This is a genomic window from Microcoleus sp. AT3-A2 (assembly GCF_036705685.1).
Classification (GTDB): domain Bacteria; phylum Cyanobacteriota; class Cyanobacteriia; order Cyanobacteriales; family Microcoleaceae; genus Microcoleus.
In genome coordinates, this window is the sequence record NZ_JAUBVF010000007.1 from 1 (window position 1) to 173,004 (window position 173,004).

Here is a 173,004-nt window from a genome sequence, read left to right on the forward strand (position 1 = left end):
TTAGCAGGCATTCACTTTTTCTGAATATCATTATGTTATATTATACCAATATGCGTTTTAAATGCACAACAGCTTAAGCCCATTTGTAAGTCTTGCAGGTCGATGGGTCTTGGCCTGTCGATCGTCGGCGATGATTTGGGCTGATTCACAACACGAGCGAATCCTTTCTGCATTGTTTTTTCCTCACCCTTCGTGACTGATCTGAAGCAGTATTATAGGACGCATTTGACATCTTTAAGGCTGCGGGTCGATCGCCCGTGGTGGAGCGATCGCCCGTGGTGATTCGATCGCCCGTGGTGGAGCGATCGCTCCTGGTGATCCGATCGCCCGCTACGAGCATCACTTATACTGGAAAAGGGATCTCGTCACAAGACCTTTAATGGATTCTATTGAACCGATATTGACTGGATACTCATTCATATCTTGCCCTTAAAGTCAAGTACAATTTATACCAAATTAGATGAGCTTACCCTGATACTTCCCGGACGATGAAACTAGACGGCAATGCCTCGAATTCCTCAATAGTCATGTGGTTGGGACACTGGTGTGGCTTATTCCACACGACTTTGTGGTCGCCAATTCCCAACTTTTTTTCCCCGTCTAAAGTCAGTTTTACGGAGATGTTTTTTACAGAAAACAGCATCTGCTCCTTGCTGTTTCACTAAAACTAAATCAACATAATTACCATAAGCTTGATCTGCCAATATCACATCGTCGGGGACTAAATTTGCATAAATCAAACGGCTCATCGCAATCTCACTGCTTGCTTTCGGATGCTATGCCAGCGGATACCACAGCCCCTGTTAGTCATGAAAAGAGGACCACTATTTTAGCGATGGTTCATCCACACCCAGCTTTTTGATTACTGTGTTGCGGATACTCGGCTTGATTCGCAGCAGTATTATTCATCAACACTGTTGTCCCATCTAGTACCCGCACCCGTCGTCCACACCATTGCTGTTCTAAAGGAACTTCCTTTTCTAGGGCTTCTGTGACTATTGGTACTAACTGTTGAACGAGTTTTTCTGGTAGTCGCTTACGAGCTTTACTATATGCCCCGGTATCAGAAGAAGGAGACTTGACTCCGGCCGCCCTGGGCCACGTACTCATCCGCTTCACGGCTTGACTCAAACTTTTGTCGGGATCTAGTACCTGAGATATCATCGCCCACAAGGTGACTATCGGTGTGTAGATGCTTTGGTAGTAGGTGATCTTCTCCTTCGCTAGAAGCTCCTGGACTAACTCTTCTGGCAGCAGCTTCTCCCAAGGTGAGGCAACGCTCTGCAAAAATTGTTGTTTGAGAATGCACGCACGATTTGGCATAATGGAGGGAGATATTTTGGTTTGTAAGGCAATTATCTATGTATATCTTGCCTTATAGATTTTTTTTGGCTCACTTTTTCAGTGCCATTGGAATTCAGTCCTCACTACTTGCCTTATAACGGCTATTTTACTGGACGTGATATCATTGCGATCGCCAGCATTAGCTTTCGCCCTCCAAAGGAAAGTAATCGCCAAAGCTGGTAATATTTTTGCAACTTCTAGAGACATTTCGCCTTAAAAACCAGTCGCCCTTCTACCGTTCGGGGAACAACTGACAGGCCCGGTTAGTTGGCTGATTTGCCCAATCCAAGCGAGAATTCCCAAATCGATCCATCCAACCTTCCAAATAAGCCCGATTAGCCTTTTTTTCCTCTGGATCGGAGGTATTCATTGGATGAGGTGCTAGACCCAAAATAGTCGCCGTCGTCACGCAAAACATCGACTTTTGAAAACTCTGGCAAATTTGCACCCGCACATCGTCTTCACCGCGACAGCTACTGCGATAAACTTCGTGCAAATACTCCGGCAAATAATGACGCATATCTTGCATCAATTGAGTTGGCGGAATCCCTGCACCTCCAATCGGTAAAGGATCAGCAAACAAAGCCCCGTAGGCAAATTCTCTTTGTTCTTCCGGGATTTGATGAGCTTGAGCGTTGTAGGAAACTGTGCCAAAAAACGCAGTCCCCCGAAAGAAAATTGACTCTACATAAGGCACTGCTACATCTGGTAAAAATGTTAAGTTAGCCGCCGCCGGAATGATATCGTAGACTTGACCGTGAATCTTGACGCTGTAGGTAATTGGCAGACTGGCGGCGGCTACTAAACCGGCTTTGACAAAATTAACAACGTCAGAAATAGACTTAGTTTCCCCTCGATCGTAGGAATCAGATAAGTCTATGAACAAATCGCTCATTACCCGCCAAAACTGACCGAGACCGGTGTAGTAAGCGAGCATCCGCACTTGTTCCGGCAAAAAATTAGGAAATGCTTTGTTGAGTCCCTGCATGAAAAAATTGCCTTTCAGTTTAGCAGCGATCGCCTTTTCGACCAAACTGCTAAATTCCGGGGAATCCAAATAACTGTCAAAACCCCCGCCGCCGTGCCACAGCATAGTTTTCATAACATACTCAGCATACTCGAAATTTATGCGATCATGCCACAAATAGCGCATTAGTTTGGGCAGAGTCACATCTCCGTTGAAATATTTAAAAAACGGAAAAAGCACTAAAAACTGTTCTTCTGCAATATAGTTGAGATTGCGAGAATAGGCATCGAGAACCACACCGTAACTTTTGAGAATGCCGACAACTTCAACTACATTTTCCGTAGATTCAGGCAGTAAAGCTTTGCCTGATTCCAAGATGTCAATGTATGCGGATAGGGGATGGGAAGATGGTTTTAATACGGTACTTGTCATTTTAATTAAGCCTGAATAGAAGGAAGAACGAAGAAATAAGTTTGTAGTAAGGACTTTAGTCCTTTAATGATGGGCTAAAAGCTGTTAAGAGAGGACTGGCACTCCTCACTACGAACCTATAGACTAAAAGCTGTTAAGAGAGGACTGGCATTCCTCACTACGAACCTAGGTCATATTTTATTTCAAGTTTTGAGCAATCACTTTAACTTGCGGTGGCACATTAGCAACCATTCCGATCGCAGTTTTTTCGCTCAAAGCAATTAAAACTCCCGGCTGCACTCCCATGATGGCGATAATTATTGCTAAAACCAGCGAAGGGATGCGATCGCGCCAGCGGACTTGCGGCAAATTTACCACCACATCCGAAAGGCGGCCGAAAAAGGCGCGGTTGACCATAAGTAAAAAGTAAACTGAAGTTAAACCAGTGCCGATCATGCAGAGCAAAGTTTGCACGGGAAACACTGGCAAACTGCCCCGAAACATCAAAAATTCAGCAATAAATCCAGCCAAACCCGGAATGCCAGCACTTGCCATCACGCCGAGGATCATTAAACTGCCAATCATCGGCAAACCGCGATCGGGATTGAACAAACCTTTGAGCACATCGATGTTGCGGGTGCCGGATTTTTTGTAAATAACACCGACACTCAAAAATAGCAGCGCCGAAATTAAACCGTGGCTAACCATTTGCAAAACAGTTCCCAGCATACTAATCGGAGTAGCTGCGGCGCTAGCTAACAAAATGTAGCCCATGTGAGCGATCGAACTGTAAGCTACAATTTTTTTCATATCTTTTTGGGCGATCGCGCAACTCGCCCCGTAAAGCACACTCACCACCGCCCAACTCGCCAAAATCGGCGCCGCCACCGCCCACGCCTCTGGAAACAAACCTAAACCAAAGCGCAGCATCCCATAAGTTCCCAGCTTCAAAAGCACCCCCGCCAGCAGCACCGAAACCGGCGTCGAAGCTTCTACGTGAGCATCCGGCAGCCAAGTATGAAAAGGCACCAAAGGCATCTTAATTCCAAAAGCCAGCAACACCCCTGCCAGCAAAACAATTTGCCTTACCAAAGGCAATGGCAATCCTCCTTGCAAATGCGATGCGCCCGCTGCACCAACCATATCGAAACTCGAAGCACCGCTAAGCCAACCAGTGCCCAAGAAAGCAGCCAGCAGCACAATTCCCGAAAATGCAGTATAGATTAAAAACTTAGTAGCAGCATAACCCCGGCGCTCGCCTCCCCAAATCGCAATTAACAGGTAAAGCGGAATCAATTCTACCTCAAAAAACAGGAAAAACAGCAGCAAATTTTGAGATAAAAAAGCCCCTGTTACGCCGCCTGTAATTAACAGAATCAAAGAATAATAAAGTCGAGGTCTGCGGATCGACTCATCCGTAGCATAAATAGCTATTCCTGTCAGGAGAGTATTTAAAATTACCAAAGGCAGAGCCAAACCATCAACACCGAGATTGTAATTCAATCCCAAAACATCTATCCAAGGAATGAATTCTGCAAACTGCAACTGACTGATACTGGCATCAAACTGAACTGCCAAAATCACCGAAAGAATAAAAGTTATGGCCGCAATGGCGATCGCGACATTCCGAACTATTTTAGAACTCACTGAACCGGGCCACAACCCAATCAGGGCAGCAGCCAACATTGGTATCCAGATTAAAGCACTGAGCATCAATTAAAACTTTCCTTTGTTACACAGTATTTAGAGCTATATTTAACATTAACGCAAAGCAACTACATATAAAAGCGATCGGCTAATTTTCTTGTTAACATAGATTCAAATGTCTGTGGAATCCTTCTATGACCTCAAGTCTTACAGATCGAGAAGATTTGCAAATTAAATCCGGTTCTCCTTCCACTCGCCTCACCGTTGCCGACTTGGAACAACTGCAAGGTATACTCTGCGAAGTGCATCTAGACTACCAATTAGAACTGGTAGATGGGAAGATTATCATTATGGGCCCATCAGACATTGTATCGAGCGAAATTGGACTTGAGTTTGGGAGTCTTTTGCGTAACTGGGTCAAACCCCGCAAACTCGGACGAGTGTTTGAGTCCAGCGGCGGGTTTATTCTCCCCAATTCAAATCTTACAGCACCCGATGTTTCGTTTGTGGTAGCCGATCGCCTCAAACAAAGTAAAAGGTATTTTGCCGAACTCGTTCCCGACTTAGTTGTAGAAATCAAATCTCAGTCCGATCGCCTCAAACCCCTGCGAGAAAAAATTTTATCATTTATCGAACTTGGAGCCAAAGTAGGAATATTAATCGACCCAGACAAGCGCACAATAACAATTTACACTCCGACAGCCGAGCCAGTGGTATTGAAAGACGGCGACATGATTTCAATTCCCGAACTTTTGCCCGGTTGGGAAGTTCCAGTCACCGAATTATGGCCGATTGATTTTGAGTAAAACTAGATAAAAAAGCAGACAAACCCAGACTAAAATCATCTGCGTTCATCTGCGTTCATCCGCCCTCATCTGCGGTTTAAAATTAAATAACATCAGACAAAAAGCAGACAAACCCCAAAAAATTCATCTGCCAACCTCTGCAGTTTAAAACTGCCAAATAATCAACGCCAGCAACACAGCAACCCCCGCTGCAATAGTCAACACATAAAACTGCGACTGGCCGGTGCCGCTGTACTTCAACCCTTCACCGCTGAAAATTGTCGCAAAACCGAACAAATTCACCGCCCCGTCCACCACATACCTATCAGTCCAAGCGCTGATTTTAGAAATAGAAGCCACAGCCCAAACCACAGTCAAGCGGTACACTCGATCGATATAAAAATCGTAAGCAAACAAATCCTGCAACGCCGGCACCGGCAGCCGTACCGGTCGAGGTAAAGCCCCGTACCAATAAATCGCCACCCCAACCGCAACGCCAATCAACCCAGATAACATTAACAGCGGAATATCCAGAGTCTTCAACAGCAAATTTAAAGCATCAAAATCCCCCGTTTGCGCCCAAGGGCCAGTCCAACTAATTAAAAGTTGCCACCGCTGCAACATCCAAGGCACCAACAGCCCCATCACTGTCAAAATTACCATCGGCAAAGCCATCGGCCAACCAACTTCTGGAGCTCTGCGAGTTTTCGGCTGCGGTTTTCCAGCAAACACTAAACCGAATATGCGAGTTAAATTTAGCGCCGTCAAACCGTTAACTAAAAGCAGCACTATTACCAGCCACAAAGGCAAAGTCCAAAAACCGTTGAGCCAGCGCCGCATCGCCCAAAAGTTGCCCAGAGGCAACAAGGCTACCATCCCTGCAGCGCCTACTAAATAAGCCGTAGTCGTGGCAGGCATCTTCGACCACAACCCACCCATTTCTGTTAAATCTTGAGTGTTAGTTGTGGTAATAATTGACCCTACGCTCATGAATAATAGGCCTTTGGCGATCGAGTGCGCGAACAGCAACAGCAAAGCAATGTCAACTTGATTTAGCCCCACGGCGATAAACACCAAACCCATAGAAGCGCTGGTAGAATGCGATAGTGCTCTTTTGATGTCGATTTGGGCGATCGCCACCAAGGAAGCGCCAACAGCCGTCACCGCACCCAAAACCACCAGCACCGCACCAGTCACGGGCGACAGTGCTAAAACAGGCTGAAGTTTAATCAAAACATAAGCCCCAGCGCCCACAACTACCGTATTCCGCATAATCGAAGCCGGGTTGGGCCCTTCCATCGCCTCGTCGAGCCATAGATGGAAGGGAAATTGAGCGCACTTGGCCGTAGGTGCGGAGATTAAAGCCAAACCTAAAAGAGTCGCCACTAGGGGAGACAAAGTTGCAGTTTCCGCCCATGTTTCCAAATCGGAAAAATTCAAACTTCCCGCTAAAGTTGAAAGCGTCACTACTCCCATCAGCAGTGGCACGTCTCCTACACGCTTGGTTAAAAACGCATCTCTAGCGGCTGTTACTACGAGCGGTTGAGCGTACCAAAACCCGACTAGCAAGTAAGTTGAAAGCGTCAGCACTTCCAACAAAGCGTAAGTTATAAGCAGCGAGTCGCTAATGGCAATGCCGCTAATTGCCGCTTCAAAAAAACCCATCAGCCCAAAAAATCGAGCTAGCGCCCAGTCTTTTTCCATGTAGCCTAGAGCGTAAATTTGTGCTAGCAAACTCAGAACTGTAACTAACTCCATTGCTCCGACGCTGACGGTGGAGATTTCTATTGCAAAAGACAAATCTAAATCGGCTGCTTGTACCCAGTGGACGAGCAACTGTTGGGGCGGTTGATCCCAAGTCGCTGTAAAAATAATTGACCCGTGTATGAAAGCCAACACAGTCATCAACAAATTGAAGTAAGCGGCCGGTCTGGGCCCTGTTCTGCGAACTGTTCCCGTAGACCACGGCAAAGTTAAAATTGCGCCTATTAAGCCATATAAAGGTACCCACCAACAGGCTTGGAGGAGAAATTGAGTCATTTAATTTATCCCTTAAACTTCAAATTACCGGCTGCCTTTATACAAAAAACAGTCGCGGTAGATCGCGCGAGACCCTAAAACTTTGACTAACCCCGATCGTATAGTTGTGGCAAAATAATTTGCACTCCAGATTAACTATACATTAAAGCATCAAAACTGATAATTATCTCAATACAAAATTACAGGCTGAGCAGACGAGGCACTCAAAGAAAAAAATGCCTGCCGATAGGCCAAGACTGCCTTTTTTGCCGATTTCCCTGCGATCCCCCTTTTGAAATCCCCAAGTTTCCCGGCAGTTATCAGCTCTTGCTTCACATACCGGACTCTACTTTATGAGTATTCTTACTTACTTTAATCCCCTCTCGCTCTCGGTATCTACCTCTCTCAATATTAAGATTATTAAATAAATATTAAATTAGTTTAAGTAACATAAAAAATTTTAATTTTTGTTATTAAACATTATGATGTTAGTTTATATTGTCAAGGTGGACAGCTTCCCCTATTCTTATAGGATAGGAAGCTTTACACTGCCTTACTAAAAAATGTGGGCCTCCCCGTCCAAATTTTTAGATTTCTCAAAGATTTGTAACGGTAATTTCGCTCATCCTCAAAGGAGATTCAAAAATGTCAATTGCCGTGGGAATGATTGAGACAAAAGGTTTTCCCGCTGTTGTGGAAGCTGCCGATGCTATGGTCAAAGCTGCCCGCGTTACCCTCGTGGGCTATGAAAAAATCGGCAGCGCCCGCGTCACCGTAATTGTGCGCGGCAACGTGTCGGAAGTCCAAGCCTCAGTCGCAGCCGGAGTCGAATCCGTCAAGCGGGTGAATGGCGGAGAAGTCGTCTCTACCCACATTATCGCTCGCCCCCACGAAAACCTAGAATACGTTCTGCCGATTCGATATACAGAAGCAGTAGAACAGTTCCGAGGCTACTAAGTTCTTAGCGCCCATAGATTTCGTTGGACGAAAATTAGTGCGATCGTCAAAAATTAACTGTTTAGTTCCCCAAATATTCAATCAGGAGTAAAACCAATGGCAATTGCAGTTGGCATGATCGAAACCCTAGGCTTCCCCGCAGTGGTAGAAGCCGCTGACGCGATGGTCAAAGCAGCCCGCGTCACCTTGGTAGGCTACGAAAAAATCGGTAGCGCTCGGGTTACGGTCATTGTAAGAGGAGATGTCTCGGAAGTGCAAGCTTCGGTCGCAGCCGGAGTCGAATCCGTCAAGCGGGTTAACGGCGGACAAGTGATGTCCACCCACATTATCGCCCGCCCTCACGAAAACTTAGAGTACGTGTTGCCCATTCGCTACACCGAAGCTGTAGAACAGTTCCGCGAAGGCGTGAGCGGCATTCGCCCTCTCAACAGATCATAAGATAGGCTCACGGCTGTTAGGGGCGTTTGGTAATTAAAAATTAAAAATCGCGAGGTTTGTGATTTAGCATTTTTAATTTTTAATTGAGGTGGGTATGGGATATTGGTTATTAGTCATGAGTCATGAGTCATGAGTCATTAGTCATTAGTTAGTCGACGCATAACTCTAAAATGCGGACAGCGGACTGAGTAAAGCTAATTAAAAAAAAGACAAGTGACCCGGTAAAAATGACAGTTACCAATTACCTATTACCTATTACCTAAAATGCAAATGGCCAAAGTTCTCGGCACAGTTGTCAGTACCCAAAAAGAGCCGACACTGAGAGGATCGAAATTTCTACTGCTGCAATTCATCGATGAGGAAGGTTCGCCAGTTCCCGGCTATGAGGTAGCCGCTGACTGTGTGGGTGCTGGTATAGATGAATGGGTTTTAGTAACCCGAGGCAGCGCAGCCCGGATCGCGCCCGGAAGTGAAAACCGTCCGATCGATGCTCTAGTAGTAGGCATTATAGATACTGTCAATGTAGAAAACCGCCTCATTTACAGTAAAAAAGACGACCCGTACCGCTAGTTGACAGTTGGCAGTTGGCAGTTGGCAGTGAACAGCTAACAGCTAACAGTGAACAGTTGACAGTGAAGAGTGAACAGCTAACAGTGAACAGTTGACAACTAACAACTAACAAAAAATTTTTCAGCTTAGGAGAACTTAATTTATGGCAGTCCGCAACGTTGCGGCTCCCCCGACGCCTTGGTCGAAAAACTTGGCTGAGCCCAAAATTCACGATACCGCCTTCGTACATTCCTTTTCTAACATTATTGGGGATGTGCATATCGGTTCTAATGTGATGATTGCCCCCGGGACATCTATCCGCGCCGATGAAGGCACTCCTTTTTATATCGGAGAAGGAAGCAACATTCAAGACGGAGTAGTGATTCACGGCCTAGAAAAAGGCCGAGTCACAGGAGACGACGACAAATCCTATTCTGTGTGGGTGGGGAAGAATACTTCCCTCACCCACATGAGTTTAATTCACGGCCCTGCCTACGTGGGCGACGACTGCTTTATCGGCTTTCGCTCTACGGTGTTCAATGCCAGAGTGGGCAACGGCTGCATTGTCATGATGCACGTACTAATTAAAGATGTGGAGATTCCCGAAGGTAAGTACGTACCTTCGGGAGCCATCATCACTAATCAGAAGCAAGCCGATCGCTTGCCTGACGTTCTAGATTCTGACGTTCAATTTGCGACCCATGTCATCGGCATCAATGACGCTCTGAGAACGGGTTATCGCTGCGCTGAGAACATCGCCTGTCTAGCACCAATTCGCAACGAGCAAACTAAAAACCCCAATATGACTCAAACCAAATATTCTACCCATGCCGGCACCCAATTGAGTTCAACTCTTGCCGATAGCATCCGCAATTTACTAGCCCAAGGATACAGCGTGGGAGCCGAACACGCCGACGCGCGCCGCTTCCGTACCGGTTCTTGGCGTACTTGCGGCCCGATTTCCTCAAAGCGCGACTCTGAAGTAATCGCCGCTTTGTCAGCTTGCATGGCTGAACACCAAGGAGAATACGTCCGCTTGATCGGGATTGACACCAAAGCCAAACGCCGCGTACTAGAAGAAATCGTCCAAAGACCGGGAGACAACGGCTCTAACGGTTCTAACGGTGCGAAAACTCACCAATCTAACGGTAAAGTTGCACAACAAGCTTCATACCACAATAGCGGTTCCGTGTCAAGCGGAAAATTGAGTGCCGAAACAGTGGCTCAGGTTCGCGGCTTGCTAGCTCAAGGCTACAAGGTGGGGACGGAACACGCCGACGCGCGCCGCTTCCGCACCGGTTCTTGGCAAAGCGGGGCTTCGCTGCAAGTGAGAAACGAATCTGAGGCGATCGCCGCTTTGGAAGCTGTGATGAACGAGTACCAGGGCGAGTACGTGCGCTTGATCGGGATTGACCCGAAAGCTAAGCGACGCATAGTTGAAGAAATTATTCAGCGTCCCGACGGCCCGGTTGGTCAATCGGCTAAGCCGGCAGGAACATCTAAGCCTGCAGCAACATCGGGATACAAAGCAGCTTCGACTGGTTCGGCCAGCAACGGAAGTTTGACCGGCAAGACGATCGACCAAATCCGCAACCTGCTTTCCCAAGGCTACAAAATTGGCACGGAACACGCCGACGCGCGCCGTTTCCGCACCGGTTCTTGGAACAGTTGCGCCCCGATCGCATCCAACCGCGAATCCGAAGTGATTTCTGCCCTCGAAAGCTGTCTCAAAGAACACAGCGGCGAGTACGTCCGCTTGCTGGGCATCGACTCCAAGGCGAAGCGCCGGGTACTCGAAGAAATTATCCAACGACCTTAATTTGCCTGGTAATTAGCCTGTTTCTTCCGTTAAGCCCTCGCACTGGGGCCAACGGGAGAAACCCCAGCGGATTGAAGTTGGATTTGAGATAGTTAAAAAGCTCGATTGACAAATGTTGGTCAAAATCTAGAATCTTCTAAAAGTTTCTATAAAACGTTAAAGCATCAAGCTTCTCAGTATTAGTAAATTATCGTTTCTTAGATTGACATGGTTAAATTTATCAGTCGAGAAAACCCATAATTTAAAGTCGTTTTATCGAAAAAAATAGCTCCTTTCATGGTGAAGTCGAATGTATTTATCGCCACTGCAATTAAGTAGCAACTCTCAGATTTTGATGAGTGGCGATGTAGTTGTGAATGAGGGTGCGGCGATCGCCCCTGGAGCAATCCTGCAAGCAGATCCGGGCAGCCGGATCTTGATCGCCGCCGGTGCCTGTATCGGTATGGGAGTTATCCTTCACGCCCGTGAAGGTACTCTGGAAATCGGGGCGGGCGTTATTCTGGGTGCAGGGGTGCTGGTGGTAGGTGCGGGAACGATCGGGGAAAATGCCTGTATTGGCGCCGGGACGACCCTAATCAATCCTTGTATCGACAAAATGCAAATTATGCCAGCAGGTTCTCTAATGGGAGATACCAGCCGCCAAGCCGCCGCAGAAGCAACCGCAACAGAAGCAACCGCAGCAGCGCCAACAGCAGCGCCAACATCACCAGAAACCCCCGAAGCCACTACGCCACCGGTCGATCAACCGATCGAGCCGATCGAGCCGCCACAACCCGCCCAAACACCGCCTCAAACTGCGCCGGAGACTGCCCCAGAGCCGCCGGAATCCACCGCCACAGAGCCGCCCCAACCAGGGGAAACGCCAACTATTCTGTACGGTCAAGCTCACATCAATCGGCTGTTGGGGACGCTGTTTCCGCACCGGCAAGCTTTTAATCGACCGGAGGAAAACGGCCAAACTCTATCGGGCGGTTCCGGGTAGCCGTCATTTCCGTAAAAGGCAGCTATGCTGAAGGCAGAAAGATCAAATATAAATAGGTAATCTCATATTATTGGTAGCTCAGCAATTTGTAAGGCCTTGCCGCAGCAATCTGTGTCTTGTAGCTCGTGCAGTCTGTCTTCTCATCTGAGAAACTATAAACTATCAACAAATTTTTATTTTGGGAAGTTTCTAAGGGTGATAGAAGATGGACGGACAAACGGATCGTAACAGTCACGAAGAGCGATCGCAGCGCCAGGAATACTTCAAAGACACTGCTTTGGGTTTGGTATCCACCAAGAGTTTTCCGGCAATTGTGGGGACTGCTGACATGATGCTGAAGTCGGCAGGAGTGATTTTAGTAGGATACGAAAAAATAGGTTCCGGTCACTGTACGGCGATCGTCCGGGGCAGAATTTCGGATGTGCGTTTGGCTGTGGAAGCTGGAGCTCAAACTGCCGAACAGTTCGGGCAGTTTGTTTCTAAGTTGGTGATTGCTAGACCTTTGGCTAATTTGGAAGTGGTTTTGCCGATCGGCTTTCGCCTGACTCAACTGTCGGAAAGCGGCAGTTATTCTCGGCTTAGCCATCAGGCGATCGGTTTGCTCGAAACCCGGGGATTTCCGGCAATGGTCGGTGCTTGCGATGCTATGCTCAAATCCGCAGACGTACACTTGGCAGCTTACGAGAAAATAGGCGCCGGTTTGTGCACGGCAATTATTCGCGGTGCAGTTGCAGATGTAGCAGTAGCCGTAGAGGCCGGGATGTACGAAGCTGAGCGAATTGGCGAGTTGAACGCGGTGATGGTAATTCCGAGGCCTTTGGAAGATTTGGAACAAACTTTACCGCTGGCGAGTTGCTGGATCGAGCAGCGTAAACCTGTGATGATGCCCATGTCGGTTAAGGAAAAGGAACAAGAATTGATCGAACTTCCAGATTTGGAGAAATTGACTGTTTATGTGGAAGAGGAAATCAATCGGTAATTGGTAGTTAGACAACAAAAGTTTGTAGAGACGTACTGCCGCAAATACTGAGACGAAGTTTGTCAACAAAATATAGAGTTTACTCGGTAGGACTGCTGGCAACAATTTATACTCAGTAGCGGTCTCAAACTTAATTTGCCGATCGAGCCGATCGCAGCCGCACCAATAGACACAGAGCAGCAAGTAAAACTAGACTTTTGAGATCAAGTCGATCGCCTAAACAATGGAACTGACGAAGTAAATCCAGCCGAGGTGCAGACTCTTTCCACAGGATTTAACTGCTGTTAAAATAAACCCAAAATCCTGTTTCCGGTAGATAGCCTACAATGAATTTAAGGGTAATCTAATAACGGGTGGCAAAAAAATAGAACTTTAACAGTTGTTCAACTCAAAACTGACAGCAAAGGAATCAACCCCCAGAATCAAGCAATCCTGAAAGTTGACCTATGAACCTCAAACAATTTTACAAGCGCGGTTTGCACAGCGCCAAGAAAGGAAACTATGAAGCGGCACTTGAGGACTTCGATCAGATACTGCAACTCAATCCCGCCGATGCCAAAGCCTATAACAATCGCGGCTTGGTTTACTATTACATGAAAGACTACCAAAAAGCGATCGCCGACCTCAGCCAAGCCCTAGATATCAATCCTAATTTGTTCGAGGCTTACTTGAATAGAGGCAATGCTTGGCGTCATCTCGGAGAACACGAAAAAGCCATTGAAGATCTCAACTGCGCTTTAGCAAATAAGCCTAACAGCCACGCTATCTACAACAACCGGGGACTTGTACTTGCTAATTTAGGAAATTACGAAGAAGCAATAGAAGACTACAATCGAGCTCTATCTATCAATTCCCACAATTATAAAACCTATTACAACCGGGGGCGCGCTTACTACCTTTTGGGAGAAAAAGAGGCAGCAACGGAAAACTTTAACGAAACGCTGCGGTTGAATCCTAAATATATCAAAGCTTACATAAATCGAGGTCTCTGTTACCACCAACTAGGAGACAATACGCAGGCGATGGCCGATTACAACATTGCACTCGCCATCGATCCACAAAATGTTTATGCCTATTATAACAGAGGTTGCGTTCGCTATAAATTAAAACAAATGCAGCTTGCAATTGAAGACTTTGACCAAGCAGTAAAACTAGAGCCGAACTATGTTAAAGCTTATCTCAACCGGGGTTTAGCGCTGTATAAACTTGGAGATGTTGCGGCAGCAAATAAGGATTTTTATCACGTAATGTGCATTAATGCTGAAGCTTATGTATACTACCAAGCCCAGCGGTGTACGCCTGATATTAATTCGTACTTCAAAGAAGCGCCGCAGATGGAACTTAATAATGCTGTAGAATACTACAACACAACATTAAATACGATGTCAACTTCCTTAAGTTCCGCAGCATTAAACGCGGTCTGGAATCAAGAAGATTTGGAGAACAGAGACTCGATTATCTGTGAAGGTGAATTTATTAATGATTGATTTAGCCAGTAGTTAGTAGCCATTAGTCCTTAGACTTATTGCATAAATCTTTGAGCGTGGAAAGCGCAGTTGCAAGGCACAGACATTTAAATCCACATTCCGCAACCCCCAACGGGCTGCGTACATGGATTGAGTAGATAAAAGTGAATCATTAGAGACAATGGTAAGTAGAAATATTCAATAATTTCTGTCCCTAATGAGCACCGAGTTCTCCATTCCTGAAAATTGAGGTTCGGAGGTGAGTTAAATCTGAGTCCGTTAAAAATGCGCGAGATCAAAAACCAAGTTTATTGCTGAATCGGGAAAAAGCCTCCTTCGCGCATTTCTTGAATGCTCTCTTTAACCGCCTGAATGATGCGATCTGTGTCTTCATTAGTGTGAGCGGTGGAGAGAAAGCAGCTACGACCTTCGGATATGAAAATACGCTTTTCGAGTAAGTGAAAAAGTAGCGGATCTATCTCAACGGATGCAGCAGCGCGAAATTGCGAGCCGAAATTTACAAGCCAGACAGAGACTTCATTCTCTTTGAAATAAGTATTCAGGGTTTCAACTAGCTGCGAAGTTCGCTGATTCAACTGCTGCTGAAGGGCTGGGCCTTGATTTTTAAGATAGCGCAGTACAGAACGCGCAGCGGCCAGAGCAAGTGGGTGCTTGCAAAAAGTGCCAGCAAAAATTGTGGTTTTTATCTGGGGGTAGGAATCATCGCCGTAGTTCCACAAACCGCCGTCAATTTTATCCATATAAGCAGCTTTTCCAGCGATAATTCCAATGGGCATACCGCCCCCGACAATTTTGCCATAAGTTGCAATATCTGCCTCAATGCCAAACCACGCCTGCGCCCCGCCTTGATGAATTCGGAAACCACTAACCATTTCATCAAAAATCAGCGCAATTTCTGATTCTTTTGTTAATTGCCTGAGTTGCTGGAGAAATTCTTTGGGTTGCAAATCGAGACGGCGGCTTTGCACCGGCTCCACGAGAACCGCCGCTAATTCGTGCTGGTGAGCTTTGATAATTTCCAGGGCATGAGGGCTTCCGTAATCCAAAACTAAAACATCTTCAATAAAATTAGCAAGAATTCCTGGCGCTTTTGGAATGGTGCATAAATCGCCATTTATCTTTTTTACAACGGCGAGAGTTCCGTCAAAATGACCGTGATAAGAACCAGAAAACAAAGCAATTTTATTGCGTTTAGTTGCCGCTCTAGCTAATCGTAAAGCTGCCATCACTGCTTCGGTGCCGGTATTAGAAAAAGCGACGCGCTCCATCCCCGTCAGTTCGCAGATTAATTCCGCAACTTCTCCGGCAAGGTCTGCTTGTGGGCCAATTTGTACGCCGCGATCGAGTTGCTCTAATAGGGCTTCTTTAATAAAGGGCGGATTATGACCGAAAAGATTGATGCCAAATCCCATTGTGATATCGATGTACTCGTTGCCATCAACATCCCACATTTTAGAGCCAAGCGAGCGATCGGCGACAATGGGATAAAACATCTCCTTGACGGGAAAGCGAAACCCATCAGAAGCCCGATTGTCAGCGAGAACCGGACGGTATTTTTGCGCGAAATTCTTAGAGGTTTTTGTGCGATCGGTGTAGCGCTCTATCAGCGCTTTCATGTGTCTTTGCTGCAATTGTTCGTTCATTTTGAATTTTCCAGAGATTGAGTCAGGTAGGAGCGCAATGCTTTGCGCTCTTACAAGTTTTAATTGCGACTACCTATCAGGCCACAATTTGCGAGATAAGAAAAATAAGTCCGAAACAAACTCGCATCGGCTTGTGGGCAGATAATATCAGTTCCAGAAAGTCCCTTCAACGCATTCTGGCAATCGAATTGCAGCGTGGCAGATTTAGCCATTTCTGATTCCGAAACTTTTTCGGAGAAAAGACCGACTAGCGGGTACAAAGCATGATCGGGAGAATTTCCAGCGCGATTGATTATTTCTGCTTGCCAAGCCTCAGACGAAACTCGTTTGATTTGATAACCCATTGAGCAAATCCAGCCCAGCAATTCACTCATCTGAAAGGACTGAGTGTTGACTAAATGAAAAGTCTTTCCGAGCAATTCTTTTTGGCTCGAAAGATGAACGATCGCTCGGCTCACATAGTCAACAGGCGCTACATTCATCAGCTTATCGTCATCGGGCGCACATCCAAGTTGCACGCAACCAGCGATTAACCTGTATAGTAAATCGCTGGGATTGCAAGCCCCTGTTTTGCTATCCCCAGAAATGCGACCTGGCCTGTAAATGCTAACAGGAATGCCGCGACCGCGCGCGATTTCTACTAACTTTTCTGCCACCCACTTAGTCTGAGTGTAAGCGCCTTTTAGACCCTCTCCCGGAGTCAGTTCATCCTCCTCTCGCACGAGCTTAATCCCAGATTCTCCAATTGCCGAGAAAACGGAAATCGTAGAAATTAAATGGACTGGTTTTAGCTTACTTTGACTCGCCAATCTCAGAACTTCCTGCGTCCCCAAAACGTTAGGGGGTTTGAGAACCGAGTAGGGATAAGTAAACTTGACAAACGCGCCATTGTGGTAAATGACATCAATTTTACTGGCTAAAACTCCGAACTGCTCCTCGGAAAGCCCCAAAAGTGGTTGAGACAAATCTCCAGCAATTGGGATAATGCGATCGCTGCTGCTTTCATCCCAAATTAAATAGGATTCGAGGCTGCTTTGAATCCGCTTTTTAGCTGATTCTGAATCGGCAGAACGGACTAGGCAATAAATTTCTGCTTGAGTTTGTTGCAAGAGGTCGCGGAGTAAAAAGGCTCCCAAAAAGCCCGTCGCCCCTGTTAAGAGAATGCAAGCCGGTTCAGTTTTTGGCTCGCTCAATGGAGTTGCAGGGCGAATTGCCGGATCTAAAACAACTTCAGCGTTAATATCGAAACTTGCAGTGCGATCGCCCGCTGTGTTGCCCCCTTGTTGGATTTCGATTTTTTCAGCTAAACCAGCTACAGTAGGAGCTTCAAACAAAACGCGCAAAGGCAATTCCACCTGAAAAGATTCTCGCACTTTGGCTAACAACTGAGTAATCAGTAATGAGTGTCCCCCCAAGTCAAAGAAATTGTCGTGAATTCCTACCTTTTGAAGGTTGAGAAGCTGGCTCCAAATTTCGGCAAGAATCTCCTCACCGGGAGTGCGAGGGCCTACAAACGTATCTGTAAAATTGGCTGCTATGGACGGTGCAGGAAGCGCTTGACGGTCTATTTTGCCATTGGGAGTCAGTGGCAGCGCTTTCAGAACCACAAAAGCAGAAGGTATCATGTATTCGGGCAGCTTTTCTTTGAGGAATGAACGCAGGCTTTCAATCAGTTGTGAGTCCTGAATGCTGGGTTTTGATTGAGAAACAATATAGGCGACTAAACGCTGATTTCCCGGTTCATTTTCTTGAAGTAAAACGGCTGCCTCGCGTACAGAGGGATGATGAGACAGCCCCGCCTCAATTTCCCCTAATTCAATGCGGAAACCTCGCAGCTTTACTTGGCGATCGACGCGATCGATAAATTCTATATTTCCGTCTGGCAAATAGCGAGCTAAGTCGCCAGTTTTGTAAAGTCGAGTTTCCGGTTCCTGAGTCAATGACTTGCAAATAAATTTTTCTGCAGTGAGTTCTGGTTGGTTTAGATAGCCGCGAGCCAATCCCGCCCCAGCAATATATAATTCACCGGCTACCCCTACAGGAACTGGCTGCAAGTGCGAATCGAGCAAATAAATCTGCGTGTTGGGTAGCGGGCGACCTAAAGGAACTGTCTGGGAAATTCGATCGCCCTGCATTTTTACCTGATAAGTCAGCACGCCTACAGTTGTTTCTGTCGGCCCGTAATGGTTGAAGATCGAGCAGTCTGGATTGTATTTCTGAATTGTTTCAATTAAATTCCACATCAAAGGCTCACCGCCGAGAATTAATCGCTTTTTCGGTAAAATTTGCGAGGCGTTATCAGCGCTCAACAAAGCTTTTAAGTGAGAGGGAACAATTTTCAGACAATCGATAGAATGTTGCTGAAAATAAGCCGCAATTGCTTGAGGATCTGTTGCGCGTTCTTGAGAGATGATGTGCAGGCATCCACCCGAACACAACGCCGGAAAAATAACGGTGTTTCCCAAGTCGGCGGCGAAGGTAGAAACGGTAGCATAATTTGCACCTGATGGCAGGTTTAATTTTTCCTGAATTCCGTGCAGGTAATTGAGCAGTTGTCGGTGTTCAATGGCGACTCCTTTGGGGGTGCCGGTGGAACCGGAGGTATAGATAATGTAAGCTAAATTTTCACCAGAAGCAGAGACGAAATTAGTAGGGGAAAAAGAGGGAATGTCTGTATCTAAGCAGACGATATATGCCTTCGTTTCAGGCAAATTTTTGATGAGATGCTGTTGGGTTAACAGCACTGGAGTCTGAGCATTTTGCAGCATCAATGCTAGGCGCTCTTTGGGCATGGCTGGGTCGAGCGGTAGGTACGCGCCGCCTGCTTTGAGAATGCCTAGAATTCCAGCGATCGCCTCTAAAGAGCGATCGACGCAAAGGCCGACAATCACCTCTGGCTTGACACCTAATTGCTGCAAGTAATGGGCGATTTGGTTAGCGCGGGCGTTGAGTTCGCTGTAGGTAATTTGCTGATTTTCACAAACAGCAGCTATACGGTTGGGCGATCGCTCTGCTTGTTCTTCAAATAGCTGGTGCACGCACTTATCGAGCTGGTAATCTGCTTTTGTGCTGTTGAATTCTACCAATAATTGATTTCGGGCGCGATCGCTCAGCATTTCGAGCTTGCCGATCGCGGTTTGTGGGTTGCTGGCTGCACTTTGCACCAAGGCGTAAAATTGCTCTGCCAAGCACCGGATACTGTTGTCTGCAAGGAAGATAGGATCGTAGTGAAACTCAGCCGCGAGCGAGTCATTTTGGCGGTGGCAAGAGAGTTTAACTTTGAAGCGATCGCAGCACGCATACTGCTTGTAAATCGAAAAAAATACGCCACTAGCCGAATGCTTTTCGAGTTGTTCCTCAAACTCGAAACCAAATGGAAAGCCGGAAGAGTTGCCTAGATATTCGTGGGAGAAATATTCTTGATACTTGTATGCTTCGCGTTCTTCCTGCTGAATTTGCTGCAAGCTTTCCGCGAAGGAAAAGTTTTCTGTTAGTTGGCTCGACAGCGGTAAAAATTTGGCAAACAGCCCAAGCGCTGGCTCTAGTTCTTCATATTTTCGACCGTCGAATGCCACGCCAACAGCGATGTCTGATTGGTCAATCAGCCGCCAGAGCAAAATTTTCCAGCAAGCGAGCAAGAATGTAGAAAGTGAGGTGTTGTACTGGCGGGCGAGATATTCCACTTTTCCCAGCAAAGCCGACTCTAATTTGACCTCAAAAGATTGGGGAGTAAATTGAGCTGGCGCGTTAATTAATCTATTTTCAAACGGCAACCTTAAACTCGCTAGCGCTGAAAAATTATGCCCAGTCCAGTATTCTTTGCCCTCCGCCGCTTCCTCATCTTCGAGCAATTCATTTTGCCATTCGGAAAATTGAATGTATTGCACAACTTCATCGGTAATTTCTTGACCGTGAAGGCAGGCGGCATAGCACCGGCTGATTTCTTGAACCAGATTTTTTAGTGTGCAACTATCGGCGCACAGTGCGGGCAAACTAACCAGTAAAATATGCCTCTCAGATGAAAGTGTAATTAAAGACAAGTGCCAAATAGGATTGAGATCGAAGTTGAAGAAAGCGCTCTTTTCTTGCTGGAAAATCTGTTCAATTTTGGCTTCTTGCTCCTGGGGATTTACTTCATTTAAGTTAACCGAATTCCACGAAACCGAGCTATGTTCGGAGATAACTTGTATGGGAATTTTTAGCCCTGCCTTTCGCTGAAAGCTTGTGCGGATAATTTCGTGGCGATCGCTAACTTTTTCTAAAGCTTTCTTTAGGTGATCAGTTTGAAGACTTCCCTCGATCAAAATAGCGGATTGAATGCGATAAGCAGGGCTGTCTTGCTGCAACAGCCACAGATATTTTTGCTGGGGTGAAAGCCGAAATCCATTAATTGTTTGCATTGTTCCTCTTTATCAAAGCACTACTTTATTCTCGTTACCTTTGTCTGGAAGAGATGATATCAAATCCGTTAGCATCGGAATAGTAAATTCGAGTTCACTGTTGACTGTTGAATGTTGAGGCCGTGAACAGTCAACCGTCAACCGTCAACATCATTTCGGTGTAACCGGAAATGATATGAGAGGGAATTAAATTCCTGATTCAGGAATCATTTCGCCCATCGCTACAACAATTTTTCGCGAACCGATAAATGGATTGCGACTGTGAGCGGCAAGCATATTATCTAGCATTAAGATGTCTCCTGCTTGCCAGGGAAAACTAACAGCAGCTTGCGCGTACACTGCCTGAATTTCTTCCATTACCGAGTCTTCAATAGGAGTGCCGTCACCGTAATAAACATTGCGGGGGAGGTTCTCTTCTCCAAAAACAGAGAGCAAGGAAGCGCGGGTTGCCGCATCTAAGCAGGAAATGTGGTGCAAGGGAAGTTGATTGAAAAATACCATCTCTTTGGTTTTTGGGTGCTTGGTAATTGCGGGGCGAATTTTGCGAGTTCTCAAATTATTTCCTGCTTTCCACTCAAATTCCATCCCAGCTTGCCGGCAATATTCCTCAACTACGGATTTGTCTTCTGTTTGGAAAAAATCTTTCCAGCTTACATCGAGTCCGTCTGTGTAGTTACGAACGTACATAATTTGCTTTTGGGCAAATTTTTCTCTGAGTTTCGGGTCTAGCAACTGGTAAACTTTCCGACAATCAACGATCGGCGTTTCTCCGCCTTGTTGCGCTGGCTGAACGCAGAAAAACCAGATTTTCATCGGCCAGCGGTGCAGGTGCGAACTCTCGCTGTGAAATAAGATAGCTTTATCTGCTGGGTAAGGAGTTGAACCGTAAACTTTTCCGCTAACTCCTTCGCGTGGCAAATCCCCGTACTCCCCAAATAATTCCGAACAAATTGAGAGTGCAAACTGCTCGAATGCGGCAACCACAGGGCCGATGAAGCCTCGAAAAAGAATCCCTCCATGCTGCTGCAATTTTGCCTCTATAAATTCGCGGTTATTTTTCGCCCAGTCTGCGAGATCGACATCGGCTACTGCGGGTTTTGCCACTAAAGGAAAGAGTGCGTCGGGGTGCAGGTACTCGGTTTTTATCAATTCGCCTTGCGGCAATGCCACTGGCTTCGGCTTGACGCTTTTGAACTTACTAAAATTGCTTTTTTCACGCTTTAGTTCTTGCATGGCTTGTTTCTGCTTCTGGGCTTCTGTGAGTATTTCTAAAGTGTTTAAACGACTGTCAGGCTGCGCCACAATGCTGCTGAGGAGGGTTTCAAAGCGATTTGACATTTGAGCGATCGTTTCTCTGTCAAATAGATCGGAATTATACTTCCAACTGCCGACAATTCCTGTCTCTGTTTCCGAGACAAATAGCGCCAAATCAAATTTAGCCGTACCGCTATCAATTGCAACCGGCATTAAAGTTAAACCGGCCATTTCTAAATTCGGCATGGGCGCATTTTGCATGACGAATAAAACTTGAAATAGCGGTGTCTGACTCAGGGTGCGATCGGGACGCAGTTCTTCTACCAGTTTGTCGAAGGGCAAATCTTGGTGAGTGTAAGCTTTTAATGTCACCTCGCGGACTCGATCGAGTAGTTGGCGAAATGTAGGATTGCCGCGCATATCGGTTCGCAAGACGAGGATATTGACAAAGAAACCAATTAAAGCTTCTGTCTCAACTTGTGTGCGGTTTGCTAGGTCAGTACCGACGACAATATCTTCTTGATTTGTGTAGCGATAAAGCAGCGTTTGAAGTGCTGCCAACAAGGTCATAAATAAGGTGACATTTTGTTGCCGACTGAGTGCGTTTAGCGCTTGTGAAACTTGCCAATTAAGCTGGAATTCTTGAATCTCAGCTCGATCGCTAGAAACAGCAGAACGCGGTTGTTTTGCTGGCAATTGCAGCGGGGGCAAAATTTGACCCAACTGCTGCTTCCAGTCAGCGAGTTTTGCTTCGAGAACTTCGCCTTGCAGCCAGTTTATTTGCCAAACAGCATAGTCGGCGTACTGTACAGAAAGTTCGGGTAGGGGAGAAGGTTTGCCACTGCAGAAAGCTTCATAAAGCGCCGCCACTTCCCGCACGAGTACCCCCATCGACCAGCCATCGGCTATGATGTGGTGTACTGTCACTAACAGCAGGTATTCTGTCTCGTCAAGATGTAACAATGTGACGCGCAGTAACGGCCATTTTGTTAGGTCAAAAGGCTGTCGCGCTTCTTCAGCGGCGAGTCGCATTGCCTCGGCTTCTCGTTCAGCTTGCGATAACTCTCTTAGGTTTACGATCGCCAATGTGAATTTAAAAGATGAAATAATAACCTGAGCAGGTCGTCCTTCCACGGAATTAAAAGTTGTCCGCAATGCTTCGTGTCGCTTGATAATCTCCTGAAAAGTTTGCTCTAGAACGGCTACATTGAGCGCCCCCTTCAAGCGCACGGCTGCTGGGATATTATAGGCAGGATTCCCCGGCTGCAATTGGTCGAGAAACCACAGGCGTTGTTGTGCAAAAGAAAGGGGTAATTGTTCCTGCCTTGACGCCCGCTTGATGGGGGGTGCTTTCAGTTTTTGCTCGGCGCGATATTGCAAGAGGCTTTCGGTGACTGTTGCGACGGTAGGGGATTCAAAAAGAGAGCGCAAGGGTACTTCAACTTGAAAAGCTTCTCGCAGGCGAGAAATCGCCTGAGTAGCCAGCAATGAATGACCTCCCAATTCAAAGAAGTTATTGTGAATTCCAACGCGCTCTAAACCGAGAACTTTCGCCCAAATTTCTGCTATTAATTGCTCGTCGGGAGTTCGAGGCTCGGTAAAATTGCTCTCGAATTCCGCTGTGTTTGTGTCAGGTGCTTTTAGCGATCGCCGATCGATTTTTCCGTTAGGCGTTAAAGGCATTGCTTCCAGCAGCACAAACGCTGACGGCATCATGTACTGCGGCAGTTTTTGTTTCAGGTAAGAGCGCAAATCATTAATAAGTTCTGAGTCTTGAGTTTTGAGTTCTGAGTTAGCAACGATATAAGCTACTAAACGCTTGTCGCCCGGATTGTCCTCTCGAACCAGTGCGATCGCTTCTCGCACGGCTGGGTATTGGCTGAGTACCGCTTCAATTTCGCCTAATTCGATGCGAAATCCGCGAACTTTCACCTGGTGGTCGCTGCGCCCCATAAATTCAATGTTTCCATCTGGGAGATAGCGAGCCAAGTCCCCGGTTTTATAGAGGCGTTCTGAAAAAATAAACGAGGAAGGATGAAGGATGAATGATATCAATTCCGGTTGCACCGGAAGGATTGTTGACTGTTGACTGTTGACTGTTGACTGTTGACTGTTGACTGTTGACTCGATTTTATGATTCCGATGCAACCGGAAACGATATGAAGCATGAATTGGGTTCTCTGCAAAGGGGTTAGGAATAAACTTCTCTGCGGTCAGTTCCGGTCGGTTTAGGTAGCCTCTAGATAAGCCGGCACCGCCGATGTGCAGTTCGCCAAATACGCCAACGGGAACCGGCATTAAATAGCGGTCTAATATGAAAATTTGAGTGTTAGCAATCGGGCGACCGATGGAAACTGATTCATCTTTGCGATCGACCTGATAGAGAGTAGACCAGATAGTGGTTTCTGTAGGGCCGTATAAATTCCACACAGAAGCGCCGCGCAAAAGCAACTGATTGGCGAGGTGTCGGGGTAAAGCTTCTCCCCCGCACAGTATTTTTAATTGATTGTTTTCCTGCCATCCTGCTGCTAAAAGCATTTTCCAACTGGCTGGAGTAGCTTGCATGACTGTCGCGCCAGAATTTGTTAATGTTTCTAAAAGCTTTTCGCCGTTAGATGCCACTTCTCGGCTGGCTACAACAACGCGAGAACCTGTTGTAATAGGCAGGAACAGTTCCAGTGCTGCAATGTCAAAAGATAAGGATGTTACTGCTAGCCAAACATCTCGATCTGCGATCGCCAGTTGTTGGCGCATAGAACTCAAGAAGTTAACGGCAGAGGCGTGGGAAATTTGCACTCCTTTGGGTTTACCTGTTGAGCCTGAAGTATAGATGACATAGGCTAAATTGGAGGAATTTTGTAAACCCACGACTGGCTCGTCGCAGCTCGATATGCCTTCCCAATCTCCATCCAGAAACACGATGGAGGCGCTATTTTTGGGCATGGTTTCTAATAGCTTTTTTTGAGTGAGTAACACGGAAATTTTCGCGTCTTCCAGCATGAATGCAAGGCGCTCTGGTGGATAGGCTGGATCGAGGGGAACATAAGCGCCGCCAGCCTTGAGAATGCCGAGCAATCCCACTACCATTTCTAGGGAGCGATCGACATAAATTCCCACCAAGACTTCTGGGTTGACACCGATTTTTTGCAAGTAACTTGCGAGGTTATTTGCTTTTTCGTTCAGTTCCCGGTAAGTCAGACATTCATTTTCAAAGACGACAGCGATCGCATCCGGCGTCCGCTCTGTCTGCGCTTCAAATAAGCCGTGTACGCACTGATTTTTCGGAAGTTCCGATTTAGTATTGTTCCACTCGAACAGCAGTTGCTGCTGTTCAGGTTTCGTCAATATTGGCAAATTTGAAATGCGCTGTTCGGGATTGGCAGCTATACTTTCTAGTAAGGTTAGAAAATGTCCGGCTATCCGTCGTGCAGTGCTAGCGTCAAACAAATCTTCGCTATACTCAAGAGTTGCATTAATACCCTCTAATCCTTCCTCCAGGTCAAGCGCTAAATCAAATCTTGCCGTTTTCCGTTCTATTTCCAAACTGCTCAACGTCACTCCTGGCAATTTTATCTGCGGCGTCCGAACATTTCGCAGAGAAAACAACACCTGAAATAGCGGATTATGACTTAAATCTCGTTTGTGGTGTAGGATTTCTACCAGTTTATCGAAGGGCAAATCCTGGTGGTTATACGCGCCGAGAGCTACTTCTCGCACGCGGCCCAGTAACTCTTTAAAAGTTGGGTTGCTCGACAGATTGGTGCGGAAAACTAAGGTGTTAGCAAATAAGCCAATTACTTCCTCGATTTCGCGTCGGTTGCGGTTAGCAATGGGGGAACCCACTAAAATATCTTCTTGCCCGGTGTAGCGATAGAGCAATGTTTTAAACGCTGCCAGTAGGGTCATAAATAAAGTAGCTTTTTCCCGCTGGCTTAATAGGGTTATTTCCTCTGCTATTGCTTTGGGAATGGTGAATTTATGCACTGCACCTCGGAAGGTTTGTACTGCCGAGCGGGGGCGATCGCTTGGCAAATTTAGTACAGAGAGATTGCCTCCTAGCTGTTTTTTCCAGTAAGCAACCTGAGTCTCTAAAACTTCTCCCTGCAACCACTGGCGCTGCCAACTTGCAAAGTCTGCGTACTGTACCGACAGTTCGGGAAGGGGAGAAGGTTTGCCAGTGCAAAAGGCTTGATAAAACGTGGCGAGTTCCTGAATGAATATTCCCATTGACCAGGCATCGAAAATGATGTGGTGCGTACTCAATAGCAGCACCCAGTTTGAATCGCTCAATTGCAGCAATTTGGCACGTAATAAGGGTGCTTGTGACAAATCGAAAGCAAGCTTTGCTTCTGCGGCGATCAACCGTTCAATTTCGCGAGATCGTTCAGTTTCAGGAAGCGATCGCAAATCTATTTCTAAAATTTTCAATTCCAGATTGGAAGCGATCGCCTGAACGGGTTGCCCGTTTATTGTCTTAAAAGCCGTTCGCAAAACTTCATGACGCTTGACAAGTTCGTTGAGACTGCGATCGAGGGATCTTGCGTCGAGTGTTCCCGTCAAACGCACGCCGGCGACGATGTGATAGGTAAAGTTGCCTGGAGTTAGTTGCTCAAAAAACCACAACCGCTGCTGAGCAAACGACAGAGGAAAAGTGTTAGACTCTCGACTTTGAGGCTGAATTTTATCTAGCGAAACGCTTTCTTTTTTCTGGTTGAGCCGCTGCAACAGCAACTCGCGCTTTTGGGGAGAAAGAGCCGCGATGCGTTCGATTAAATCACTCATTTGCTGACTCCTTGTTGGGCGAGAATTTCCTGTATTTGTGCTTCTGACAGTTGATCGAGGTCTGCTAAAACTTGAGCGAGCATTTCACTGTCTGTTTGTTCGGCTTGCTTTTGCGCGATCGCTACAGCAAAATCGGCGACTGTGGCAGACTCAAATAAACGGTGCAAAGGCAACTCGACCTGAAATGCTTGGCGCACTCTGGAAATTACTTGAGTTGCTAATAGGGAATGCCCTCCTAATTCAAAAAAGTTGTCGTAAATGCCCACTTTTTCAAGTTTGAGAACTTCAGCCCAGATAGCGGCTAAAACTTCCTCGATATTTGTGCGAGGCGCGACAAAGTTTGCTGTCAACTCCGGTCGCATTTCGTCAGGTTCTGGCAGCGATCGCCGATCGATCTTTCCATTAGGAGTTAAAGGCAAACTTTTGAGCATTACAAAAGCCCAAGGCACCATGTACTCAGGCAATTTTGTCGCTAAAAAACGGCGAAGTTCGCTGCTGCTTGGTGCTGGTTTCTGCTCAGAAATCAAATAAGCCACGAGGCGCTTTTGTGACATCTCGTCTTCCCGCGCCATAACTACAGCCTGCACGATATCTGGATGCTGCCCTAACGCTGCCTCAATTTCTCCCAATTCAATGCGGAAACCCCGGATTTTTACTTGACTGTCAATTCGCCCAATAAATTCGATGTTTCCGTCTGGCAAATAGCGAGCCAAATCACCCGTTTTGTACAGTCGTGTTTTTGCTTGCGTGTCAAATGGATTGCGAATAAATTTTTCTGCGGTTAATTCAGGGCGATTAAGATATCCGCGTGCCAAATTATCACCGCCGATGTACAGTTCACCAGGTACGCCTATCGGCACCGGCTGCAAGTAAGAATCCAAGATATAAATCTGAGTGTTGGCAATCGGAAGACCGAGTGGAACTGTGTCAAAATCGCACCCTATTTTATCAAACTCGACTTGATAAGTCAGGACACCTACAGTTGTTTCTGTTGGGCCGTAGTGATTGAATACTGAGCAAGTAGGAGCAAGATTGCGAAGTGTTTCAATTAAGCTCCAATTGGCAGATTCCCCTCCTAAAATAAGCCGTTTTCCAGGCAAAATTGACTTGGGTTGAGAGGAGTTTAAAAGGGCGGCTAGATGAGAGGGAACTATTTTGAGGCAGTCGATGGGATGGCGACAGAAATATTCACCCAGTGCCTCTGGATCGGTGGCGCGTTCTTGGGAGATAATATGCAGGCAACCGCCGAAACAAAGGGCGGGGAAAATCGCTGTGTTTCCTAAGTCGGCGGCGAAGGTGGAAACGGTGGCGAAACTGGCACCAGATGGCAGGTTTAATCTTTCCTGAATAGCGTACAGGTAATTGAGCAGTTGCCGATGTTCGATCGCGACTCCCTTGGGCGTGCCAGTGGAACCGGAAGTATAGATGAGGTAAGCTAAATTGTCAGAAGAGGCGCGAGGCGTGTAAGAGACAGAATTAGTGGGAATGTCTGTATCGATGCAAACAATATTTGCTTGAGTTTTCGGCAAGCTTTCTATGAGCCGCTGTTGTACGAGCAAAACCTTCACCTGAGCGTCTTTTAGCATTAGCGCTTTGCGCTCTATTGGGGTCGTTGGATCGATGGGTAAATAGGCACCACCGGCTTTGAGTACGCCCAGCATTCCTACGATTATTTCTAATGAGCGATCGAGGCAAATGCCAACAACGACCTCTGGTTCAACTCCCAAGTTTTGCAGGTGATGGGCGAGTTGATTGGCGCGATCGTTGAGTTCTCGGTAGGTGATTTGTTCACTTTCAAAGACGACGGCAATGCTGTCTGGGTTGCGTTCTGCTTGTTCTTCAAAAAGCTGATGAACGCATTTATTTTTCGGGTAATCTTTTTGAGTTTGGTTAAAGTCAATCAGAAGTTGCAGCCGATCGCGATCGCTCAGTATGTCTACCTGACTGATAGCGACTTCGGGATTTTTGACTGTGCTTTCTAAGAGCGCCTGAAAGTGTTCTGACAAGCGCTTTATATCTGCCGCACCAAATAAATCGGAATCGTAGTGAAATTCAGCGCTTAGGGAATTGCACAGGCGAAGGCAGGAGAGCTTGAGTTTGAATGGCTCTAGGCAGGCATCTTGCCGAACAAGGGAAAATGAAACGTCTGAATTATCATAGTTCTTAGGCTCTGCTTGGAACTCAAAGCAGACGGGCCAAAAGCTGCTGCTTTTTTCGTTTTCTAGGATTTCTTCCCGGCTAAAATATTCTTGCCAGTTGTACATCTCGTTGAGATTAAGCTCAACTTGCTGCCTCGCGTGTGAGAAATTTAACTCGTCTTGCACTGGGCATCGTAGGGGTAAGTATTTGCACAGCAGCCCGAGAGAGTGTTCTAATTCTTCATATTTTCTGCCGTCAATCGCTACGCCGATTATCGGGTTTTGCTCTCTGGTAAGCCGCCAAATGAGAATTTGCCAGCAAGTCAGCAGGAAGGCAGAAATATCGCTTTTGTGCTTTGGGGCGATCGCTTCCAGGCTGTTCAACAAATCACCTCGAATTTCCACCCTTTCTACTAGCGGCTTAAATTCCGCTTCTGTATTCTTCTTTTCCCAAGGAAGCGTTAATAAATCCCAAGATTCAAGGTTCAGCTTTCGCCAGTATTCTTTGCCGATTGCCGTTTCTTCTGATTCGAGTAACTCATTTTGCCACTCAGCAATATCGGCATATTGCATTGGCTCATCGGCTGGTTCTTCTTGGCACGTATAAGCTGAGTAGGAAAGACTGAGTTCGCGGGTAAAATTTTTCATGGTGACGCTATCTGCAATTAAGGCAGAGAAGTTCGCCAGCAATAGGTGCTTGTCTTGGGCCAGAGTGACTAAAGAGATGTGCCAAAGTGGGCCGCGCTCAAAATCAAAAGGAAGCAGGTTTAGTTGCTCAAAAAGCGCTGCGATTTTAGCTTCTTGTTCTTCGGGAGACAAACCGCTGAGATTGTGTTCCGAGATAGGAACTTCACCAGTGCTGGCGATCGCTTGCAGGGGTAGTGTCATCCCAGGCAAGCAGTGAAAGCTAGTCCGCAGGATTTCGTGCCGATTTACGACATTTTGCAGCGCCTTTTTAAGAATCTCTCGATCGAGGTTTCCGGTAATTAAAATTGCACCTCGAACGCGATAAGTCTGTTGGCTTTTATTTTGCTGTAACCCCCACAGATGCCGTTGCTGTGGAGAGAGTCTAAACCCTTCGATTGTTTCGTTTTGCATTTCTAAAGTTCCTTTAATAAGCCTAAATATCTTGACAGCTAAACCCTTCTGCCATACCAACAACAACCCGACGCGAACCAGAAAATGGCGTGCGTCCGTGCGCGGCTAGCATATTATCTAACAGCAAGACATCTCCTTCTTCCCAAGGGAAAACAATCGTTTCTTGCTGATAGCAGCGACGAATTTCGTCTAAGATAAAATCTTCAATGGGCGAGCCATCGCCGTAATAAGCATTGCGGGGTAAATCTTCCTGCTTAAAAGAAGTTAAAAGCTCTTTGCGAACGGCGGGTTCGAGATTGGAAATGTGGAAGAGGTGAGCTTGATTAAACCACACCATTTCCTGCGTTTTTGGGTGCTGAGCGATAGCTTGACATATTTGCCGAGTTCTCAAGCGATCGCCACTTTTCCATTCTAACTCAATTCCCGCTTTTTTGCAATACTCTTCTACCTCAATTTTGCTATCAGTATTGAAGACATTTTGCCAGGGTAAATCTACGCCACCGCCGTAATTTCGCACATACATAACCTTTTTCTGGGCAAACGTTTCTCTAATCTTTGAATCCAGGCTTTCAAACACTTTGCGGCTGTTAGCAATCGGAGTTTCTCCTCCCTCTTCTGCTTTCCTGACGCAGAAAAAAGCGATTTTCAGCGGCCAATTTCGAGAATAAGCCATTTCATTGTGCAGGGGGATGAATTGCTCGGCAGGATACTCGGTGGAGGTGTAGATATTTCCGCTCACCTGACTGCGCGGAGTCGAGCGAAAAGAATATTCCAACAAGTCGCCAGCAATAGTTTGAATAAACTGCTCGAAACCATTCACCCCGGCGACTTCAAAGCCTCGAAAAAGTATTCCTCCATGCTTCCATAACTGCTTTTCAATTGATGAGCGATTGTTCTGTGCCCAACCTGCGAGATTTAATTTTTCTACTGTTGGCTGAACAACTAGAGGTAGAAGGTTTTCCGGCTGGAGGTAGGCGGTTTTGACTAATTCCTCTGAGGAGAGGCTGACGGCTTTGCGCCTAACCGATCCTAACTTTTGGGAATTGAGATTCTTTGTTTCTGTATTTGTCATAGTTTTTGGTTTGGTGAGGATTTTATCCCTTTTTCCCGAAAAAACCTGAGAGATGGAGATCAATTCCGGTAGCATCGGCATAGTAAAATTCAGTCAACAGTCAACAATCACAGATGGTGCAACCGGAATCCATCTAATTCATCTGCGTTAATCTGTGTTAATCTGCCTGTATCTGCGGTCAAAAAAAGAGAATTTATTAACCGCAGATGACAAGGGATTGACGCTGATTCACGCAGATGTCGAGAAGAGAGATAGGAATAATTCCGATGCTAACAGATTTGATATGAGCCATCATTTTAAACTTTTCATAACTTTGCGTTTAGCCATTTTTAATTTTTGAATTCCCGAAATCTGAATTTGTTTTTGCTGCTCGATTTGGTGCTGCCTTTCTGCTTCGGCAAGAATTTCTGCCAAGTCGTCGATCCTGATATCTGGCTGGATGACTACCTGGTTGAGGAGGATTTGAAAACCTCTCACCATTCGGGCAATAGTCGCAGCCTCAAATAAGTCTGTTTTGTAGTCAAATAAGCCTTGAATTCCTTCTGAAACCTCCCAGAGAGTGAGGCTTAAGTCGTGTCTCGACATACCGACATCGGATTCCAGAATGCTCAAGGTCAAACCAGCTAACTCCAGGGGTGGCATGGGTGCATTCTGGAGTACAAACCACACTTGAAACAGCGGGTTATAGCTGAGATTTCGCTCCGGCTGCAATTCCTCCACAAGCTTTTCAAAAGGAACATCCGGGTGAGCGTAAGCTGCTAACGCTACCTCGCGTGTTCGACCGAGTAGTTCGCGGAAAGTTGGATTACCTGCGGTGTCAATTCGCAACACTAAAGTATTGACAAAAAAACCAATTAGTTCCTCTAATTCAAGGCGGTTGCGATTGGCAATGGGAGAGCCAATCGCGAGGTTATCCTGCTTTATGTGGCAGGATAGCAAGGAGTGAAATGCTGCCAACAACGTCATGAATAGGGTGATATCTTGTTGCTGGGCGAGGGTTTTCAGCCTTTCAGTTAAAGAAGCAGAAATCACAAAAGATTGCTGCGATCCTCGGAAAGTTTGCACGGGAGAGCGCTGCTTATCCGTTGAAAGTACAGCTAAACCGCCTGCCAATTGCTGTTTCCAATAAGCGAGCTGTTTTTCTAATTTCTCTCCCTGGAAATGCTGCCGCTGCCAACTGGCGAAGTCGGCATACTGTATGGGAAGTTCCTGCAGCCCAGAGGGTTTGTCATTGGAAAAAGCTTCATAAAGTGCGGCCACTTCTCGCACCAATACCCCCATAGACCAACCATCAGAAATAATGTGGTGTATCGTCAGCAGCAACACATATTCTGCCGAACCAACTTGCAGCAAAGTGCCACGCAGTAAGGGATCTCGCGTTAAGTCAAAGGGGCGTTGAGCTTCTTCAAGAGTACGCTGCTCAATTTCAGCTTGCTGCTCAGTTTCTGGTAAATGTCGCAAGTTTATCACCGACAAAGCGAAATCCAAGGAAGGAGAAATTAGTTGAACAGGTTCCCCGTCCACTTCTGCAAAAGCAGTCCGTAAAACTTCGTGACGCCTGACAATTTCATTGAGTGTTTGTTGCAGTGCTGACAAATTCAATTGCCCTTGCAAATGCACAGCAGCAGGAAGGTTGTAGGCAGGGTTTTCGGGAGACAATCGATCGAGAAACCACAGCCGTTGCTGGGCAAAAGAAAGGGGAGCCGAATTTTGCTGCGATCGCCTGGGAATACGCTGAGATTGCTCAGCCTGTACTGCCTCTTTGCCTAATGCTTTGAGGAGGAGCGATCGCTTCTGGGGCGAGAGGTTTTTTAGTCGTTCTGAACGATTAGTAGACATCATGATTCACTTCCTCGCAGTAATCGCTGTTTGTGATAGTTAAGGAAAGCTTTGCTGCTATTTTTAGCTGGTCGTTTAAAACAAAATTGATATCTGCTTCAGTGGTGAGGGGGTTGGCAAGGACGACTCGAAAAGCAACAATGGGAATGGTTTTGCCATAACAGGTGTTTTGCAAGGTTGTTCGCGAGACGAAGGTGTGACCGGCTTGCCGCTGGGCCTCCTGAAGGCGCTCGTTAAATTCATTAATGAAGTGGTTGTCTGCTTCGGTTAGTTGTTTTTTGGCTGCTTGTTCCCTGAATGTTTCTGGAATGTAGCGGTATAAAAGAATATTAATTTCTGGTTCTAGCAGCAATTCAAATGCTGGATTTTCGCGAAGTAAATTAGCCAAGTGCTGCGTTTTATGAATGCCTGAATCTATCAAAAACTCATAGCCTTGATGGCCGATGATATTCAAGGCGGCTTGCAAGAACAAACTCGCACCCGATCGAGAGCCTTCGAGAGAGCGCTTGCCTAGATCGATCGAGTCTTTTCGCACCGTGTAGGGCGCGTTTTTTTCAATAACTTTGGCGGTTTGGGGATTGCGGAATAAAACCATGCCGATTCCCATTGGCAAATACATTTGTTTGTGTCCATCTATGGTGACGGAATCTGCTAGTTCAATGCCTGCCAATTTGTGCCGGTGACGTTCGGAAAAAAGCACGGGGCCGCCCCACGCGGCATCGACGTGAAAGTGAGCGTTTGCTTTTTGCGCGATCGCGGCTATTTCTGGAAGCGGATCGATACTTCCCGAATCGGTGCTGCCTGCAATACCGATAATTGCCAGAATGTGCAGATTGCGATCGCGACATTCGGCTACAGTTTGGCGCAGCGCTGCCAAATCCATGCGGTGATTGGAATCGGTGGGGATTTTTAGGAGATTGCGATCGCCAATGCCTAATAAACCGGCAGCCTTTTCAAAAGAATAGTGCATCAAATTGGAGCCGATTATCACCATTCCTTTGTAGCCGTAAAACTCTAAAGCTGCGTACAAGCCTTCTTTTTCAATGCCACCAAAGTCATTTTTTGGGCCTAAAGAAGCGTTGCGAGCGCACCACAAAGCGGTGATATTAGCTAGGGTGCCACCCGTTGTCATGATACCGAGCGTGCTGTCACTTTTTTGAATGTGCTGGTTATAAAAATCCTCAGAAAAATCGTAAATTAATCGGTGCATCATTGCCAAAGTCTGGCGCTCGCAGGGGCTTAAAACTTTGGCAGTTTCCATCTTGACTAAATTTTGATTCATCGCGGTTAACAGCTTCGCGATCGGGCGCACAAAATAGGGAAGTGCGCTCGTCATGTGACCGATATATCGGGGGGAAGAGGTGTGGATGGAATGAGCAACAAGGGTTTGGGTCAAATCATCGATATAATTCCCAACATCTGTAGGAAGGGCGGGAATTGTGTTTTCCTTAAACTGCTGAATAATTAACTCTAAGTCAATATCTGTACTAGCGGTTTTTGCGTACAAAAAGTCTTGAACTAAGGCAGAAATTCGCTCCTCCATTGCTTCTTCTGCCAAAAATGACTTTTCTGAGGCACTGAATAGCTCCATTAACTTTTCTTCAAGTGGGGTAACAGAGGCTTTTAATTGCTCCATTATATCTTGAGAATTTTGGGGTTTTACTGTTTGTTGAATCATCCCGAATTACTCCTGTTAAATTGCCTTTTTTCATCTCCTTTTCCCCACCGAAGCCTTAAGGGAAAAAGAGCTCTTTGTGTTTTTTTGCCACCCGATATTTACTCAGTCAGCATCACAGTTTGTGCTGACTCTCCCTCACTCTTTTCTAAAAAATCGAGCAATTTATCTATCTGGTTAGCATCGGCCTTTGCCAGAATTTCTTCCTCGATTAGTTCAGCTAAATTCTGAATGGTGGGAGCGGCAAAAAAATCGCACATCGCTAACTCTACCCCAAAGCACGATCGCACTCGCGAGATTAACTGTGTTGCCATCAGAGAGTGACCGCCGAGGTCAAAAAAGTTTTGGTTAGTCCCTACTTTTTCTAGCCCTAAAAGAGCAGTCCAAATCTCAGCAATTTCTTTCTCTGTGGGCGTTTGTGGCTCAGTGAAGGCTGTTTCATCAGAAACGTAATCGCACCTGTGAGATAAGGCGAGGCGGTTAATTTTTCCGTTGGGCGTTAAGGGCAGCGCATCTAATAGCACAAAAGCTGAAGGCACCATGTAATCGGCCAGTTTGTGCTTCAAGAATGAACGCAGTTCGGAAATTAGTTCTGGGTGCTGATTTCTCAACCCTGAGTTAGGAACTAGGTAAGCGACTAGGCGTTGACTGCCCGGTGCATTTTCCTGAAGCAAAACAGCAGCGGTGGACACAGAAGAATGTTGAGAAAGCGCTGCCTCTATTTCTCCGAGTTCGATGCGGAAACCGCGAATTTTTACTTGGCAATCGCCACGGCCCAGAAATTCTATATTACCATCCGGCAGGTAACAACCGATATCGCCTGTTTTGAACAAAACTTTTTGATGAGTATTACCGAGAAAATCTAATTTTTCTTGCCCAAACGGGTGAGAAATGAATTTTTCCGAGGTTAAGTCGGGGCGGTTTAAGTAGCCCTGTGCCAATCCATCGCCGCCGACGTAAATCTCGCCGGGAATTCCTATGGGAACGGGTTGCAAATTGCGATCGAGCAGATAAATTTGCGTGTTGGCGATCGGGCGACCGATTGGAACTTTCTCGACACAGTGAGTTGCATCGTACCACGTCACGTCCGCAGCTACTTCAGAAGAGCCATAAAGATTGATTAATACCCGCTGGGGCATCTGCTCTCGAAATTGCTGGCCTAGTTCCAGCGGCAGAGTTTCTCCGCTGCAAATCCAATACTTTAATTGAGGCAAACGCCTGTCTAAATCAGGGAAGGAATCTAAGATAGCGCGCAACAAAGAAGGAACTAGCACCAGTCGGGTTACATTTTGCTTTGATAAGGTTTGAAGGAATTGGTTAATATCTTTGACGGCTCGATCGCGAATAATGATAGTGGGCAACCCATGCAGCAAAGGAGCAAAGATTTCCCAAACCGAATCGACAAAATTTAAGGACGTTTTTTGACAGCAAATATCTGCTTCGATAAAAGGGTAGGGGTTCCAAAAACAGCGATTGACTGTGCCTCGGTGGGTGCCGAGTACGCCTTTGGGAGTACCTGTCGAGCCGGAAGTGTAGAGGACGTAAGCGAGGTTTTCGGCTGGCACTTTAACAGCGGGGTTGCGATCGCTCTCGCGAGAAATTTCCTGCCATTCGGCGTCGATACAGACGACTTTAGCGCTGTGTTCGGGGAGGGTTTCTAGGAGGTTTTTTTGAGTCAAAAGCACCGGAACTTTTGCGTCGGCCAGCATGAAGGATCGGCGTTCTTGGGGATAAGCAGGATCGAGAGAAACGTAAGCGGCACCGACTTTTAAAATGCCCAAAATTGCCACCAGCATCGACAGCGATCGCTCTAAACAAATTCCCACCAAAACTTCGGGTTTTACACCTAAAGATTGCAGGTAATGTGCGATTTGGTTGGCTTTGGCATTCAATTCTCGGTAAGTCAATTGTTCATTTTCGCAAATAGCAGCTACTGCATCTGGGGTTCGCTCTGTTTGCGCTGCAAATAATTCGTGAATTGAGGAATTTTTGGGATAATCCGCTTGGGTGTCGTTCCACTGGACAAGTAATTGCTGGCGTTCGGCGGCGCTCAATAGGGGCAATTCTGACAGTTTCCGCTCAGGATTGGCAGCCATTCCTTCCAGTAAAGTTTGCAGGTGTCCCAGCATTCGCGCTATCGCACTGTCCTCAAAGCAGCTACGATCGAAAATAATTTTCAGCGTCAATTCCGCACCGGGCATCGCCATCACCGTTAGAGGATAATTCGTTGTTTCCAAGGAGCGAATATTCTCTACTTTTAAGTTGTGAATCTTCTCTTGCAAAGAAGCATCCACAGGATAATTTTCAAAAACGACGAAACTCTCAAATAAAGGTAAACTCCGAGGAACTTCGCTCCACCCCTGCACCTCAACTAGGGGGCTGTACTCATACTGCCGCGCCTCAACTTGTTGCGATTGGAGTTGTTTTAAGCAGGATAAAATAACCTCCTGTGGGTCAATTTTTCCGCGCACTGGCAGAGGATTTACGAACAGCCCCACTACCGATTCCGCACCCATTAAATCTGGCGGTCGCCCGGATACAACCGTACCAAAAACCACATCTTCCTCGCCGCTATATCGGCTCAAAAGTAGCGCCCAAGCTGCCTGTACGAGGGTATTTAATGTTAGCTGATGCTGCCGCGCAGCAGATTGCAGTGCGGCGGTGGCTGTTGCAGAAAATATCACCTGCTGTTCGCCACTACTTTCTAAACGGTTTCCCGCGACAATATTGCCCCGGGCGATCGCAGTTGGATCTGCAAAACCTTTGAGAGTTTGCCGCCAAAATGACTCAGCCGCAGATAAATCTTGCTGGTGCAGCCACGCGATGTAATCCCGATAAGGGCGAGGGCGTTTGAGGTGCAATTCCTCGCCCTGGCAAAACGCTTGATAAAATGCAAAAACTTCCTCAAGAACGATCGCCAGCGACCACCCATCTAAAATTAAGTGGTGGTGGCTCAAAATAAACTGAAAAGTATCTGTTTCTAACTGCGCCAGTGCAATGCGAATTAAGGGAGCTGATGTCAAGTCAAAGCCCTGAGCGCGATCGGCTTTTAGGAACGTTTCTAGCTGCTCTTGTTGTTCGGAGACCGAGAGCGATCGCCAGTTTATTTCCTGCCAAGATAATGCCGCCTCTTTACGCACTGCTTGCACGGGTTCTTTCAAATTTTCCCACACGAAACAAGTCCGCAAAATGGGATGTCGCTCTACAACTTTTTGCCAACTATTTCTAAATGCAGAAACATTGAGATCGCCGCGCAAGACGCATAGCAGTTGCCCGAAATATACGCCCGATTCTGGCTGGTAAAGGGAATGAAAGAGAATGCCCTGCTGCGCTGGGGAGAGGGGATAAAAATCTTCGATATTGCCATTGATCATATTAAAGCTCTCCCAAAATTGCGGTAATGTTGTCTAAATCGTCCTGGCCCCACTGGCTCCACTTAAACTCTGCAAAGTCAGAAGGAGTGCAGCCGCCGGCGTCGGGGGACTGACAGTATTTAATTAGCGATCGCAGCGATTCTATAAAGCCCGTTGCCAAATTTTCAATGCTTTCTCGTCGGTGAATATTTTCGCTGTACGTCCAATCTAATTGCAGCTTGCCGCTGGCAATAAATCCGTTAATTTCCAGCAGGTAACGCCGATTTCCGCGTGGGCTGCGAATGGGGCTACTCGGCTCGGAAGACAGCATTAATAAAGAAGATTTCGGCAGCACTTGGTCAAACTGTCCGAGATAATTAAAGCTTACCTCAGTTTGCGGCAAGTTGTGCAAATTTTTAGCAATTTCTGGATTTAAATATTCTAGAACACCGCAGCCAATACCGCGATTTGGCACTGCGCGTAACTGCTCTTTCACTGATTTGAGAGTAGCCCCTAGATCGGAAGGTTGTTCTAAATTTAACAGAACAGGAAAAACTGCTGTAAACCAGCCGATTGTGCGCGACAAATCTACTCCTTCAAATATATCTTCGCGCCCGTGACCTTCTAAGTCAAGTAAAAGTGAGTTATTGCCTGTCCAGCGTGCAAATGCTTGACCTAAAGCAGTTAGCAATACATCGTTAATTTGAGTGCGGTAAACGGCAGGTACTTCTTGTAAGAGCAGTTTTGTTTCTTCAACACTCAAAGCAACGGATACTGTCTTTTCAGATGCAACTAAATTGGCTGCTGTGGGGAAATCCACCGGTAAGCGAGAAATTGGTTGGCGAGAAAGGGCGAACCAGTAATCGAACTCTCCCTGCAATTCGGGCGATCGCGCCCACTCATGCAAGCGTTCTGCCCACTGCTTAAATGAGGTTGTTTTGGGCGGGAGCGCGACTGTTTCACCCCGGCTAATCTGCCCATAAGCTGTCTGGAAATCCTCAATTAAAATTCGCCAAGAAACCCCATCAACCGCTAAGTGATGAATGGCTAATAACAAGCGATTTGGCTGATGTTTGCCCAAGTCAAATAGGGCAGCGCGAAGTAATGGCCCCTCTGACAAATTCAAACTGCCTTGCAACTGAGTGGCGGCGGTTTGGAAAGCGGCTTCTCGCTTTTCTGAAGGTAGCGATGACAAATCAATGCAGGTAAAGGTCGCAACCTCGTCGGGATTGGCGAGATACTGCTGCCAGCCAGATTCTCCTCGCACAAAACGCAGGCGCAGCGCGTCGTGGTGCTTCAGCAATTCTTGCAAAACTGACTCAATTAATGCAGGTTCGAGAGGTTGCCGCAACTCTAAAAGCACCGCCTGATTCCAATGGTGCGGATCGGAGAGATTTTGCTCGAAAAACCAGTGCTGAATCGGTGTCAGCGGAACTTCGCCAATGATTAATCCCTGTTCCGATTGTTTGGTTCCAGTTGTATTGGCGACGGCTGCTAACTGTGCAATGGTTTGGTGTTGAAACAGTTGTTTTGGTGTAAGTTGCAACCCCGCTCGATTGGCTTTAGAAATGACTTGAATACTGAGGATAGAATCGCCGCCCAATTCAAAGAAATTGTCGTCAATTCCCACTTGTTCTAACCCCAATACTTGCGCCCAAATTTCTGCCAAAATTTTCTCAATAGCTGTGCGAGGCGCGGCGAAGGCCTCTTCGAGTTCTGGCCGATCGCGCTCCGGTGCGGGTAGTGCCTTGCGATCGATTTTGCCGTTGGGAGTTAGTGGCAGCGATTCCAGCGTTACGAACACAGCAGGCACCATGTATTCCGGCAGCTTTTCTTGCAGGTAGCCGCGCAGGTTGCTGATGCTGGGAAGTTTGTCTTGGTTAAGCACTACATAAGCGACTAAGCGCTTGTTGCCGGAACCGTCATCGCGCGCGATCGCCACAGCATCCCGCACGGCGGAGTGCTGTCTCAGGGTTTCCTCAATTTCTCCCAATTCGATGCGATAGCCCCGGATTTTCACTTGGCTATCAATTCGCCCCAGGTATTCGATATTTCCATCTGGCAAATAACGCGCCCTGTCGCCAGTTTTGTATAGGCGCGCGTCTGGTGAGTTGCTAAAAGGAGTTGGAATAAATTTCTCAGTCGTTAATTCGGGACGATTCAGATAGCCTCTGGCCAATCCTTCGCCGCCAATATACAGTTCTCCCGGCACTCCCAGCGGCACGGGATTGAGAGTTCGATCTAATAAATAAATCTGCGTATTCGCAATCGGGCTGCCAATGGGTGGCATTCTCTCGGCACCTTTTTCAATTAAAGCAAAGGTTGAATAGGTGGTATCTTCTGAAGGTCCGTAAAGATTGAAGACTTTCTGAATGTGAGGAAGCTGGTAAAGCTGCTGCGCTAAAGTATTCGGCAGCGGTTCGCCAGCTAAATTGACGGTGCGGACTGTTTCGGGAATGCCGTTGATTCGCAGCAGTTCTGCGATCGCGCTGGGAACGGTATTAATCAGCGTTACTTTTTCCGCTGTTTTTAAAGTGGGCAGGTGCAAGGCATTTTCTGCCAGGATGGCTGTGCCGCCCCAGCTTAGAGGCGCGAATAGCTCGAAAACTGATAAATCAAAGCAAATAGATGTCGAGGCGAGAACTCCTCCCAGTTCTTCGGGCGAAAAAACCTCTTTTGCCCAGTGCAAAAAGGCAACGGCGCTGCGGTGTTCGATCGCAACCCCTTTGGGCCTGCCCGTGGAACCTGACGTATAAATTACATACGCTAACTTAGAGGGGTTTTGCTGATTTAATTTAAAATCAGAACCTGACTTTTCCGAAAAATTCTGTTCCTCTTCCCACTCATCCAATCCGATGACTTTTGCGCTGCATTCTGGCAGAATTTTTAACAATTTTTGCTGGGTTAGCAGCACGGAAATTTGAGCGTCTTCTAACGTGAAAGCTAAGCGCTCGCGCGGGTAGGCTGGATCGAGCGGAACGTAAGCGCCCCCGGCTTTTAAAATTCCGAGAATACCGACGATCGTATCAAGCGATCGCTCGACACAAATCCCTACCAAAACTTCTGGTTTTACGCCGAATTGTTGCAGGTAATGCGCGAGTTGGTTGGCTCGTTCATTCAGCTCGCGGTAGGTGAGTTTTTCGTCTTCAAATACAACGGCAATGGCATCGGGAGTTCGCTCGACCTGCGCTTCAAATAATTGATGAATGCAGCGATCGCTCGAATAATCGACGCGGGTGTCATTCCACTCTACCAACAACTGATGCCGCTCTTTTTCCCCCAGCAACGGCAACTCTTCAATCCGCCGATCTGGGTTGGCAGCTATGCCCTCCAGCAACCTGAGAAAATGCCCCGCCATCCGATTGATTGTGGCTGCATCAAATAAATCTGTGCTGTATTCAAACTGACCGCTAATTTCTTCCTGCTGTTCTTCTAAATGCAGGGTTAAGTCAACTTTTGCTGTCTGATTCTCAACATCTAAAAGAGTGAGATTGAGTCCGGCTATTGATTCCGCAGCAACAGGTGCAGTTTGCAAAACAAAAGCAACTTGGAACAGTGGATTGTAGCTCAAATTGCGATCGGGTTGCAACTCTTCAACCAGTTTCTCAAACGGCAAATCCTGGTGAGCGTAAGCTCCTAAACTCACCTCCCGAATGCGATCGAGCAACTCCCGAAAAGTGCGATCGCCTGACAAATCAGTTCGCAATACCAAAGTATTGACAAAAAACCCGATTAGCCCTTGAATTTCCGCTCTGTTGCGGTTGGCGACGGGAGAGCCAACGGGGATATCTGCCTGTCCTGTATAGCGATAGAGCAGCGTTTTAAAGGCTGCTAGCAGGGTCATAAACAGGGTGGCATTTTCCTGGCGGCTGAGCTTTTTGAGGGCTGACCTTAGCGTTTTCGGGATGAGGAATGATTCTTTCGCACCCCGATAGGTTTGCACCGGGGGACGGGGGCGATCGGCTGGCAATTCCAGCAAGGGGGGAACACCATTAAGCTGCTTTTTCCAGTAGTTAAGTTGAGTTTGCAAGCGATCGCCCGCAAGCCATTCCCGCTGCCAAATAGCAAAATCGGCGTACTGGATCGAAAGTTCGGGAAGTGGGGATGGTTTGCCAATCGAAAACGCTTCGTAAAGTGCTGCTAATTCTTGCAGAAAGACTCCAATTGACCAGCCATCAAAAATAATGTGGTGTAGCGTCAGCAGCAAGACATATTCCTCAGCATCTAACTGTAGCAAACTAGCTCGCAACAGCGGCCCTTTGGTTAAATCAAAAGGTTTCCTAGCTTCTTCTGCCGCCAGTTGTTTTACTTTTTCTTCCCGCTGAGTTTCCGCCAATTGTTGCAGGTCTAAAACTTGCAGCCCGAAATTAAATTTCTGACCAACCACCTGCATGGGTTGACCGTCTACAGTGGCAAATGTCGTCCGCAAAGCTTCGTGACGGCGCACAATTTCCTGGAAACTTAGCTCTAGCACTACTACATTTAGCCTGCCTTTTAGTAACACAGCCGCCGGAAGGTTGTAAAAAGGGTTTCCCGGTTCAAATTGGTCAATAAACCACAGTCTTTGCTGGGCAAAAGAGGTGGGAAATGCAAATACTTCTTCTTCGGAACCATTCGCCGAGTCGCGAGTATCTGTTGGAAGTTTTTCGGAAAAATGCACCGTCATTGGATTAGTAACTGGTAATTGGTAATTGGGATTGCAGCCGATATTTGGCGATTGGTTATGAGGTAATATCTTGGGCGGGGCGGGTTTACGAGATTTATCGTTTTTAGTAAAGATATTGGCGAACCCGCCCCTACAGGAATAACGGTCAATCGAACAGACATGATATTATTGGCTGCTAACTCATGACTCATCACTGATTTGTGGTTAGCGCAAAGATGACAGTGACCTGCGGTACGCCGATCGCGAAACGGGAACGATCGCGGGTTCTTCAACGACCGCATTTTTGTTCTTGGCATCATTAATCTTTTCTGCAAGTACGGCGAGCGATCGTCCTGCAAAAATATCGCACAAAGGCAATTCTAGCTGACAATTTTCTCGTACCTTTGCTGCTAATTGAATTGCCAGCAGCGAATTTCCTCCTAGTTCAAAAAAGTTATCGGTAATGCTTAAATGTTCGATGCCGAGAACCTCACAGCAAATTCTCGCTAACATTTCCTCAATAGGAGTGCGAGGCGCGACAAAATTCTTGGCTTCTGGAATTGCAGCATCCGGTTCGGGCAGAGCCTTACGGTTAACTTTCCCGTTCGCCGAAAGTGGCAGCGCGTCCAGAATTATCAATGCAGACGGCACCATATAATCGGGCAGCTTTTCGCTCAGGAATTGGCGCAATTCTTCAGTCGCAAGGACAGCATTTTGTTGGGGAACAATATACCCTACTAAGCGCTTTTGACTGTGATTTTCTCCGAATGCGGTGACAATGGATGCTTTGACTGCTGGGTGCTCGTTCAAACCAGCTTCAATTTCTCCTGCTTCGATGCGGAATCCTCGAATTTTAAGGCGGAAATCTTCTCGTCCTAAAAATTCGATATTGCCGTCAGGGAGGAAGCGCCCTAAATCTCCCGTTCGGTACAAGCGATCGCCCGTGACAGGGTGCGTGACGCAACTGGCGCGAGTTTTTTCTTCATTCCGCCAGTATCCTTTTGTCAGCCCAACTCCGGCACAGCACATCTCGCCGACAACCCAGACGGGACAGTCTTCTAGCCTTTCATTCAAAATGTAATAGCGTGTATTGGCGATCGGCGATCCGTAGGGAATGCTCTTCCAAGAAGAATCAACTGTTTCTACCGGATACCAGATGTTCCAGAGAGTGGTTTCAGTTGGGCCGCCGACACTGACAACGCGACATTCTTTGACGATCGCCCTTAACCTCTGGGGCAGCGTTACTGGAATCCAGTCTCCGCCGAGAAACGCCCAGCGCAAGCAATCTGGCAACACTTCAGAACGTCCGCCAGCGTAATCGAGCAGCATTTCCATCATCGGGGGAACCGAGTTCCAAATGGTGACGCGCTCTTTTACCATCAATTCTGCCCAGTGAGCGGGGTCTAGCCGTTGTGTGGCATCGGGAATGACGATCGCACCCCCGGCTGCTAGGATGCCGAAAATATCGTAAACGGACATATCGTGGTGCAGTGCGGTGACTGCGATCGCGCGATCGCAGTCAGCCACATTAAACACTTGATTGGTCTGAGCGATCGCATTGACTGCACCTCGGTGCGCGATCGCCACGCCTTTCGGCAAGCCAGTTGAGCCGGAAGTATAAATCACATAAGCTAAATCTTCCGCCTCCTGCACTGATTCCAAAGCTTCGCCGCTTTCTGTTGCTAATTCCTCAGTATCAAGACAAATTCGCCGCACATTTTTCGGCCATTCCAAGCGTTGATTTAACTGAGATTGCGTCAAAACAATCTCAACTTCGCCATTTTCCAGCAAATACCACAGCCGCTCTTTTGGTAGCGCCGCATCTACGGGCAAATAAGCGGCTCCAGAGGCTAGAATTCCCAAGACAGCGACGATTTGCTCCCATCCTTTCTCCATGACGACGGCAACCAATTGATTAGGGCGAACTCCGAGATTTCGCAAGCAATGACCGACTTGATTCGATCGCAGATAGAGTTCCTCGTAGGTGAGGATGCGATCGCGCGTAATGACGGCTGGTTCGTGCGATCGCGACGCGACTTTCTCAGCAAACAATTCATGCAGCAATACATCGGGAATGGGTGCTTCAATGCTATTAGTAAAGGCTTGCTGAAACTGCACCGTTTTATGCCAAGTTTCCTCTTCATTGGCGAGGCTTTGCAATAGGCTGCAATAGGCGTCAAACATATCGTCAATCATCCCTGGCGGGAAAAGTTCTTCCACCGCATCCCAGCTAAAAGAAAGCCCGTCAGCGGTTTCGGTAAATTGCGCGTCGATCCAAACTTGCGGCGTTTGACCGATGATGTGAACCAGTTCTCCCAATTCTTGAATGAGAGAGAAGATAGAGGAATCTTCCCCTGGCGCGTTTTGCGGATCGATCGTAAACACGACTGGCATCAGCGCTGCAGTTGTACCTTGCGCTTGGGCGAGTTCTCGTAAAACCCGCACGCCGCTGACATATTGGTGTTCTAAATCTTGCCAAAGTTGTTCTTGCAATCGCTTGGCTCGTACTTCAAAACTTTCTTGCTTTGAGTTATCTATTTCTAGCAGAGTAAATGACGCAAATTCTCCGATAATTTCCTCAACTTGAGAATGCAAAGGCAACCGATTAAAGCGCGGCACGTTGAGGGTAAACCGAGGCGTTTTGCTCCACAGAGACAGAACCTCCGCATAGGCGGCCAGCAATAAGCCCGTAGGAGTGAGGCTGGCGCGAGCTGTGCGCGTTTTGAGTCGCTGCCAAGTTGAGAAATCTAAGCGATCGCTCCAGCGTTTAAATCGCGGCTGCGTTAAGGAATTCGGGTGTTTGGCGAGGGGCAATTCCGGCGCTGGTGGCAGGGTTTTGAGGCGAGTTCGCCAGTAATCTAAGGATTGCTGGTAAAATGGGGAGTTTTCTAAGGCGATCGTGGTTAACACGCAGTCGCGGAAAGAAAGTTGCAAGGGGGCGATCGTAGTATTAGGATTGCGGTAAAACTTGACCAAATCACCAAACAAAATTTGAAAACTCCAGCCATCTATGCACAAAGCGTCAATGCTGAGATGCAAGCGAATGCGATCGTTCATTTGCGAAGCGCAAATTTCAAATAGCGGCCAACGATCGAGCGGCAGCACTTGGTGAGAAAGCCGATCGCGAATTGCTTCGAGTTGTTCGCCGGCAACTTTTGAATCGAGCGATCGCAAATCCAAAACCTCAATTTTATAAGCGGGTACGTTTTCCAGAATTTGCTGCTGTCCATTCGGAAGTACGATCGCCCGCAGCATATCGTGACGCTCTACAACTCGCTGCCACGCGAGGCTAAACCGCTCTAAATCTAACTCGTCGCTCTCAATTTCTACATAGCCGTGAATGGCAACATTGCCCATTTCAAAGAAGCTATTTCTCCCGATCCAGTACGCCTGCTGCATTTCATTGAGCGGAAATGGTTGGTAGCGATTTTGAGGATCGGGGGCGATCGCGGGCAGTGAAATCAGGGGTTCGCGCGACTGCTGGCTCTTAGCTTGTGCGATCGCAACTGCCAAACTGGCGACAGTGGGGGATTGAAACAGACAGCGCAACGATAGCTCGACTTGAAAGCGATCGCGCACCTTGGCAATCAGTTGAGTTGCCAGCAAAGAGTGACCTCCCAACTCGAAGAAATTGTCATTAATTCCCACTTGTTTTAAGCCGAGAACCTCAGCCCAAATATCAGCTAATACTTGTTCTTCTAAAGTCTCAGGAGCGATAAAATCGGCGTCTGACTTGTTGGTTTCCGGTGCGGGAAAAGCTTTAAAATCTACCTTACCGTTTGGCGTTAATGGCATCGCTTCCAAATACACAAAGCTAGCAGGAACCATATAATCGGGCAGTTTTTTCTGGAGAAAAGAGCGCAGATTTTTAATCCGTGCAGAGTTGTCAATGCTGACTGCTGAGTTTAAAACGAGGTAGGCGATTAAGCGCTTTCCGGCTGAATCTTCGTCACGCGCCAGAATGACGGCTTCTTGCACGTCTGGATGTTGGCTGAGTGTGGATTCAATTTCTCCCAACTCTATGCGGAAACCGCGAATTTTCACTTGGCGATCTGTGCGATCGAGAAATTCTAAATTCCCGTCGGGGAGATAGCGGACTAAATCGCCTGTTTTGTAAAGGCGAGAGTGCTTCGCACACGCTTCGCGAACGCCTTGCTTGCTGCTAAAAGGATCGGGAATAAATTTTTCTCGATTCAGATCCGAACGGTTGATATATCCTCTGGAAACGCCCGCACCTCCGATATAAAGTTCGCCGGGGACTCCGATCGGAACGGGTTGCAAATTAGCATCGAGTACATAGGTGCGGGCATTTGGAATTGGACGACCAATCGGCAAGGTTTTTGGGGAGTTTTTAACCGCAGAGGGCGCAGAGGGCGCAGAGGGGAGAGAGTCGCACCACGTGGCGACAATGGTTGTTTCTGTGGGGCCGTAAGTATTGACAAGTCGTACTTTTTCTGAAACGCATTTTTGCCACTGATTCAGGGATGCTGAAAGTGCAGTTTCTCCGCCAATAATTGTCAAGCGCACTGATGGTGGAAATTCTGCTTTTTCGGTGCTGAGTCTGGCCGTTAATTCGCGCCAGTAAGCTGTCGGTAAATCTAAGACGGTGATTTGCCATTCCCGGCATTTTTGCAGGAAGGAAGAAATGCTGTCTAACATGGAATTTCCGCGCAGTACCAAAGTTGCGCCTCGCGTTAAACAGGGATAGATTTCTTCGGCGCTGGCGTCGAAGCTGAGGGAAGCAAATTGGAGAATGCGATCGCCTGGTTCGATGCCATATTCGACACTTGCAGCCTGCGTATAATTCGCCAAAGATTGATGCTGCACCATCACTCCTTTTGGCTTGCCGGTAGACCCCGATGTATAGATGATATAAGCGAGGTTTTCTGGCAAAACGGCGGTCTCAGGATTTGACTTATTTTGTTTAGCGATCGTCTGCCATTCTGCATCCAAGCAAATCACAGAGATATTATTTTGGGTTGGCGTTTCTGCTTTTAATTCTGCTTGCGTTAGCAATACGCTAACTCCAGCGTCTTCTAACATGAAGGCGAGGCGTTCTTTAGCATAGATGGGGTCGAGGGGCAAATAAGCGCCGCCTGCTTTTAATATGCCTAAAATTCCGACGATCGCATCGAGCGATCGCGCCATATAAACGCCGACTATGGCATCTGGTTTTACGCCGAAAGAGTGCAAATAATGGGCAAGTTGATTTGCGCGATCGTTCAGTTCTCGGTAGGTCAAACTTTGGCATTCAAATTGCACCGCAACAGCATCAGGTGTTTTCGCCACTTGCGCTTCAAACAAGTGATGAATACAGGCATTTTGAAAGTTATTTGTTTGAGTATTATTCCACTCAAATAGAAGTTGCTGGCGCTCTGTTTCTGCAAGCAGCGGTAAATCTGATAAACGCGCGGATGGATTCGCAACGATGCCTTCTAATAAGTTCTGAAAAACCCTCGCCATTCGCGCGATCGTAGCCGATTCAAATAAGTCTAAGCTGTATTCAAACCACCCTCTAATACCTGTTGCTGTGGCTTCTAATTCCAGGGTTAAATCGAAATTTGCTGTGCCGCTGTGAATCTGTTGGCAGTTCAGGCTTAAACCTGGCAATTCTAAGGCAAATTCAGAGGCATTTTGAAAGGCAAACATCACCTGAAATAACGGCGAGTGACTTAAATCTCGATTCGGCTGCAATTCTTCTACGAGTTTTTCAAATGGCAATTCTTGGTGTGCATAAGCGCCTAAAGTTACCTCCCGAATGCGACCCAGGAACTCTCGAAAAGTGGGATTTCCGGTTAAGTCAGATCGCAGGACTAAAGTATTGACAAAAAATCCAATTAATGATTCGGTTTTGCTGCTGTTGCGGCTGGCAATTGGTGAACCGACGAGGATATCTTCTTGCCCCGTGTAGCGGTAAAGCAGTGTTTTGAATGCTGCCAGCAATGTCATAAATGGAGTAGTTTTTTCGCGGCGACTCAATTGCGTAATTGCCTCGGTTAAGTGCTCTGGCAATTCAAATAATTGCCGACCTCCCTTGTAACTTTGAACAGCGGGACGAGAAAAGTCTGTTGGTAAATTTAGAACCGCTGCGCTGCCACTTAACTGCTGCTTCCAGTAAGTAAGTTGAGCTTCTAATATTTCTCCCTGCATTTGTTGGCGCTGCCAACTTGCAAAGTCTGCATACTGAATTGGCAGCGGTGGAATCGTGGCTAAATTCTTATTAGATAATCCTTCATAAAATGCCGCTAGCTCCCGTAAAAATACGCCCAAAGACCACCCATCAAAAATGATATGGTGGGCGGATAAAAGCAGGGTATGTTCTGTTTCAGATAGGCGCAGAAGTTTGGCACGGAGCAGATGTGGTTGAGTTAAATCAAAGGGCAATTTTGCTGCTTCCGCAGACAGTTTTTGCGCTGCTTTATCGCGTTCCTCCGGGGAGCGATCGCTCAAATCTATCAGCGGTAATGGGAAAACTTTCGCCTCAAAAATAACTTGTATCTGTTCTTTTTCTCCACCAGCAAATGCAGTTCTTAAAATCTCGTGTCGCTCGATAATTTTCTCAATACTTTGCCGGAGTGCTTCTGCATTAAGTTGCCCCGTCACCCGAACCGCACCGCAGAGATTGTAGAAGGGGTTTCCCGGTTCCAATTGGTCGAAGAACCACAAGCGTTCTTGGGCAAAAGACAGGGGAAGATGGCGCGAGCGAGAAACAGGTTCAATGACGGCTGCTTTGGTATTTCCTGTTAGTTGCTCTAGAATTTGCACTGCCAGTCGAGCAATGCTCCTATCCTCAAACAAATCGGCAACCGATACAGTAACGCCCAAGTCACTCTCTATTTGATTTTTTAACTCAAAAATTCTTAAAGAATCTAGTCCAAAGCTACTGAGTGGTTGATCGATTTCAGTCGGCCTTAGCCGACTTTGGCTATTAGCCGGGGAATGAATTCCCCGGCGGTTTACCTGCTGCCAAAGGTAAGCCTCAAGAAGCAACTGCCGTTCTTGTAACTCTGCTGTCAGCAGAATTTCTCGCGTTAGTTGATTGTCTATTTCCACCGAATCAGCTAACTCTAAAACGCTACTGGCGACTACTTCCAAATTGTCAGCTAGAAAGTCAGCATAGGCGGCGCGACGTTGAATTTTACCGCTGGTCGTTTTCGGAATGCTTCCGGGCTTAATCAGCACTACTCCATAAACTTGCACTTCATATTCTTGAGCAATGCGGGATCGGATGGCGCTGATAATTTCCTCGGCATGATCCGGCGCTTTGCGAGATTGTAATTCTGGCACGATAACGAGCTGTTCTTCGCCTGCGACTTCCACCGAGAAGGCCGCGATCGCCCCTGGCCGCAAACTGGGATGGCTGCGCTCTGCCGTTCTTTCTATATCTTGTGGGTAAAGGTTGCGACCTCGGATGATAATCAAATCTTTGAGTCGCCCTGTAATAAACAGTTCTCGATCGCGTAAAAAGCCTAAATCTCCTGTTCGCAAAAATGGCCCTTCGCTGGTATCTGAAAGATATGCTTGAAAGGTTTTTTCTGTCTCTTCTGGGCGATTCCAATAGCCTCGCGCAACTGTGAGGCCAGCTACCCAAATTTCTCCTACTTCCTGCGGCTGGCATTGCGTCAGAGATTCGGGATTGACGATCGCAACTTTAGTGCCAAATTCAGGGAAACCGCAGCCGACTAAAGTTCTCGCGCCCCCCTCGCCTTCGACAACTTCTACAATGTGATTATTTTCCAGCGCCCCAGCATCAACAGCTAAGAAAGTCGGTGTTATCCCGCTGCGAACCGTGGCAATTTTTAGCGTTGTTTCTGCCATTCCGTAAGCAGGACAAAAGGCATCCGCCTGAAAACCCCAGGGCTCAAAAGCTTTGGTAAATCGCTCTAGGGTTTCTTTGTGGATCGGTTCTGCGCCGTTATAAGCCACGCGCCAACTACTCAAGTCGAGCATTTTTTGGCCATCGCCCAACATTTTGCTTATTTTGCTAGCACACAAGTCGTAAGCAAAATTTGGCCCGCCGCTGTGGGTAGCTTTGTAGCGCGAAATCGCTTCCAACCAGCACATCGGGTTCTGAATAAACGCGGCTGGTGGCATGAAGTAAGAGGGAATTCCCAGATACAAAGGTTTGAGCAATCCGTCAATTAACCCCATGTCGTGAAAGGGGGGAAGCCATGTTACGGCAACGCTTTCGGAATCGTGCTCAAAGCCTCGATGAATGTATTCGATGTTGTACAAAACGTTGGCGTGGCTCACCATTACGCCTTTAGGCGTGGAGGTTGAGCCGGAAGTGTACTGAAGATAAGCCACGGAGTCGGGATGGATGGGTGGCTGCTGCCACTTTTCGCCGTCATCGGCAAGCGCCTCTGCACTCAGCCAACGCATCGCTTCGAGTTGCGGCGCTCGATCGCATAGCTGCTCTAAATTTTCCAGGTGTCGTGTGGGAGCGATCGCAATTGTTGCTCCTGCATCTAGGGCGATCGCACTAATTTTCGCTAAATTCCGTTTCAGCTTCGGCGGATAGAGGGGAACCGCGATCACTTTGGCGTACAAGCATCCAAAAAAGGCGGCGAGATAGTCCAATCCTGGCGGGAAAAGCAGTAAGGCTCGTTCGCCACTGAGCCCCAATGTCTGAAGTCGCACGGCGTGCGATCGGGCGATCGCATCTAACTCTCGATAAGTCAAACTGGCGGTTTCAGTTTTTCCGTCTAACAGAAATGTATATTTCTGCTCTGGTTGGTGTAACGCTCTATTTTGTAGGAGTTCTACTAAATTTGTACAACTTTCGGTGAGTTGGTTTCCCTTAATGCTTGCGTGACTCATCGATTCTTTTTACCTAATAAATCTTGTTTGCAGTACGCCAACCAGTTCCGCCAAATTCTTTCCACATAGACTTTCTGTGAACAGTTGTCGGGCGTTACGAGTCTCTCATCAGCGCGTTTGAGTCTTCAATTCGGGTATGAGCGCTTCTTTTAACGTTTTGTGGTCGATCGGGCTGTTCGGCAATGGCTCCGGGGCGATTTCAGTCCGAGCCAGCTTCGATATCAGCTTCAGGGGCTTTACGGCTATCGACTTTAAGCATAGTAGGCTAGATGATATTAATTGTCAAGAGTAGTTGAAAAACTTTATTGACTCCTATGGTTGCCTATCTGACAATCTTTTCTAACTCTTGCCATAGCATTTTAGGCGATCGTTTGTCTAGCCCTCACAATCAACCATACTACGCAAGTGGTGTTCAAGGATATAGAGGGGTGAGACCCCCTATTACAAGATGCCATAATTTTTCATTAGTTAACTCTTGACAGATGCAAGTGCTCTGTTATCTAATTAAGGCACTTTCTCATTAAGCGTCCAGCGACTACTTCCTTTAACCGAGGAAAATGCCCACCGTGGGCGATCGTCCAGAGCGCCACCGGACTGAGGAGTTCGCCCTGACGCGCCTCCTGTATTCCCAGACAAATGCCACTAGCGACGGGAGGATCGGATCGAACTGCGCCCGACAACTGGGCCGGATCTTCTGCAGGTCAGTTTCAAGAGGCACACAAGAGCAGTAACGCTGCCACAAATCATGTTGTGCAAGCAACGTAAACCACATATCCGAAGTTCCATTAATTTTTGATTAAAGACTAATGAAGAGATCGCAGAAATTATTAAATAGCCTTGGGCTGGCAGGAGTCGTGTCGGCGTTAGTCGCTGGGCCGGCGTGCGCTTCCAACATCGCGCAGGTGACGGGCGTTCGCCTCAACCCCACGTCAGAAGGCATTGAAATCATCCTAGACACTGAAGATGGAAGACCCCTGCAAGTCTTCAGCGCCAGCTTTGGCGAAACTTTACAAGTTGATGTCATCACCGCTCAACTGCGACTACCAGGGGGAAATGAGTTTCGTCAAGACAAACCGGCTGCGGGAATTGCTTCTGTCACCGTTACTCCTTTAGATAACAACAGCATCCGAATCAAAGTCATTGGCGAGAGGGGTCAACCAGTGGCACGGGTGATTCCTAACGCTGCGGGTCTGATTCTGGGCTTAAAACCCACCTCGGAGATGACTGCTCGCCCGCCTGCACCTGCTCCTACAACACAGCGGCCGGGGACACCCGCAGCACCCTTGCCACCGACAGGGCAGCAGGTAGAGATACCTGCAGAACCTTTACCACCTACAGCACAGCCACCAGGAACGCCCGGAGAACCCTTACCACCTACAGCACAGCCACCAGGAACGCCCGGAGAACCCTTACCACCTACAGCGCAGCCACCTGGGACACCCGGAGAACCCTTGCCCTCTACAGCGCAGCCACCTGGGACACCACAGGCGGGGAGAGACCCGATTGAAATCGTTGTCACTGCAACACGAACCTCAGAAAGAGTGTCAAACGTGCCGCGCTCTATAACGGTGGTAGACTCAGAAGAACTTCAGCAGCAGGTAGGGCAATCGAGAAATATCGGGGAAGCTCTGGCAAATCAGGTTCCTGGTTTCGCGCCTCCGACTCAACAAACTAGCACTTATGGACAAACTTTGCGGGGGCGCGACGTTTCCGTTCTGATTGACGGCGTGCCGCAAACAACTAATCTTCAATCGTTTGGCAGAGAATTTAGAAACATCGATCCCAGTGCGATCGAACGCATTGAAGTAGTGCGGGGGTCTACCGCAATCTACGGCGCTCAGGCTACAGGTGGCGTGGTTAATATTATTACTCGTCGGCCAACTGAGGAAAGGCTAACTGCTGTTACTGAAGTGGGCGTCGGTAGCGGTTTAACAAACACGGATGATGCTCTAAGCTTTAACGCTCAGCAGACGGTTTCTGGCCGATCGGGCAATGTCGATCTGACGGGCACTGTCTCGCTCTCTAGAAGTGGAGCTTTTTACGATGCCAAAGGCGATCGCATTCCCTATTTTGAACTCGGCGGAGATAGCAGCACCCTCTTCAACGTGATGGGCAAAGTCGGGGTAGATTTGGATACCGAACAGCGGCTGCAACTAACTGTCAATCACTATCGGGAAACCCAAGATCCCAATGTGATTCCAGACCCTAGTGTTGACGACCAGGAAGGACGGCAAAAAGCCCGCGCCATCCGAACCGGAGATTTGGATATTGACGGGGAAACACCGGGAAATAGAAGTACACAGCTCAACCTCAGTTACACCAACCAAAACCTTTTTGGCAGCAGCCTTCAAAGTCAAATTTACTATCGAACGAATTCCAATGTAAGTGTTCCCTCTGATTTTCGCACGTCCGATTTCTTTGGCCCGTTTGTCGGCGTTGCTCGTTCGCGAGCCGAAAACGAACAAATAGGAGGAAGGCTTGCGGTCACCACTCCTTTATCCAGTGCCGAAAATCTTCGATTAACTTGGGGTTCTGACTATATTACTGAAGATAGCAAACAGCGTTTCGACCTGTACGACCCAGAGAGAGTTGACGCAAGTGGTGGCAGGGTTTACCGGAAAATTTCCGAGCGTCCTTTCGTTCCTCCTTACACTTATGACAGCCTTGGCTTTTTCGGTCAATTGGAATGGAATATTGACGATATCGTCATTTTAAGTGGCGGGATACGTCACGAACGCGTCGGGTTAAACGTCAATGATTATACCACTTTTAACGATCGCCAGATCGAAGGAGGCGATCGCAAATTTAACGCCACCCTATTTAATACAGGGGCTGTCTATAAACTTAATGACAACTTCAACATATTTGGCAACTTTTCTCAAGGTTTCTCAGTTCCAGATTTCGGCCGCATTCTCCGCCAACCCCCCGACGATTTTGTGGGAATTGAATCTTCGTTAGAAGTAACTCAACCGCAAAAAGTCAACAGCTACGAAATTGGCATTCGAGGAGGGTGGCAATCCGTGCAAATGTCGCTTGCCGCTTTTTACAATACCTCCGATCTAGGAATCAGTTTTCAACCAGTTGGCAACACAGGTCGCCTGGAACTAATCCGCGCCCCAGAACGCATTTACGGCTTAGAAGGAACTGTGGATTGGCAACCTGCACGAGCATGGTCGATCGGCGGGACTGCTACCTATCTTCATGGCGAATATGAGGAGGACAACCGTTACATCGCCCTCGATAGCAGCAGAATTCCACCGCTCAAGCTAACAGCTTATCTCCAAAACGAAACTTTGCAGGGATGGAACAATCGGTTACAGTTATTATATTCTGGAAATCGCGATCAAGCCTTCAAAGACGGCTCGGATGGCGGCCCGATTAGCAGCTATCTCACATTGGATTACATCAGCACAATTCAACTAGGAAAAGGGCTGCTACAAATCAAAGTCGAGAATTTATTGAATAATCAATATTTTCCCGTGATCTCCCAATACTTAGCTGGATTTGGATCGGACAGCGGTAATTATGCAGGCAGAGGTTTAACTCTCAGTGTTAATTACCGCCTTAACTGGTAATTACAGCAGATTGAAGGTTTATGAGGTATTCAATTCCCCCGTAGGGACACGGAACTACCCATAGGTGTCAATTTAACGTCAAACCGACAGTCCGGCAGGGGTTTAAACCCCTGCCTCAAAGCTAAAGTCCTCTAAAAGAGGACTGAAGGACTCATACCAAATCCGGGTTAAAAACCCCTTTATTACTGGAGAGGGGGAGAGTGGGAAAAAATAGCTCGCCAGTTCAAAAAGGGGGTGAGTAACCCGGATTTAGTATCATTAGTCCTCTTGAGTGGACTTTAGCTATTAGACAGGGGTTTCAAGCCCTGGCGGACTCGCGGGCCCACTAACGGACTTGAATGAGAACAGTTAACGGCTTTGAGGAAAAATTCGAGATGAAGTTCCGCAAACTCGCATTCAAATTGCATTTGTATTTGGGGTTGGTAGTAGGAATATTTCTAGCAGTAATTGCTTTAACGGGCAGCTTGCTGGTTTTTGGTCCCGAAATCGAGCGGTTCTTCAATCCCCAACTCCTGCAAGTTATTCCTCAAGGCGAACGGATACCGCTGGAAAATGTCCTGCATATTGTCGAAAAAGCTTATCCCCAAAATCAAGCTCTTAGTATTTTGCTACCGCGATCAGCGAAGGAAGTTTGCCAAGTTTCGATGCTGTCAAAAAGTGAGGAAGTAGTTAACGTTTATGTCAATCCTTACAGTGGAGAAATTAAGGGTGCGCGCCTTGGGAAAGAAACTTTTACAGGTTTGGTTTTTACGTTACACGCAGAATTAGCGGGAGGAGAATTAGGTCATATTTTTGTAGGTATTTGCGGTCTAGTAATGCTAGGACTAACTTTTACTGGTTTGGTATTGTGGACGGGTTGGCGCAATTTGACTCGCGGATTTTCTATTAATTGGAAAGCTCACTGGCAGCGGACTGTCTTTGATTTACATAACGTTTCTGGCATTGTATCAGTCGCTTTTCTCATACTGATCTCTGCTACAGGAACAGCGATAATTTTTTACGCGCCGGTTGAATCGGCTTTGTATTGGCTAACCAATGAAAAGCCACAGCCCGCCTTGAATTCTCATCCCCACTCTAGCAGTTCAAGGCAAAATCTTGACGAAATTTTACACCAAGTTACTACCGTTTGGCCGGAAGCTAAAACCACTTTTATTTCTCTGCCTTTGACACCTGAAGCAAGTTTTAAAGTAAGGAAAAAATTTCCCAATGACCCGCACCCAAACGGGATTAGCACCATTTATCTCGACCAATACAGTGGCGAAATATTGCAGGCTGACAGTGTAAATTCAGCTTCTGTAGCAAATCGAATTCTCAACTCGCTTTATCCGCTACATATTGGCAGCTATGGCGGAATTTACTTGCGGCTGGCACACGCGATCGCAGGATTAGCAGCGTTTGTACTGTTTGTTACGGGTGTACTGATGTGGTGGCAGCGGCATTTGGTGAAATTTTACCGCAAGGAGGCGAGACAGCAATATGAAGAATTATCTCCACTGAGCCAGCAATGGCCTTGGTTTTAATGAGAGTGGCGTGCGGTTTGATTCGGGTGTGATTCTCCTGCTTAAAAACCCCTATCCTCTGAATTTTAAATCCTATCAATCGCTTATTTAATGCAAAAATTTATTCAACTCTGGCTCGGACAAACTGCTTCGATGATTGGCAGCGCTATGTCCGCGTTTGCGCTGACTATTTGGATTTGGGAATCCACCAGTCAAGCGACAGCTTTGGCTTTGTTGATGTTTTTTACTCAATTGCCACGCATCTTGCTTGCTCCGGTTGCTGGCATTCTCGTCGATCGCTGGAATCGAAAATTTTTAATGGCGATCGGTGATGCGGTTTCAGCTTTGTTAACGCTCACTATCCTATTACTTTATATCAGCCACAACCTGCAAATATGGCATATATATATAGCGGCTGCGATTAACGGAATTTTTGACCAAATTCAACAGTTAGCTTACTCAGCAGCGATCGCCACAATGATGCCAGAAAAGCATTACAGCCGCGCTAGCAGTTTAAGTTTTTTGGCAAGTTACGGTGCGAGTATTATTGCTCCGACGCTGGCGGGGATTCTCTATTCTGCGATTGGGCCCGGCGGGATTTTTACGATCGACCTGGCAACTTTTACAATTGCGATCGGCACGCTAGTATGTGTCAAAATACCACAGCCCGCGATCGCGCCAGCGTTGCGGAGCAATATCGCCTCCAATCCCCAGCCGACTCGCTTTCACCTATTGCAAGAACTCAGCTTCGGATTCCGCTACATCGTCCAGCGTCCCAACCTGCTTGCCTTGCTGGTGTCCCTTTCGCTATTCTGGTTTGCTCACGACATCGGCGCGGCCCTCTACTCACCGATGATACTGGCACGCACCGGCAACAATGCCAGAATCCTCGGTACTATCCTTTCAGCCGCCGGCGCAGGCGGTGTTTTAGGAGCATTGTTCGTCAGTATTTGGGGCGGCCCCAAACGCCGAATCCGGGGCTTTCTGCTAGGCATGGCAGGCGCGGGCTTGAGTAAAATAGTCTTTGCTTTCGGTCAGGCGCTTTCCATCTGGGTTCCCGCTCAATTTTGTTCGTCTTTCAATTTCCCCATCCTCGGCAGTTCCAACGAGGCGATATGGCTGGCGAAAGTCGCACCAGAGGTACAGGGGCGTGTTTTTGCTACCAGAGCAGTCATCATGCAATTGGCGTCAGCGATCGGTTTATTGATCGCAGGGCCACTTGCCGATCGCGTCTTTGAACCCGCCATGCAACCGGGAGGTTTTTTAGCAGCTATTTTTGGCGGACTTCTGGGGACAGGTGCCGGTGCTGGCATGGCTTTGTTATACGCTATCTCCGCGCTGGGCTTATTGCTCGTAGCAGTCGGTGGGTATGCTTGCCGACTGCTGCGCGATGGGTAAAGGGGAAACGGAGAGAGGTCTTTTAATATCAATTCCGGTAGCATCAGAAGAGTAAAACCCAGTCAACAGTCAACAATCACCCATGTTGCAACCGTAATCGATCTAATTCATCTGCGTTAATCTGTGTTTATCTGCCATCATCTGCGGTTAAAAAAAGAGAATGTGTTAACCGCAGATGACAATGGATTGACGCTGATTCACGCAGATTAAGAGAATAGAGATAGGAATAATTCCGATGCTAACAGATTTGATATAACTTCTTCCTTCTTCCTTCTTCCTTCTTCCTTCTTCCTTCTTCCTTCTTCCTTCTTCCTTCTTCCTTCTGCTAAAGTTTCTGGCGCGAACTCAGGTGAGCTTCAATTTCCGATCGCGATCGCCAGACAGGGCGCAATTCCTTGCGAGCAAAGAGCTGCGACTGATCGTCGGCGTGGGGCGAACCAGGTTGAGAGGCGTTGCCGTAACTGTTTAGCGCCATCGCTTTCACCGGATTCGAGAACTCAATCGCAGCGACAAAAGAATCGCCCGCAACCGCTTGAAAGCGATTGTCTTTCCCAGGAGCGAACCATACTGAGCGAAATACACCCAAATCACCGTCACCTCCATTTGCCGGCAGATTTGCTTCCCCAGGCAATCGGAAGACTTCGCCCCATGCGACATCTAACGCGCCATAAGTCGCCTCAACTTTGGTTGCTGTCGCTTCCAGCACCCGCACTGCCTCCGCAGGATTTGCCAACCCGTCTGGCGTCGTTAGCGGCGCATCTTCGCTCCAAGGTTTAGCGAATAACCGATCGTCATCCATCGCTTGTTTCCAAAAGGCAAACAGCACTGCACCGCGACTGTCGGCATCGACTTTGCGATCCCAAGTGGCGAGAACTTCCGCAGCGCGGCGCGCTTGAGCACTGGCTTGCCGTGCGACGGGAATTAAATCATCCAGGAGGCGATCGGCGAGTTCTACCTGAGTAGAATGTTTGTATTGCATCAATTCATCGAAAGAGATTTTTTCATCTTCTAATAGCATTTTTGCCGATCGCTGCGATCGCAAATCCATCGGGCCGCGCGGTGCCATGTAGGCGGGATATTTATCCGGTGCGATCTGCCTGGGAAACGTCGTCGTCCAGGGGGGATCGTTGGTATTTTGCAACCAACCGCTGGGCGGATCGACAACGCGCGGCAAATCCGCATAGGGATGATTTTTGCTCCACAAAGTCTCTGAGGTATTGCCTGCGATCGTGCCTGACCAGTATTTAAAATCTCCCTTTTTGCGTATGGGGACTTGACCGTTAAACAAGTGCATGATATGCCCCTCACGATCGGCATACATGACGGTAAACATGGGAATTTCCAAGCGCTTTAAAGCGGCTTCAAATTCAGAAAAATTCTTTGAGCGTGCCATATCCCACCATTGCTGAAGGGCTGCTGGTTTATCGAGTCCGACAACGCGCAGGGCGATCGCTTTGCCCTGTTTTTCTGTGATAATCGGCCCGTGAACAGAACGCCGCACTACTAGAGATTCCGATCGCAAATTCCCATTCTTTTCTTTGACTTTTAAAACCTTCTCTTCCCTGTCAAATTTTCGGACTTCGCCATCGAAGCGATAGCCATCGTTAGCGAGGGGCAATTCGTAGGCATCCCAGCCATCGTGAGTGTTGACAGTATGAGTCCATCCCAAGTTGTCGTTAAAGGCGATCGTTAATACAGGAAATCCGACGAGAGTCGCTCCGTAAGCGTTAATTTCTGGGGCAACCAGTTGTGCTTCGTACCATAAATATAAATCCGACCAAGGAAGGTGAGGATTTGCCAATAGCATGGCATTGCCGCTTTGAGAATGGGAAGGAGCGATCGCCCAACCATTAGAGCCTTTGGGAGTGTGATTTTCAGTGAGATTTTCAACGCGCTCTGGATCGACTACAAAAGTAAAATTAATGACACGCTGCTCGTGTGCCAATACATCTGCCGGTTTGAGGGGCAATGCTACCTTTAATTCTTCCGTGAGCGCCTCTGGGTGTTCTTTTGCATAGGCATTCATTCCGCCAACAAAAGCATCGAGATAGTTGCGAAAAATGGGAGTTTGTGATTCATACCACGCCTTTGCACGATTAGGAATTCCCATAGTTTGCACCCAGCGATCCGATTCCAGATAATCTTCGCCCCAAAACTCGGCAGCTTGCCCGCGAGCTTGCCCGTAAAGACGCAAAATCAGATTACCGTGACTTTGCATCTGCGCCCAGCCAAAAGCGTAGAAAAGGCTTTTAGTATTCTCTCCGTAAATGTGTGGAATTCCATAGGTATCCCAAAGAATTTGAGTGCCGGTTTCAGGTGCGGATTGAACCCCATTATTGAGGAGCAAAACTAAAATAAAACTCATTAATAACGAGGCAATCAGTCGGCATTGTTTTTTTAGTTGTAGAAACACTGGAAATTAATTGGCTAGGGTGGATTAAACTGAGACATTGCAGCCTTTTTAACAAGCTGTATGAACAAAACGCCGAGGATTTAAACCCCTTTTATGGAGAACAAGGGAAAAATTTATACCAAATCCGTTGCCCCAAAATGTAATCTATCTACGTCTATCTGAGTCGATATGCAGTTAAAAAAATAACTTTTCTTCGAGCTATCCAGAAAATCCTAAAAAAGACCCTGTGTAAATCGGATGTGAAATTAAAAACCCTCCGCTAGCTCACCAACTTGAAAAGCGCTATAAAACGCCGCTGTGCCTACTGTAAAGCGCCTTATGTTATTGGTGAGGAGGGGGGGTAAACAAGTAGGGCGAGATAGGTTATAAGGTTATTTTTTAATTTGACCTTGTTGCCAATTTCCTTCTACTTTCGTTCCATCTGCATAAATGTAGGAACCTTGCCCGTGTTTCTGGCCGTTGAGGAATTCACCTTGATAGCGATCGCCATTGGCGTAAATGCAGGTACCTTTGCCGTTGAACTGACCATCGCTAAATTCGCCTTCGCAGCGATCGCCATTCTTAAAAACGTAAACTCCTTTCCCGCTCATCTTACCCTTGACAAAAGTGCCTTTATAGCTATCTCCATTGGCGAACTCGCGGACACCTTCACCACTAAATTCTCCATTGTCAAACGGCCCTTGATAACGTCCCCCTTCTTTAAAAGTAAACAACCCCTGACCTTGAGTGTTGCCCTTGACAAACTCTCCTTCATAGCGGTTGCCATTCGGATATTCGCGAACCCCTTTACCGTGAAATTGCCCTTCACTAAATTGCCCCTCATAACGGCCTCCGACCGCAAAGGTATAAATTCCCTGTCCGTGAGGCAAGTTATTCAGCAACTCTCCTTCGTAGCGGTTCTTATTAGCATATTGACAGACGCCTTTGCCGTTAACTTTTCCTTCTTTAATATCTCCTTCGCATCGAGTGCCATTACTGAACGTAAAAGCCCCACGACCGCTGGGGGAACCACTCGTAAAAGAGCCTTCGTAACGAATGCCGTTAGTCGAGGTAAAAGTGCCTGTACCGTCGAACTCACCGTTTTTAAAAGTACCTTCGTAGCGGTTGCCGTTAGCAAATTCGCGGATACCTTGACCGTTGAATTCACCCAAGGCAAATTCTCCTTGGTATTTACCTTCTTCTTTAAAGGTATAGATGCCTTGACCGTGAGGTTGGCCGTTGAGAAATTGACCTTCGTAGCGATCGCCGTTGGCATATTGACAACTGCCGGGCCCGCTGAGTTTTCCCTCACTCAATTCTCCCTCGCAACGTCCGCCATCGGGTAAAGTAATTACTCCTGCCATTGCGCTGTGAGGGTTGGCAAACAACACAGCCATTCCCAAGTTTGAACCAAGTAATAGAGCGAGTCCAACTCGCTGAAGTTTACTTAATATTGCTGACGACATTCCCAAATTCATAATTCACAAAAAATTCAATTTTTAACTTTGCTATTCCTTGGACGGTGCTATAGAATTCCTAGCCAAATTGCTAGAGTTTCAAAAAAATCCCTATTCATCGAGCTGGAAGGTAATGGATGCTCTTTCTCCTTTAATGCCACTCTCTGATGAGGCAAGTTTCCATTTTTCTACTGCTTTAATCACTGCGCGATTCAAGTCGTTGTATTTGCTAGGAGTCGAGATCTTGATGTTGAATGGCTTACCGTTGGGGTCAATGTCAAACACGACTTCCACTTCGCCTTGCCGCCCTTCTTCTCTGGCTGCGCTCGGATATTCAGGTCTACCGCAGCTAATGCAAGAGTCGGGAAGCCGGCCGGAAGAGCCCGAAGGACTCCCCCCTCTTCCTGGATTTGTCGGTTTTGGCACTGGCCCCGAACCGCTACCAAATGGCCCTGATGAACCCCCGCCGCCATTTTCACCTCCACCGGGTGATGAGTTCGACGCACTTCCGACCGGGCTACCAGAGGAGGGGAGGTTTCCTACATCTGGGATCGCATTTCCAGAATTGCTGCCGCCTCCTGGCCTGGTAGGTATGACTGGCGATCCAGCCGCAGGCGATCGGGGCGATCGCCCAGAACCAGCCGCAAATGGCTCATCAGAAGGTATGTCGCCATTTTTGCTGGCACCGGCTGGTGAGTTCGACGCACTTGCTCCGGGGCTATCAGGGGAGGGGAGGTTTCCTACATCCCCGATCGCATTTCCAGAATTGCCACTGCCTCCTGGCCTAGTAGCTGTGACTGGCGGGCCAGCCGCGGGCGATCGCGCTAATGGCCCGGAAGAAGGATTTAATGGCTCTGAGGAAGGTTCCCCGCTACCCGCCGAAGCAGATGACGAGAGCGGGTTATTTTTTTCAGGGCTGTCGGAGGAGTTGGGATTTCCAGCATTTTTTGTAAAGTCTGGGAGACTCGCAGCACCCTTGGGGCGGGAGTCGCTAACGGGTGGTTCGCTTTTTGGAGGATCGGGCGAAGGGGTTTCGGGTTCCTGGGCGATCGGAGTTTTAGGAGTTTCTGGGGAATTTAAATCCTGTTGAGGTGCGGGGGAAGGCTCGATCGGAGTTGGTGGTGGAGTTACCGCTACCGGTGGCTCCTCTGGAATTGGTGGTGGAGTTACCGCTACCGGTGGCTCCTCTGGAATTGGTGGTGGAGTTACCGCTACCGGCTGCTCCTCTGGAATCGGTGGTGGCGTTACCGCTACCGGTGGCTCCTCTGGAATCGGTGGTGGCGTTGTGGCTACCGGTGGCTCCTCTGGAATCGGTGGTGGCGTTGCGGCTACCGGTGGCTCCTCTGGGGGAGTTGGCTCTGGTGGCGGTTCTGGTTTGAACGTCTCAGGCGGGGGAGATGCCTTTTCTGGAATAGTCGGCTCTGGCTGGGTTTCCTCTACTGTGGGCTCATCAAGCACAACAATTTCAATCGCATCCTCTTCAAATTCAGCAGGTTTGACCAAGTTGAGGCTCAACGGCAGCGCGACACAGTGCAGTAAGGCTGAGCCTAACAGACTGATCGCCAGAACTTTTTTGAGAGCTTCTTCTTGTTGTTGTCTTTGCGTAGCCGAAATATTTGAAAAACTCATGCCTTCTCACTCTCCTTTATGGATGGCAACATCCTCGCTGGCTCCCCGACATCACCCGAAACAAGCTACCAACTGCGGGTTGAGCTTGCTATCACTGATGAACCTACCCATCCTATAAGAAGACTGTCACCCTGTTCAAGACTCTTGCAATTAATTTTCATTATTTAATTTTGAGATTCCAACTAGAGGCTACCAATCAGCATTTCTTTTGGGGGCGTCTACTTTGCTCTTAGGGGCGGTGTCAATGTTCTGGTTCTGGCAGGGCAATGTTCCAAAATGCCTTAACGGCAATACTCTAGCCCCTAATTTACCAACAAATTTCCACATTCTCAAGCTTTTCATAAATTTATTCAGTTAACAAAAACTAATTAAAACTATTGCAAATAATAAACAATTGTTATTATAAGGTATGGCTCATGACTTGACAAACCCTGAAGTTTGTGAAAATCTAGTTGAGAATCTTTTAAATTATTGAAGATTATTGTCAAGTCCTAACGCAAATATTTAGCAAAGAAGCACTGGCAGAACAATCTGTCGCGATCTCGATCGAGATCACAGTAGGAGCATTTTGGGTTCAGACGAAGATAGTCACATACAGGTAGTGCGATCGCGCTTGCGATCACGCTTGCGATCGCGCTTGAGTGAAAAAATTCGCAGTCTGAATCCATTGTGCCGACTTGACGCAGAAACTCTACCAACCTTCGATCGGGCTAATTGCAGCATTAGGCAGCTTGCGATCATTCAACAGAGCTAGCGAGAGTACAAATCAATGGATGCTTTCATTTACATTTTTCGCGCCGCAGGCATTGTTGCTTGGCCGCTATTGGCCTCCTCAATCGCAGCAGTCGCGCTGATCATAGAGCGTCTTGCCTTTTGGTTTAGGGTAAATCGGCGGCAGCGGCGAGTCGTGCGAGAAGTGCTACAGCTTTACAGTCAAAACCCCGATTCCGCCATCAAAAAGTTACAAGTAAACGGCGATTTGCCCCTAGCCCGGATTTTTTTAGAAGCTTTAGAATTAGACTCGCCCAACATCGAAGAATTTCGTTTGGCCTTAGAGAGTGGCGCTCAGGCAGAAATCCCCATCCTGAAGCGATTCAATACAATATTTGACACCATTATCAGCCTTTCCCCACTATTTGGGTTGCTCGGAACAGTTTTGGGGTTAATTACCACCTTTGCCTCCCTCAAACTGGGGAATGCCACGGGTACCAATGCCACAGGTGTTACTTCTGGGATTAGCGAAGCCCTCGTTTCTACGGCAATAGGGTTAGTTGTGGCAATCTTTACACTCTTATTTGCCAATATGTTTCGCGGGTTTTACTTACAGCAGATTGCTTTTATTCAGGAAGCTGGAGGTCAGCTAGAGTTAATGTACCGTCACCGCTACGAAAAACTACCAAGAGAATCTAACTATGCGCCTACCCGATGAACCTGATAGTATTCCCCAGATTAACATCGTGCCAATGATTGATGTGGTCTTCGCCATATTGACGTTTTTAATTGTTTCCTCTCTGTCTTTATCCAAATCCGAGGGTTTGCCCGTAAATTTACCGAAAGCATCAACGTCTCAAGTTCAGGACTCGCCTGCTAAAATTACCGTCACGATTGATGCTCAGGGAAAATTAATGGTTGATAAAAAGTTAGTCAACTTAGACCAGATTGAGAGTACGGTGCGACAGGTGATGGGTTCAAATCAGAACTCCTTAATTGTGTTGAATGCGGATAAAAGCGTCAATCACGGAAATGTTGTGGAAGTTATGGATCGATTACGCCGAATTAAAGGAGCTAAGTTAGGGATTGCTACCGCAAAGTAGAGAGCTTCTATAATTACTAATTTTTAATTTCCCCACACCCTTAAACAGGAATTACCCCGTGAAAACTTACTAAAAAAGCCTGTAAACCTGGTTAAAAGGTAGTCTTGAATAGACTGTATGATTCAGGACTTTATTTGATAAAACAGTTAAAAATTAAAGTCCTTACTGCCAACAAACAGCAAGGACTTTAATTATTTATTCCTGAGTTTTAAGGACAAAGATCCTTACTACACACGTTAAATACTTGCCATCACTTCACGCGCTGCAGCCAAAGTTCGATCGATATCTTCCTCAGTATGAGCCAAAGAAGTAAATCCAGCCTCAAACTGCGAAGGAGCAAGATAAATTCCGTGTTCCAACATTCCCCGGTGAAAGCGGCTAAACTTCGTCAAATCCGACTTCTTAGCATCCTCGTAATTGTGAACCGGGCCAGCCGCAAAAAACAAGCCAAACATCCCGCTAATTTGCCCGCCCCAAACCGCGTGTCCAGCTTCCTTAGCAATTTTTAGCAATCCGTCAGACAGTTTTTTGGTAATCTTATCCAACTGTTCGTAAGTGCCGGGTTTTTGCAGCAATTCCAAAGTCTTAATCCCAGCAGTCATCGCCAAAGGATTTCCCGAAAGCGTACCCGCTTGATACATCGGGCCAGCAGGAGCCACCATCCCCATAATATCCCGCCTTCCCCCGTAAGCTCCCACCGGCAAACCGCCACCGATAACTTTACCCAAAGTAGTCAAATCCGGGGTGACACCGAATCTTTCCTGAGCTCCGCCGTAGGCGATGCGGAAACCGGTCATTACTTCATCAAAAACTAACAAAGCACCGTTATCTTTAGTAATTTCCCGCAAACCTTCGAGAAAACCTGCATCCGGGGTAATAAAACCGGCATTCCCCACCACTGGTTCGAGAATTACGCCTGCTATCTCGCCGGGATTTTCGGCAAATAAAGCTTTGACTGCTTCTAAGTCATTGTAGGGAGCGTTGAGGGTATTGGCAGTAGTGGATTTCGGGACGCCCGGAGAGTCGGGGAGGCCCAGAGTTGCGACGCCGGAACCGGCTTTTACCAAGAACATATCGGCGTGCCCGTGATAGCAGCCTTCAAATTTAATCAGTTTATCGCGTCCGGTGAAAGCTCGCATCAGCCGCAAAACGGCCATACAGGCTTCGGTGCCGGAGTTGACAAATCGCACCATTTCAATGCTGGGAACGGCATCGATGACCATTTCGGCGAGTACGTTTTCCAACAGCGATGGTGCGCCGAAACTCGTACCTTTTTCTAAAGATTCGTGCAGGGCTTTGATGACTTCCGGGTGGGCGTGGCCGCAGATGGCTGGGCCCCAAGTGCCTACATAGTCAATGTATTGGTTTTCGTCCACATCCCAAATGTAGGCTCCTTTTACCCTGTCAAAGACGATGGGCTGTCCGCCTACGGATTTGAAGGCGCGGACGGGGGAACTGACGCCACCTGGCATCAACTTCTGGGCTGCGGCGAAAATTTCTTCTGATTTGGTCGTTTTCAAGGTTGTGGAAACCAATGTTTTCTCCTTAGTGAACGTCTGTTGTTGGTAGAATAATTTTAGAGCCAGTTCAGCATAAAGGTTATGTCTATTCAAGGAAACTATTCTAGTAGATTTTAGGGTACAAACCAATGAGTAGCAATACTAGCTTGGGTTTTTCAAGCTTTGTAGCACCCGCACCGTGAAGCGAAGCTATCCCGTAGGGAATCGCCCTAAAATGTAATTTTTTGTAAAATAGTTCTTGACAATTTAGCCATCAGTTGCTCAATCTTCTCTCTTCCTCTCCCTGCTCTGCGTTCTCTGCGGTTAATAAAAAAAATCTCCCACAGGAAAGCGTTAATCTATCTTACCAAGTTGAAATAAAATTATGTCTACTACTGATTTATCAAGTTTGAGCCGATCGATCCCAATTGAAAAGATTCGTTACGACGATCGCGGTTTAGTGCCTGCGATCGTCCAAGATTATTTGGACGGTACGGTGTTGATGATGGCGTGGATGAATCGGGAGTCGCTGCAAAAAACGCTCTCTACCGGGCAAACTTGGTTCTGGAGTCGTTCTCGTTCCGAATTGTGGCCCAAAGGCGCAACTTCGGGACACGTTCAAAATGTCAAAGGGCTGCGTTACGACTGCGATAGTGATACTTTGCTAGTCACTGTCGAACAAATCGGAGATATTGCTTGTCACACCGGAGAAAGAAGTTGTTTTCACCAAGTTGATGGGGAAATTTCACCGCCGCCAGGGGATATGTTATCTCAATTATTTGCCGTAATTTGCGATCGGCGCGATCATCCTAACGAAAGTTCTTATACTTGCAAATTGTTCGAGGGCGGCGACAACAAAATTCTCAAGAAAATTGGCGAAGAGTCGGCGGAAGTTGTGATGGCTTGCAAAGATGACGACAAAGATGGAATTGCTGGAGAAGTTGCGGACTTATTTTATCACGCTTTGGTTGCTTTGGCTCACCATCAAGTTGATTTAAGAGCAGTTTACCGCAAATTGGGCGATCGACGAAAATAATCGGTAATTGGGAATTGGTAATTGGGCATCGATAATTGGTAATTGATAATTGCCCTCCTGGACGCATTCCGACTCCTCGAAACCGGGTTTCGACTTCGCTCAACCAGCAGGTTTTTTACCGAATCTGCTGGTTGAGCGAAGTATTTTCGCCCATCAACCCGGTTTCTGGGCCCCCAGGTGTAAATCCTGTGTAATTGAGGGTTTTAACCAAATAAGTCCTGGGCGAACTCCGAGTGAAGAAACCGGGTTTTTTACCAAGTCTGCGATGCTCTAACGAACTATTTTGCTAAAAAAACCCGGTTCCTGAACCCCCATACGTACTCGTGCGTAAGTCCTATCTAGGTTAGCACTGCTTAAGCGGCAACAGCATCAATTCCTGCCAATTGCAGATAGTGTCGCGACTCCATTTAGAAGGTAAAAGTTGTCCGCAGGACTCCCACCCCTACGGTGTCATTATCCTTAGTTCCTTCAGGATTGAACAGCACAAAAGCTCCGGGTGTAATGCTGATATTATCGTTGACTTTGAAGCGGTAATAAGCTTCTAAATGGTAAGGAGTTGCTTTGTTTTGCTGAAAGCGAGCACCGCCACTTACTGAATCGCGATCGAGTGGCTGTCCAAACAGAATACCTGCATTATTACCCTGTGCGAACAAATCTCGGAAATGGAAACCTACCATCCAACTGGTGAAAGTTGTAGAAGCATTGCTTCTTTCAGCGTCAGCAACTATCCAACCTCCATAGGTAGAAACAGCAATTTTCGGAGAAAACCGCCAAGTTGCGGTACCGCCAAAGGAATTGAGCCTCACGCCACCGTTAACAGGTTCTCTATCTGATCCCAAAATAGAACCCAAATCGGCATCACCTAATCCTGTAGCAAGAATATTCAATTGGTGGCGACTGTAAGCGTAATTTAAACCTATGTCGATACTGCTGGTAGGTTTAATCGTTAACTGCGCCGCAGCCACCGTACTTCCCTCAAAAGCACCTGCTCCTAAAGGCGTGGCTGGAAAGCCTAAATCAGCGGGCAATGCTGCATTCACACTGCCGTACAAAGCTGTGAGATTGACTTTTTTGGAAACGTTCCAAATAAACCCGCCTGCTGATGCCAAACCGGTGCCAGAAGTGCCTCCGGATACGCGGACTACAGGGTTGTAACCTGCAAACCTAGAGATAGCTTCTTGTCCTTCTCCGGCAAAGGGAGTAATAGCTTGAAAAGCATCAGAAGTTTCAGCTTTTGGGCCGGCAAATAAAGTGATGCTGTTAGAAACTGGAAAAACGTAAAGCAGTTTGTAAAGTTCAACAGCATTGGCGTCAATGCTAGATAGAGTCTGAGGATTAATTCCGGGAAATTGCGGTTCAAAACTCAGTTTGGCTTGACTGTCGGACAAACCGCTAAATGCCCCTGTTGACAAACCTAAATTAGGTCCGAAGCTGCGAATGTTGTAAGCTTGCAAGCCAGTTATCAGCGTATCTTTGCCTGTAAAACTGGTCAGCAGATTCAAGCGCAATCGGTAGTTTAAGACTGTTTCAGTCTCCCTGCTATTGTTTTTGGTAGTGTCGGCAACGCTAAAAATTGCTTCGCCGCTGAGTTTAGTTGTTGTCGAAAATTGATTGGCTTCTAGTTCGGCGGTACGGGATTCTAAAGCATCGACTCGACCCCGCAAAGTGGCTAATTCTGCTGCAAATTCTTCTTGCAATCTTTGCAGTTTGCTTAAGTCTTCCTTGGTTGCTAAGTTGGTTGTACCTGATTTAATTAGCTCAGTAACTTTATCCAAGCAAGCGTTTAAACCTGCGGCAAATTCGTAGCGAGTCATTGCCCGATTGCCTCGGAACGTGCCGTCTGGATATCCTGCTATGCAGCCGTATCTTTCTACTAGAGATTGCAGGGCTTGAAAAGCCCAGTCCGTCGGGCGCACGTCGGAGAGTTGAGATACAGAGGTTACTTGCTGGAGTTCGCTGGATTCTGAAGTTTCGCTGTTGGTTGCTGCGGGTTCTAAGGAAGCGCTGTTTTCGATTTCAGCTAACTTTTCGGAAGTAGAAGTTTCTGTTTGGGCAATTACTGGTGCAGGGTTAGGGGTGGGAATGACAGATGTTTTTTCTGTGACTTCTACTGGTGCCTGCGAGTTTTGGGAAGGGGCAACAGATACTTGTTCTGTGACTTCTGCTGGGGCTGGGTTTGCTGGTTTTTCGGCTAAGTTTAATGAGTTTTCCCCGGGATTTTCTGCGGTTAATGCTGCTGTTTCGGGCAGATTCAGGTTGGCAGTTTCTTGGGGGAGATTGGCGAGTTGATTGGTTGTTGAGACGGTGTTGTCAAATTGCAGCCACTCAACTAATTTTAACTCGGATGTTTCAGGGGCTTTGACCTGATTTTCAACAGTTGTATTCAGGCTAATTTTAGCCTCTGACTCTTTTAACTCTTCACTACCTAATGTCTTTTTTTCGGCGGGAGGCATCGCTGCCAATGGTAAAGAACAGGCAAGTATATACAGTAAACCTACTGCGCCCGCACTAAATAGTAGATGTGCTTTCACTAGAACTCCTCACAAATTGGATGGTAAAATTGCTATTAGCTTCCTAGGAATTGTAAACCTATTTAATATCGCCAACCACAAAGTTTTGAGTTAATATTTTTTATATGTCTAATAAAATAAGTAAAACAACCGCCTGCGATCAGAGCTTAAGACCGCTAGGCATTTTTTGCGAGTTAGTTATTTATCTATCGGGTGGATTAGATTATCACAAAATTGTATTTTAGCAACTATTTTTTTAACATTCGATCGAGCTTTTGCAAAATAACCACAGCCGCAATCACACTAAGAGCCAAACCCAACCAAAAATTATCCGCCGCCCATTTACCTCTATCCAAAGCCAAACCGCCCAGCGGTGGCCCGATTAAATAGCCGATCGCCCAACACTGAGAATTAACAGCCAAATACACGCCCCGCAAAGACTCCGGCGCTAAATCCACCACCAAAGCAGAAGCAAAAGGCGTATAAGCAACAGTCGCAACCGACAAAAAGCTCAAGCCTAAAACAGCTAAAAATAGATTGCCAGTGGCAGCCATTCCCGTCAAGCCGATCGCGATAAATCCCATTCCCCACAGCAACGCAGAAATCATCAAAGCTTTTGGACAAGAAAACCGCCTCAAAGCTTTAACAACAGGCAGTTGCAAAGCCACAGTTAAAAACGTGCTAAAAGCAAACAAAACGGTAATTGTACCTGTTGAAAAGCCTGTTCCCGTCCCCACCGCGACAAACTTGCTAAAGTACAGCGGCATTGTGGTTTGGATTTGGGAAATATATAAGGTGAACAGAGTATTTACTAAAGCATAAACTAGAAGACTTCGATCGCTCAGCGCCACCATCCAACCATTTTCCCGATTTTTTTTGCCTCTATCCGCTGGATTAGCTGGTTTGTAGGTTTCGCCGATCGCGATCGCCACCACCGCAAACAGCACTAAAAACGAGATACCATCAATAATAAAGAGCGATCGATAATTACCCGTTACCTCAATCAACAAACCGCCCAAAATAATCCCAACTTGCAAACCCAAATTATCCGCCAGTCGTGTCAAAGCAAAAGCTTCCTGTCGCTGTTCGCCCTCGGTTAAATCCGCCACCATCGTCTCCGTTGGAGGCCAATACAAACCAACGCCAAAACCCATCAGTAAATTGCCCGCAATTAAGCCGGGGAAATCATTAGTCCCCGCCAGTACAAAAGAAGCAGCCGCCGAAATAATTGTCGCCAGCAGTAAAGTTCGGCGCCTTCCCCAAAATTTGGAATCGCAAAAAGAACCGCCCAAAATTCTGCCGAATATTCCCGAAACTGAACCGCTACCCAAACCAATCCCAACAGCAGTAGCAGATAAACCGACGCGATCGACAAAAAATATCGGCGCGTAAAATAAAGTAAAACCGGTGCCGCTTTGGGAGAGGAATCTGCCGGCGGCAAGAATCCAGACTTGAGGGGGGAAGCGGGGCAACCAAGAGGATAATTGAAATTTAGGCATATACAGTTAAATTAGGAGTTATTTCTGGACGCTGAAACCTGGTTTTTTATAAAAAATACGTTACGGTGTTTAATCAGAGTCAAAAACAGGTGTCTTTGCTCGCAGTGCATAAGTCCTGTGAGTAATTATTAATTTATTCCGTACTTTTTCCGAATTAGTATTAGTTAACCGAGGTGATGATCAACATAAGTGAGCTTAACAATTCTTCAGCGTCTGTTACACAAAAGTTACCATTAATTTAAAAATACTTAACAGAATTTTAGAAAAAAGTTAGTTAAACTCTAGAAAAGGCAGAAGAAAATTTTAGAGGGTCTAATTATATGACAGCTATTACAACATCAAGAGTGGAATCAATCAAACCGCGCTGGCAAGCAATTGTCATGGTTGCCCTAATTTTCTGGCTCAGCGTTAGCCTGGTTTTGGATCTAGTCATTATGCCCAGTCTCTACGTATCTGGCATGATGACATCTCCCGAGTTTACAACGGCCGGCAATTTAATGTTCTGGGGATTCAACCGCGTTGAGTTAATCTGTTCGGGCCTGGTGACAACGGGTTTGATGGTTTTGAGCAATTTAGTCGGTGACTTCGGCAAGCGCAGCCGCACAGCAATTTTATTATCATTGGTACTTTTGGCGATCGCCCTGATTGACACCTACGCCCTGACACCCCAAATGAGCGCCTTGGGAATGCAGCTAAATCTGTTCGATTCCGCAGCAGAAGTACCCGCTGGGATGAATCTACTGCACCAAGGCTATTTTGCATTGGAAGCCCTGAAGTTGGCTGTCGCCGGTACGCTGCTGGGCTGGTGCTACCAAAACCAAGTTTAATCGACACAATCCTCAGATGTTGAGTTGAGAAAAAGTCAACCTTTAGCAGCGGGCATGAATTCACGCCCGCTGCTAATTTTTTTTAAATTTTAACGCGATCGTAAACACCGGATTTGATATTCATCGGCGTTAATCTGTGTTTATCTGCCCTCATCTGCGGTTAAAAAAAGAGAATTTCTTGGGCCGCAGATGACAAGGGATTGACGCTGATTCACGCAGATGAAAAGAATAGAGAGATGAATAATCTCCGATGCTAACAGATTTGATCTAACTATACTTTCAAGTTTCCTGAACCCGCGCAAAAACGGATAGTTGCGAACTACTCCTGTGGTGGAAAAATCAAAATTTTAGACTCTTGTTCAAACTCCCAGATTCATCTGTAGAGTAAATCTAAAATCTAAAATCTAAAATCTAAAATCGACTGAGGACACGCCTTACTCGGATGCTTCCGGTAAATCTGCTTTTGGCCACAGCAAGCGCAAGCCCATTACCGCAAATCCGATCGCTGCGAGTCCCTTTACCAGTCGTTCCGGCAACACCTCTGCCGTGCTGAAGCCAATGCCCACACCGATTAAACTCGCCAGCAGCAGGGCCGACGCGGTGCCGAAAAATACAGCCCGCGGCGAGTTACAACTACTGCCCAGGGCGATCGCAGCTAATTGACTTTTGTCTCCCAATTCTGACAAAAACACTGTAATAAAACTGATGCCCAAAAGTTGCCAGTCCATGTTTTTTTAGTTCTTAGTTAGCTATTGTAGAAATCTAGGACTTACCGACAAGGCAGACAATTAACCCAGCACTTCCCACAGCAGAACCGCCGAAATCGTCAGTAAAATCACTCCGGCTGCTCTCTCCAAAGTTCTCGGAGCAATCCGACTAGCCAGCCACCTTCCCAGCAACACCCCCAGCAAACTGGTTGCTATCAAAGCCGAACCCGCACCCACAAACACGATCCAAGGATTTCGAGATTCAGCCGTCATCAGCAAAATCGCGAGCTGAGTTTTGTCTCCAATTTCAGCTAAAAAAATAGTTGCAAAAGTCGAAGCAAAAATTGCCCAGTGCTTGGGCTTCAGTTTCTTTTGTTCCTGACAAATATCGGGATTGATAGTCCCTGAGAGTTCAGCGGGCTCCGGGGTTAAAGCAGCACAAATCTCAGTAACCTCTTTTATTTGTAGTTGTACCTGTTGTGGCAAATCATAATTGAGGTTTACTGAGTCAGAAGCAGACAAGCTTGGCGGAACAGAATCAAGTTTCACGGGCAATGAGTGCTAAACGCTATTTATTTTTGACTTGTACTTTTGATTCTAACTTTCTCGGTGCCTGCTTTTACCAAACCAGGGTCATCTTTTTCCCAGGAGATTTAAGCAACTCATTCCTGGAACCACTCACCGCGCCCAAAAAGGGATACAAGCCCCCAGATTTATCTGTCTAGTCAATCTCAAATCTCAAATCTCAAATCTCAAATTGACTGACTGACTTGCTTCATGTGCCGTAAGTTCGATCGCCCGCATCTCCCAAACCAGGTACAATAAAGCCCTGTTCGTTGACTATTTCGTCGATCGTTGCGGTGTAAATCATCAAACTGGGGTACTCTGCACTCAGCCTCTTCAAAGCCGGAGGAGCAGCCACCACAGAGATAATCCGAATCAAGCTCGGGTCAATTCCCCGCTTCGTCAATTCCTGCATTGTCGCTATAATCGTCCCGCCAGTCGCCAGCATCGGCTCGCTAATTATCACCCGCGTTTGCGGGATAAACTGCGCCGGCAATTTGTTCAAATAACAAGTCGGTTGCAGCGTCTCCTCATTTCTTGCCATGCCGAGGTGGTAAACCGACGCCAGCGGCACAACCGTCTGAATTCCGTCGAGCAGTGCCAAACCTGCCCGCAAAATCGGTACCACAACTAACGGAGCTTCCGGGTTGATAAAAGTTGCCGGACATTCGCCCAAAGGAGTCTGCACCGTTGTTTCCACTGTCGGCAGCCATTCTCGAATCGCCTCGTAAGCCAGCCACCTTCCCAATTCTGTCATTGCAGAACGAAAAAGTACCGATGGGGTAGCGGCGTCGCGGGCAACAGCCAGCCAGTGTTTAATTAACGGATGCGGGGGAACGTAAACGCGCAGTTGCAGGGACATTAGGAAATTGGGGAGATTGCTAGGTTTGAGGGATTTTATGCGGTGCGATCGATCTTCTTCGAGGGCTTCGACAACCGGCGATCGATCGCTCTGTGCAACTTATCACATCCTTGAGGGCGCATACAAGCCAGAGATTGAGTTAGAACCCATTCGCCGATCGACCTCCATCACCTTATTGAAATATTTTTCCAATAGTATTGACATTAATTAGCAACAAGGATATAGTGATTTTTAGTGTTCTCCTCTCAAAGGATCGGCAGACGGGGGCAGTCGGCAATGGTAGACTGTTCCCGCATTTTTTTTTGAAGCTGGGGCATTGAGCGTTGGGCATCGGCCAAACAGGGCATCGGGCAAACAGGGCATCGGGCATTGCCGAACTTCGGTCTTCTTGACATCCGTTACATCCGCTACATAATCCGTTGCCGAACTTCTTGCTTCGGGAGCGATCGACTGTAAAATCATAGAAATATTAAGATTTTTAACCGAATGTCAGCTCCTACCCAATCCCAGTTATTTCCTTCCAACTCCCGCCCAACAGAGCAAGAGTTTGATGTAATTGTCATCGGTTCCGGCATTGGCGGACTCGTGACAGCCACTCAGCTAGCCGCTAAGAAAGCCAAAGTTTTAGTGCTCGAAAGCTATACAATTCCGGGGGGTAGTGCTGGATATTTCGATCGAGAAGGCTACAGATTCGATGTCGGCGCCTCCATGATTTTTGGTTTCGGACAGCGTGGCACAACCAACCTCCTCACCCGCGCCCTGAAAGCAGTCAACGTCACCTTAGAAACGATTCCCGACCCCGTACAGCTTCACTATCACTTACCCAGCGGCTTGGAACTTGAAGTTCCCCAGGCTTATGAGAAATACTTGCAAGAATTAACTGACAGGTTCCCTCACGAACGCGAAGGAATCCACAAATTTTACGGCGAATGCTGGAACGTCTTCAACTGCCTCAACGGCATGGAATTGCTATCTCTAGAAGAACCCGGATATCTGGTTCGAGTCTTTTTTCAGAATCCTTTAGCCTGTTTGGGATTAGTAAAATATCTGCCTCAAAATACTGGCGACATTGCGCGGCGCTACATCAAAGACCCTACTTTGCTGAAATTTATCGACATGGAATGCTACTACTGGTCTGTAGTACCCGCAGACTTGACGCCGATGATCAATGCCGGAATGGTATTTTCCGACAGACATTACGGCGGCATCAATTATCCCAAAGGCGGAGTCGGTCAAATCGCCCAAAAATTAGTTGAAGGATTAGAAAAATGCGGCGGGCAAATTCAATACAAAGCTAAGGCGAAAAAAATTATTACAGAAAACGGCCGCGCTGTCGGAGTAGAGCTAGCAACCGGCGAAGTTTACCGGGCAAAGCGGATAGTTTCTAACGCCACGCGCTGGGACACTTTTGAGAAATTGCTGTCTGCCGAAGAGATGCCCGCTAGCGAAAAGAAATGGCAGCAGCGCTATCAAAAAGCCCCCAGTTTCTTGAGTTTGCATTTGGGAGTGGAAGCAAGCGTAATCCCTGCGGGTAGTGCCTGCCACCATATTTTATTAGAAGATTGGAACCAAATGGAAGCGCCGGAGGGAACTGTTTTGGTGTCAATTCCGACGGTGCTCGACCCGGATTTAGCTCCCGCAGGATATCACATCGTTCACGCTTTTACTTCGAGTTGGATGGAAGAGTGGGAAGGACTTTCGCAGCAGGAATACGAGGAGAAAAAGGAAGAGGCTGCAGGAAGAATTATTGAAAGATTAGAAAAGATTTTTCCCGGTTTAGATGCCGGTTTGGATTATATGGAAGTTGGGACAGCGCGTTCTCACCGCCGCTTTTTGGGACGCGAAGATGGAACTTACGGGCCGATTCCGCGACAGAAGCTAATGGGTTTGCTGGGAATGCCGTTTAATCGAACTTCTATGCCTGGTTTGTATTGTGTGGGCGACAGTACGTTTCCCGGACAGGGTTTAAATGCGGTGGCGTTTTCTGGGTTTGCTTGCGCGCACCGAATAGCGGTTGATTTGGGTTTTTAGTGGTAAAGGTAGGGTACGTCAGATTGTTTGCTTGAAATACGAGAGAAAATGTGAGGCTCCGAGGCAGCCTACAAAAAGACTAAAAACCCGGTTTCTGGAGAGAAACCGGGTTTTTAACCTCAAATTTGGTGTTTTCCATTCTTTTAACGAGTTTACTGGTCGTAGCTGCCGCCGACGCCGATTTGGGTATTGTAGATTTTCGCATCTGTGATCGTCATATCTTCCATCGATGCGCCGGATACGTCAGCGGTGTTAATGATAGCCGCGGTCAGATTTGCCCGATCGAGATCTGCGTCATTTAAACTGGCATTAGTCAGGAAAACTGCGGTTAAGTTAGCACCCGTCAAGTTAGCACCCGTCAAGTCAGCACCTTCGAGGTTTGCCTGAGATAGGTTTGCTCCTTGCAAATTTGCTTCTCTCAAATCAGCACCAATTAAATGAGCTCCCGTTAAATCTGCTCCCGACAAGTCGCACTTAAAACATTGCCTGGTTGACAATAACTGTTCGACGTGAACGGGATTTTCAGCGCGAGCCGGGTTTGCCCACACTAGGGGAGCAATTAAAAAAGTAGCGGCTAATAGATTGCGTTTCATAATCCTTTTTCCTCACAGACTCTGTATTCAAGTTCTTGTCTTGATATCTACAATCCTACCATGGTTGTTTTCGCAAGTTGCGATCTAATTCACACATTGGCTGTGATATCGATTGCCCTCCACAACTCATAGATGGTCTCGACAAGCTTGCAAAATTAAGTTTTGCAAAACTTAACACTGCCGAACTTAATACAGTGCCTTTTTGTAGTAACCTTTTCTAGGTTAGCTAATACAGCAAACAGATGCGTCTTTCTGAAGAGGGAGATGATTCGCAATGCTATGGATGATTTTAGTCGGTAATTTTATCGCAAAAAGTTCACAACAAATACATTATTTTTAATAAATGTGTCACGGGATAGAAAATTTAACTTAAAATAAAGATAAGCTTCTAACTTTCTAGGTAGAGGAAACGCAGTCACAGGCCTGATCCCCAGCCCAAGCTCGGCTGCATTTTTAACAATAAATTTTAATTAGGTCTCAGCAGCGCCGTAAAAATCCACCTAGTGCTTGGAAATCAGCACTTTTTTGGAATGTCGCAGAGTCCACGCGATCGCAAAACTCAATTAAATATGCTCAAAAACGATTCATCCAAGTATCTGCCAACCTTAGCTCAAGTAATAGACCGCTACCCCTTGACAGTTGCGCCCGATACCCCACTAGCAGAAGTAATTACCCTGATGGGCCAACGGCGCCCAAGTTGCTCTCTAAACGCAGACATTCCACCAACCGATATCTATCAGCCACTAACAGAAATCGCAAATCCCCCCACCTCAAGTGCATTCAGAGACGCGACAGGTATCTGCGTCTTTGTCGTGGAAAAATCACTCTTAAAATTATCCTCGCACTCTGCTCCACACTCTCAATTGCAAGGAATCTTCACCGAAAGGGATCTTGTCGATTTGATTGCCTCGGGCAAAAACTTAAAAGGTGTCACCATCGCACAAGTGATGAGGCAGCCTGCAGCAACTCTGACAAAATCCGAGACTCAAGACATTTTCAGCGCCCTAATTCTGCTGGGGCAACGAAGAATTAAGCACTTGCCAATATTGGACACTGAAGGTCAACTCTTAGGAGTAATTACCCCGGAAAGCATTCGCCAAGCCATGCTGAAACCGGCAAATATCTTAAAAATGCGCCGCGTGAAAGAAGTAATGACTGCACAAGTCATTCAAGCACCTCGCTCCGCGTCAGTTAGGAGTTTAGCTGAGTTGATGGCGCAGCACCGCGTTAGCTGCGTAGTAATTACCGAATCAACAGAATTATCGATGGATTTACCGTTCCCCATTCCAGTAGGTATAGTTACAGAACGGGATATTGTAGAATTTCAAGCTTTAGATATAGATTTGTCGCAAACGATCGCCCAAACTGTGATGAGTACCCCCTTATTTAGCCTCAAGCAAGAAGACTCGCTGTGGGTAGCTCATCAGGAAATGCACCAGCGTTTAGTCCGCAGGTTGGTAGTAACGGGGGAACAGGGAGAACTCCTGGGAATAGTTACTCAAACCAACATACTGCGTGTACTTGACCCGATGGAAATGTCCGGGGCGATCGATGTTCTACACGATTCAGTGGCAGAAAGGACTAGGGAATTGGAAAAAGCGATCGCATCCCTCAGCTTGACTAACGCCAGACTAGAAAGCGAAATTGCTACCCGCGTTAGGGCCGAGGCTAGACTTCACCTTTTAGAATCTGCTGTAGTGAACGCTAACGACGCAATCGTGATTATGGATGCGGGAGACAGCGATATCTCCGACCCCACCATCATCTATGCCAACGAAGCTTTTACCCAAATGACGGGCTACCTACCCGAAGAAATCATCGGACAAACCCCCAGTTGCTTGCGCGGCCCAGAAAGCGACCCCACCCAAGTCGCTAAAATTCGCCGTACTTTCTCTCGCCAAGAACCCCTACGCCTAGAATTGATTAACTACCGCAAAGACGGTTCAACTTATTGGGTGGAACTCAACAGCGTACCCATTGCCGACATATCCGGGAACGTTACCCACTGGGTGTCGGTGCAGCGCGATATTAGCGATCGCAAGCGCATGGAACAAGCACTTTTTAAAGAAAAAGAACTCGCTCAGGTAACACTACAATCGATCGGTGATGCCGTAATCACTACTGACGCCGACGGCTGCATTTCCACCCTGAATCCAGTTGCCGAAATACTCACGGGTTGGTCTACATTGGAAGCTAAAGGTTTACCCCTCGCCAAAGTGCTGAGAATAGTTGACGAAACTACCAGGCTGCCGATCGAAAATATCGCCGAAATCGCTTTGTGCGAAGGTCGGATTGTTGACCAAGGGCGCAACAATTTGCTGATTGCCCACAACAACACTGAATTTGCGATCGACCACTGCGTCGCCCCCATCCACGCTAGCAGTGGCGAAATTGTCGGGGCCGTCGTTGTGTTCCGAGATGTCACCCAAGTGCGAACTCAAGCGCGGCAACTCACCTGGCAGGCAACTCATGACCCCCTGACGCAATTAGTCAACCGCCGGGAATTTGAATACCAGCTAGAGCACGCCCTACACGGCGCTCAAGGTTACGGGCAAGAACACGTGATGCTTTACCTGGATCTCGATCGCTTCAAAATAGTTAATGACACCTGCGGTCATGCTGCTGGGGACGAACTGCTGCGCCAAGTCAGCCAGCTATTTAAAAGCAATATCCGCAAAAGCGATATGTTGGCACGTCTGGGTGGCGATGAATTTGCCGTACTCCTGTACCATTGTCCCGTCGAACGAGGATTGAATGTGGCTGAAACGCTGCTGCAAAGCATTCAGGGATTCCGCTTTGCGTGGCAGGACAAGACTTTTTCGATCGGCGTCAGTATTGGTTTGGTAGCAATCCATCCCAAAGCAGCCTCGACATCTACGATTTTAAGCGCGGCCGATATGGCCTGCTACGCTGCTAAAAATAAAGGTCGCAACCGGGTACAGGTTTATCAAGCCGGCGATCAAGAATTAATCAAACAGCACGGCGAAACCGAGTGGGTGGTGCAAATTCATCAAGCTTTAGAAGAGAATCGCTTTTGCTTGTACTCTCAGCCGATCGTACCTTTGCTCAATTCTCCAACCACCGGAACCCACTGCGAAATCCTCCTGCGCCTCCAGTGGGAAACTGGTGAGTTGGTGTCGCCGATGGCGTTTATTCCGGCTGCAGAACGCTACAACTTGATGCACGCGATCGACCGCTGGGTAATTCGTACTTTATTTAGCAATTTATCTAAATTTTTCACGGCAAATTTATTAGTCCAAAACCCCGGGGTAGACAGCGAGAAAATAGTTACCTTCCCTGCTTGCTCTCTTTTGTCTGATCTGCCATCGTCATTTGGCAAATATCCCAACCTTTATTCAATTAACCTTTCTGGGGACAGCCTCAACGAAGAAAAGTTTATCGAGTTTATTCAGGAACAGTTTTCCATCCATCAAATACCGCCGCAAATAATTTGTTTTGAAATTACCGAAACCGTGGCGATCGGTAATCTCAGCAAGGCTGCCAGCTTGATTTGGCAACTCAAGGAACTAGGCTGCCAGTTTGCCTTGGACGACTTCGGCAGCGGGATGTCTTCCTTTGCTTACCTCAAAAGCTTGCCGGTTGATTATCTCAAAATAGACGGCAATTTTATTAAGAATATTGTCGATAATCCTATTGATATCGCAATGGTGGAAGCTATTACCAAAATCGCTCACGTCATGGGAATTAAAACTATTGCCGAGTATGTTGAAAATCAAACAATTATGGATAAACTCAATGAACTTGGGGTAGATTACGCTCAAGGTTATCATTTGGGCAAGCCTCAACCTTGTAACTTCACCTCTCCTATTTTAGAGGAAGTTTTGGGGGAGTTTCCTGTTAATTCTTTGGCTTTTGAGGGTAAGCTGGCTTGTTGAAGAAGGATGTTGGGCAAGGAGCAAGCAATGGGATTTAACGGATTTAAGGGAGGGATGTTGAGGGAACAAGGAAAAGGGAGATGTTAAGTTGTGATCTCAATTCCCCATTCCCCCTTTTCCATTACCCATTACCTTCTACAATTGTTTCCGCTGCTTCAATGTACTGACTGTCTAACAGAAAAGCACCTTTGTCAAAGCGAATTCCCCAATAATTGCCGGGACGCCGATCGATCACAACGCCTTCGGCGCCGATCGCAATTAAATTCGCAGGCCGCAGCATTGGCATCGGTTCGGCAGTTTTGACGTAAGGTGGCATTGCCACAACTCGGACTTTTTGACCGATTGTAAATTCTTTTTCCATAAGTTTTATTGCCTAAAAAAACACGGCGATAAAGGAATTTTAACAAAGAATGTTTTTGTTTGATTGATTAGGGAAGATAATAAAATGGAGAACTATGAAGCGTAATTAAGGGAATTATCGGCAAAATTATTGATATTTTAGGGTACCATTTTCGTTATATTCAAGTTCATGATATTTTCCCCCTAACCCTAAGTCATGAAGACATCGTTGGTAGTTTTTGGCTCCCATATCGAAAGGGTTAGTTCTGTTCAATCTGGCCCATTCCGCTATATTTAGCTGGTTAGTTACCCCTGAAGCATCGGCTACGGTTTTGACAATCCAATCAAACATTTTTTTTCCTCTAAGCTGTCTCTCACTCTACCTCTCTATATTAGCTATATATTCACCTATAGGCAATCAAACATTTTTTTCCTCTAAGCTGTATCTCACCCCGAACTCGGACGATCGCCCGTAACACCCATGACCGATCGCGCTACAATTGTCAATCGGGATGAAAATGGCTGATTAGGAAAGTAGAGGAGTAGGTGTTATGGCTACAAGTCGTCGCATTGAGCGTGTAGCTTCAATGATTAAACGGGAAGTCAGCCTGATGTTGCTGAATGGAATCAAGGACGACCGGGTAGGTGCCGGTATGGTTAGCGTTACCGACGTAATTGTTTCTGGAGACCTTCAGCATACAAAAATTTTTGTCAGCATCTACGGTACTGATGAGGCGAAGGCTGAAACTATGGAAGGTTTGAAATCTGCTACTAGCTACGTCCGCAACCAGTTGGGCCAACGATTGCAACTGCGCCGGACGCCGGAGGTGATTTTTCTGGAAGACCGTTCTTTGGAACGGGGCGATAAAATGTTGATACTGCTGAATCAGCTTTCTGCCGATCGCAAACCGGGTATGTTTGATGACGAAGAATTGGCCGATGGCAATGAAAATGATGATGATGATTTAGAAGCAGACGAGGATTAGGTCTGAAGGTAGTCAACAGCCCAAAGTCAACAGTCAACAGTCAACAGTCAACAAACAATTCCTAATTTCCCATGATTGACAATCTTTCCTTACCCGAACTGGTGGCCCAGATGTTCGTGGTGCGCGCTTCTGGCTGCTTGTTCGACCACCAAATTCGCTATCCCGAATGGGAACCAACTGCTAGCAAACTCCGCTATTATCTGGAAAAGTTGGGCGTCGGCGGTGTGATTTTGGTCGGGGGAAGTGCTGCGGAGTTGGCAGTTCGATCGCACCAATTGCAGTCTTGGGCAAAGTTTCCGCTACTGCTGGCTGCTGATATTGAAGAAGGTGTCGGCCAGCGGTTCGCGGGGGCGACTTGGTTCGGGCCGCCGATGGCGATTGCTGAAATTGCGCGGCACGATGCAGGTAAAGCCGATCGATATGCTGAACAAATGGGCGCTGTCACTGCGATCGAAGCTAGGGCGATCGGTCTAAATTGGATTCTCGCACCCGTGGTTGATGTTAACAACAATCCCGACAATCCTGTGATTAACGTCCGCGCTTTTGGCGAGACACCGGAAATTGTCGGGAAGTTAGCCGCTGCTTTTATTCGCGGCGCAGGTGAGCACCCGGTTTTGACTACAGCTAAGCATTTTCCCGGCCACGGAGACACGGCGGTTGATTCTCACTTGGAATTGCCGGTTTTGCCGCATTCGCCAGCGAGATTGGCTGAGGTTGAGTTGCCTTCGTTTGTTGAGGCGATCGCTGCTGGGGTCGATGCTGTGATGAGTGCTCACTTGCTGATTCCGACTTGGGATGCCGAGTTTCCTGCTACTCTTTCTCGCAAAATTTTGATCGGGAAGCTGCGAGAAGAGTTGGGATTTGAAGGTTTGATTGTGACGGATGCTTTGGTGATGGGTGCGATCGCCAATAAGTACGGCGCTAATGAAGCTGCTGTTTTGGCTGCTGAGGCTGGTGCTGATGTTTTGCTGATGCCACTTGACCCGGAAGGGGCGATTCTCGCGGTCTGCGAAGCTGTCACTCAAGGGCGGATTTCAGTATCACAAATTAAGGAATCTGTCAAGCGCATTTGGAAAGCGAAAATAAAGGTGGGTATGTTGATTTCTGACCCCCCCCAACCCCCCCTTGCTAAGGGGGGGAGCAAGAATTTACAATCCCTGGAGTCGATCGACTTAAGTTTGCTGGCAAACCCACAGGCAAGGGCAACTGCTGCCGATATTTTGCGAGATTCTTTGAAATTTGGTGGCAATCTACCTTTGCAGGTTGCAAAACCCGCAGAAAACCAGCTTTTGCGGAATTTGATTGTTGTAGATGATGTTTTGGGGTGCGAGTTTTTGGGAAACCACACTCCTGCCATCACCCTTCCCGAACAGTTTGGTTACGAATTGCAACTGATTGACGATCGCACAGGTGCGATCGCTGATAATACAGGTGCAGAGCATTTTTCTCCGACACTGCTGCAAATTTTCATTCGTGGTAATTGCTTCCGAGGCAGTGCAGGTTTGACCGAAGCAGCTCAAGATTGGTTTAAGAAATTATTAAAAACGGGAGAACTGCAAGCTGTGTTAATTTACGGCAGTCCCTACGTTTTAGAGCAATTTTTGCCACACTTGCCTCCGAGTATTCCTTATGTATTTTGTTATGGGCAAATGCCGGCAGCGCAATCTCTCGTTCTAGAAGTGCTATTCGGCATTGACGGGACTGGTAATGCTTGAGTTGCCGGACTCCTAAATCTTTCCTTTGGTGTTTCCGTCAGGACTTAAATTCATCAACCCGGTTTCTCGCAAGAAATGTTGCCTTTGGTGGCAAAGCATCCAGAAACCGGGAATCCGATGCGGGTTCCTAAGTTCTGAATTGAACTTTCCAGCAGATCCGCTTCCTAGTCAGGAAAATGTGCTGTTTATCAATATCCTAAGACAGATCCCATCACTTACTAAGGATTCGTATAATTTATTTTTATTTACGGCAGTGAATTGTATAGCTGTATACGGACAAAATTTAACTTACATATTCGTAAGTTTGGACTATATTATTACCAGGGCCATAAAATTTTTTAGTAAAACATTGAGGGCGCATTATGATTCACTCCACTATTCCCCAAATCCAATACTCTTTAGATGTGATCCAAGATGAAGCGCGTCACCTTGTCCACGAGGGCGTACTGAGCCGCCAACAGCCTATATACACGCTTTGCCAATTCATTCCGCCCCGGGAATGGGCCTGTGTAGAGTGCGAATTAGAAAAATGTGACTTCTTGCTGCGCGATCGCATTGCCGACCTGATAGGTTCTGAAAAATGGGACAATGACTAAATTTTGGTTCTCTTAAATTAAGTTGGCAAGTAAACTCCGGCTGTGTTAAAGACTCTTGATTCTTTAATGCTGGGAATTTTCGGCGCGCAAATTTTCCAACTCGGCCCTCAGCGCTGCCATGTGTGCAGTTAATTCTTGAATCTCTAGCTTTACGTTAGGCTGTACAACCGACTCGGGAGAAGCATCAGTCGCTGCATCTGATTGCTTGGGCGAGACAGATTCACTGTCTGCATTCTCCCGATCGCCCGGTTGAGAGAAAATAGTATCTACAAAATTCCGGGCTTCTCGCTCAGTCATTTCTCCTTTTTCCAGCAGTTCATCGGCTAGCTGGCCAAAATCTGACTTAAGTTTGTCAAGATTTTCTTCTCGCTTCAGGGGATCTTGCAATGTCTCAATTAAAAAGGAAGTTGCACCTAAAGTTAGGTGAAATCCTGTTTGCAGCATTTGAGGCAGGTTGTCGGGATTCATCTAAAAATGCCGCTAGAACGTTTTTCTGAGTTTTTGGTTCGCTAGTTGCTCCCAAGTCGGGGCGTAAAGCCGCTTCTTAGCCCGAAGATGCTGGCGTTGTGGGTCGCGATCGCCCCGATTCAGGAAATATCAGCTTTTGGGGGGACGTTTTACCGTTGTGCCAATACTAATCGTACCATTACTGCGTAAATTAATAAATGTCAAGTGTAAACTTTTGTAACTACGAATCGAGACTTTCCAACAGGAAGGCTCAGTCTATTTTAGATTTTAGATTTTAGATTTTAGATTGAACAGGACTTAGGCACTGCGACTAAAAAACCCGGTGGCTGATTACCCGTGCGTAAATCCTGTTCAAGCCCATTAAGGATACAGCGCCTCACCGGTGGAGGGGTCAAATATAAATATTCGATCGAAGTCAAGCTGTACCGTCAGCCGATCGCCCGATCGCAAGCGAACACTCGCAGGTACTTGCAACTGTACAGTAGTTTCAGCGCTCACCGAAGGCAAACTCGCCCTAATTAAAGTTTCTCGCCCCAGAGGTTCCACTACTTTTACCTCTACATCGAGGGGGACTTTTTCTAAAGCCCAAACATCGGTTTTCAAATCATCATCTTCTACTGTTTGTGGCGTAAAGATTTCTATATTTTCTGGACGGATGCCCAAATCAAATCCTTGTCCTTCTCTCGCCTGCAATTTTTTCTGAATCGAGGGCGGACAGGCTAAAGCTTGATCTCCTATTTGAAAGGATTCGTTAGTATAAATTGCCGGCAAAATGTTCATGGCGGGATTGCCTAAAAATGTGGCAACCATGCGGTTAGCTGGTTTCGCATAAATGCTTTGCGGGTCTCCAATTTGTTGAATTTTTCCCCCATTTAAGACTACAATCTTATCAGCTAAAGTCATCGCTTCCACTTGGTCGTGGGTGACGTAAATTGTGGTAATTCCCAGCCGTTGATGCAGTTGTTTGAGTTCTGCTCTAGTATCGTCTCGCAGTTGAGCATCGAGGTTAGAAAGCGGTTCATCTAAAAGAAATACTTTCGGTTCGCGCGCGATCGCCCTGCCGAGTGCTACCCGCTGCTGCTGACCCCCTGATAGCTGTTTGGGCTTACGCTTGAGAAGGTGGTCGATCGAGAGCGATCGGGCTACTGTTTCGACTCGTTCTTGAATTTTAGTCGGGTCAACATTCCGCATCCGCAATCCAAATGCCAAGTTTTCTGCGACAGTCATGTGCGGATAAAGCGCGTAATTTTGAAACACCATTGCTACATCCCGCTGTCTCGCCGGAATGTTGTTAACTAAATTATCTCCGATGTAAAGATTGCCGGAAGTGGCGGTTTCTAAACCTGCAATTGTCCGCATGATTGTCGATTTCCCGCAGCCGGAGGGCCCGACTAATACCCAAAATTCCCCGTCCGGGATTTTGAAGCTGATGTTTTCGATCGCGGTGACGTTTTGGTAGCGTCGGGTAATATTTTCTAAGCGAACATTTGCCATTTTTTAAGTGTAATTGGTAATTGATAATTAGCGCTTTTTACCTTCAGCCTTCAGGGTTCAGAAAACTGTTCTAATTCTAAAACTGTGCGGTCTAATTCTTCAACTATAGGCGTTAACTCAGCTTGGCGGAATGCTTCTACTAAAGAACGATAATACCAGAGAGAACCGTCTTTGCCACCTTTGAAGCGTTCCCAAACAGTATCTCCTAATTGACGGGAATCTTTCAGGATAGATCGAACATTATAAAGTTTATCAGCAGCCGAGACTAATCTTACTGAGGCTGAAGCTGTAGAAATGCGATCGATATAAGCTTGTTTTCGCTGACGCCAAGGGGGTTTCGGCGTCTCGTCACTGTCTGTACAGCCGTCTACAATAGCTGTGACAGTATCCCCAAAGCGGCGGCGGATGGCTTCGCGGGTGGTGGCGCCGCCTTGATCTTCGATCGCATCATGAAGCAAAGCTGCGATCGCCTCATCTTCATTTGCCCCATATTCTAAAGCTATACTAGCAGTGCCCAACAAATGGGCAATGTAGGGAACGCCGGAACCTTTGCGAACTTGGGTAGCGTGCAATTCGGCAGCATAGGTGAGGGCTTCAGAAAAACGGTTTGAGAGAATCATGAAAGTCACCTTTCTGAATTGCTATGATATATAAATTGTCGGGCTAAGTTGAAAGACAAAATCTACCAAGTTCAATAATGTCATTAAATGCGATTGACAGCGATCGCTTGTAAGCTTAGAATCGTTAAAGAGAGGTTTCGAGCATGACAGCTACTATAATTATACCAAAAAAGGCCGACCCAAACTCTGAGCCAGAATTACCGCAAAAATCAGAAAATACAGCAGAAATTTCGCCAGAATTTGAGCCAATAAAAGTCATATCTCTCGAAGAGTTCTTAGTCAAGCCTCCTGATAGAATGGAATGGGTTGACGGCAACTTAGTGGAGAAAACAGGAATAACATTCAAGCATGGTCTCGCTCAATCTAAATTATCTACATCCTGGAGAAATTACAAAAATTCCAGCGAACAGGGAGGAGAAGTTCTTACAGAAGTCCTTTGTCGCACTAGCAAGCAGGGTCGCCGTCCCGATGTTGCTTACATCACTCCTGAACTGCTGCCAGAATCAGGCAATTTTACAGCATTTTCCCAAAGTTTTCCTTTGATAGCGGAAGTTGCTTCCCCGGAAGATAGCGGCGAAGAGTTATTTGCCAAAGCTCAGGAATATTTGGAATCGGGATGTTTAGAAGTTTGGTTGCTATTTCCTGAAGCTAGATTAATATTTGTGAATGCAGGGCAACGTTGGCGGTTGTTTAATGCGGATGAAGTTGTTAACACTCAAAGTGTGCTTGCAGGTTTTAGCGTAGCTGTGAGTGAATTGTTGGCTTGAGGAATGTGTCAAAATAATATATTAAAATTACAAAAATAGCAGTTAAAACAATGGATTTTAATATGATTAACTTTAGGTTGAGACGGGGCTTAATGAGTATATTGGAGCGAACAAACATAATTCAATATCCTATAAAGGTAACTTTGAACTCTTGATAAATTCGCTCGTGTTCCAACTATAAATTTCTGTTATTTCCAATTAACTCAAAGGCGTTTTTCTGGATTTTAAAGAGTGTGCAGCTCAGCTTCATCATAATGGACGAGTAATCAATTTTTCTTAGTCTGTTACCCGTTTAATTTTGCCTACTTATGGCGTTTACTGAAGAACAAAAGCAGCGGTATATCGCTCTTTTGTCACTCTGGGAAGACTATAATCAAGGAAAATCGCTGAAACCTGGTGCCTGATTATGATAGCGCCGAGGGAGTCATTCCTGTAATTGAAGATGATCCTGATTTCCACTTTTCCTCCGCCTGGACAGACAAAAGAGCGATAGTTTTAATTATCGAGCTGCATAAAATATTGAAATCTCAACTATCAATTAAAACAGGGCGGCGGCTAACAACAGCCACCGCCCTCCAGATAGTATTGGGCTATCTAAATCTGTGCTTACGCAGGAAGCAAGACTGAATCAATAATGTGGATGACGCCATTATCAGCAGCAACATCGGCTGTTGTAACGGTAGAATCATTGATTTTGACGCCATTGGAAGCATCAATTTTAACTTCTGAACCTTCCACTGTCTTGGCAGATTTCAGCTTGACCACATCAGCGGCCATAACTTTGCCAGAAACGACATGATAAGTCAAGATTTTTGTCAGCTTAGGAATGTCCTTAAGCAGTGCTTCTACAGTACCTGCGGGAAGCTTAGCAAAAGCTTCGTCAGTAGGCGCGAAAACTGTGAAGGGGCCAGCGCCTTTGAGAGTATCTACTAAACCAGCGGCTTGGACTGCAGCAACTAGGGTAGTAAAAGAGCCTGCCGAAACGGCGGTATCAACGATATCAGCCAAGTGAGTCACCTAGTTTTTGTAATCTATAAATCACTATAACGCTAAAAAGTTAATTTAGCTACATTAATTTTTTATCTGGTTCTGTCTGGTTTTCTGATTATTTAAGATAGCATTTTTTATTCAACTCTTGTCCTAAAATACCTATCTAAAGGTAGATATTTGTTTTTCCGTTTTACTGTATTTTTATTTATTCATGTAATCCTAAATACATTAGTAAGACGATCGCCCCTGCGCGCTGTTTAAACGTAAACGCAGGGGCGAGACAGCATCGCCCCTGCTACGACATTTTGATTGACTTGGCAAAACACTCAACCTTCAGCGCAGCGCTAACACCTTACAAAAACCCGCCACCCCGACTGATGGCAACAGTTTGGGAAATCCCGATTTAAACTGTTAACAACCATTAATTAGGGGAAGAGTGACATGAGATACAAACTACTAGGTCACAGCGGACTTCGCGTTTCCGAAATCTGCCTCGGCACTATGACTTTTGGGGAAGAGTGGGGTTGGGGGAGCTCCTACGACGAAAGCCGTAAAATGTTCGACGCCTTTGCAGAAGCGGGCGGCAATTTCATTGATACCGCGAATCTCTACACCAACGGTACTAGCGAAAAATATGTCGGCGAGTTCATCGCAGCCGATCGCGAAAAATGGGTAGTTGCCACGAAGTATAGCCTCAACATGAAGAATGGCGAAATCAATGGTTTCGGCAACCACCGCAAAAATATGGTGCAAGCAGTAGAAGCAAGTTTGAAGCGATTGCAAGTTGATTACATAGATTTGCTGTGGCTGCACGCTTGGGATTTTACGACACCCGTTGAAGAAGTAATGCGCGCTTTTGACGATTTGGTGCGCGCCGGCAAAGTTCTTTACATAGGCATTTCCGATACGCCGGCTTGGATTATTTCTCAAGCAAATACGATCGCCAATCTTCGCGGTTGGACACCATTTATCGGCTTGCAAATCGAGTATTCTTTAAAAGAGCGAACTCCTGAACGGGACTTGATCCCTATGGCAAAAGCCTTTGATATTGGCGTCACAGCTTGGAGCCCCTTAGCAGCCGGTTTGCTGACAGGAAAATACAACACTTCAGAAACAGCCAGCGAAGCTAAACGGCTGAATTCACCTGAATCGGGAAAAATTAACGAACGAGACCTCAAAATTGCTGACGAAGTTAGCAAAATAGCAGCCGAAATTGGCAAACCTGCTTCTCAAGTAGCCCTAAATTGGCTGATCCAACAACCAGTCGAAGTTATTCCGATTGTGGGTTCGCGCAAACTCTCGCAACTTCAGGAAAATCTCGCTTGTTTGGAGTTTGAATTAACGCCGGATCAAATGCGGCAGTTAGACAAAGTAAGCGCAATTGAATTGGGTTTTCCCCACGATTTCTTAAAGAGTTCGACGGTGCAAGATTTTGCCTTTGGAGGAGGAATCGCCCAAATTGACAGCCGCCGACTGTAAAGTTACTGCTATTTTCTAGCCGCGGGTTTACGTGGATATTTGGCCTTTGATTGCAGATATCGGCGAACGCGGCTTTAGAGGGATGATTGACATTTGTGCTGTGGGCGCGAGGTTAAACTGACGCCCACAGCGCAAATGTCATCACCTTGGTTTCTTGGCATCTACTCGCGCAAAATCTTAGGTTTATCGTTGCGGTTGCCTGGTTTCTTTCGTATTGTTGAGACAGGTGTTCTTCGGTGAGTTTAACCCCACTCTATAAACTGTCAATTGTTAATCTATCGGAAGTCAGAAATGTCGATTAAGTTTCTGTATATTAGGATACAAATTTACCAAATTAGAGATCTGATGAGTTAAAAAAAAGCAAGGTTTGTCAAATCAAAAAGCAACATAAACTTGATGGCAAATTTTCTCTCATCTTCAAATAAAGCAATAAAACTCGCTCTTTTTTCACCCCGTACCTGCCAGTTAAGAGTCATTTTACAAGGTCGATCGGCATTTTAACGGCTTTTGAACCCAGCATGCAAGCTAGGTGTCTCCTGAGATAAAAGTCATCCTTCAGATAGAAGTTAGGGCAGAAAAACTGGGTTACATTTAACAACAATAGCAAGTCTAACAATAATAACTTATCTCTAAGTTTCAATTTTGAAAAAAGCAGATAAGCCTGTTTTTTCCGCAGCTAAACAGTTTCTTTGTTTGGCTCCCTGAATGCGGCGCTTGCTCGTCAATAAAAGTTCTCAGATTTATGCTTTCGACTTTCAGTAAGACAATGCTGAGAAATATATCCTATTGACCAGTTTTAACTGACAAATTTTCATTGACAAATTCCAGAGGCTAATATGTCGCCCCCAGAAAACTCAGTAAACAATAAGTATAGCAATAAAAGTCGAGCATGGGAGATCCGATTTACCTCTATAGATCCAGCCAAATCCCCCTCTCAATTCGCTCCCTCGCCCGCATTGCGCGCCAACTTATCAAAAGCTGATGCTTTAGAGGCACCAGATTTAGTTTGCCTGTCTCATTTGCGGTGGAATTTTGTCTATCAGCGTCCGCAACATCTCTTGAGTCGCTGTGCGAAAAGTCGTCGCGTCTTCTTTGTAGAAGAACCAATTTTGAGCGAAGCTACAGATTGGTGGCTTGATGTCAGCATCCACGAAAGCGGAGTCTGGGTAATAGTACCGCACCTGAACGAAGGAATCAGCGAAGCAACAGCACAAACTGCTCAGCAAGCCATGCTAGATGATTTGTTTCGATCTGCAGAAATTAGCCAGTACATCCTCTGGTATTACACACCAATGGCTGTCAGTTTCACAAACCACTTAAAGCCGCTAGCTGTAGTCTACGACTGCATGGATGAACTGTCAGCATTCAAAGGCGCGCACCCAAATTTAAAAGCCAATGAAAACCAATTATTAAAGCGCGCCAGCGTAGTATTCACCGGGGGACACAACCTTTACGAAGCCAAACAGCACCAGCACCCAAACATTCACGCCTTCCCCAGCAGCATCGAAAAAGAACACTTTGCGACAGCCAGGAATCTTTCACAAGAACCGGCGGATCAAAAAGACATTCCTCACCCGCGTTTGGGATTTTATGGCGTCATAGACGAACGCATGGATATCGAACTGCTGGCGGGCATCGCCCAAGCAAGACCGGACTGGCATTTAGTCATCATTGGCCCGGTGGCGAAAATCGATCCGGCAACTCTGCCAACTAACCCAAATATCCACTATCTCGGCGGCAAATCTTATCAAGAACTGCCAGCTTATCTTGGCGGATGGGATATCGCAATGCTACCTTTTGCGATTAACGAATCGACTAAGTTTATTAGTCCCACAAAAACTCCAGAATACCTCGCTGCCGGCAAACCTGTGATTTCTACTCCTATCCGCGACGTGGTGCGGCCCTACGGAGAAAACGGCTTGGTTCGGATTGCTAGCAATTCTGAAGAATTCGTTGCTTGTGCCCAAGAAATCCTCAGCGAAAGTTCGGACGTTCGCACCAAGTGGCTGAGCGAAGTAGACGCCTTTTTAGCAGACAATTCTTGGGACAATACCTGGAGCGAAATGCTGGGGTTGATCGAAAGTGCGATCGATGATAAAAGGCAGAAAGCCGAAGGCAGGATGAAAGTTTTAAGTTAGGAATGTTGAGGTTGAAGTTAAAGAGTTACACGTTAGGGATTCAAAACTTAACACTCAACACTCCTCGCTGTATGTCCAATTACCAATTATTCCTTACCCTTACCCACAATCAGAGGTGTTTCAATGTTTGACTATTTAATCGTCGGAGCAGGATTTGCAGGTAGCGTCATTGCCGAAAGACTAGCAAATGAAGCCGGAAAAACAGTTCTGATAATTGATACCCGCAACCACATCGGTGGGAACGCATACGATCACTACGACAACCACGGCATCCTCGTACACAAATACGGCCCCCACATTTTTCACACCAATTCGCGCCCAGTTTTCGAGTATCTTTCACGGTTCACCGAGTGGCGGCCCTACGAACACCGCGTCCTCGCCAGCGTTGACGGTCAACTCCTGCCAATTCCGATCAATCTCAACACCGTAAACAAACTTTACGGACTGAATCTCACCTCATTTGAAGTAGAAGATTTCTTCGCGAAAGTAGCAGAACCAAAGGATTACATTCGCACTTCTGAAGATGTAGTTGTCAGCAAAGTGGGTCGCGAACTTTACGAGAAATTCTTCCGCAACTACACCCGCAAACAGTGGGGAATGGACCCGTCGGAACTCGACAACTCAGTGATTGCGCGCGTACCCACTCGCATTAACCGGGACGATCGCTATTTCACCGATACTTATCAAGCAATGCCGCTGCACGGCTACACTCGGATGTTTGAAAAGATGCTTTCTCACCCAAACATCAAGGTGATGCTGAATACCGACTACCGGGAGATTGAGGGTTTTATCCCTTACGGGGAAATGATTTACACCGGGCCGGTCGATTCCTATTTCAATTATTGCTATGGCAAACTTCCTTACCGTTCCTTGGAATTTAAGCACGAAACGCTGAACGTACCTGTACACCAAGAAGCACCGGTGGTAAATTACCCCAACGAGCATTTATATACTCGGTGCACGGAGTTTAAATACCTCACCGGACAAGAGCATCAAAAAACTAGCATTGTCTACGAATATCCCCAAGCTGAGGGAGACCCTTACTACCCGGTTCCGCGTCCTGAAAATGCCGAAATTTACAAGAAATATAAGGCTTTGGCTGATGCAACTCCGGGAGTCTCTTTCGTAGGAAGGCTGGCGACTTACAGGTATTACAACATGGATCAAGTGGTCGCTCAAGCTCTGACAACTTACAAACAAATTACTACCAAGCCGGTGATTGAATTGGTAGAAAATGTTAACGGTTCTGCCTCTAATGTAAGCTCCTCCAATGAAGTTGCCCCTCGCCCAGCAGCAGCTTCTCTAGAAGTCGCTGCTGTCAACAACGGCAACAGCAACGGCAACGGCAACAGCAAATCTGTTAGCAAGTAGCTGGAAGCTGCGAGTTACGGGTAAAAGGTAAGGTGCCCACGGAGCACCTTACTCGGTTTTCATCAAAAGTTATTTAATAATTCAAACAAACATTGAGGTGAAAATGAAGGTTATAGTTAAAATTGTTTTGTCTCATGAGGTTTTGGAAATTTCTCAATCTGCTCAGTTTCAGAAAGAAATACAGCGCCTAATTGAAAGCGGTGGCAAAATTATTATGCTGGATTTCTCAAAAATAAATTTCCTGAAAAATTCCGAGTTAATGGCTGTAGTGGCGATCGTGAAATTAGTTAGAGACAGCGAATGTATACTTTTGCTCTCTGCCATGAGCGAACAAGTTAGAATTCTATTTGAACTCACGGGACTACAGCAAATATTTCATTGTTTGCCGTTTGCCGAAGAATTTTCTCTCAAAAGTGAGCTAACTGAACCGTTAGGAGGTTTGCAAAGTCTTGCTAGCTAGAGCGAGAGGGGGAGAGGTGGAGAGTCAGTGATAGGAAAAATCTTCCTGGTTTTTTCTTCTTTCTTTTGATTAATGAGTTCAGCACAAGAGATCCTTCAGATGAGGCTGTTTTAAGGTGCAGAACTTTTGCAAATTAATCAGCAAAAAACTTGTCAAAGTCGGGGCAATTGTCGCTAACCTATATATATAACTTCAGGTAGATGTGCCGATGAGTTGGTTAGGTAGAGAACTAGAAAATTGCGAGATAGAAGAGTCTGCAACTCTTGATAGTAAGGTGACAGTTCAAGGACGGAAAACAGGTTATCCGCGCCCCCAACTGCGCCGGAGCAACTGGATTTGTCTCAATGGTCAGTGGAGGTTTGCTTACGATGACGCGGGCCACTGCGTGCAGCCGATCGATATTTCTGAGTGGACTCACACTATAGAAGTGCCGTTTGCTCCAGAATCGGCAAAAAGCGGGATCGGCGACACGAATTTTCACGCCAACTGCTGGTATGAACGCGAATTTGACATACCTCACACAGAAGGCAGAGTTCTCCTCCACTTTGGGGCCGTAGACTACCGCGCCCGCGTCTGGGTGAACGGTCAGTTTGTCATCGAACACGAAGGCGGACACACTCCTTTCACTGCCGACATTACAGCAGTTGTGAACTTCAACGGGCCGCAGCGGGTGACAGTCTGGGCCCAGGACGACCCGCAAGGTTTGGAGCAACCGCGCGGCAAGCAAGATTGGCAAATAGAGCCACATAGTATTTGGTATCCGCGCACGACAGGCATTTGGCAGACAGTGTGGGTAGAATTGGTGCCTCACACTTATATCGAGCGCATCCGCTGGACTCCCCAGTTTGAACGCTGGGAAATCGGTTTTGAAGCGTTTGTCGCGGGCGATCGCCAGTCGGGAATCCAGATTAAAGTTAAACTGTCGATCGGCTGTCTGCTGCTGGTCAACGACACCTACGAAGTCCTCAATGGCGAAATCCACCGCCGCATCGCCCTCTCCGACCCTGGTATCGACGACTACCGCAACGAATTGCTGTGGAGTCCCGAAAAACCAACGCTAATTAACGCTCAAGTGCAGTTGTGGGCAGACGGCAAACTACTCGACGAGGTTAAATCTTATACCGCCATGCGGACGGTCAGCATCCAGCGCGATCGCTTCATGCTAAACGGCCGCCCCTACTATTTGCGACTGGTGCTCGACCAAGGTTACTGGCCCGACACCATGATGACTGCCCCCTCCGACGAAGCTTTGCGGCACGATGTCGAATTAGTCAAAGCAATGGGTTTCAACGGCGTCCGCAAGCACCAAAAAATCGAAGACCCCCGATTTTTGTACTGGGCTGACGTGCTCGGGCTCCTAGTTTGGGAAGAAATGCCCAGCGCCTACCGTTTCACTCCCAAAGCCGTGCAACGGCTGACGCGGGAGTGGACGGAAGTCATTGAGCGCGACGGCAGCCACCCCTGTATCGTAGTCTGGGTGCCGTTCAACGAATCCTGGGGAGTTCCGAATTTAGTCGAAGCAGCCGCCCACCGCAACTACGTGCAAGCGCTGTATTTCTTGACCAAAACCCTCGATCCGACTCGCCCCGTCATCGGTAACGACGGCTGGGAAAGCATCGATACCGACATCCTGGCGATTCACGACTACGACAACAACCCGCACACCCTAGCCAAGCGCTACGGGCCTGAAGTCCAGCTAGCGGATTTGTTCGATCGCGGGCGTCCCGGCGGGCGAGTCCTCACCCTCGACGGGCACCCGCACCAAGGACAGCCGATGATGCTGACAGAATTCGGTGGCATCGCCTGCGCCGGTCGCGAAAACCCCGATTTTTACAGGGTTTGGGGCTACGTGCGCGCGTCGGACACCCAGGAACTGCAAAGGCGCTACAGCGCGCTGTTGAAGGTGGTAAACCAAGTGGAAATGTTCAGCGGATTTTGTTACACCCAGTTAACCGATACTTACCAAGAAGCTAACGGTTTGCTGTATGCCGATCGTACTCCCAAGTTTCCCATAGAGGTGATCGCAGCGGCAACTCTCGGCTGGGATATTCCCGAAGAAAGTTCACAGCCGCAAGCTATTACTCAGTGCTAATCGGGCATGGGGCATGGGGCATGGGGCATGGGGGCTCGGTTATTAGTTATTAGTTATTAGTTATTAGTTATTAGTTATTAGTTAATTGCTAACAATTACCAATTTCTAAATTCCTAATACCCAATGCCCAATGCCCCATGCCCCATGCCTAATGCCCAATGCCCAATGACCCATTACCCATTCGATTGATGTTTCAAAGTTTTTTCATGGGCGGATTTGAATGTTCCACCCACAGAGTGCAATCTGGAAAACGCCTCGATGTCACAGCCGCCACCGGTCACGATAAATTTGCAGCAGCCGACTACCAACGCTTGCAGGAACAAGGCATTTATACAGTCCGCGAAGGCCTCCGCTGGCACTTAATTGAACAGACACCCGGAAAATACGATTTTTCCAGTTCCCTGCCAATCATCCGGGCCGCCCGCGACATGAAAATGCAGGTAATTTGGGATTTGTTTCACTACGGCTGGCCAGACGATATTGATATTTTCAGTCCCGAATTTGTGTCCAGGTTTGCAAACATGGTGCGCGCTTTTATGGAAGTGCTAACTGAGGAAACCGACCAAACACCTTTCGTGACACCTGTTAATGAAATTTCATTTATTGCTTGGGCCGGCGGCGATGTCGCCTACATCAATCCGTTTGCCAAAGGGCGGGGAGACGAGCTCAAAATCCAGTTAATCAAAGCTGCGATCGCAGCGATAGAATCAGTTTGGGAAGTCAATCCCCGCACTCGCATCGTTCAAATCGATCCCACAATTAACATTATTGCCGATCCTGACAAACCGGAGGATCGGGACGCAGCGGAAGGTTATCGCTTATCTCAATATCAAGCTTGGGATATGTTGGCTGGACGTTTTCGCCCGGAACTCGGCGGTAAGGAAAAATATCTCGATATTATTGGGGTGAATTATTACGATCGCAATCAGTGGATTCACAATGAAGACCCGATGAAATACACCGATCCGCTGTACCGCCCGTTTCGTGAAATGCTGCAAGAAGTGTTTGAGCGCTACCGCCGCCCTTTATTCATAGCAGAAACAGGCACTGAAGACGATTTTAGACCTGTCTGGTTTAATTATGTGTGCACTGAGGTAATGGCGGCGATGAAAGCAGGAGTTCCGATAGAGGGAATCTGCTTGTATCCGATTGTTAACCATCCGGGTTGGGACGACGATAGGCACTGTTACAATGGTTTGTGGGATTATTGCAATGAATCGGGCGATCGAGAAATTTACCAGCCTTTGGCGGATGAATTGCAGTTTCAAAGGCAGCAGATTGAACCGTTGCTGAAGTTGCAGGATTGATAGCTGCGATCTAATTCTGTAGGGTGCGCTGCGGCGCACCTTAAGCTATTAATCTAATTAGGGCTTGCTGGATAAGTGCAGAAAGGTTACACGGCTTGGTTATGTGATCGCACGATCAAGAAAAGTGTGCAAAATAAACAGGTAAAATAGTACAAAATCTTTGCATCACGAGCCTGCGCTCGTGTACATAAAAGCTGAGCTTGCTTACCCCTCACCCTCCGACTTTGAACTCCCCTCATGTGGAAGGTTGTCACTCCTTAACCGTTGGGTAAAAATGGCCCAACTAATCCCGTGGGATGAATTTGAATCAGAATATGCGGCTAACTTCCCCGTAGAAAAGAGTGCACCCGCCAAATCATTTAGGATGGCATTAGGGGCATTAATTTTTAAATAAAAATTAGGAATTAGCGATCGTCCAATAGTAAAACAAATCCGGGAAAACCCCTATCTACAATACTTTATCGGTCAATCAAGCTACAGCCATGAACTCGCATTTGACCCATCTTTATTAGTGCACTTTCGCCAAAGAATTATAGCAATCCTAAATCATTATCAAGACTATGATGCAATTATATGCAATACTTGATTTGACAATAAAAAAATGAATAACTTACAACTGCAACAAAAAGATAGGGAAATAGAAATAGCTTATGAGAGAATCTTTCATTAAAAGCGATCTCGATGCCAGATAACTAAAACGAGCAATAGCTGTAAGGATGGCGATCTCAGGTAATATTTACCATGAAATTAGCAATATTTTAGGTGTAAGTAATTTTTTTATTGGTTATTGGAAAAAGCAATTTAAAACCAAAGGCATCGCCGGAATCAAACTAGGACATAAAGGGCGAAAAGGGTATTTAACAGCTCGACAAAATACTGAAGTAACCGAGTGGTTAAACAATAAATAATATTATAATTCAATACGGTTCAGTTAAGGCTCAAACCCTGGTAAGTTAGGTATGGTGTCCACAAAAGGAGAGCAAGTTAGCGTGCATCTCAAATAATTCTCACTTTTTATCTCCCAAAATCCCAAGTAAGGAGATATTCAACGCCATAGAGATAGCAATTCCAGCAAGTGCCATCGAACAAGCTATTGCGAAAACAAATGTTGAAGAAAAACGTCATCGCGCCTGCGCCAGCACAACTGGTAGTGTGTCTGGTAATCGCCATGAGCCTGTGGTCAAAAGATTCAATGCGGGATGTCTGAAAAAATTTAATTAATGGTCTTAATGAAGCATGGATAAAAATTGGTAAATATTGGCGGTTTCCATGTAAATCGGCAATTACTCAAGCCAGACAAAGATTAGGAGCAGGCGTGATGAGACAGTTGTTTCATTCATTAGTGCGACCAATGGCTACAGTTGAAACAGTAGGAGCTTTTATCAGCGAAGTCAGGGTCGTAGTGATAGATGGAACCTGCTTAGATATCCCCTCTGCGTGATGAAAATGCTAGGGCTTGTGGTCGTCCAGGAAGCCGTCCGGGTACGATAGCAGCGTTCCCCAAAGCTAGATTAGTCATTTTAGTAGAGGCAGGAACACATTTAATATTTTACGCCTTAATGTGTCCATATAAAATGGGAGAAAGAGTAAGAGCGTTAAAGTTTTTACGCTCTGCAACGGCGGGAATGCTATTGATGTGGGATAGAGGTTTACATTTTTATGCGATGGTAGAAGCCACAGTCAGTAAAGGTTGTGAGTATTGGGGGCGAATTCCATCCCACGTTAAATTCTTAAACGAAACACAATTAGATGATGGTTCATATTTGAGTTGGATTTATCCATCCGGCAATTTAATAAAAAAAGGATTTCAGGCCATAAAGGTAAGAGTAATTGAGTACACAATTGAGAATTACTACAGCCCAGAAGCACAAATTAGATATCGTTTAATTACCAGCTTGTTGGACGCGGAAAATTTTCGAGCCCAGTTCCTTGCCTATGAATATCATCAAGGTTGGGAAGTTGAGAATACGATTGATGAACTGAAAGTATATTTATTAGGACGAAAAACTCATATTCGTTCTCAAAAACCAAAGGAGGGGGTACAAGAAATTTATGGTTTCCTACTAGGGCCCAAGATCGGTAAGGTCATTGATTTTTCAAACGGCAAGCAACTCAAGCATTTCACCCTTGCGTCTTTCTTTTACTGGCAGATTACGAGTTGTTCGTCGTGCGCTCCCAAAATTTCAGGGGTTACAACCACAGGAAATTCCCTTTTTTGGGCTTGGTTGACTTGGGAGATTCTTGATCAAAATATACCGGAAAGAGTTCCGAGAAACAACCCAAGAGTCGTGAAAAACCCTGTCTCAAAGTTTCTGTCTAAACAAGTTAAACACAGAGGTACTGGAATCATAATGAATCCTCCTGATATTTATTGTTTGAAGCATTGCATAGCCTTAACTGAACCGTATTGACTTATAGGGGATTATTGACAGGTTTATTAACTCATAAGATCGGCAGCGATCGCCCCACCCAAATAGTCCTGAATCCACATCGAGGCGAGAAACCGGGTTTCTTCCTATATCTCTAGCCCAGAATCTGCGATTTTTCATAGAAACCCCGTTTCTTCGCGTAACTCCTACCAAATCAAAATCTGGCAATACCCTAAATATAATTAAAATTTGTTAAGATTAACTCGACCTCAGCGCCGGCATCCCATCCGCCGCTAAACCTGCCCTTCCCCAGTCCCCACAACAATGCTGCGACTCGAACACATCAGTAAAATTTACCCCACAGGCGTCGTACTCAAAGATGTCACCTGGGAAGTCAAGCCAGGCGATCGCATCGGCTTAGTAGGCGTTAACGGTGCCGGCAAATCCACCCAACTCAAAATCATCGCCGGCGAAATCGAACCCACCGCAGGCGAAGTTATTCGCCCCGCCAGCTTACACATCGCCTACCTCTCCCAAGAATTTGAAGTAGATCCGACTCGCACCGTCAGAGAAGAATTTTGGCGCGCCTTCAGCGAAGCCAACGATGTCCACGAATCCCTGATGCAAGTGCATCGAGACTTGGAAACCTCCACCCCAGAAAATCTCGACGAACTGATCCACAAAATGGATCGGCTGCAACGGCAATTTGAAGGCTTAAACGGCTACGGTTTAGAAGCCCAAATCGAGAAAATTCTGCCCGAAATCGGATTTGAACCCGAAGACGGCGATCGATTAGTCAGCGCCTTCAGCGGCGGCTGGCAAATGCGGATGAGTTTAGGCAAAATTCTCCTGCAAAAACCCGACATCCTGCTGCTAGACGAACCTACCAACCACCTCGACTTAGAAACCATCGAATGGCTGGAAGTTTACCTGAAAGGGCTGATAACCCCGATGGTAATCGTATCCCATGACCGGGAATTTCTCGATCGGCTTTGCACGCAAATCGTCGAAACCGAACGCGGCGTTTCCACCACCTACCTCGGCAACTACTCCTCCTACCTGCTGCAAAAAGCAGAAGCCAGAGAAGCCCAACTCAGCGCCTACGAAAGCCAGCAAAAAGAACTCGAAAAACAGCAAGCATTCGTAGAAAAATTCCGCGCCAGCGCCACTCGCAGCACCCAAGCCAAAAGTCGCGAGAAACAGTTAGACAAAATCGAACGCATCGAAGCGCCCACCGGCGGATTAAAAACTTTGCATTTCCGCTTTCCCCCCGCACCCCGCAGCGGTCGCGAAGTAGCAATAATTGAAGATTTGGTGCATACCTACGGCGAAAAAATCCTATTTTTGGGAGCCGACTTATTAATTGAAAGGGGCGATCGCATTGCCTTTCTCGGTCCCAACGGCGCGGGCAAATCAACCCTGCTGCGGATGATTATGGGCTTGGAAAAGCCGACTGAAGGTACGGTCAAATTGGGAGGTCACAACGTCATCCCCGGTTACTTTGAACAGAATCAGGCAGAGGCCTTAGATTTGAATAAAACCGTGATGCAAACGATTCACGACGAAGTTCCCGACTGGAAAAATGAAGAAGTTCGGACTTTGTTGGGTCGTTTCTTATTTACGGGCGAAACAGTATTCAAACAGGTTGGCGCTTTAAGCGGGGGAGAAAAAGCTCGCTTAGCTTTGGCAAAAATGCTGTTAACTCCCGTGAATTTGCTGATTTTGGACGAACCGACAAATCACCTCGACATTCCGGCGAAAGAGATGATGGAAGAGGCGATTCAGAATTATGACGGTACCGTAATTATCGTTTCGCACGATCGCTATTTCATCTCCCAAGTCGCCAACAAAATAGTCGAAATCCGGGATGGAGAGTTTCGCCCTTATTTGGGAGATTACCACTACTATCTGGATAAAATTGCTGAAGAAAAAGAGCTAGCCAAGTTAGCCAAACTTGAAGCTGAAAAAGCGGCTAAAAAAGCCGAAAAAGAAGCGAAGAAAAAAGCAACAGCTAAGCAAAAATAAAGTCTCAAAAACCAAGAAATCAGGACACGGCATTGCCGTGTCCCTACAATATTAACGAGCACCTCTACCACCTGACTTCTGCCTAAAAAATGGCTTTTTGGAACTCAGACACTCTTTCAAATCATCATCTAAATCCCTAGGAAATCCATAATCTGCCGTATACTTACTCAACTGATTCCTTTGACCAAACAAAAGAGTTCCTTGATCTTCCTGAAATAGCAATGTACCGCCAAATCCGTTGATTTCGTATAATTCTTGGCTGCTAGTATCTACCGCCACGGAAGCGACAGTAACTCCGTTAGAAGAAAAGCCTTTGAAGCAGATTCTATTTTGTTTCTCAGCAATCTGAATGTATCGAGAACCACCACCATGATAGACACCCACCTGCAAGGGTAAAGCTGCTAAAGACTTTCCAGGCGTAAGGCCTGTCAAAAACAAAATGATAAATCCCAACTTGATGCCGCAGTGCAGGTACTTCATTTATAAATAGAATCCAGATACTATTTAAATTTTAACCCAAGATTCGATTAATCATCTGATTCGCCTGGGATGCATAACTCCCCCCAAATAAATTAAAATGATTCAAAATGTGATATAAATTGTAAAGAATTTTGCGTTTTTCATACCCTAAATCCAACGCCCAAAGCTGATTATATCCTCGATAAAACTCTGCTGGAAACCCACCAAATAACTCCGTCATCGCAATATCAACTTCTCGATCGCCAAAATATGCCGCCGGGTCAAAAATCACCGGTTCCCCCGCAGATGTTACCCCCGCATTCCCCCCCCACAAATCCCCGTGAACCAGCGAAGGTTGCGGTTCGTGGCCTGCTAACAACTCAGGAATTACCTCTAATAAACGTTCCCCTTGCGGAAAATGACCGCCCCGACGCTTAGCCAATTTTAACTGATAACCAATCCGATGTTCTGCCCAAAATTCTGCCCAATTTGCCGTCCAATTATTAATTTGCACCGTTGAGCCGATCGTATTATTAATATCCCAACCAAAACATCCCCTTAGCAAGGTTGAGTTCGCCTTTTCTCCCCCCCTTAGCAACGGGGGGTTGGGGGGAGTGTATTTGTGCATTTCGGCGAGTTTTCGCCCCATTTCTTCCCAAGCTCGATCGTCCCCGCGACTTCTCAAATCCAGCCATTCCAGCACAATATAAGCTGAATTCCCCTCAGTTCCCCAGCAAATCGGCTCAGGTACTCGAATCGTCTGGGTTTCCCCCATTTGCTGCAAACCCAGCGCTTCTGCTTCAAACACCGCGACTTGGGAAGCTTGATTGATTTTCACGAAGTAAGTGCGGGAACTGCTGCTGATAGAATAGCCTTGATTGATGCAGCCACCGCTGACGGAACGGCGATTGTCGATCGAAAATGTTTCTCCGGTTGTTTCACAGATGTGCGCGGCAATTTTGTCCCACATAGCATAAAACCGTGTTGAGGGTTGAGGGCGATCGGAATTACTTTAACAGGTATGGCAACTTAATCAGCAAAAACAACAAAGCCCCTATCTGAATATCAGAAAGAGGCTGTGTATTGTCAAATAGAAGAGACTGTTGGCGATTGGAGTTTAGACGAAGCAGGTCAAAAAGTACGATCGCTGTGAGACTAGCGAACAGTTCTCAAGAACGGCAACGGTTGCTGGCGATCAGCTATCAGGTTCAACAATAAGATAGATGCCAGCGACCGTTGACGTTTTCGGAGACTTGCAATTTGAAAAAAAAACTGCCTGCGATAGTTTCAACAGACAGCATCAGGGTAGAAGATTGGGCGTTGCAGGTAATCAAGCCTCAGAATTTGCTGAAAAAAAAGCGAAAATAGTGATTATTCTTGATAATGTTAGTTTTCACAAGAAAGAAGAGTACCTAAAAATAATTGAAACAGAAATGCCTAACCTTCATTGAGAATTCCTCCCCGAATACAGCCCCGACTATAACTTAATTGAATTAGTATGGCATTCGGTAAAAGAATATATTGCCAATAGACTTTTTACATCTATTGAAGAGCTAGAGTATTTATTACACCGCCTCTTAAATGAAGGGCAATTAATAATTAAATATGGTCGCACAATCAAAAACAAGGGTAATGTTTGTATCACAGTTTAAATGTGCAACAGCTTATCACTGATGGCTAATATGTGCCGTCCTTCTATATTTTTTTGGCAATGCCTCGATAGGCTTTGCACTAATTCCGATACGGTCACATTTTCATTCTCCAAAAAACGATAGTATCCTAGTTATTCAGCTCGATTTCGGCTGATTTGACGAATATTTACCGATTGATGCTGGCAAGAAAGCTTCATATAATGCCGCCCCCTTTTTACCAGCCTTGGGTCTCCAAAGGCTGTTCCTTCGAGGAGGGAGGCGTGAATTAGTATAGGATTGTCCACGGTTTATACCTCTCTCAAAACATGAGCCTAGTTTACTTTGACTTGTGTGTACACGGTAGCCCCTTGATAAGGGGAGGGTTGGGGTGGGGTAAAAAGTTTACGACTCCTGCAAGGATTGCTATATCAATTCAATCGCACTTTAAACCTGCATCTGCGGCTGTGGGAAATTCGTTCGGCACAAATGTAACTCCAAACTGTTCTCTAGAACACGGCACAATATGCGCCACTCGTTTAGGAGGGTTTTTCCGATTTCCAGTCTTTGAGTCAAACTCTATTATACCCGTGGCTCCCTCGGCTTTAAAGTTGGGATCGGCTAAGGTTTTTTGCATTCCTTCGCGGCTGGGTTCTGGCTGCAGTTCTAGGGCTTTAATCAGCGTCCGGGCGGCATCGTAGGTTAAAGCCGATCGAGTATTGACCGGACCTCCCCACAATTTTTCAGCATTGTGCGGAAATTTTTTGTCAAAACTTATTAACGGATGCCAAAACACAGATATGCCCAGTTTTTCAACAGACTTTAGCTCTTTTGCGACTTCTAATGTTCTCGGCTCGTACAGAGTCCAGGGCCCGACAATCCAATTGCGATCGCCATTAGCTTTAATCATTTCGATCGCATTTTCCAGGGAATTAGTGACTTGACCGTCGGGAATGACAAGTAAGGCTGTTTTTCCTGCTTTCTCAACTTCTTTGATTGCTGCTTCGGCCTTAAAATTATTTTTAGATAAGTCGTAATAATTACTGATTCTAAAAGTCGCGCCTCCTTTTGCTTCAAATTGCTTTTTGAACTCTTCCCATAAAGAAGCGCTGAACGGACTGTTGGGATTGTAAAATACTGCGGCTTTTTTCTCACCGACCCCTAGCAGTTGATTTACTAAAGCTTCAGCTTCTATGCTAGTTGTCGGAGCCGTCCGAAAGAAAAATTTTCGAGGTTTTCGCGTCAGTTCTTCTGTGGTGCTTCCCGGAGAAATGGCGACGAGTTGATTTCGATTGTAAATATCTACTGTTTCCACAGTCATGTCGCTGGTGTAGTGTCCGATAACTGCTAGAATATCGGGCTGAGCGACCAGATAATTAGCCCTTTGAACGGCGTAGGATTTGATATTGCCATCATCAGCAATGATGACTTTGAGACCTTTTCCTTTAATAGCTTTTGGTTCGAGAAAGCCTTGACCGGGAAAATCTTTATTGTTCTCATTTGCAGCCAGAAGACCTAAATTAACTTCGGTTTGAGCTTGAGCAATGCCACGAAGCAGTTCTTCTGCTAAATTTGCGTTGAGGATGCTGCCGTCCTGATTGCGACGGATAGGGACAACAATTGCGATCGTGTAATATTCTGCATTTATTGCCTTCAGCAAAGCATTGTTGATGTAAATTAAAGTTTCGGGATCTCTGCGGTCTTCCCGCCAGGACTGTTTGAGCAATTTTAAAGCTTCGCGATAATTTGAGTCGGCAAACTCATTGATTCCCCTTTGTTTTGACCACAAGGCGGAGGTTTGCACGAGGAGTTTTTCGCCGGAACTTACACCATCTGCGGAGGGTGTAGCCAGCGTTGGTTGCGGGGAAATTCTGGGGATTAGCGGGGAAATTCTGGGGATTAAAAGTACGATCGCCCCAAAAGCCGCAATTCCCGCAAAGCTGAACAGCAGCCAGCGCCAGCTTGATCGCAACTTCCGCGAAGTTTTGGGTAACTCGCGCCCTGGGACGATCGACAAATCCAAGTCTTGCAAAACTTCCTCCACAGATTGGTAGCGGTCTTGAAAGTGGAAACGCACCATCTGGGTTAAAATATTTTTGAGGTTGTCGCTAACTTGTACTGCAGGGCGATCGGGCATCGAGTAATCCCAAATAATTTCACAAGTTTCGGGGTCTTGTGGCAGATTGGTGGGACGCCGCCCCGTGAGGGCTTGAATCGCGATGATTCCTACGGCATAAATATCATTGTAGGGTTGCGGGGTAGACCGCGGGTTGTATTGTTCGGCAGGCATATAACCGCTGGTGCCGATCGCCTGCGAGGTGAAGATTTCACCAGTAGAGTTAGAGGTAAAAGTGCTGATTTCTTTGACAGCCCCAAAATCAATTAAAACAATTTTTTTATCTGTTTCGCGCCGAATTAAATTAGAAGGTGTAATATCGCGGTGAATAATCTTTTCTGGGTGGACAGATTTTAATATTTCCAGAACTTCCCGTAACAAAGCAAGAGTTTTTTTCTCATTCCACCCATCGCCCGCAGTGAGTTCTTGACTAAGCGGATGTCCTTCAATATATTCTTGAACTAAGTAAAAATAATCGTTTTCTTCAAAGCTATCGAATAATTCGGGAATGCGCGAGTTTTTGCCGAGACGGCGCAAAGCGCTAGCCTCCCTTTCAAATCGCTTCCTTGCCCTGTCCAAGACGCGCGGATCGTTCGATGGGGGAAAAGGAATTTCCTTAACAACGCACAGAGGATTATTAGGTTTGTTTATTTGTACAGCCGTGTAGGTTCTAGCAAACCCTCCCTCTCCCAACAAAGCGAGAATTTCGTACCTTTCATCCAGGATATGCCCTAACTTGACACACATAAATCTTCCAACACCTCTTTACAGGCTGCGGCATTTCATGTTAATTATAAACTTTTTTATGTCCAGATACAGCTTGGCAACATATCAAATTCCTCTGTGTCTATATCCAAAACACTATAACTCTCAGCAATTACCAATTCTCTATTAGTTAAGACTGAGGACTAATTATCAATTATCTTTCTGCTAACTTGCTGAGTACAAAAGCAGCTAAAAATCCGCAGACAGTAATTAGTCCAGCAAAATCGTGAGTTTCCTCGAATGCTTCGGGAATCATAGTATCTGAGATCATTGCTAAAATACCCCCTGCTGCTACGGCGGTTGTTGCGGCTATTACTTCCGAAGAAAAGTGGCTGAAAACCGCATATCCTAACAATGCTGCGATACCGGAAATAACTGCGATCGCGCCCCAAACTCCAAAAACGTAACCCATCGATCTCCCTGCTTTTTTCATACCGGCGGCGCTAGAGAGTCCTTCGGGAATGTTGGAGAGGAAAATTGCCGTTACTGTCACCCAACTAACAGCGCCTCCAGAAATCATGCTGACACCAACGACGATCGACTCCGGTATCCCGTCTAACAGGGCGCCGAGGGCGATGGCTAATCCGCCATCACCTGACTCTTTTTTAGCTGGGTGCAAAGCGCCCGATCGCTTGCGGTGTTTTGCTCCCTGCTGATTCAAAAACCAATTGGCGGCTGTGTAGACAGCAGCGCCCCCCAAAAAGCCGATCGCCGTAGAGTCGAAACCGCCGCGCTTGTAAGCTTCATCCATCAGTTCAAAGGATAGCGCTGAAATCAGCACACCAGCGCCAAAAGCCATAATTGTTGCGATCGCGCGCTGAGGAATGTTCACAAAGTAACCCACCGCCGCTCCCAGTAGCAGCGCCGAACCCCCCACTAAACCCCAAAATCCTGCCTGCAACCACACTGGAAACATCAGCCCTACCTCAGAGGAAAATTTTTTATGCCCGCCTACAAATTATATAGAGCAATCCTAAATCATTTGTGAATTTCTTACTCCCTCCCCTTGATAAGGGGAGGGTTGGGGTGGGGTAAAAAGTTTACGACTCCTGCAAGGATTGCTATATAGGACTTACGCATGGGCGCCAGAAACCGGGTTGTTTACCTAATTCACTAAGTACATTACTCATAGTTAGAGTCGCTAGTGCTCCCATCAACATTAACTTTTTTACCCCAGGATTCGATGGATTCCTTCTAATGGTTTTGACCTCCAACGTTTTGGCTTTATTTGATTCCTCTACAAAGCCAATAAAAGAGCCGTGTAAATTCCAGCACCAAGAGCAAATGCCCAAAACCGACTTTCTCGTTCTTCGGGCAATTCTTCTTTGAGGACGTTGAGAACAATTCCTCCGGCTAAAAAAGCAAATAAAACTGCGATCGCAGTTTTTCCAATTTCAGTAGCGCTACCCAACACCCACCCCACAATAATAGCTGCTGCTAGTATCCAGCGTCCGATGCGCTCATAAATATGCTTGTGGTGTTGCCGCAAACCAGAGTCGTTCACTGCAAAGTGCAGTGCCATTGCACAAGAAAACAACAGCAGATTGGTAATGCCCGGTTCTTCCCGATGCAGCAGCAGATAACCAATCAGAGCGTTGTAGATTGAAAAAGAGCCAATGTGCAACCAAAAAACACCAAGACTGGTCACATCCTCTTCGCCACGGTGACGAGATAAATTTGCCATTCGCTCCACGCCGTAAAATACAGTCAATCCTAACAAAGCTATTAAATAAACGTGGTGTTCTAGATAAGAAATAACTCCTGCTTCTACTTGCTCTAATACCGCTTGGTGCTGATTTAGTTCCGGTAAAATATGCACAAAAACATAAGCTACCGAAACCCCACTTGCTGCTGAAAGCCAGCGACTGCGAGGAATAGGATCAAACCGCAACTTGCCGCAAAATAAATGTGTCAGCGCTAAACCAATGGCAATCAGCGCGGTTAAAGCTAAAGTATTAGGAGCAGGTCGTAAAGCTGCTGTTATTACCATAATTATGGTCAAGCAAATTAATCCTCGCCTAAAGCTTTAATGACTTGGTAATACTTCTCTTGGACATCTTTCTGGTCTTGCTCCGGAGAGATTTGTTCGCGGCTAGTATTTAAAATCATCTCCGCCTGACGGCGTAAAGCTTTTCGTTGTTTTGAATTGCGGGTGTAAGTGGCGATGCAAGCTATAGCTTCCAATAAGCGAATTGTTACCGCCACATCTGATTTACTGTACTGGCGAATTTGGTTAAAGGCAGTATCGACTAACCCTTCAAAGGTCACTCCTTCAACAATGACGCGCAAATTATCTTCATCGTCGTAGCGATAGGGCGAGGGAAAATCCCTTTGAGCGAGGCGGGATAATCCGGCGCTGAGTCGATCTATACACCGAATCGCAGTAAACGGATCGTTGATACCAGGAGAAATCGCACGCAAGGCAATTTCAACTAATTGATCGATTGGAAATTCTACATCTTGATATTCAGTCCGTTCTTTGCCCAGAATAAAAGCATCGTTAATCTGTTGTTTCAGGCTTTGATTCACCTGTTTTTCCGGGAAAACCATCGCTACATCGCTGCCCTTGACGATAAACTTTCCCGGTCGAGTTGTAAGACGTACAAGCAGATTGTACTGACGGGCAATTTTCATTAATTCGTTGTCATCGATTGCTTGCAAATAACCCTCGCCAGTGGCTTTGATTGGACTTGCTTCCGAGTCAAAATTTGCAGGAATTTCTCCCACTTGTCGCGAGTTGTTCGCTTTACCTTGTCCGATTTTATCGGGAAACAGACGATCTAGAGCTTTGTCTAAATCGCCACTAACCTGAGTAATTACATGGGAGGCTTGAATAATGGTTGATGCGTGATGGATAAAGTAAATCAGTACGCCGATACTGGCAATTGCCAATCCGGTACCAACTGTAACCGAGAGTTGGGGTACAAAGAGGCTGTATCCTTCTCCTTCTGCATGAATGGTTCGCAGTACCAGTAAACAGTAAATAAACGTGCCAATGAAAGTGCCAAGCACGATTTGATTGCCCGTATCCTGCATAAAATTACGCAGCAATCGGGGACCAAAATTTGAACTCGCCAACTGAAGCGCCACAATAGTAATGGAAAAAGCTGTAGCAACAACGCTGATCATTGAACCGGCAACCGATGAAAGAACCGATCGCGCACCATCAGTTCCACCCGTGTAAATCCACCTCCAGTTTGGTATATTACCCCTGCGGTCAAGTGTCAGCATGGCGATCGCTAAAATCATCGACCCCAGCGCCATCAACGTTGGGATAAACCAGTAGCTAGAGTGCAGCGAGTCCCAAATTTTGCTTAACTTGACATTTTTCATGAGTTGGGGTGGCGTGAAGATTGTCCGTTGCCATCTTGTTGCGCTCGCTGTTCAATTAGCTGTCGCAGAGAACCGCTGATGCTGCGCGGTTTGGGAACTTCGCCATTACCAGCGGGCCATCCTTCGCGCTGACGTTTGCGATCGCCATCCGTCTCTTCGGTTTGGTCGTGAAACAAAATTTGCTGCGTAGGAAAGGGCAAGTCGATGCCATTGGCAGTCAGCTTTTCCTTAATCGCAAAAAGTACCTTGTCCCGCGATCGCAGATCGTCCATTCTTCGCGGCGGAGCAATCCACCATCGAGCGCGGATATTGACGCTACTTCCTGCAAGTTCCATCAGCAACACGTCAGGAGCAGGGTCTTTCAAAACCTCTTCCACACTGTGCAGGGCTTCCATCATTAACTGCTTGGCTCGCTGAATATCATCGCCGTAGCCGATACCAACGTCGTATTCCATCCGGCGTTTATCAAAGGCGGTATTCACAGTAACAGAATTAATGAACAATTCCGCATTGGGAATTACAATCCGGCGACCATCATAGGTTCGGATTGTTGTAGCGCGAGTTTCAATACTTTCTACGGTTCCCTCAAAGTTTTTAAACACAATCTGGTCATCGATTTGGAACGGTTCCGTCAAAAGAATTAAGATACCAGCTAGGAAGTTTTGTAAGATATCGCGAAAGGCAAAACCAATCGCTACCCCGCTAATTCCCAGCAGTTGCACCAAATCGCCTGCTCTAAATGTGGGAATTACAATCGACAAGGCAATAAACAGACCAATCAGAACAGTAATACCCTGCGCTAACCTTCCCAACACCAGTCCCAAATTCCGGGATTGGCGGTGGTTGCGGGTAAGCCGCCTGACCGCTCTCTTAATTGACCTGCCAACAAAGAAAAAGATTCCAAAAACAATTAACGCTAGTATCATATTAGGCAGCAGGACAATGAAGCCATTGATCATGCTCTCAATCTTGTCCCAGACTGCGGATATTTCTGCTGTCATACAACTTCCTCTTGCATCAGTCATTATTGATAGTATTAAAATTAGCCACGTCAAACTCTATCTTAAGGCTGTAGATTACTTTAACGTGAGGCTAATTTAGGACTTACACAGCCACAGTAAATATTGGGGATGGTTCGTTACGCAGAAAGCTAACGCACCAACAATTTTTTTCAAGTGGATATCGAAGCCATATCTTGACCGTTGAGTTTTTGTGCGATCGCTACGCCTCTAATCGCTGATTCATTGGACAAAAGTGGAAAACGCATACATATACCCATCGTTGCGGTGGATTGATTTACAGTATTTATGACGCACTGGGCTAACCTTGCCGAGTGGCGTTCTCATTTCAAAAACTCCGCTTTCTCTAACCGTCAGCCTGCCGACGTGAGTGCCTGCAAACTTCCCAAAGGGAAGAATTGCACTTACCATGTCACCTGTCCCAAACCCAAAAAACGTTTTGCACCGTGTTCTGTGCTTGACAGGAAATCCGTATTTATTGGTTGTACACATTTGACGGCTGCCCCATCCTTTAGCTGCAATTAACAACGGTTGCTTCGTGAAAACTTGCAGCACTTCTACGTTTCCTACACAAGCTGCATCCAGCCAATGAGTTTTAGGTAGTCCTAAACGAGTGCGGTTGTACTTTGTTCTACCTCCTGTTGAAACTTCTATTGGCAATCCTGTTTGTTTAAGTTGTTGGAACAATGCCCAGCGGGTTGAATTCACAGCAGTTGCATCTTTCAAGGGTTGTGAGGCCTGTTTCAAAATACGGGACAGGATGTCAGGCTTTTTGGACAAGAAATCCCGAATATCTTGATTGCCTTTGCCTTGGTTGCAGCCACGGCAGGCTAGGGTAAGATTGGAAACGCGATCGCTCCCCCCTTTTGATCTTGGGTGGATATGTTCTACCTCAAAAGGTAAGTTTTCAACACCGCAATAGGCACATTTTCTCCCCCACTTCTCAAGCAAGTATTCTCTGACTTCATAGCCCGCAAGTTCACCTTGCTGATACTCCTTGCCGGATATTTCAGGGTTCTGCATTGCAAGGAAGTCAAACTTAACTAACTCTTGGGATATGCCTGTAATTGGGACATATCGACGGATGCGGTTGACCCAAGTCACGATGTTTTTTAACCTGGATTCTAAGCTTGGTGGCAACCATCCAGGCGCTCTTGTGCGGTTCAGAAAACGTGGTTTGCGGTAACGAGTCTTTCGGTTGCGACGATTGCGACGAAGGGCGCGACGTGACTCTAAGTCATTTTTTATTTGTTGTCCGCGATGGGTCAACTCAGCACCCCAGATAACTTTATCGCCCTGTACTAAAGCCAACCCAGTAGTTTTAGAACCTGGGTCAATTTTTAATTGAGTGGGTTGGGTTTTTGGGCTATCAACCGCATATTTCAGAATAATTGTGAACGGGTAACGGAGATAAACAGCAGCTTGGGCTAGTTTTAACAATCGTCTTGCTTGTCCTGGTTCTACTGGCTCAAGTGGTTGTTTGTTGGTGTCTAAAACGAATACAAAGTTAGACATTTTGTCCTCTGATTACTCAGGTTATGTTTTCCTCGCCAATGTTTTGATGGCTTGTTGTGTTAGAGACACTGACTTAACCAAATACATCTGTTTAATCTCTAACGACAGAGCTACAAGCTGGAAAGCACCCGTAGGTGTCATCACCCTCAAAACGTAGTATTCAAGATACTTAGGCTGGCTATTTGTCCAGTGTATGAACTAGCTGTCTAGTCTTGTCCACTGTTTGGTGAATAGCATCCAGCACCCTCTGTTCTGCTTCGGAAACCTCTCCCTTACTTTCGGCAATGCGACGGCATTGAGCTAATAGCGGTACTGCAAAGTCGGGGGTAAGTTGCTCTAACAATGCACCCAATGGTTTGGGGGACTTGATGTTAGCAGCAATCCTTTTGAGAGAATCAGCATTTAATTGCAAGACCTTCAATTCTGGCAGAATATCTTCCCAGTTTTTGTTGGGATAAGTTGCCAAAATCATGTGAACCATAATTTGATCCATCGCTGCTTGCTGGGCGATCGCAACATCGAGATATTTCTCGCTTTGTTGCTGGATCGCTTGCAGCGTTTCGGTTCCAGGTTCTTCAGTCTCTTCCCTCAGTTTGGCTTCGTAAAACTGGCGCGCTGCATATCCCAGCGCGTACAGCATCGTAGCATTCGTACTCGCACCAATCATCGCGCCAGCCAGCGGTACGTTGCGTAAAAAGCCCAAACCAGCTCTCATTGCGTTGCTACCGCCTAGCGCTAACCCAAAAATTGCCAAAACCTCGCCTTTTCGAGCTGGCTGTTGCAAATCCATCCCATAAGCGGCGGCAATTTCATAAACCATTTCGGTTTGAATCGCAGTAGTCGCGGCTAAATCGATCGCCAGCAGTGCAGCCGCGACACCGGGTAAAATGCTGCTAGCAAATCCGACACCACCGGCGTGGATCGCTTTTTCCACCATAATGCGATGGGCAATTTCGCTGGGATCTTCCTTGGGATACTTTTGTTGGAGTTCCTTGACTTGAGCTTCGGCTTTGGCTAAGTCGATGCGATCGCTGACCCCAACTAACCAATCAAGTCTGAGTACCCCTGCCACTTGTTTAACAAAGGGAAGATTGCCAACATAAGTTACCGCATCTCCGGTTCCTTGCGTCGCTTGTCCAATCCATCGATAAGTTTGTTTAGCAGCAGCTTCCCCCAAATCAAGTGCTGTGTCAACAACCGCTTTGCCTGTATTCAGTGCAGATTCTGTTGTCTCGGCAATGAAATTTAACAAACCAGGTTTTTGCTGTGAATTAGTTTCTTTTTTTGGGTTTGATTGGTCATCCATCACTGTTTTTTCAATTAACTACAATACGCCAGGTTTTCAGCTTGGACGTAACCTTTCAGAGGCACTGTAATCGGCACCCAACCATCTGTTCCTATACTTTCAATCGTCACTCTTCGTCCACTCGCGACGACTCCAACCCTTTCCCCATCAGTGGAAGGTGCTTGATGTACGTTAATTCCTCTGGCTGCTGCAACTTGGCGGCAGTTAGTAGGAGGCGGGACAGTTGCCGCTTCACACGCTCCGAGAAAACCACCATATACGTAGCCTTGTATCGGGGCTGTAATTGGTACCCAGCCATTCTCACCAAGATTCTGAATCGTCACATTTCGTGCGGAACCGATGATGCCAACCGCTTCGCTGTTAGCCGTCGGTTGTCGCCGAACATTAAGGCCATTCCTCGCAATAACCTGGCGACAGCTATCCGGTACTTGCGCTAGTAAAGATTCACCTTGAATCTGTGTTTGATTTGTATTAGTCGCGAACGAGGGAGCAACTAAAACCGTTGCCGTTAACAAGATCGAACTTGTTAACGTTGTATATTTTTGCCAGATACTCTGCTCTTGCATCGCTTTATCTCCTTTTAAATCTCTATGCCAAAACCTTAGAAAAGGTTTTTAGCTCGTTCATCTGTCTTCCCCCTTGGAGACCCCCACGCTCACCTGTACTCAGGGAGCGTGGTGGGAGTCCAAGGGGGGGCAAGGTTTATGCTGCATACGAATAACCATCCTTTCTGTGAATAATTGAACAATATTTGTGGCTAACCCCTGACACCAATTCTGATGCAGCAATATTAAATGAACCACTCGTTCTAACGGCAACACGCCCAACATATTTACCAACTTTCTTGCCAGAAGTAACGATTGCTTTGACAATATCTCCCGTTTGAAAACCTTTAACAAACTTAAGCCGGGGAACATAGCGACATGGAAATCCAAACTTATCGGTACGACACATTTGGCGCGTCCCATGCCCAGTAGCTTTAATTAACAACGGCTTGTTTGTTAGAATTTTCAGCGATTCAACGTTCCCAACACAAGCTGCATCTAACCAGTGAGTTTTAGCTAGACTTAATCGAGTGCGATTGAACTTTGTTAAGCCACCACTGCCAGTAGAAACAGGCAAACCAATCATGCTAAGCCGATTTAATAATGCCCAACGAGTTGAATTGACTGCTGTCGCGTCTCTTAAAGAACGCTTTGCTTGAGACAAAACCCGTTTTAAAACCTCTGGCTTTTTAGACAGGAATTGCTCAATATTTTGAGTTCCTTTCTTAATATTGCACTTTTCACAAGCAAGGCAAAGATTAGAAATGCGATTAGAACCACCCTTAGCTTTAGGATGAATATGTTCGACTTGTAATGGTGTATTTGTAACACCACAGTAAGCACACTTTCTCTCCCACTTGTTGAGCAAATATTCCCGAACCTCGTAGCCACACAAAACGCCTTGTTGGTACTCAATTCCCGAAATTTCTGGGTTTTCTAATTGTTGTAAATCAAACCGCACAAGTTCTTGAACAATGGAAACAATGGGGGCAACTTTCATCAATTTAGTCACCCATGTTAGAGTTGTTTCAACGCGATGTTGTAAACTTGGGGCTAGCCAACCTTTAAGGCGAGTTCTATTTAGGAATCTAGCTGGACGATAACGAGTATGGCGATTTCTCCGGACTCTACGTAATGAACGACGAGATTCAAGGCTGGCTTTAATAGCTTGACCTCGGTGAGTCAGTTCTGCGCCAAAGATTACTTTTTCTCCTTGCAGTAATGCGAACCCAGTGGTTTGAGAGCCAGGGTCTATTTTGAGAGTGATTGGTTTTTGGGTTGTTATTACCTCTACCTTGAGAATTAGTGTGAATGGATACCTTTTAAAAACAGCACCTTTGCCATTAGTTAGCAATTTACGGGCCATTCCTGGGTGGATTGGATTGAGCGGTCGTTTTTGGGTATCTAGTACAAAAACAAAGTTAGACATTTTAAGTCCTCCCTTTCGGGGTAATGTTAGCTTCGTCAATGTTTAAGGTCGGTAACTATCTTAAAAGCACTGGCTTAACCCTTACACCTGTTTAACTTTTAAGTTCTAGAGCAGAGAACTAGCTACGCATTCTCTGGTAGGTCTTTAACACTTGCCTTAAACGTAGTGATTTAACACCTAGACTGGTCAACTTGGCAATTTCTGTGCCCCCACTATATCGGTACTCCGATTAGTGGTGGGTGGTTGACCGCTAATCAAGCATAAACGCGAGGTTTGCGAGCGCCAACAGCAGCACCAATCATTGCCGCTGCCAAACTCAGCAAAGAGCCAAGTAAAAATGACCAAGTAGCTTTAGCTGTATTACCAGCTATATCGCGAACTTGATTTGGGTCTACATTCGGCGCTTGATTGGGTATATTAACGCCGCCCTGTTGTTGTACTTGATTGGCAATTTCTCCAGCATTAGCAGCCGCAGCGCCAACAGCACCCGATATCCCGCTTCCTAATAACCAAGCACTAAGTGCTAATGTAGCTCCCCAAAGAATTGCTGCATTCAAAAATGCTGTTTTCTTGGTCATCGGGCCGCAGCTTTGAGCCATCACCCAACCTCCCAAAAATAGGGAAATCAGCAAACTGATAATCGACCAAATTACAACTCCAAAGCCAACGGAACCTGCATCCGCGCCTGTTGCACCTGCGGTTAATCCGATCGCCATTCCCAAAGCGCTTAAAATTAGTTGAGTGCCCAGAGCGATCGCAATTCCTGCCAAAATTGGCCCCCACCTCACTTGGTCGTGGTAATCCACCAGCGGATTGACGATTGTAGGATCAGTGAGTTGACTGCCCGATCGATCTGGATAAGTCATAAAAGATTAACCCCTGCGTTACGTGGTCATTTTTTTTCTTGAAGGTAATTTAATTTTACTTAATCATCATTACCAGAATATCTACCAATGGGCATAATATTTTTAAGTTAAATTTTTTAAATATCAAAAGTAGTAATTTCGCTCATAAAATCGAAATCTCCTTAAAAAAAAACCAGCAGCTCGTTTATAAATGCCCTTAACTTTGTAGGATATCCCCTAGTTAAGGTGATAATAAAACCTAATAAATCCTTGTGAGAGTTGGTTGCAGAAACGTTGTAGGTTGGCTCCACCCAACCTACGAATGATTAGATAAATTTATTACATTCAGTACAGGAATGCTAAATTCATCTACCTAAAGATAGAAAAATAGAAAAAAATATCGCTATCTTGATAATTTTCAATTTGCTGAATCATTCATAAGAAGGAAGTATTAGAACTGATATCTATCTAAAGTAGGTACACAAGTTGATGTAGATAGTACACGAAACAACAATGTTACTTTACAAAATTGAGGATTTTAATCCCAACTATCGCCAAGCAGCTTTTGATGACGACGATATCAAAGGGCTGGATGTCTATGGCGGAAGTACCCACGATAAAATTGGCACGATCGATACTGTGCTGGTAGATGAGACAGGACGTTTCCGCTATTTTGTGGTAGAGACTGGTTCTTGGATTTTTGGCAAAAAAGTTTTACTTCCCATCGCTCTTTGTCGGATTGATTTTAATGGGGGGCGCGTTTACGCTACAGGTTTGCAGAGTAAAGACCAAGTGGAAAAACTACCCAGGTATGAGCATGGGACGGCAGTTGATTACGATTATGAAGAACAAGTGCGGGGTATTTATCGTACTTCAACAGTAGAAGCGTCTGTACCAGTAGAAGCATCATTACCTTTAGAAGGGCCTGTTCCAGTTTCGAGAACGTATTCTGTCTCGCCTCCAGCTCGTAAAGCTCCCTATGACCGGGATACCTATACTTACGAGCGAGAACCCGAATTGTATCAGATGAACGAACAGGATCATCAAAAACTCAAACTGTACGAAGAACGATTAGTTGCAGATAAAACCCGTCGCAAAACAGGCGAGGTAATAATTGGCAAACAAGTTGAAACCAAAACGGTACAACTGGAAGTTCCTGTAGAAAAAGAGCGAGTTGTGATTGAGCACACAACTCCAGAATCTGCAGGGAGTCGAGTAACTCCAGATACCGCCTTCAAGCAAGAAGAAATGGCACATTTTGAAATCTACGAAGAAAGTGTGGATATCAAAAAGCAAGCGTTTGTGCGCGAGGAAGTACAAGTCAGAAAAGAAGTTGAGCAAGATACGGTTGAGGCAAGAGACACAGTACGTCGCGAAGAGTTAGATGTAAAAAAAACAGAATGGGATTCGCAGGGAAAAAAAAGTAATCCGCTTTAACTCAGCCAAATAGTCTCGTTAAAAATGCAAAAATCAGGAGGAAATTTATTATGTCTACTCGCAGGTATTTACCGTCAATCAGCGTAGCTTTTTTAGCTTTAGCCGTTAGTGTCAGTGGCACTGGTTTTGTGCTAAGTTCCCAGCAAGTTGCTGCTCAACAAGCTAAATCAAAATTTCCTGATGTACCGCCGAATTACTGGGCGCGTCCGTTTATTGATTCCTTAGCTGAAAAAGAGATTGTTACCGGATATCTAAACGGAACTTTTAGACCCAAACAGGCTGTGGATCGGGATGAATTTTCGGCGATGATCCGCCAAGCTTTTGAGCGAGCAAGCGTTAGAAAGATCCCGAGTGGAAGTTACTTTAAGGATGTGCCTAAAAACTACTGGGCAGAAACTCCGATTCAAGAAGCTTATGAAGCGGGATTTATGAATGATTTTCCCGGAAATGAGTTTCGTCCGAAGCAGCCCTTGACTAAGGCACAAGCATTAGTTGTGTTAATGAGGGGTTTAAATATGGATTTCAATCCCGCTGTTGTCAAAACTGATCAAGCTGCTGCAACTCCAGCAAGACCAACTCCAGTAAATAAACGTCGAATTGCTAGGAACCGTTTGGCATTTCCCCTCGCAGCGACTGTTTTGATGCAGCCGTTATTACCTGTAGTGGCAAGGCTGCAGCCTGCGGCTGCGCCCGCACCTAAACCGACTAAGGCTGTTCCACCAACAACGACAAAAGCTGCAACTGCGCCTGCTAAAAATTCGGCATTAGATTTTCTCAAGTCGTACTATAAAGATGCCGAGAAACTTCCTAAATATGCGGTTGAGCCAGTGGCAGCAGCGACAAAGGCAAAGATAGTGGTCAACTATCCAGATCCCAGAACTCTTAATCCGAACGAGTTGCTCAGTCGGGGTAGTGCTACTGCCCTAATTCATCAAGCTTTGGTCAATCAAGGTCAGATACAACCGCTTCCAGACAAGAATACTGCTAAGTACATTCCTACGAGCCCACGTCGCTAGTTCTTCCCTCAAAATTAACTTTTTTACCCCTGAATTCCATTGGCTCGAAACCAGCGATAGCCGTAGGCTTCTAAGGGAATAGAGGGCGAGTCGGCATCGATAGATTGATAGATCCGATCGCCAAATAAATCGCACAGATTGCTGTATTCGTTAGATTTGAGCGTAACGGTACAAGGCTTGTCCGCTAGATTGTGGACAGCCATCACCGTCCTGCCTTGCCAGTCGCAGCAGTGGGCTAAAACCGAGGGAGAGTCGGTTTCCAGAATTTGCCACTTGCCCCTACCCAACTCAGGACATTGCTTGCAGATGCGGATTGCACGTTCCATCCAGTTAATTAATGAGCCAGGATCGCGCTGCGCTGCGACGACATTGACTTGTTTGTAACCGTATTCTCCGTTGGCGATCGCAGGTCTGGCAAGGGCATCAGTTGCAGCCGTCGAGAAGCCACCATTCGCTGCATCTGACCATTGCATCACCGTGCGGACGCTGTCTCGACCTTCCAGCGAAAGGTCATCCCCCATGCCAATTTCTTCCCCATACCGCAGCATGGGTGTACCAGGCAGGGTGAAAAGCAAGCTGTAGACCAGTTCAATCCGGCGGCGGTCACCTCCCATCATCGGTGGTAAGCGGCGACGAATCCCGCGCCCGAAAATTTGCATAGTTTTCTCAGGGGCAAACGCTGCAAAAATTTCCTCTCGTTCCGATGAAGTAATGCGGTCTAGCGTCAGTTCATCATGGTGGCGCACAAAATTAAGCCACTGACAAATATCAGGAATATCCGGTAAGGTTTTTAGTCCATCGCGCAATGCTGTGGATTCTTGACGCGCCAGTGCCAAAAACAGATGCTGGTTCAGCAAAAAGTTGAACAGGATGTGCATTCTGTCGCCCTTATCAAAGTAGATAGAAATTTGCTCGCGATCGACATTTGCTTCTGCCAGCAAGACTGCATCACCCCGACGCGATGACACAAACTCTCTCATTTCTTCCAAGAAACCTCGCAGGCTTTCGGGGTCTGCACCTTCGATGCCAATTCCTTTAATTAAAAAGGGAACAGCATCAATGCGAAATCCAGACACGCCCAGTTCTAGCCAGAAACCCATAATTTTGCAGATTTCTTCTCGTACCGCCGGATTGGCAATATTCAAATCTGGCTGTTCTTTATAGAAGTGATGCAAATAGTAAGCGTTTGCTTGTTCGTCGTACTCCCAAATACTGTCCTCGGCATCGGGAAACACCAGCAACTCGGGATCAGTTTTGGGTGGATTTTCTGACCACACGTAGTAATTGCGATACTTGGAGTTTTTATCGCTTTTGGATGCCACAAACCAAGGATGCTGATGGGACGTATGATTTACTACTAGATCGATCAGCACGCGAATCCCTCGTTCCTTTGCTTGGTGCATGAACTCGACAAAATCTCCCAGGGTTCCCAGTCGCGGATCAATGTTGTAGTAATCCATCACGTCGTAACCATTGTCCCGGTTAGGGGAAGGATAAAACGGCAGCAACCACAAACAAGTAATTCCTAGCGCGGATAAATAGTCTAGGCGGTTGATAAGTCCTTGAAAGTCGCCGACACCATCGCCGTCCGAGTCCATGAAGGTTTCAACATCGAGGGAGTAGACAATTGCGTTTTTATACCAGAGGTCTTTCATATCAGTAAATTTCTTAATAGAAAAAGGGTGTAACATGGCTGTGTTCAGAAACCTGGTCACAGGGCCATTTAGGAAGCTGAATTCCACGGGTATAGCTCATCTTTCGGAAGATGAGCCTAAGTTATGTTTGTCCAGATTCAAAATCTATCCATATCAATCTCGATGAAATATCTCTCACTATAATAAATCAATTACGAAAAAAAAACGGTTGCTCAGGCTGATTAGCATTAGCTGGAGCGATCGCTACCAATTTCCGATTAGATGTTCATGCCAATAGCCAACTTGTTGAGCTTGTAGCTGCACTGTCTGCGCTTTCTTTCGCCAAGACAGTGCAAAAGCACCAACCTTAGTTAAATGGGCCAGCGCTTGTAAGTCCTTACGGCATAGGAGTTGTGTTTGCCTTTAGCGATCGCCAATGCTGCCAACTACTCTTCTACCCAATTGAGTAAGCCAAGAGAAGTAACAGCTCCAAAAAAGTGAGCGCCAATCAGATTGACGTTTGCCATCGTCACAAAAATATCTAGGGAACGAATCACATTTTCTGGCGCATAAGCTGCCATCGCTTGGGGCTGACTAAGAGTTTTCGCTAGCACTACAGCAACTGTTTCTTCAGAAGCGACAAACGCGATTAATACCCCCACCAAACTAGAAACTAATCCAATCCGTAAGGTGTGAGTAATATGTTCTTTGCTGGGATATACCTGGGAATTTTCGGCGTGCAAAAGTCTGCCTAAAAGCCGATAGCGAAAATCCCAAAATATTCTAAAGCACAGCAATAACAGACCAACAATCGCTAAAAATACCCCGAAACCAATACCTGCATTATTGGTTTCTTCGCTCATGTTGCGACCCAACATAGCAAATACTAAAACAATGCCGGAAACAGCACCCAAGAATAACTGTATCCAGAAGCTAAATCGACTGAACAAGCGAAAAGTTGCGACGAATTCGCTTTGGGTCAGCGGTTGCGGCAAGGATTCTGGTTGATTCATTATATACACCTTATTGCTGAATTGATCGTCAAAACAAACGAGGCAAGAAAGACGTTATGCTTGTCTTCCTGGCGATCGCGATCGCCTTGTGGTTAGCTATTAGACTTCTCCATAAAACTCGGTTAAGGGCAGGCATGATGCCTACCTACCCCGCAGTAGTTATGAGAGAGGTCTATTGGTTAGTCAGGAATGGCTGAGGGATATACTCCTGTAGCAACTAAGACAGGTTTGTTGGTATACTCGGCTTCTAGCTTCTGCTTCAAGGTCAAATCCCATTGCAGATCGTAGTCCCGCTCAAGTTCAGCGAGGACAAACGAACGCAACTCGCCGGTTACGGCAACCTTCTCACCTTCTCGCACGCTTGGTTGTGGAACTGTGTGTATCACTAACAAGTCTTGTCCGCCAATTAATTTGTCTTCATCCAAAGTGAACGAGTTTGGACTTCTGAGGGTTTCGACTTCACCGCTGACCGCCAGTGTCTTGCCGTAGTATTTTTGGGGATTTGAGGTGAGTTCCCCCGGTGTGGGGGCTAGCGCCATCGATTGTGCAACGATCGCAGGTTTACTTTCGTACTCGGCGTACAAGTTTGGCTCTAAGCCTAATTTGTACTCGCGCTCAATATCTGCAAGGACAAAATTGCGAACTGTTCCCGTTACTTGAACTTCTTGACCTGATTCAGCCGGCAGCACAAAAGGCTTGCCGGTGGCATTGACAACCAAAATCGGTTCGCTGCCAAAAAACTCCTGATCGCTAACTGTAAAGGTCGATGGCCCCAATTTTTTGACTGGTTCGCTTCTGATGGTCACAGTTTTGCCAAGCAGTTGTGCTGTGTTATCAACCACATTCTCGGTTGTCGTGGCAACCGAACCGGGTGTTCCAGGTACAGGTACAGGTGCCGTTGCTTGCCGCTGTGGGGTAGTACAACCCGGAAGCAGCATAGCTGCTAGTGCGAGTGCGATCGCTCCTCCCTTAGCATTCGAGAGCTTTTGAGTGGAATTGTTCAAACGATTATTAACCATTGAAAAACCTCCAAGATTTTTTCTGTTTATTTTGTTGATGAAGCTACAGAATTCGTGTTCAAAACCGGGTCTTTTTATAACCTAATTCAAAAACACTTGACCGTCAGGTTGAATTCTTAGAACTCCTTGATTGCCATCAAAGTTACTCGTTTCATCTATTGAAACTGCTAGCATCCCTTTTTCAGAACTAGACATGGGTATAACTTTCAGCAGCCCTCCATCTACGCGCACCATTGTGACAGTCACAGGCGTTGGTAGATTTTGCAGAACAATTTCAGCTCCGCGCCCTAGCATTCGGGATTCAGTATGCCCGATCGCCTGATAGGAAATCGGGGTATTTGTGCTGTTTGTTAATTTCACGCTCACCTCACCTGCCATTGGTGTGACAGTGGCAAGGGGAGTCTGTCTTGTTTCTGGCAAAGGTGGTTGGGTAACATTGGTTCGCCTCGCGGGAGGAACCATATTTTGACCCAACTCTTGCTGATTCAATCTTTGACTTGCAGCATTAGGCGGACATCCTTGAGAAACCCGAACATTACTGTTAAAAGGTTCTTCATAGTAAATCCTAGGACAGGGGTTGAGTGTAGGATCGGGAGCTGCTGATGCCACAAGAGGAACCGTTGGCAGCGCGATTAATAAACTTCCAGAGATGATTTGTAATATCCCTGGCGTTTTTTTCCAGCGATTTAGTTCATACATAGATATCTCCTGATGGAATCTTTCAAATTTAGTCAGGGTTTGCCAGATTTTTGGCGGCAAATAGTCGCGAGTCGCTGCTCAATTTTGAAACAGTACCAAAGTTTCTTCGCTGGTGCGATCGCCTCTACTCGAACTGAGATTCACCTCGTATCGGGTTCCTGGTAAAGAAATGGTCGGCTTAAAAGCAAAGCTGAATTTACCTTGTTCATCCGCCCGAATTGTGCGTTCAAGGATATTTCGTTCAACTCCAAACAAACCTGCCACCGAAGAGGTAGCCTGAACGTTGACATTAACTGTCGCATTTGGGGCGCTGCGTCCTTCCACTTCAACCGTCCCGCTGACGCGAGCATTTTCTTCGGGAGTGATAATTTCTAGCGGGATTTCGGCAGTGTTGGAACTGCCATCATCGCTAGCAATTAGCTCTCGATCTAAACGGGAACGAATAACTTGATTTCCCGACTGCAAACTAGCCGTAACCGCTGCACCCGCAGGGGGGAAATAATCTTGCCTGCGGATCGTATATTCCCCTGTGTAAACGCCGTTGGATTCTTCCCGCATGGGGATGTTATAAGCAACTCCTTCAATGGATAAATTAGCTGTAGCGTTAGGAGTGCCGAGCAATTTGAAATTGAGCGTAGTTCCCGGATCTAACTGCTGTACTGGTTGAGCACTGAAGCGGTTAATAGACAAAGATTGAAAGCCGCGATCACTATAACCAGCAACTAGAGGTTCTTGCAAGCGGGTGCTACTGATGCGATCGCCTTGTTGCAAATTTGCCCGCACAACTGTATTTTCGGAAATTCGATCGCCCTCGCGAATCATGTAGCTTGCCTCGTAAACTCCCGGTTGAACCTCCCGCATCGGCAGATTTTGCACTGCATTTGGGATAGTCAAGGTAGCTCTAGAATACGGGGCTCCTCGCAGCACGAAAAAGAGTTCTGTTCCCGGATCTAATCGCTGTACTGGATACGCGGTAAAACTGTCGATATCAGAGCCGACTACTCTTCGTTGAGCTACTTGGATCGAGGGTTTGGGACTAGCTTGGGCAATTTCCGGTAAATAAAGGGTTGAACCCAACATAACCAGTCCAATTGCCGTTGAAAATGATTTTATTTTCATAAAATCCTCCTAAATCGCAACAACCAACCTCTTGCAGTAACGTGAAAATTTAAATTAATTATTAAAAATTGACTTTGGCTAAAGGTCGATTGTCTGTGTTCTACATTCTCTCAAAACTTGTTTATCTCTCTACATTTAATCTCAACTCTCCAAAGCTTGCCATCTGTCGGAGGCAATAAGAAAATATCTATCTGATGAAAGATGATTGAAGAAAAAATGATGAATTTGCTTTGAGTTAAGTGCGATCGCTCGGACTATTGCCCATAGATGCTTGATTCCCCACTGTCGCACTGGGGCGCATCCATTCTTGCAACGTCCATAAGCTAGTTAGGGCAGCTATTGCAGCTCCCAAACTATCCATAATCAAATCAACAATCGTATCATTCAGGCTCTCAATCACTTCGGTTGAGAGAACAATACCAGCCGTCCACTCGGCAACTTCCCACAAAGCACCAATCGCAATCCCAAAACTGGTTATTGTTAGCAAGTACAGCAGTTTATGGTTGCGAAAAATAGTCAGCATTGAACTGTATGCTAAAAAACTCAATGCTAAAGTCACGGCAAAAGTCGTGAAAGCATGAACAATTTCATCATAAGGTCCCGGTTGATAAAACAGCCCCAAAACCCAGCCTCCGGCGTTGAGTAAAGCAGCAAGCACAAACAGGAAATCAAACAGCGTTGGCAAACGGTCTTCCCTCACCACAAACGCCAGGGATGCTACCAAGAATAAGGCTAACCCCAAGGCATTTTGCCATTTTCCCTGACTCAGAGCAGCTATTACTGCTATTGTTAATAACGCCTGTCCTACCCAAGCTGCAACTCGATAGCCACGCCAGTTTGTAGTCATAATCACTCTCCTTCTATCTTAAGATCGCACATCCCCGACTTCTTAGAGAAAGAGAAATCGGGGTTTTCCTTGACCTTTTTGTGGTTTATTTTAACTCAATTTCTAGAGGTCATCTTGAGCAACTTGGGCATGGTTTAAGGCAGCCACTAAGGTAACTCCGCCTAAAATATTACCAATTAGAGTAGGTATCATGAATTTGCCAAAATATTCTGGCCACGAAACAGCTTTAATTGCCACTGCATAGAAAAAATCCAGCGATCCGGCAATAATATGAGGAAATTCACCTACCCCAACCAGGGAAGTGATGATAACAATTACCCACAGTTGGGAAGACTCAGCGGCGGGGAGAAGCCAGACCATTAAAGCAATTAACCAACCAGCAAAGATTGCCCGCAATAAAGTTATCCAAAATCCTCCATCGATAACTCTTAAACATATTTCGCTAAACGCTGTTTGAATTTCAGGCGGGAAGACTCCAGGCTGTGCAACTATTGAGGCAAATATGAATGCACCTAACAAATTGCTTGCTAACACAATTGCCCATAATCGCAGCACTCGCATAAAAAGTTTGGGTCTGCGAGCGCTTAACAAAGGCAGAATAACAGTCAGAGTATTTTCAGTGAACAACTGCTGACGCCCCATCACCACGATGACAAAGCCGATACTGTACCCAAAGCTGACAATGATGGAACTCCAAGATTGCTGCGGTAAATTTGCTTGGAGTAAACCTTGAGCCACCAGGGAAAATCCCATAGATAGTCCTGCGGCTAATCCAGACCAAGCTAGGGCTGAAACTGGACGGCACAACTCACTTTCACCCTCAATCCTAATCGTTTCGTAAATGATTAAGGCAGTGGGACGGATGCGCTCAATGATCTCTTCACGATCGCGATCGCTTAGTTCCAATTTTTGTTGACCCAGCAATCCTATTGCTTGGCTGGCTCGATCGCTATTTTGTGTCATCTCGCTCTTGTTAAATTATATGAACTCCGTAGTCTCAGGATACAAACTAAACAATAGCGACGCGCCTAACCTGAGAATGAGCTTTGGGTTTTTCTAAAAAGTCTCTGTAGAGAAAAAATAGCCGTGCAGCATCTATCTTAAGTTGGGTGATTTTAAAATTGAATGTAAAAGCAATATATCTTAAGTAATATATTTGGCTATTTGCTTTAATTTTGCACAATCATTGCCCGACATAGGTGTAGGGTAAAAATGTAAGAGTGGCAGTCTTAGGAGGTATCTTTGTACAAAATTAATTCCTTGAGTACAAGAAAACCTGACCAATTCAAAAATTCAACCACGAATGCGATTGTGGATGCTTCTAGCTGGTTCGCTCGCTGTAATTGGGAAGGAAAAATCCTCTCTCAAACTTGAGAACCTAGTCAAGCCTGAGTGCGATCGTATTCGTTGTGGACATTGCCGTTTTTTTGGGACTAGCAGCAGTTTTTTTGGCTTTGCGCGTACCCTCATTTGCAATTGGCCAATACCTGCTGTGAGTTTTACGTTGGCACAATCATGCAAGTGGCTTTGACATTCAGTTCAATGTAACGTTTTTGCTGGCGATCGCAGTTGTCTTTGGTTTAATCCGGCTTTGGGTAAAAGCCACCAGCAAGCGTCGTTTTAACAAGCTGTGAAGCACCGGAATATGAAAATCCACAATTTCAACCTCACCATAAATCGTGGGTAAATCGATCCGTGTTGACCAGTTACTAATCTAGTAATAACAATGAATAGAGATAGCGATGATCGCAGTTCTTCTGCACAAATAACTAACCAACGGGGTGAAAATACAAATCAACAAATCCCGCAGCCGCCAGAGGGTTGGGACCGCTTTAAATGGTTGGGGCCGAGTTTTTTATGGATGCTGTCGGCTGCTGGTTCTGGTGAGTTACTATTTACACCTCGAATTGCAGCACTTTACGGCTACTCGCTGTTGTGGGCGCTGCTAGCGGCTGTTATCCTCAAGTGGTTTATCAACAATGAAGTCGGGCGGTTTTCGGTTTGTACGGGCGCAACGATTTTAGAAGGTTTTAAGCAAATTCCTGGACCGAAAAATTGGACGATTTGGCTGATTTTATTGCCGCAGGTGGTAGTAGCAATTTCCACAGTTGCCGGACTTGCAGGTGCCGCCGCTACAGCACTGATTCTAGTAACAGGAGGAACAGTTAAACTTTGGACGGTGATTATTATCGCTGTGACGGCAGCAATTGTGTTCATGGGGCAGTATGAAGTTGTGGAAAAAATTTCCTCAATTATCGGCATCGGCCGCACGTTGGCAGTGGTAGCCGCGGCGATTTTTGTTTTTCCCAACCTTCGACAATTCGCAGCGGGGTTAGTGCCTCAAATTCCCCAAAACGTGCAATATCAAGAAATCCTACCTTGGCTGGGTTTTATGCTAGCAGGGGCAGCAGGATTGATGTGGTATTCCTATTGGGTGGAAGCCAGAGGATACGGTGCTGCTTCCCTCAAACAAGAACAACCCCTTGATTTTAATCAAATCGGCAACGAACAAGTAAAAAGGTTGCAGGGGTGGGTGACTCTAATGAGTTTCTCCAACACCTTAGCAGTCGTGGGTGCGCTGTTAGCGGCACTCGCTTTTTTGATTCTCGGTGGCGAGTTGTTGCGTCCCCAAGGATTAGTGCCAAAAGAACAACAAGTAGCAGAAATTTTGGGTAGTTTGCTAGGCGACCTTTGGGGGCCATTTGGCTTTTGGTTTATGGTGGCAATTGTTTTTATTACTTTTTGTAGCACCACGCTTTCAGTCCAAGATGGCTTTGGGCGGATGTTTGCGGATGGCACGCAAATTTTACTGCAAGGATTTGGCGTGCAGGGTCGTTGGACGAATGAAAAATTTTTGCAGCGATTTTATATTATAGTCCTGTTAGCTGCGTTACCCATTGCGATTTATCTGATTTTCGGCGAACCCGTTTCCTTGTTACAAATGGCTGGAGGCATTGAAGCAGCTCACATTCCCATTGTGACTGGATTAACGCTTTATGTGAATCATCGAATGCTGCCCAAGGAATTGCGACCCTCGAAGTTTATCTGGGGTGGAACGGTAATTGCAGGGATCTTTTTTGCCTGCTTTGCAGTTATCTATCTTTTACAACTGACCGGGATAATTGGAACGAGTGCAGGAGGAAGTTAAACAGGGTTTTTCTCAGATATTGCAGCATTCGTGCCGGACCTGTAGGGGCGGGTTCACCAATAGTCTTAAAGCTTGCAAACAGGTTAAATAAACCCGCCCGACTCCACGAAAATTCCCATTATTGACATTGGTGCAATATCTCAGTTTTTACACTTTACCTGTTTGGGAACTATTTCCCAAAATTGGGAAAATCGCAACTATTCAAGTTGCTGTTGTTAGTTAACCTTCACTTTCAAATTGTTATGACTCTCGCAACCAAACCTTTATCTAACTATATCGCCGTCGTGTTTGACTTCGACGATACCCTTGTCCCTGATACCGTCGATAGTCTGTTAGAAAGCCTCAATATTGATGCCCTCGCCTTTCGTCGCGAGCGAATTCAACCTTTAATTGATAGCGGCTGGGACAATATTCTAGCCAGATTTTACGCAATTATCGAGGAATCTAAGCGTCAAGGGAACAAAATAACCCAGGAATATATAGCAAATTTTGGGGAAAAATTAGCGCCCTTTGATGGCGTTCCGGAAATGTTCGATCGCCTACGTCAAAGCGCTTATGCAATCAACCCCAAAGTGGAAGTTGAATTTTATCTAATTAGCTGCGGTATGGTGGAAATTGCCCGTAATAATTGCATCGCCCCCCAGTTTAAGGCGATGTGGGGTTGCGAGTTCCATTATGGTAAAGAGGGCGAGATTGAGTTTCTCAAAAAAATTGTAACTCACACGGAAAAAACTCGCTATTTGTTTCAACTTGCCAAAGGCGTTGACAACGCTCCAAAAGACGATGGCAAGACATTTGTTTATCGGGATGTTCCGGCGGAAGAATTGCACATCCCGCTAACGCAAGTCATTTATGTGGGTGATGGGGCATCAGATATTCCTTGTTTTTCGCTTTTGAATGAACAACAGGGAATAACGATTGGGGTTTATAAAGATACTACCGCACAAGAGTGGAGTCAGGAAATAGAAGTTAGCCAAAGTCAGCGGCTGATAAATTTGGCTTCTGCAGAATACAGTGAGGATTCGGAATTGATGCGATCGCTCACTCTCGCTGTAGAAAGTTTAGCCAAAAAAATCTCCCTGCTAGAGTTAAGTGTGGGTGAATAGAGAGGCTTTTGTTGTGGGCTTAGGAAAGTGGATCGGTTTTTTTGCTTTGGTAGCCTCGCTCTATATTTTGTGGAAAATTAGAACGATTGTTTTACTGTTTTTTACAGCCGTAATTTTAGCGATCGCTCTCAACCGTTTAGTGCGAAGATTGCAGCAGTCGGGTGCGAAGCGGGGAGTGGCGATCGCCTTAGCTGTTGCGATTCTAGTCACAGCGATCGCTGTCTTGCTAACTCTCATCGTAACGCGCCTGAGCAATCAATTTCAAGAGTTGTCCCAACTCGTCCCGCTAGGAATAGAACAACTGCGAGTTGGGATCTATTGGTTGCAAGCAAGATTACCCGGACAAATTGTTGATAACCTTCCCAGTATTGACGATTTAACCCAAGAAATTAAAACGCTTTTTCGGTGGACAAGTTCGCATATTTATCTGTGGTTTTCCAACTATCTAAGCTTGATTATCAATACCTTATTAATTACCGTTTTGACAATCATGCTTCTGGTAAATCCGATGCCATACCGCCACACAATTATCAGCCTTTTTCCGGCTTTTTACCGTCAGCGAGCCGATGAAATTCTCTCAAAATGCGAAGAGGGTTTAATGGGTTGGTTGGCAGGCGTTGCATTAAGCATGAGTTTTATTGGTATTACGAGTATTATTGGTTTGTTTGTTTTGCAAGTTCCACTGCCTTTTGTGAACGGGGTTCTGGCATTCATATTAGCCTTAATTCCCTATCTGGGCGCAATTTTAAGCGTAATTCCACCGCTGCTGCTGGCTTTATTAGATTCGCCTTCAAAAGCAGGCGCGGTGTTGTTGCTTTATTTCCTAATTCAACAAGTTGAAGGCAACTTAGTCACACCTATCATTATGGAAAAGCAGGTATCTCTGCTTCCCGCTTACACCTTAGCTCTCTTGACAGCATTCGGATTCTTCTTTGGTTTTTTGGGATTATTTTTAGCGCTACCAATTCTCATTGTTATTCAAATTTGGGTTAAAGAAGTTTTAATCAAAGATATACTAGACCGCTGGCAGACTGCTCCATCAGGGAAGCCAGCAGATAACCCATAAAGCTATATTTGTCAAGCCCACTTTATGTGAAGTTTATCAATCAATCAACGGATGAGAGTCCCGCTCAAGACAGATGACAAAAATCTCTAAACAAGCTATTAATTAATAGATAATAACATAAATTATTTGTTTAAAAACTCAGTTAACTGGAAAGGAATGCACCATTGCCTATGGCAGCAGTCGTGAACAACTAAATTGTCAAAAAATATGAAACGAGACAACTCATCCACCGACAACATTAAACAGTCAATTGGACAGGCAGCTTCTCATCCCTGGTTTGAGCGACTGGCAAGATTGGGATATGCTTCCAAAGGCTTAGTTTACTTTATTGTCGGTTTTCTAGCAGCACAAGCCGTCTTTAGTATGGGCGGCAGGACAACAGATACTAGCGGTGCATTATCAGAAATTGTTAGCCAACCGTTCGGTAAATTTCTGCTATTTCTTGTAACGATTGGCATTATTGGTTATGCCCTTTGGCGTATTGTTCAGACAATTCTCGACCCAGAACACCAAGGACAGAAAATGGATGCCAAGCGAATTGCCCAACGCATTGGCTACGCCTTAAGTGCTTTAGCTTACGCAGGTTTGGCTTTAACTGCTGTAAAACTGATAATGGGTTCGGGCGGTGGTAATAGCAATACAACCCAAGATTTGACAGCCCAAATTTTAGCGCAACCGTTTGGACAATGGCTGGTAGGATTGGCAGGATCAATTGTTATTGGTGTAGGTTTTTCTTATTTTTACGAAGCATATAAAGCCAAATTTCGTCGCCATTTCAAGCTAGATGAAATGAGCCAAACCGAGCAAACTTGGGCGACACGGTTGGGTCGATTCGGAATTGCTGCCCGTGGAGTTGTTTTCGTTATAATCGGTTTTTTCTTAATTCAAGCAGCAAGGCTATCGGATGCCAGTCAAACGAAGGGATTGGGCGATGTGTTGGGAATTCTGGCACAACAGCCTTTTAGTCCAGTGATTTTGGCTCTAGTACCTTTGGGTTTAATTGCCTATGGTATCTACTCGATAATTGAAGCTCGCTATCGGCGAATTTTCCGTTCATAAGCTTGCCCGTTATACAGAAAGTTATGAATTTTGAGTTAGATTTTGTTTACTTATCTAACTCCAAACTCATAACTTTTATAAGGGGTTTTGATTCAATCATCTGCTTTTAAGTCGGCAGATTTTAACTCACAATTCAGGTCGGGCACGGGGGCACCGCCCCTACTCAACTCAAAATTCCTAAAAACTTATGGCACAAATTGGTTATCATGCTTCCCACGAACAGTTTAAGCCCAGCGAACTGCTGAAATATGTCCAAATGGCAGAACAAGCTGGCTTTACCCATGCCCTTTCTTCCGATCACTTTCATCCTTGGAGTGAAGCGCAAGGACAAAGTGGTTTTGCTTGGTCTTGGTTGGGTGCAGCAATGCAAGCAACGCCGACGCTTTCCTATCGGGTTGTTTGCGCTCCCGGACAGCGGTATCATCCGGCTATTATTGCCCAAGCTGCGGCAACGTTGGCAGAAATGTTTCCAAATCGTTTTTGGCTGACGGTTGGCAGCGGCCAAGCGTTGAACGAACATATTACTGGGGATAAGTGGCCTACTAAGAGCGATCGCAACACGCGCCTCAAAGAATGTGTCGATATTATCCGCGCCCTTTGGGCAGGAGAAACCGTCACCCATCGAGGTTTAGTGTGCGTAGAAGACGCAAAACTCTATACCCGCCCGGAAATTCTCCCATTAATTATCGGCGCGGGAATTACCCCAGAAACCGCAGAATGGTTGGGCAGTTGGGCAGATGGATTAATTACTACTTCTCGCCCACCTGAAAAGTTAAAAAAAGTCGTCGATGCGTTTCGTCGCGGTGGTGGAGAAGGAAAACCAATGATTTTGAAAGTGCAGCTTTCCTATGACAGTAATGCAGAGAAAGCACTACAAGGCGCTCATCATCAATGGCGCAGTAACATCTTCAAAAGCAAAATGCTAACACAACTGATAGCACCCGATCAATTTGATGCCGCCGGGGAGTTTGTTCAACCACAGGAGTTATATCAACACCTCCGCATCTCGGCAGACCAAGAACAGCATATTGAGTGGTTGCAAAAAGATATTGAATTGGGGTTTGATCAACTAATTTTGCACAACGTTAACCGAGAACAAGAGCAGTTTATTCAGGTATTTGGCGAAAAAGTAGTGCCAGCGCTGACCAAAACTTGATCTTGGCATCTACCTAATTCAAGACTTTGAATTCTGATTCAATAATTGCTGTATTTCAGCCCGCAAGGCAGCAATTTCAGTGTGAAGTGCTGCAATTGATTTCGTTCCTGCTAATTCTGCTTCGTCATCCTCTGCATCGCGACCAATAAAAAATGTGGCGATGGTCGCAGTTACATAACCAAAAACCGCAAACGCATAGAGTGCCAGAACAAGGCAAAGTATGCGACCTTCTGGCGTTTTGGGCCAATATTCCGAACCCATTGTCATCATTAGCATTGCGGTCCACCATAAGGCTGTGCCGTAATTATTTAACCCGGAGGAACCATCGGCGACATCTTTTTCAAAAGCATACATCCCTGCTGCACCTACCAAGGTAATAATTATCGTTAGTCCTACGACATAACCAAATCCGCGACGGCTAACACTCGCAGCTAATGCCCGCATACCTCGATTCGTACCAGTCATAACTCGCAACAACTGCAAACTTCGTACAGCCCGTGCTGTTTTGAATGCTCGCACAACTCGTACAATCCTCAAGGTACGCAAAGCAGGCAACAGCAGAGAAAAAGCCGTTATCCAATGGCTTTTGATATAGGAAATTTTGCGGGGCGCCAAGGCAAATTTAAGTAGAAAATCTGCAATAAAGATAATCCAAATAGTAGTGCTAATGACTTCTAGCAGTGGGTTTAATCCCCAAGTTAATTCAATAATAAATAGGGCTAGCCACACAAATGCCAGCACCAGCATAGGAATTTCCAGCCAATCTTCTAGCTGTTGAAAAATCTCGCTTTGCTCTTGTTCTATGGCTTGTTTTTCTGCCAGGTTGGGGGTGTTCATCTACCTACCAAATCATTAGAAGTTTGTCTTTTACGCTGCATTTTAGCATAAGCTTTCGCCAACGGCACAGCAGTAAAGCCGTGGGCGATTATTGACTCGCAAATAATTAGGCTACCAATGACCCAAGCTGACTCTAATCCCGTTTTACGTAGCGCCAGCATGGCATAAAAAATCGCTGCCGCACCGATGGAACCAAACTATCCTAAAAACAAAGTATCCTGCCAGCTTTTTAACTGACCCAAAAGGGGACGCAACAGCAAAAAAGCAGGAGGGCAGCGTAACAGCAATACTGCTACTGCTAGTAGCAAACCTTTCCACCCAAGTTCTAGCCATTGTTGCCACGGCAGGGCTAAACCCAATAATACAAAAATATAAATGGTAACAATGCCTTTTTCAGCTAAAAATTGAATAAATGGACGCGCCCAGTAATTAGGCGGGACATCAGGAACTTCTGCTGAGCTTGTTGAGCTGCAACTGGCTCAGGCTTTACTAAAAAACTTGTCGCACCGATGCTACACGAGAAAGCTAGGAATGCTGCACTTATTAGCGGCAAACGGCAGCAATTAAACATAAAAAATCACCTCTTTTTTTACAGTTGTAGTGATTTTTTAGGTTCGTCTTTGCGCTTCAACGCACAGATGGTCGAAGACAGCGCAACTACAAACCCTTGTTCAATTCATTGGTACTCTAACGTCCTTCCCTCTTCACGTCCAACTCTTCACGACGCAGTGTTTCCGTTGCCTCAACAATCTCCGTTTCAACTTCTTTCCTGATGTTAACTTCTTCGCGCACGAAAGCTTCTTTTTTGACATCAGCAGTTTCTTCGTAAACTTCCATACGCATCACCTTTTCCTGCTTAAAGGGAGTATCCCGATTTACGGGCGCACCTGCCTTTGCTGGAGTTACACTCTCAATTACAACTCGCTCTTTTTCTGTTGGAATAGAAACTCGTGCCGTGTCGGTTTCTACTCGCTTGCCAATTGCTACCTCGCCAGCTTTGTGACGGCTTTTTTCTGCAACCAGTCGTTCTTCGTAGAGTCGGAATTTGTGATGCTCGCGATCGTTCATCTGATACAATTGAGGCTCTTGTTCGTAAGTGTAGGTGTTGCGGTCATAACCAGTAGCCCTAGCTTGATTAGAGACCGGACGCGGCATAGAAACTGGTGCAGATGCTTCTAAAGGCAATGATGCTTCTACAGGTGCAGACCCTTCTACCGTTAGAGTACGATAAACACCCCGCACTTGTTCTTCATAATCGTAATTAACTACCATCCCATCCTCATACCTGGGTAGTCTTTCTGCTTGGTCCTTACTCCTCAAACCCGTTGCGTAGATGCGTTCTGCATCAACGTCAACTCGACAAAGAGCAACTGGAACTAATACCTTCTTGCCAAATATCCAGAAACCCGTGTCAACCACAAAATATCGGAAACGCCCTGTCTCATCAACTAGCGCGGTATCAATAGAGCCAATCTTCTCATCTTTATTTCCAGCATAGATATCCAGACCTTTGATATCTTCGCCATTAAAAGCAGCTTCGCGGTAGTTGGGATTAAAATCTTCAATTTTGTAAAGTAACATAAGAGTGGCTTCCCTTTTTATCTACATCTAGTTATGCCCCCATTTTAGATAGATCTCAAATTTGATGGTTCCTTCTTATGAAGGATTAAGTGAAACAGAATAGTAGGATTAGTATATTTATTTTAATTTTTTTCTGTCTTTGGATAGATGACTCGTCATTTTTTATACACCTTTCGCACCCTCAACTTTCACAATCGGTTTTTAACTATTTTTATAAAAAAATACCTTTATAAATTAGGCTTTCATACTTTATACTAACGACCAAAAAAACCTTATACACATAATTTATTACTTTAAAAGTAGACTTTTGTGTGAAATATTTTGGGGCAATATATTTGAAAAACTTTGCCTTGATAATGCTACTCCCTATGTTTAAATATCATTATGAATATAGGTGATGCCGCCTCTTAAGCAAGCAATTTCCCATAAATGATGACTAATGACTAATGACTAATAAAAACAAATTCCCCGACCTAACCAGGGAACGAAAGATATTAAAAAAAGTAATGTTGTTTTAATAAATAAATTGAATTTGCCAAAAAGCGGCGATAATTTAGTAGGAGCGCTTGTTGATTTGAGAGCGGACGCCGGGGCGGGCAGTCCTGTGCAGGTGCCGCACCCGATCGCATTTTCCAGTCTCAAGAAAACAGTTGCATTCATATTTGAGTACCACTTAAGCTTGGTTGCTGTTGCGAGTCTGGCTAGCCAGCTCCAACAGTTGCGCCCAGCGTTTTTGGACTTGTTTGGGAGTGCATTTGAGCGCGGTGGCGATCGCCTTATCGCTTTCTTGATTCCGCTTCATTTCTAACAGTTGCTGCATTTCGGGCGCAAGTTGAGCGCGAAATGCTTCCCATTTGTCCGAAGTCATTCCCAGCTTTTGATCGACATCAGCACCCAGCCATTCGTGGACGAGTTTCCAATTTTGAGTGCGGGCAAATTTTTCGACGTGGTACTTGAAACGTTGTTGCAAGTAGTCGCGCTGGCGGGAAGACAAACCGAGCACGCGGTCAATTTCCGAAGCCGAAAGGTCTTGCAATTTTAAAGTTAAGTAATTCACGCATTCTGGCTGATTTTGCGATTCCAGATAGGCGATCAATTCCGATACTACTCGATCGCGCAGCACAGCATCAGCCGGATCGACAGTTTCCGATACCATTTGCTCGCGCACTTGTTGCAGCGCCGGAGAGCGGCTGTACATTTCCGCATCTTCTCCCTTGCCCGACTCTACAGCCATTTCAATGTCGATCGCAGTTTCGGGAGGTTGGCCCTTGGCAAATCCTTGAGCGCGCAACACGATCAGGCGTTGGCGGTTGCGGCCGGGCAAACCAATTTGGCGCTTGGCGTAGTGTTCGGTGAAAGCCATGTACTCAGCCAATTCTAGCTGCGTGCGGGGCTGGTAGGTGACATCGAGTTGGTGTTCGCGGCGGAAAGCTCGCAGAGATTCGATGTAAAAGCCTTGCAAAAAGTCTTCAATCATGTTGTAGCGAGCTTGGAAGTTCAAGTTCGATCGGAAAGAAGCAACATGGCGGTAAATCATCGCCGCGAGGTGAGAATGCAGTTCGACGCGGCCTTGTTTGGAACCGAGGCGGTAGTATTGCAGGGTTTTTTGCAACCGGTGCTCGGCCAAAGTGATTTGCCAAGCTTCAACTTCGCCGGAAATTTGGATGCGATCGCTTTTTTGGCAAATCCGTTCGACTTCCTTAGCAATCCGCATCGCCACTGCTTGAGCGCTGCGGCTGGGAGTTTTCATTTCCGCTTGCAATTCTTTGAGAGCGAAGTCAGCCAAAGCGAGGATATCGATGCTGGGAACAGTATTGATTTCGGCGTTTGGTTCGCTGGAGGTAGCCGGAATGCAGTTGAAGCCAGAAGCGGTGTTGCAGTTGACGGTGTTGGTGGCAGTTTTGAGAGTCATGGCATTTATCGGGTGGTAGGGCACAGCGGGTGTGCGAGGACATTTGTCAGAGAGTGAGGCGGCAGTGGCTGGCGGTTTCGCTTACTGTGCTGATTCAACTCTCTATACATTGAATATTACGGAAGTAGAGATAACCGTAGTTATGCCAGTGTTCCACTCTCTCATGCAACAGTTTTTGGCTGCTGAATCTGATTCTAAGCGCTGGCTGTGGAAGATTGGTTTTATTGCCGTTAAAGCCTTACTGTACAAGCATTCTGAGCTGTTATGTGCGTGGGGCGATCGGGAGGAAAATTGAGGGTGCTGCGAGGCCGCTGAGTGGACAATCTAATAACTGGCTATTTGAGGCGGTTTTGGCCGTTAGAGATTGTGGAATCGAGACTTCGCAGAGTGTAGCTATCTGCAATGTCTTCAGAACCTACGCAACAGCAGTTAGGAAACCCGGTTAATCTGAAAATTTGATCTGATCCAAGAAGGAAGAAGGAATAATAAAGAAGCACAGGGTGAATTGTTTGCAAACAATTCACCCTGATTCTTTCTCTAATACCAAAGTCACCGGCCCGTCATTATCTATAAAGACTTGCATCATCGCTCCAAACAAGCCTGTTTCAACTTTTAAGCCGCTCTGGCGCAACTTTTCGACAAATTTATCATAAAAAATTTCCGCTCTTTCAGGAGCCGCTGCTCGGTCAAAGGAAGGTCGCCGACCTTTGCGACAGTCCCCGTAGAGCGTAAATTGACTGACAACCAGCAACTCGCCGCCGATGTCTTGTACTGACTTGTTCCAGCGCCCGGTATCCGTGGCCGAGTCGGGAAACAAACGCAATTCCAGGCATTTGCGAGCCATCCAATCGAGTTCTGCTTCGGTGTCGGTGTCTGCAATACCTACCAGCAAGTTAAGTCCGCAGCCAATTTTGCCGACAATTTGACCGTCTATTTCGACTTGAGATAATTTTACTCGCTGGATGATGACTCGCATGGGAAATCGGTAATTGGTAATAGGTAATTACTCGTTACCAGGCCAAGAGTCTTGTAACGCAAATTCTTATTCTCTGCCTCCTATCTTCCTGAGAACCAGAGAGGCAGAGCCTCTAGACATCGGTTCCCAGGCTCTTGGCCTGGGAACCACTACAAAAGAATATTTTACTGTTAGTTTTTCCCAAAACCTTTGCCGCGATTGGTTGAAGGCATACAAAGACAGTTTTCGAGTTGCGATCGCAACGTCTCGGTATCCAAACCCTGACCAATGAGAACAAGCTGGTTTTTGCGATCGCCTTTCCACTCGTCGTCATCCATCGAAAATCGCTTACCGCTCAAGTGAAAAATATGCCGTTTGGGACTTTCTTCAAACCACATAATCCCTTTCGCGCGAAACACATTTGTTGGCAGTTGGTTGTCTAAGAAATATTGAAATTTTCTCAGAGAAAACGGCTTATCGCTTTGGAAAGAAATTGAGGTAAATCCGTCATTTTCTAAATGGTCGGAGTGGTCGTGATGGCCGTGGTCGTGATGGCTGTGGTCGTGATGGTCGTGATGGCTGTGGTCGTGATGGTCGTGATGGCTGTGGTCGTGATGGTCGTGATGGTCGTGATGGTCGTGATGGTCGTGACTGCTAGCAGTTTTTTCAGATTGGAAATATTTGTCCGATTCAAACAATCCGACGCTGAGGACTAGCGGTAGGGGAACTTGCGATTTTACTGTTCGCAGAATTCGAGCACCTTCTTTGACATCGCGAATCTTAACTTCCAACAAATCTAAATCTGCTTCTTCAACCAAATCAGTTTTGTTGAGGATAATTATATCGCCGTAAGCTATTTGACTGTAAGCTGCTTGAGAGTTGAACAAATCTAAGCTGTAGTTGGCTGCGTCTACTACTGTAACTATCGAATCAAGACGAGTCAGGTCGCGCAGTTCTGTGCCTAAAAAAGTCATCGCTACTGGCAGCGGGTCGGCGAGTCCGGTTGTTTCGACTACCAGATAATCGAGATTTTCTTGACGTTCCAGAACTTTGTAAACTGCATTAACTAAATCTTCATTAATTGTGCAGCAGATGCAGCCGTTGTTCAGCTCAACCATGTTGTCGTCGGTGGTGACAATCAGTTCGTTGTCGATGCCGATTTCGCCAAATTCATTTACCAAAACTGCTGTTTTCAAACCCTGCTGATTGGTCAGGATGTGGTTGAGCAGGGTTGTTTTGCCGCTGCCGAGAAATCCTGTAATGATTGTAACGGGCAATCCGTGTTTGGGAGCGTCCATCGCCAGTTCTGTCTCGGACTGAGTTGTAGATTGCATAGCTTGACTGTCAAATAATGTCGATCGCACTTTCTTTGTGGTTCTTATTGTATCTTAATTAGGACAAAGCCTGGTAAACCCAGTTTCTCGGAGAAATGTTGGGTTTGGTGGCATGGTATCTACGCATCAACCGGGAATCAGCCCGATAGTGCAAAATAAGTGGGCCGCTAATTATCGGCAATTGCTAACGCGGTCGATCGCACTTTTTTATTTTTTTGATAATTTTTTTGTTCCCAGTACCTGTAGCAGTTTGCCTGCAACCAGTTTTCCCGGTAAATTCAGCAGCGACAAATTTGGGACAGACTCAAGCTGAGTGCGATCGGCAAATTCCCGCTAATCTATAGAACCCATTTGAGATCTTTTACGCGGTGGCTAGTCTTTTAAGCATCAGTCTGATAAAGCAAAGCTTGAGTTTGGCATTTGAACGAGTGAGTGTGCGATCAAATTTTTTGACGCCAGCTTTTGCATCTTTCCACCCAAGCGTTTGAAGGTTCTCTTCCCCCATCTAGCCGCCGATGGCCCAAATCCAGATTGCCCTTTAGCGTGATTTTCGGCTTTTGATTGCCCGGTTGCCAGTTCAAATTGAATCTTAGCCATAATCTGAGGATAAATCTCCTCCAAGGCAAGAGTTGCGTTTCTCAGGGTGGTACCCGTTGTCTAACAAAATGTTAGTTTTGGGAAGTTCGGCAGGTTTAGATTTGAAGTAATTGATGTTTTGCGAAAGCATTTCAATCAGCTTGCAGATCATCAGATAAGATAGCTTTAGTACAATGGGTAAAGAAGGGAAAGCCAAGTATCTCGACAACTAGATATCTTTTGACGCCAAAGCGTGCATTTATTTGTAGAAACAAAACTCTTTAGACTCCTCACTAGCATAGAAGCGTGTTTTTCTCCCATGAGTGAGTCAATCATGATTAGGGTTGTCCACTGCGGTTTTTTTTGACTTGTTAGCGCACCTTACTATTTAACTCGGTCATGATCCGATCAAGTACACCGTCCTCACACCAATTTTTGTAATGCCAGAAGACAGTAGAATATGGTGGTATATCTCTGGGCAAGTCTGACCAATTACAACCGTTCTTGAGTTGATAAAATATCCGCGAAAAGGATTTGCCGCGCAAGTCCACACCGGAGGTCTGATTTTCTTCTTTTGGGGCAGTAATGGCTCAATAATTTCCCACTCCTTGTCCGTGACATCGCTGGAATAAACCATTTTCAACCCCAATCTGATTAAATTTACCTCTTTTTGTCAATTTTACTCGATCGCCCTGGGAGCATCTCAATGAAAGCAGTCAAGCTAGAAATTGGAGTTTGGAGGCCCGATACTGCGAGGCGCGGGGCTGCGAGGCAAGAGGAAGAAAGAAGGAGCCATTGGAGGCAGGAGACAGGAAGAAAGAGGAAGAAAGAAGGAGCTAGAAGAAGTGTTTTTACAAATATGAGATGCTCCCCTCGCCCAAAAGATCTCAAGTGGGTTATATAAGCGGTAGTCTTCGATTGTAATGGGGTTGAGAGATTTTTGGTGGAGTGCGTGCGATCGCCTTTAAATTTCAGCCAGAACGATCACCCGATCTACTAAAAATCACACTCGGCTAACATATCCGAGCCGATCACATTCTCCCAGCCACTCCACCAATCAACGGAACATCAACCAACTTAGCGATTGTTGCACTTCCGTGAACAAAAGAAAACCACTGGCAACTTGCTAATGCGACTGCTTGTTGGAGGTACAAGATTAATTATTAGCGTCGGTGTCTAGCCAGGAATTTAAGCGCATTGAAAGCTCTACCAAGGTCGATTGAACATCAAGCTACCAATTCCTCAAGTCTATTTTCTAGAGAAGCTACTACCATGTCTCTGCCAAACTCATCCTTGAATCTATTTAAACTTAAGCGCAAACTTTCCCTGCGATCGCTCTTGATTGTCCCGTTTGTACTACAAATCTTCGTAGCAGTTGGACTAACGGGATATTTTTCCCTGCGGAATGGACAGAAGGCAGTCAATGATGTTGCCAGTCAGTTACGTCAAGAAATGAGCGATCGCCTCAACCTGCAAGTTCTGAACTATTTGGAAAAACCTTATATTGCCGGACAAGTGATCGTAGTTGCGGCCCAAGAGGGTCAGCTTGATTTAACAGATTTCACCAAACTGGAACGAACGTTGTGGCGGTTAGTCAGCCAAAATACCCTCGAAGACGTGCAAATTGGTTTAGAGGATGGCACGAATATTGCTCTTGATACAACAATCAATGACGGCATCGTTTCTCGCCTCAGTGACAAAGCGCGTCTACCTCAACGCCAATTCTACAAACTTGACGATCGAGGTCAACGGGTCGCACTGCTCAAAACTCAGGCAGAGTTTGACCCCCGGACTCGACCCTGGTATCAAGTTGTACAGAAAGCAGGAAAACCAGCCTGGACATCTGTGCCCTATGTTAGCAGTTCGTATCAATCGGCTACCATGGCTCTATCCCAGCCGATTTACAATCGCGGTGGAACGTTACTAGGAGTGCAAAAAAGTACCTTTCGGCTGGACAAGATTCATCGTTTTCTGAGCGAGTTGAAGGTGGGTCAAACGGGACAAACGTTTATCGTCGATCGATCGGGCAATCTGATTGCCAGTTCAACGATCAGTCAGCCTTACATTATGGATCTTAAAAATGAAGAGTTGCAACAAATTCCTGCAGTCAAGTCTGAAAGTTCTGTAATTCGTGCCACAGCGCAAGCTATCCTCGATCGATTTGGCAACTTCAACGCTATTGCACAGAATCAACAGCTTGATTTTATGCTGGCAAACCAACGGCAGTTCGTGCAGGTTTCCGCCATTCGAGACGAACGAGGTATCGATTGGTTCAGCGTCGTTGTGGTGCCTGAATCAGATTTCATGGCACAAATCAATGCCAATACTCGCACCACAATTTTGCTGTGTCTAGGGGCTTTGGTGGTGACGACTATACTGGGTCTTTTTACTTCGCGTTGGATTACCAAACCGATTTTGCAGCTACAAACAGCCAGTCAGGCGATTAGTTCGGGGCAGTTGGATCAAACACTTCAGGTGCAAGGTATTAGTGAATTAGAATCGCTGGCAGATTCCTTTAATCAGATGGCGGGTCAACTCAAAACCTCCTTTATCGAACTGGAAAGCCGGGTTGAGGAACGCACCGCAGAACTGAAAGAAGCAAAACTTGTAGCCGATGGCGCGAACCAGGCAAAAAGCGAATTTCTTGCCAACATGAGCCACGAACTCCGCACTCCCCTCAACGGTATTTTGGGCTATGCTCAAATCCTCAATCGCAGCAGCGCATTGCCCCCAAAAGAACGTCACGGAGTAGAGGTCATTTACCAGTGCGGTTCTCATTTGCTGACGCTGATTAACGATGTGTTGGACTTGTCCAAAATTGAAGCCGGCAAACTAGAACTCGCACCTAAAGCGATTCACTTTCCCTCATTCGTCCAAGGTGTCGCTGAAATCTGCCGCATTCGTGCCGACCAAAAAAACATTGGCTTCGTTTACGATCCCGATCCACATTTGCCTGAAGGGATTTTTGCCGATGAAAAACGGCTGCGTCAGGTGTTACTCAACTTGGTGGGAAATGCGATTAAATTCACCGACAAAGGTTGTGTCACGCTCAAGGTTGCCGTAGTTGAGAATCATCCCAATCCGTCCACTCACTCTTTCAAATTTCAAATTGAGGATACGGGCGTAGGAATTGCGCCCGATCACTTGGATAAAATTTTTCAGGCTTTTGAACAAGTGGGCGATCGCCAGCGCCAAGCCGAGGGCACGGGTTTAGGGCTCGCGATCAGCCAAAGGATTGTCCAACTCATGAACGGACAAATCCAAGTTAATAGCCAACCCGGAGTCGGGAGTGAGTTCTTTTTTGAGGTGGAACTGGCGATCGCCACCGATTGGGCCAAGCAAAATTCCCTCACAACTGGAAAACAAATTATTGGTTACGAAGGACAACGACGCAGCATTCTGGTGGTAGACGATCGTTGGGAAAACCGAGCCGTTCTCGTCAACTTGTTAGAGCCACTAGGATTCCAAGTTAGTGAGGCCGAAAATGGACAAGCAGGATGGGAAAAAATACGACATTCTCAACCTGACTTAGTGATTACAGACTTGGCAATGCCAGTCATGGACGGCTTTGAGCTGCTCAAACAAATTCGCAGTGCAAAAGATTTGCCCCACCAGAAGATCATTGTCTCTTCTGCATCAGTTTCACAAGCCTATCAACAGATGAGTTTAGATGCAGGGGGAAATGATTTCCTGGCCAAGCCAGTGGAAGTCAGTGAATTATTTAATCTCTTAGCCACTCATTTGGAATTAAAGTGGAAATATGGAATGACAGCCTCGAACGACTCTGGGGTACCCACTCCAACCACTGCATTAGCGAACCCAGAAGGGATTATTATTCCTTCCCCTGTAGAGTTAAGGACTCTACTAGAATTGGCGCAGCAAGGCAACTTAAAACGCCTACGATCGCACACAGAGCATATTGCTCACTCTAACCCTCGCTACGCTGATTTTGCCTCACAAATTCTTCAGTTGGCCAAGCAATTTAAAGCCGAAGAGATTGAAGAGTTGCTACAACAACATCTCACAGAGAAGAAAGCCGATGTCTAGTCCTGAATTAATTCTGGTGGTGGACGATACCCCTGCAAACTTAGAAGTAGTTTGTGAAACTTTAAGTGATGCGGGGTACGAAGTAGCAACCGCAATCAACGGCGATCGCGCTCTTAAGCGAGTCCAAGCTTATCCTCCCGATCTGATCTTGCTCGACGTTCAAATGCCAGGAATTGACGGCTTTGAAACCTGCAAACGTCTGAAGGCAGATCCGAAAACAGCCAGTATTCCGATCATTTTTATGACTGCTCTCTCCGATGCCGACAGTAAGGTGAAAGGATTTGTCCTGGGTGCTGTGGACTACATCACCAAACCCTTTCAAGAACAGGAGGTGCTAGCACGGGTAAAAACTCATTTGCAGCTACGACAGTTAACTAAAAATCTCGAACAGCGTGTAGCTGAGCAAACGGCTGATTTAGAAGCAGCACTCACACAACTGCAACAGTCTCAGCTTCATTTAGTCCACACCGAAAAGATGTCTGCTTTGGGAAATTTAGTCGCGGGTGTCGCGCACGAAATTAATAACCCGCTTTGCTTTATTGCTGGCAATCTGAAACCAGCTCAGGACTATATTAAAGACCTCTTTCAACTAATTGAGTTATACCAAAAAGAACTCCCTTATCCAAGTGCCTCACTACAGGAATTCGTGGAGGAAATAGATTTGGAATATTTACAAGAGGATTTACCCAAGTTAATCGATTCGATGCAAGAAGGAGTCGAGCGCATTCACACAATCAGCACCAGTTTAAGAAACTTCTCGCGTTCTGATTGCGATCGCCCCATTCCTTACAATATCCACGACGGGATTGACAGCACGCTCTTGATTCTCAAACATCGCCTCAAAGCTAACGAATCTCGCCCGGAAATTCAAGTCATCACAGAGTATGGGGATCTGCCACAGGTAGAATGCTTTGCCGGACAGTTGAATCAGGTATTTATGAATGTGCTGGCAAATGCGATCGATGCCCTTGAGGAATCAAATAAAGGACGCAGTTTTGCTCAGATAAAAGCCAACCCCAACCAGATTACTGTCAAGACGCAATTGTCGGAGTCTCAGGCCGTGATCCGAATTGAGGATAATGGGATTGGCATTACGGATGCGGTGAAGCCAAAAATCTTTGAGCATTTGTTTACCACCAAAGGCGTGGGGTACGGAACAGGGATAGGATTGGCGATCGCCCGTCAAATCGTAGTCCAGAAACACTCTGGAACTCTAGAAGTCAACTCAACTTTAGGTCAAGGTACAGAATTTGTGATTTCAATTCCGGTGAAGGATCTCGCTGTAAAAGACATTCAGGCAACGATCTGCGTTGACGCAGCATAACAAATCATTGCAGCGGCAGCATAAAGAGGATTGATAGCGCCCCTTCAAACCATCCAAACTATTGATATAGTAGTACGCGGTGCAAAAAACGGTAAACCATGACAGCCACAAATCTCGTCAATAAATTTGAGTACAAACCCCTATACAAACCGAATCAATTAATTTGCGGAACGGGGCAAACAGCCATTGTCAGCGGCTGGACAGTAAAAAGTGCGATCCTTTCCAAGGGCTGCGCTAACGGCAAAAAATTACAACCCAACGAGTTTGCTGTCATCGGACAACTTTACTCGCCTACTCGCGGCATCAACTTCTTAATTAGAAACTTGCTGTGCAATCCCCACGTCCGCTTTTTAGTAATTCTCAACGCTACCAAAGAAGACCGAAATTCTGGTGCGGCAGCGTGCTTGCTCGACTTTTTTCGCAACGGCTTTGAAGCAGGCAAAAGCGATACTGGTAGAGATTGCTGGCTAATTAAATCTTCAATATTTGGCTACATTGATATTGAAATAGCAGCAGAAGCCTTAGAACTATTGCGTCATAAAATAGAATGGATAGAAGCAAAAACTATAGCAGAAACTGTGACTTTTGTCAAGTCTTTTGCCCAAAAAGAATCTGTTGAACCTTGGGGAGAAACCGTAACTTTTCCGTTAGTCGAAATCGTCCCGACTGTACTCCCCGGCCAGAAATACGGACACAGAATCGAAGGCAAAACTATCGCCGAAACTTGGGTAAAAATCATCCACCGAATTAAGACCACTGGCACCCTGCGGCCGACTGGTTACGACGGACAGTGGCAAGAATTAATCGACTTAATGGCAGTGATTACAGATGAACCAGCAGAGTTCTATTTCCCCGAACCGAATTACTTACCAATAGACCGTGATTTTCTCGAACAGTACAAACCGCAAATGCTCGAAGATGCCCCCTATAACGAAGGCATTAAATATACCTACGCCCAGCGGATGCGGTCGTGGTTTGGACGAGATCAAATTGAAGAAGTTATTGCCAAACTAATTAAGGAAATTGACGCGGCAAGTGCTGTAATTAGTTTGTGGGATGCAGGCGGAAATATTAACAGAAGGCCTGACGGTTCGTCGGACCACCAGCACAGCGGCAGTCCTTGTTTAAATCACATTTGGGTGCGAGTTGTTGACGAAGAAATATCCCTAACTGCAACTCTTCGCAGTAACGATATGTTTGCGGCGTGGCCGGCAAATGCAATGGGTTTGCGGGCTTTGCAGCAGCATATTCGCGATGAAATTGCGAGGCGTTCCGATTATAATTTGACCATGGGCCCGTTGGTAACGCTGAGTCAATCGGCTCACTTGTATGACGATACCTTTGAAAATGCCGATCGACTAATTCAAACCCAATATGCTAAAATCTGCGAAGATCGAGACTTTTTCGATGCAGCAGGCAATTTTTTAGTTGAAGTAGCCGACAATCAGATAGTTGTCACGCAAACCACCCCCGGCAGCGGCGAAGTTGTCACCTGTTATTCTGGAAAAAACCCTCTCAAGTTAGTGCGAGAAATTTGTGCGGCTTCCCCGGCTATCAAAGGCGAGCATATTGGTTATTTGGGAATAGAGTTGCAGAAGGCTGCCGAGTGTCTGAAAACGAGCAAGCAATACATCCAGGATAGACGATGAATCTAGAAGAAGAAAGACCGAGTTGGGACGAATACTTCTTAATGTTAGCAAAATTGGCTGCTACTCGATCGACTTGTCTGGCTTTTCCTGTAGGCGCGGTGATAACTAAAAACAGGCAAGTTTTAGCAACGGGTTACAACGGTTCGCCGTCAGGTTCGGCACACTGTACTACTCAAGGCTTCTGCTATCCTGGTTTGAGTAGTTGCGACGCCAGCAAAACTTTGCCATCAAGGGCGGTTCACGCGGAAGCAAATGCGATCGCCAAAGCTGCTAAACACGGTATATCTACTGCTGGGGCTAGTATTTACGTCACTTTAGAACCCTGCATCTATTGTTTGAAATTAGTCATTGCCGCTGGAATTAGAGAAGTGTTTTACGAAACGAGTTTTAACAGCGGAGAAAAAGCTGCTTTGAGAGATACTTTTATCAGTGAAGGTATTGTTGAGTTAAAACAAATTCAGTTATCTGAAGATACAGCAAAAAAGGCGGCTTTGTTTTTGTTGCATCCTACATCGGTGGCCAAAAAATTAGTATAGGATCAATCCTCCCCGTGGTTGTCGCAGCCACAGGAAATAACTGTGCTGTGTCCCTATAAATGATATTTATTGGCTGGCAATTTGTAGGGATACGGCAGTGCCGTATCCTAAATCCCGCGTAATACAAAGGATATTTACTTTACGTCTTGCAAAGACACAGCACTGCCATGCCCTTACAACAAATAGAACTGGCAATTAACCAAAAGGTGGCCTGACAAATTGTGAATACCCTGTAGTTCAATCAATCAAACTCATTCACCACTTGCAAATACTCGATTGCCGCATCTATCCTCGAAGAATACTTAAAAGCAAACTGATCGAACCAATATCCCTCATCGGAATTTTTATCCAACTTTTTCAGCCAAACCTGAGCTTGCCTAACTTTCTGTCTGTGCGTTTGTACGTCCAACTGCAGCCCCGCGACTTTTTCTGCTGGCAGTAGTTCCAGTGCAGCCACTTCCTGAGCTTTATTTGGTGCTTCGTGCTCAGCCTTAAGCGGTTGCTGTGAAACTGCTTCCTGAGCTTTATTTTGCGCTTCGTACTCAGCCTTAATTTGAGCTAAATCCTTATCCAAAGAACCAGCATACAAATTTATATCTGATGTTTTAAATGTTTGATTTGACGGCACTGCTGCTTGTGGCACAGGCGCTTGTGCTTGCACCGGTGTCTGACTTTTCAACTCAGCATTTTTTTGAGATGCTTGATACTCTGCCTTAAGTTCACCTAACAGGCGTTCGATAGATTCCATAACTTAAACCCCCCTAAAAAATGCTGCTGGGTCAACTGACCCAAATATAATCGCGTGAACTTCGCCCGCCTCCTCAATCAGTTATTGCATTCAGCAATACCTCCGTCAGGGTCATTCCTTCAATATCATCCATCGTGACAGTATCAACGATATCGAATTTAGCGCCGGCGCTTTGCAGTTCGTCATCCAATATTTTGAGAAACTTAGTAGCTTCCGGCGCATTCCCTACTTGAATGAAAGAAATCGCTAACTCTTCATCTCGATCGAGCTTCCGCGAAGCCTCTATAATCGTTTTCATCACTTCTTTGCGATCGTCCGGTTCCCCGTCCGTCACCACTAATATTGTTTCCCCATTTTGCTTGGTCTTACCGGATGCTTTGCGCTGAAAATAACTGTTCAGGGCGTCTTGCAGAACAGCAGCTAAATTCGTAGTCCCCGAAGGTTCGTTTTCTTGGAAAATTTGCACGACTTTAGCCGATGTTACGTTGTCGTAGCGCTTGAAGCGACCAGAAAATACATAAACTGTTATGCCATCCGGATCAAGTTCTTCGCATTTATTCGCTAATGCGATCGTCGATTCTTGCATGAGCGCCCACCGACTTTTACCGCCCATCTGGTCTTTTGTGTACATACTGCCACTTTTGTCAATGATTATCGTATAATCGCGATTCTGAAGCATAAGATTTTTCCTGTTAGTTAATTAAGTTTTTCCCGAAAATAGCAAAACCAGCGAGCAGAAGCTGTTGAGCTTTAGTTGCTCGCTGCGTTTTTTAGTTGATTTGCGATCGCAAATACCGGAATTTAAGCTGCAACTAAAGCATCTTTAAGTGGCTTCCAGCTAAAAGCTCGATCGCCCCCCATCTCAACTGCTATTTTAACTCGCGGTTCTAACGTCGGCAAAACAGTCAAATACTCAATCTCCTGACTCGACAAAATCTGCCCTTCAATAATCCACAGCACCAGTCCTTTTGCTTTCGGTGGCAAATTGTCTAATTGAGTTTTCAACATCGGCGGCACGTAGTACGTATAACCCACTGCCGATTCATTGCCAGTAGTTTTTTTGCCCAAATGCGGCGGCCGCACCCCGTGAACCCCCGTCAAATACATCGCCAAATCACCCAAACCCCGCGCCGAAATCGTGTACGCACCGTAGCCCGCAGCCCTCAGCCGCCGCAGGTAGCGCCCCTCAAATCCTCCCTCTAAAGGAACGTACAGGGCCAGCGACCCCGACTTTTCCAAATCCCGAATTAGATCCGATCCCGTCGTAATCAGTCCCATAAATTTGTGTTTCCTGCTGTATCAAAATTTGGTCGATCGCTGCTTGCGAGCTGGAAATATTATAAATCCTAAAGTTGAGGCGAAAAATTCTCATCGCGGCCTTGACAAACGGCAAACACTTCATGTACTATTTTGAATTGTCGCCGTAAAGGATACTGAGTGGTTTGCTGCTCAAGTCCTGGTGCAAACAAGCAAGACCGAGACAAAACTCGGAGATCTAGCAGGTAAAAAGCCGTAAATCTCAACCCTTGCAAGACTTCCACAAGCTCGCTCCCAAATTTAAAACTCAAATTTTAAACACCGAGGAAGGCTGTTGGTTGATAACAGTTAATTGCAGGAACACTGAAATAAATGTTTCTGCACAAGAGCAAGCGGATTGACGAAAACTTCGCAATCCGAAACCTCTTGCGTAAATAAAAGGAAGAAAATCCGTGTCTGTAGGCATTCTTGGCACTAAACTAGGCATGACTCAAGTGTTTGACGCCGAAGGGAGAGCCATCCCCGTCACCGTCATACAAGCAGGGCCTTGTACAGTAACTCAAATCAAAACCAAACAAACTGACGGCTACGGTGCCGTTCAAGTTGGATACAACGAAGTCAAACCAAAGGCTCTCAACAAGCCAGAACTAGGACACCTTGCCAAGTCGGGGGCGAATCCATTGCGCCACTTGCAGGAATACCGATTGGAAGACACCAGTTCATTTGAATTAGGTCAACAACTAAAAGCAGATACTTTTACACCGGGACAAATAGTAGATGTCATCGGTACCAGCATCGGTAAAGGTTTTGCAGGTTTTCAAAAGCGCCACAACTTTAAACGAGGCCCCATGTCTCACGGTTCCAAGAACCACCGCGAGCCTGGATCGATCGGGCCTGGAACTACTCCTGGTCGCGTTTATCCTGGGAAAAGAATGGCAGGACGTATGGGCAACGTTCAAGTCACCGTCCGCAAACTAACAATTATCCGGGTGGATACAGAGCAGAATCTGCTGCTAATTAAGGGAGCAGTTCCCGGCAAAGCTGGCGCCTTAGTCAATGTTGTGCCTGAGAAAAAAGTGGGACGTTAGTCAGTAGTAAATAGTCAGTAGTCAGCAGTCAGTAGATAGTGGTTGGTCGTTAGTAGCAAGCAATAACTAAGAACTAAAAGCTAAAAACTAAGACCTGAAAACTAAGACCTGAGAACAGACAACAGACGACAGACAACAGACAACAGACAACTAACAACAGACAACTAACAACAGACAAAGGACAAAAGATATGGTTAACTGTGTAGTGCGAAATTGGCAAGGCGAAGAAGTTGGGGAAACAACTTTAGAACTGCGCGTAGCCAAAGAAGAAAATGCGTCTCACATCGTTCACAGAGCATTGACGCGGCAACTGAATAATGCTCGTCAAGGAAATGCTTGCACCAAAACTCGATCGGAAGTCAGAGGCGGTGGCCGCAAACCCTGGCGTCAAAAAGGCACCGGCCGAGCCAGAGCAGGTTCTATCCGTTCTCCGCTGTGGCGGGGCGGCGGTGTCATCTTCGGACCAAAACCGAGAGACTTTGAAGTCAAAATGAACAAAAAGGAACGCCGTCTCGCTTTGCGGACAGCATTCCAAAGTCGCACCGAAGACATCATTGTGGTTGAAGAATTTGCAGAGCAATTTCCAAGACCGAAAAGCAAAGAATTGCTGAGTGCGATCGCCCGCTGGGGTATCGAACCCGATACAAAAGTTCTGTTAATCTTGCCAGAACCGCAACCAAACGTCTACTTATCCGGACGCAACATCGAATTAGTAAACGTCATCTTGGCAACATCCCTGAATGTTTACGACGTTCTCGCGGCTGACAAAATTATCGTCACATCTACAGCCATAGCTAAAATTCAGGAGATTTACGGTGAGTAAAATCGACCCCCGCGACTACGCAGATTTGATCCAGCGTCCGATTCTCACCGAGAAAGCTACCCGAATGATGGAATTAAATCAATTCACATTCGACGTAGCCCCCAAAGCGACAAAGCCTCAAATCAAAGCTGCAATCGAAGAACTATTTAAGGTCAAAGTAATCGGCGTCAACACCCAAAACCCGCCGCGCAAAAAGCGTCGAGTTGGCAAATTCGTCGGCTTTAAACCTTGTTACAAGCGAGCAACCGTAACTCTGACCGACGGAGACTCGATCCGCAAACTCCTATTCCCAGAAGTCTAGACGATTTTGGATTTTAGATTTTAGATTTTAGATTTTAAATTGCGGTTAACTGGTGGAAATTATCGAACCAGAAAACTCGTAAGTTAACCAAATATCGCCAATCTTCAACCTAAAATCTAAAATCTATCAACGTCAAATCCAAAATCCAAAATCCAAAATCTAAAATAGATCGATTATGGGCATCCGTTCTTACCGACCTTATACCTCCAGCACCCGAGAACAAACCGTCTCGGACTTTGCTGAAATTACCAAATCAGAGCCAGAAAAGTCTCTAACCAGCAACAAGCACACCAAACAAGGCCGCAACAACCGAGGCGTCATCACCTGTCGCCACCGGGGAGGCGGTCACAAACGGTTGTATAGAGACATCGACTTCCGCCGCGACAAACACAGCATTCCCGCTACCGTCAAGGCGATCGAATATGACCCCAATCGCAACGCCCGCATCGCCCTCCTGTTCTACAAAGACGGCGAAAAACGGTACATCCTGCACCCGCTCAACTTAAACGTCGGTACAGTAATTGTCTCAGGCCCAGACGCGCCGATCGAAATCGGTAATGCCCTCCCCCTGAAGAACATTCCCCTCGGTACCAGCATCCACAACGTCGAGCTAGTACCCGGAAAAGGCGGACAAATCGTTCGCTCCGCCGGCTCCAGCGCTCAGCTAATGGCAAAAGAAGGTAGCTACGTCACCCTCAAACTGCCATCCGGCGAACAGCGCAAAGTCCGCGCCGACTGCTACGCCACCATCGGTCAAGTCGGCAACACCGACGCCAGAAACATCAGCCTGGGTAAAGCAGGCCGCACCCGCTGGAAAGGTCGCAGACCAACTGTTCGCGGTAGCGTCATGAACCCGGTAGACCACCCGCACGGCGGTGGCGAAGGCAGAGCTCCTATTGGGCGTCCGGGGCCTGTCACTCCTTGGGGTAAACCAGCATTGGGTGCAAAAACTCGACGCAAAAACAAGCGCAGCGACGCTTTAATAGTCCGCCGCCGCCGCAAATCTTCCAAGCGTGGCAAGGGCGGCAGACAAAGCTAGTCATCAGTCAGCAGTCTTCAGTGCTTAGTTATTAACTGCTAACTAATGACTGAGGACTGATGACCAATGACTGGTAAAAGCTGACTAATGACTCCTGAATTACTAAAAAAATCATGTCTCGATCGCTAAAAAAAGGCCCCTTTGTCGCAGATGCTCTGATGACAAAAATCGAAAAACTCAACGCCGCAGGCCAAAAACAAGTAATTAAAACTTGGTCGCGCTCTTCCACAATCCTGCCCCAAATGGTAGGTCACACGATCGCCGTTCATAACGGCAGACAGCACGTACCAGTCTACCTCACCGACCAAATGGTAGGTCACAAACTCGGAGAATTTTCCCCCACTCGCACCTTTAGAGGTCACGCGAAAAGTGGTGATAAAAAGGCAAAAAGATAGCCGAATTAGGTGACAGGTAATAGGTAATCGGACAAACTTTTTCCCAATTACCAATTACCTTTTTCCCAATTACCAATTACCAATTACCCAAATCGAAATGGTTATAGATACCACATCCGAAATTAAGGCGATCGCCCGTTACATCCGGACATCCCCCTTCAAAGTGCGCCGAGTCCTCGACCAAATTCGTGGCAAAAGCTACCAAGAAGCGCTGATTTTACTCGAATTCATGCCCTACCGCGCCTGCGAACCAATCGTCAAAGTTTTGCGATCGGCAGTAGCCAACGCCGAACACAACGCAGGATTGGATAAATCCAAGCTAGTAGTGTCTCAAGCTTACGCAGACCAAGGCCCAGTCCTCAAACGCTTTAGACCCCGCGCTCAAGGTCGCGCCTACCAAATCCGCAAGCCAACCTGTCACATTACCGTAGTAGTAGCTCCGCTCCTAGAAAACTAAACCAGGGAAAAACGTAAGAGGTAATAAACAGCTTAAAGTTGAAAAAAATCGGTAATCACCAATTACCAATTACCAATTACCAATTACCAATTACCAATTAACTCATCAACTATTATGGGCCAAAAAATACATCCAATTGGTTTTCGCCTCGGCATTACCCAAGAGCACCGCTCTCGCTGGTTTGCTGATCCCAAAAACTATCCAGAACTCTTGCAAGAAGACTATAAAATTCGCAAGTACGTTCGTAAAACCCTCAGCAATGCTGGCATTTCATCGGTCAGAATTGAGCGGAAAGCCGATCAAATCGACCTAGAAGTGTTCACCGCCAGACCAGGCGTTGTCGTAGGCCGCGGCGGAGCAGGCATCGAAACCTTGCGCGTCGGTTTGCAGCAGCAACTCGGTAGCAACCGCCAAATCCGCATCAACGTCGTCGAAGTCCAGCGAGTAGATGCCGATGCCACACTGATCGCAGAATACATCGCTCAGCAACTAGAACGGCGCGTATCCTTCCGCCGAGTAGTCCGCCAAGCAATCACCCGCGCCCAAAAAGTCGGCATCCAAGGCATCAAAATTCAAGTCAGCGGACGCCTCAACGGTGCAGAAATTGCCCGTACCGAATGGACACGGGAAGGAAGAGTCCCCTTGCACACGCTGCGGGCCGACATAGACTACTCCTACTGCACTGCTCAAACCATCTACGGTATTCTGGGCATTAAAGTTTGGGTTTTCAAAGGCGAAATTATTCCCGGACAGGAACAAGAGGCTGCACCAAATGCCGCAGTGCCCCGCACCAAACAAAAGCGCCGCCGCCAGAACTTTGAAGATCGATCGAACGAAGGCTAGCTAATTGTTAACTGTTAGTTGTCACTTGTTAAGTGTGAGTTGTTCCAAACCAATTAGCAATTAGCAATCACCAATTACCAATTACCAATTACCAATTACCCAACTCCCTTTCGCCATGTTAAGCCCTAAAAGAACGAAATTCCGCAAACAACAGCGCGGGCGAATGAGCGGTATTGCCACCCGCGGCAATACAGTTAGCTTTGGGGACTTCGCGCTCCAAGCCGTCGAACCCGCCTGGATTACTTCCCGCCAAATAGAAGCCGGACGCCGCGCCATGACCCGCTATATCCGCCGGGGTGGCAAAATCTGGATTCGCATTTTTCCCGACAAACCAGTCACCGAGCGCGCAGCAGAAACCCGGATGGGTTCTGGTAAAGGCTCACCCGAGTTTTGGGTTGCCGTGGTCAAACCGGGCCGGGTAATGTTTGAAATTGGCGGAGTAAGTGAAGAAACTGCCCGCGAAGCCATGCGTTTGGCATCTTTCAAATTACCAATTAAAACCAAGTTCATCACTCGCGAAGAAGGCCAGTCATAGCGAAGAGCGAAGGTAGAATTAGGTCTGTCTTAATCAGCATTTTAAACGGCTACAGCATTTTAAAATCTGGCTTTCATAACTTTTCTTTCCTTCGACCTTCAGCCAAGCGAGACAATTCTGTCTTCTGTCATACCGCTCGCTAACGAGAAAGCACACAATTATGTCTTTGACCAAGATTAAAGAAGCTAGAGAATTAAGCGATGCTGCAGTAGCAGAGCAAATTTTAGCCGTCAAGCGCCAACTAATGGAATTGCGGCTCCAGCAAGCTACCGGCCGCATGGAAAAGCCTCACCTGTTCAAGCACGCCAAACACCGGCTAGCTCAATTGATGACAGTTGAACGCGAGCGCCAAATCGTTGCTGAGAAAGAAACGGCCGAAAAATTAGCCGCATCTAAACAGGTAGCACAGCCTGCTGCAACCGCAGCAGTCAGCCAAGAGTCAGAAGCAGCCGAGCCGACGATCGCACAGTAGCTAAAAACAGTCAATTGCACAACAAAAATAGGTAGCTATGGCAATTAAAGAACGAGTTGGCGTAGTAGTCAGCGACAAGATGGATAAAACCGTCGTGGTAGCAATCGAAAACCGCTCCTCCCACACCAAATACGGCAAAATCGTAGTCCGCACCAAGCGGTACAAAGCTCATGACGAAGAAAATCAGTGCAAATCGGGCGATCGCGTCCGCATCACTGAAACTCGCCCACTGAGCAAAACCAAACGTTGGACGGTTGCTGAGATTTTTGGGACAAAAAACGGCTAAGAGTTAATTGCGATCTCGCGCTCGCCCGATCGGTACTTGATTAATCAATTAGTCGTCAACAGTCAACAGTTAACAGTCAACAGTTAACAGTCAACAGTTAACAGTCAACAATCACCATGATTCAACCCCAGACATACCTCAATGTCGCCGACAATAGCGGAGCCCGCAAACTGATGTGCATCCGCGTATTGGGAGGCGGCAACCGTCGCTACGGCGGAGTCGGCGATGTCATCATTGCCGTCGTCAAAGACGCCATCCCCAATATGGCCGTCAAAAAATCAGATGTCGTTCGGGCTGTCATTGTCAGAACCCGCAAAGGTTTGCGCCGCGACAGCGGCATGAGCATTCGTTTTGACGATAACGCCGCCGTTATTATCAACGTAGACGGCAACCCCAAAGGCACTCGCGTCTTCGGCCCCGTCGCCCGCGAATTGCGCGATAAAAACTTTACTAAAATCGTTTCCTTAGCCCCGGAGGTACTTTAAAATGTACGGAAAAAAGGGTAAACCAACTAGCGAGCCGCAGCGCTACAGAATGCACGTCAAAGCAGGCGACACCGTGCAAATAATTACTGGCAAAGAGAAAGGAAAAGTCGGAGAAATCTTAAAGACATATCCTAAAGTCAGCAAAGTAATTGTTAAAGGTGTAAACATCAGAACAAAGCACGTCAAGCCCCAGCAAGAGGGAGAGTCCGGGAAAATACTGACGTTTGAGGCTCCCATTCACAGCTCAAATGTCATGCACTATTCCGAAAAAGAAAAAATAGCTAGCCGCGTTTGCTATACATTTAGCGAAGACGGCCGGAAACTGCGACAGCTCAAAAAAACTGGAGAAATCATCGATCAATAGTGATTTGTTATCAGTCATCGGTCATTAGTCCGTCTTCTGACAAGTGACTTTTTAACTCATAACTAACAACTAACATCGGTGGGATGGACAATCGACAAATTCCCTGACCAAGCCCAGGGACAGTTAACGAAACACAAAAACTATGCCGGACAAACTCAAAGTTCTTTATCAAGGAAAAATCGTTCCCACACTGATGGATCAGTTTAAATATACTAATATCCATCAGGTTCCCAAACTCGTCAAAGTCACAGTGAACCGCGGTTTGGGAGAAGCATCTCAAAACGCTAAGGCACTCGATTCGTCGATCAACGAAATTAGCATCATCACCGGGCAAAAACCAGTGGTGACACGGGCGAAAAAAGCTATCGCAGGCTTCAAAATCCGCAAAGGAGTACCCGTCGGCGTTATGGTGACGCTGCGCGGCGATCGGATGTACGATTTTCTCGATCGGCTGATCAACCTCGCACTCCCCCGAATCCGCGACTTCCGCGGCATCAGCCCCAAAAGCTTCGACGGGCGCGGAAACTACAGCTTGGGTCTGAGAGAACAGCTAATTTTTCCAGAAATAGAATATGACCGCATCGATCAAATTCGAGGCATGGACATTTCAATTATCACCACAGCAAACACCGACGAAGAAGGACGCGCCTTGCTTAAAGAAATGGGAATGCCGTTCCGGGACAACTAAGCACTAGAGTAAGAAGCAAAAGATGGCAGCTAACGATACCATAGCAGATATGTTGACGCGCATTCGCAATTCTTGCATGGCGCGCCACCAAACAACGCAAATTCCAGCTACAAAAATGACCCGCAGCATCGCCCAAGTCCTCAAAAGTGAAGGCTTCATCGGCGAATTTGAAGAAGCAGAAGCAGAAGGGGTCAAGCGACATTTAGTGCTTTCTCTAAAGTACAAAGGTAAAACTCGCAAGCCCATTATCACGGCACTTAAGCGAGTCAGCAAACCAGGACTGCGCGTTTACTCGAACCGTAAAGAATTGCCCAGAGTATTAGGCGGAATTGGCATTGCCATTATTTCCACCTCCAGCGGCATTATGACGGATAGAGAAGCTCGACGCCAAGGTTTGGGCGGTGAAGTGCTTTGTTATGTTTGGTAGTCATTAGTCATTAGTCATTAGTCACTGGTCGTTGGCAACAGACTCAAAAATCAATCACTAAGGACTAATAACTAAGCACTAATAATCAAGGACTAATAACTAAAAACAAAGGACAAAAAACTATGTCGCGAATTGGCAAGCGTCCGATTAGCATCCCCACGAAAGTCACCGTCACCCTAGACGGTCAAAAAGTAGCCGTCAAAGGCCCTAAAGGTGAACTTTCCCGAGTTATCCCAGCCGAAATCCTCATGGGAATTGAAGGCGAGACTTTACTCGTTACCCGCCGAGACGAATCTCGCGTCGCCCGACAACTGCACGGCTTGTGCCGCACCCTAGTGGCCAACATGGTCGAAGGTGTATCCCAAGGTTTTCAGCGGCGTCTCGAAATTATCGGCACAGGTTATCGGGCACAGGTTCAAGGACGGAACCTGATTTTAAACGTCGGTTACAGCAAACCCGTTGAAATGCCCCCTCCAGAAGGCATCACAATGGCAGTTGAAGGCAACACCAACGTCATTGTCTCCGGCATTGACAAAGAACTCGTAGGCAATACAGCAGCCCGCATCCGCGCGGTGCGTCCGCCCGAAGTCTATAAGGGCAAAGGCATACGCTACAGCGGCGAAGTCGTCCGGCGCAAAGCTGGTAAAACAGGCAAAACAGGTAAGAAGTAACCATGAAGCTTACTCGCAAAGAATCAGTCCAGCGCAGACACCGCCGTGTTCGGCGCAAGGTGTTCGGCACCTCCGAACGTCCCAGACTAGCGGTATTTCGCTCAGATCAGCACATCTACGCTCAAGTAATCGACGACACCGCCCAGCACACTTTAGCCGCCGCGTCAACCCTCGATCCCGAATTGAAGTCAACTCTCAGTTCTGGCGGCAACTGCTCCGCGAGCGTGCAAGTCGGTCAGTTGATTGCCAAACGCTGTTCCAGCGCTGGCATAGTCAAAGTCGTATTCGATCGGGGGGGCAACCTCTATCACGGTCGTGTCAAAGCCCTCGCAGAAGCAGCTCGCGAAGCGGGGTTAGACTTTTAGGAAGAAGGAAGAAGGAAGAAGGAAGAAGGAAGAAGGAAAAAAGAATATACAACAAAATTCTTAATTCCTAATTGTTAATTTCTCATTTCCAACTACCAGTTACTAATCCCCAATTCCCAAAGAACAAAACTATGGCAGAACAAAAAGAACAGCGCAACAAGAAAAAAAGCAGCAGCAACAACAAAGGGCGCGAAAAAGAATCCGAATGGCAAGAACGGGTTGTTCAGATTCGGCGCGTTACCAAAGTAGTCAAAGGTGGTAAAAAACTCAGCTTCCGCGCCATAGTCATTATCGGCAACGAACGCGGTCAAGTTGGAGTAGGAGTCGGCAAAGCTAGCGACGTAATCGGTGCCGTTAAAAAAGGCGTCGCTGACGGCAAAAAGCACTTAATTGAAGTCCCCCTCACCAAATCTAACTCCATCCCTCACCCCATCAACGGTGACGGTGGCGGAGCTAAAGTGATGATGCGGCCGGCAGCCCCGGGAACCGGTGTAATTGCAGGGGGAGCAGTGCGAACTGTTCTCGAACTAGCAGGAGTCCGCAATATCTTAGCCAAACAGCTAGGTTCTGGAAATCCCTTAAACAACGCCCGAGCCGCAGTCAATGCCCTCTCCACCCTCCGCACCTTGTCCGAAGTTGCTCAAGAGCGCGGAATTCCAGTAGAAAATCTCTACGGTTAGGGCACGCGAGAATGGGAAACTGTAAGTTTTGAGTGTTAAGTGCTTGCGGTGAAAATAAAAAAAGCCGCCACTTAAAACTCACGCACTCAAAACTACTGCGTACCCCCTCTCTAAATACCAATTACCAATTACCAATTACTAAAACTATGAGATTGCAAGACGCCCGACCCAAAGCAGGCTCCCAAAAGCGCCCCCGACGCTTGGGCAGAGGTATTTCTGCCGGTCAAGGCGCGAGCTCCGGCAAAGGGATGCGCGGTCAAAAATCTAGAGCCGGTAGCGGCACTAGACCCGGTTTTGAAGGAGGTCAAAATCCTCTCTACCGCCGTCTCCCCAAGTTGAAAAGCTTCCCTCTAGTGAACCGGAAAGAGTACACTACCATTAATGTAAGTAAATTAGCATCGCTGCCAGCAAACACAGAAGTTACTCTCACGTCTTTGATCCAAGCAAAAATTGTCAACACAGACAACGGGCCGCTAAAAATCTTAGGAGATGGCGAACTGAATGTGCCTTTGCAAGTGCGCGCCTCGGCTTTTACCGCAGGTGCTCGCACCAAAATTGAAGCGGCAGGCGGAAGTTGCGAATTAGTTGCGTGAAGATTTGAGGTTTGAGAGTCTGTCCAAATCTCAAATCCTCAAGCTTGCTATCAGAAAATGATTTAGTCGAAAATCCCAAATCTAAAATCCAAAATCGTAACTATGGACGTTAGTAGAGAGAAAGCGCCAACTGCACAAGAGACGTTCATGCAGATGGCTCAAGCTGCTGGTTTACGAGGCCGCATCCTCGTAACCCTTGGCTTACTGATTTTAGTACGCCTGGGTGTCCACTTGCCAGTCCCCGGCATTGATCGAGTCGCCTTTGCCCAAAACGTTCAAAATAGCCCTTTAGTTGGCTTTCTGGATTTGTTCTCAGGAGGCGGCTTGTCAGCTTTGGGGATTTTCGCGTTGGGGATTTTGCCCTACATTAATGCTTCAATTATTGTGCAACTTCTAACTGCGGCTCTGCCAAGCTTAGAAGACTTGCAGAAAAATGAAGGAGAAGCAGGGCGACGCAAGATTTCTCAAATTACTCGCTACGTTTCTTTGGGCTGGGCCATTCTCCAAAGTATTGGCATTGCGATTTGGGTCAGCCCTTTTGCTCAATCTCCATCGCCTTTATTCATAGCACAAACTGCTTTGGCTCTGACAGCAGGCTCAATGTTTGTAATGTGGATATCGGAAGTGGTGACGGAACGAGGTATCGGGAACGGAGCGTCGCTACTGATTTTTATCAACATTGTGTCGGTTTTGCCGCGCTCTTTGGGACAAACTTTTGAATTGGCTCAAAGCGGGGACACGCAAGTTGTCGGCCGCGTAGTCGTTCTGCTGCTGGTCTTTTTGGTGACGATTGTCGGGATTGTTTTCGTTCAGGAAGGTACTCGTCGCATCCCGATTATTTCTGCCCGCCGCCAAGTCGGCCGCAAAGTTTACCGGGAAAGTCGCAGCTATTTGCCTCTGCGGTTGAATCAAGGCGGAGTGATGCCGATTATTTTTGCATCTTCGGTTTTGATTGTGCCTTCTTTCCTGGCTCAGTCTCTCAATAACCCGTTTTTGGTTCAAGTTGCTAATGTTTTGAGGCCAGACGGGCCGGCTCCTTGGGCTTACGCGCTGTTTTATCTGACTTTGATTCTGTTCTTTAGCTATTTCTACGCTTCGTTGATTGTCAACCCCGTAGATATGTCTCAGAACTTGAAGAAAATGGGCGCCAGCATTCCTGGAATTCGTCCGGGTCAGAAAACGAGTGATTATGTGGAGAAGGTTTTGAACCGTTTGACTTTCTTGGGAGCGATTTTTCTCGGTCTGGTGGCCATTGTACCAACTGCTGTAGAAAGCGCGATCGGTGTGCAAACTTTTAGAGGTTTTGGCGCAACTTCCCTACTGATTCTAGTAGGTGTGGCGATCGAAACTGCTAAGCAAATTCAAACTTACGTCATCTCCCAACGATATGAAGGAATGGTGAAGTAATCGCAATGCAATTGATTTTTATGGGGCCTCCAGGGGCCGGAAAGGGAACTCAGGCTCAGCTCTTAGCCGCTCTCTGGAAAATACCCCACATTTCTACGGGCGAAATCCTGCGCGCCTGCGTGGTAGCGAAAACCGACTTGGGTCAAAAGGCACAATCCTACATGGATCGAGGAGAGTTGGTTCCTGACGAGGTATTGATGGATATCGTGCAAGAACGTATGAATCAGCCAGATGCTCGTGCTGGCTGGATTCTCGACGGCTTTCCCCGCACAGTCGCGCAGGCAGCTTTTTTTGACAAACTGCTCTGCGATGTTGAAGGAAGTACGTCTGGAAAGGACTGCGCTCTCAGAGCTGTCAATTTGGACGTTCCTGACAATGTTTTGGTGGCTCGCCTGCTGTCGCGGGGGCGTCAAGATGACAATGAGGAGACGATCCGCCGCCGATTGCAAGTTTATCGCGAGCAAACTGAGCCTTTGATAGATTTTTACAGCGGCCGCCAACAGTTAGTTGCGGTTGATGGCGATCGAGCGATGGAATTAGTCACAGCAGAACTGCAACAAGCTCTCTCGCGCGACTCTTGAACCCTCTCAACACAGCTTGTTACTCACAAGCTTTTGCTAAGATATGTTAACTAGGAGCTTTTTGTGCTATCAGGTTTTGTGAGGGTTGCTAGAGACCGGATTGAACTCGATACTAATTGCCACAACTTTACTCAAGTAAAGCTAAAGCGAGCGGTTGGTTGAGTCAAGAAGTCGATCGAGTCGCCCGAATTTTTGCCCCCCTTCCCGTTTGACTCCTACCAGTAAATAGGTTTTAAGGCAAACAGCGGGACACTCCTAGTTAATCAAATGTAGAGTTGAGGTAAATACCAAATTGTCTAAGCAAGATTTAATTGAAATGGAAGGGACAGTGACGGAATCCCTGCCCAATGCGATGTTTCGCGTTGACCTAGATAATGGGTTTAACGTGCTGGCTCACATTTCCGGCAAGATCCGTCGCAACTACATCAAAATTCTGCCTGGCGATCGCGTCAAAGTCGAATTGACTCCCTACGACTTGACCAAAGGCAGGATTACTTATCGCCTTCGGAAAAAATAGGCTTAGATAAAACTTTCTAAAAACTAATTCTAAGTTTAATTAGAGAGAATTTGGTAAAAAGCTTCAAATTTATGCTATAATGCTACGTTTGTAGTGTTGCCGAGAAGGGCGTCAACAACCCACCGGTGTACCGGGTTAAGTCATTGTTACACCGTAAAAGTATGGCTCGCCAACACTCTGGCGCAGGCGAACTTTACCCAGCAATGGGAGTGGGTGCAAGCGGGCTCCTTCATGAAACAACCCGCACTTTATACAATTTAATCGAGGAGAGGCCTACACCTTGCCCAGCCTCTCCTCCCACCGCTCTACGGGCAGTCCCAGCGTGCCTGCTATCCGGTAGAGCGGGGTTCTCCAGGCAGGAAGAAAGATGAAAGTTCGAGCATCTGTCAAAAAAATTTGTGAGAAATGTCGCGTCATCCGCCGTCGCGGTCGAGTGATGGTGATATGCACTAACCCGAAACACAAACAACGCCAAGGTTAGAAAAAAAGAAGATTGGGCACTGCACGCAGGTGCATCCTAATTGAACATTGTAGCCAAACAGGAAAACTAGGGAGACAAAAAGTGTGGCACGGATTGCCGGGGTAGACCTTCCACGCGATAAGCGCGTCGAAATAGGTCTGACATACATTTACGGAATAGGCTTGTCGCGGGCCCAAAAAATTATCGCTGCAACAGGCGTAAATCCTGACACTCGCGTCAAGGATTTAACAGAGGCCGACGTGACAGCTCTGCGGGCTCATGTAGAAACCACATACCAAATCGAAGGAGACCTCCGGCGCTGGGAGTCAATGAACATCAAGCGCCTGATGGACATCGGAACTTATCGCGGTCGGCGTCACCGTTTGGGTCTGCCGGTGCGGGGACAACGAACCCGTACCAACGCCAGAACCCGTCGTGGCGTCCGCCGAACAGTTGCGGGCAAGAAAAAGGCACCTTCCAAGAAGTAACATCTTTTTGGGAAAAATACGCTGGGGGCTGCTGGCTCCTAGCGCTTCGGGACATTAGTTGAGAGAAACGTTAAAGAGACTAATATGGCGCGACAACAAACAGGCAAGAAATCTGGTGCAAAAAAGCAGAAACGGAATGTACCCAATGGGGTAGGCTACATCCAGTCTACCTTTAACAACACGATTGTAACTATTACCGACCTCAACGGCGAAGTGATATCCTGGGCATCGGCAGGTTCCAGCGGTTTTAAAGGAGCTAAAAAGGGAACTCCCTTTGCCGCTCAAACAGCAGCAGAAAGTGCTGCCCGCAGAGCCAACGACCAAGGAATGCGCCAAATAGAAGTAATGGTGAGCGGGCCTGGAGCAGGTAGAGAAACTGCAATCCGGGCGCTGCAAGGGGCGGGACTGGAAATCACCCTGATTAGAGATGTTACCCCAATTCCTCACAACGGCTGTCGCCCTCCCAAGCGGCGTAGAGTCTAAAACGATTTGAGATTTTAGATTTTAGATTTTGGATAATGGCTAACTGCTTAAAGTCAAAAACTAATGGTTCTAACTGTTGCCCCGTCCATCCAAAATCCGAAATCCGTTCAGGGGTATGCTCTGCAATCTAAAATCCAAAATCAAAAATCCAAAGTGGAAAAGGGAGGTCACTCCGTGGCGCAGTTTCAAATTGAATGTATAGAGTCTAACACTGACAAAGACCGCAGTCAGTACGGAAAATTTGTCCTGGAACCGCTTGATCGCGGTCAAGGAACAACTGTTGGGAATGCGCTTCGGCGAGTTCTGCTGTCAAATTTGGAAGGAACAGCAGTAACTTCAGTCAGAATCGCGGGCGTCAATCACGAGTTTGCCACGATCGAAGGGGTACGTGAGGATGTTCTAGAAATTCTCCTGAACATGAAAGAGGTCGTCCTCAAAACTCATTCTCAGCAGCCACAAATCGGCAGGTTGCGGATTGAGGGGCCCGTCACAGTTACGGCCGATAGATTCGATTTGCCCTCAGAGGTGGAATTGATCGATCGATCCCAGTACATTGCAACTCTCTCCCCAGGCTCAGTTCTGGAAATGGAATTCAGAATTGAAAAAGGCATCGGATACCGAGCAGTAGACCGCAGTCGCGATGATGGATCGGCTTTGGATTTTCTCCAAATTGACGCCATCTTTATGCCGATTCGCAGAGTCAACTACAGCGTTGAAGATGCTCGGGTAGGCGGGACGGTCGAGAAAGATCGGCTGATTATGGAAATCTGGACTGATGGCAGCGTGACTCCTCAAGAAGCTTTGAGTCAATCTGCAAACATCCTGGTAGATTTATTTTCACCTCTCAAAGACATCACCCAAGATTCTCTCAAACCAGAGTATCCCGGTGAAGCCGATCCTACCAGCCAAATTCCGATCGAAGAATTGCAGTTGTCCGTCCGGGCTTACAACTGCCTCAAGCGGGCTCAGATCAACTCAGTTGCAGACTTATTGGATTATACCCAAGAAGACTTGCTCGAGATCAAGAACTTCGGGCAGAAGTCCGCAGAAGAAGTGATTGAAGCTTTACAAAAACGCTTGGGCATTACCTTGCCACAGGAAAAATCAGCTAAAAGTTAATCAACGGGTAACGGGTAAAAAAGTTCTGAATTTTAAGTAGGTGAGTTTTTAAGTTAAAGAATTCACCCCCCGAGTTCGCAGACTATCTATCCCGGCGCCCAATTACCAATTACCAATTACCAACTGCTATGCGTCACCGCTGTCGCGTTCCCCAACTGAGCAAACCGGCTGACCAGCGCCGCGCCCTACTGCGCTCGCTGACCACCGAATTAATCCGCCACGGTAAAATCACTACCACTCTCGCCCGCGCCAAAGCGCTGCGCTCAGAGGCGGACAGGATGATTACCCTGGCCAAAGATGGCTCCTTGGCTTCTCGCCGCCAAGCTATGGGCTATATCTACGATAAACAGTTAGTACACGCCTTGTTTGAGGCGGCACAAGAACGGTACGGCTCGCGCAACGGGGGCTACACCCGCGTAGTACGAACAGTCCCCCGTCAAGGAGACAATTCCGAAATGGCGATCGTTGAACTGGTTTAATTCCATTTTGGGTTGGAGATTTGTGATTTATGACTGACAATCCAAACTCCCCAATCGAAAATCCCCAATCGATACAGCGCGTTGCTCTGGTGATCCAATACCTCGGCACTAACTTTCACGGTTGGCAGCGACAGCCGAACCAGCGTACAGTACAAGAAGAAATTGAAACAGCAATATCGACTGTTCTGGAACGCCCGGTAACGCTGCACGCTGCTGGGAGAACCGATGCAGGAGTTCACGCTGCTGCTCAAGTAGCGCATTTTGATGCCCACGGCCCAATTCCGGCTCACCGCTGGGCAAGCGTTCTCAACTCTCGACTGGCAAAAGATATTTTAATTCGAGCTTCGGCAAAGGTGGAACCTACCTGGCACGCTCGGTTCTCAGCCAGTTGGCGGCGCTATCGCTACACCCTTTATACAGACCCGACCCCTAATTTGTTTGTGCGTCCTTTTGCTTGGCACTGCTATCACTCCCCTGTGGATGAATCTTTGATTCAGACAGCTTTGACACCGCTCATCGGGCGGCATCACCTGGCTGCTTTCCACCGCGCGGGTTCTGCCCGCCCCCATTCCTGGGTGGACGTGCAAGCGGCCGAGTGTCAGCGTTCTGGGCCTCTTATCTATATTGAGGTTCAGGCGAGCGGGTTTCTGTACGGGATGATGCGGCTGCTGGTGGGGTTGCTGGTGCAGGTGGGTCGCGGGGAAAGGCCGATCGACAATTTCACCGATATCTGGGTCAACGAACGCCGAGAAATGGTAAAATATGCCGCTCCCGCTCAAGGTTTGTGCCTGCTGCGGGTTGGCTATTCAGAATTTCCCTTTCCCCCAGATGTCTGGTACGACACCCAGCCAAAATTAGTCATTAGTCATTAGTCATTAGTCATTAGTCATTAGTCATTAGGTAACTACTAATAAAAAACTAAGGACAACTAACAATTAAAAACTGACAACTGACAACTGACAACTGACACCTAACAACAGTTAACAGTTAACAGACAACTAACAACAAACAATGAACAAAACTTACGTCCCTACTCAAGACTCCCTAGAGCACAAGTGGTACGTGGTCGATGCCGCTGACCAGCGGCTGGGCCGTCTGGCAACAGAAGTTGCCATGTACCTCCGGGGGAAACACAAACCGACTTACACTCCTTCTATGGATACCGGCGACTTCGTAATTGTCATCAATGCGGACAAAATCGCTGTTACTGGCAAAAAACGCACGCAGAAAATCTACCGCCGCCATTCTGGAAGACCGGGCGGGATGAAAACAGAAACTTTTGCCAAATTGCAAGCACGTTTGCCCGAAAGAATTGTCGAAGAAGCTATACGAGGAATGCTGCCTCACACTTCTCTGGGCAGACAACTGTTTACTAAATTGAAGGTGTACGCTGGCCCCAACCACCCGCACCAAGCTCAAAAACCAGAAGAATTAATTGTTCACACGATTCCGGGAGGAAATGAGTAATGCAAGCAACAGATACATCGGGTCGCGCTGTGTACTGGGGTACCGGCCGCCGCAAGTGTTCCGTAGCGCGGGTGCGCTTGGTTCCCGGCACTGGCATACTGACTGTCAATGGTAAAGAGGGGGATTTGTACCTGCAATTCAATCCTACTTATTTGGCTCTGGCTAAGGCCCCTCTGGAAACTTTGGGTCTGGAAAATGAGTACGACATTTTGGTAAAAGTCGAAGGCGGTGGCTTGACAGGTCAGGCTGACTCGATTCGCTTGGGTGTCGCTAGAGCACTTTGTCAATTAGACCCGGACAACCGCAAGCCTCTGAAGACTGAGGGCTATTTGACTCGCGACCCGCGGGCCAAAGAACGGAAAAAGTACGGTTTGCGGAAAGCTCGCAAAGCTCCTCAATACTCGAAACGGTAATCCAGGAAAGAAGGAAGAAGGACGAAGGAAAAGGCAAAAATTATCTATCCAGATTTTATCTGCCTTTTTTTGAAGTTTATTTCCGATTCCTGATTCCTGGTTCCAACAGATATAAGGCAAAATTCGTGCTGTTGTTGGTGTACAAGTCCTGCGGCAGCTAAAATGGTTGTAAAGTCAAAAATTAGAGAGTAAAAAACAATGGCAAAAGAAGGCATTCACCCTGAGTGGTATCCCGAATCTCAGGTTTATTGCAACGGGGAACTTGTGATGACTGTGGGCTCAACTAGACCCAAGCTTCAAGTTGATGTCTGGTCGGGAAATCATCCTTTCTATACTGGCACTCAGAAGATTATTGATACTGAAGGTCGTGTGGAGCGCTTTATGCGGAAATACGGCATGACCGAGGTAGAAATGCCGAAGGCAGATGCTTCCTCTGGACCGCTGAAAATGGAAGATCCGAAAGCAGATGCTGCTAAGGCTGCTGGTAAAGGCAAAAAGAAGAAGTAGCCGGATTGTCATTTGTCCGCAGTTTGTTGAGAGTAGTTCTTTTTACTGGCAACTTACCGCCCTCGGATTTTAGATTTTAGATTGAAGACTTCGCTATGCAGGCAGTAGAGTTCTATCGCGTAGAGTTCGATCGACATTCTATCCTAACTGCTCTTGAGTTCTAAAATCTAAAATCTAAAATCTAAAATCTAAAATCGATCCGCCCTCGGATGGGAGAGCTTAGATTGAAGACTTCGCTATGCAGGCAGTTGAGTTCTATCGAGATTCTATCCCGACTGTTCTTCAAATCTAAAATCTAAAATCTAAAATCTAAAATCTAAAATCGATTGACAAAGGACAACTGACAATGGCTGAATCTTATTTGCTGGATAAATTGAAGTCGGTAGAGCAAACTTTTAATGAGTTGACTCGCCGCATGGCTGACCCGGATGTGGCTAGAGACAATCAAGAGTTTCAACGTGTAGCAAAAGCTCGATCGTCCTTGGAGGAAGTGGTCGATACTTTTGCTCTGTGGAAAACCACTCAGGAAGATTTGGTGGGCGCGCGACAGGTTCTCAAGGAAGCCGCGGGCGATCGAGATATGCAAGAAATGGCTGCGCTGGAAGTTCAGGAACTTGAGGCGAAGCTGGAGAATTTGGAAAGTCATTTGAAGGTTTTGCTGCTCCCCCGCGACCCAAACGATGACAAGAATATTATGCTGGAAATTCGGGCGGGTACTGGCGGAGATGAGGCTAGTATTTGGGCGGGAGATTTGCTGCGGCTGTATTCCCGTTACGCTCAAACTCAAGGCTGGCAGGTGAAGTTGGTGAGCGAGTCGCTGGCGGAAATGGGCGGCTTTAAAGAGGTGATTCTGGAAATTACAGGCGACAGCGTTTACAGCAAGCTGAAGTTTGAGGCGGGGGTACACCGGGTGCAGCGAGTGCCTGTGACTGAGGCTGGCGGCCGGGTGCATACTTCGACGGCGACGGTGGCTGTGATGCCGGAGGTTGATGATGTGGAGATTCACATCGATCCGAAGGATATTGAGATGAGTACGGCTCGATCGGGCGGCGCTGGCGGTCAAAACGTGAACAAGGTGGAAACTGCTGCGGATTTGTTTCACAAGCCGACGGGAATTCGGATTTTCTGTACTGAGGAGCGCAGTCAGTTGCAGAATAAGGAGCGGGCGATGCAGATTTTGCGGGCTAAGCTCTATGAGATGAAGTTGCGGGAGCAGCAGGATGAGGTGAAGTCGCGGCGTTTGGCTCAGGTTGGTACGGGTTCGCGATCGGAGAAGATTCGCACTTACAACTATAAGGACAATCGGGCTACCGACCACCGTTTGGGGGAAAATTTCTCGCTCAATAGTGTTTTGGAAGGGGATATTGAGGGGATTATTCAAACTTGCATTTCTCAGGATCAGCAGGAACGTTTGGCTGAGTTGGCTGCTTCTACTAATTGATGGAGTGATGGGGGACTAGGCGCATTGTTTGCTCAGCCTCAGTTCCCTTGTTACGCGGGAGATCTGGTTGAGTAGGGCTTCCCAAATTGCATCGGCGCTTTGGACGGGATATTTGAAATGTTCGAGGTCGTATTGTACAATGACTTCTAGGGGTGCTAGGATTTGCTGGTTTCGACAACTGGCAATTGCTGCGATCGCCTCTTGTTGCCATCTGGCAAATAGTCTGTAGCTGAAAAAGGAACTGCATTTTTGTCCTTTTTTGTTCAGGTAAACAACTATTACCTGATGTTGTTTGGGGTAGACTTTCACTATGCGGTTGACGGGCATTCTCAGGGCTTCGGCTGCTTCTTTTTTGGAGATTTGCCAGCACTGGGGTTTTAGCCAACCGGAGGCTGTAAGGCTTTGACGTGTATTGCGTGTCTTGCGAGTCATTTTTACTGCCCCTGATTGGCTACAAATACAATTATGATTTCAAAAGTATTTACACTCTAACTGGTAAACTTTTTGCTGTCAAGCAAGAAAGACAGATTTTTTGGTAGATAAGTAAACTAGGAGTTGTGTTGATCTGGTGACTAATACTGTGGACACAGAAGCTAGGAAGAAACTGAGCGAAGTTGTGAAGCTAGCCCGTGGCGACCTGAGTTTTAGCGCTTTTGGTAGGCTATTGGGAGTCTCTGGGTCTGCTGTTCAGTATTGGGAAAAGGGCCAGGTACTCCCGGATACGAAAAATTTGACTCAGATTGCGGCAAGAGCGGGCTTTACGATGGAAGAGTTAATGGCTCATCTCGAAGGCAAACCAATGCCGGAACCTGTCAATACCAACGAGCTCCTTAAAAAAATCCAATGTATGCCACTTAGTGACTTAGCAGTGATTGTTCGAGCTGGTATGGAGCGACTGGCTGCTGCTGCTGTAGCTTCTGGGAAGTATGGTTGATGTTCTGTAAACTGGGAATTGTGGTTATCTGGTGGCTGATACCGTGAACGCAGAAGCTAAGAAAAAATTGATCGAGATTGTCAAACTAGCTCGCGGTTCGATGAGTCAGCGGGCATTCGGCAAGCTTCTGGGCGTCTCTGCGACTGCGGTTCAGTTGTGGGAAAAAGGTCAGAGCATCCCAGATACAGAAAATTTGGCTCAGATTGCTGTGAGGGCCGGGTTTACACTTGAAGAGCTGCTGGCTCATCTGGAAGGCAAACCCATGCGTGAACCGGTAGATACTAACGATCTGCTGAAAAAAATTCAATGTATACCAATTAGTGAGTTAGCCGTGGTTGGTAGAGCCGTGATGGATAGACTCGCGGCGGCGGCTGAGTCGTCTGGGAAATATAGTTGATGTATCACTTCGTAAGTAGACTGGTAGATACGGTTGAGTAACCTTCGAGTCGTGAACATCGAAAATAGACAAAAACTTAGCGAAATCATCAAAACTGCTCGCGGAACAATGAGTCAGCGAGCGTTTGGTAAGCTTTTGGGCGTTTCCGCTACCGCTGTTCAGCTTTGGGAAAGGGGCGATACGGTTCCTGATACTGAAAACTTGGCTAAGCTCGCTGCGAGAGCTGGTTATTCGCTGGAAGAACTTCTGAGATTTTTGGATGGGAAGCCAGTTTCAGATCCGTTAGATATTCAAGATATTGTCAATAAAATTAGGTTCTTGCCTCTGAGTCAGGTGGCGCTAATTGGCAAAGCTGTAGCGGATAGATTCGCTGCATCGGCTGAAGCTGCTGGGGAATGAGTTAGGATCGATCGCGATCGCCCGTTTTGCAGAAGTAGATCCCGATCGCCCTTAAAAATTTCCACCACTCGTGCATATCACAAATCGAGTAATTTGTCAAGGCAAAATCTACTTTGTTACGGAGTGCGATCGCCCTTATGCACTTACGCACTCCAAGCAAAGAAACCGGGTTTTTTACCGAATCTGCGGGATACAACGCGTCTTATCGTAAAAAACCCGGTTTCTGGGCCCCTATGCGATCGCCCTTATGAAAAAACCACTCGCCCTATCCCTGACTCAATATGTCTAAAAATTCTCGGACAATGCGATCGGGTTCTTCTGTGCATCTGTTAGCGTCGCAGTAGTGGATGATGCTGATACCGTGAGATGCAAACAGTCGATCGCGCGTTTCATCTTTTTCTGTGTCGGGATGCGATATTTCCAGAATTCCCCATTTGCCTTGGTGGAATATGAGGAAATCGGGTTCTTGGTTTTGTCGGCCTGCGGGTGTTGTGAGGCGCGCTTTGGAGTTAGGGAAAAAGAGGGTGTTTGTGCGATCGAGGGCTTCGGCAATTTTTACTTGTTCTTGGCTGTGAAAGCGCAAATCATTCCAGTGATAAATCCGTTCTTTTATGCTAGACAAAATTCCCTGGTTATGTGCGTCTTCAGCTTTGATAATTTCATCGGATACTGTATGATAATCAGATAGAATTGCACCATGTAAATCTGCTGATGAATCTGATTCACTTAAGTTTGCGAATGATAGTTTTGCTCCGCTTAAGTTAGCAACACTGAGATTAACTCCAATTACTTGAGTTCGATGTAATGTCACTTGATGTCGCCGTAAATATCGTTTTATAACTGCTTTAATCTTACTTTTTCGTCAAATACTTCTGAGAGTTGTTTCCAAAGTTTATAGCCAGCGGCTTTAATATATTCATCATCATATTTAGAAACTTTAGCAATTTCCTCATAAGACTGTCTGCCTTCCCAGGACTGTTTGAAGATTAGCTCTTGCACGTCGTTTAACTGTTCGTCGTCATCTAGGACTGTTTCGACAATGGCGAGAGCTTCATCGACTGTCATGGGTTAGAATCCTGTTAAAGGTAGTGTCGGAGTGGAGGTTGTGCTGGCATGGTTTATGATACTTTGCCCATGTATACACATTGCTGTGGATAGATTTTAGCACAGTAGAGGAGATGTTAAGCTGTTGTGCATTTAAAACGCATATTGGTATAATATAACATAATGATATTCAGAAAAAGTGAATGCCTGCTAA

Annotated in this window: 147 protein-coding genes and 4 pseudogenes; 80 read left to right on the forward strand and 71 right to left on the reverse strand. The window is 46.5% G+C overall.

Annotated features, from left to right (window positions below; translation table 11 throughout):
• Nucleotides 1–145: 145 nt before the first annotated feature.
• From QUB37_RS06310 to QUB37_RS06335, 6 genes are all read right to left on the reverse strand, one after another.
• A complete protein-coding gene (locus QUB37_RS06310) occupies nucleotides 146–343 on the reverse strand; it encodes a hypothetical protein (RefSeq protein ID WP_333160177.1) in 198 nt (65 codons plus the stop codon).
• A gap of 123 nt (nucleotides 344–466) precedes the next feature.
• Nucleotides 467–643 (reverse strand): hypothetical protein, encoded by a 177-nt coding sequence (locus QUB37_RS06315; RefSeq protein WP_333160178.1) that lies wholly within the window; start codon nucleotides 641–643, stop codon nucleotides 467–469.
• Nucleotides 644–840: 197 nt separating this feature from the next.
• Nucleotides 841–1,323 carry a hypothetical protein gene (locus QUB37_RS06320; RefSeq protein WP_333160180.1) on the reverse strand — a complete coding sequence of 161 codons (483 nt, stop codon included), beginning with the start codon at nucleotides 1,321–1,323 and terminating at the stop codon, nucleotides 841–843.
• Nucleotides 1,324–1,401: 78 nt separating this feature from the next.
• Nucleotides 1,402–1,551 (reverse strand): hypothetical protein, encoded by a 150-nt coding sequence (locus tag QUB37_RS06325; protein WP_333160182.1) that lies wholly within the window; start codon nucleotides 1,549–1,551, stop codon nucleotides 1,402–1,404.
• 25 nt (nucleotides 1,552–1,576) lie between these two features.
• Nucleotides 1,577–2,743, reverse strand: coding sequence for a CO2 hydration protein (locus tag QUB37_RS06330; RefSeq protein ID WP_333160184.1), 1,167 nt, complete (start codon nucleotides 2,741–2,743; stop codon nucleotides 1,577–1,579).
• A gap of 177 nt (nucleotides 2,744–2,920) precedes the next feature.
• Nucleotides 2,921–4,435, reverse strand: a complete 1,515-nt coding sequence (locus QUB37_RS06335; protein ID WP_333160186.1) for an NADH-quinone oxidoreductase subunit M — start codon at nucleotides 4,433–4,435, stop codon at nucleotides 2,921–2,923.
• A 128-nt stretch (nucleotides 4,436–4,563) separates the two neighbouring features.
• On the opposite strand from QUB37_RS06335, the gene QUB37_RS06340 reads away from it, so the two are divergent.
• Entirely contained in the window at nucleotides 4,564–5,175 is a 612-nt protein-coding gene (locus QUB37_RS06340; RefSeq protein WP_333160189.1) for a Uma2 family endonuclease, read from the forward strand.
• A 144-nt stretch (nucleotides 5,176–5,319) separates the two neighbouring features.
• On the opposite strand, the gene QUB37_RS06345 is transcribed toward QUB37_RS06340, so the two are convergent.
• Nucleotides 5,320–7,194, reverse strand: coding sequence for an NAD(P)H-quinone oxidoreductase subunit F (locus QUB37_RS06345; protein WP_333160191.1), 1,875 nt, complete (start codon nucleotides 7,192–7,194; stop codon nucleotides 5,320–5,322).
• A gap of 624 nt (nucleotides 7,195–7,818) precedes the next feature.
• Between QUB37_RS06345 and QUB37_RS06350 the strand changes: the two genes are divergently transcribed.
• From QUB37_RS06350 to QUB37_RS06380, 7 genes are all read left to right on the forward strand, one after another.
• On the forward strand, nucleotides 7,819–8,130 hold the full coding sequence (locus QUB37_RS06350; RefSeq protein ID WP_006635059.1) for a carbon dioxide-concentrating mechanism protein CcmK: 312 nt from the start codon (nucleotides 7,819–7,821) through the stop codon (nucleotides 8,128–8,130).
• A gap of 96 nt (nucleotides 8,131–8,226) precedes the next feature.
• On the forward strand, nucleotides 8,227–8,568 hold the full coding sequence (locus tag QUB37_RS06355; protein ID WP_006635058.1) for a carbon dioxide-concentrating mechanism protein CcmK: 342 nt from the start codon (nucleotides 8,227–8,229) through the stop codon (nucleotides 8,566–8,568).
• A 264-nt stretch (nucleotides 8,569–8,832) separates the two neighbouring features.
• Nucleotides 8,833–9,138: a EutN/CcmL family microcompartment protein gene (locus tag QUB37_RS06360; RefSeq protein ID WP_172186882.1), complete on the forward strand. Its 306-nt coding sequence runs from the start codon at nucleotides 8,833–8,835 to the stop codon at nucleotides 9,136–9,138.
• A 142-nt stretch (nucleotides 9,139–9,280) separates the two neighbouring features.
• Nucleotides 9,281–10,936, forward strand: a complete 1,656-nt coding sequence (locus QUB37_RS06365; RefSeq protein WP_333160193.1) for a ribulose bisphosphate carboxylase small subunit — start codon at nucleotides 9,281–9,283, stop codon at nucleotides 10,934–10,936.
• Between the two features lie 289 nt (nucleotides 10,937–11,225).
• Nucleotides 11,226–11,918, forward strand: a complete 693-nt coding sequence (locus QUB37_RS06370; RefSeq protein ID WP_333160195.1) for a carbon dioxide concentrating mechanism protein — start codon at nucleotides 11,226–11,228, stop codon at nucleotides 11,916–11,918.
• A gap of 205 nt (nucleotides 11,919–12,123) precedes the next feature.
• Nucleotides 12,124–12,897 carry a BMC domain-containing protein gene (locus tag QUB37_RS06375; protein ID WP_333160197.1) on the forward strand — a complete coding sequence of 258 codons (774 nt, stop codon included), beginning with the start codon at nucleotides 12,124–12,126 and terminating at the stop codon, nucleotides 12,895–12,897.
• A gap of 446 nt (nucleotides 12,898–13,343) precedes the next feature.
• Complete coding sequence (locus QUB37_RS06380) at nucleotides 13,344–14,384, forward strand: tetratricopeptide repeat protein (protein ID WP_333160199.1); 1,041 nt, start codon at nucleotides 13,344–13,346, stop codon at nucleotides 14,382–14,384.
• Nucleotides 14,385–14,671: 287 nt separating this feature from the next.
• Here the strand turns inward: QUB37_RS06380 and QUB37_RS06385 are convergent, their stop codons facing one another.
• The 10 genes from QUB37_RS06385 to QUB37_RS06430 all read right to left on the reverse strand — a co-directional run bounded on the left by QUB37_RS06385 (nucleotide 14,672) and on the right by QUB37_RS06430 (nucleotide 51,103).
• Complete coding sequence (locus tag QUB37_RS06385) at nucleotides 14,672–16,027, reverse strand: aminotransferase class III-fold pyridoxal phosphate-dependent enzyme (RefSeq protein ID WP_333160201.1); 1,356 nt, start codon at nucleotides 16,025–16,027, stop codon at nucleotides 14,672–14,674.
• Nucleotides 16,028–16,086: 59 nt separating this feature from the next.
• Nucleotides 16,087–20,427, reverse strand: a complete 4,341-nt coding sequence (locus QUB37_RS06390; protein ID WP_333160203.1) for an amino acid adenylation domain-containing protein — start codon at nucleotides 20,425–20,427, stop codon at nucleotides 16,087–16,089.
• A gap of 186 nt (nucleotides 20,428–20,613) precedes the next feature.
• Nucleotides 20,614–26,463, reverse strand: a complete 5,850-nt coding sequence (locus QUB37_RS06395) for an amino acid adenylation domain-containing protein (RefSeq protein WP_333160204.1) — start codon at nucleotides 26,461–26,463, stop codon at nucleotides 20,614–20,616.
• A complete protein-coding gene (locus QUB37_RS06400) occupies nucleotides 26,460–29,699 on the reverse strand; it encodes an amino acid adenylation domain-containing protein (RefSeq protein ID WP_333160206.1) in 3,240 nt (1,079 codons plus the stop codon). The genes QUB37_RS06395 and QUB37_RS06400 overlap by 4 nt, the downstream gene beginning before the upstream one ends.
• A gap of 22 nt (nucleotides 29,700–29,721) precedes the next feature.
• Nucleotides 29,722–30,771, reverse strand: a complete 1,050-nt coding sequence (locus QUB37_RS06405) for a TauD/TfdA family dioxygenase (RefSeq protein ID WP_333160208.1) — start codon at nucleotides 30,769–30,771, stop codon at nucleotides 29,722–29,724.
• Nucleotides 30,772–31,062: 291 nt separating this feature from the next.
• Nucleotides 31,063–32,613: a condensation domain-containing protein gene (locus tag QUB37_RS06410; RefSeq protein WP_333160210.1), complete on the reverse strand. Its 1,551-nt coding sequence runs from the start codon at nucleotides 32,611–32,613 to the stop codon at nucleotides 31,063–31,065.
• Nucleotides 32,600–34,288 carry a pyridoxal-dependent aspartate 1-decarboxylase PanP gene (gene panP, locus QUB37_RS06415; protein ID WP_333160212.1) on the reverse strand — a complete coding sequence of 563 codons (1,689 nt, stop codon included), beginning with the start codon at nucleotides 34,286–34,288 and terminating at the stop codon, nucleotides 32,600–32,602. The genes QUB37_RS06410 and panP overlap by 14 nt, the downstream gene beginning before the upstream one ends.
• Nucleotides 34,289–34,386: 98 nt before the next feature.
• The gene (locus QUB37_RS06420; protein ID WP_333160214.1) at nucleotides 34,387–37,659 is read right to left on the reverse strand and encodes an amino acid adenylation domain-containing protein; all 3,273 of its coding nucleotides are present in this window, start codon (nucleotides 37,657–37,659) and stop codon (nucleotides 34,387–34,389) included.
• A gap of 1 nt (nucleotide 37,660) precedes the next feature.
• On the reverse strand, nucleotides 37,661–42,304 hold the full coding sequence (locus QUB37_RS06425; protein WP_333160216.1) for an amino acid adenylation domain-containing protein: 4,644 nt from the start codon (nucleotides 42,302–42,304) through the stop codon (nucleotides 37,661–37,663).
• Nucleotides 42,305–42,508: 204 nt separating this feature from the next.
• On the reverse strand, nucleotides 42,509–51,103 hold the full coding sequence (locus tag QUB37_RS06430; protein WP_333160218.1) for an amino acid adenylation domain-containing protein: 8,595 nt from the start codon (nucleotides 51,101–51,103) through the stop codon (nucleotides 42,509–42,511).
• Nucleotides 51,104–51,239: 136 nt separating this feature from the next.
• Between QUB37_RS06430 and QUB37_RS06435 the strand changes: the two genes are divergently transcribed.
• A complete protein-coding gene (locus QUB37_RS06435) occupies nucleotides 51,240–51,395 on the forward strand; it encodes a hypothetical protein (RefSeq protein ID WP_333160220.1) in 156 nt (51 codons plus the stop codon).
• 208 nt (nucleotides 51,396–51,603) lie between these two features.
• Here QUB37_RS06435 and QUB37_RS06440 read toward each other — a convergent pair whose 3' ends face one another.
• Nucleotides 51,604–51,783 carry a hypothetical protein gene (locus QUB37_RS06440; RefSeq protein ID WP_333160222.1) on the reverse strand — a complete coding sequence of 60 codons (180 nt, stop codon included), beginning with the start codon at nucleotides 51,781–51,783 and terminating at the stop codon, nucleotides 51,604–51,606.
• Nucleotides 51,784–51,909: 126 nt separating this feature from the next.
• Here QUB37_RS06440 and QUB37_RS06445 point away from each other — a divergent pair, with 126 nt between their 5' ends.
• The 3 genes from QUB37_RS06445 to QUB37_RS06455 all read left to right on the forward strand — a co-directional run bounded on the left by QUB37_RS06445 (nucleotide 51,910) and on the right by QUB37_RS06455 (nucleotide 57,575).
• Complete coding sequence (locus QUB37_RS06445) at nucleotides 51,910–54,678, forward strand: TonB-dependent receptor domain-containing protein (protein WP_333160224.1); 2,769 nt, start codon at nucleotides 51,910–51,912, stop codon at nucleotides 54,676–54,678.
• Between the two features lie 338 nt (nucleotides 54,679–55,016).
• Nucleotides 55,017–56,198: a PepSY-associated TM helix domain-containing protein gene (locus tag QUB37_RS06450; RefSeq protein ID WP_333160226.1), complete on the forward strand. Its 1,182-nt coding sequence runs from the start codon at nucleotides 55,017–55,019 to the stop codon at nucleotides 56,196–56,198.
• 90 nt (nucleotides 56,199–56,288) lie between these two features.
• Complete coding sequence (locus QUB37_RS06455; protein WP_333160228.1) at nucleotides 56,289–57,575, forward strand: MFS transporter; 1,287 nt, start codon at nucleotides 56,289–56,291, stop codon at nucleotides 57,573–57,575.
• Nucleotides 57,576–57,900: 325 nt separating this feature from the next.
• On the opposite strand, the gene QUB37_RS06460 is transcribed toward QUB37_RS06455, so the two are convergent.
• The 4 genes from QUB37_RS06460 to QUB37_RS06475 all read right to left on the reverse strand — a co-directional run bounded on the left by QUB37_RS06460 (nucleotide 57,901) and on the right by QUB37_RS06475 (nucleotide 63,776).
• Nucleotides 57,901–59,940: an acylase gene (locus tag QUB37_RS06460; protein WP_333160231.1), complete on the reverse strand. Its 2,040-nt coding sequence runs from the start codon at nucleotides 59,938–59,940 to the stop codon at nucleotides 57,901–57,903.
• A 419-nt stretch (nucleotides 59,941–60,359) separates the two neighbouring features.
• Nucleotides 60,360–61,433, reverse strand: a complete 1,074-nt coding sequence (locus QUB37_RS06465; protein ID WP_333160233.1) for a hypothetical protein — start codon at nucleotides 61,431–61,433, stop codon at nucleotides 60,360–60,362.
• Nucleotides 61,434–61,535: 102 nt separating this feature from the next.
• On the reverse strand, nucleotides 61,536–63,053 hold the full coding sequence (locus tag QUB37_RS06470) for a TonB family protein (protein ID WP_333160235.1): 1,518 nt from the start codon (nucleotides 63,051–63,053) through the stop codon (nucleotides 61,536–61,538).
• Between the two features lie 588 nt (nucleotides 63,054–63,641).
• A complete protein-coding gene (locus tag QUB37_RS06475) occupies nucleotides 63,642–63,776 on the reverse strand; it encodes a hypothetical protein (protein WP_333160237.1) in 135 nt (44 codons plus the stop codon).
• A gap of 46 nt (nucleotides 63,777–63,822) precedes the next feature.
• Here QUB37_RS06475 and QUB37_RS06480 point away from each other — a divergent pair, with 46 nt between their 5' ends.
• Nucleotides 63,823–64,482: a MotA/TolQ/ExbB proton channel family protein gene (locus tag QUB37_RS06480; RefSeq protein WP_333160239.1), complete on the forward strand. Its 660-nt coding sequence runs from the start codon at nucleotides 63,823–63,825 to the stop codon at nucleotides 64,480–64,482.
• Complete coding sequence (locus QUB37_RS06485; RefSeq protein ID WP_333160241.1) at nucleotides 64,466–64,867, forward strand: biopolymer transporter ExbD; 402 nt, start codon at nucleotides 64,466–64,468, stop codon at nucleotides 64,865–64,867. Before QUB37_RS06480 ends, QUB37_RS06485 begins: the two co-directional genes overlap by 17 nt.
• A gap of 236 nt (nucleotides 64,868–65,103) precedes the next feature.
• Here QUB37_RS06485 and hemL read toward each other — a convergent pair whose 3' ends face one another.
• On the reverse strand, nucleotides 65,104–66,402 hold the full coding sequence (gene hemL, locus QUB37_RS06490) for a glutamate-1-semialdehyde 2,1-aminomutase (protein WP_333035451.1): 1,299 nt from the start codon (nucleotides 66,400–66,402) through the stop codon (nucleotides 65,104–65,106).
• Nucleotides 66,403–66,751: 349 nt separating this feature from the next.
• On the opposite strand from hemL, the gene hisIE reads away from it, so the two are divergent.
• Entirely contained in the window at nucleotides 66,752–67,402 is a 651-nt protein-coding gene (gene hisIE, locus QUB37_RS06495; RefSeq protein ID WP_333160243.1) for a bifunctional phosphoribosyl-AMP cyclohydrolase/phosphoribosyl-ATP diphosphatase HisIE, read from the forward strand.
• Between the two features lie 407 nt (nucleotides 67,403–67,809).
• Here the strand turns inward: hisIE and QUB37_RS06500 are convergent, their stop codons facing one another.
• Together QUB37_RS06500 and QUB37_RS06505 are read right to left on the reverse strand one after the other, a co-directional pair.
• Entirely contained in the window at nucleotides 67,810–69,933 is a 2,124-nt protein-coding gene (locus QUB37_RS06500; protein ID WP_333160246.1) for an iron uptake porin, read from the reverse strand.
• Nucleotides 69,934–70,160: 227 nt separating this feature from the next.
• The gene (locus tag QUB37_RS06505) at nucleotides 70,161–71,411 is read right to left on the reverse strand and encodes an MFS transporter (protein WP_333160248.1); all 1,251 of its coding nucleotides are present in this window, start codon (nucleotides 71,409–71,411) and stop codon (nucleotides 70,161–70,163) included.
• A gap of 320 nt (nucleotides 71,412–71,731) precedes the next feature.
• Between QUB37_RS06505 and QUB37_RS06510 the strand changes: the two genes are divergently transcribed.
• Nucleotides 71,732–72,238, forward strand: a complete 507-nt coding sequence (locus QUB37_RS06510; protein WP_333160250.1) for a hypothetical protein — start codon at nucleotides 71,732–71,734, stop codon at nucleotides 72,236–72,238.
• Between the two features lie 434 nt (nucleotides 72,239–72,672).
• Here the strand turns inward: QUB37_RS06510 and QUB37_RS06515 are convergent, their stop codons facing one another.
• The 3 genes from QUB37_RS06515 to upp all read right to left on the reverse strand — a co-directional run bounded on the left by QUB37_RS06515 (nucleotide 72,673) and on the right by upp (nucleotide 74,371).
• Nucleotides 72,673–72,966: a TMEM165/GDT1 family protein gene (locus tag QUB37_RS06515; protein WP_333082112.1), complete on the reverse strand. Its 294-nt coding sequence runs from the start codon at nucleotides 72,964–72,966 to the stop codon at nucleotides 72,673–72,675.
• A 60-nt stretch (nucleotides 72,967–73,026) separates the two neighbouring features.
• Nucleotides 73,027–73,494 carry a TMEM165/GDT1 family protein gene (locus QUB37_RS06520; RefSeq protein ID WP_333160252.1) on the reverse strand — a complete coding sequence of 156 codons (468 nt, stop codon included), beginning with the start codon at nucleotides 73,492–73,494 and terminating at the stop codon, nucleotides 73,027–73,029.
• Nucleotides 73,495–73,720: 226 nt separating this feature from the next.
• Nucleotides 73,721–74,371 (reverse strand): uracil phosphoribosyltransferase, encoded by a 651-nt coding sequence (upp, locus tag QUB37_RS06525; protein ID WP_333160254.1) that lies wholly within the window; start codon nucleotides 74,369–74,371, stop codon nucleotides 73,721–73,723.
• A gap of 7 nt (nucleotides 74,372–74,378) precedes the next feature.
• On the opposite strand from upp, the gene QUB37_RS06530 reads away from it, so the two are divergent.
• Nucleotides 74,379–74,582, forward strand: coding sequence for a hypothetical protein (locus QUB37_RS06530; RefSeq protein ID WP_333160256.1), 204 nt, complete (start codon nucleotides 74,379–74,381; stop codon nucleotides 74,580–74,582).
• A 20-nt stretch (nucleotides 74,583–74,602) separates the two neighbouring features.
• Here the strand turns inward: QUB37_RS06530 and QUB37_RS06535 are convergent, their stop codons facing one another.
• Nucleotides 74,603–74,833: a hypothetical protein gene (locus QUB37_RS06535; RefSeq protein WP_333160258.1), complete on the reverse strand. Its 231-nt coding sequence runs from the start codon at nucleotides 74,831–74,833 to the stop codon at nucleotides 74,603–74,605.
• A 24-nt stretch (nucleotides 74,834–74,857) separates the two neighbouring features.
• Here QUB37_RS06535 and crtH point away from each other — a divergent pair, with 24 nt between their 5' ends.
• The gene (gene crtH / locus QUB37_RS06540; RefSeq protein ID WP_333160261.1) at nucleotides 74,858–76,402 is read left to right on the forward strand and encodes a carotenoid isomerase; all 1,545 of its coding nucleotides are present in this window, start codon (nucleotides 74,858–74,860) and stop codon (nucleotides 76,400–76,402) included.
• 152 nt (nucleotides 76,403–76,554) lie between these two features.
• Here crtH and QUB37_RS06545 read toward each other — a convergent pair whose 3' ends face one another.
• Nucleotides 76,555–76,995, reverse strand: coding sequence for a pentapeptide repeat-containing protein (locus tag QUB37_RS06545; RefSeq protein ID WP_333160263.1), 441 nt, complete (start codon nucleotides 76,993–76,995; stop codon nucleotides 76,555–76,557).
• 530 nt (nucleotides 76,996–77,525) lie between these two features.
• Here QUB37_RS06545 and QUB37_RS06550 point away from each other — a divergent pair.
• Nucleotides 77,526–80,891: an EAL domain-containing protein gene (locus QUB37_RS06550; RefSeq protein ID WP_333160265.1), complete on the forward strand. Its 3,366-nt coding sequence runs from the start codon at nucleotides 77,526–77,528 to the stop codon at nucleotides 80,889–80,891.
• Nucleotides 80,892–81,012: 121 nt separating this feature from the next.
• On the opposite strand, the gene sipA is transcribed toward QUB37_RS06550, so the two are convergent.
• A complete protein-coding gene (gene sipA / locus QUB37_RS06555; RefSeq protein WP_333160268.1) occupies nucleotides 81,013–81,252 on the reverse strand; it encodes a regulatory protein SipA in 240 nt (79 codons plus the stop codon).
• Between the two features lie 529 nt (nucleotides 81,253–81,781).
• Between sipA and rbfA the strand changes: the two genes are divergently transcribed.
• The 3 genes from rbfA to QUB37_RS06570 all read left to right on the forward strand — a co-directional run bounded on the left by rbfA (nucleotide 81,782) and on the right by QUB37_RS06570 (nucleotide 84,527).
• On the forward strand, nucleotides 81,782–82,216 hold the full coding sequence (gene rbfA, locus QUB37_RS06560; protein WP_333160269.1) for a 30S ribosome-binding factor RbfA: 435 nt from the start codon (nucleotides 81,782–81,784) through the stop codon (nucleotides 82,214–82,216).
• 71 nt (nucleotides 82,217–82,287) lie between these two features.
• Nucleotides 82,288–83,931, forward strand: coding sequence for a glycoside hydrolase family 3 N-terminal domain-containing protein (locus tag QUB37_RS06565; protein WP_333160271.1), 1,644 nt, complete (start codon nucleotides 82,288–82,290; stop codon nucleotides 83,929–83,931).
• 362 nt (nucleotides 83,932–84,293) lie between these two features.
• On the forward strand, nucleotides 84,294–84,527 hold the full coding sequence (locus QUB37_RS06570; RefSeq protein ID WP_333057778.1) for a DUF4327 family protein: 234 nt from the start codon (nucleotides 84,294–84,296) through the stop codon (nucleotides 84,525–84,527).
• 63 nt (nucleotides 84,528–84,590) lie between these two features.
• Here QUB37_RS06570 and QUB37_RS06575 read toward each other — a convergent pair whose 3' ends face one another.
• From QUB37_RS06575 to QUB37_RS06585, 3 genes are all read right to left on the reverse strand, one after another.
• The gene (locus tag QUB37_RS06575) at nucleotides 84,591–84,995 is read right to left on the reverse strand and encodes a hypothetical protein (protein ID WP_333160274.1); all 405 of its coding nucleotides are present in this window, start codon (nucleotides 84,993–84,995) and stop codon (nucleotides 84,591–84,593) included.
• A 360-nt stretch (nucleotides 84,996–85,355) separates the two neighbouring features.
• The gene (locus tag QUB37_RS06580; protein WP_333160276.1) at nucleotides 85,356–86,489 is read right to left on the reverse strand and encodes an ABC transporter ATP-binding protein; all 1,134 of its coding nucleotides are present in this window, start codon (nucleotides 86,487–86,489) and stop codon (nucleotides 85,356–85,358) included.
• 50 nt (nucleotides 86,490–86,539) lie between these two features.
• A complete protein-coding gene (locus tag QUB37_RS06585) occupies nucleotides 86,540–87,109 on the reverse strand; it encodes an HD domain-containing protein (RefSeq protein ID WP_333160278.1) in 570 nt (189 codons plus the stop codon).
• 143 nt (nucleotides 87,110–87,252) lie between these two features.
• Here QUB37_RS06585 and QUB37_RS06590 point away from each other — a divergent pair, with 143 nt between their 5' ends.
• A complete protein-coding gene (locus QUB37_RS06590; protein WP_333160281.1) occupies nucleotides 87,253–87,876 on the forward strand; it encodes a Uma2 family endonuclease in 624 nt (207 codons plus the stop codon).
• A 606-nt stretch (nucleotides 87,877–88,482) separates the two neighbouring features.
• On the opposite strand, the gene QUB37_RS06595 is transcribed toward QUB37_RS06590, so the two are convergent.
• Nucleotides 88,483–88,884, reverse strand: a complete 402-nt coding sequence (locus QUB37_RS06595; RefSeq protein ID WP_333053794.1) for a fasciclin domain-containing protein — start codon at nucleotides 88,882–88,884, stop codon at nucleotides 88,483–88,485.
• Nucleotides 88,885–89,307: 423 nt separating this feature from the next.
• Between QUB37_RS06595 and QUB37_RS06600 the strand changes: the two genes are divergently transcribed.
• From QUB37_RS06600 to QUB37_RS06640, 10 genes and pseudogenes are all read left to right on the forward strand, one after another.
• Nucleotides 89,308–90,345, forward strand: coding sequence for an aldo/keto reductase (locus QUB37_RS06600; RefSeq protein ID WP_333160283.1), 1,038 nt, complete (start codon nucleotides 89,308–89,310; stop codon nucleotides 90,343–90,345).
• 836 nt (nucleotides 90,346–91,181) lie between these two features.
• Complete coding sequence (locus QUB37_RS06605; RefSeq protein WP_333160285.1) at nucleotides 91,182–92,483, forward strand: glycosyltransferase family 1 protein; 1,302 nt, start codon at nucleotides 91,182–91,184, stop codon at nucleotides 92,481–92,483.
• Between the two features lie 123 nt (nucleotides 92,484–92,606).
• Nucleotides 92,607–93,854: a UDP-galactopyranose mutase gene (glf, locus tag QUB37_RS06610; protein ID WP_333160287.1), complete on the forward strand. Its 1,248-nt coding sequence runs from the start codon at nucleotides 92,607–92,609 to the stop codon at nucleotides 93,852–93,854.
• Between the two features lie 103 nt (nucleotides 93,855–93,957).
• A complete protein-coding gene (locus tag QUB37_RS06615; protein WP_333160288.1) occupies nucleotides 93,958–94,314 on the forward strand; it encodes an STAS domain-containing protein in 357 nt (118 codons plus the stop codon).
• 208 nt (nucleotides 94,315–94,522) lie between these two features.
• A complete protein-coding gene (locus QUB37_RS06620) occupies nucleotides 94,523–96,406 on the forward strand; it encodes a glycoside hydrolase family 2 TIM barrel-domain containing protein (RefSeq protein WP_333160290.1) in 1,884 nt (627 codons plus the stop codon).
• A gap of 158 nt (nucleotides 96,407–96,564) precedes the next feature.
• On the forward strand, nucleotides 96,565–97,713 hold the full coding sequence (locus tag QUB37_RS06625; RefSeq protein WP_333160292.1) for a beta-glucosidase: 1,149 nt from the start codon (nucleotides 96,565–96,567) through the stop codon (nucleotides 97,711–97,713).
• 181 nt (nucleotides 97,714–97,894) lie between these two features.
• Nucleotides 97,895–98,245, forward strand: a pseudogene (locus tag QUB37_RS06630) (transposase); the annotation flags it as partial.
• Between the two features lie 172 nt (nucleotides 98,246–98,417).
• On the forward strand, nucleotides 98,418–98,621 hold the full coding sequence (locus QUB37_RS29785; RefSeq protein ID WP_445251299.1) for a helix-turn-helix domain-containing protein: 204 nt from the start codon (nucleotides 98,418–98,420) through the stop codon (nucleotides 98,619–98,621).
• A gap of 197 nt (nucleotides 98,622–98,818) precedes the next feature.
• Nucleotides 98,819–99,942 (forward strand): annotated as a pseudogene (locus QUB37_RS06635) (IS4 family transposase).
• A gap of 464 nt (nucleotides 99,943–100,406) precedes the next feature.
• On the forward strand, nucleotides 100,407–102,107 hold the full coding sequence (locus QUB37_RS06640; RefSeq protein ID WP_333160294.1) for an ABC-F family ATP-binding cassette domain-containing protein: 1,701 nt from the start codon (nucleotides 100,407–100,409) through the stop codon (nucleotides 102,105–102,107).
• A 51-nt stretch (nucleotides 102,108–102,158) separates the two neighbouring features.
• On the opposite strand, the gene QUB37_RS06645 is transcribed toward QUB37_RS06640, so the two are convergent.
• The gene (locus QUB37_RS06645; protein ID WP_333160296.1) at nucleotides 102,159–102,587 is read right to left on the reverse strand and encodes a hypothetical protein; all 429 of its coding nucleotides are present in this window, start codon (nucleotides 102,585–102,587) and stop codon (nucleotides 102,159–102,161) included.
• A 31-nt stretch (nucleotides 102,588–102,618) separates the two neighbouring features.
• Complete coding sequence (locus QUB37_RS06650; RefSeq protein ID WP_333160298.1) at nucleotides 102,619–103,536, reverse strand: fructosamine kinase family protein; 918 nt, start codon at nucleotides 103,534–103,536, stop codon at nucleotides 102,619–102,621.
• 355 nt (nucleotides 103,537–103,891) lie between these two features.
• On the opposite strand from QUB37_RS06650, the pseudogene QUB37_RS06655 reads away from it, so the two are divergent.
• Nucleotides 103,892–104,218 (forward strand): annotated as a pseudogene (locus QUB37_RS06655) (transposase); the annotation flags it as partial.
• A gap of 14 nt (nucleotides 104,219–104,232) precedes the next feature.
• On the opposite strand, the pseudogene QUB37_RS06660 reads toward QUB37_RS06655, so the two are convergent.
• The 11 genes and pseudogenes from QUB37_RS06660 to QUB37_RS06710 all read right to left on the reverse strand — a co-directional run.
• Nucleotides 104,233–104,415: pseudogene (locus tag QUB37_RS06660) on the reverse strand (IS4-like element ISSysp3 family transposase); the annotation flags it as partial.
• Nucleotides 104,416–104,630: 215 nt separating this feature from the next.
• Entirely contained in the window at nucleotides 104,631–107,057 is a 2,427-nt protein-coding gene (locus QUB37_RS06665) for a bifunctional serine/threonine-protein kinase/ABC transporter substrate-binding protein (RefSeq protein ID WP_333160300.1), read from the reverse strand.
• A 172-nt stretch (nucleotides 107,058–107,229) separates the two neighbouring features.
• Nucleotides 107,230–107,991, reverse strand: a complete 762-nt coding sequence (locus QUB37_RS06670) for a ZIP family zinc transporter (RefSeq protein WP_333160302.1) — start codon at nucleotides 107,989–107,991, stop codon at nucleotides 107,230–107,232.
• Between the two features lie 321 nt (nucleotides 107,992–108,312).
• Nucleotides 108,313–109,065: a hypothetical protein gene (locus tag QUB37_RS06675; RefSeq protein ID WP_333160304.1), complete on the reverse strand. Its 753-nt coding sequence runs from the start codon at nucleotides 109,063–109,065 to the stop codon at nucleotides 108,313–108,315.
• Between the two features lie 17 nt (nucleotides 109,066–109,082).
• Nucleotides 109,083–110,408: a DUF2254 domain-containing protein gene (locus tag QUB37_RS06680; protein ID WP_333160306.1), complete on the reverse strand. Its 1,326-nt coding sequence runs from the start codon at nucleotides 110,406–110,408 to the stop codon at nucleotides 109,083–109,085.
• The gene (locus QUB37_RS06685; RefSeq protein WP_333160308.1) at nucleotides 110,405–111,409 is read right to left on the reverse strand and encodes a mechanosensitive ion channel family protein; all 1,005 of its coding nucleotides are present in this window, start codon (nucleotides 111,407–111,409) and stop codon (nucleotides 110,405–110,407) included. Before QUB37_RS06685 ends, QUB37_RS06680 begins: the two co-directional genes overlap by 4 nt.
• A gap of 240 nt (nucleotides 111,410–111,649) precedes the next feature.
• Complete coding sequence (gene iscB / locus QUB37_RS06690) at nucleotides 111,650–112,942, reverse strand: RNA-guided endonuclease IscB (protein ID WP_333160310.1); 1,293 nt, start codon at nucleotides 112,940–112,942, stop codon at nucleotides 111,650–111,652.
• Between the two features lie 178 nt (nucleotides 112,943–113,120).
• The gene (locus QUB37_RS06695) at nucleotides 113,121–114,248 is read right to left on the reverse strand and encodes a hypothetical protein (RefSeq protein WP_333160312.1); all 1,128 of its coding nucleotides are present in this window, start codon (nucleotides 114,246–114,248) and stop codon (nucleotides 113,121–113,123) included.
• 14 nt (nucleotides 114,249–114,262) lie between these two features.
• A complete protein-coding gene (locus tag QUB37_RS06700; protein WP_333160314.1) occupies nucleotides 114,263–114,814 on the reverse strand; it encodes an SH3 domain-containing protein in 552 nt (183 codons plus the stop codon).
• 136 nt (nucleotides 114,815–114,950) lie between these two features.
• Complete coding sequence (iscB, locus tag QUB37_RS06705) at nucleotides 114,951–116,222, reverse strand: RNA-guided endonuclease IscB (protein ID WP_333160316.1); 1,272 nt, start codon at nucleotides 116,220–116,222, stop codon at nucleotides 114,951–114,953.
• Between the two features lie 254 nt (nucleotides 116,223–116,476).
• Entirely contained in the window at nucleotides 116,477–117,088 is a 612-nt protein-coding gene (locus tag QUB37_RS06710; RefSeq protein ID WP_333160318.1) for a hypothetical protein, read from the reverse strand.
• 492 nt (nucleotides 117,089–117,580) lie between these two features.
• Here QUB37_RS06710 and QUB37_RS06715 point away from each other — a divergent pair, with 492 nt between their 5' ends.
• Together QUB37_RS06715 and QUB37_RS06720 are read left to right on the forward strand one after the other, a co-directional pair.
• Complete coding sequence (locus QUB37_RS06715; protein WP_333160320.1) at nucleotides 117,581–118,504, forward strand: DUF2382 domain-containing protein; 924 nt, start codon at nucleotides 117,581–117,583, stop codon at nucleotides 118,502–118,504.
• A 50-nt stretch (nucleotides 118,505–118,554) separates the two neighbouring features.
• Nucleotides 118,555–119,520, forward strand: a complete 966-nt coding sequence (locus QUB37_RS06720) for an S-layer homology domain-containing protein (RefSeq protein WP_333160322.1) — start codon at nucleotides 118,555–118,557, stop codon at nucleotides 119,518–119,520.
• 23 nt (nucleotides 119,521–119,543) lie between these two features.
• Here the strand turns inward: QUB37_RS06720 and QUB37_RS06725 are convergent, their stop codons facing one another.
• The 8 genes from QUB37_RS06725 to QUB37_RS06760 all read right to left on the reverse strand — a co-directional run bounded on the left by QUB37_RS06725 (nucleotide 119,544) and on the right by QUB37_RS06760 (nucleotide 127,508).
• Complete coding sequence (locus QUB37_RS06725) at nucleotides 119,544–121,175, reverse strand: alpha-amylase family protein (RefSeq protein ID WP_333160324.1); 1,632 nt, start codon at nucleotides 121,173–121,175, stop codon at nucleotides 119,544–119,546.
• A gap of 425 nt (nucleotides 121,176–121,600) precedes the next feature.
• A complete protein-coding gene (locus tag QUB37_RS06730) occupies nucleotides 121,601–122,167 on the reverse strand; it encodes a DUF3611 family protein (RefSeq protein ID WP_333160326.1) in 567 nt (188 codons plus the stop codon).
• 179 nt (nucleotides 122,168–122,346) lie between these two features.
• Nucleotides 122,347–123,186: a hypothetical protein gene (locus QUB37_RS06735; RefSeq protein WP_333160327.1), complete on the reverse strand. Its 840-nt coding sequence runs from the start codon at nucleotides 123,184–123,186 to the stop codon at nucleotides 122,347–122,349.
• A gap of 81 nt (nucleotides 123,187–123,267) precedes the next feature.
• Nucleotides 123,268–123,885: a hypothetical protein gene (locus QUB37_RS06740; protein ID WP_333160329.1), complete on the reverse strand. Its 618-nt coding sequence runs from the start codon at nucleotides 123,883–123,885 to the stop codon at nucleotides 123,268–123,270.
• A 78-nt stretch (nucleotides 123,886–123,963) separates the two neighbouring features.
• A complete protein-coding gene (locus tag QUB37_RS06745; RefSeq protein ID WP_333160330.1) occupies nucleotides 123,964–125,004 on the reverse strand; it encodes a hypothetical protein in 1,041 nt (346 codons plus the stop codon).
• Nucleotides 125,005–125,239: 235 nt separating this feature from the next.
• Complete coding sequence (locus QUB37_RS06750) at nucleotides 125,240–125,851, reverse strand: hypothetical protein (RefSeq protein ID WP_333160332.1); 612 nt, start codon at nucleotides 125,849–125,851, stop codon at nucleotides 125,240–125,242.
• A gap of 102 nt (nucleotides 125,852–125,953) precedes the next feature.
• Nucleotides 125,954–126,814, reverse strand: a complete 861-nt coding sequence (locus QUB37_RS06755) for a formate/nitrite transporter family protein (protein WP_333160334.1) — start codon at nucleotides 126,812–126,814, stop codon at nucleotides 125,954–125,956.
• 571 nt (nucleotides 126,815–127,385) lie between these two features.
• A complete protein-coding gene (locus tag QUB37_RS06760; protein ID WP_333160336.1) occupies nucleotides 127,386–127,508 on the reverse strand; it encodes a hypothetical protein in 123 nt (40 codons plus the stop codon).
• A gap of 69 nt (nucleotides 127,509–127,577) precedes the next feature.
• Between QUB37_RS06760 and QUB37_RS06765 the strand changes: the two genes are divergently transcribed.
• From QUB37_RS06765 to QUB37_RS06785, 5 genes are all read left to right on the forward strand, one after another.
• Nucleotides 127,578–128,999: an Nramp family divalent metal transporter gene (locus tag QUB37_RS06765; protein WP_333160338.1), complete on the forward strand. Its 1,422-nt coding sequence runs from the start codon at nucleotides 127,578–127,580 to the stop codon at nucleotides 128,997–128,999.
• A 242-nt stretch (nucleotides 129,000–129,241) separates the two neighbouring features.
• Nucleotides 129,242–130,105 carry an HAD hydrolase-like protein gene (locus QUB37_RS06770; RefSeq protein WP_333160339.1) on the forward strand — a complete coding sequence of 288 codons (864 nt, stop codon included), beginning with the start codon at nucleotides 129,242–129,244 and terminating at the stop codon, nucleotides 130,103–130,105.
• Complete coding sequence (locus QUB37_RS06775) at nucleotides 130,098–131,171, forward strand: AI-2E family transporter (RefSeq protein WP_333160342.1); 1,074 nt, start codon at nucleotides 130,098–130,100, stop codon at nucleotides 131,169–131,171. Before QUB37_RS06770 ends, QUB37_RS06775 begins: the two co-directional genes overlap by 8 nt.
• A gap of 207 nt (nucleotides 131,172–131,378) precedes the next feature.
• Nucleotides 131,379–132,230, forward strand: a complete 852-nt coding sequence (locus tag QUB37_RS06780) for a DUF1206 domain-containing protein (protein ID WP_333160344.1) — start codon at nucleotides 131,379–131,381, stop codon at nucleotides 132,228–132,230.
• Between the two features lie 187 nt (nucleotides 132,231–132,417).
• Complete coding sequence (locus tag QUB37_RS06785) at nucleotides 132,418–133,386, forward strand: TIGR03885 family FMN-dependent LLM class oxidoreductase (protein WP_333160346.1); 969 nt, start codon at nucleotides 132,418–132,420, stop codon at nucleotides 133,384–133,386.
• Nucleotides 133,387–133,404: 18 nt separating this feature from the next.
• On the opposite strand, the gene QUB37_RS06790 is transcribed toward QUB37_RS06785, so the two are convergent.
• The 4 genes from QUB37_RS06790 to QUB37_RS06805 all read right to left on the reverse strand — a co-directional run bounded on the left by QUB37_RS06790 (nucleotide 133,405) and on the right by QUB37_RS06805 (nucleotide 137,716).
• On the reverse strand, nucleotides 133,405–134,223 hold the full coding sequence (locus QUB37_RS06790) for an ion transporter (RefSeq protein WP_333160348.1): 819 nt from the start codon (nucleotides 134,221–134,223) through the stop codon (nucleotides 133,405–133,407).
• Nucleotides 134,220–134,384: a hypothetical protein gene (locus QUB37_RS06795; protein ID WP_333160350.1), complete on the reverse strand. Its 165-nt coding sequence runs from the start codon at nucleotides 134,382–134,384 to the stop codon at nucleotides 134,220–134,222. Before QUB37_RS06795 ends, QUB37_RS06790 begins: the two co-directional genes overlap by 4 nt.
• Nucleotides 134,385–134,910: 526 nt before the next feature.
• The gene (locus QUB37_RS06800; RefSeq protein ID WP_333160352.1) at nucleotides 134,911–135,804 is read right to left on the reverse strand and encodes a DUF2382 domain-containing protein; all 894 of its coding nucleotides are present in this window, start codon (nucleotides 135,802–135,804) and stop codon (nucleotides 134,911–134,913) included.
• 673 nt (nucleotides 135,805–136,477) lie between these two features.
• The gene (locus QUB37_RS06805) at nucleotides 136,478–137,716 is read right to left on the reverse strand and encodes a HetZ-related protein (RefSeq protein ID WP_333160354.1); all 1,239 of its coding nucleotides are present in this window, start codon (nucleotides 137,714–137,716) and stop codon (nucleotides 136,478–136,480) included.
• Between the two features lie 43 nt (nucleotides 137,717–137,759).
• Here QUB37_RS06805 and QUB37_RS06810 point away from each other — a divergent pair, with 43 nt between their 5' ends.
• Nucleotides 137,760–138,011: a hypothetical protein gene (locus tag QUB37_RS06810; protein WP_333160356.1), complete on the forward strand. Its 252-nt coding sequence runs from the start codon at nucleotides 137,760–137,762 to the stop codon at nucleotides 138,009–138,011.
• 225 nt (nucleotides 138,012–138,236) lie between these two features.
• On the opposite strand, the gene dtd is transcribed toward QUB37_RS06810, so the two are convergent.
• The 4 genes from dtd to QUB37_RS29790 form a co-directional block, all read right to left on the reverse strand.
• Entirely contained in the window at nucleotides 138,237–138,692 is a 456-nt protein-coding gene (gene dtd / locus QUB37_RS06815; protein WP_333160358.1) for a D-aminoacyl-tRNA deacylase, read from the reverse strand.
• 170 nt (nucleotides 138,693–138,862) lie between these two features.
• Complete coding sequence (locus QUB37_RS06820) at nucleotides 138,863–140,005, reverse strand: GTP-binding protein (RefSeq protein ID WP_333160360.1); 1,143 nt, start codon at nucleotides 140,003–140,005, stop codon at nucleotides 138,863–138,865.
• A gap of 387 nt (nucleotides 140,006–140,392) precedes the next feature.
• Complete coding sequence (locus QUB37_RS06825; protein ID WP_333160362.1) at nucleotides 140,393–140,602, reverse strand: hypothetical protein; 210 nt, start codon at nucleotides 140,600–140,602, stop codon at nucleotides 140,393–140,395.
• 350 nt (nucleotides 140,603–140,952) lie between these two features.
• The gene (locus QUB37_RS29790) at nucleotides 140,953–141,132 is read right to left on the reverse strand and encodes a transposase (RefSeq protein WP_445299875.1); all 180 of its coding nucleotides are present in this window, start codon (nucleotides 141,130–141,132) and stop codon (nucleotides 140,953–140,955) included.
• Nucleotides 141,133–141,853: 721 nt separating this feature from the next.
• On the opposite strand from QUB37_RS29790, the gene QUB37_RS06830 reads away from it, so the two are divergent.
• From QUB37_RS06830 to QUB37_RS06845, 4 genes are all read left to right on the forward strand, one after another.
• Entirely contained in the window at nucleotides 141,854–144,628 is a 2,775-nt protein-coding gene (locus QUB37_RS06830) for an ATP-binding protein (protein ID WP_333160364.1), read from the forward strand.
• Nucleotides 144,621–145,952: a response regulator gene (locus tag QUB37_RS06835; protein WP_333160366.1), complete on the forward strand. Its 1,332-nt coding sequence runs from the start codon at nucleotides 144,621–144,623 to the stop codon at nucleotides 145,950–145,952. Before QUB37_RS06830 ends, QUB37_RS06835 begins: the two co-directional genes overlap by 8 nt.
• Nucleotides 145,953–146,050: 98 nt before the next feature.
• On the forward strand, nucleotides 146,051–147,601 hold the full coding sequence (locus tag QUB37_RS06840; RefSeq protein WP_333160368.1) for a thymidylate synthase: 1,551 nt from the start codon (nucleotides 146,051–146,053) through the stop codon (nucleotides 147,599–147,601).
• A complete protein-coding gene (locus QUB37_RS06845; RefSeq protein WP_333160370.1) occupies nucleotides 147,598–148,137 on the forward strand; it encodes a dCMP deaminase family protein in 540 nt (179 codons plus the stop codon). Before QUB37_RS06840 ends, QUB37_RS06845 begins: the two co-directional genes overlap by 4 nt.
• A 241-nt stretch (nucleotides 148,138–148,378) precedes the next feature.
• Here QUB37_RS06845 and QUB37_RS06850 read toward each other — a convergent pair whose 3' ends face one another.
• The 3 genes from QUB37_RS06850 to QUB37_RS06860 all read right to left on the reverse strand — a co-directional run bounded on the left by QUB37_RS06850 (nucleotide 148,379) and on the right by QUB37_RS06860 (nucleotide 150,163).
• Nucleotides 148,379–148,885, reverse strand: coding sequence for a salt stress protein, Slr1339 family (locus QUB37_RS06850; RefSeq protein ID WP_333160372.1), 507 nt, complete (start codon nucleotides 148,883–148,885; stop codon nucleotides 148,379–148,381).
• A 73-nt stretch (nucleotides 148,886–148,958) separates the two neighbouring features.
• A complete protein-coding gene (locus QUB37_RS06855; protein ID WP_333057785.1) occupies nucleotides 148,959–149,564 on the reverse strand; it encodes a VWA domain-containing protein in 606 nt (201 codons plus the stop codon).
• A gap of 122 nt (nucleotides 149,565–149,686) precedes the next feature.
• Entirely contained in the window at nucleotides 149,687–150,163 is a 477-nt protein-coding gene (locus tag QUB37_RS06860) for an NAD(P)H-quinone oxidoreductase subunit N (protein WP_333160374.1), read from the reverse strand.
• A 431-nt stretch (nucleotides 150,164–150,594) separates the two neighbouring features.
• Between QUB37_RS06860 and rplC the strand changes: the two genes are divergently transcribed.
• The 31 genes from rplC (at nucleotide 150,595) to prfA (ending at nucleotide 170,016) form a co-directional block, all read left to right on the forward strand.
• On the forward strand, nucleotides 150,595–151,230 hold the full coding sequence (gene rplC, locus QUB37_RS06865; RefSeq protein ID WP_333160376.1) for a 50S ribosomal protein L3: 636 nt from the start codon (nucleotides 150,595–150,597) through the stop codon (nucleotides 151,228–151,230).
• A 190-nt stretch (nucleotides 151,231–151,420) separates the two neighbouring features.
• A complete protein-coding gene (gene rplD, locus QUB37_RS06870; RefSeq protein WP_190657994.1) occupies nucleotides 151,421–152,053 on the forward strand; it encodes a 50S ribosomal protein L4 in 633 nt (210 codons plus the stop codon).
• Entirely contained in the window at nucleotides 152,046–152,354 is a 309-nt protein-coding gene (locus QUB37_RS06875) for a 50S ribosomal protein L23 (RefSeq protein WP_006634999.1), read from the forward strand. The genes rplD and QUB37_RS06875 overlap by 8 nt, the downstream gene beginning before the upstream one ends.
• Nucleotides 152,355–152,529: 175 nt before the next feature.
• The gene (gene rplB, locus QUB37_RS06880) at nucleotides 152,530–153,393 is read left to right on the forward strand and encodes a 50S ribosomal protein L2 (protein ID WP_333039612.1); all 864 of its coding nucleotides are present in this window, start codon (nucleotides 152,530–152,532) and stop codon (nucleotides 153,391–153,393) included.
• Between the two features lie 113 nt (nucleotides 153,394–153,506).
• Nucleotides 153,507–153,788 (forward strand): 30S ribosomal protein S19, encoded by a 282-nt coding sequence (gene rpsS, locus QUB37_RS06885; protein ID WP_006634997.1) that lies wholly within the window; start codon nucleotides 153,507–153,509, stop codon nucleotides 153,786–153,788.
• Nucleotides 153,789–153,885: 97 nt separating this feature from the next.
• The gene (gene rplV / locus QUB37_RS06890) at nucleotides 153,886–154,245 is read left to right on the forward strand and encodes a 50S ribosomal protein L22 (RefSeq protein ID WP_333160378.1); all 360 of its coding nucleotides are present in this window, start codon (nucleotides 153,886–153,888) and stop codon (nucleotides 154,243–154,245) included.
• A gap of 114 nt (nucleotides 154,246–154,359) precedes the next feature.
• Entirely contained in the window at nucleotides 154,360–155,088 is a 729-nt protein-coding gene (rpsC, locus tag QUB37_RS06895) for a 30S ribosomal protein S3 (RefSeq protein WP_242719701.1), read from the forward strand.
• 115 nt (nucleotides 155,089–155,203) lie between these two features.
• Nucleotides 155,204–155,623 carry a 50S ribosomal protein L16 gene (rplP, locus tag QUB37_RS06900; protein ID WP_333039615.1) on the forward strand — a complete coding sequence of 140 codons (420 nt, stop codon included), beginning with the start codon at nucleotides 155,204–155,206 and terminating at the stop codon, nucleotides 155,621–155,623.
• A gap of 160 nt (nucleotides 155,624–155,783) precedes the next feature.
• The gene (rpmC, locus tag QUB37_RS06905) at nucleotides 155,784–156,095 is read left to right on the forward strand and encodes a 50S ribosomal protein L29 (protein ID WP_333160381.1); all 312 of its coding nucleotides are present in this window, start codon (nucleotides 155,784–155,786) and stop codon (nucleotides 156,093–156,095) included.
• A gap of 37 nt (nucleotides 156,096–156,132) precedes the next feature.
• Nucleotides 156,133–156,381 (forward strand): 30S ribosomal protein S17, encoded by a 249-nt coding sequence (gene rpsQ / locus QUB37_RS06910; protein ID WP_006634992.1) that lies wholly within the window; start codon nucleotides 156,133–156,135, stop codon nucleotides 156,379–156,381.
• Between the two features lie 116 nt (nucleotides 156,382–156,497).
• Entirely contained in the window at nucleotides 156,498–156,866 is a 369-nt protein-coding gene (rplN, locus tag QUB37_RS06915) for a 50S ribosomal protein L14 (protein WP_006634991.1), read from the forward strand.
• Nucleotide 156,867: 1 nt separating this feature from the next.
• Entirely contained in the window at nucleotides 156,868–157,230 is a 363-nt protein-coding gene (gene rplX, locus QUB37_RS06920) for a 50S ribosomal protein L24 (RefSeq protein ID WP_242719707.1), read from the forward strand.
• Nucleotides 157,231–157,372: 142 nt separating this feature from the next.
• Entirely contained in the window at nucleotides 157,373–157,918 is a 546-nt protein-coding gene (gene rplE, locus QUB37_RS06925; RefSeq protein WP_333082089.1) for a 50S ribosomal protein L5, read from the forward strand.
• Between the two features lie 22 nt (nucleotides 157,919–157,940).
• Nucleotides 157,941–158,345: a 30S ribosomal protein S8 gene (gene rpsH, locus QUB37_RS06930; RefSeq protein ID WP_190657976.1), complete on the forward strand. Its 405-nt coding sequence runs from the start codon at nucleotides 157,941–157,943 to the stop codon at nucleotides 158,343–158,345.
• A 122-nt stretch (nucleotides 158,346–158,467) separates the two neighbouring features.
• A complete protein-coding gene (gene rplF / locus QUB37_RS06935; RefSeq protein WP_333039622.1) occupies nucleotides 158,468–159,016 on the forward strand; it encodes a 50S ribosomal protein L6 in 549 nt (182 codons plus the stop codon).
• Nucleotides 159,017–159,018: 2 nt separating this feature from the next.
• Nucleotides 159,019–159,381, forward strand: a complete 363-nt coding sequence (gene rplR / locus QUB37_RS06940; RefSeq protein WP_333101803.1) for a 50S ribosomal protein L18 — start codon at nucleotides 159,019–159,021, stop codon at nucleotides 159,379–159,381.
• Between the two features lie 131 nt (nucleotides 159,382–159,512).
• On the forward strand, nucleotides 159,513–160,061 hold the full coding sequence (rpsE, locus tag QUB37_RS06945) for a 30S ribosomal protein S5 (protein WP_190745441.1): 549 nt from the start codon (nucleotides 159,513–159,515) through the stop codon (nucleotides 160,059–160,061).
• A 146-nt stretch (nucleotides 160,062–160,207) separates the two neighbouring features.
• Nucleotides 160,208–160,654: a 50S ribosomal protein L15 gene (rplO, locus tag QUB37_RS06950; RefSeq protein ID WP_333160383.1), complete on the forward strand. Its 447-nt coding sequence runs from the start codon at nucleotides 160,208–160,210 to the stop codon at nucleotides 160,652–160,654.
• 102 nt (nucleotides 160,655–160,756) lie between these two features.
• Nucleotides 160,757–162,061 (forward strand): preprotein translocase subunit SecY, encoded by a 1,305-nt coding sequence (secY, locus tag QUB37_RS06955; protein WP_333160385.1) that lies wholly within the window; start codon nucleotides 160,757–160,759, stop codon nucleotides 162,059–162,061.
• Nucleotides 162,062–162,066: 5 nt separating this feature from the next.
• Nucleotides 162,067–162,642, forward strand: a complete 576-nt coding sequence (locus tag QUB37_RS06960) for an adenylate kinase (protein ID WP_333160387.1) — start codon at nucleotides 162,067–162,069, stop codon at nucleotides 162,640–162,642.
• Between the two features lie 292 nt (nucleotides 162,643–162,934).
• Complete coding sequence (infA, locus tag QUB37_RS06965) at nucleotides 162,935–163,159, forward strand: translation initiation factor IF-1 (protein WP_006276978.1); 225 nt, start codon at nucleotides 162,935–162,937, stop codon at nucleotides 163,157–163,159.
• Nucleotides 163,160–163,526: 367 nt separating this feature from the next.
• Nucleotides 163,527–163,640: a 50S ribosomal protein L36 gene (rpmJ, locus tag QUB37_RS06970; RefSeq protein WP_015178722.1), complete on the forward strand. Its 114-nt coding sequence runs from the start codon at nucleotides 163,527–163,529 to the stop codon at nucleotides 163,638–163,640.
• Between the two features lie 83 nt (nucleotides 163,641–163,723).
• The gene (gene rpsM, locus QUB37_RS06975; protein ID WP_006634981.1) at nucleotides 163,724–164,107 is read left to right on the forward strand and encodes a 30S ribosomal protein S13; all 384 of its coding nucleotides are present in this window, start codon (nucleotides 163,724–163,726) and stop codon (nucleotides 164,105–164,107) included.
• A gap of 84 nt (nucleotides 164,108–164,191) precedes the next feature.
• Nucleotides 164,192–164,590 carry a 30S ribosomal protein S11 gene (gene rpsK, locus QUB37_RS06980; protein ID WP_006634980.1) on the forward strand — a complete coding sequence of 133 codons (399 nt, stop codon included), beginning with the start codon at nucleotides 164,192–164,194 and terminating at the stop codon, nucleotides 164,588–164,590.
• Nucleotides 164,591–164,764: 174 nt separating this feature from the next.
• Nucleotides 164,765–165,709 carry a DNA-directed RNA polymerase subunit alpha gene (locus QUB37_RS06985; protein ID WP_333057810.1) on the forward strand — a complete coding sequence of 315 codons (945 nt, stop codon included), beginning with the start codon at nucleotides 164,765–164,767 and terminating at the stop codon, nucleotides 165,707–165,709.
• 128 nt (nucleotides 165,710–165,837) lie between these two features.
• Entirely contained in the window at nucleotides 165,838–166,188 is a 351-nt protein-coding gene (gene rplQ / locus QUB37_RS06990; protein ID WP_006634978.1) for a 50S ribosomal protein L17, read from the forward strand.
• A gap of 29 nt (nucleotides 166,189–166,217) precedes the next feature.
• Complete coding sequence (truA, locus tag QUB37_RS06995) at nucleotides 166,218–167,060, forward strand: tRNA pseudouridine(38-40) synthase TruA (protein ID WP_333160389.1); 843 nt, start codon at nucleotides 166,218–166,220, stop codon at nucleotides 167,058–167,060.
• 139 nt (nucleotides 167,061–167,199) lie between these two features.
• Complete coding sequence (gene rplM, locus QUB37_RS07000) at nucleotides 167,200–167,655, forward strand: 50S ribosomal protein L13 (RefSeq protein ID WP_015178725.1); 456 nt, start codon at nucleotides 167,200–167,202, stop codon at nucleotides 167,653–167,655.
• The gene (rpsI, locus tag QUB37_RS07005) at nucleotides 167,655–168,068 is read left to right on the forward strand and encodes a 30S ribosomal protein S9 (RefSeq protein ID WP_194067224.1); all 414 of its coding nucleotides are present in this window, start codon (nucleotides 167,655–167,657) and stop codon (nucleotides 168,066–168,068) included. The genes rplM and rpsI overlap by 1 nt, the downstream gene beginning before the upstream one ends.
• Before the next feature lie 198 nt (nucleotides 168,069–168,266).
• Nucleotides 168,267–168,575, forward strand: a complete 309-nt coding sequence (rpmE, locus tag QUB37_RS07010; RefSeq protein ID WP_333057796.1) for a 50S ribosomal protein L31 — start codon at nucleotides 168,267–168,269, stop codon at nucleotides 168,573–168,575.
• 346 nt (nucleotides 168,576–168,921) lie between these two features.
• The gene (prfA, locus tag QUB37_RS07015; RefSeq protein WP_333160391.1) at nucleotides 168,922–170,016 is read left to right on the forward strand and encodes a peptide chain release factor 1; all 1,095 of its coding nucleotides are present in this window, start codon (nucleotides 168,922–168,924) and stop codon (nucleotides 170,014–170,016) included.
• A gap of 15 nt (nucleotides 170,017–170,031) precedes the next feature.
• Here prfA and QUB37_RS07020 read toward each other — a convergent pair whose 3' ends face one another.
• The gene (locus QUB37_RS07020; RefSeq protein WP_333160393.1) at nucleotides 170,032–170,448 is read right to left on the reverse strand and encodes a hypothetical protein; all 417 of its coding nucleotides are present in this window, start codon (nucleotides 170,446–170,448) and stop codon (nucleotides 170,032–170,034) included.
• A 136-nt stretch (nucleotides 170,449–170,584) separates the two neighbouring features.
• Here QUB37_RS07020 and QUB37_RS07025 point away from each other — a divergent pair, with 136 nt between their 5' ends.
• The 3 genes from QUB37_RS07025 to QUB37_RS07035 are packed head-to-tail and all read left to right on the forward strand — an operon-like array spanning nucleotide 170,585 to nucleotide 171,746.
• The gene (locus QUB37_RS07025) at nucleotides 170,585–170,950 is read left to right on the forward strand and encodes a helix-turn-helix transcriptional regulator (RefSeq protein WP_333057801.1); all 366 of its coding nucleotides are present in this window, start codon (nucleotides 170,585–170,587) and stop codon (nucleotides 170,948–170,950) included.
• 31 nt (nucleotides 170,951–170,981) lie between these two features.
• On the forward strand, nucleotides 170,982–171,347 hold the full coding sequence (locus QUB37_RS07030) for a helix-turn-helix transcriptional regulator (RefSeq protein WP_333130221.1): 366 nt from the start codon (nucleotides 170,982–170,984) through the stop codon (nucleotides 171,345–171,347).
• Nucleotides 171,348–171,398: 51 nt separating this feature from the next.
• On the forward strand, nucleotides 171,399–171,746 hold the full coding sequence (locus tag QUB37_RS07035) for a helix-turn-helix transcriptional regulator (RefSeq protein WP_333160395.1): 348 nt from the start codon (nucleotides 171,399–171,401) through the stop codon (nucleotides 171,744–171,746).
• A 1-nt stretch (nucleotide 171,747) separates the two neighbouring features.
• Here the strand turns inward: QUB37_RS07035 and QUB37_RS07040 are convergent, their stop codons facing one another.
• From QUB37_RS07040 to QUB37_RS07050, 3 genes are all read right to left on the reverse strand, one after another.
• Complete coding sequence (locus QUB37_RS07040; RefSeq protein ID WP_333160396.1) at nucleotides 171,748–171,897, reverse strand: hypothetical protein; 150 nt, start codon at nucleotides 171,895–171,897, stop codon at nucleotides 171,748–171,750.
• Nucleotides 171,898–172,011: 114 nt separating this feature from the next.
• The gene (locus QUB37_RS07045) at nucleotides 172,012–172,557 is read right to left on the reverse strand and encodes a pentapeptide repeat-containing protein (RefSeq protein ID WP_333160398.1); all 546 of its coding nucleotides are present in this window, start codon (nucleotides 172,555–172,557) and stop codon (nucleotides 172,012–172,014) included.
• Nucleotides 172,558–172,580: 23 nt separating this feature from the next.
• Nucleotides 172,581–172,811 (reverse strand): hypothetical protein, encoded by a 231-nt coding sequence (locus tag QUB37_RS07050; protein ID WP_333160400.1) that lies wholly within the window; start codon nucleotides 172,809–172,811, stop codon nucleotides 172,581–172,583.
• Nucleotides 172,812–173,004 lie beyond the last annotated feature (193 nt).

Bases quoted from the DNA above. Each gene is read 5' to 3' on its own strand.
- QUB37_RS06315 (WP_333160178.1), bottom strand. From the start codon at position 643: ATGCTGTTTTCTGTAAAAAACATCTCCGTAAAACTGACTTTAGACGGG.
- QUB37_RS06320 (WP_333160180.1), bottom strand. From the start codon at position 1,323: ATGCCAAATCGTGCGTGCATTCTCAAACAACAATTTTTGCAGAGCGTT.
- QUB37_RS06325 (WP_333160182.1), bottom strand. From the start codon at position 1,551: ATGTCTCTAGAAGTTGCAAAAATATTACCAGCTTTGGCGATTACTTTC.
- QUB37_RS06330 (WP_333160184.1), bottom strand. From the start codon at position 2,743: ATGACAAGTACCGTATTAAAACCATCTTCCCATCCCCTATCCGCATAC.
- QUB37_RS06335 (WP_333160186.1), bottom strand. From the start codon at position 4,435: ATGCTCAGTGCTTTAATCTGGATACCAATGTTGGCTGCTGCCCTGATT.
- QUB37_RS06340 (WP_333160189.1), top strand. From the start codon at position 4,564: ATGACCTCAAGTCTTACAGATCGAGAAGATTTGCAAATTAAATCCGGT.
- QUB37_RS06345 (WP_333160191.1), bottom strand. From the start codon at position 7,194: ATGACTCAATTTCTCCTCCAAGCCTGTTGGTGGGTACCTTTATATGGC.
- QUB37_RS06350 (WP_006635059.1), top strand. From the start codon at position 7,819: ATGTCAATTGCCGTGGGAATGATTGAGACAAAAGGTTTTCCCGCTGTT.
- QUB37_RS06355 (WP_006635058.1), top strand. From the start codon at position 8,227: ATGGCAATTGCAGTTGGCATGATCGAAACCCTAGGCTTCCCCGCAGTG.
- QUB37_RS06360 (WP_172186882.1), top strand. From the start codon at position 8,833: ATGCAAATGGCCAAAGTTCTCGGCACAGTTGTCAGTACCCAAAAAGAG.
- QUB37_RS06365 (WP_333160193.1), top strand. From the start codon at position 9,281: ATGGCAGTCCGCAACGTTGCGGCTCCCCCGACGCCTTGGTCGAAAAAC.
- QUB37_RS06370 (WP_333160195.1), top strand. From the start codon at position 11,226: ATGTATTTATCGCCACTGCAATTAAGTAGCAACTCTCAGATTTTGATG.
- QUB37_RS06375 (WP_333160197.1), top strand. From the start codon at position 12,124: ATGGACGGACAAACGGATCGTAACAGTCACGAAGAGCGATCGCAGCGC.
- QUB37_RS06380 (WP_333160199.1), top strand. From the start codon at position 13,344: ATGAACCTCAAACAATTTTACAAGCGCGGTTTGCACAGCGCCAAGAAA.
- QUB37_RS06385 (WP_333160201.1), bottom strand. From the start codon at position 16,027: ATGAACGAACAATTGCAGCAAAGACACATGAAAGCGCTGATAGAGCGC.
- QUB37_RS06390 (WP_333160203.1), bottom strand. From the start codon at position 20,427: ATGCAAACAATTAATGGATTTCGGCTTTCACCCCAGCAAAAATATCTG.
- QUB37_RS06395 (WP_333160204.1), bottom strand. From the start codon at position 26,463: ATGAGTGATTTAATCGAACGCATCGCGGCTCTTTCTCCCCAAAAGCGC.
- QUB37_RS06400 (WP_333160206.1), bottom strand. From the start codon at position 29,699: ATGCAAAACGAAACAATCGAAGGGTTTAGACTCTCTCCACAGCAACGG.
- QUB37_RS06405 (WP_333160208.1), bottom strand. From the start codon at position 30,771: ATGACAAATACAGAAACAAAGAATCTCAATTCCCAAAAGTTAGGATCG.
- QUB37_RS06410 (WP_333160210.1), bottom strand. From the start codon at position 32,613: ATGATGTCTACTAATCGTTCAGAACGACTAAAAAACCTCTCGCCCCAG.
- panP (WP_333160212.1), bottom strand. From the start codon at position 34,288: ATGATTCAACAAACAGTAAAACCCCAAAATTCTCAAGATATAATGGAG.
- QUB37_RS06420 (WP_333160214.1), bottom strand. From the start codon at position 37,659: ATGATCAATGGCAATATCGAAGATTTTTATCCCCTCTCCCCAGCGCAG.
- QUB37_RS06425 (WP_333160216.1), bottom strand. From the start codon at position 42,304: ATGACGGTGCATTTTTCCGAAAAACTTCCAACAGATACTCGCGACTCG.
- QUB37_RS06430 (WP_333160218.1), bottom strand. From the start codon at position 51,103: ATGAGTCACGCAAGCATTAAGGGAAACCAACTCACCGAAAGTTGTACA.
- QUB37_RS06435 (WP_333160220.1), top strand. From the start codon at position 51,240: ATGAGCGCTTCTTTTAACGTTTTGTGGTCGATCGGGCTGTTCGGCAAT.
- QUB37_RS06445 (WP_333160224.1), top strand. From the start codon at position 51,910: ATGAAGAGATCGCAGAAATTATTAAATAGCCTTGGGCTGGCAGGAGTC.
- QUB37_RS06450 (WP_333160226.1), top strand. From the start codon at position 55,017: ATGAGAACAGTTAACGGCTTTGAGGAAAAATTCGAGATGAAGTTCCGC.
- QUB37_RS06455 (WP_333160228.1), top strand. From the start codon at position 56,289: ATGCAAAAATTTATTCAACTCTGGCTCGGACAAACTGCTTCGATGATT.
- QUB37_RS06460 (WP_333160231.1), bottom strand. From the start codon at position 59,940: ATGAGTTTTATTTTAGTTTTGCTCCTCAATAATGGGGTTCAATCCGCA.
- QUB37_RS06465 (WP_333160233.1), bottom strand. From the start codon at position 61,433: ATGTCGTCAGCAATATTAAGTAAACTTCAGCGAGTTGGACTCGCTCTA.
- QUB37_RS06470 (WP_333160235.1), bottom strand. From the start codon at position 63,053: ATGAGTTTTTCAAATATTTCGGCTACGCAAAGACAACAACAAGAAGAA.
- QUB37_RS06475 (WP_333160237.1), bottom strand. From the start codon at position 63,776: ATGCTGCAATTAGCCCGATCGAAGGTTGGTAGAGTTTCTGCGTCAAGT.
- QUB37_RS06480 (WP_333160239.1), top strand. From the start codon at position 63,823: ATGGATGCTTTCATTTACATTTTTCGCGCCGCAGGCATTGTTGCTTGG.
- QUB37_RS06485 (WP_333160241.1), top strand. From the start codon at position 64,466: ATGCGCCTACCCGATGAACCTGATAGTATTCCCCAGATTAACATCGTG.
- hisIE (WP_333160243.1), top strand. From the start codon at position 66,752: ATGTCTACTACTGATTTATCAAGTTTGAGCCGATCGATCCCAATTGAA.
- QUB37_RS06505 (WP_333160248.1), bottom strand. From the start codon at position 71,411: ATGCCTAAATTTCAATTATCCTCTTGGTTGCCCCGCTTCCCCCCTCAA.
- QUB37_RS06510 (WP_333160250.1), top strand. From the start codon at position 71,732: ATGACAGCTATTACAACATCAAGAGTGGAATCAATCAAACCGCGCTGG.
- QUB37_RS06515 (WP_333082112.1), bottom strand. From the start codon at position 72,966: ATGGACTGGCAACTTTTGGGCATCAGTTTTATTACAGTGTTTTTGTCA.
- upp (WP_333160254.1), bottom strand. From the start codon at position 74,371: ATGTCCCTGCAACTGCGCGTTTACGTTCCCCCGCATCCGTTAATTAAA.
- QUB37_RS06535 (WP_333160258.1), bottom strand. From the start codon at position 74,833: ATGATTTTACAGTCGATCGCTCCCGAAGCAAGAAGTTCGGCAACGGAT.
- crtH (WP_333160261.1), top strand. From the start codon at position 74,858: ATGTCAGCTCCTACCCAATCCCAGTTATTTCCTTCCAACTCCCGCCCA.
- QUB37_RS06545 (WP_333160263.1), bottom strand. From the start codon at position 76,995: ATGAAACGCAATCTATTAGCCGCTACTTTTTTAATTGCTCCCCTAGTG.
- QUB37_RS06550 (WP_333160265.1), top strand. From the start codon at position 77,526: ATGTCGCAGAGTCCACGCGATCGCAAAACTCAATTAAATATGCTCAAA.
- sipA (WP_333160268.1), bottom strand. From the start codon at position 81,252: ATGGAAAAAGAATTTACAATCGGTCAAAAAGTCCGAGTTGTGGCAATG.
- rbfA (WP_333160269.1), top strand. From the start codon at position 81,782: ATGGCTACAAGTCGTCGCATTGAGCGTGTAGCTTCAATGATTAAACGG.
- QUB37_RS06565 (WP_333160271.1), top strand. From the start codon at position 82,288: ATGATTGACAATCTTTCCTTACCCGAACTGGTGGCCCAGATGTTCGTG.
- QUB37_RS06570 (WP_333057778.1), top strand. From the start codon at position 84,294: ATGATTCACTCCACTATTCCCCAAATCCAATACTCTTTAGATGTGATC.
- QUB37_RS06575 (WP_333160274.1), bottom strand. From the start codon at position 84,995: ATGAATCCCGACAACCTGCCTCAAATGCTGCAAACAGGATTTCACCTA.
- QUB37_RS06580 (WP_333160276.1), bottom strand. From the start codon at position 86,489: ATGGCAAATGTTCGCTTAGAAAATATTACCCGACGCTACCAAAACGTC.
- QUB37_RS06585 (WP_333160278.1), bottom strand. From the start codon at position 87,109: ATGATTCTCTCAAACCGTTTTTCTGAAGCCCTCACCTATGCTGCCGAA.
- QUB37_RS06590 (WP_333160281.1), top strand. From the start codon at position 87,253: ATGACAGCTACTATAATTATACCAAAAAAGGCCGACCCAAACTCTGAG.
- QUB37_RS06600 (WP_333160283.1), top strand. From the start codon at position 89,308: ATGAGATACAAACTACTAGGTCACAGCGGACTTCGCGTTTCCGAAATC.
- QUB37_RS06605 (WP_333160285.1), top strand. From the start codon at position 91,182: ATGTCGCCCCCAGAAAACTCAGTAAACAATAAGTATAGCAATAAAAGT.
- glf (WP_333160287.1), top strand. From the start codon at position 92,607: ATGTTTGACTATTTAATCGTCGGAGCAGGATTTGCAGGTAGCGTCATT.
- QUB37_RS06615 (WP_333160288.1), top strand. From the start codon at position 93,958: ATGAAGGTTATAGTTAAAATTGTTTTGTCTCATGAGGTTTTGGAAATT.
- QUB37_RS06620 (WP_333160290.1), top strand. From the start codon at position 94,523: ATGAGTTGGTTAGGTAGAGAACTAGAAAATTGCGAGATAGAAGAGTCT.
- QUB37_RS06625 (WP_333160292.1), top strand. From the start codon at position 96,565: ATGCCCAATGACCCATTACCCATTCGATTGATGTTTCAAAGTTTTTTC.
- QUB37_RS06640 (WP_333160294.1), top strand. From the start codon at position 100,407: ATGCTGCGACTCGAACACATCAGTAAAATTTACCCCACAGGCGTCGTA.
- QUB37_RS06645 (WP_333160296.1), bottom strand. From the start codon at position 102,587: ATGAAGTACCTGCACTGCGGCATCAAGTTGGGATTTATCATTTTGTTT.
- QUB37_RS06650 (WP_333160298.1), bottom strand. From the start codon at position 103,536: ATGTGGGACAAAATTGCCGCGCACATCTGTGAAACAACCGGAGAAACA.
- QUB37_RS06665 (WP_333160300.1), bottom strand. From the start codon at position 107,057: ATGTGTGTCAAGTTAGGGCATATCCTGGATGAAAGGTACGAAATTCTC.
- QUB37_RS06670 (WP_333160302.1), bottom strand. From the start codon at position 107,991: ATGTTTCCAGTGTGGTTGCAGGCAGGATTTTGGGGTTTAGTGGGGGGT.
- QUB37_RS06675 (WP_333160304.1), bottom strand. From the start codon at position 109,065: ATGGTAATAACAGCAGCTTTACGACCTGCTCCTAATACTTTAGCTTTA.
- QUB37_RS06680 (WP_333160306.1), bottom strand. From the start codon at position 110,408: ATGAAAAATGTCAAGTTAAGCAAAATTTGGGACTCGCTGCACTCTAGC.
- QUB37_RS06685 (WP_333160308.1), bottom strand. From the start codon at position 111,409: ATGACAGCAGAAATATCCGCAGTCTGGGACAAGATTGAGAGCATGATC.
- iscB (WP_333160310.1), bottom strand. From the start codon at position 112,942: ATGTCTAACTTTGTATTCGTTTTAGACACCAACAAACAACCACTTGAG.
- QUB37_RS06695 (WP_333160312.1), bottom strand. From the start codon at position 114,248: ATGGATGACCAATCAAACCCAAAAAAAGAAACTAATTCACAGCAAAAA.
- QUB37_RS06700 (WP_333160314.1), bottom strand. From the start codon at position 114,814: ATGCAAGAGCAGAGTATCTGGCAAAAATATACAACGTTAACAAGTTCG.
- iscB (WP_333160316.1), bottom strand. From the start codon at position 116,222: ATGTCTAACTTTGTTTTTGTACTAGATACCCAAAAACGACCGCTCAAT.
- QUB37_RS06710 (WP_333160318.1), bottom strand. From the start codon at position 117,088: ATGACTTATCCAGATCGATCGGGCAGTCAACTCACTGATCCTACAATC.
- QUB37_RS06715 (WP_333160320.1), top strand. From the start codon at position 117,581: ATGTTACTTTACAAAATTGAGGATTTTAATCCCAACTATCGCCAAGCA.
- QUB37_RS06720 (WP_333160322.1), top strand. From the start codon at position 118,555: ATGTCTACTCGCAGGTATTTACCGTCAATCAGCGTAGCTTTTTTAGCT.
- QUB37_RS06725 (WP_333160324.1), bottom strand. From the start codon at position 121,175: ATGAAAGACCTCTGGTATAAAAACGCAATTGTCTACTCCCTCGATGTT.
- QUB37_RS06730 (WP_333160326.1), bottom strand. From the start codon at position 122,167: ATGAATCAACCAGAATCCTTGCCGCAACCGCTGACCCAAAGCGAATTC.
- QUB37_RS06735 (WP_333160327.1), bottom strand. From the start codon at position 123,186: ATGGTTAATAATCGTTTGAACAATTCCACTCAAAAGCTCTCGAATGCT.
- QUB37_RS06740 (WP_333160329.1), bottom strand. From the start codon at position 123,885: ATGTATGAACTAAATCGCTGGAAAAAAACGCCAGGGATATTACAAATC.
- QUB37_RS06745 (WP_333160330.1), bottom strand. From the start codon at position 125,004: ATGAAAATAAAATCATTTTCAACGGCAATTGGACTGGTTATGTTGGGT.
- QUB37_RS06750 (WP_333160332.1), bottom strand. From the start codon at position 125,851: ATGACTACAAACTGGCGTGGCTATCGAGTTGCAGCTTGGGTAGGACAG.
- QUB37_RS06755 (WP_333160334.1), bottom strand. From the start codon at position 126,814: ATGACACAAAATAGCGATCGAGCCAGCCAAGCAATAGGATTGCTGGGT.
- QUB37_RS06765 (WP_333160338.1), top strand. From the start codon at position 127,578: ATGAATAGAGATAGCGATGATCGCAGTTCTTCTGCACAAATAACTAAC.
- QUB37_RS06770 (WP_333160339.1), top strand. From the start codon at position 129,242: ATGACTCTCGCAACCAAACCTTTATCTAACTATATCGCCGTCGTGTTT.
- QUB37_RS06780 (WP_333160344.1), top strand. From the start codon at position 131,379: ATGAAACGAGACAACTCATCCACCGACAACATTAAACAGTCAATTGGA.
- QUB37_RS06785 (WP_333160346.1), top strand. From the start codon at position 132,418: ATGGCACAAATTGGTTATCATGCTTCCCACGAACAGTTTAAGCCCAGC.
- QUB37_RS06790 (WP_333160348.1), bottom strand. From the start codon at position 134,223: ATGAACACCCCCAACCTGGCAGAAAAACAAGCCATAGAACAAGAGCAA.
- QUB37_RS06795 (WP_333160350.1), bottom strand. From the start codon at position 134,384: ATGCTGGCGCTACGTAAAACGGGATTAGAGTCAGCTTGGGTCATTGGT.
- QUB37_RS06800 (WP_333160352.1), bottom strand. From the start codon at position 135,804: ATGTTACTTTACAAAATTGAAGATTTTAATCCCAACTACCGCGAAGCT.
- QUB37_RS06805 (WP_333160354.1), bottom strand. From the start codon at position 137,716: ATGACTCTCAAAACTGCCACCAACACCGTCAACTGCAACACCGCTTCT.
- dtd (WP_333160358.1), bottom strand. From the start codon at position 138,692: ATGCGAGTCATCATCCAGCGAGTAAAATTATCTCAAGTCGAAATAGAC.
- QUB37_RS06820 (WP_333160360.1), bottom strand. From the start codon at position 140,005: ATGCAATCTACAACTCAGTCCGAGACAGAACTGGCGATGGACGCTCCC.
- QUB37_RS06825 (WP_333160362.1), bottom strand. From the start codon at position 140,602: ATGGCTAAGATTCAATTTGAACTGGCAACCGGGCAATCAAAAGCCGAA.
- QUB37_RS06830 (WP_333160364.1), top strand. From the start codon at position 141,854: ATGTCTCTGCCAAACTCATCCTTGAATCTATTTAAACTTAAGCGCAAA.
- QUB37_RS06835 (WP_333160366.1), top strand. From the start codon at position 144,621: ATGTCTAGTCCTGAATTAATTCTGGTGGTGGACGATACCCCTGCAAAC.
- QUB37_RS06840 (WP_333160368.1), top strand. From the start codon at position 146,051: ATGACAGCCACAAATCTCGTCAATAAATTTGAGTACAAACCCCTATAC.
- QUB37_RS06845 (WP_333160370.1), top strand. From the start codon at position 147,598: ATGAATCTAGAAGAAGAAAGACCGAGTTGGGACGAATACTTCTTAATG.
- QUB37_RS06850 (WP_333160372.1), bottom strand. From the start codon at position 148,885: ATGGAATCTATCGAACGCCTGTTAGGTGAACTTAAGGCAGAGTATCAA.
- QUB37_RS06855 (WP_333057785.1), bottom strand. From the start codon at position 149,564: ATGCTTCAGAATCGCGATTATACGATAATCATTGACAAAAGTGGCAGT.
- QUB37_RS06860 (WP_333160374.1), bottom strand. From the start codon at position 150,163: ATGGGACTGATTACGACGGGATCGGATCTAATTCGGGATTTGGAAAAG.
- rplD (WP_190657994.1), top strand. From the start codon at position 151,421: ATGGTTAACTGTGTAGTGCGAAATTGGCAAGGCGAAGAAGTTGGGGAA.
- rplB (WP_333039612.1), top strand. From the start codon at position 152,530: ATGGGCATCCGTTCTTACCGACCTTATACCTCCAGCACCCGAGAACAA.
- rpsS (WP_006634997.1), top strand. From the start codon at position 153,507: ATGTCTCGATCGCTAAAAAAAGGCCCCTTTGTCGCAGATGCTCTGATG.
- rplV (WP_333160378.1), top strand. From the start codon at position 153,886: ATGGTTATAGATACCACATCCGAAATTAAGGCGATCGCCCGTTACATC.
- rpsC (WP_242719701.1), top strand. From the start codon at position 154,360: ATGGGCCAAAAAATACATCCAATTGGTTTTCGCCTCGGCATTACCCAA.
- rplP (WP_333039615.1), top strand. From the start codon at position 155,204: ATGTTAAGCCCTAAAAGAACGAAATTCCGCAAACAACAGCGCGGGCGA.
- rpmC (WP_333160381.1), top strand. From the start codon at position 155,784: ATGTCTTTGACCAAGATTAAAGAAGCTAGAGAATTAAGCGATGCTGCA.
- rpsQ (WP_006634992.1), top strand. From the start codon at position 156,133: ATGGCAATTAAAGAACGAGTTGGCGTAGTAGTCAGCGACAAGATGGAT.
- rplN (WP_006634991.1), top strand. From the start codon at position 156,498: ATGATTCAACCCCAGACATACCTCAATGTCGCCGACAATAGCGGAGCC.
- rplX (WP_242719707.1), top strand. From the start codon at position 156,868: ATGTACGGAAAAAAGGGTAAACCAACTAGCGAGCCGCAGCGCTACAGA.
- rplE (WP_333082089.1), top strand. From the start codon at position 157,373: ATGCCGGACAAACTCAAAGTTCTTTATCAAGGAAAAATCGTTCCCACA.
- rpsH (WP_190657976.1), top strand. From the start codon at position 157,941: ATGGCAGCTAACGATACCATAGCAGATATGTTGACGCGCATTCGCAAT.
- rplF (WP_333039622.1), top strand. From the start codon at position 158,468: ATGTCGCGAATTGGCAAGCGTCCGATTAGCATCCCCACGAAAGTCACC.
- rplR (WP_333101803.1), top strand. From the start codon at position 159,019: ATGAAGCTTACTCGCAAAGAATCAGTCCAGCGCAGACACCGCCGTGTT.
- rpsE (WP_190745441.1), top strand. From the start codon at position 159,513: ATGGCAGAACAAAAAGAACAGCGCAACAAGAAAAAAAGCAGCAGCAAC.
- rplO (WP_333160383.1), top strand. From the start codon at position 160,208: ATGAGATTGCAAGACGCCCGACCCAAAGCAGGCTCCCAAAAGCGCCCC.
- secY (WP_333160385.1), top strand. From the start codon at position 160,757: ATGGACGTTAGTAGAGAGAAAGCGCCAACTGCACAAGAGACGTTCATG.
- QUB37_RS06960 (WP_333160387.1), top strand. From the start codon at position 162,067: ATGCAATTGATTTTTATGGGGCCTCCAGGGGCCGGAAAGGGAACTCAG.
- rpmJ (WP_015178722.1), top strand. From the start codon at position 163,527: ATGAAAGTTCGAGCATCTGTCAAAAAAATTTGTGAGAAATGTCGCGTC.
- rpsK (WP_006634980.1), top strand. From the start codon at position 164,192: ATGGCGCGACAACAAACAGGCAAGAAATCTGGTGCAAAAAAGCAGAAA.
- rplQ (WP_006634978.1), top strand. From the start codon at position 165,838: ATGCGTCACCGCTGTCGCGTTCCCCAACTGAGCAAACCGGCTGACCAG.
- truA (WP_333160389.1), top strand. From the start codon at position 166,218: ATGACTGACAATCCAAACTCCCCAATCGAAAATCCCCAATCGATACAG.
- rplM (WP_015178725.1), top strand. From the start codon at position 167,200: ATGAACAAAACTTACGTCCCTACTCAAGACTCCCTAGAGCACAAGTGG.
- rpsI (WP_194067224.1), top strand. From the start codon at position 167,655: ATGCAAGCAACAGATACATCGGGTCGCGCTGTGTACTGGGGTACCGGC.
- rpmE (WP_333057796.1), top strand. From the start codon at position 168,267: ATGGCAAAAGAAGGCATTCACCCTGAGTGGTATCCCGAATCTCAGGTT.
- prfA (WP_333160391.1), top strand. From the start codon at position 168,922: ATGGCTGAATCTTATTTGCTGGATAAATTGAAGTCGGTAGAGCAAACT.
- QUB37_RS07020 (WP_333160393.1), bottom strand. From the start codon at position 170,448: ATGACTCGCAAGACACGCAATACACGTCAAAGCCTTACAGCCTCCGGT.
- QUB37_RS07050 (WP_333160400.1), bottom strand. From the start codon at position 172,811: ATGACAGTCGATGAAGCTCTCGCCATTGTCGAAACAGTCCTAGATGAC.